This is a genomic window from Sphingopyxis sp. LK2115 (assembly GCF_014595975.1).
Taxonomy (GTDB): Bacteria; Pseudomonadota; Alphaproteobacteria; order Sphingomonadales; family Sphingomonadaceae; genus Sphingopyxis.
Genome location: NZ_JABWGQ010000056.1, coordinates 1 through 223141, shown reverse-complemented (window position 1 = coordinate 223141; position 223141 = coordinate 1). Strand labels below are relative to the sequence as shown.

227 protein-coding genes, 3 tRNA genes, 4 pseudogenes and 1 riboswitch (1 of these 235 cut by a window edge) are annotated in these 223141 nt (G+C 66.7%); of the genes and pseudogenes, 113 read left to right on the top strand and 121 right to left on the bottom strand.

Translation table 11 applies throughout. The features are described from left to right. A protein-coding gene (locus HUW43_RS13970) for a recombinase family protein (RefSeq protein ID WP_188237955.1) crosses the window boundary here: on the top strand, positions 1-746 show its end. 871 nt of this gene lie to the left of the window's left edge; the window shows 746 of its 1617 coding nt (coding positions 872-1617); the start codon falls outside the window, past its left edge; its stop codon occupies positions 744-746. Between the two features lie 294 nt (positions 747-1040). On the opposite strand, the pseudogene HUW43_RS13965 reads toward HUW43_RS13970, so the two are convergent. Together HUW43_RS13965 and HUW43_RS13960 are read right to left on the bottom strand one after the other, a co-directional pair. Then, positions 1041-1481 (bottom strand): annotated as a pseudogene (locus HUW43_RS13965) (IS481 family transposase); the annotation flags it as partial. Positions 1482-1743: 262 nt separating this feature from the next. Further along, a tRNA-Cys gene (locus tag HUW43_RS13960) sits at positions 1744-1817 on the bottom strand. A gap of 238 nt (positions 1818-2055) precedes the next feature. Here HUW43_RS13960 and HUW43_RS13955 point away from each other — a divergent pair. From HUW43_RS13955 to HUW43_RS13945, 3 genes are all read left to right on the top strand, one after another. Continuing rightward, complete coding sequence (locus HUW43_RS13955; RefSeq protein WP_188237954.1) at positions 2056-2718, top strand: protein-L-isoaspartate O-methyltransferase family protein; 663 nt, start codon at positions 2056-2058, stop codon at positions 2716-2718. 39 nt (positions 2719-2757) lie between these two features. Next, the gene (locus HUW43_RS13950) at positions 2758-4251 is read left to right on the top strand and encodes a TolC family outer membrane protein (protein WP_188237953.1); all 1494 of its coding nucleotides are present in this window, start codon (positions 2758-2760) and stop codon (positions 4249-4251) included. 76 nt (positions 4252-4327) lie between these two features. Then, a complete protein-coding gene (locus HUW43_RS13945) occupies positions 4328-4768 on the top strand; it encodes a DUF2497 domain-containing protein (protein ID WP_188237952.1) in 441 nt (146 codons plus the stop codon). A gap of 83 nt (positions 4769-4851) precedes the next feature. Here HUW43_RS13945 and nudC read toward each other — a convergent pair whose 3' ends face one another. The 3 genes from nudC to HUW43_RS13930 are packed head-to-tail and all read right to left on the bottom strand — an operon-like array spanning position 4852 to position 8020. Then, a complete protein-coding gene (gene nudC, locus HUW43_RS13940; RefSeq protein WP_188237951.1) occupies positions 4852-5721 on the bottom strand; it encodes an NAD(+) diphosphatase in 870 nt (289 codons plus the stop codon). Beyond that, the gene (locus HUW43_RS13935) at positions 5721-7007 is read right to left on the bottom strand and encodes a serine hydrolase domain-containing protein (protein ID WP_188237950.1); all 1287 of its coding nucleotides are present in this window, start codon (positions 7005-7007) and stop codon (positions 5721-5723) included. Before HUW43_RS13935 ends, nudC begins: the two co-directional genes overlap by 1 nt. After that, a complete protein-coding gene (locus HUW43_RS13930; RefSeq protein WP_188237949.1) occupies positions 7004-8020 on the bottom strand; it encodes an A/G-specific adenine glycosylase in 1017 nt (338 codons plus the stop codon). Before HUW43_RS13930 ends, HUW43_RS13935 begins: the two co-directional genes overlap by 4 nt. A gap of 184 nt (positions 8021-8204) precedes the next feature. Here HUW43_RS13930 and HUW43_RS13925 point away from each other — a divergent pair, with 184 nt between their 5' ends. The 4 genes from HUW43_RS13925 to smc all read left to right on the top strand — a co-directional run bounded on the left by HUW43_RS13925 (position 8205) and on the right by smc (position 13879). Then, a complete protein-coding gene (locus HUW43_RS13925; RefSeq protein WP_223181535.1) occupies positions 8205-8789 on the top strand; it encodes a DUF721 domain-containing protein in 585 nt (194 codons plus the stop codon). Positions 8790-8804: 15 nt separating this feature from the next. Further along, positions 8805-9521, top strand: coding sequence for a thioredoxin domain-containing protein (locus HUW43_RS13920; RefSeq protein ID WP_188237948.1), 717 nt, complete (start codon positions 8805-8807; stop codon positions 9519-9521). A 35-nt stretch (positions 9522-9556) separates the two neighbouring features. Beyond that, entirely contained in the window at positions 9557-10297 is a 741-nt protein-coding gene (locus HUW43_RS13915; protein WP_188237947.1) for a DsbA family protein, read from the top strand. Between the two features lie 138 nt (positions 10298-10435). Beyond that, entirely contained in the window at positions 10436-13879 is a 3444-nt protein-coding gene (gene smc / locus HUW43_RS13910) for a chromosome segregation protein SMC (protein WP_188237946.1), read from the top strand. Positions 13880-13973: 94 nt separating this feature from the next. Here smc and ubiA read toward each other — a convergent pair whose 3' ends face one another. From ubiA to HUW43_RS13890, 4 genes are read right to left on the bottom strand one after another with little or no spacing between them, the layout of a single operon-like run. Beyond that, a complete protein-coding gene (gene ubiA, locus HUW43_RS13905) occupies positions 13974-14882 on the bottom strand; it encodes a 4-hydroxybenzoate octaprenyltransferase (RefSeq protein ID WP_188237945.1) in 909 nt (302 codons plus the stop codon). 46 nt (positions 14883-14928) lie between these two features. Beyond that, on the bottom strand, positions 14929-15588 hold the full coding sequence (locus HUW43_RS13900) for a TadE/TadG family type IV pilus assembly protein (protein WP_188237944.1): 660 nt from the start codon (positions 15586-15588) through the stop codon (positions 14929-14931). Continuing rightward, on the bottom strand, positions 15585-16157 hold the full coding sequence (locus tag HUW43_RS13895; RefSeq protein WP_411157949.1) for a TadE/TadG family type IV pilus assembly protein: 573 nt from the start codon (positions 16155-16157) through the stop codon (positions 15585-15587). The genes HUW43_RS13900 and HUW43_RS13895 overlap by 4 nt, the downstream gene beginning before the upstream one ends. A 5-nt stretch (positions 16158-16162) precedes the next feature. Then, positions 16163-18133 (bottom strand): TadE/TadG family type IV pilus assembly protein, encoded by a 1971-nt coding sequence (locus HUW43_RS13890; protein WP_188237942.1) that lies wholly within the window; start codon positions 18131-18133, stop codon positions 16163-16165. 202 nt (positions 18134-18335) lie between these two features. Between HUW43_RS13890 and HUW43_RS13885 the strand changes: the two genes are divergently transcribed. From HUW43_RS13885 to HUW43_RS13875, 3 genes are all read left to right on the top strand, one after another. After that, the gene (locus tag HUW43_RS13885) at positions 18336-19082 is read left to right on the top strand and encodes a 16S rRNA (uracil(1498)-N(3))-methyltransferase (protein ID WP_188237941.1); all 747 of its coding nucleotides are present in this window, start codon (positions 18336-18338) and stop codon (positions 19080-19082) included. Between the two features lie 158 nt (positions 19083-19240). Next, a complete protein-coding gene (locus HUW43_RS13880; protein WP_223181534.1) occupies positions 19241-21151 on the top strand; it encodes a proprotein convertase P-domain-containing protein in 1911 nt (636 codons plus the stop codon). A 49-nt stretch (positions 21152-21200) separates the two neighbouring features. Then, complete coding sequence (locus HUW43_RS13875; RefSeq protein ID WP_188237939.1) at positions 21201-22574, top strand: glutamate--cysteine ligase; 1374 nt, start codon at positions 21201-21203, stop codon at positions 22572-22574. 97 nt (positions 22575-22671) lie between these two features. Here HUW43_RS13875 and HUW43_RS13870 read toward each other — a convergent pair whose 3' ends face one another. From HUW43_RS13870 to HUW43_RS13860, 3 genes are all read right to left on the bottom strand, one after another. Continuing rightward, positions 22672-23076: a GFA family protein gene (locus tag HUW43_RS13870; RefSeq protein WP_188237938.1), complete on the bottom strand. Its 405-nt coding sequence runs from the start codon at positions 23074-23076 to the stop codon at positions 22672-22674. 76 nt (positions 23077-23152) lie between these two features. Further along, positions 23153-23848: a helix-turn-helix transcriptional regulator gene (locus tag HUW43_RS13865; RefSeq protein WP_188237937.1), complete on the bottom strand. Its 696-nt coding sequence runs from the start codon at positions 23846-23848 to the stop codon at positions 23153-23155. Between the two features lie 15 nt (positions 23849-23863). Next, positions 23864-24298: a DUF6265 family protein gene (locus tag HUW43_RS13860; protein ID WP_188237936.1), complete on the bottom strand. Its 435-nt coding sequence runs from the start codon at positions 24296-24298 to the stop codon at positions 23864-23866. A gap of 80 nt (positions 24299-24378) precedes the next feature. After that, a riboswitch (TPP riboswitch) is annotated at positions 24379-24490 on the top strand. Between the two features lie 42 nt (positions 24491-24532). Here HUW43_RS13860 and thiC point away from each other — a divergent pair. After that, positions 24533-26425 (top strand): phosphomethylpyrimidine synthase ThiC, encoded by a 1893-nt coding sequence (gene thiC / locus HUW43_RS13855; RefSeq protein ID WP_188237935.1) that lies wholly within the window; start codon positions 24533-24535, stop codon positions 26423-26425. 59 nt (positions 26426-26484) lie between these two features. Here the strand turns inward: thiC and HUW43_RS13850 are convergent. After that, positions 26485-26622, bottom strand: a pseudogene (locus HUW43_RS13850) (IS5/IS1182 family transposase); the annotation flags it as partial. A 211-nt stretch (positions 26623-26833) separates the two neighbouring features. Between HUW43_RS13850 and fmt the strand changes: the two are divergent. Next, entirely contained in the window at positions 26834-27754 is a 921-nt protein-coding gene (gene fmt / locus HUW43_RS13845; protein ID WP_188237934.1) for a methionyl-tRNA formyltransferase, read from the top strand. A 213-nt stretch (positions 27755-27967) separates the two neighbouring features. Continuing rightward, positions 27968-28708 (top strand): tRNA pseudouridine(38-40) synthase TruA, encoded by a 741-nt coding sequence (gene truA / locus HUW43_RS13840; RefSeq protein ID WP_188237933.1) that lies wholly within the window; start codon positions 27968-27970, stop codon positions 28706-28708. Between the two features lie 161 nt (positions 28709-28869). Here the strand turns inward: truA and HUW43_RS13835 are convergent, their stop codons facing one another. Then, a complete protein-coding gene (locus HUW43_RS13835) occupies positions 28870-29397 on the bottom strand; it encodes a CarD family transcriptional regulator (protein ID WP_011540562.1) in 528 nt (175 codons plus the stop codon). A gap of 314 nt (positions 29398-29711) precedes the next feature. Between HUW43_RS13835 and HUW43_RS13830 the strand changes: the two genes are divergently transcribed. Further along, positions 29712-30530 (top strand): SDR family NAD(P)-dependent oxidoreductase, encoded by an 819-nt coding sequence (locus HUW43_RS13830; RefSeq protein WP_188237932.1) that lies wholly within the window; start codon positions 29712-29714, stop codon positions 30528-30530. 74 nt (positions 30531-30604) lie between these two features. Here the strand turns inward: HUW43_RS13830 and rpsI are convergent, their stop codons facing one another. From rpsI to HUW43_RS13815, 3 genes are all read right to left on the bottom strand, one after another. After that, entirely contained in the window at positions 30605-31102 is a 498-nt protein-coding gene (gene rpsI / locus HUW43_RS13825; protein ID WP_188237931.1) for a 30S ribosomal protein S9, read from the bottom strand. Next, positions 31102-31581 carry a 50S ribosomal protein L13 gene (rplM, locus tag HUW43_RS13820; protein WP_120221110.1) on the bottom strand — a complete coding sequence of 160 codons (480 nt, stop codon included), beginning with the start codon at positions 31579-31581 and terminating at the stop codon, positions 31102-31104. The genes rpsI and rplM overlap by 1 nt, the downstream gene beginning before the upstream one ends. Positions 31582-31743: 162 nt before the next feature. Beyond that, a complete protein-coding gene (locus tag HUW43_RS13815; protein WP_188237930.1) occupies positions 31744-32811 on the bottom strand; it encodes a COX15/CtaA family protein in 1068 nt (355 codons plus the stop codon). 104 nt (positions 32812-32915) lie between these two features. Between HUW43_RS13815 and HUW43_RS13810 the strand changes: the two genes are divergently transcribed. The 6 genes from HUW43_RS13810 to galU all read left to right on the top strand — a co-directional run bounded on the left by HUW43_RS13810 (position 32916) and on the right by galU (position 37827). Then, the gene (locus HUW43_RS13810; RefSeq protein ID WP_188237929.1) at positions 32916-33908 is read left to right on the top strand and encodes a M48 family metalloprotease; all 993 of its coding nucleotides are present in this window, start codon (positions 32916-32918) and stop codon (positions 33906-33908) included. Positions 33909-33965: 57 nt separating this feature from the next. Next, positions 33966-34499, top strand: a complete 534-nt coding sequence (msrA, locus tag HUW43_RS13805) for a peptide-methionine (S)-S-oxide reductase MsrA (RefSeq protein WP_188237928.1) — start codon at positions 33966-33968, stop codon at positions 34497-34499. A gap of 131 nt (positions 34500-34630) precedes the next feature. Further along, on the top strand, positions 34631-35164 hold the full coding sequence (locus HUW43_RS13800) for a YfiR family protein (RefSeq protein WP_188237927.1): 534 nt from the start codon (positions 34631-34633) through the stop codon (positions 35162-35164). Further along, on the top strand, positions 35161-36372 hold the full coding sequence (locus HUW43_RS13795; RefSeq protein WP_188237926.1) for a diguanylate cyclase domain-containing protein: 1212 nt from the start codon (positions 35161-35163) through the stop codon (positions 36370-36372). Before HUW43_RS13800 ends, HUW43_RS13795 begins: the two co-directional genes overlap by 4 nt. A gap of 18 nt (positions 36373-36390) precedes the next feature. Continuing rightward, positions 36391-36903 (top strand): OmpA family protein, encoded by a 513-nt coding sequence (locus HUW43_RS13790; RefSeq protein WP_188237925.1) that lies wholly within the window; start codon positions 36391-36393, stop codon positions 36901-36903. Positions 36904-36963: 60 nt separating this feature from the next. After that, complete coding sequence (gene galU, locus HUW43_RS13785) at positions 36964-37827, top strand: UTP--glucose-1-phosphate uridylyltransferase GalU (RefSeq protein ID WP_188237924.1); 864 nt, start codon at positions 36964-36966, stop codon at positions 37825-37827. Positions 37828-37897: 70 nt separating this feature from the next. Here galU and aqpZ read toward each other — a convergent pair whose 3' ends face one another. Continuing rightward, positions 37898-38623 carry an aquaporin Z gene (aqpZ, locus tag HUW43_RS13780; RefSeq protein ID WP_188237923.1) on the bottom strand — a complete coding sequence of 242 codons (726 nt, stop codon included), beginning with the start codon at positions 38621-38623 and terminating at the stop codon, positions 37898-37900. Between the two features lie 99 nt (positions 38624-38722). Further along, entirely contained in the window at positions 38723-40009 is a 1287-nt protein-coding gene (locus tag HUW43_RS15890) for a methyl-accepting chemotaxis protein (protein WP_262926808.1), read from the bottom strand. 182 nt (positions 40010-40191) lie between these two features. Between HUW43_RS15890 and HUW43_RS13770 the strand changes: the two genes are divergently transcribed. After that, a complete protein-coding gene (locus HUW43_RS13770) occupies positions 40192-40503 on the top strand; it encodes a hypothetical protein (protein WP_188237922.1) in 312 nt (103 codons plus the stop codon). 45 nt (positions 40504-40548) lie between these two features. Here HUW43_RS13770 and HUW43_RS13765 read toward each other — a convergent pair whose 3' ends face one another. Next, positions 40549-41217, bottom strand: coding sequence for a helix-turn-helix transcriptional regulator (locus tag HUW43_RS13765; RefSeq protein WP_188237921.1), 669 nt, complete (start codon positions 41215-41217; stop codon positions 40549-40551). Between the two features lie 137 nt (positions 41218-41354). Between HUW43_RS13765 and HUW43_RS13760 the strand changes: the two genes are divergently transcribed. Together HUW43_RS13760 and HUW43_RS15885 are read left to right on the top strand one after the other, a co-directional pair. Beyond that, positions 41355-41576, top strand: coding sequence for a hypothetical protein (locus HUW43_RS13760; RefSeq protein ID WP_188237920.1), 222 nt, complete (start codon positions 41355-41357; stop codon positions 41574-41576). A 184-nt stretch (positions 41577-41760) separates the two neighbouring features. Then, positions 41761-41895 carry a hypothetical protein gene (locus HUW43_RS15885; protein ID WP_262926807.1) on the top strand — a complete coding sequence of 45 codons (135 nt, stop codon included), beginning with the start codon at positions 41761-41763 and terminating at the stop codon, positions 41893-41895. A gap of 97 nt (positions 41896-41992) precedes the next feature. Here the strand turns inward: HUW43_RS15885 and HUW43_RS13750 are convergent, their stop codons facing one another. Both HUW43_RS13750 and HUW43_RS13745 read right to left on the bottom strand, forming a co-directional pair. After that, positions 41993-42814, bottom strand: coding sequence for a hypothetical protein (locus HUW43_RS13750; RefSeq protein ID WP_188237919.1), 822 nt, complete (start codon positions 42812-42814; stop codon positions 41993-41995). Positions 42815-42866: 52 nt separating this feature from the next. Further along, positions 42867-44072, bottom strand: coding sequence for a TIGR04063 family PEP-CTERM/XrtA system glycosyltransferase (locus HUW43_RS13745; protein ID WP_188237918.1), 1206 nt, complete (start codon positions 44070-44072; stop codon positions 42867-42869). 66 nt (positions 44073-44138) lie between these two features. Here HUW43_RS13745 and HUW43_RS13740 point away from each other — a divergent pair, with 66 nt between their 5' ends. The 7 genes from HUW43_RS13740 (at position 44139) to HUW43_RS13710 (ending at position 49702) form a co-directional block, all read left to right on the top strand. Then, positions 44139-44303: a hypothetical protein gene (locus HUW43_RS13740; protein ID WP_188237917.1), complete on the top strand. Its 165-nt coding sequence runs from the start codon at positions 44139-44141 to the stop codon at positions 44301-44303. After that, a complete protein-coding gene (locus HUW43_RS13735) occupies positions 44296-45678 on the top strand; it encodes a putative O-glycosylation ligase, exosortase A system-associated (RefSeq protein WP_188237916.1) in 1383 nt (460 codons plus the stop codon). Before HUW43_RS13740 ends, HUW43_RS13735 begins: the two co-directional genes overlap by 8 nt. 153 nt (positions 45679-45831) lie before the next feature. After that, positions 45832-47022 carry a mechanosensitive ion channel family protein gene (locus tag HUW43_RS13730; RefSeq protein WP_188237915.1) on the top strand — a complete coding sequence of 397 codons (1191 nt, stop codon included), beginning with the start codon at positions 45832-45834 and terminating at the stop codon, positions 47020-47022. A gap of 93 nt (positions 47023-47115) precedes the next feature. After that, positions 47116-47574: a MaoC family dehydratase gene (locus HUW43_RS13725; RefSeq protein ID WP_188237914.1), complete on the top strand. Its 459-nt coding sequence runs from the start codon at positions 47116-47118 to the stop codon at positions 47572-47574. Positions 47575-47628: 54 nt separating this feature from the next. Beyond that, the gene (locus tag HUW43_RS13720) at positions 47629-48810 is read left to right on the top strand and encodes an acetyl-CoA C-acyltransferase (protein WP_188237913.1); all 1182 of its coding nucleotides are present in this window, start codon (positions 47629-47631) and stop codon (positions 48808-48810) included. Continuing rightward, entirely contained in the window at positions 48810-49394 is a 585-nt protein-coding gene (locus HUW43_RS13715; protein WP_188237912.1) for a carboxymuconolactone decarboxylase family protein, read from the top strand. Before HUW43_RS13720 ends, HUW43_RS13715 begins: the two co-directional genes overlap by 1 nt. A 17-nt stretch (positions 49395-49411) precedes the next feature. After that, positions 49412-49702: a putative quinol monooxygenase gene (locus HUW43_RS13710; protein ID WP_188237911.1), complete on the top strand. Its 291-nt coding sequence runs from the start codon at positions 49412-49414 to the stop codon at positions 49700-49702. A 92-nt stretch (positions 49703-49794) separates the two neighbouring features. Here HUW43_RS13710 and soxR read toward each other — a convergent pair whose 3' ends face one another. Continuing rightward, positions 49795-50265, bottom strand: coding sequence for a redox-sensitive transcriptional activator SoxR (gene soxR, locus HUW43_RS13705; RefSeq protein ID WP_188237910.1), 471 nt, complete (start codon positions 50263-50265; stop codon positions 49795-49797). A 105-nt stretch (positions 50266-50370) separates the two neighbouring features. Between soxR and HUW43_RS13700 the strand changes: the two genes are divergently transcribed. Then, entirely contained in the window at positions 50371-50766 is a 396-nt protein-coding gene (locus HUW43_RS13700; RefSeq protein ID WP_188237909.1) for a VOC family protein, read from the top strand. Positions 50767-50950: 184 nt separating this feature from the next. On the opposite strand, the gene HUW43_RS13695 is transcribed toward HUW43_RS13700, so the two are convergent. Then, positions 50951-51961: a dipeptide epimerase gene (locus HUW43_RS13695; protein ID WP_188237908.1), complete on the bottom strand. Its 1011-nt coding sequence runs from the start codon at positions 51959-51961 to the stop codon at positions 50951-50953. Between the two features lie 24 nt (positions 51962-51985). Here HUW43_RS13695 and HUW43_RS13690 point away from each other — a divergent pair, with 24 nt between their 5' ends. From HUW43_RS13690 to HUW43_RS13660, 7 genes are all read left to right on the top strand, one after another. Continuing rightward, on the top strand, positions 51986-52381 hold the full coding sequence (locus tag HUW43_RS13690; RefSeq protein ID WP_188237907.1) for a YkvA family protein: 396 nt from the start codon (positions 51986-51988) through the stop codon (positions 52379-52381). Positions 52382-52487: 106 nt separating this feature from the next. Then, positions 52488-54647 (top strand): prolyl oligopeptidase family serine peptidase, encoded by a 2160-nt coding sequence (locus tag HUW43_RS13685; RefSeq protein WP_188237906.1) that lies wholly within the window; start codon positions 52488-52490, stop codon positions 54645-54647. A 1-nt stretch (position 54648) separates the two neighbouring features. Continuing rightward, complete coding sequence (locus HUW43_RS13680) at positions 54649-55134, top strand: GAF domain-containing protein (protein ID WP_223181533.1); 486 nt, start codon at positions 54649-54651, stop codon at positions 55132-55134. Between the two features lie 204 nt (positions 55135-55338). Beyond that, the gene (locus tag HUW43_RS13675; protein WP_188237905.1) at positions 55339-56133 is read left to right on the top strand and encodes a glycine zipper 2TM domain-containing protein; all 795 of its coding nucleotides are present in this window, start codon (positions 55339-55341) and stop codon (positions 56131-56133) included. 220 nt (positions 56134-56353) lie between these two features. After that, complete coding sequence (locus HUW43_RS13670) at positions 56354-56884, top strand: hypothetical protein (RefSeq protein ID WP_188237904.1); 531 nt, start codon at positions 56354-56356, stop codon at positions 56882-56884. A gap of 162 nt (positions 56885-57046) precedes the next feature. Further along, the gene (locus tag HUW43_RS13665; RefSeq protein WP_188237903.1) at positions 57047-58897 is read left to right on the top strand and encodes a gamma-glutamyltransferase family protein; all 1851 of its coding nucleotides are present in this window, start codon (positions 57047-57049) and stop codon (positions 58895-58897) included. A 148-nt stretch (positions 58898-59045) separates the two neighbouring features. Beyond that, positions 59046-59480, top strand: coding sequence for a PilZ domain-containing protein (locus tag HUW43_RS13660; protein WP_188237902.1), 435 nt, complete (start codon positions 59046-59048; stop codon positions 59478-59480). 32 nt (positions 59481-59512) lie between these two features. On the opposite strand, the gene HUW43_RS13655 is transcribed toward HUW43_RS13660, so the two are convergent. Beyond that, complete coding sequence (locus tag HUW43_RS13655) at positions 59513-60733, bottom strand: polyhydroxyalkanoate depolymerase (protein WP_188237901.1); 1221 nt, start codon at positions 60731-60733, stop codon at positions 59513-59515. 175 nt (positions 60734-60908) lie between these two features. Between HUW43_RS13655 and HUW43_RS13650 the strand changes: the two genes are divergently transcribed. After that, positions 60909-62702, top strand: coding sequence for an ABC transporter transmembrane domain-containing protein (locus tag HUW43_RS13650; protein WP_188237900.1), 1794 nt, complete (start codon positions 60909-60911; stop codon positions 62700-62702). 40 nt (positions 62703-62742) lie between these two features. Next, on the top strand, positions 62743-63279 hold the full coding sequence (locus HUW43_RS13645; RefSeq protein WP_188237899.1) for a DUF1993 family protein: 537 nt from the start codon (positions 62743-62745) through the stop codon (positions 63277-63279). 21 nt (positions 63280-63300) lie between these two features. Here HUW43_RS13645 and HUW43_RS15775 read toward each other — a convergent pair whose 3' ends face one another. The 11 genes from HUW43_RS15775 to HUW43_RS13590 all read right to left on the bottom strand — a co-directional run bounded on the left by HUW43_RS15775 (position 63301) and on the right by HUW43_RS13590 (position 72968). Beyond that, on the bottom strand, positions 63301-63705 hold the full coding sequence (locus HUW43_RS15775) for an ExbD/TolR family protein (protein WP_223181532.1): 405 nt from the start codon (positions 63703-63705) through the stop codon (positions 63301-63303). 106 nt (positions 63706-63811) lie between these two features. Further along, entirely contained in the window at positions 63812-64930 is a 1119-nt protein-coding gene (locus HUW43_RS13635) for an OmpA family protein (protein ID WP_188237898.1), read from the bottom strand. Between the two features lie 130 nt (positions 64931-65060). Next, the gene (locus tag HUW43_RS13630) at positions 65061-65513 is read right to left on the bottom strand and encodes a DUF2793 domain-containing protein (protein ID WP_188237897.1); all 453 of its coding nucleotides are present in this window, start codon (positions 65511-65513) and stop codon (positions 65061-65063) included. Positions 65514-65522: 9 nt separating this feature from the next. Further along, positions 65523-67700 carry a phage tail protein gene (locus HUW43_RS13625; RefSeq protein ID WP_223181531.1) on the bottom strand — a complete coding sequence of 726 codons (2178 nt, stop codon included), beginning with the start codon at positions 67698-67700 and terminating at the stop codon, positions 65523-65525. A 1-nt stretch (position 67701) separates the two neighbouring features. Next, positions 67702-68112, bottom strand: coding sequence for an NlpC/P60 family protein (locus HUW43_RS13620; protein WP_317450870.1), 411 nt, complete (start codon positions 68110-68112; stop codon positions 67702-67704). Next, entirely contained in the window at positions 68105-68938 is an 834-nt protein-coding gene (locus HUW43_RS13615) for a DUF2163 domain-containing protein (protein ID WP_188237895.1), read from the bottom strand. Before HUW43_RS13615 ends, HUW43_RS13620 begins: the two co-directional genes overlap by 8 nt. Beyond that, positions 68932-71256 carry a DUF2460 domain-containing protein gene (locus tag HUW43_RS13610; protein ID WP_188237894.1) on the bottom strand — a complete coding sequence of 775 codons (2325 nt, stop codon included), beginning with the start codon at positions 71254-71256 and terminating at the stop codon, positions 68932-68934. Before HUW43_RS13610 ends, HUW43_RS13615 begins: the two co-directional genes overlap by 7 nt. A 79-nt stretch (positions 71257-71335) precedes the next feature. Next, entirely contained in the window at positions 71336-71908 is a 573-nt protein-coding gene (locus HUW43_RS13605) for a tail tape measure protein (RefSeq protein WP_188237893.1), read from the bottom strand. Further along, positions 71901-72068, bottom strand: coding sequence for a phage tail assembly chaperone (locus HUW43_RS13600; protein WP_188237892.1), 168 nt, complete (start codon positions 72066-72068; stop codon positions 71901-71903). The genes HUW43_RS13605 and HUW43_RS13600 overlap by 8 nt, the downstream gene beginning before the upstream one ends. 169 nt (positions 72069-72237) lie before the next feature. After that, entirely contained in the window at positions 72238-72546 is a 309-nt protein-coding gene (locus tag HUW43_RS13595) for a gene transfer agent family protein (protein ID WP_188237969.1), read from the bottom strand. A 14-nt stretch (positions 72547-72560) separates the two neighbouring features. Further along, entirely contained in the window at positions 72561-72968 is a 408-nt protein-coding gene (locus HUW43_RS13590) for a phage tail tube protein (RefSeq protein WP_188237891.1), read from the bottom strand. A 46-nt stretch (positions 72969-73014) separates the two neighbouring features. Here HUW43_RS13590 and HUW43_RS13585 point away from each other — a divergent pair, with 46 nt between their 5' ends. Continuing rightward, entirely contained in the window at positions 73015-73350 is a 336-nt protein-coding gene (locus HUW43_RS13585; RefSeq protein WP_188237890.1) for a hypothetical protein, read from the top strand. 19 nt (positions 73351-73369) lie between these two features. On the opposite strand, the gene HUW43_RS13580 is transcribed toward HUW43_RS13585, so the two are convergent. From HUW43_RS13580 to HUW43_RS13520, 13 genes and pseudogenes are all read right to left on the bottom strand, one after another. After that, entirely contained in the window at positions 73370-73762 is a 393-nt protein-coding gene (locus HUW43_RS13580; protein WP_188237889.1) for a DUF3168 domain-containing protein, read from the bottom strand. Next, on the bottom strand, positions 73759-74304 hold the full coding sequence (locus tag HUW43_RS13575) for a hypothetical protein (RefSeq protein WP_188237888.1): 546 nt from the start codon (positions 74302-74304) through the stop codon (positions 73759-73761). The genes HUW43_RS13580 and HUW43_RS13575 overlap by 4 nt, the downstream gene beginning before the upstream one ends. Continuing rightward, positions 74304-74588, bottom strand: a complete 285-nt coding sequence (locus HUW43_RS13570) for a hypothetical protein (RefSeq protein WP_317450869.1) — start codon at positions 74586-74588, stop codon at positions 74304-74306. The genes HUW43_RS13575 and HUW43_RS13570 overlap by 1 nt, the downstream gene beginning before the upstream one ends. 12 nt (positions 74589-74600) lie before the next feature. Beyond that, positions 74601-74756, bottom strand: a complete 156-nt coding sequence (locus HUW43_RS13565; RefSeq protein ID WP_172595086.1) for a hypothetical protein — start codon at positions 74754-74756, stop codon at positions 74601-74603. Next, positions 74753-76240, bottom strand: a complete 1488-nt coding sequence (locus HUW43_RS13560) for a tail fiber domain-containing protein (RefSeq protein ID WP_188237887.1) — start codon at positions 76238-76240, stop codon at positions 74753-74755. The genes HUW43_RS13565 and HUW43_RS13560 overlap by 4 nt, the downstream gene beginning before the upstream one ends. 176 nt (positions 76241-76416) lie before the next feature. Beyond that, complete coding sequence (locus tag HUW43_RS13555) at positions 76417-77559, bottom strand: phage major capsid protein (RefSeq protein WP_188237967.1); 1143 nt, start codon at positions 77557-77559, stop codon at positions 76417-76419. Positions 77560-77572: 13 nt separating this feature from the next. Then, on the bottom strand, positions 77573-78052 hold the full coding sequence (locus HUW43_RS13550) for an HK97 family phage prohead protease (RefSeq protein WP_188237886.1): 480 nt from the start codon (positions 78050-78052) through the stop codon (positions 77573-77575). A gap of 8 nt (positions 78053-78060) precedes the next feature. Continuing rightward, a complete protein-coding gene (locus tag HUW43_RS13545; RefSeq protein ID WP_188237885.1) occupies positions 78061-78378 on the bottom strand; it encodes a DUF6127 family protein in 318 nt (105 codons plus the stop codon). Between the two features lie 109 nt (positions 78379-78487). After that, positions 78488-79593: pseudogene (locus HUW43_RS13540) on the bottom strand (phage portal protein). Between the two features lie 13 nt (positions 79594-79606). Then, positions 79607-80248 (bottom strand): NYN domain-containing protein, encoded by a 642-nt coding sequence (locus HUW43_RS13535; RefSeq protein ID WP_188237884.1) that lies wholly within the window; start codon positions 80246-80248, stop codon positions 79607-79609. 145 nt (positions 80249-80393) lie between these two features. Beyond that, on the bottom strand, positions 80394-81704 hold the full coding sequence (locus HUW43_RS13530; RefSeq protein ID WP_188237883.1) for a DNA-packaging protein: 1311 nt from the start codon (positions 81702-81704) through the stop codon (positions 80394-80396). Further along, positions 81701-82195 (bottom strand): hypothetical protein, encoded by a 495-nt coding sequence (locus HUW43_RS13525; RefSeq protein WP_188237882.1) that lies wholly within the window; start codon positions 82193-82195, stop codon positions 81701-81703. Before HUW43_RS13525 ends, HUW43_RS13530 begins: the two co-directional genes overlap by 4 nt. A gap of 215 nt (positions 82196-82410) precedes the next feature. Further along, positions 82411-82572 carry a hypothetical protein gene (locus tag HUW43_RS13520; RefSeq protein WP_188237881.1) on the bottom strand — a complete coding sequence of 54 codons (162 nt, stop codon included), beginning with the start codon at positions 82570-82572 and terminating at the stop codon, positions 82411-82413. Here HUW43_RS13520 and HUW43_RS13515 point away from each other — a divergent pair. Continuing rightward, on the top strand, positions 82571-83458 hold the full coding sequence (locus tag HUW43_RS13515) for a DUF3800 domain-containing protein (protein WP_188237880.1): 888 nt from the start codon (positions 82571-82573) through the stop codon (positions 83456-83458). The two genes, HUW43_RS13520 and HUW43_RS13515, sit on opposite strands and share 2 nt — an antisense overlap. A 184-nt stretch (positions 83459-83642) precedes the next feature. On the opposite strand, the gene HUW43_RS13510 is transcribed toward HUW43_RS13515, so the two are convergent. Next, positions 83643-84617, bottom strand: a complete 975-nt coding sequence (locus HUW43_RS13510) for an IS1595 family transposase (RefSeq protein ID WP_188237879.1) — start codon at positions 84615-84617, stop codon at positions 83643-83645. A gap of 120 nt (positions 84618-84737) precedes the next feature. Further along, complete coding sequence (pip, locus tag HUW43_RS13505; protein WP_223181530.1) at positions 84738-85862, bottom strand: prolyl aminopeptidase; 1125 nt, start codon at positions 85860-85862, stop codon at positions 84738-84740. A gap of 126 nt (positions 85863-85988) precedes the next feature. On the opposite strand from pip, the gene HUW43_RS13500 reads away from it, so the two are divergent. Genes HUW43_RS13500 through HUW43_RS13490 form a run of 3 tightly spaced genes read left to right on the top strand, consistent with a single transcriptional unit; the run spans position 85989 to position 89755 of the window. Further along, positions 85989-88151 carry an alpha/beta hydrolase family protein gene (locus tag HUW43_RS13500; RefSeq protein WP_188237878.1) on the top strand — a complete coding sequence of 721 codons (2163 nt, stop codon included), beginning with the start codon at positions 85989-85991 and terminating at the stop codon, positions 88149-88151. A 10-nt stretch (positions 88152-88161) separates the two neighbouring features. Then, positions 88162-88737 carry a phosphoribosyltransferase gene (locus HUW43_RS13495; protein WP_188237877.1) on the top strand — a complete coding sequence of 192 codons (576 nt, stop codon included), beginning with the start codon at positions 88162-88164 and terminating at the stop codon, positions 88735-88737. Beyond that, positions 88730-89755: an adenosine deaminase gene (locus HUW43_RS13490; RefSeq protein WP_188237876.1), complete on the top strand. Its 1026-nt coding sequence runs from the start codon at positions 88730-88732 to the stop codon at positions 89753-89755. Before HUW43_RS13495 ends, HUW43_RS13490 begins: the two co-directional genes overlap by 8 nt. Before the next feature lie 181 nt (positions 89756-89936). Here the strand turns inward: HUW43_RS13490 and HUW43_RS13485 are convergent, their stop codons facing one another. The 6 genes from HUW43_RS13485 to secB form a co-directional block, all read right to left on the bottom strand. Beyond that, on the bottom strand, positions 89937-90977 hold the full coding sequence (locus HUW43_RS13485) for a rod shape-determining protein (protein ID WP_188237875.1): 1041 nt from the start codon (positions 90975-90977) through the stop codon (positions 89937-89939). 182 nt (positions 90978-91159) lie between these two features. Then, entirely contained in the window at positions 91160-91645 is a 486-nt protein-coding gene (locus tag HUW43_RS13480) for a hypothetical protein (RefSeq protein ID WP_317450868.1), read from the bottom strand. A 127-nt stretch (positions 91646-91772) separates the two neighbouring features. After that, positions 91773-92462 (bottom strand): DUF4136 domain-containing protein, encoded by a 690-nt coding sequence (locus tag HUW43_RS13475; RefSeq protein ID WP_188237874.1) that lies wholly within the window; start codon positions 92460-92462, stop codon positions 91773-91775. 153 nt (positions 92463-92615) lie between these two features. Further along, complete coding sequence (gene trpS, locus HUW43_RS13470) at positions 92616-93614, bottom strand: tryptophan--tRNA ligase (protein ID WP_188237873.1); 999 nt, start codon at positions 93612-93614, stop codon at positions 92616-92618. Between the two features lie 20 nt (positions 93615-93634). Continuing rightward, positions 93635-95212, bottom strand: a complete 1578-nt coding sequence (murJ, locus tag HUW43_RS13465) for a murein biosynthesis integral membrane protein MurJ (protein ID WP_188237872.1) — start codon at positions 95210-95212, stop codon at positions 93635-93637. A gap of 27 nt (positions 95213-95239) precedes the next feature. Next, on the bottom strand, positions 95240-95758 hold the full coding sequence (gene secB / locus HUW43_RS13460; protein WP_188237871.1) for a protein-export chaperone SecB: 519 nt from the start codon (positions 95756-95758) through the stop codon (positions 95240-95242). A gap of 247 nt (positions 95759-96005) precedes the next feature. On the opposite strand from secB, the gene HUW43_RS13455 reads away from it, so the two are divergent. The 3 genes from HUW43_RS13455 to HUW43_RS13445 are packed head-to-tail and all read left to right on the top strand — an operon-like array spanning position 96006 to position 98590. Further along, the gene (locus HUW43_RS13455) at positions 96006-96671 is read left to right on the top strand and encodes a Tim44/TimA family putative adaptor protein (RefSeq protein WP_188237870.1); all 666 of its coding nucleotides are present in this window, start codon (positions 96006-96008) and stop codon (positions 96669-96671) included. A gap of 4 nt (positions 96672-96675) precedes the next feature. Then, positions 96676-98004: a murein transglycosylase A gene (locus HUW43_RS13450; protein ID WP_188237869.1), complete on the top strand. Its 1329-nt coding sequence runs from the start codon at positions 96676-96678 to the stop codon at positions 98002-98004. 7 nt (positions 98005-98011) lie between these two features. After that, positions 98012-98590 (top strand): Smr/MutS family protein, encoded by a 579-nt coding sequence (locus HUW43_RS13445; RefSeq protein WP_188237868.1) that lies wholly within the window; start codon positions 98012-98014, stop codon positions 98588-98590. A gap of 193 nt (positions 98591-98783) precedes the next feature. On the opposite strand, the gene dapE is transcribed toward HUW43_RS13445, so the two are convergent. Beyond that, a complete protein-coding gene (gene dapE, locus HUW43_RS13440) occupies positions 98784-99911 on the bottom strand; it encodes a succinyl-diaminopimelate desuccinylase (protein WP_411157948.1) in 1128 nt (375 codons plus the stop codon). A gap of 127 nt (positions 99912-100038) precedes the next feature. Here dapE and HUW43_RS13435 point away from each other — a divergent pair, with 127 nt between their 5' ends. Further along, positions 100039-100506, top strand: coding sequence for a cupin domain-containing protein (locus HUW43_RS13435; protein ID WP_188237866.1), 468 nt, complete (start codon positions 100039-100041; stop codon positions 100504-100506). Positions 100507-100626: 120 nt separating this feature from the next. Here HUW43_RS13435 and HUW43_RS16035 read toward each other — a convergent pair whose 3' ends face one another. The 5 genes and pseudogenes from HUW43_RS16035 to thiL all read right to left on the bottom strand — a co-directional run bounded on the left by HUW43_RS16035 (position 100627) and on the right by thiL (position 109211). Continuing rightward, positions 100627-101913, bottom strand: coding sequence for a cytochrome P450 (locus HUW43_RS16035; RefSeq protein WP_188237865.1), 1287 nt, complete (start codon positions 101911-101913; stop codon positions 100627-100629). A gap of 73 nt (positions 101914-101986) precedes the next feature. After that, positions 101987-103581, bottom strand: a pseudogene (locus HUW43_RS16030) (helicase HerA-like domain-containing protein). 166 nt (positions 103582-103747) lie between these two features. Next, on the bottom strand, positions 103748-105796 hold the full coding sequence (locus HUW43_RS13420) for an alpha/beta hydrolase family protein (RefSeq protein ID WP_188237864.1): 2049 nt from the start codon (positions 105794-105796) through the stop codon (positions 103748-103750). A 191-nt stretch (positions 105797-105987) separates the two neighbouring features. Then, the gene (locus HUW43_RS13415; protein ID WP_188237863.1) at positions 105988-108102 is read right to left on the bottom strand and encodes a sodium-translocating pyrophosphatase; all 2115 of its coding nucleotides are present in this window, start codon (positions 108100-108102) and stop codon (positions 105988-105990) included. Positions 108103-108281: 179 nt separating this feature from the next. Beyond that, positions 108282-109211 carry a thiamine-phosphate kinase gene (gene thiL, locus HUW43_RS13410; RefSeq protein WP_188237862.1) on the bottom strand — a complete coding sequence of 310 codons (930 nt, stop codon included), beginning with the start codon at positions 109209-109211 and terminating at the stop codon, positions 108282-108284. A gap of 28 nt (positions 109212-109239) precedes the next feature. Between thiL and HUW43_RS13405 the strand changes: the two genes are divergently transcribed. After that, entirely contained in the window at positions 109240-109815 is a 576-nt protein-coding gene (locus tag HUW43_RS13405; protein ID WP_188237861.1) for an alpha/beta hydrolase, read from the top strand. Then, complete coding sequence (locus tag HUW43_RS13400) at positions 109815-110192, top strand: hypothetical protein (RefSeq protein ID WP_188237860.1); 378 nt, start codon at positions 109815-109817, stop codon at positions 110190-110192. Before HUW43_RS13405 ends, HUW43_RS13400 begins: the two co-directional genes overlap by 1 nt. Here the strand turns inward: HUW43_RS13400 and nusB are convergent, their stop codons facing one another. The 3 genes from nusB to hisG form a co-directional block, all read right to left on the bottom strand. Continuing rightward, positions 110193-110639, bottom strand: a complete 447-nt coding sequence (gene nusB, locus HUW43_RS13395; RefSeq protein WP_188237859.1) for a transcription antitermination factor NusB — start codon at positions 110637-110639, stop codon at positions 110193-110195. 144 nt (positions 110640-110783) lie between these two features. Next, a complete protein-coding gene (gene hisD / locus HUW43_RS13390; protein ID WP_188237858.1) occupies positions 110784-112088 on the bottom strand; it encodes a histidinol dehydrogenase in 1305 nt (434 codons plus the stop codon). Further along, complete coding sequence (gene hisG / locus HUW43_RS13385; protein ID WP_188237857.1) at positions 112075-112731, bottom strand: ATP phosphoribosyltransferase; 657 nt, start codon at positions 112729-112731, stop codon at positions 112075-112077. The genes hisD and hisG overlap by 14 nt, the downstream gene beginning before the upstream one ends. Positions 112732-112769: 38 nt before the next feature. Between hisG and HUW43_RS13380 the strand changes: the two genes are divergently transcribed. Next, positions 112770-113849, top strand: a complete 1080-nt coding sequence (locus HUW43_RS13380; RefSeq protein ID WP_188237856.1) for a DUF2332 domain-containing protein — start codon at positions 112770-112772, stop codon at positions 113847-113849. Positions 113850-113908: 59 nt separating this feature from the next. Here HUW43_RS13380 and HUW43_RS13375 read toward each other — a convergent pair whose 3' ends face one another. Continuing rightward, positions 113909-114331, bottom strand: a complete 423-nt coding sequence (locus tag HUW43_RS13375; protein WP_188237964.1) for a hypothetical protein — start codon at positions 114329-114331, stop codon at positions 113909-113911. Between the two features lie 54 nt (positions 114332-114385). Continuing rightward, positions 114386-115534 carry a tRNA 2-thiouridine(34) synthase MnmA gene (gene mnmA, locus HUW43_RS13370; RefSeq protein WP_188237855.1) on the bottom strand — a complete coding sequence of 383 codons (1149 nt, stop codon included), beginning with the start codon at positions 115532-115534 and terminating at the stop codon, positions 114386-114388. 132 nt (positions 115535-115666) lie between these two features. On the opposite strand from mnmA, the gene HUW43_RS13365 reads away from it, so the two are divergent. From HUW43_RS13365 to HUW43_RS13355, 3 genes are all read left to right on the top strand, one after another. Beyond that, on the top strand, positions 115667-116047 hold the full coding sequence (locus HUW43_RS13365) for a hypothetical protein (protein ID WP_188237854.1): 381 nt from the start codon (positions 115667-115669) through the stop codon (positions 116045-116047). 2 nt (positions 116048-116049) lie between these two features. Next, positions 116050-116349, top strand: coding sequence for a DUF1153 domain-containing protein (locus HUW43_RS13360; RefSeq protein ID WP_095387481.1), 300 nt, complete (start codon positions 116050-116052; stop codon positions 116347-116349). 183 nt (positions 116350-116532) lie between these two features. Beyond that, entirely contained in the window at positions 116533-116808 is a 276-nt protein-coding gene (locus HUW43_RS13355) for a hypothetical protein (protein WP_188237853.1), read from the top strand. A 207-nt stretch (positions 116809-117015) separates the two neighbouring features. On the opposite strand, the gene HUW43_RS13350 is transcribed toward HUW43_RS13355, so the two are convergent. From HUW43_RS13350 to HUW43_RS13340, 4 genes are all read right to left on the bottom strand, one after another. After that, positions 117016-117663 (bottom strand): GNAT family N-acetyltransferase, encoded by a 648-nt coding sequence (locus tag HUW43_RS13350; protein WP_188237852.1) that lies wholly within the window; start codon positions 117661-117663, stop codon positions 117016-117018. An 82-nt stretch (positions 117664-117745) separates the two neighbouring features. Then, complete coding sequence (gene lepA, locus HUW43_RS13345; RefSeq protein ID WP_188237851.1) at positions 117746-119569, bottom strand: translation elongation factor 4; 1824 nt, start codon at positions 119567-119569, stop codon at positions 117746-117748. Positions 119570-119663: 94 nt separating this feature from the next. Further along, positions 119664-119789: a hypothetical protein gene (locus tag HUW43_RS15880; protein ID WP_262926806.1), complete on the bottom strand. Its 126-nt coding sequence runs from the start codon at positions 119787-119789 to the stop codon at positions 119664-119666. Between the two features lie 24 nt (positions 119790-119813). Next, positions 119814-120317, bottom strand: a complete 504-nt coding sequence (locus HUW43_RS13340; RefSeq protein WP_188237850.1) for a hypothetical protein — start codon at positions 120315-120317, stop codon at positions 119814-119816. Between the two features lie 230 nt (positions 120318-120547). Between HUW43_RS13340 and rplU the strand changes: the two genes are divergently transcribed. From rplU to HUW43_RS13325, 3 genes are all read left to right on the top strand, one after another. Continuing rightward, a complete protein-coding gene (gene rplU / locus HUW43_RS13335; RefSeq protein ID WP_188237849.1) occupies positions 120548-121015 on the top strand; it encodes a 50S ribosomal protein L21 in 468 nt (155 codons plus the stop codon). A gap of 47 nt (positions 121016-121062) precedes the next feature. Beyond that, positions 121063-121332, top strand: coding sequence for a 50S ribosomal protein L27 (gene rpmA, locus HUW43_RS13330; RefSeq protein WP_120221346.1), 270 nt, complete (start codon positions 121063-121065; stop codon positions 121330-121332). Positions 121333-121569: 237 nt separating this feature from the next. Then, the gene (locus HUW43_RS13325; RefSeq protein ID WP_188237848.1) at positions 121570-122166 is read left to right on the top strand and encodes a GNAT family N-acetyltransferase; all 597 of its coding nucleotides are present in this window, start codon (positions 121570-121572) and stop codon (positions 122164-122166) included. Between the two features lie 76 nt (positions 122167-122242). On the opposite strand, the gene HUW43_RS13320 is transcribed toward HUW43_RS13325, so the two are convergent. Then, a complete protein-coding gene (locus tag HUW43_RS13320; RefSeq protein WP_188237847.1) occupies positions 122243-122746 on the bottom strand; it encodes a GNAT family N-acetyltransferase in 504 nt (167 codons plus the stop codon). Positions 122747-122836: 90 nt separating this feature from the next. Here HUW43_RS13320 and HUW43_RS13315 point away from each other — a divergent pair, with 90 nt between their 5' ends. Continuing rightward, the gene (locus HUW43_RS13315) at positions 122837-123208 is read left to right on the top strand and encodes a dihydroneopterin aldolase (protein ID WP_188237846.1); all 372 of its coding nucleotides are present in this window, start codon (positions 122837-122839) and stop codon (positions 123206-123208) included. Next, on the top strand, positions 123205-123966 hold the full coding sequence (locus tag HUW43_RS13310) for an SDR family oxidoreductase (RefSeq protein ID WP_188237845.1): 762 nt from the start codon (positions 123205-123207) through the stop codon (positions 123964-123966). The genes HUW43_RS13315 and HUW43_RS13310 overlap by 4 nt, the downstream gene beginning before the upstream one ends. Before the next feature lie 136 nt (positions 123967-124102). Here HUW43_RS13310 and HUW43_RS13305 read toward each other — a convergent pair whose 3' ends face one another. Together HUW43_RS13305 and HUW43_RS13300 are read right to left on the bottom strand one after the other, a co-directional pair. Next, positions 124103-125536, bottom strand: a complete 1434-nt coding sequence (locus HUW43_RS13305) for an NAD-dependent succinate-semialdehyde dehydrogenase (protein WP_188237844.1) — start codon at positions 125534-125536, stop codon at positions 124103-124105. A gap of 154 nt (positions 125537-125690) precedes the next feature. After that, positions 125691-126290: a TIGR02466 family protein gene (locus HUW43_RS13300; RefSeq protein WP_188237843.1), complete on the bottom strand. Its 600-nt coding sequence runs from the start codon at positions 126288-126290 to the stop codon at positions 125691-125693. A gap of 46 nt (positions 126291-126336) precedes the next feature. On the opposite strand from HUW43_RS13300, the gene HUW43_RS13295 reads away from it, so the two are divergent. The 3 genes from HUW43_RS13295 to HUW43_RS13285 all read left to right on the top strand — a co-directional run bounded on the left by HUW43_RS13295 (position 126337) and on the right by HUW43_RS13285 (position 129104). Beyond that, positions 126337-127257: an SMP-30/gluconolactonase/LRE family protein gene (locus HUW43_RS13295; protein ID WP_188237842.1), complete on the top strand. Its 921-nt coding sequence runs from the start codon at positions 126337-126339 to the stop codon at positions 127255-127257. Between the two features lie 96 nt (positions 127258-127353). Continuing rightward, the gene (locus tag HUW43_RS13290; RefSeq protein ID WP_188237841.1) at positions 127354-128460 is read left to right on the top strand and encodes a DUF2855 family protein; all 1107 of its coding nucleotides are present in this window, start codon (positions 127354-127356) and stop codon (positions 128458-128460) included. Further along, positions 128457-129104, top strand: coding sequence for an HAD-IA family hydrolase (locus tag HUW43_RS13285; RefSeq protein WP_188237840.1), 648 nt, complete (start codon positions 128457-128459; stop codon positions 129102-129104). Before HUW43_RS13290 ends, HUW43_RS13285 begins: the two co-directional genes overlap by 4 nt. Positions 129105-129202: 98 nt before the next feature. On the opposite strand, the gene HUW43_RS13280 is transcribed toward HUW43_RS13285, so the two are convergent. Further along, entirely contained in the window at positions 129203-130096 is an 894-nt protein-coding gene (locus HUW43_RS13280; RefSeq protein WP_188237839.1) for a LysR family transcriptional regulator, read from the bottom strand. Positions 130097-130186: 90 nt separating this feature from the next. On the opposite strand from HUW43_RS13280, the gene HUW43_RS13275 reads away from it, so the two are divergent. From HUW43_RS13275 to HUW43_RS13255, 6 genes are read left to right on the top strand one after another with little or no spacing between them, the layout of a single operon-like run. Continuing rightward, complete coding sequence (locus HUW43_RS13275) at positions 130187-130900, top strand: CoA transferase subunit A (protein WP_188237838.1); 714 nt, start codon at positions 130187-130189, stop codon at positions 130898-130900. Further along, the gene (locus tag HUW43_RS13270; protein ID WP_120221370.1) at positions 130897-131532 is read left to right on the top strand and encodes a CoA transferase subunit B; all 636 of its coding nucleotides are present in this window, start codon (positions 130897-130899) and stop codon (positions 131530-131532) included. The genes HUW43_RS13275 and HUW43_RS13270 overlap by 4 nt, the downstream gene beginning before the upstream one ends. Further along, positions 131525-131866, top strand: a complete 342-nt coding sequence (locus HUW43_RS13265; RefSeq protein ID WP_223181528.1) for a hypothetical protein — start codon at positions 131525-131527, stop codon at positions 131864-131866. Before HUW43_RS13270 ends, HUW43_RS13265 begins: the two co-directional genes overlap by 8 nt. Next, positions 131827-131976, top strand: coding sequence for a hypothetical protein (locus HUW43_RS15770; RefSeq protein ID WP_223181527.1), 150 nt, complete (start codon positions 131827-131829; stop codon positions 131974-131976). The genes HUW43_RS13265 and HUW43_RS15770 overlap by 40 nt, the downstream gene beginning before the upstream one ends. Positions 131977-132024: 48 nt before the next feature. Beyond that, positions 132025-133002: an NAD-dependent epimerase/dehydratase family protein gene (locus HUW43_RS13260; protein ID WP_188237963.1), complete on the top strand. Its 978-nt coding sequence runs from the start codon at positions 132025-132027 to the stop codon at positions 133000-133002. After that, positions 132990-133670 (top strand): glutathione S-transferase family protein, encoded by a 681-nt coding sequence (locus HUW43_RS13255; protein ID WP_188237837.1) that lies wholly within the window; start codon positions 132990-132992, stop codon positions 133668-133670. The genes HUW43_RS13260 and HUW43_RS13255 overlap by 13 nt, the downstream gene beginning before the upstream one ends. Positions 133671-133780: 110 nt before the next feature. Here HUW43_RS13255 and HUW43_RS13250 read toward each other — a convergent pair whose 3' ends face one another. Next, positions 133781-134299: a sterol desaturase family protein gene (locus HUW43_RS13250; protein WP_188237836.1), complete on the bottom strand. Its 519-nt coding sequence runs from the start codon at positions 134297-134299 to the stop codon at positions 133781-133783. A gap of 180 nt (positions 134300-134479) precedes the next feature. Here HUW43_RS13250 and leuC point away from each other — a divergent pair, with 180 nt between their 5' ends. The 5 genes from leuC to HUW43_RS13225 all read left to right on the top strand — a co-directional run bounded on the left by leuC (position 134480) and on the right by HUW43_RS13225 (position 138947). After that, positions 134480-135910 carry a 3-isopropylmalate dehydratase large subunit gene (gene leuC, locus HUW43_RS13245; protein WP_188237835.1) on the top strand — a complete coding sequence of 477 codons (1431 nt, stop codon included), beginning with the start codon at positions 134480-134482 and terminating at the stop codon, positions 135908-135910. A gap of 22 nt (positions 135911-135932) precedes the next feature. Further along, positions 135933-136781, top strand: coding sequence for an N-acyl homoserine lactonase family protein (locus HUW43_RS13240; RefSeq protein WP_188237834.1), 849 nt, complete (start codon positions 135933-135935; stop codon positions 136779-136781). A gap of 1 nt (position 136782) precedes the next feature. Beyond that, positions 136783-137382 (top strand): 3-isopropylmalate dehydratase small subunit, encoded by a 600-nt coding sequence (gene leuD, locus HUW43_RS13235; RefSeq protein ID WP_188237833.1) that lies wholly within the window; start codon positions 136783-136785, stop codon positions 137380-137382. A 99-nt stretch (positions 137383-137481) separates the two neighbouring features. Further along, positions 137482-138477 (top strand): NADPH:quinone oxidoreductase family protein, encoded by a 996-nt coding sequence (locus HUW43_RS13230; protein WP_188237832.1) that lies wholly within the window; start codon positions 137482-137484, stop codon positions 138475-138477. Between the two features lie 176 nt (positions 138478-138653). Beyond that, a complete protein-coding gene (locus HUW43_RS13225) occupies positions 138654-138947 on the top strand; it encodes a hypothetical protein (RefSeq protein WP_188237831.1) in 294 nt (97 codons plus the stop codon). A 340-nt stretch (positions 138948-139287) separates the two neighbouring features. Here the strand turns inward: HUW43_RS13225 and sdhA are convergent, their stop codons facing one another. From sdhA to HUW43_RS13185, 8 genes are all read right to left on the bottom strand, one after another. Next, positions 139288-141102 (bottom strand): succinate dehydrogenase flavoprotein subunit, encoded by a 1815-nt coding sequence (sdhA, locus tag HUW43_RS13220; RefSeq protein WP_188237830.1) that lies wholly within the window; start codon positions 141100-141102, stop codon positions 139288-139290. Position 141103: 1 nt separating this feature from the next. Continuing rightward, complete coding sequence (gene sdhD / locus HUW43_RS13215; RefSeq protein ID WP_188237829.1) at positions 141104-141508, bottom strand: succinate dehydrogenase, hydrophobic membrane anchor protein; 405 nt, start codon at positions 141506-141508, stop codon at positions 141104-141106. Next, complete coding sequence (gene sdhC / locus HUW43_RS13210) at positions 141501-141944, bottom strand: succinate dehydrogenase, cytochrome b556 subunit (RefSeq protein ID WP_188237828.1); 444 nt, start codon at positions 141942-141944, stop codon at positions 141501-141503. Before sdhC ends, sdhD begins: the two co-directional genes overlap by 8 nt. A gap of 198 nt (positions 141945-142142) precedes the next feature. Continuing rightward, positions 142143-144872, bottom strand: a complete 2730-nt coding sequence (locus HUW43_RS13205) for a TonB-dependent receptor (protein WP_188237827.1) — start codon at positions 144870-144872, stop codon at positions 142143-142145. A gap of 212 nt (positions 144873-145084) precedes the next feature. Beyond that, a complete protein-coding gene (locus HUW43_RS13200) occupies positions 145085-147856 on the bottom strand; it encodes a TonB-dependent receptor (RefSeq protein ID WP_188237826.1) in 2772 nt (923 codons plus the stop codon). Positions 147857-148002: 146 nt separating this feature from the next. Continuing rightward, complete coding sequence (gene pdeM / locus HUW43_RS13195; protein ID WP_188237825.1) at positions 148003-148719, bottom strand: ligase-associated DNA damage response endonuclease PdeM; 717 nt, start codon at positions 148717-148719, stop codon at positions 148003-148005. A 39-nt stretch (positions 148720-148758) separates the two neighbouring features. Then, positions 148759-149796, bottom strand: coding sequence for a retroviral-like aspartic protease family protein (locus tag HUW43_RS13190; RefSeq protein WP_188237824.1), 1038 nt, complete (start codon positions 149794-149796; stop codon positions 148759-148761). A gap of 85 nt (positions 149797-149881) precedes the next feature. Continuing rightward, positions 149882-152290: a ligase-associated DNA damage response DEXH box helicase gene (locus HUW43_RS13185; protein ID WP_188237823.1), complete on the bottom strand. Its 2409-nt coding sequence runs from the start codon at positions 152288-152290 to the stop codon at positions 149882-149884. Between the two features lie 53 nt (positions 152291-152343). Between HUW43_RS13185 and HUW43_RS13180 the strand changes: the two genes are divergently transcribed. Next, the gene (locus HUW43_RS13180; RefSeq protein WP_188237822.1) at positions 152344-153270 is read left to right on the top strand and encodes a glutaminase; all 927 of its coding nucleotides are present in this window, start codon (positions 152344-152346) and stop codon (positions 153268-153270) included. Between the two features lie 114 nt (positions 153271-153384). On the opposite strand, the gene HUW43_RS13175 is transcribed toward HUW43_RS13180, so the two are convergent. Continuing rightward, the gene (locus tag HUW43_RS13175) at positions 153385-154047 is read right to left on the bottom strand and encodes a YggS family pyridoxal phosphate-dependent enzyme (RefSeq protein ID WP_188237821.1); all 663 of its coding nucleotides are present in this window, start codon (positions 154045-154047) and stop codon (positions 153385-153387) included. A gap of 56 nt (positions 154048-154103) precedes the next feature. Between HUW43_RS13175 and HUW43_RS13170 the strand changes: the two genes are divergently transcribed. Continuing rightward, the gene (locus HUW43_RS13170) at positions 154104-154754 is read left to right on the top strand and encodes a thiamine phosphate synthase (RefSeq protein ID WP_188237820.1); all 651 of its coding nucleotides are present in this window, start codon (positions 154104-154106) and stop codon (positions 154752-154754) included. Positions 154755-154839: 85 nt separating this feature from the next. On the opposite strand, the gene HUW43_RS13165 is transcribed toward HUW43_RS13170, so the two are convergent. After that, positions 154840-155496, bottom strand: coding sequence for a hypothetical protein (locus tag HUW43_RS13165; protein WP_223181526.1), 657 nt, complete (start codon positions 155494-155496; stop codon positions 154840-154842). Between the two features lie 335 nt (positions 155497-155831). Between HUW43_RS13165 and HUW43_RS13160 the strand changes: the two genes are divergently transcribed. The 4 genes from HUW43_RS13160 (at position 155832) to holA (ending at position 160545) form a co-directional block, all read left to right on the top strand. Next, entirely contained in the window at positions 155832-156293 is a 462-nt protein-coding gene (locus tag HUW43_RS13160; RefSeq protein ID WP_188237818.1) for a DUF3576 domain-containing protein, read from the top strand. A 54-nt stretch (positions 156294-156347) separates the two neighbouring features. Next, a complete protein-coding gene (leuS, locus tag HUW43_RS13155; protein WP_188237817.1) occupies positions 156348-158897 on the top strand; it encodes a leucine--tRNA ligase in 2550 nt (849 codons plus the stop codon). A gap of 77 nt (positions 158898-158974) precedes the next feature. Next, positions 158975-159517, top strand: a complete 543-nt coding sequence (lptE, locus tag HUW43_RS13150) for an LPS assembly lipoprotein LptE (RefSeq protein ID WP_188237816.1) — start codon at positions 158975-158977, stop codon at positions 159515-159517. Beyond that, a complete protein-coding gene (gene holA, locus HUW43_RS13145; RefSeq protein ID WP_188237815.1) occupies positions 159514-160545 on the top strand; it encodes a DNA polymerase III subunit delta in 1032 nt (343 codons plus the stop codon). Before lptE ends, holA begins: the two co-directional genes overlap by 4 nt. A gap of 58 nt (positions 160546-160603) precedes the next feature. Here holA and HUW43_RS13140 read toward each other — a convergent pair whose 3' ends face one another. Further along, positions 160604-161092 (bottom strand): flavodoxin family protein, encoded by a 489-nt coding sequence (locus tag HUW43_RS13140; RefSeq protein ID WP_188237814.1) that lies wholly within the window; start codon positions 161090-161092, stop codon positions 160604-160606. A 61-nt stretch (positions 161093-161153) separates the two neighbouring features. Here HUW43_RS13140 and HUW43_RS13135 point away from each other — a divergent pair, with 61 nt between their 5' ends. The 6 genes from HUW43_RS13135 (at position 161154) to HUW43_RS13115 (ending at position 167260) form a co-directional block, all read left to right on the top strand. Continuing rightward, positions 161154-163115 (top strand): alkyl/aryl-sulfatase, encoded by a 1962-nt coding sequence (locus HUW43_RS13135; RefSeq protein ID WP_188237813.1) that lies wholly within the window; start codon positions 161154-161156, stop codon positions 163113-163115. A gap of 25 nt (positions 163116-163140) precedes the next feature. Then, the gene (locus HUW43_RS15765) at positions 163141-163671 is read left to right on the top strand and encodes a PH domain-containing protein (RefSeq protein ID WP_223181525.1); all 531 of its coding nucleotides are present in this window, start codon (positions 163141-163143) and stop codon (positions 163669-163671) included. Next, positions 163668-165191: a PH domain-containing protein gene (locus tag HUW43_RS13130; protein WP_223181524.1), complete on the top strand. Its 1524-nt coding sequence runs from the start codon at positions 163668-163670 to the stop codon at positions 165189-165191. The genes HUW43_RS15765 and HUW43_RS13130 overlap by 4 nt, the downstream gene beginning before the upstream one ends. Next, positions 165188-166954 carry a single-stranded-DNA-specific exonuclease RecJ gene (gene recJ / locus HUW43_RS13125; protein ID WP_188237812.1) on the top strand — a complete coding sequence of 589 codons (1767 nt, stop codon included), beginning with the start codon at positions 165188-165190 and terminating at the stop codon, positions 166952-166954. Before HUW43_RS13130 ends, recJ begins: the two co-directional genes overlap by 4 nt. Before the next feature lie 104 nt (positions 166955-167058). After that, a tRNA-Glu gene (locus tag HUW43_RS13120) sits at positions 167059-167134 on the top strand. Between the two features lie 51 nt (positions 167135-167185). Continuing rightward, positions 167186-167260: transfer RNA gene (locus HUW43_RS13115), tRNA-Glu, on the top strand. A 312-nt stretch (positions 167261-167572) separates the two neighbouring features. Here the strand turns inward: HUW43_RS13115 and HUW43_RS13110 are convergent. Together HUW43_RS13110 and HUW43_RS13105 are read right to left on the bottom strand one after the other, a co-directional pair. Continuing rightward, the gene (locus tag HUW43_RS13110; protein ID WP_188237811.1) at positions 167573-168667 is read right to left on the bottom strand and encodes a hypothetical protein; all 1095 of its coding nucleotides are present in this window, start codon (positions 168665-168667) and stop codon (positions 167573-167575) included. Between the two features lie 95 nt (positions 168668-168762). Beyond that, on the bottom strand, positions 168763-169188 hold the full coding sequence (locus HUW43_RS13105) for a hypothetical protein (protein WP_188237810.1): 426 nt from the start codon (positions 169186-169188) through the stop codon (positions 168763-168765). A 116-nt stretch (positions 169189-169304) separates the two neighbouring features. On the opposite strand from HUW43_RS13105, the gene HUW43_RS13100 reads away from it, so the two are divergent. Further along, on the top strand, positions 169305-169874 hold the full coding sequence (locus tag HUW43_RS13100) for a TetR/AcrR family transcriptional regulator (RefSeq protein ID WP_188237809.1): 570 nt from the start codon (positions 169305-169307) through the stop codon (positions 169872-169874). 56 nt (positions 169875-169930) lie between these two features. Here HUW43_RS13100 and HUW43_RS13095 read toward each other — a convergent pair whose 3' ends face one another. Then, complete coding sequence (locus HUW43_RS13095; protein ID WP_188237808.1) at positions 169931-170293, bottom strand: response regulator; 363 nt, start codon at positions 170291-170293, stop codon at positions 169931-169933. 86 nt (positions 170294-170379) lie between these two features. Between HUW43_RS13095 and HUW43_RS13090 the strand changes: the two genes are divergently transcribed. The 4 genes from HUW43_RS13090 (at position 170380) to HUW43_RS13075 (ending at position 173052) form a co-directional block, all read left to right on the top strand. Continuing rightward, complete coding sequence (locus HUW43_RS13090) at positions 170380-170643, top strand: DUF3572 family protein (protein ID WP_317450867.1); 264 nt, start codon at positions 170380-170382, stop codon at positions 170641-170643. Continuing rightward, entirely contained in the window at positions 170640-171281 is a 642-nt protein-coding gene (locus HUW43_RS13085; protein ID WP_188237806.1) for an HAD family hydrolase, read from the top strand. Before HUW43_RS13090 ends, HUW43_RS13085 begins: the two co-directional genes overlap by 4 nt. A gap of 14 nt (positions 171282-171295) precedes the next feature. Further along, on the top strand, positions 171296-171760 hold the full coding sequence (locus HUW43_RS13080; protein ID WP_188237805.1) for a RidA family protein: 465 nt from the start codon (positions 171296-171298) through the stop codon (positions 171758-171760). 140 nt (positions 171761-171900) lie between these two features. Next, the gene (locus HUW43_RS13075) at positions 171901-173052 is read left to right on the top strand and encodes a GNAT family N-acetyltransferase (protein ID WP_188237804.1); all 1152 of its coding nucleotides are present in this window, start codon (positions 171901-171903) and stop codon (positions 173050-173052) included. A gap of 160 nt (positions 173053-173212) precedes the next feature. Here HUW43_RS13075 and HUW43_RS13070 read toward each other — a convergent pair whose 3' ends face one another. Together HUW43_RS13070 and panC are read right to left on the bottom strand one after the other, a co-directional pair. Further along, on the bottom strand, positions 173213-173527 hold the full coding sequence (locus HUW43_RS13070; RefSeq protein WP_188237803.1) for a sel1 repeat family protein: 315 nt from the start codon (positions 173525-173527) through the stop codon (positions 173213-173215). Between the two features lie 181 nt (positions 173528-173708). After that, positions 173709-174548: a pantoate--beta-alanine ligase gene (gene panC / locus HUW43_RS13065; RefSeq protein ID WP_188237802.1), complete on the bottom strand. Its 840-nt coding sequence runs from the start codon at positions 174546-174548 to the stop codon at positions 173709-173711. 84 nt (positions 174549-174632) lie between these two features. Between panC and HUW43_RS13060 the strand changes: the two genes are divergently transcribed. The 6 genes from HUW43_RS13060 to HUW43_RS13035 all read left to right on the top strand — a co-directional run bounded on the left by HUW43_RS13060 (position 174633) and on the right by HUW43_RS13035 (position 180375). After that, positions 174633-175442: a division plane positioning ATPase MipZ gene (locus HUW43_RS13060; RefSeq protein ID WP_188237801.1), complete on the top strand. Its 810-nt coding sequence runs from the start codon at positions 174633-174635 to the stop codon at positions 175440-175442. 27 nt (positions 175443-175469) lie between these two features. Continuing rightward, on the top strand, positions 175470-176852 hold the full coding sequence (gene pgmG, locus HUW43_RS13055) for a phosphoglucomutase/phosphomannomutase PgmG (RefSeq protein WP_188237800.1): 1383 nt from the start codon (positions 175470-175472) through the stop codon (positions 176850-176852). 217 nt (positions 176853-177069) lie between these two features. Further along, positions 177070-177885, top strand: coding sequence for an LPS export ABC transporter ATP-binding protein (lptB, locus tag HUW43_RS13050; protein WP_120221570.1), 816 nt, complete (start codon positions 177070-177072; stop codon positions 177883-177885). Between the two features lie 87 nt (positions 177886-177972). Beyond that, entirely contained in the window at positions 177973-179427 is a 1455-nt protein-coding gene (rpoN, locus tag HUW43_RS13045) for an RNA polymerase factor sigma-54 (RefSeq protein WP_188237799.1), read from the top strand. Positions 179428-179544: 117 nt separating this feature from the next. After that, positions 179545-179670 carry a type B 50S ribosomal protein L36 gene (ykgO, locus tag HUW43_RS13040; protein ID WP_003046794.1) on the top strand — a complete coding sequence of 42 codons (126 nt, stop codon included), beginning with the start codon at positions 179545-179547 and terminating at the stop codon, positions 179668-179670. Between the two features lie 93 nt (positions 179671-179763). Next, entirely contained in the window at positions 179764-180375 is a 612-nt protein-coding gene (locus tag HUW43_RS13035; RefSeq protein WP_188237798.1) for an HAD family hydrolase, read from the top strand. Here the strand turns inward: HUW43_RS13035 and HUW43_RS13030 are convergent. Next, positions 180360-181802, bottom strand: coding sequence for a serine hydrolase domain-containing protein (locus tag HUW43_RS13030; protein WP_188237797.1), 1443 nt, complete (start codon positions 181800-181802; stop codon positions 180360-180362). The two genes, HUW43_RS13035 and HUW43_RS13030, sit on opposite strands and share 16 nt — an antisense overlap. A gap of 97 nt (positions 181803-181899) precedes the next feature. Next, the gene (locus HUW43_RS13025; RefSeq protein WP_223181523.1) at positions 181900-184047 is read right to left on the bottom strand and encodes a S9 family peptidase; all 2148 of its coding nucleotides are present in this window, start codon (positions 184045-184047) and stop codon (positions 181900-181902) included. 83 nt (positions 184048-184130) lie between these two features. Here HUW43_RS13025 and HUW43_RS13020 point away from each other — a divergent pair, with 83 nt between their 5' ends. The 5 genes from HUW43_RS13020 (at position 184131) to HUW43_RS13000 (ending at position 188781) form a co-directional block, all read left to right on the top strand. Next, positions 184131-185957 (top strand): aminopeptidase P family protein, encoded by a 1827-nt coding sequence (locus HUW43_RS13020; protein WP_188237795.1) that lies wholly within the window; start codon positions 184131-184133, stop codon positions 185955-185957. Positions 185958-185964: 7 nt separating this feature from the next. Beyond that, the gene (locus tag HUW43_RS13015) at positions 185965-186426 is read left to right on the top strand and encodes an acyl-CoA thioesterase (protein ID WP_188237794.1); all 462 of its coding nucleotides are present in this window, start codon (positions 185965-185967) and stop codon (positions 186424-186426) included. Positions 186427-186706: 280 nt separating this feature from the next. Then, positions 186707-187168, top strand: coding sequence for a hypothetical protein (locus HUW43_RS13010; protein ID WP_188237793.1), 462 nt, complete (start codon positions 186707-186709; stop codon positions 187166-187168). Positions 187169-187202: 34 nt separating this feature from the next. Then, positions 187203-188159, top strand: a complete 957-nt coding sequence (ribD, locus tag HUW43_RS13005) for a bifunctional diaminohydroxyphosphoribosylaminopyrimidine deaminase/5-amino-6-(5-phosphoribosylamino)uracil reductase RibD (RefSeq protein ID WP_188237961.1) — start codon at positions 187203-187205, stop codon at positions 188157-188159. A gap of 7 nt (positions 188160-188166) precedes the next feature. Next, positions 188167-188781 carry a riboflavin synthase gene (locus HUW43_RS13000; protein WP_188237792.1) on the top strand — a complete coding sequence of 205 codons (615 nt, stop codon included), beginning with the start codon at positions 188167-188169 and terminating at the stop codon, positions 188779-188781. A gap of 42 nt (positions 188782-188823) precedes the next feature. Here HUW43_RS13000 and HUW43_RS12995 read toward each other — a convergent pair whose 3' ends face one another. The 5 genes from HUW43_RS12995 to HUW43_RS12975 form a co-directional block, all read right to left on the bottom strand. Beyond that, positions 188824-189309 carry an MmcB family DNA repair protein gene (locus HUW43_RS12995; RefSeq protein WP_223181522.1) on the bottom strand — a complete coding sequence of 162 codons (486 nt, stop codon included), beginning with the start codon at positions 189307-189309 and terminating at the stop codon, positions 188824-188826. Between the two features lie 115 nt (positions 189310-189424). After that, positions 189425-189946: a single-stranded DNA-binding protein gene (gene ssb / locus HUW43_RS12990; protein ID WP_188237791.1), complete on the bottom strand. Its 522-nt coding sequence runs from the start codon at positions 189944-189946 to the stop codon at positions 189425-189427. 33 nt (positions 189947-189979) lie between these two features. Then, positions 189980-191839, bottom strand: a complete 1860-nt coding sequence (gene feoB / locus HUW43_RS12985; protein WP_188237790.1) for a ferrous iron transporter B — start codon at positions 191837-191839, stop codon at positions 189980-189982. Then, positions 191836-192081: a FeoA family protein gene (locus tag HUW43_RS12980; RefSeq protein WP_120221557.1), complete on the bottom strand. Its 246-nt coding sequence runs from the start codon at positions 192079-192081 to the stop codon at positions 191836-191838. The genes feoB and HUW43_RS12980 overlap by 4 nt, the downstream gene beginning before the upstream one ends. Before the next feature lie 55 nt (positions 192082-192136). Next, positions 192137-192802 (bottom strand): COQ9 family protein, encoded by a 666-nt coding sequence (locus HUW43_RS12975; protein ID WP_223181521.1) that lies wholly within the window; start codon positions 192800-192802, stop codon positions 192137-192139. Positions 192803-193000: 198 nt separating this feature from the next. On the opposite strand from HUW43_RS12975, the gene HUW43_RS12970 reads away from it, so the two are divergent. Continuing rightward, on the top strand, positions 193001-194086 hold the full coding sequence (locus tag HUW43_RS12970; RefSeq protein WP_188237959.1) for an alkene reductase: 1086 nt from the start codon (positions 193001-193003) through the stop codon (positions 194084-194086). A gap of 37 nt (positions 194087-194123) precedes the next feature. Here the strand turns inward: HUW43_RS12970 and HUW43_RS12965 are convergent, their stop codons facing one another. The 4 genes from HUW43_RS12965 to HUW43_RS12950 are packed head-to-tail and all read right to left on the bottom strand — an operon-like array spanning position 194124 to position 197166. Next, a complete protein-coding gene (locus HUW43_RS12965; protein WP_188237788.1) occupies positions 194124-194792 on the bottom strand; it encodes a hypothetical protein in 669 nt (222 codons plus the stop codon). After that, positions 194785-195210 carry a 6,7-dimethyl-8-ribityllumazine synthase gene (gene ribH, locus HUW43_RS12960; protein ID WP_188237787.1) on the bottom strand — a complete coding sequence of 142 codons (426 nt, stop codon included), beginning with the start codon at positions 195208-195210 and terminating at the stop codon, positions 194785-194787. The genes HUW43_RS12965 and ribH overlap by 8 nt, the downstream gene beginning before the upstream one ends. Beyond that, complete coding sequence (ribB, locus tag HUW43_RS12955; protein WP_188237786.1) at positions 195210-196484, bottom strand: 3,4-dihydroxy-2-butanone-4-phosphate synthase; 1275 nt, start codon at positions 196482-196484, stop codon at positions 195210-195212. Before ribB ends, ribH begins: the two co-directional genes overlap by 1 nt. A 55-nt stretch (positions 196485-196539) precedes the next feature. Further along, positions 196540-197166 (bottom strand): ankyrin repeat domain-containing protein, encoded by a 627-nt coding sequence (locus tag HUW43_RS12950; RefSeq protein WP_188237785.1) that lies wholly within the window; start codon positions 197164-197166, stop codon positions 196540-196542. An 88-nt stretch (positions 197167-197254) separates the two neighbouring features. Between HUW43_RS12950 and HUW43_RS12945 the strand changes: the two genes are divergently transcribed. The 3 genes from HUW43_RS12945 to HUW43_RS12935 are packed head-to-tail and all read left to right on the top strand — an operon-like array spanning position 197255 to position 199054. Then, positions 197255-197902, top strand: a complete 648-nt coding sequence (locus HUW43_RS12945) for an SCO family protein (protein WP_188237784.1) — start codon at positions 197255-197257, stop codon at positions 197900-197902. Then, complete coding sequence (locus HUW43_RS12940; RefSeq protein WP_188237783.1) at positions 197899-198342, top strand: YcgN family cysteine cluster protein; 444 nt, start codon at positions 197899-197901, stop codon at positions 198340-198342. Before HUW43_RS12945 ends, HUW43_RS12940 begins: the two co-directional genes overlap by 4 nt. Beyond that, positions 198323-199054 (top strand): M48 family metallopeptidase, encoded by a 732-nt coding sequence (locus HUW43_RS12935; RefSeq protein WP_223181520.1) that lies wholly within the window; start codon positions 198323-198325, stop codon positions 199052-199054. Before HUW43_RS12940 ends, HUW43_RS12935 begins: the two co-directional genes overlap by 20 nt. A gap of 6 nt (positions 199055-199060) precedes the next feature. Here the strand turns inward: HUW43_RS12935 and HUW43_RS12930 are convergent, their stop codons facing one another. Then, on the bottom strand, positions 199061-201238 hold the full coding sequence (locus HUW43_RS12930; RefSeq protein ID WP_411157947.1) for a transglycosylase domain-containing protein: 2178 nt from the start codon (positions 201236-201238) through the stop codon (positions 199061-199063). Positions 201239-201291: 53 nt separating this feature from the next. Further along, complete coding sequence (gene msrB, locus HUW43_RS12925) at positions 201292-201699, bottom strand: peptide-methionine (R)-S-oxide reductase MsrB (RefSeq protein WP_188237780.1); 408 nt, start codon at positions 201697-201699, stop codon at positions 201292-201294. Between the two features lie 125 nt (positions 201700-201824). Between msrB and HUW43_RS12920 the strand changes: the two genes are divergently transcribed. Beyond that, on the top strand, positions 201825-202331 hold the full coding sequence (locus HUW43_RS12920; protein ID WP_188237779.1) for a DUF4402 domain-containing protein: 507 nt from the start codon (positions 201825-201827) through the stop codon (positions 202329-202331). A 98-nt stretch (positions 202332-202429) separates the two neighbouring features. Here the strand turns inward: HUW43_RS12920 and HUW43_RS12915 are convergent, their stop codons facing one another. Then, a complete protein-coding gene (locus HUW43_RS12915; RefSeq protein WP_223181519.1) occupies positions 202430-202816 on the bottom strand; it encodes a septal ring lytic transglycosylase RlpA family protein in 387 nt (128 codons plus the stop codon). A 118-nt stretch (positions 202817-202934) separates the two neighbouring features. Beyond that, the gene (gene gyrB, locus HUW43_RS12910; protein WP_188237777.1) at positions 202935-205502 is read right to left on the bottom strand and encodes a DNA topoisomerase (ATP-hydrolyzing) subunit B; all 2568 of its coding nucleotides are present in this window, start codon (positions 205500-205502) and stop codon (positions 202935-202937) included. Positions 205503-205609: 107 nt separating this feature from the next. Between gyrB and HUW43_RS12905 the strand changes: the two genes are divergently transcribed. Beyond that, positions 205610-206044: a hypothetical protein gene (locus tag HUW43_RS12905; RefSeq protein WP_188237776.1), complete on the top strand. Its 435-nt coding sequence runs from the start codon at positions 205610-205612 to the stop codon at positions 206042-206044. Positions 206045-206143: 99 nt separating this feature from the next. On the opposite strand, the gene HUW43_RS12900 is transcribed toward HUW43_RS12905, so the two are convergent. The 8 genes from HUW43_RS12900 to HUW43_RS12865 are packed head-to-tail and all read right to left on the bottom strand — an operon-like array spanning position 206144 to position 213484. Further along, entirely contained in the window at positions 206144-206638 is a 495-nt protein-coding gene (locus HUW43_RS12900) for a hypothetical protein (protein WP_188237775.1), read from the bottom strand. Positions 206639-206641: 3 nt separating this feature from the next. Next, a complete protein-coding gene (locus HUW43_RS12895; protein ID WP_223181518.1) occupies positions 206642-207328 on the bottom strand; it encodes a nitroreductase in 687 nt (228 codons plus the stop codon). A 1-nt stretch (position 207329) separates the two neighbouring features. Then, positions 207330-208196 (bottom strand): RDD family protein, encoded by an 867-nt coding sequence (locus tag HUW43_RS12890; protein WP_188237774.1) that lies wholly within the window; start codon positions 208194-208196, stop codon positions 207330-207332. Further along, a complete protein-coding gene (locus HUW43_RS12885) occupies positions 208193-209233 on the bottom strand; it encodes a stage II sporulation protein M (RefSeq protein ID WP_188237773.1) in 1041 nt (346 codons plus the stop codon). The genes HUW43_RS12890 and HUW43_RS12885 overlap by 4 nt, the downstream gene beginning before the upstream one ends. Then, on the bottom strand, positions 209230-210540 hold the full coding sequence (locus tag HUW43_RS12880; protein WP_188237772.1) for a DUF58 domain-containing protein: 1311 nt from the start codon (positions 210538-210540) through the stop codon (positions 209230-209232). The genes HUW43_RS12885 and HUW43_RS12880 overlap by 4 nt, the downstream gene beginning before the upstream one ends. Positions 210541-210595: 55 nt before the next feature. Then, positions 210596-211558 (bottom strand): AAA family ATPase, encoded by a 963-nt coding sequence (locus HUW43_RS12875; RefSeq protein ID WP_188237771.1) that lies wholly within the window; start codon positions 211556-211558, stop codon positions 210596-210598. After that, entirely contained in the window at positions 211548-212777 is a 1230-nt protein-coding gene (locus HUW43_RS12870) for a DUF4350 domain-containing protein (protein ID WP_188237770.1), read from the bottom strand. The genes HUW43_RS12875 and HUW43_RS12870 overlap by 11 nt, the downstream gene beginning before the upstream one ends. After that, positions 212774-213484 carry a DUF4129 domain-containing protein gene (locus HUW43_RS12865; RefSeq protein ID WP_188237769.1) on the bottom strand — a complete coding sequence of 237 codons (711 nt, stop codon included), beginning with the start codon at positions 213482-213484 and terminating at the stop codon, positions 212774-212776. The genes HUW43_RS12870 and HUW43_RS12865 overlap by 4 nt, the downstream gene beginning before the upstream one ends. A gap of 165 nt (positions 213485-213649) precedes the next feature. On the opposite strand from HUW43_RS12865, the gene HUW43_RS12860 reads away from it, so the two are divergent. Next, entirely contained in the window at positions 213650-215857 is a 2208-nt protein-coding gene (locus HUW43_RS12860) for a thiamine pyrophosphate-dependent enzyme (protein ID WP_188237768.1), read from the top strand. A 111-nt stretch (positions 215858-215968) separates the two neighbouring features. Beyond that, a complete protein-coding gene (locus tag HUW43_RS12855; protein ID WP_188237767.1) occupies positions 215969-217024 on the top strand; it encodes an ACP S-malonyltransferase in 1056 nt (351 codons plus the stop codon). Between the two features lie 167 nt (positions 217025-217191). Here the strand turns inward: HUW43_RS12855 and HUW43_RS12850 are convergent, their stop codons facing one another. From HUW43_RS12850 to HUW43_RS12840, 3 genes are all read right to left on the bottom strand, one after another. Next, on the bottom strand, positions 217192-217917 hold the full coding sequence (locus HUW43_RS12850) for a response regulator transcription factor (RefSeq protein ID WP_188237766.1): 726 nt from the start codon (positions 217915-217917) through the stop codon (positions 217192-217194). A gap of 100 nt (positions 217918-218017) precedes the next feature. Next, positions 218018-218980: a hypothetical protein gene (locus HUW43_RS12845; protein WP_188237765.1), complete on the bottom strand. Its 963-nt coding sequence runs from the start codon at positions 218978-218980 to the stop codon at positions 218018-218020. Between the two features lie 98 nt (positions 218981-219078). Beyond that, positions 219079-220350 carry a S8 family serine peptidase gene (locus HUW43_RS12840; protein WP_188237764.1) on the bottom strand — a complete coding sequence of 424 codons (1272 nt, stop codon included), beginning with the start codon at positions 220348-220350 and terminating at the stop codon, positions 219079-219081. A 108-nt stretch (positions 220351-220458) separates the two neighbouring features. On the opposite strand from HUW43_RS12840, the gene HUW43_RS12835 reads away from it, so the two are divergent. Then, positions 220459-220947 (top strand): RNA polymerase sigma factor, encoded by a 489-nt coding sequence (locus HUW43_RS12835; protein ID WP_188237763.1) that lies wholly within the window; start codon positions 220459-220461, stop codon positions 220945-220947. Further along, positions 220944-221654, top strand: a complete 711-nt coding sequence (locus tag HUW43_RS12830) for an anti-sigma factor family protein (RefSeq protein WP_188237762.1) — start codon at positions 220944-220946, stop codon at positions 221652-221654. The genes HUW43_RS12835 and HUW43_RS12830 overlap by 4 nt, the downstream gene beginning before the upstream one ends. Positions 221655-221811: 157 nt before the next feature. Here the strand turns inward: HUW43_RS12830 and rpmG are convergent, their stop codons facing one another. Further along, entirely contained in the window at positions 221812-221979 is a 168-nt protein-coding gene (gene rpmG / locus HUW43_RS12825; RefSeq protein ID WP_003042331.1) for a 50S ribosomal protein L33, read from the bottom strand. 206 nt (positions 221980-222185) lie between these two features. Beyond that, positions 222186-222911 (bottom strand): energy transducer TonB, encoded by a 726-nt coding sequence (locus HUW43_RS12820; protein WP_188237761.1) that lies wholly within the window; start codon positions 222909-222911, stop codon positions 222186-222188. Between the last annotated feature and the right edge of the window lie 230 nt (positions 222912-223141).

Below are 223141 nucleotides of genomic sequence, written 5' to 3'. Positions count from 1 at the left end.
CCTCATCGCCGCTGACCGGCAAAATCCACGATGCCGATGATCAGCCGATGAGCGTGAGTTTCTCCTATGGGCGGGGGAAGAAGATGTACCGCTATTACCTCAGCGACTGCCTCCTTCCGCGCACCGCGAACATGCCGACCAATCGTGAGGGACAGCGGTTCTCGGCGGCACGGGTCGAGCGCGCGATCAGCGTCGGGCTACGCGATCTGGTCGTCGATCAACATGACGCCGATCTATTCGGCGCCATTACCAAGGTCACGGCGCTCGGCGACCGGTTGTTCGCTGAGATCGACGTTGCCGCGATCGCCGATGACAGCGCTCTCGGTGCGACCCGCATCATTAGCCGCGCTGAGTTGATCGATGCCGACGCGAAGATCGATGGCGACATCTTGCGTATCTCCGTGCCGCTACCGCCCGACCGAAGCGGGCGGACGAAGCAATCGCCGGGCCAGACCATGGTTGGCGCCGAAACGAAGGCCGACCTCGCAACCCTTGTCCACACCGCGCACCGGCGGCTCGACGAAATCAACGCCTCGCCGATAATGCCCTCCGCACATAGCCAAATGACGGCTGGCGCAACGGAGTGGATCCGGCAGCGGATCGTGATCGGGCTTCTCGCCCCAGATATCCAGCGCGCACTGCTGACCGGCAGCGCGCCGGATCATGTCACGCCCGAATGGATGCTGAAGCAGGAATGGCCACTGGATTGGGCGGAGCAGCGCAAGCTTGTCGGCCTTCCGACATGACGGCTCAAAAGCTGGTTATGGACTTGCGGATCGACTTGATGATGTGTCCGCCCATGGACGACGACCGCCGCAACCTCATCATCGCCCTTTCGACCGAGGTTGGCGTCCCTTATGGTAAGCGGTGTTCCTTCGCCACCTTGCAGCGCCGGGATTGAGCGGGGAGTCTCCGCACCCTGATCTTGCGAGGGGCGCTGGTGCTATGATGATGTCGGGTGATGATGCTGGCACCAGCGGCGTGCCGCGCTTTGAGGTTTTCACAGGTGCGGGCAAGCGTCGCGAGTGGTCGCCGGAGGTGCCCTCGGCGGTCTGGACCTCGGCAATGTCGATATGGAAGTAGCCGATCGGATAAGTCTTGAACTTGCGCTTCGGCTCCTTGTCGCCGGTCACCTCGGGCAACCGGCTGATGCCGTGCCGTTGCAGACAGCGATGCAGGGACGAGCGTGTCAGGTGCGGGATCGTCGCCTGCAAGGCATAGAGGCAGTCATCCAGCGGTAGCAGGGTGTGCTTGCGGAAGGCGACGATGATCGCCTCCTCTTCGATACCCAGCACCGTCGAATGGGCATCCCTCGGCCCCGTCGGCAGATCCTTGACTGCCGTGCGCTTCTTCCACTTGGCGACGGTCTTCTGGTTGATGCCGTAGCGCTTGGCCAGAACCCTCAGGCTCTCTTGACTATGCTGTATCGCTCGACGGACTGCCTCTGTCGTGCGGGCGCTCCCGTGTAGAATCTGTCCCATAGTGCATACCTCCTCACTTGCATGGGTAATGCACCATCAAATGCCGGGACCAAACACCTAGGAGCGGATAGTCTGAAAGCGGCCAAGCCCACTGAATTTTTCAATTCCGTAGCTGCAGAATCTCGCGCAGAGACTCTGGCTAATTTTGCGACCATTTGCGAGCCGGAGCGCAACGAGCAGAGACCAAAGGGCGACGGCAGAGGCCCACAATTGCGCCGTTTCATCGGCGAAACTATCTATTTTTGGGTTCGATGAATATGGATGGAGGCCCGAGCCGGAATCGAACCGGCGTATACGGATTTGCAGTCCGCTGCGTCACCACTCCGCCATCGGGCCTCAGGCGCATGATATGCGTCGAGTGAGCGCCCCTAGCCGTTTCGCCCCGCACTGGCAATCCGATTGTTGGACCGATCGTCTTGTGCCCGCCGCAGCGCGATGCGGGGTTGGCGCATCCCCTCCGCCGGGCTATGCGCGCGGCAGCGGACCGCCGGGCTGTATTATTGTTGCAATACAGCATCGCTTCGGCTAGAGCGGGCGCAAAGGATCAAGACTCCAGGGAATCGGAACAAGGCTGATGGCGACCAGGTTTAGCGAAATCACCGCGGCGGAGATGCGCGCCGCCATGATCGACAGCCAATTGCGGACAAATGACGTCATCGACCCCGCGGTCGTGACGGCGATGGGCGCAGTGCCGCGCGAGGCGCATGTGCCCGCGGCGCTTTCCAGCGTCGCCTATATGGACCGCGCGATCGCGCTGGGCGACGGACGGATGCTCAATCCCCCGCTCGTCACCGGGCGGATGCTTGTCGCCGCCGCGATCCGTCCGGGGATGCGTGTGCTGCTCGTGGGCGGCGCGACCGGCTATACCGCGGCGCTGCTCGCCGCGCTCGGCGCCGAAGTTCATGCGGTCGAGGAAGCGCCCGCGCTGATCGCGATCGCGAAACCGGCGACCGCCGACGCGAACATCCGCTGGATCGAGGGGCCGCTCGCCGCGGGCGCGCCCGACGCCGCCCCCTATGACCGCATCATCATCGACGGCGCGATCGAAATCCTGCCCGACGCGCTCGCGGCGCAGCTCGCCGAGGGCGGACGCATCGTCGCCGCGCGGCGCGAAGGCGCGGTCACGCGGCTTGTCCAGGGCGTAAAGGCGGGCGGCGTGGTCGCGCTGCGCAGCTTTGCCGACATGGACGTCGCGCCGCTGCCCGGCTTCGCCGCGCCAACCGGATTCCGCTTCTGAACCGCCCCTCCCCCCTCCTTGTTTCAGGCTGACATCACGATGACCGATAGCGACAAGAAACCGTCCCCTCGTCGTGCCCGATGGCTTGCCGGCCTTGCCGCGAGCGCGCTGATGCTGCCGATGACGGCAAAGGCTGAAACCCTGCAAGGGGCGCTCGCCAAGGCGTATGAAAACAACCCGACGCTGACCGCGGCGCGCGCGGGTCAGCGCGCGAACGACGAAAATGTTCCGATCGAAAAAAGCTTCGGCCTGCCCGAAATCGGCACGCAGGCAAGCTATGAAGAAAATCTGATCATCCCCGGCAATAATTTCAGCTCGCCCGCGCGCTCGGTGACGATGGGCGGACGGCTGAGCGTCCCGATCTATCAGGGCGGCGCGGTGCGCAATGCGGTGCGCGCGGCGAAACATCGCGTCGAGGCGGGGCAGGCCAATCTGCGCGCGACCGAGGCGAGCATTTTTTCACAGGTCGTCGGCGCCTATATGGACGTCATCCGCGACCAGGCGATCGTCCAGCTCAACCAGAAAAATGTCGCGGTGCTGCGCACCAATTTGCAGGCGACGAGCGACCGCTTCGAAATCGGCGACCTGACCCGCACCGACGTCGCCCAGTCGGAGGCGCGGCTGGCGCTTGCCGAGGGCGACCTCAGGACCGCCGAAGCCAATCTGATCGCCAGCCGCGAAGCCTATATCCGCCTCGTCGGCGAAGCGCCGGTCGATCTCGAGCCGCCGCCGCCGCTCCCCAACCTGCCCGCCAACGCCGAAGAGGCCGTTGCGATCGCGCTCGACAGCAACCCCGACATCGAGGCCGCGAGTGAACAGGTCAAGGCATCGCGCGCCGACATCGGCACCGCCAAGTCGAGCCGCGCGCCCAAGGTGTCGGCGATCCTCAGCGGCGGTTACAATAATTTCCTCGGCTCGCTGAACAGCGGCGTCCCCGGCGTCAGCGTGACGCAGGAAACGTCGAGCGCGGCGGCGGGGGTCGAGGTCACGCTGCCGATCTTCACCGGCGGCCGCCGTTCGGCACAGGTGCGGCAGGCCCAGTCGCGCAGCAGCCAGGCGATCGAACAATATGTCGAGGTCGAACGCGGCGTCATCGCCCAGACGCGCGGCGCCTATGCGGCGTGGCAGGCGAACGAGCGCATCATCGCCGCGACGCGGCAGGCGGTCGGCGCGAACGCGCTTTCGCTCGAAGGCGTGCGCGCCGAGAACAGTGTCGGCACGCGCTCGATCCTCGACATTTTGAACGCCGAACAGGAATATCTGAACACGCAGGTCCAGCTTGTCTCGGCGCAGCGCAACTCCTACGTCGCCGCCTTCTCGCTCCTCGCCGCGATGGGCAAGGCCGAGGCGCGCGACCTGGGGATCGAGGGCGGCGCGCTCTACGATCCCGAGGTCAATTATCGCCGGGTGAACGGCCAGCTTTGGGACTGGGCCGACGATCCCGAACCGCAGCAGGTCGCGACCGACACGCGCGCCGTGCCTGCCGCCGACGCCGCCGTTCCCGAAGGCCCGCCCGCGCCTGCGCCACAATAAGGCTTGGCAAGATACGCCCCGGACCGGTAAGGAAAGCGTTAACCATCCGGTAAGCGCGATGGTTTAGGGGGTTTATATGGGCGATATGTCGCGAGAACCGTCGATGGAAGACATTTTGTCGTCGATTCGGCGTGTCATCGCCCGCGACGAGGCGCCCGGCGCCGCGCGCGAGATTCGCGTCCCCGAAGCCGACGACATCCTCGACCTTCAGGATCGCGACGATCGCGCCGCGGCCGAGCCCGTTTTCGGGGACGCGCCCGCCGCCGATGACAAACTTGTTTCCGAAGCGAGCGCCGATGCGGCGCGCCAGTCGCTCGAGGCGCTGACCGCCGTGGTCGCGCCCGCCGTTGCCGCCGCCACCGCCGCCGCCCCCGCCACAAGCGGCCGCACGATGGAAGAAGTCGTGCTCGACGCGCTCCGCCCGATGCTGAAAGAATGGCTCGACGCCAACCTGCCCGCACTGGTCGAGGCGATGGTGGCGAAGGAAATCAGCCGGATCACCGGCAAAAGGGGTTAACGGCCGGTTGCGGCCAGCGAGTCGGGCGTCCGGTTTCGACCGGAAGCGGACATGACAGCATATGCTGTCGGCCCCAACGACCGCTACCCAGCCCAATCTTCCAGCAGATGGCGCGCGATCGCCAGCGGCGGCGGCGCCAGAAAGCTTGCGCCCATGTCGCCCGCCAGCGCCGCGCGCACCTCGGCACGGTCGACCCACATCGCGGCCTCGATCTCGGTCGTGTCGAGCGTCAACGCCGCGCCCGTCGCGACCGCGCGGCAACCGATCATCAGCGACGAGGGAAAGGGCCAGGGCTGGCTCGCGACATAAGACACGTCCGACACATGGATGCCCGCCTCCTCGAACAATTCGCGCGCGACGGCTTCCTCCAGCGATTCGCCGGGTTCGACAAAGCCCGCAAGCGCCGAGAAAAAGCCCGGCCGAAAGCCCGGCTGACGCCCGACGAGCACGCGGCCCTCATATTCGGCGAGCATGATCACCACCGGGTCGACGCGCGGAAAATGTTCGGCATTGCACGCGCCGCAGCGCCGCCCCCAGCCGCCGCGAAACAGCGCGGTCGGCGCGCCGCACGCCGCGCAGAAGCGATGCCGCGCGTGCCAGTCGACCAGGCTGCGCGCGCCGCCATAAAGCGCCGCTTCCTCGGCCGACAGCAGCGGCAGCAGCCCCATCACCGTGCGCGAGCGCGCATCGACGCGCCGACCTGCCGCCGCCTCGCGCACGAAGCGCGGCGCGCCCGTATCGTCGATGCCGAGCAGGATCGGCGCGCGCTCGTCGGCGGGGTCGAGCGGTTCCCACAGCAGCCCGCCCCCTTCGCCCGGCACAAAATCGATCCCGTCGAGCGCAAGGCAGGTCGCGCGCGGATCGGCAAGCGCTGCGGCAAAAGACGCCTCATTGACACGAAGCTGGTCGGCGCGGTCGAGCCGCGCGCCGGTGAAGCCGAGCGGCAACGGCATCAGCTCATCACATCCTTGAAGAAAGTCTCGCCGAACCTGGCCTGAAAGGGCACGGCGTCGGACGGCATGATCTGCGTGTAGCCGGCGGCGCGATAGCCAAGGCCCCGGTGGACGAACCCGATCGTCCCCGCGGCACCCGCCCAGCCGAAAATGCCTTCGCCGCCGGGCGAAGTCGGCAGCGACACGCGGCCGCCCGCGCCAAAGCCCTGCCCGTCGATGAACGTCCCCTTGCGGTCGACGCTGTCGTCGATCAGGTTCGACATCGCGAGCCGCGCGGTGTCCGCCGACATCACCCGCACCCCGCCCGTTTCGCCCTCGCCGAGCAGCATCGCGAGGAAACGGTCGTAATCACGCGCGCTCGATACAAGGCCGCCGCCGCCGAACGGATAGGGGGGCGGGTCGAGATAGATCGAGCTTGCCGCGGGGTCGAAGGGGATAAGCGCGCCGCTGAACGGCGCATAATTGCTTGTGAAGCGCGGCACGTCCTTCGCCGCGACCATGAACCCCGTGCTCGTCATGCCCAAGGGATCGAACAGCCGCGCCTTCAGAAAGGCGTCGAACGCCTGGCCCGACACGACCTCGATCACCCGCCCCAAAAGATCGAGGCTGATCGAATAGCTCCATTTCGTCCCCGGCTCGTATACGAGCGGCAGTTCGGCCAGCCGGTCGGCCATCGCCGCCAGGCTCGGCGCGGGGGTGACGGGCGCCAGGCCGGGGATCGGCAGGCGGCTCGCCTGCCCGCCGACGATGCCCGCATCGTCATACGCCTTTTTGATCGGCCCTTTCTGGATGATATTATAGCCCAGCCCCGCGGTGTGGGTGAGCAGCTGGCGCACCGTGATCGGGCCTTTGGCGGGGCGCACGTCGGTGAGCGATCCGTCGGGGGTGTTCTGCACCTTCATCTTGGCAAAGGCGGGCAGAAAGTCGGCGATCGGCTGGTCGAGCCGCATCTTGCCATCCTCGATCAGCAGCATCGCGGCGATGCCCGTCACCGGCTTGGTCATCGAATAGAGGCGCCAGATCGTGTCGGGGCCGACCGGCGTCGGCGACCCGTTCGACTGAACCCCCGCGCCGATGAACAGCGGCGCCTCCTGTCCCTTGCCGATTGCGGCGAGCGTTCCGGTGAGTTCGCGGCGCTCGACAAACCCCCGGACGAACGCGCGCGTCGCGGGATAAAGCGCCTCGCCGTCGGCGCGCCACGCCCATGCGGTGCGCGGCAGCAGCGCCGCCGCGCCGCCCAGCGCCATTCCGCCCATCAACGCGCGGCGCGTCACCATCATGTTCATGTGTCTCTCTCCAGCATCCTGACCACCAGCTTGCGATAGAGCGTCGGCAGCCCCGCGGCGTCAAGGTCCGAGATCGGCCACCATTCGCCTTCCGCTGCGGCATCGGCCATTTCGCCGCGCACCAGCGCCAGCGTCAGATCGAAATGGGTAAAGCCATGGTCGACGCGGACGATTTCCGATTCGCTGCGTTCGGTTTCGGCGGGCGGCGCATCGGTCCACTCGCCGCCGGGCAGCGCGCGCATCCCGCCGAGCATTCCCCTGCCCGGCCGCCGCACCAGCCAGATCGCGCCGTCGCGTTCGATCCAATGCGCGATCCCGTGGCGGCGCGGCTTCGCCTTCTTCGGCGGTTTGACCGGCAACCGCTCGACGTCGGCGCGCCCGAGCGCGCGGCAGTCGGCGGCGATCGGGCAGCGATCGCACGCGGGCGCGCGCGGCGTGCAGACGGTCGCGCCGAGATCCATCAGCGCCTGCGCAAAATCGCCCGGCCGCGCATCGGGCACCAGCGGCGCCAGCGCCGCGCGAATCGCGCGCTTCGCCGCGGGGAGCGGCGTTTCGATGTGCCGGTGGCGCGCGATCACGCGTTCGATATTGGCATCGACCACGACCGCCGGGCGGCCGAAGGCGATCGCCGCGACCGCCGCAGCGGTATAGTCGCCGATGCCCGGCAGCGCGCGCAGCCCCGCCTCGCTGTCGGGAAAGCGCCCGCCATGATCGGCAACGACTGCGCGGGCGCAGGCGAGCAGGTTGCGCGCGCGGGCATAATAGCCAAGCCCCGCCCACGCCGCCATGACCTCGGCCTCCTCCGCCGCCGCCAGATCGGCGACGGTCGGCCAGCGCTGCGTAAAGCGCGGGAAATAGCCCGCCACCGCGGCGACGGTCGTCTGTTGCAGCATGACTTCGGCTAGCCAGACGCGATAGGGGTCGGGGACCGCCCCGCTGCCCGGCGCGATCCGCCACGGCAGCGCGCGCGCCGAACGGTCGTACCAGTCCAAAAGGCGCGCGGAGAAGCTCATAAACCCCTCGTCTGAAGGGGAGAGCGGCGAAACCTGGCGGCTGGCTGGCTGGTTGCAGCGGGTGGGGGCGTGTCGCCTTGCGCAAGGCGGCACGCCCCCACCCCAACCCCTCCCCGGAAGGGGAGGGGCGATTCCATGCCGATAGTCTGGACGCTCACCCCCCGCCTATGGCATGGCGTCGGGCATGACGAAAGCCACGGGCGACGACGCACCCGCCGAAAAGGCGAAGGCCAAGGGCGGCACCAAGGGCGGCGCAAAGCCCGCCCAGGGTCCCGTGCGCCGCTACGAGCGCCCGCGCGGCGGCGAGGCGCGCGCGATTGCCGACCTCGTCCCCGAAATCGGCCGCACCGCCTTTCGCAAGTTCGGCTTCATCCAGTCGTCGGTGGTCAGCCGCTGGCGCGAGATCGTCGGCGACCGCCTTGCCGACGTCACCCAGCCCGCAATGATCCGTTTCCCCGCCGGGCAAAAGGCGGGCGGGACGCTGCACCTGACGATCAGCGGCGCGCACGCGCCGATGCTCCAGCATGTCGCCCCCGACATCATCGCCGCGGTCAACCGCTTTTTCGGCTATGCCGCGATCGCCGCCGTCCGCATGACGCACGGCCAGGTCACCCCCGCCGCCCCCGTTCAGCCGCCGGCCATGCTGAAACCCGTACCCGCCGAACTGGGCGACAGCCTGCGCGACATCGGCGACCCGGAACTGCGCACCGTGCTTGAACGCATGGCCGCGGGCCTCGCGACGCCGCCACGGCTTCCCAAGATCAGTTAGGAAAGACCGCCAACCATGTCCGCTTTCCATGACCACCTGCTTGACCGCCGCGGCGCGATAGCCGCACTGTCGGGCGCCGCGATCACGCTGATTGCCGCCACGCCCGCCAAGCCCGCCGTCTGGTCGCGGACCGTGACGACCAGCCCGATCGGCGCCTATATCGTCGGCAATCCTTCGGCCAGGCTGCGGCTGATCGAGTATTTCAGCTACACCTGCCATGTCTGCGCCGATTTCGCGACGGCGGCATCGCTCCCGCTCAAGACGCAATATATCGACCGCGGCCTTGTCCTCTTCGAATATCGCAATCTGGTGCGCGATCCGGTCGACATGACCGCGGCGCTGCTTGCGCGCGTCGGCGGGGCCAGCGCCTTTGCCGGCAATCATCAGGCGATCTTTGCCGCCTTCCCGACCTTCATCGCCAAGGTTCAGAAAGCCACCGACGCCCAAAAGTCCAGCTGGTTCGAAGGCAGCGTGGCACAGCGCGCGCGCCGGATCGCCACCGACACCGGCCTCGCCGCGCTGATGCGCGCGCGCGGCTACACACAGGCGCAACTCGACGCCGCGCTGGACAGCGAAGTCGCGCAGGCCGAACTCACGGGCATGACCAACATCGGCCGCAGCGCCGACCGGGTCACCGGCACGCCGACCTTTTTCATCAATGGCCGGCGCGCCGACGCCGTCGCCTGGCCCGCGCTCAAATCGAAACTCGACGCCGCGCTCAAGGCTGCGTAGAAACCCTCCATTCCCGATCCCGTGGAGACGACTATATGACCGCATCGCTTCGTATCGCCCTTCTGTCCTCGCTCGGCGCGCTCGCGCTTGCCAGCTGCGGCGGCGGCACCGCCGACCCGGCCAAGGAGCAGGAGGTGATCGAGAAAGTCGCGCCGCCCGAAGGCAAGAGCTGGTCACAGGTCGTCCGCGTCGATGGCGACGGCGTCGTCATGGGCAACCCCGAAGCGCCGATCAAACTGGAAGAGTTCGGCGCCTTTACCTGCGGCCACTGTGCGCAGTTCGCCAAGGACTCGCACGAAGAACTGAAGCGCGATTTCGTCGACACCGGGCGCGTGTCGTACAAGCTGACGCCCTTCATGCTCCACCCGATCGACGCGATCGCCGGCGCGATCGTCAAATGCACCGGCACCGACCGCTTCTTCCCGCTCGCCGACGCGACCTTCCTCGAACATGAAGCCTTCATCGCGGGCGCGTCAAAGCCGCAGCCCGGGATCGAAGCGGCGATGCAGCTGCCGCCGGCACAACGCTTCACCGCGCTCGCGAAAGCCTGGGGGATCGACCAATTCTATCAACAGCGCGGGGTCCCCGCGACAACGATCCAGCAGTGTCTCGGCAAGGTCGAAAATGTCGAGGCGATCGAAAAGGGCACCAACGCGGGCATCGAGAAATATCAGATCACCGGCACGCCCACATTTGTCATCAACGGCCAGGTCGCCGAAGGCATCGCCTCCTGGGGCCCGCTGCGCGACCGCCTGCGCACGATGGGCGCGCGCTGATCCTCCTTCGCCCTCCCCTGAAGGGGAGGGCTTATACACTTGCGCACCCCCCCGCCGCGCGGCATGACGGCTGCATGGGGGATATGTGACACCAAGGTTGCACCATCCGCGATTCGATGACCTGCGCGGGGCTTTTCCGTGCAGATAAAGCGCCTGCGCCTCACCGGTTTCAAAAGCTTCGTCGAACCCACTGAACTCCGCATCGAGCCCGGTCTGACGGGGATTGTCGGTCCCAATGGCTGCGGCAAGTCGAACCTTCTCGAAGCGATCCGCTGGGTGATGGGCGAATCGAGCCCCAAATCGATGCGCGGCGGCGGCATGGAGGATGTCATCTTTGCGGGCACCTCGTCGCGCCCGGCGCGCGACTTTGCCGAAGTCGCGATCCATTGCGATACCGAAGGCGCGCTCGTCGCGGGCCTCGCCGACGAGCGTGACGGCGACGAGCTGGAGATCATCCGCCGCATCGAACGCGGCGCGGGCAGCGCCTATCGCGCCAACGGCCGCGACGTGCGCGCCAAGGACGTCGCGCTGATCTTTGCCGACGCCGCCACCGGCGCGCACAGCCCGGCGCTCGTCAGCCAGGGCAAGATCGCCAATGTCATCGCCGCCAGGCCGACCGACCGCCGCGCGATGCTGGAGGAAGCGGCAGGCATCGCGGGACTGCACGTCCGCCGCAAGGATGCCGAACAGAAATTGCGCGCGACCGAAACGAACCTTGCGCGCCTGTCCGAAATCGTCGCCGACATGGAACTGCGCGCCAATGCGCTGCGGCGACAGGCGCGCGCGGCAGAGAAATACAGGAAGCTTTCAGACGACATCCGCGTCGCCGAGGCGCGGCTGATCTACGCGCGCTGGCGCGACGCCGCCGAAGCCGCCGACCAGGCGCGCCGCGACGCCGACGCCGCCGAAGCAGCGGTGAAAGCCGCGCAGGACGAACTCGAAACCGCCTCCAAGACGCAGGCCGAGGTTGCGACCCGCGTCGCCGCGGCGCGCAACGATGCGCAGGCACAGCAGGGAGCGCTTGCCGAGGCGACCGCGACACAGCTGCGCCTGCAGGGCGAGGAACGCGCCGCGCGCCAGCGGCTCGACGACCTCGCGGCACAGCAGCGGCGGATCGAGGCCGACCGCGCGCACGAGGGCGAGCTCGCGCGCGAGGCCCATGCCGCGCTCACCGCGCTCGACGCCGAAACGAAATCGCTGGCGCAGGACATCGCCGCGCACGACGCGGGCAAGGCGGCGCTCGCCGACGCCCATCTTGCCGCACAGGCGCGCCTTCGCGATGCCGAGGTCGCGCTCGCGCAGGCGCGCGCCAAAGCCGCGAGCGAGGCCGCCGACCGCCGTATCGCGCTATCGGCGCGCGACAGCGCCGAGGCGGCGGTGCGCCGCATCGCCGCCGACAAGGCGCGCATCGAAGCCGAACTGGCCGCGCTGGGCGACAACGCCGCGCTCGCCGCGACCCATGGTGAAAGCGTGCGCGCCGCCGAAGCCGCCGAAGCGGCGATCACCGCCGCCGAACAGGCACTGCACGATGCCGAAGCCGACCGCGAAGCGACCGCCGCCGAACTCGCGGGAATCGAATCGGGCCTCGCCGAAGCGCGCGCGGCGCTCGCCGCGCTCGACGGCGAGGCGGCAACGCTCGAACGCGCGCTCGCCGCCGCGTGCAGCGACGGCGACCGCATCCTCGACCGGCTTCGCGCCCGGCCTGGTTACGAAGCCGCGCTCGCCGCGGCGCTCGGCGACGATCTTGACGCCGGCACCGACCCCGCCGCTGCGCGCCGCTGGACCGGCGCCGCCGCAGCCAGCGACGATCCCGCGCTGCCCGCCGGAACCTCGCCGCTCGCCGATCATGTCCAGGCGCCCGCCGCGCTCGCGCGCCGCCTTGCGCAGGTTGCCGTCGCTGAAAGTGATGACGGCCAGCCGCTTGCGGTCGGCCAGCGGCTCGTCACGCTGGACGGCGTCATGCGGCGCTGGGACGGGTTCGTCACCCGCGGCGACGGCGCCACCGCGACCGAACGGCTGCAACGCCGAAACCGCCTCGACGAACTCGCGGCGCAGCGCCCCGCGGCCGAACTCGGCGTGCAGGAACATCGCGACCGCCGCGACGCCACCGCCGCCAGGGCGGCCGCGCTGACCAAAGCAGCCGCCGCCGCGCGCACCGCGCTCGCCGACGCCGACGCGGCGCGCCGCACCGCGCTGCGCGCCGCCGACCAGGCGCAGGCCGCGCTCGACCGCCACCGCGACGCCGCGGCGCTGCTGACCCGTCGCCTCGCCGAAATCGCCGACATGGCAAAGGATGCCGCTGAACAGCTCGCAGCACAGCAGGCTGCGCTCGCCGCGCTTCCCGACGAAGCGCTGGCCCGCGCCGCGCTCGATACCGAGGAACAGGCCGCCGACCGCGCGCGCGGCGACGCCCAATCGGCGCGCGACGCGCTCGCCGCGCACGACCGCAGCCTCGCCGCCCTGAGCGAGCGACAGGCGGTCGTCGGCGCCGAGATCAAGAGCTGGAAAGCCCGCGCGGGCGAGGCCGCGCGCCGCGTCACGGAAATGGACAAGCGCGCCGACGCGCTCGCCGCCGAGGCCGCCGCGCTTGCCGACGCCCCGGCGCGCCTCGCCGAACAGCGCGCCGCCGCCGAAGGCGAACAGGCAAGGCTGCGCGAAAGCGTCGCCGCCGCCGAAGCGCGGGAACGGGCCGCCGAAGCCGCACTGCGCGAAGCCGAAACCGCCCTCAATGCGATCCGCGAGCGCGTCGCCGCCGCGCGCGAGACGCGGGCCGGTGCCGCCGCGCGCTCCGAAAATGCCGAACTCCGCCGGATCGAAATGGGGCGGCTGTCGGGCGAGCGTTTTGAATGCCCGCCGCCGCTGCTCCCGCAAAAGGCCGGGTTCGCGAGCGACAGCGTCGGCGACGCCAGTGCCGAATCGGCCGCGCACGACCGGCTGGTCGCCGACCGCGAACGGCTTGGCCCGGTCAACCTCGTCGCCGCCGACGAGCTCGCCGAACTCGATACCGAGCGGGAAAGGAACGCCGCCGAGATCGAGGAGCTGACGCAGGCGGTGCATCGCCTGCGCGGTTCGATCGGCAATCTGAACCGCGAAGGCCGCGTCCGCCTGCTCGCGGCGTTCGAGGCGGTGAATACGCATTTCCAGCGGCTCTTCACAACGCTGTTCAACGGCGGGCAGGCGCATCTCCAGCTTGTCGATTCGGACGATCCGCTCGAAGCCGGGCTCGAAATCATGGCGCAGCCGCCGGGCAAGCGGCTCGGCACGCTGACCCTGCTGTCGGGCGGCGAGCAGGCGCTGACGGCCGTGGCGCTGATCTTCGGCCTCTTCCTCACCAACCCCGCGCCGATCTGCGTCCTCGACGAGGTCGATGCGCCGCTCGACGACGCCAATATCGAGCGCTTCTGCGACCTGCTCGACCGCATGGTGCGCGAGACGAACACGCGTTACCTGATCGTCACCCACAATGCGGTGACGATGGCGCGGATGCACCGCCTGTTCGGCGTGACGATGATCGAACGCGGCGTCAGCCGGCTCGTCTCGGTCGACCTCGGCGGCGCCGAGGAACTGCTCGCGGCGGAGTAGGCAAGGGACTATTTTCGATGGAAATCGTCATCCGGGCGAAGGCCGGGATGACGCGAAAAGCACGGGCGGTGTTTCGGTCCAACCCGATCACGCATCAAGGCGCCGTCCCCACCACCAGCATTGCGGCAAACACCAGCAGCCCGGCAAAGCGGTTGCTGCGGAACTTTGCCAGCGCATCCTCGCCGCTCGCCACATCCAGCGTCACCACCTGCCCCGTCAGCTGCACCGCCGCCGGAACCAGTGCGACCAGCACCAGCGGGTCGGGGCGCACCGCCCAGAGCGCGCCGCCCCAGCCGCCGAGCGCCGCGGCATAGCAGAGCGCGACCCCGGCCTTCACCCGCCCGCCCATCGCGCGCGCGCTCGATTTGACGCCGACCAGCATATCGTCCTCGATGTCCTGAAGCGCATAGATGGTGTCGTATCCGATCACCCACGCGATGCAGCCGGCATAAAGCAAGGGCAAGGCCGCGCCCTGGACACCGCCCACCGCGACCCAGGCGACGAGCGCGCCCCAGCTGAACACCAGCCCCAGCCACGCCTGCGGCCACCAGGTGATGCGCTTCATGAAGGGATAGGCGGCGACGAGGATCAAGCTCGCCAGCGCGACGATCTGTGCAGGTCGCGGCAGCTGAACAAGCACGAGCAACCCGACGAGCGACAGCAGCACCATCCACAGCGCGGCGTTCCGCACCGACACCGCGCCGCTCGCCACCGGCCGCGATGCGGTCCGCGCAACCTTCGCGTCAAGATCGCGGTCGACGATGTCATTATAGACGCACCCCGCCCCCCGCATCGCGATCGCACCAAGCATCAGCCAGAGCATGAGCGGCCAGTGGCTGACCGCTCCGCCGCCGAGTGCAACGCCGAATGCGCACGGCCAAAAGAGCAGCCACCAGCCGATCGGCCGGTCGAAACGTGCGAGCAGCGCATAGGGCCGCGCCGCGGCGGGAAGCCATGCCACGAGGCCGCGAAGCTGGCTGTCGGGTGGATGGGTGGCGGTCATTGCGTCGCGCGCGATAGCAGGCGCGCGCGCGCGAATAAATGGCCGATCAGTCGCAGGTGGCCGGATCGCCCGGCGGCTTTACGCCCGTCAGGTCGCGCGCTTCGCGGATGTTGAAGGCAGCGGTCGACCGAATGGTCTGCGGCCCCAACCAGGCGCCGAACAGCAGCGGTTGATATTCATAGGTGACTTCGACGAACATAATGGCGGTGCCCGCCGCCGCCGTCACTTCGCGGCCCGCCGGACCCATGCCGGGAAAGTCGGTGCCGGTCGCGCCGGTTCCTTCGACGCCATAGGCCGAGGCGACGTCCAGATTGCCGAAACAGCGCTGCCACTTGATCGTCTGCCCGCCGTCGTTGTTACGCTGAAGGCTCGACAGGATGATGCGGCCGTTGTTCTCGAACCCCATCCCTTCCACCTGCCGTGCCGCGCCTGCGAAGACCTCATTGATGTCGACTTCGCGGATCTGCGGCTGGGTCAGGTTGCTGCCCGCGGCGATACGCGCGGCATTGTCGGCGGTGTTGAGCCCCAGCTGGCTGACGCGCGTGTGCGCCAGCGTAAGATTCGCGATTTCCAGCCCGCCAAAGCCGACGAGGATCAGAAAGGGGATTGCGAACGCCATTTCGAGCATCACCGCAGCGCGCGCGTTCCGCGCCAGTCGCCACGCGGCGCGCCGCACCCGGCGGCCGAATGCAATCGGGCCGGTCATCCGCATATCTCCGGCTCGACCTCGCCGCCGGCGGCGAAGGGCTGGTTGCGCAGCAGCGTCGTCGAACTCAGCGTCGTATATTGCGGCTGGCCCAGCATTCGCCAGACGGGCAGCACGCGGTCGAATCGCATCGAAACCGTATATTGGACGACGTCGTCGGCGCCGCCATTGCCCTGACGCCCGCCGTCTTCCCAGCAATCCTGGGGCGACGGATCCTGGATGCCATTGCCGTTCGAATCGACCCAGCGCAGCGGCCGGATGTCGCTGTAATCGTCGAAAACGCGGCGATTGAAGGTCACGGAGGCGTTCGCGAACACCTTTTTCACCTGCGCCTCGACCCGCGCGTCGAGTGCGCTCTGGTCGGCGGCGAAGCCTTCGAGCGTCGCGTCGCGACCGGCCTTGGCCACCACCCCCTGCAACACCTGCTGCGCGTACATCTGCCAGCAATAATCGAAGATGCCGAGCAGGACGAGCAGGAACACCGGCGCGGTGAAGGCGAACTCGATGAACGCGGTGCCGCGCTCGCTCTGCCGCAGGCGGCGCACCAGGCGCCGGACGAGGGGGTTCACGCGGGTCATTGCGCCAGCCTCAGTTTGGAAATCTGGCGCGCGATCGCCTGGAACTGCTCGTTGAGCTCGGCGGCATTGTCGGCCTCGAACGCCTGTCCCGACGAGGCGCAGCTGTTCAGGCTGTCGTTGCTGCCGACCCCGAAGGAGACGACCCAGATGGTGATCCCGCGCTGGCGCGCGGCGCGGCACAATTGCGTGAAGCGGTTATTGTGTCGGCTCTTCAACTCGGCGTCGCTGGTGTCGAACGAACCGCCGACGCGTTGCATCAGATATTCATAGCCCTGGAAAGTCAGATTGGGCATATTGGGCGCCATCTCGCCGTCGGTCATGAAGACGATGTGGCGGCTGATCGGCCGATTGTTCGGGGCTGTCGCATTTTCGTCCGCGAACAGCCCTGTCGGCGAGAGAAATCGCGCGCCCCAGACCATGCCGGCATCGTGATAGGTGCCGCCGAGCGGCTGTAGCGACTGGACATAGCTGTTGAAGGTGGAACGATCGTCAGCCGTCATTGTGGTCAGCTTCATCGCCGCCGCCGGACACACACCCCAGCCACTCGGCCAGTGATATTCGAAACTCTGCCAGTTGCTTCCGGTGACGCTCGAACTGTTCACCGTTCGAATGCCCGTGTTCGATGGCTTGCTACTGACCGTGCTGTTGCGCGGATAGGAAATTTCCGGGATCAGCAGTCGCCATTTCGTATTCTCGTCGCTGCTCGGGACCATGTCGATGTCCATGTCCAGCGCGTCGGACCCTGCCGACGACGACGCCCCGAAACTGTCCGTGCGGCGTTCGATGACGCAGCCGCTCCAGCGGACGCTTCGCAACGCCCCCGAATTGCCGGTGTCGACGCTGATCGTCCCGCCGCTCTTGGCATTGCTCACGTAAAACAGGCGGTCTTCGTATCGATACCGAGCATAAAAGGAGGTCGAGCTGGGGTTGGGCGACGCCGCGTGCGTAAAGGTCACCGTGCGGCGCTGCAGCCAACAGGTGTCGTCGAAAGAGCTGTAATTATACCGGTAGTTGAAATAGCGATGTTGCGTGCCCGCGACGGTAACATAGCGCCGCGTTCCGTTACGATCGACGATCTGTGCCGTACGGTTCATATCCTCGGCATTTATCAGCGTCGGCATTGTGTCGGCAGGGGCAACGACGGCCGAACAGGCGGCACTGCTCGTAAAACCGCTGATCGGCAGCAAATTTTCCCACGCGCCATTGCTCGTGGTGCCACTGGTCACCGACGAGGGCGGATTGGTGCCGCTCCAGTCATAGCGGATGACCGGCGAACGCGAGGGCAATATGGTGTAGTCCGACAACCAGTCGGGATTCTTGTCGTAAAGAATCTGGCCCACATTTGCCGTCGAGCTGTAGGGCACGACGCCGAAGCGCAGCCGCCCGTCGCCGACATCGGCATTGGTCAGCGTGTCGAAGAACTCCATCGTCGCATTTTTGAGCGCGGTGATGCGGTTTACCGAGTCGCCCGCATTGGTTTGCGCCATCGAACCCGTCACGTCGAGCACGAGCATGACGTCGACGTTCGAGATTTCGAGCTTTGCCGTGCAATCGGCCGACAGGCGGAACTCGTCCTTGCCGAACATGAACATCAGCTCGGTCGGCAGCACCGCCGAGGCCTGCCCCGCGACGTCCGAGGCATTGATCGCGCGCGACGAAAAAAGAATGCCCGACGCGCCATATTTGGCTTCGGGAAAGTTGAAGTTGAACATCTTGTTCGCTTCGGCCTGCGCCGCTTCGTCATAGCTGCCGCCCGCCATCGCGCGGCGCCCGGCGAGCACGCCGGCGTCGCACGCCTGCTGCAGGCGCAGCTGCGTCATATAAGCACGGCCGATGTCGACCGCCGACCCGACAAAGCCGATCACCGGGATGATCGCCGCGGCGGTCAGCATGAAGGCGTTGCCGCGCCGGTCGCTTATGAGCGATTTGGCGCCGGCGCGCAGCCGACCGATCCAGGTCCCTCGCATGGTCAAACCCCTCTTCGGGCCGCGGCACTCCCCAACCGATGCGCCGCTGGCAATCTCGCACCTAGGGCGTGACTGCTTACCAAAATGCTAATCGAGCGGCGGTGCGGCAGGTCGAATCGACGCTTGTGCCCCGTATCGGGACAGATCGCCGCGCGCGGCGGCAAAAGATGCACGAATCGTCGCGCTCTGGTATCGCGCGCCCATGCCTGCAACTCCCGCCTGGCCGCCAGCCAGCACGCCCCGCCTGTTCGTCGACCGGCCGCTCGGCGCGGACAGCGCGCCCGTGATCGACGGCGCCGCCGCCCACTATCTGCTCGGCGTGATGCGGCTGAAGCCGGGCGATCCGGTGCGGCTCTTCGACAATCGGAGCGGCGAGTGGCTGGCGGTCGTCGCCGAGGCCGCCAAACGTTCGGTCACGCTGCGCATCGACCGCCACATGCGCGACATCGAAGCGGTGCCGGACCTCTGGCTCTGCTTCGCGCCGGTCAAGAAAGCGCGGCTCGACTGGATCATCGAAAAGGCGACCGAGCTGGGCGTCCGCCGCTTGCAGCCGGTGATTACCGAACGCACGATCGTCGAGCGCGTCAATCAGGACCGGATCGCGGCGCAGATCATCGAAGCGTGCGAACAATGCGGCCGCACCGCGCTTCCTGCGCTCGCCGACCCGGTCAAGCTGCCGCAGTTGCTGAACAACTGGCCGGGCGGGCGCGCGCTGATCTTCGCCGACGAGGCAGGCGGCGTGCCGCTCGCGCATCTTGCCGCCCCTGCGCCCGCCGCGATCCTCACCGGCCCCGAAGGCGGCTTCACCGACCGCGAGCGCGCGATGCTGACCCAGCATCCCGCCGTCCAGCGCCTCGCGCTCGGCCCCCGCATCCTTCGCGCCGAAACCGCCGCCATCGCCGCGGTCAGCCTGTGGATGGCGCAGCATGGCGACTGGACGGGTCAATAGCCCAAACTGTCCCGCCCCCGCACAGAATCGCCCTTAACCCCCCGATTTTAACCCGATATTAGCTATCCCGCCGCCATAAGGCCGCCATGCAACGGCGGGACCAGAGCCGATACCGCTGGCGTGGGGGCCAGTGTTTGCAGTCTGTGCGAGCCTGTATCATGCTCGTCTGGCTGGCGTTGACGCTCGCCAGCAATCCCGTCAACGCACAGACGACCACCAGCTACAGCAACACCACCACCGGCGCGATCAGCGAAAGCGCGACCCCCTGCGCGACGCCGATGGTGCGCAACTTCGCGGTCACCGCGAACGCCCAGGTGAGCGACGTCAATATCGGCGTCCAGTTGACGCACACCTATCGCGGCGACATTCGTGCAACGCTGACCTCGCCCGCGGGCACGGTGGTCGAACTCATCACCAATGTCGGCGCGTCGGCGGACAATCTGAACACCCTGTTCGACGATAGCGCCGCGGCGAGCATCACGACGCACAATGCGACCGATTCGACCGCCGCCGCCCCGCCCTATCAGCGGACCTTTGCGCCCCAGAGCGCGCTCGCCGCGTTCAACGGCCAGACATCGGCCGGGACGTGGCAGCTTTCCATCTGCGATTCGCTGAACGGTGACAGCGGCGCTTTCACGCGCGCCGACCTTACGCTTACCACCGTGCCGCTTTCGCCTTATGCCGACCTGTCGCTGACCAAATCGGTGAGCAACGCATCCCCGGCGTTCGGCGCCAGCATCAACTATGTGCTGAGCGTCACCAACGCAGGCGGTTCGACGCTGACCGCAACGGGCGTCACCGTGCAGGACACGCTCCCGGCCGGCTTCACCTTCACCGGCGCGTCGGGGTTCGGCAGCTACAGCAGCAGCACGGGCGTCTGGACCGTCGGCAGCGTGCCGCCCGGCGTCACGCGCACGCTGACGATCAGCGGCACCGTCGCCGCGAGCGCGGGCGCAAGCGTCACCAACAGCGCCGAAATCAGCGCCTCCTCGGCCTTCGACCCCGATTCGGTCCCCGGCAATGGCGCAGCGGGCGAAGACGACAGCGACAGCGCGAGTTTCACCGTGTCGGGGACGCGCGTCGCGGGCACACCGCCGACGCTTGTGTGTCCGGCCGGCACGACGACCCTCGACTGGGACGCGATCGGCTGGAGCGCGGGCACGACGAGCGCCAGCCCGGCGATCACCGCGATCGGCACCGCCAGCATCGGTATCGCGGTCAATGGCGGCGCCTTCCTCAGCAACGCCACCTATGGCGGCCAGTCGCCGACGCGGCAGAATGTCGTCACGGGCGGGTTGTCCCCGGCGCAGTTTTCGATCTTCCAGCTCGTCGATTTCACCAGCCGGTCGGGCAGCGTCGCCACGACGATCAGTCTGCCGACCGCGGTGCCCGGCGCGCAGTTCCGGCTGTTCGACATCGATTATGCGGCGGGCCAGTTCGCCGACCGCGTCACCGTCACCGGCAGCTATAACGGCGCGACCGTCACGCCGGTGCTGACCAACGGAACCGCCAATTATGTCATCGGCAACAGCGCCTATGGCGACGTGGTGTCGACCGACACCAGCGGCAACGGCAATGTCACCGTCACCTTCGCCGCGCCGGTCGACACGATCATCATCGACTATGGCAGCCACGGCCTCGCCCCCGCGAATCCGGGGCAGCAGGGCATGGCGATCCACGACATCCTCTTCTGCCGCCCCACCGCCAATCTCACCATCGCCAAGACGAGCAGCGTCGTCAGCGATCCGGTGAACGGGACGACCAACCCGAAAGCCATTCCCGGCGCGACCATGCGCTACTGCATCCTCGTCACCAACAATGGCAGCGGCACCGCGACCGGCATCGCCATCGCCGACGCGCTGCCCGCGAGCACGACCTTCGTTCCCGGCTCGCTGCGCAGCGGCGCGAGCTGCGCCGCCGCGACGACGGTCGAGGACGACAATGCCAGCGGCGGCGACGAAAGCGACCCCTTCGGCGCTTCGATCGCGGGGAGCGCCATCGCCGCGAGCACCGCGACGCTGGCCCCCGGCGACGCGATGGCGATCGCCTTCACCGTCACCATTGACTGACCCGCACAGCGCCGATTGCATTCTATACCGAATAGTCTAAATGCCGGGCATGAGCACGCGCACCGCCTCGGACCGCCACGATCCCGTCATCGAAAACCGCGACCAGCTCGCGGCCCCCATGGCCCAGGGTGAAAAGCCCAAAGAGCGTTGGCGCATCGGCACCGAGCATGAAAAGTTCGTCTACCGCGTGAGCGATCACCGCGCGCCTTCCTATGACGAACCCGGCGGCATTCACGACCTTCTGATGGCGCTCACCCGTTTCGGCTGGGAACCGGTGATCGAGGGCGGCAAGGTCATCGCGCTGGCGGGCAGCGACGGCACCGTCAGCCTCGAGCCAGCGGGGCAACTCGAGCTGTCGGGCGCCCCGCTCGAAAATCTGCACCAGACCTGCGCCGAGACCGGGCGGCATCTGAAACAGGTGAAAGAGGTCGGCGCCGAACTCGGACTCGGCTTCCTCGGGCTCGGCATGTGGCCGGACAAGACGCGCGACGAGCTGCCGATCATGCCCAAGGGGCGCTACAAGATCATGCTCGAACATATGCCGCGCGTCGGCCGCCTTGGTCTCGACATGATGCTTAGAACCTGCACGATCCAGACCAACCTCGATTATGCGAGCGAGGCCGACATGGTGCAGAAGTTCCGCGTCAGCCTGGCCCTCCAGCCGCTCGCGACCGCGCTCTTCGCCTCGTCGCCCTTCACCGAAGGGCGGCCCAACGGCTATATGTCGTATCGCAGCCATATCTGGACCGACACCGACCCCGCGCGGACGGGGATGCTGCCTTTCGTGTTCGAGGATGGGTTCGGTTACGAACGCTATGTCGACTATATGCTCGACGTCCCGATGTATTTCGTCTTCAGGGACGGCAAATATATCGACGCCGCGGGGCAGAGCTTCCGCGACTTTCTGAAGGGCGAGCTGCCCGCGCTCCCCGGCGAGTTGCCGCGCCTCTCCGACTGGACCGACCATCTGTCGACCGCCTTTCCCGAAGTGCGGCTCAAAAGCTTCCTCGAAATGCGCGGCGCCGACGGCGGCCCGTGGAACCGCATCTGCGCGCTCCCTGCGCTGTGGGTCGGCCTCCTCTATGACAGCCAGGCGCTCGACGCCGCCTGGGATCTTGTCAAGGGCTGGAGCATCGAGGAGCAGCAGGTGCTGCGCGACGTGGTGCCGCGCGACGGACTCGACGCCCCGGCCCCCGGCGGCGGCACCCTGGGACAGTTGGCGCACCGCGTGCTCGACATTGCGGCGTCGGGCCTCGCCGCGCGCGGCGAAGTCAATTCGATGGGCGACAACGAGGTCGGCTTCCTCGAACCGCTCCGCCGCATCGCGAAAAGCGGCAGATCCCCCGCGCACGACCTGATCGACCGCTACGAGGATGCGTGGGGGCACGACCTCTCCAAAATCTATGACGAGCTGAGCTTCTGACTCAGCGAAACCGCCGGCGTGAGCGAGCCGTTGGCGCAAGCCATCGCAGCCGCGCCGCGACGGGAAGCATTCATCGTCCGCCCCGCTGCCTGCCCGATCACATATGCGCGGTGACTTCGGGCGGGTTCCACCAATTATTCCCGGCACCATCCATATGGGTTACCGGCAGCGCCGCCATTTCGGCCGGGGTCAGATCGTCAAGGCACGCGATCGCCACCGAATAATAGGCGCCGCCGATCTCCTCGACATAGCCGTGGCCAAAGGGCGACACCCCGCACGTCCGGCAAAAGACATGATGCACGCTCCCCGATCCGAACCGATAGTCGGAAAGCGCCGCCGGATCGCTCAGCAGCCGGAACGCTTCGGGCTTGACCTGCGCGCTCCAGTTCCTCTTCTTGGTGCAGATTGAGCAATTGCATTTGCCCGTGCCCGCTTCAAGGTCGATGTCGGCCTCGAACCGGACGGCGCCGCAGTGGCACGAACCATGATGGGTTTTCAGCATTTCCTGTCCTCCGGTTGGCAGCGGCTCCGGCCGCCTTCACCCGAAGCGATGTAGCAAAGCCCCCTGACAGAAGATGTCAGGAGGCGTCGTCCCACCCCTTCTGTCGCCACCAGTCGGCCATCAGCACGGCGCGCCGCCGCCCGAAGCGCCCTTCGCCGATCCGCGCCGCGGCGATCCGGTCGATACGAAAACTGCGGTAATCCTGTCGAAGCAGGCACCACGCAGCGATGACCTGCTTGTCCTCATAATAGGCGAGCGCCGCGGGCCAGATCGCGCGTTCGCTGGTCCGCCCCTTGGCATCGGCATAGTCGATATGCAGCGTCTTTTCGGACCGCATCGCCGCGCGCACCGTCGCAAGCAGGGGCGCATCCTTCTCGCGCCCGTGGCCGCTGACCGGCCACAGCCCCGCCTCGTCGATTCGTTGCTTCGAATCATCGGGGCTCGCCGCCGCGATCTTGGCGATCGCCAGCCCCGCGGCGCGCGACAAGGCCCCGTCCTGCCGCGCCTCGACCCAGCGCGCGCCCAGCACCAGCGCCTCCAGTTCCTCGGCGGTGAACATCAGCGGCGGCAGAAAGAAGCCCGCGCGCAGCATATAGCCGACCCCCGCCGCACCTTCGATCGGCGCGCCGAGCGCGATCAGCGCCTGGATGTCGCGATAAAGCGTGCGCACCGACACGCCCTGTTCCTCCGCCAGCGCCTCGGCCGTCACCGGCCGCCGACGCCGACGCAAACTGTCAATGATCGCGAAAAGCCGTCCCGTCCTGTCCGCCATGATGCCCCGCGTCCGTCAGCGTCGTCGATAGGCCCAGCGGCGCGGCTTCGACCCGTCAATCGCCGAGATCGTTGCGGTCAGCGTGTCGCCGTCGCGGACATAGGCGATGCGCTGCGGATAATCATGCGCGGCATTCTCGAACGTCGCGCTGTTGCCGTCGTGCCGCACCAGCCGGAATGTCACCGGCGCGCCGCCCCGCGGCATCGCGATATAGGCAATCGCGCCGTCGTCGCCCGGCGCGATGCGGATATATTCATATTCGCGCAATTCATTGCCGCGCCCCGACCGGCTCACCCCCAGCATCACCCCCGCGCGCGGGGGCATCCAGCTCTCCTCGGTCCAGCGCTCACCCGCCTCACTGACCCAGTCGCCGGCGAGCCAGCCGAGATCGTCGACATTCGCGGCGGGACTTGCCGCCGCCACCGCCAAAGCCGTCGCCATGATCCGCATGAATCGCTTCCTCTCCGTCGCGCCCTACCACCGCGGCATCGGCATCGCCATGGACAGCAGCCGCGGCGCCCCCTATAACCCCTCCATCCCCGGGGAGCCTGTCGCGCAAACGCAGGTTGAGAGCGGAATAGACCGCGACCCGTTGAACCTGATCCGGGTAATAACGGCGGAGGGAGGGTCGGCATTCCCCAGGCGGAATCCCCATCTTCGCTCCGATAAATGGAGCGACTGCACATGGCCGACATCGATTCCCGCCTCGACAAGACGCAAGCCGAACCGATCGGCGTCACCACCGGACCCATCAGGGGCAGCCGCAAGATTCATGTCGCCTCGCCCACCGGCAGCGGCATCCGCGTCGCGATGCGCGAAATCCTGCTCGAACCCTCGTCGGGCGAGCCGCCGGTGCGCGTCTATGATACCAGCGGGCCTTATACCGACCCCGACGCCGTGATCGACATTGCCAAAGGCCTTCCCGAACTCCGCCGCGACTGGATTCGCGCACGCGGCGACGTCGAAGAGGTGACGCAGCGCGAGGTCAAGCCCGAGGACAACGGCCAGCTCGGCCCCGACCGTTCGGGCGGTGTCCCGCCCTTTCCCAACGTCCGCCGCAAGGTGCTGCGCGCCAAGCCGGGGCAGAACGTCAGCCAGATGCACTATGCCCGCTGCGGCATCATCACGCCCGAGATGGAATATGTCGCCACCCGCGAAAATCTCGGTCGCGCGCGCCTCGCCGAATATGTCCGCGACGGGCACGACTGGGGCGCCAGCATCCCCGACTATGTCACCCCCGAATTCGTCCGCGACGAAGTGGCGCGCGGCCGCGCGATCATCCCCAGCAACATCAACCACCCCGAAAGCGAGCCGATGGCGATCGGCCGCAACTTCCTTGTCAAGATCAACGCCAATATCGGCAACAGCGCGGTCGCGTCGGACGTCGCCTCCGAAGTCGACAAGATGGTCTGGTCGATCCGCTGGGGCGCCGACACCGTCATGGACCTGTCGACCGGGCGCAACATTCACGACACGCGCGAATGGATCATCCGCAACAGCCCCGTCCCGATCGGCACCGTTCCCATCTATCAGGCGCTCGAGAAAGTCGGCGGCATCGCCGAGGAACTGACGTGGGACATCTTCCGCGACACGCTGATCGAGCAGGCGGAGCAGGGCGTCGATTATTTCACCATCCATGCAGGCGTCCGCCTGCCCTACGTCCCCCTCGCCGCGAAACGCGTGACCGGGATCGTCAGCCGCGGCGGCAGCATCATGGCGAAATGGTGCCTCGCGCATCACAAGGAAAGCTTCCTCTACGAACGCTTTGACGAGATTACCGAGATCATGAAGGCCTATGACATTGCCTACTCCCTCGGCGACGGCCTCCGCCCCGGCAGCATCGCCGACGCGAACGACGAGGCGCAATTCGCCGAGCTCTATACGCTGGGCGAGCTGACCAAGCGCGCGTGGGCGCAGGATGTGCAGGTTATGATCGAGGGGCCGGGCCACGTGCCCATGCACAAGATCAAGGAGAATATGGACAAGCAGCTCGAAGCCTGCGGCGAGGCGCCCTTCTATACTCTTGGGCCGCTCACCACCGACATCGCGCCGGGCTATGACCATATCACCAGCGGTATCGGCGCGGCGATGATCGGCTGGTACGGCACCGCGATGCTTTGCTACGTCACGCCCAAGGAGCATCTGGGCCTGCCCGACCGCGACGATGTGAAGGTCGGCGTCGTCACCTACAAGCTCGCCGCCCACGCCGCCGACCTCGCCAAGGGCCACCCCGCCGCCAGGGTCCGCGACGACGCGCTGTCGAAAGCAAGGTTCGAGTTCCGCTGGCGCGACCAGTTCAACCTCTCGCTCGATCCCGACACCGCCGAGCAGTATCACGACCAGACGCTCCCCGCCGAAGGCGCCAAGACCGCGCATTTCTGCAGCATGTGCGGGCCAAAATTCTGTTCCATGAAGATCAGCCAGGAAGTGCGCGAGTTTGCAAAGCTGCAAAATCAGGACAGCCCAGGCTTTATCGCGGCGGAAGAGGCCGAGAAGGGCATGGCCGAAATGAGCCGGGTCTATGAGGATACGGGGCGCGAGCTGTATATGGGCGCGGGTGATCGAGAGCATGATTGAGGCATTCGTGCCGTCCATGAACCCAGCAGCATCTTTTTCGCCGGGTCAGCACTCATCGATCAGAGCCAGAAGATGACGATTGCGGCGAAGGCTACGGCAGAGAGGAAGGCCTTCGGGCACCGATGGTCATAGCGCGTTGCGAAGCGTGCCCAGTCCCTGCGGCGGCCGAACATGATCTCAGTGCGGCCCTGGCGTTTGCAGAGCGTCTTTTCCGGGCCATGGCTCGTGGGGAAACAGGGCTGAGGACGCGCCATCTGCTCGTCCGTCGACCAGAATAAAGCGATCGAATCCGGGCCCTTTTGCGCTCGCCTGAATCACAGCCGTCTCCGCAAATCAACGGGGCCTGACACGAAGAAGTGCGAGCGTCCATCTTGCACAGCGGCGCGCCGTCCGCCAAAGCCCGCAGCCATGCGCATCGCCTTCATGGGAACGCCGCCCTTTGCGGTACCGACGCTCGCCGCGCTCCGCGCGGCGGGGCATGATATTGCGGCCGTCTATAGCCAGCCACCCCGCCCTGCGCAGCGCGGCAAGAAATTGCAGAAAAGCCCGGTGCAGATCTGGGCCGAGGAGCATGGCCTGCCCGTGCGCACGCCCAAAAGCCTGAAAGGTGAGGAGGCGCAGGCCGACTTCGCCGCCTTGGACCTCGATGTCGCGGTGGTCGCCGCCTATGGTCTGATCCTGCCCCAGGCGGTGCTCGACGCGCCGCGCGAGGGCTGCCTCAACGTCCATGGCTCGATCCTGCCGCGCTGGCGCGGCGCAGCGCCGGTGCAGCGGGCGATCCTGGCGGGCGATGCCGAAACGGGCGTGACGATCATGCAGATGGATGCGGGGCTGGACACCGGCGCGATGCGGCTGATCGAGACGACGCCGATCGGGCGCAAAAGCGCGGGCGTGCTGACGCACGAACTGGCCGAAATGGGGGCGCTGATGATGCGCCGCGTGCTGAGCGACCTCCACGCCTTTCCGCCGATGCCGCAGCCCGAAGAGGGCGTCACCTATGCCGCGAAGATCGACAAGAGCGAGGCGCGGCTCGATTTCCTTGTCAGCGCGGTGCAGGTCGAGCGGCAGGTGCGCGCGTTCAATCCGGCACCCGGCGCCTTTTTCGAACTGGATGGCGAACGCTACAAGGTGCTGGCGGCCGAGGTCGTGCACCCGGCCGAAACGGTGACGGGTGCGGCCCCCGGCGTCACGATCGACGACGCGCTGACCATCGCCTGCAACCCCGGCGCGATCCGCGTGACGCGTATCCAGCGCGCGGGGAAACCCGCGATGGAGGCGGGCGAGATGTTGCGCGGGCGGGGAATCGCCAAGGGGACGCGGCTATCCTGATGTCCCTCTTCCTCTTATGGAGAGGGCGCGCAGCCTGGGCAATCTGCTGCCCATGCGAAGCTGGGGGAGGGGTTGCGTCCTGACGATAGCAGACACCCCGTCACCCGCTGCGACCCGGCGGTGAAGCCGCCAAGGCTCGCTGCCCGCTCGCTAAACGGGAGAGGGGCATAGCGTGTCTCGACTTCGCTCGATGCGAACGGCTAAGGGGCCGACATGACCCGCTTTGCGCTCACCATCGAATATGACGGCCGCCCCTATATGGGCTGGCAGCGCCAGGCGCACGGCCCCAGCGTCCAGCAGGCGATCGAGGAAGCGATCCACCGCTTCACCGCCGAAGAGGTGCAGGTGCTGAGCGCGGGGCGCACCGACGCCGGCGTCCACGCGCTCGCGATGCGCGCGCATGTCGACATCGCCAAGCCGCTGACGCCGTTCAAGCTGACCGAGGCGCTGAACGCGCAGCTCCGCCCCGCGCCGATCGCGATCATCGGGTGCGAAGTGGTGCCGGACGACTGGCACGCGCGCTTCGCCTGCATCGGTCGCAGTTACGAATATCGCATCGTCAACCGCCGCGCGCCGCTGACGTGGGACAAGGGGCTGGCGTGGCAGGTCGCGCGTCCGCTCGATGTCGATGCGATGCACGAAGCCGCGCAGCAGCTCATCGGTCTCCACGATTTCACGACCTTTCGTTCGGCGCATTGCCAGTCGCAAAGCCCGGTCAAGACGCTGGATAAGCTGACCGTCAGCCGCCACGGCGAAGAGATCATCATCGAGACCGCGGCGCGCAGCTTTTTGCACCATCAGGTGCGCTCGATGGTCGGCTCGCTCGCGCTTGTCGGCCATGGCAAATGGTCGGCGCGCGATTTGAAGGCGGCGCTGGAAGCGAGGGACCGGCAGGCGCTGGGGCTGAATGCGCCGCCCGACGGATTATATTTCGTGGGGGCGGTTTATCCGTAAACGCGCCATCCCATCGCTCGTCACCCCGGACATGATCCGGGTCCATGACCTCAGCGCCGCGATGGATGCCGGATCAAGTCCGGCATGACGAACGGATGGGGTGCACATAGAAAAAGGGCGGCCCCGCAAGGCCGCCCTTTCGTCACTCGCGACGCGCGCCCTTACACCTTTTCGGCGTAATAGAGCGGCGCATGTTCATTGAGGATCTGAAGGATCTTCGCCTGCGCGGTCTTTTCGTCGCTTTCCTCCATCGCCGCAAGTTCGCGCGCGAGGCGGCTCGACGCCGCTTCAAAGATCTGGCGCTCCGAATAGCTCTGTTCAGGCTGGTCGTCGGCGCGGAACAGGTCGCGCGTCACTTCGGCGATCGACACGAGGTCGCCCGAATTGATCTTCGCTTCATATTCCTGCGCGCGGCGCGACCACATGGTGCGCTTCACCTTCGGCTTGGTCGTCAACACCTGGAGCGCTTCCTTCAGCGTCTTGTCCGACGACAGCTTGCGCATCCCCACGCCCTCGGCCTTGTTGGTCGGGACGCGCAGCGTCATTTTTTCCTTTTCGAAGCGCAGGACATAAAGTTCGAGCTGCATTCCGGCGATTTCGGATTTCTGCAACTCGATGACGCGCCCCACGCCATGTTTCGGATAAACGACATAGTCACCGACTTCGAAGACGAGCGTGCTTGCGGACATTCAAGTTCCTTTCATTGGCCTTGTCGGGTAAGGCAGCGCGTCAACAACGCTGTATCCGGCCCTCGGTTCAAGGGGGATGAAGGCTGTCAGGGCGGCGCTCGCCGGTCAGAGTGACAAGGGATGTGGCTCCATCGGAAACGCCGAATATGCCCCGGCCCGGCGGCGGGAAGAGGCAGAATGTCGGCGCGTTGATATTAATTATAACAGATTCGCAACAAAATTGCCACCCCTGCGCGGAAATGCGCCGCAGCGACGCCTTGACGGCTCCGCGCACCCGTTTCACCTTGAAACGAAGGCCAGGATGGGGAGCGGATATGAAAGATCGAATCTGGTGGGTCACCGGAGCCTCGTCGGGGATCGGCGCGGCACTGGCACGGGCGCTTGCGGCGCGCGGGGCGAAGCTGGTCCTGTCGGGGCGCAACATCGCCGCACTGGAGGCGGTGGCGAAGGATTGCGGCCCCGACACGCTGATCCTGCCGTTCGAGGCGACCGACTATGCCCAGCTGCCCGCAATCGTTCAGCAGGCGTGGGACTGGCGGGGACGGATCGACGGGCTGGTGAACAATGCCGGCATTTCGCAGCGCAGCCTGGCGGTTGAGACCGACTTTTCGGTCTATCGGCAGATCATCGACGTCGATTTGCTCGCCCCGATCGCGCTCACCCAGCAGTTGCTGCCGCGCATGGTCGGCGCCGGCGGCGGCCAGATCATCGCCATTTCGAGCGTTGCAGGCATCGCGGGCGTGCCGCTGCGCAGCGCCTATTCGGCGGCGAAGCATGGCCTCATCGGCTATCACGACGCGGTTCGCGCCGAAAATGAGCATCTGGGGCTGAAGGTGCTCGTCGTCGCGCCAGGGTCGGTGCGCACCAATGTCAGCCGCAACGCGCTGAACGCCGATGGCAGCGTTCGCGGGACGAGCGACGCGGCGATCGACAACGGCCTCGCGCCCGACGAGGCGGCGGCGCAGATGCTCGCCGCACTCGATGCGGGCAAGCGCGAAATCGTCGTCGCCGAGGGCATGGAGGCCGCGATCGCCGACCTGCGGCGCAGCGATCCCGACGCGCTGTTCGACCGGATGAGCGCGATGGTACAGGCGGGCTATGCGCAGCAGATGGGGGCGAGCCGCGCGTCCTGAGCGCCAGTCCGAATGGCAAAGGGCGGCCCGTCGCCGGACCGCCCTTCGCGTCTCCACCCGTCGGCGGAGGAAACTTAGCGCTTCGAGAACTGGAAGCTGCGGCGGGCCTTGGCCTTGCCATATTTCTTGCGCTCGACCGCGCGGCTGTCGCGGGTCAGGAAGCCGGCCGCCTTGACCGGGCCGCGCAGCGCGGGTTCAAAGCGGGTCAGCGCCTGCGCGATGCCGTGCAGAACGGCGCCCGCCTGGCCCGACAGACCGCCGCCCTTGACAGTCGCGACGACGTCATACTGCCCAACGCGATCGGTCAGTCCGAACGGCTGGTTGATGACGAGGCGCAGCGTCGGGCGCGCGAAATAAACTTCCTGGTCGCGGCCGTTGACCGTGATCTTGCCGGTGCCGGGCTTGACCCACACGCGCGCAACCGCATCCTTGCGGCGGCCGGTCGCATAGGCGCGGCCCTGCTTGTCGACCTGCTTTTCGCGGAGCGGCGCGGTCGGAGCCGCGGGAGCGTCGGTGCCGAGGGCGGCGCCGGCGAGATCCTTGAGATCGGTCATGGTCTGTTCGTCAGCCATTATGCACCCACCTTGTTCTTGCGGTTCATCGACGCGACGTCGATCACTTCGGGGTTCTGCGCTTCGTGCGGATGTTCAGCCCCGGCGAAGATGCGCAGGTTGCGCATCTGCTGGCGGCCGAGCGGCCCGCGCGGGATCATGCGTTCGACGGCCTTTTCGAGCACGCGTTCAGGGAAGCGGCCCTCGAGGATCTTTGCCGGGCTGGTTTCCTTGATGCCGCCGGCATAGCCGGTGTGCTTGTAGTAACGCTTGTCCTGCAGCTTCTTGCCGGTGAACGCCACCTTGTCGGCGTTGATGACGATGACATTGTCACCGCAATCGACGTGCGGGGTGAACGACGGCTTGTGCTTGCCGCGCAGGATGTTGGCGATGATCGTCGCGACACGGCCCACGACCAGGCCTTCGGCGTCGATCAGCACCCATTTCTTTTCGACCGTGGCGGCGTTCGCCGAAACGGTCGTCTTGGTCAGCGCCTTCATGGCACGCTCCTTGACAGATATGGACTGGGCAGCCGACATGACACCGGCCTGCCCCGAAACAGGCGCGCCGCCTGTCCCGAACGGACGCAGCGGCGCTTCGACGCGGGCCAATGGCTCCGAATGCGCCGAAAGTCAAGCATCAAGCGGCTTTGCTGACGGGTATTATGATACCTTGCCGGGTGAAGCCTCACGACCCAGCCGGTGCAGCGCCGCCGCCGCGACGGCAACGAGGATCGCGCCGACGACCTGATGCATTACCGCCACCCACATCGATACGCCCGACACGACAGTCCAGATGCCGAGCAGCATTTGCGCCGCGACGATGAAGACGAGCGCGCCCGCCTCGCCCCGCGCGCCGCGCCGCGCCAATGCGCGGGCAAGCAGCAGCAGCGCGGCGGCGGCCACCCACGACCACCAGCGATGCAGAAAGTGGATCAGAAAGGGATCGTTCGTCAGCGCAAGCCACACCCCGCCGCTCCAGTCGATCCCTTCCGGCACGAAATGATCGTTCATCATCGGCCAGCTGTTCGAAACATAGCCGGCATTGAGCCCGGCGACCCACGCGCCGAGCAGCAGTTGCACGAACAGCACCGCGATGACGCCCAGAGCGGCGCCCGTCAATCGCGCCGGCCGCGCTGCCGCATCGCGGGCCAGCGCCCCCAGGTCGCGCGCCGTCCACACCAGCCCGGCGAGCAGGAACAGCGCGGTCAGCAGATGCGCCGCGAGCCGGTAATGGCTGACGTCGGTGCGATATTCGAGCCCCGACGCCACCATCCACCAGCCGATCGCGCCCTGCAAACCGACGAGCGCGGTCAGCGCGAACAGCCGCGGCCCATATCCGGCGGGAATGGCGCGGCGCCAGGCATACCAGATGAAGGGGACGACCAGCGCCATGCCGACGATGCGGCCGAGGATGCGGTGCAGCCATTCCCAGAAAAAGATCGCCTTGAACCCCGCCAGCGTCATGCCGCGGTTTATCTCCTTATATTCCGGGATCTGCTTGTATTTCTCGAACTCCGCGACCCAATCGGCTTCATTGAGCGGCGGCAGCACGCCCGACACGGGACGCCATTCGGTAATCGACAGACCCGATTCGGTCAGGCGCGTGATGCCACCGACACCGACGACGACAATCACGAGCAGGGCGACCGCCCACAGCCAGCGCGCCAGCGCACCGGGGCGCGGCGCCACCGCGGGAGACGACGGAGAAAGGGCCGGACTACTGGTCATCGCCGCCCTATCGTCGCTTGCCGTTCGATAGGCAAGAGGTTGGCATGAGCGGACCAATCCGGCAATTCATGGCCGCGACAGACACCGCTTGATAAGCCATCGACATGCTGCCCTTTATCCGACCGATCCTTGCCGCCCTCACCTTGAGCGCCGCTCCGCTGGTATCGGCCGCGCCGGTCAATGCTCCTTCGCCCTATGCCGCGCTCGCCGCGACCGAAGCGCGTGTCGCGGCGATCGGCTTTCGCCTGACGACCGCCAACGCGGCCTGGTGCCCGATGCAGCAGCCGCAGTTCGGGTGGATATGGGGCGATCCCCGCCTGTACGACGCCGACCGCCGCGCCGAAGCGCTGGCGGCTTATGACGCGGACGATGCAGGCCACGCCTTCCTTGCCGCCGTCGCGCCCGGCTCGCCCGCGGCCACCGCCGGGCTGCGCGTCGGCGACAGGGTCGCGGCGATCGACCTTGCCCCCGTTCCCGACGGCCAGGGCGATCATCCTTTCGCGCGGATCACCGCGATCGAAGCGATGCTTGCGGCGCGGCCCGCCGATATGCCGATCGCCCTGCACGTCGATGCGGGACGGCTCGTGCGCCTGTCCCCCCTTCCCGGCTGCGCCAGCGACTTTCGCGTCGAGCCGAACGACAAGCCCGGCGCGGTGGCCGACGGACGGCTGGTGCTCGTCAATCAGGGCCTGGCCGATTTCGCCGCCGACGATGCCGAGCTCGCCGCCGCCATCGCGCACGAAATTGCCCATAATATCCTTCGCCACCGCGCGCGGCTCGACGCGGCGGGCGTGGATCGCGGGCTGGGCAAACAGTTCGGGCGCAGCGCCCGGCTGTTCCGCCAGACCGAGGTAGAGGCCGACCGCCTGTCGGTTTGGCTGCTCGCGGGCGCGGGTTATGACCCCGGCGCGGCGGCGCGCTTCTGGTCGAAGTTCGGGCAGCGCAAGGGGCGGCCGCTGTTCCAGGCGGGCACGCATCCCGGCTGGCGCGACCGCGTCGCGGCGCTGGAGGCCGAAGCCGCGACAATCGCCGCAGCGGTCGCGGCGGGCCAGCCGCTGCAACCACCGCTCGTCGATGCACCGCCGCCCTTGGAATAGCCGCGCACGCATCCTATTTCGGCGCCATCCCCTTCCTCCCCGACAAGGATCGACGCCATGACCCATGACACCGCCATTTTTGCCGGAGGCTGCTTCTGGTGCACCGAAGCCGTGTTCCAGTCGCTCGAAGGCGTCGCGCGCGTCGAAAGCGGCTATATCGGCGGCAGCGTCGCCAACCCGACCTACAAGCAGGTCTGCGGCGGCGACACCGGCCATGCCGAGGCGATCCGCATCAGCTTCGATCCGGCGGTGATCGGTTATGACGACCTGCTCGACGTGTTTTTCGCGACGCATGATCCGACACAACTCAACCGCCAGGGGGGCGACATCGGCACGCAATATCGCAGCGCGATCTTTCCGCTGAACGACGCGCAGGCCGATGCCGCACGTGCAGGGATCGAGCGCGCCGCGCCCGACTGGCCGGCGCCGATCGTCACGACGATCGAACAGGCGACCGAATGGTATCCGGCCGAGGATTATCACCAGGCCTATTGGAACGGCGAAGGACAGCGCAACCCCTATTGCATGGCGGTGATCCCGCCCAAGCTCGCCAAGCTGCGCAAGGGATTCGCCGACCGCCTTCGCAATTGAGCGGCGGCGCGCGGCGCTGTTGCATTATGACCGCATGACGTCAGTTTTCATTGACTTTCCAACCGTTTTGACTAGCGGACGCGCCTTCGCTGGGGCAGGATGGCCCCGAAACGCTTTGGGGGCACTGTCCGGTGCTGGCATCATGGTTTCTGATCGGCGCGTTGACGACGACGCCCCAGATGTCGGTTCAGGCCGCGACGCAATCGGCCGTCGAAGATGGCGGGATGACGCCGGCGGTCAACCGCATGGTCGGCGGCATCGCCAGCTACGCCCGCTGGCCGAGCGGGACGGCAACCACCCGCCGCCATATGTGCGTTGTCGGAACGCCGCGGCTGGCGCCGCGAATGACCCCCGACACGCCGGGCCGCGGTTCGATTTCGGTGAGCTATGTCGCGGCGTCGGCCGTCAACGCCCGCTGTGACATATTGTTCCTCGGCCGGATGCCGGCGGCCGACCGGCGGCAGCTCATCGCCTGGGTGCGCGGGCGCCCTGTCCTTACCATAACCGACGACGATGCCGCGTGCCTCTATGGCGCGATGTTCTGCCTCAACAGTCACGCGGCTAGCCTCAGCTTTTCGGTCAATCTCGACGCGATCGCACGCGGGCCGCTCAAGATCGATCCGCGCGTGCTGCGCATCGGAGCAGGCGATGGAGGCGCGGGATGAGCGGCCCCGTCGAACGGATCGGCGCGCGCACGACGCTGCAAAAGCTGCTGTCGCGTTTCCATTTCGGTATCACCCTGTTCGCGGTGGCGCTGTCGGGCGTGACGATCCTGCTCGCCGGCGTCACGGCGCTGCGGGGTTATGCCGACCGCAACATGGAACTTGCGGCACAGCTTGGCGCCTATGGCGTCGAACCCGCGCTGGTCTTCAACGACTCCGTCGCCGCGCGCGAAGGAATTGACCCGCTGACGCGCATCCCCGGCATCGTGCGGCTGCGGGTGCTCGATCATGTCGGCAAACCGGTCACCGAATGGATTTCCCCTGCCGGAGATCCGGCGCCGCTGCTCAGCCGCGCCTTTTTCCCGCGCCCCTTTGCCGTGACCGTCCGCCGCAACGGGTCGGCGATCGGCACGGTCGAGGTCTGGGGCGACAGCTCGACCTTGATCGACTATGTGCGCCTCGGCCTGCTCGCAGGACTGGGCTGCCTTCTTGTCACTGCATTGGGCACGATCTTCCTCGCCCGCCGGTTCGAATATGAGCTGGTCAAGCCGCTGAACGAGATTGCGACGGTCGCACACGACGTGCGCCTCCACCGCCGCTTCGACAAGCGCGTGAAGCCGCTGGGCATCGCCGAGCTTGACCGGCTGGGCGGCGACATCAACGCGTTGCTCGACGAACTTCAGGGCTGGCAGGGGCATATGGAAAGCGAACGCGCGCTGCTCGCGCACCGCGCCTCGCACGACACGCTGACCGCGCTGCCCAATCGCGCCGCCTTCGACGAACAGCTTGCGCTGCGGATCGCTGCGGCCAGCGCACGCGACGGCCAGTTCGCGCTGCTGTTCATCGACGCCGACAATTTCAAGGCGGCGAACGACAATTTCGGTCACGCGGCGGGCGATGCCGTGCTTGCCGCGCTGGCGGGCTGCATCAGGACAACGCTGCGCAAGGAGGATTTCGCCGCGCGGATCGGCGGCGACGAGTTCGTCGTCATCATCGACCCCTTTGACGCGGGCGTCGCGCGCGCCGATCTGGCGAACCGGCTGCGCGCGTGCATCGCCGACCCCGTCGCCCTGCCCGACGGCGGATCCTATCGCGCGTCGGTGAGCATCGGCGTCGCGGTCTTTCCCGACGACGGCGGCGACGCCACCGCGCTGCTCACCGCCGCCGATGCGGCAATGTATGCCGACAAAATGACGCATCGTTCCGGATAGACCAGCGGAGAAACGCCCATGACCATCATCGCCACCCCATCGCCGCGCGCGCTGATCCTGGCCGCCTTTGCCGCGCTGCTCGCCGCGTGCCAGAGCCTGCCCGCACCCGGCGGATTCACCCGCGAACAGGTCGCGGTGCTGCAGGCCGAAGGCTTTGTCGAAACCTCGCTCGGCTGGGAGCTCAGCATGCCCGAACGCTTGCTGTTTCCCGTCAACGAAAGCACCGTGCCGGTGGAGCAGCAGGAACGGATGCGCGAGGTCGCGGCGCGGCTCGTGTCGGTCGGCATCACCACCGCGCGGGTCGAAGGCCACACCGATTCGACGGGAAGCGCGGCCTATAATCTGGCGCTGTCGCAGGCGCGAGCGGAGGCGGTGGCGGCGCCGATGCGCACAGGCGGAATGACCTTCACGGCCGATCAGATCGTCGGCCGCGGCGAAACGCTGCCGCTGTCGAGCAATGACACGGCGGAAGGCCGACAGGACAACCGGCGCGTGGTTGTCATCGTCACGCCGACGCTCGCGCCGCAATAGGCACCCGCTCCGTCCGCCGCCCCTTTTCCTCCGCGGCGTTCGTCGCTAGGTCCGGCAACCATGAAACCGATCCGCAAAGCCGTCTTTCCCGTCGCCGGCCTCGGCACCCGCTTCCTGCCCGCGACCAAGGCGATCCCGAAGGAGATGCTGCCCGTCGTCGACCGGCCGCTCATCCAATATGCGGTTGACGAGGCGCGCGAGGCAGGGATCGAGCAGATGATCTTTGTCACCGGCCGCGGCAAGAGCGCGATCGAGGATCATTTCGACATCGCCTTTGAACTCGAAAAGACGATGTCCGAACGCGGCAAGGATTTGTCGGTGCTCGGCCCGACACGGCTTGGCCCCGGCGCCTGCGCCTATGTCCGCCAGCAGGAACCGATGGGGCTTGGCCACGCCATCTGGTGCGCGCGCGACATCGTCGGCGACGAACCCTTTGCCATCTTCCTGCCCGACGAGTTCATGCACGGATCGCCCGGCTGCATGAAACAGATGGTCGACGCATATGCCCGCGTCGGCGGCAATCTGATCTCGGTGCTCGAAGTGCCGCATGAACAGGTGTCGAGCTATGGCGTCATCGCGCCGGGCGCGCGCGACGGCGCGCTCACCGAAGTCAAAGGACTGGTCGAAAAGCCGCCGGTTGCCGAAGCGCCGTCGAACCTTATCATCTCGGGCCGCTACATCCTGCAACCCGAAGTCATGCGCGTGCTTGAACGTCAGGAAAAGGGCGCGGGCGGCGAGATTCAGCTTACCGATGCGATGGCGACGATGATCGGGTCGCAGCCGTTCCACGCGGTGACCTTTGACGGCGCCCGTTACGATTGCGGGTCGAAGGCAGGCTATATTCAGGCCAATCTGGCGGTCGCGCTTGCACGGCCCGACATCGCCGCCGATGTCCGCGCCTTTGCCATCGACTTACTGAAATAGGACCGGCTGGCGATTTCCAAAGCGCCGCGTGTCCCCGCAAGGGCGGGGACACGCGCCTGGCCTGGAACGATCATTCGCCCTCGATATTCGGTTTCGGGAAGCTGTCGGCGCCGAGCGTCCGGTACAATATGCCGCCGACGATGCCGCCGACGATCGGCGCGAACCAGAACAGCCACAATTGCTGGATCGCGAGGCCACCAACGACAAGCGCCGGGCCGGTGCTGCGCGCCGGATTGACCGAGGTGTTGGTCACCGGAATCGAGATGAGGTGGATCAGCGTCAGCGCCAGGCCGATCGCGATCGGCGCAAAACCCGTCGGCGCGCGGCCGTCGGTCGATCCCATGATGATCCACAGGAAAAAGGCGGTGAGCACGATCTCGATCAGCAGCGCCGACCAGATGTCATAGCCACCCGGCGACCCGTCGCCGAAGCCGTTGGCGGCGAGGCCGTTGGTGGCAAGGTCATAGGTCGGACTGCCGCTCGCAATGTAGAAGAGCAGAAAGGCCGCGACGATTGCGCCGAGCAACTGTGCAATCACATAAAGCGGAATGTCGCGCGCCGCGAAGCGCCCGCCCGCCCAGAGGCCGACGGTGACCGCGGGGTTGAGGTGGCATCCCGAAATATGACCGATCGCATAGGCCATGGTGACAACCGTCAAACCAAAAGCCAGCGACACACCAAGCAGGCCGATCCCGACATCGGGGAACCCCGCGGCGAGCACCGCACTGCCACAGCCGCCGAACACGAGCCAGAATGTGCCGATAAACTCGGCCAGACCCTTTTGGATATTCGTCATGATGACCCTCCTCCCCGCCGACGGCCACAGACGCCTCCGGCGCGCGGTCATCCTATCAGCGCTGGGCCACCCGGCAAGCCCTTGCGATGCACGGCAGAATCACGCCGCGGCGACCGCCTGGACGAAAGTGCGCGCGCGCTGGTCGAGCGACAGCGCCGCGCCCGAAAGCCCCGCCGACAATTGGCCGAGCGCCTGCGCGCCGTCCCCCACCGCACTCGCCCCGCGACCGATTTCCTGCACGCGCGTGTCGATTTCGCGCCCGGCGAACACCGCTTGTTCGACATAGGCTGCTATCGTCAACGTCGTCGCACTCTGCCCGTCGACGGCGCGGTCGATTGCATCGGAAAAGCCGTTGTTCGCGTCGATCGCCTTTTCGACTTCGGCAAAACCCGCCGACACCTGGCCGACGATGTCGCGGATATGGTCGACATAGCCCGCAATATCGTCGGCGGCGGTGCGCGTCTGGCTGGCGAGCGTTTTCACTTCGGCGGCGACGACGGCGAAGCCGCGGCCCGCGTCGCCGGCGCGCGCCGCCTCGATCCCCGCGTTGAGCGCGAGCATGTTGGTGCGGCTTGCCATGTCGATGATCAGCGCCAGCATCTGTTCGATCGACTGGCTCGCCGCCTTGAGCGCGCTCGCACGCTCGTTCGCCTGCCTTATCTTGTCGTGCGCGTCGCTGCGCACCGCGCGGGCGCGCGCGCCGTCCTCGACGATCCGCGCCATCGTCGCCGCAAGCGCGCGGCCGCGATCGCCGAGATCCTGAAGGCCCGCAAGCGTCTGCGCCGTCGCGCCCGCGACGGTTACCGCATCGCGCCCCGTCTGGTGCGCACGGTGGGCCAGTTCGGCCGCCACCGCCTCGACCTGTCCCGCCATGTCGGACAGGCTTGCGGTCAGTGCGGCAATATCGCGCTGGAAAGCGCGCCCCGCGGCGTCGATATGCGTCGCACGCGCCGCGCGCTCCTGCGCCAGCTCGACCTCGCGCAGCATCGCCAGCCTGGCAAGCTGGCTGCCGTCGAGCGTTTCGACGAACCGCCCGCCCTGCACGAGGATCAGGTCCTGCCCTTCGGGCGCCCTCGCCGCGATCCGCAGCAGGTCGGTCGTCGAATATCCGACATCGGCGGTCGGGCAATCCTCTATCATCGACGCGATCGAGCCGCCGATCGTCGGATTCTGCATCAGCGAAAACCAGAAGGGACAGAAGAGCAGATCGCGCACCCGTTGTTCGCGGATCACCCCGACGGGCCGCCCGGATGCATCAACCACCGCGAGCGTGCGCAGGCCGGGGTTGGCACGGAACTGGTCGATCACCTCCGACATATGCGCATCGACCCCGACCGTCGCGGCATGGCCCGACGTTGGCGACAAGGCGGTGGCGATGGCGTTCATGGGATCTCGCGAGGCTCCGTCCGATGGGTCTGAGCGCGTCCTAAGCCGCCATGGTAAACATGAATTTAACCATTTGTTTCAGTGATGTGACACCCCGGCCCCGGCGAATGCCGCTCTGCCGCAATATGCTGTTCAGATTGCGCCGGTTATGCGAAGGGACGCTGGCCGCGAGGAGAAAGACGATGCGCGCTTTGATTTTGCCCCTGGTCGCCGCTCCCCTGCTCGCCGGCTGCGTCAGCGCGGTAAAAACGGTCGTCACGGCGCCGGTCAAGGCGGTCGGCCAGGTCGCCGACTGGTCGACGACGAGCCAGGACGAAGCCGACCGCAACCGCGGGCGCGAACTGCGCAAGCGCGAGGAGCAGATGGGCAAGCTGTCACGCCAGCGCGACAAGGCGGCCGAGAAATGCCGCGACGGCGACGAGGAACAATGCCGCCGCGCCGAAGTGCTCGACCATGAAATCGAGGCGCTGATGGCGGCGCCCTATCAAGATTGAATTGCGCCTCTCCGTCAGGGGAGCGTCTTTTAATATGTAATCCGCTTATCGCACCCGTCGCCCCGTCCATATGACGCGCCCGACCAGCCGGATCGCCGATAGCGGCAGATCGTCCCAGCTGCGATAATGCGAATTGTCGCTGATCACCGACACGCGCCCCGCCCCCGGCGCGCGCGCGACGCGTTTGACCATCAGCGCATCGTCCATGCGCAGCACATAGATGCCGTCGCGCAGCCGCGCCGCCGCGTCGCTGCCGTCGACCAGAATGTCGTCGCCATCGTCGAGCGTCGGCGACATCGAGTCGCCCTCGACGCGGATGATGCTGAGCGCGCGCGGATCGGCGCCCAGGTCGCGCAACCATTTGGGATCAAAGGCGACCTCGCCCTCGACCGGCTCGCCATCGACGCTCGCGCCCGCGCCCGCCGACGCGCCGATCGCCAGCTTGGGCACCAGGATCATTCCCGATCCGCGGCTCCGCGCCGGGGTCGCGACACGCGCCACCGGTCCACCCAGCATCGCTTCGGACACCCCCAGATAGGCGGCGATGCGCGCGCGATCCTGTTCGGCCAGCCGCCGCGGCGAGCCGCGCTTGATATATTGCTGGATATAGGCGGGGTTGCGCCCGATCACCTGCGACAGGCGCGCATAATCGACGCCCTTTTCCGACAATAGCCGGTCGAGCGCCGCGCGCGGGTCGTGAACTGGGTCGATCATGGCGGTCTGGTCCCGTCCTTCCGCCTGCTTCCTAGCAAGCGGATTTTTCCTAGACAAGTAGGAAATACGGCATCAAATAGGAAATATCCTATCACGCGACTCACCCGCTTTCGTCGGGTTTCATCAGGGAGGACAATATGGAGCGCAGCCTGTTGCAACGGATCGAGGCTTTCCTGAAGGAATCGGGGATGCCGCCGACGGTCTTCGGGCGCGCCGCGGTGCGCGACCCGCGCCTCGTCGGCGACCTGCGCGGCGGACGCGAACCGGGCCCGCGGCTGAAGATCCGTGTGGAACATTTTATGAACAAATGGCGTGCCGAGCGTGTGAACCAATGCGCCGAAACGGAAGCCGCGGCATGATGTCCCGGTCGCCCGCCCGCCGCGCCCCGGCTGCCCGCACCGCCGCCTGCGCCACCTGCTGATCCGCGAGCTGCCGATCGGCCTGTCCGCCGGCGCATCGACATTCCGCCCCTGGGCCAGCGCGAGCTTCGTCGGCGCGCGTCATCTCTTTCCCTGCACCCTTGCCGCGGGCGAGGCCGAGCCGTTGCGCCGCGCGCTTCAGGAGCGGCTGGGCGCGCTCGAATGGCGGCTGCCCGGCCATATCGTCGCCGATGTCGCGGTGGAGTGGGCGAGCGATCCGCACGCGCTGCGCATCGAAATACTGACCGTGGAGGATTAGCGCCGTCGCCCGCCGCGTCAGCAACGTCCCGATTCCGCTCGGTCGAGCGATGTCGAGACACGAACGGGAACGTGGTTCAGATCAAATGCGCGCCGCGCTAACCGACCGATTGCCGCGTCATCCGCTGCAAGGTGCCGAGCGCGGCCTCGAGCGCAAAGTCGATCTCCGGCTCGTCGGGGGCAGCCGCCGCGTCCGCGCCCGGAATCGCGGCGCGCGCGACCGCCGCCTGTCGGCGCTGCGCGAGGCCCGCCTCGAAACGCGCGACCATCGCGGCGAGCGATTTGTCCACCGGATCGGGCGCGGAGACCGGAGCGGTCATGTCGGCGGGCTGGAGCCAGGGCGCATCGGCGCCAAGATCCTCTTCGGTCGCAAGGTCGGCGAGAATCAGTTCGTCGTCGGCCGCGATATCGACGCCCTGGTCGCGCGCGGGGTCGGCGGCGGCCTGAAGAACGGGCGCCTCGAAACCGTCGAGCCCGCCTGCGGGCAGATCGCGCCCCGCGCGGAGCGGGGGGCGCAGCGAATCGTCGGGGTGGAGGTCGGCGCGGCGGCGCGTGAACACGGGTTCGTCATCGTCGCTCGCTTCGGCGTGCCGACGGAACGGATTGCGCAGCCGCGACAGACCGGCGGCATCCGGTCTGTCGATCAGCAGCGCGACGAAACCCGCGATCAGCGCCGCCACCGCCGCCATGCCAAAGGCGAGCGCAAGGCGCCCGCCATTGCCGATCGGCGGCACGAACAGGTCCGCAAGGCGGTCGAGATAAAGATTCCAGCTGATCGCGCTGACCCAGGCAAAGGGCATCAGCGCGGCAAAGAGAAAGGTCAGCGCCGCAGCACCAATCACCGCGGGGATCGCGGGCCGGAGCGCGCGCAGCAGCGCGCCCGCCATGCCCTTCGCCCCATCGTCGCTCGTCTCGTCCATATCGTCCCGTATCCATGGCCCATCGGGCCGACGTCGCGTCGTGCCCTTTGCCTCAGGCGACGCGCAGCAGTCGCTGGTAAACCGGCTCGTAACGTAAAATGTTTGATGACCAGTTACGATGGCTTTCGACAAAAATACGTGCCGTCCGCCGCCTTTCGGGCCACATCTCGCGATTTTCCAGCAGCTTGCCTAGTGCATTTGCAATCGCTGCGGGATCGTCGGGCGCGAAAAGCGTGCCCGTGGCGCCATCCTCGATCAGTTCGCGGTGTCCGCCGACATCCGACGCCGCGACCAGCTTGCCCTGCGCCATCGCCTCGAGCGGTTTCAGCGGCGTCACCAGGTCGGTCAGCCGCATTTTCTTGCGTGGATAGGCGAGGATGTCGATCAGCGAATAATAACGCTCGACCTCGCCATGCGGCACGCGGCCAACGAAATGGATCCGCGCCGATGCGGGCGACGACGACGCCCAGGCCTTTAGCGACGCCTCCATCGGTCCGCCGCCGACAAGCAGCAGCCGCGCCGTCGGCTGCACGGCGACGAGCGCGGGCATCGCAGCGATCAGGTCGTCGATCCCCTCATAATCATAGAAGCTGCCGATATAGCCGATCACCGCATCCGCGGCCGCGATCCCCAGTTGGACGGCGAGCGCATCGTCGCGCGGCGGCGGGTCGCCGAACAGGTCCAGATCGACCCCGTTCGGCGACACAATGATCTTTGCCGGGTCGATCCCGCGCGCGATCAGGTCGCCGCGCAGCCCGTCGCAGATCACCGCGACCGCATCGGCCGACCGGACGGCGTGCGTTTCGACCGCTCTGGTCAGCCGGTAGCGCAGGCTGTCCTCGCGTCCCGTGCCGTTGCCAACCGACGCATCCTCCCAGAAGGCGCGGATTTCATAAATGACCGGAATGCCGAGCCGCTTGCCGATGCGCAGCGCCGCCAGCCCGTCCAGCACCGGCGAATGGGCATGCAGAACATCGGGTTTCCAGTCCCGCGCCAGCGCCTCGACGCGCCGCGCCAGCGCGCCGATCTCGCGCCATTCGCGCAGCGGCGAACGCGCGGGCGCAATCGGCGGCGTGCGATAGAAGGTCAATCCGTCGACCGTTTCGCCATCAGGGCCAGGATCGGGATGCCGGACGCCGGTGACGCCCGCGACGTCCCACCCCTTTGCGACCTGCGCCTTCATCAGCGCGCGGGTACGAAAGGTATAGCCGCTGTGCGTCGGCAGGCTATGGTCGAGAACATGCAATATGCGGGTCATCGTGCGGGGCTTTGACAGACAAGGCTTAACGCGGCGTCAACCCCGATAGCCTAGGCGACATCCGATATGGTCGACAATTTTTCCATTGGCCTGACGCACCTGCTGATGGCGATCGCGCTGTGGCGCCTGCTCTATCGCGACGATCTCGACCGCGAGGTGAGCCCGCGGATGCTGTGGCAGCGGCGCCGCGACGCCGAACGCGCCGCACAGGACGGGCCGAACGATGCGTGACCTCTTTTTCGTCGCCTTCCTGTTCGCCTTCATCGGGCTCGGTTTTCGCAGGCCGTTCCTGTTCATCCTCTGTTTCTGCTACATCGACATCGTCGCGCCGCAGCGGCTCAGCTATTTCCTCATCAATTCGATCCCCGTTTCGCTGATCGTCTTCGGCCTTGCGATCACCGGCTGGCTCGTCGCCGACGACAAGCGCGACGCCCGATGGTCGGGGCGGCAGACCCTGCTCGTCCTGATCCTCCTCTATTGCTGGCTGACGACGATCCAGGCCGATTTCCCGGTCGAGGCGGCGGACAAATGGAGCTGGGTGTGGAAGGCGCTGCTCTGGGCGATCTTCCTGCCGCTGACCTTGCGCACCAGGCTGCGCATCGAGGCGCTCGCGCTCATCATGCTGCTCTCGGCGGCGTCCATTGCCATCGCGGGCGGGATCAAGACCGCGGCGGGCGGCGGCGGCTATGGCACGCTCCAGCTGCTGCTCAACGAAAATTACGGCCTGTATGAAGGGTCGATCATGTCGACCGTCGGTATCGCGATCATCCCGCTGATCCTGTGGTACCGGCGCCACGGAACGATCTTTCCGCCCGACTGGCGCGTCTCGCTCTTTGCGTTCGCGCTGTGTTTCGCGTGCATGTTGCTGCCCGTGGGGACACAGGCGCGCACCGGGCTCGTCTGCCTTGCCGTGCTCGCGGTGCTGTCGCTGCGCGCGGTCAAGCACCGCTTCCTTTATATTGCCGGGGCGGGGCTGCTTGCCATCGCCGCGATCCCGTTCCTGCCGCAAAGCTTTACCGAGCGCATGGAAACGATCCGCGACCACCGCGCCGACCAGTCGGCCTCCACCCGCGTCGCCGTGTGGCAGTGGACATGGGATTATGCCAAGGAAAACCCGTTCGGCGGCGGCTTCGAGGCCTATATCCAGAACCGCGTGCGCGTCGAAAAGGCGGCGAGCGATTACGACCCCGCCGCACCGCAGAACGCCGAACCAACGGTGTATGAGGAACATTCGCGCGCCTATCATTCGAGCTATTTCGAGATGCTGGGCGAACAGGGTTATCCGGGGCTGGCGCTCTGGCTGCTCCTCCATGCGATCAGCCTTGCGCGCATGGAGCAGCTCAGGCGCCGCTATCTCAAGACGCGCCGCGCCGAGGAACAATGGATCGCACCGCTCGCGACCGCGCTCCAGCACGGCCATATCATCTATATGGTCGGATCGCTGTTCGTCGGCATCGCGTTCCAGCCGTTCATCTATATGATGCTCGCGCTCGAGATCGGGCTGTCGACCTATTGCCGCCGCCGCGAGCAGGAAGCGGGATGGCGCCCGCTGATGGCGCGACCGGCACAGGTTCCCGCGCGCCACAGCCTGCCCGCGAACCCATAGCAGGGGAACCATCGCGGCGGCCGGGCGCTATGGGATCGGGCATCCGCGCAGGTTTCGCGTTACGCGCGCGGATTTTTGACCTATCCGGGGCGCGCCCGACAAGGGCATGATGCTTCGTCCCGCCCATCGAACCAGAGGACCAACAGGCCCCGCATGACTGCCACGATCCTGACCATCGCCGCCAAGACGCCCCCTGCCAAAACCAGTGCCGCGACCAGCGACCCGCTCGACGCCATGCGCGACTGGCTGGACAGCAGCGTCGCCTGGGTAAACAGCCATTGGCTGGAAATCGGGATCGCGATCGCGCTCGGCCTCGCCATCTATTCCCTGCTGTCGATGTTTCGCCGGATCGCGCTGAAGCGCGCGCAGGCGGCGCCGGGACAGTTCACGCTGACCGACATTGTCGGGCGCGTGATCCACAAGACCAAGTCGCTGGTGCTCGCGATCATCTCGATCCGGCTCGTCGCGGGTTATGCGCAGCCACCCGCGCCGGTGATGCAGCTGATCCATTATGTCTTCACCGTCGCCGTCGTGCTGCAGGCGGCAATCTGGGCGCGCGAAATCCTGCTTGGGCTGATCCAGCGCCGCGCCGCCGAGGGGCACAATGAAACGCTGAGCAATGCGATGGGGATCATCCGCCTGTTGATCAGCGTTGCGCTGTTCGCGGTCGCCGCGATCGTCATCCTCGACAATATGGGGGTCAATGTCACCGGCCTGGTCGCCGGGCTGGGCATCGGCGGCATCGCGATCGGCCTCGCCGCACAGGGCATTTTTTCGGACCTTTTCGCGTCGCTGTCGATCATCTTCGACCGGCCGTTCCGCGTTGGCGAGACGATCAAATATGACACCAGCACCGCGACGGTCGAACGAATCGGGCTGAAAAGCACGCGCCTCCGTTCGATAAACGGCGAGCTGCTCGTCATCTCGAACACCAATTTGCTCGCCAAGGAAATCACCAACTATGCGCATCTGCACCGCCGCCGCGTGACCTTCATGATCGGCGTCGTCTACCAGACGACGCCCGCGATGCTGCGCGACCTGCCCGGGCTGCTGGAGCAACAGGTGAAGGCCGCGGGCCACGAGTTCATTCGATCGAGCTTCGTCACCTTCGGCCCGTCGAGCCTTGATTTCGAGCTGTTGTTCGACGTGTTCAGCGATGATTATGACGTCGTGACCGCCGCGCGCACCGATGTCGCGATCCGCCTGTTCGAAGCCATGACGGCCGCGGGTTATCATTTCGCCTATCCGACGCAGACGACCTTTACCGCCGCGCCCGACGGGACGATGATTCTCCCCTATGCCGACCCCGCGGCGACCAAGCCGGCAAGGCCCGCCAGGGGCTGACGCTACGGCGCCGTGGCCAAAGTCCTTGGCCCTTGTGCAATGCGGGATGAGAGGCCTAGAACGCGCCCCGAACCAGGATTGAGGGGATGAATTATGGCCAGCATCACGCCGCAGGAATTGCAGTCAAAGGTCGGGCAGCATCTCGGCACCTCCGATTGGGTGCTCGTCGACCAGGCGATGATCGACAAGTTCGCCGACGCGACCGGCGATCATCAATTCATCCATATCGACGAGGAAAAGGCCAGGCTGACGCCCTTTGGCGGCACGATCGCGCACGGTTTCCTGACGCTGTCGCTGATCCCGATGCTTGGCGCGCGCACCGACGGGCCGAAGATCGAAGGCGTCAAGATGGGCGTCAACTATGGCGGCAACAAGGTCCGCTTCCTCGCCCCCGTCCGTTCGGGCAAGCGCGTGCGCAGCCATGTCAAGCTGCTCGCCCTCGAAGAAAAGCGCCCCGGCCAGTGGCAGCAGACCAATGAAGTGACCATCGAGATCGAGGGCGAGGAAAAGCCCGCCCTGATCGCCGAATGGATCAGCCAGTTTTTCGTTTGAGCTCCGCCCTCCCCGGCAAAGATTTCGCCAAACTCATCGAAAAGGAATTGCATCATGCGTGACGCCGTTATCGTTTCCACCGCCCGCACCCCGCTGACCAAGGCAGCGCGGGGTTCGTTCAACAACACCCTCGCCCCGACGCTGGGTTCCTTCTCGGTCAGGGCCGCAGTCGAACGCGCGGGCCTCGAAGGCGGCGAGATCGACGACGTCGTCTTCGGCGCCGCGATGCAGCAGGGGTCGCAGACGATGAACGTCGCGCGCCTGATCGCGCTGCGGTCGGGCCTGCCCGTCACCGTCCCCGGCATGTCGATCGACCGCCAGTGCTCGTCGGGCCTGATGACGATCGCGACCGCGGCGAAGCAGATCATCGTCGACCGCCAGGACATCTGCGTCGCGGGCGGCATCGAAAGCATTTCGAAGGTCAGCGGGAGCGGCAAGGTGTTCGTCGAAACCGACGCCGATCTGATCGCGATGCACAAGGACACCTATATGCCGATGATCGGCACCGCCGAGGTCGTCGCCAAACGCTACAACATCAGCCGCGAATATCAGGATGAATATTCGCTCCAGTCGCAGCAGCGCACCGCCGCCGCGCAGGCCGCGGGAAAATATGACGACGAGATCGTCGCGTGCAAGACCACCATGGCGGTGATGGACAAGGAAACCAAGGAAGTCAGCTTCAAGGAAGTCGTCGCGGACAAGGACGAGTGCAACCGCCCCGATACGACGCTGGAAGGGCTCGCCAGCCTGAAGCCGGTGATGGGCGAAGGCCACACGATCACCGCAGGCAACGCCAGCCAGCTCGCCGACGGATCGTCGGCGTGCGTCCTGATGGAAGCCAAGGTCGCCGAAAAGCGGGGGCTCCAGCCGCTCGGCCGCTATGTCGGCATGGCGGTCGCGGGCACCGAACCCGACGAAATGGGCATCGGCCCCGTCTTCGCCATCCCCAAGCTGCTCGAACGCTTCGAGCTCAAGATGGACGACATCGGTCTCTGGGAACTCAACGAAGCCTTCGCCGTGCAGGTGCTTTACTGCCGCGACAAGCTCGGCATCCCGAACGAACGGCTCAACGTCAACGGCGGCTCGATCTCGATCGGCCACCCCTTCGGCATGACCGGCGCGCGCTGCGTCGGCCACGCGCTGATCGAAGGCAAGCGCCGCGGCGTCAAATATGCCGTCGTCACGATGTGCATCGGCGGCGGCCAGGGCGCAGCGGGCCTGTTCGAGGTCTTCTGATGCGCCTCGGCGCTCCGCGCATCGAGCCGGTCGATCTGGACCGGCTCGATGCCGACCAGCGCGCCGCGCTCGAACCCTTCCTTTCCACCGAGGGTGGAAAGGTCGGGGGCGGCAAGATCCTCAATATCTTCCGCACCCTCGCGCACGCGCCAAAGGCGCTCACCGCCTTTCTCGCGTGGGGCAATTATATCCTGTCGAAGCGCAACGCACTGAGCCCGCGCGACCGCGAGCTCGTCATCCTGCGCACCGGTTATAATTGCCGTTCGGGTTACGAGTGGACGCAGCACAAACGCATCGGCCTCGATTGCGGACTTTCCGAAGAGGAGGTCGTGCGGATCAAGGCCGGACCCGATGCAGCGGGATGGGGCGACATCGAGCGCGCGATGCTCCGCGCGACCGACGAGCTGACCGCCAACCATTTCGTCAGCGACGCGACCTGGGCCGCGCTCGCCCCGCTCGGCGACAAGGGGCGCATGGACCTGGTGATGACAGTCGGGCAATATACGCAGGTCTCGATGATCCTGAACAGCTTCGGCGTTCAGGTCGAGGAAGGATGGGAGGTCGACCCCGACCTCAAGGCCTGACGGGAAGGGATAAGGACATGAGTGCCATCGGCATTATCGCCACGCTCCGCGTGCAGCCGGGCAAGGAAGAAGCCTTTGAGGGCGTCTTCGCCGAACTCGCCGCCGCGGTGAATGCGAACGAGAGCGGCAACAGCTATTATAAGCTGTTCCGCACCGAAACGGCGGGAGTCTACAAGGTCATGGAATGTTATGACAATGACGCCGCGGTCGAAGCGCACCGCGCGTCGGAGCATTTCCGCAGACTGGGCGCCAAGCTCGGCCCGTGCCTCGCCGGCGCGCCGGAGATCGAGCGGCTGACCGCAGCCTGAGCGCCGGTTGGGGACGGCAGGTTGCGGCCGATTGCGGATGCTCAGCCCCCGTTCGGGGACGAACCCATTGTCCGTGCGCCACCCGCCACCGCTCACACCACCTCTGCAATCTCCCCCGCCCTGTCGCCCAGCACATAGCGCGGCCCCGCGCCGCGCTGTGCCGCCTTGTCCTGCGCGTTGTAGAGTCGGCATTTCTTCAAGGACAGGCAACCGCAGCCGATGCACTGGTCGAGCAGGCCGCGCGTGCGCGTCAGCGCCGCGATCTGCGCGTCGATGCGCGCGCGCAGGGCGGTGCTGATCCGCGTCCAGTCGGCGGCATTCGGCGTCCGCCCGGCGGGCAGCCGCGCCAGTTCGGCGCCGATTTCCTCCAGGCTCAGCCCCATCTGCTGCGCGATCAGGATGAACGACACGCGGCGGATGTCGGCGCGCAGGAATCGGCGTTGCCCGCCGCGCGTGCGCAGCGCCTCGATCAACCCTTTCGCTTCGTAAAAGCGGATCGCCGACACCGCGACGCCGGTGCGCGCGGCCAGCTCGCCGATCGAAATCAGGTCGGTGCGGTGCATGGCCATATCCTCCAGGCTCACAGGCAATGACGATTGCGCTTGATCTAAACCTGACTTGAGCTTTCATAAGTCGCGGCGTCAACCCGAATCAGGAGTTATCCCGCCGTGACGCACCCCTTCATCGAACATGTGAACCTCACCGTCAGCGACCCCGACCGCACCGCCGGCATATTGTCGGCGATTTTCGGCTGGCATGAACGCTGGCGCGGCCCGGCGCGCGACGGCGGGCGCACGATCCACCTGGGCAGCGACACCGCCTATATCGCGCTCTACACCGGTCCCGACGGCGAGCATGACGGCGTCCGCTATCCCAAGGGCGAACCGCTCAACCATGTCGGGGTGCAGGTCGATGACCTTGACACCATCGAAATGCGTGTGAAGGCGGTCGGCCTTACGCCGTTCAACCACGGCGACTATGAACCCGGCCGCCGCTTCTATTTCTTCGATCCCGACGGCATCGAATATGAAGTCGTCAGCTATGCCGAGCCGCGTTCAGGCTGAGCCGTGCATCAAGGGTCGGTCAGGCACGCGACCGGATTGGCGACGAAGGACGGCCATCTCGGCAGCCACGCCGAAGCGGAGCTTTGGAAAGGTTGGGACGTCCGTTCGTGTCGAGCGAAGTCGAAACATCCCGCATCCGCGCGCGGCCGACGGGCATCTCCACTGCGCACGATGTGAAAGGATTTCACGGTCGGCCCACCGGCGGGCCGATCCGCCCCTCGCGATACTCGAACCCGCCCTCGCGGTCCCGCTCCAACAGCGCCGGGCCGTCAAGATCGACCCAGCGGGCGCGCTGGGCGAGCACAAATGCCGGCGCGATCGCCAGGCTGGTCGACAACATACAGCCGACCATGATCGCCAGCCCCGCAGCATCGGCGGCGTCGGCGATGCGCAGCGCCTCGGTCAACCCGCCCGCCTTGTCGAGCTTGATGTTCACGCCGTCGTAAAAGGCGCCGATGCGCGCGACGTCGGCTGCCGTCTGGCAGCTTTCATCGGCGACGAAGGGGATCGACGCGTAAATGGGGTCGAGCAGGGCGTCGGCGCCGACCGGCACCGGCTGTTCGATCATTTCGACTCCCATGTCGGCGAGCGCCTCGGCCTCCTCCAGAATATCGACCTGTCCCCAGCTTTCATTGGCGTCGACGATCAGCCGGGCATGGGGGGCGCCCTTGCGCACCGCGGCGACGCGCAGCCGGTCGTCGTCGCCGGTCAGCTTGATCTTGAGCAGATGATAGCCGTCGGCCTCCGCCGTCGCCGCCTGTTCGGCCATTGCGCCGGGGCTGCCGAGCGAAATGGTGAAGGCGGTCGTGCGCGCGGTCGGCGCGCCGTCGCAGCCTGCAAGCTGCCACAGTCTTACGCCGCGCTGCCGCGCCTCCAGATCCCAGAGCGCGCAATCGAGCGCGTTGCGCGCCGCACCCGGCGCCATGATTTCCTGCACCGCCGCGCGCGCGTCGGCCGCGTCCATCCCGGCGACATGCGCCGCGGCGAGCAATATCTGGTCGCGGCACGCCGCCGCATCTTCGCCCAGATAATAGACGGGCGTCCCTTCGCCCCGCCCGATCGCGCCCGCATCTCCTTTGGTGCCTTCGATTTCGGCGACGACGACGTCGACATGGTTCCTTGCGCCGCGGCTGATGATGAACGAGCCCGCGACCGGCCAGCGTTCGACACGCGCGCTTTTCAGTTGGATAGCCATGGCGGGACGTTAATGAACGAAGCGATGACCGGCAAATCCCTTTCCGAACGCATCGGCGATCTCGGACGCCGCATCGCGGTCGAGGCGCACACCGCCTGGCTCGCCGCGCGCGACCCGCGCGTGCCGTGGTTCGCGCGGCTGCTCGCGGTCGCGGTTGCCGCTTATGCGCTGTCGCCGATCGACCTCATTCCCGATTTCGTGCCGGTGCTCGGCTGGATCGACGACCTCGTCGTCGTGCCGCTCGGCGTGCTTGCGGTGCGGCGGCTGATCGCGGCGCCGCTGTGGGCCGAACTTCATGCCACGGCCGAAGCGGCAAGCCAGCGTCCATCGAGCCGTGCGGGCATGATCTTCATCCTGCTGGTCTGGGCCGCGCTGCTCGCCCTCGTCTATTGGTCGATCCGCACCTCGCCGCTCCACTGAAGGGAAGGACCATATCCCGATCCCGAATCCGCTTGCTCCACCCTTTTCCATCCTTACATATCGGCGCACGATAATTTCTTTTCCGCCTTATGAGGATCGCCTTGCCATGCCCGCCAAACGCCTGTCCGCGCCGTTCGCGCTGGTCGCCCTTGCCATGACGCCCGCCGCTGCACAGGCCGCCGACGCGGCGGCGGCATCCGCACCCGCCCCCGCGCTCGCCTATCCGGACACGGCGCGCGGCGACACGGTCGATCCGCAGTTCGGGGTCGACGTCGCCGACCCCTATCGCTGGCTGGAGGATGACGTCCGTGTCAATCCGAAGGTCGCGGCGTGGGTCGCGGCGCAGAACAAGGTCACCGACGCCTATCTCGATACGCTGCCCGGCCGCGATGCCTTCAGGGCGCGGATGACCGAGCTTTACAATTATGAACGCTTCGGCCTGCCGACCAAGGCCGGGACGCGCTATTTCTATACGCGCAACGACGGGCTTCAGCCGCAGTCGGTGCTTTACGTCCGCGAGGGGCTGAAGGGCGAGGGCCGCGTGCTCATCGACCCGAATCTGTGGGCCAAGGACGGCGCGACCGCGCTCGCCGAATGGGAACCGTCGGACGATGGCAAACATCTCCTCTATGCGGTGCAGGACGGCGGCACCGACTGGCGCATCGTGCGCGTCAAGGATGTCGCGACGGGGCGGGACTTGCCCGACGAAGTGCGCTGGGTAAAGTTTTCGTCGCTCGACTGGGCGAAGGACGGCAGCGGATTTTTCTATTCGCGCTTTCCGGAACCCGAAGCGGGCGAGGCCTTCCAGTCGTTGAACGAAAATCACGCCGTCTATTTCCATCGGCTCGGCACGCCGCAAAGCGAAGACCTGCTCATCCACGCGACGCCCGACAAGCCAAAGCTCAACAACAGCGCGCTCGTCACCGACGACGGCGAATATCTGCTCGTCGTCTCGTCCGAGGGGACCGACGAACGTTATGGCCTGACGCTGCACCCGCTCGGCAAGCCGGGCGCGAAGCCGATCACCCTGATCGACGATTATGCGAACAACTGGGAATATGTGACCAACGCGGGCACGCGCTTCACCTTCCTCACCAACAAGGGCGCGCCGCGCGGGCGCCTTGTTTCGTTCGACATTGCGAAACCGGGCAAGCTCACCGAACTCGTCGCCGAAAATCCGGCCACGCTGGTCGGCGCGTCGCGCGTGGGCGACCGCATCATCCTTTCCTATCTTGGCGACGCCAAGTCGGAGGCGCGGATGGTGGCATTGGACGGCAAGCCGATCGCCAACATCAACCTCGCCGACATCGGCGCGGCGTCGGGTTTCGGCGGCAAGTCGAACGACCCCGAAACCTTTTATGCCTTTTCCAGCTTTGCACGGCCGACGACGATCTATCGCTTCGACACCCAGACGGGACAGAGCGAGATTTTCGCCGAACCCAGGCTGACGTTCGATCCCGCCGATTTCAGTGTCGAACAGCGTTTCTACAAATCGAAGGACGGCACCCAGGTCCCGATGTTTGTCGTGATGAAAAAGGGCCTCGACCGCAGCAAGGGTTCGCCGACGCTGCTTTATGGTTATGGCGGGTTCAATGTTTCGCTGACGCCGGGCTTTTCGCCGACGCGGCTCGCGTGGGTCGACAAGGGCGGCGTGCTTGCGATCGCCAACCTGCGCGGCGGCGGCGAATATGGCAAGGCCTGGCACGACGCCGGCCGCCTCGCGAACAAGCAGAATGTCTTCGACGACTTCATCGCCGCGGGCGAATATCTGATCGCCGAAGGCATCGCGGGCAAGGGCCAGCTCGCGATCGAAGGCGGCTCGAACGGCGGGCTGCTCGTCGGCGCGGTCACCAACCAGCGCCCCGACCTGTTCGCCGCCGCGCTGCCCGCGGTCGGGGTGATGGACATGCTGCGCTTTGACCGCTTCACCGCGGGGCGCTATTGGGTCGACGATTATGGCTATCCGTCGAAGGAGGCCGATTTCCGAAACCTGCTCGCCTATTCGCCCTATCACAATATCAGGGTCGGCGTGGACTATCCGGCGGTGCTGGTGACGACCGCCGACACCGACGACCGCGTCGTTCCGGGGCACAGCTTCAAATATGCCGCCGCGCTCCAGCACGCCAAGGCGGGCAGCAAGCCGCACCTCATCCGCATCGAAACGCGCGCGGGCCACGGCAGCGGCAAGCCGACCGACAAGATCATCGCCGAAGCCGCCGACAAATATGCCTTTGCGGCGAAATGGACCGGGCTGGACGTCGAATAGGATGAGCTACACCCTCTCCTTCACCGCCACCGATCCCGCCGAGCGGTGGGCCGAAGCGGGCGATGCGGCGGCGGCGCTGGTCGCGGGCGAGCATGACGGGATCGCCAATATGGCGAATGTCGCGGCGCTGATCTGGCAGGCGATCCCCGACCTCAACTGGGCGGGCTTTTATCGCTTCGACGGGCAGGAACTGGTGCTTGGCCCGTTCCAGGGCAAGGCGGCGTGCATCCGCATTCCGCTGGACAAGGGGGTGTGCGGCGCGGCCGCGCGGCTGCGCAGGACTCAGCGCGTCGACGATGTCCACGCCTTTCCCGGCCACATCGCCTGCGACGCCGACAGCCGCAGCGAACTGGTCGTGCCGGTGATCGCGACCGACCGGCTGGTCGGCGTGCTCGACCTCGACAGCCCGCTTCCCGCCCGCTTCACCGCCGCCGACCAGGCGGGCGCCGAAGCGCTGGTCGCGCGCATCGCGGCGGCGCTGGCGTAAAGCGGCGGCGCTGACGTTCCAGAATCCTCCCCGCTCGGGGCGAGGAAGGTAAGCGCCCGCATCCGGCCGAAACTTGCCATCAAGGCACGCGACCTGCCCCAAATCGGGACGCAATCCTTAAGGTTAACGGATTCGCGAATCCGCGCCCTTTTTGCTAACAACTTGTTAACCAAACGGTTCGCGCCGGGAACAGGGAGCTTGGGCATGCGCACCATCTTGCTATTGGGTCTGGCCGCGGGATCGGCGCTGCTGGCGGTGCACGCCCGTGCCGAACCGCCCGCGCTCGATTATGGCGTGCCCGCCGATCCCGACGTGCGCGTCTACACCGGCTATCCCGACCGCGTGCCCAGCGAAATCGAATATCGCCGCGTCAGCGGCTATGATGCCGAGGGTCGCTGGACGGGCACGTGGGACGGCACCTACGAAACGCCGGACGGCCGCCGTTACGAGGGCCGCTATGAAGGCACGGTCGAAGGGCATGGCGCCCCCTATCCCCCGCCGCCCTATGGCCATGCCTGGTATCACGGCGATTATGATCCGCATTATGACGCCGAAATGGAACGCCGCTGTGGCCGGGGGGGCACCGTCGGCGGCGCGGTTGCCGGTGCTGTCGTGGGGGGCATCGCCGGCAACCGCATCGCCGGGCGCGGCGACCGCACCGAAGGCACGCTGATCGGCGGCGGGCTCGGCGCGCTCGCGGGCAGCGCGATCGGCAGCGCCGAAGACAGGAAGAAATGCGAACAATGGTTGGCGCGCAGCCGCGGCCACCATCGCGGCGGCCATGTAACCACCCATTACCACGGCGGCTACGGCTATGGTTATGGCTGGTACACGCCGGGAGTCGTCGTTACCACGATCATCAATGGCGCACCGGTCGTGACCGAAACGGTCGAAACGACGACGCGCACCTATTATGAAAATGTGCCGGTGCGCAAACGCCATGTGGCCAAGAAAAAGTGGAAGCCGAAACCCAGGCCGAAGCCGCGCTGCATCTGCTGACAGGCCGCACGCTCTGGCGTCCGTGCCCGTCCCTAAGGCCCGTCGTCCGCTGGACGGCGGGCTTTTCTGTCGGCTCAACCGCCTCCGCCAGATGAACCTCGGCCAACCAAGGCTGAACGCCGGATAAGCGCCGGGTTCAGCGCCGCGTCACCACCGAATCGCTAAACCCTCCCCAACAGGCCGCGACGTGCCGCCTGCGCTTGTTTGAGGAGACCGAACCATGGCTAGGAAGGCCAATCTGACCAGGGCCGCAATTGGCGCGGCCACCGCGGGAGCGCTGGCGATGAGCGCGACCCCCGCGATGGCGCGCGACCGTTATGACGACGACGGAATCGGCGCGGGCGAAATCATCGCCGGTGCCATCGTTCTGGGGGGCCTTGCGGCGATCCTGTCATCGGACAACGACCGTTACGACCGTTACGACCGTTACGACTATCGCTATCGCGATCGCTATGGCGATCCGCGTTATGGCTATGGCTATGATTATCGCCGCTATGGCAACAGCCGCAGTGCGGTTCGCCAGTGCGTCGATGCCGTCGAATATGGCAGTCGCCGCTATGGCCGCACCGACGTTACCGAAGTGACGAGCATCGACCGCAAGCGTGACGGCTACAAGGTCAAGGGCCGCGTCGTCGTTCGCGACGGATATGGCGGTCGCTGGGGTCGCGGCGGCTATTATGATCGCGGCAAGTTCACCTGCGACGTCCGCTACGGCCGGGTGCAGGACATCCGTTTTTCAGGCCTGCGTTAACAGTCCCGACCTTTGGCAAGGAGCCCGCCCGTGCCCCGGCACGCGGCGGGCTTTGTCATTTCCGCGCCCTTTCTTTTGCCATGAGCGAATATCGAATCGGGCCTTGCGAAGCCGCCCGCGTCCCGCAACAGTGGATTTTTCACAAACAAGGGATCCCCGCTCATGCGCCGCCGCACGCTTCTCGCCGCCGTCCCCGCCGCCGCCCTGTTGCCGACAGCGGGCCGTGCGGAGGGCAGGAAACCGAAGGTCGCGCCCGCCGCCGCAAAACCTGACGGTTCACTGCCGCGCGTGTGGGAAGCGGGCGCCGATCGCTTTGTGCGGCCCGACGTGCAAAGCGGCGACCGTCCGGTCGGCGCGAGTTTCGCCTCGCGCACCGCCGCTTATGGTCTCAACGGCGCGGCGGGAACCGCGCACCCGCTCGCAACGCAGGCGGGGATCGACATGTTGAAGCGCGGCGGATCGGCGGTCGATGCGGCGATCGCGATCAACGCATGTCTCGGCCTGCTCGAACCCACCGCGAACGGCATCGGCGGCGATGTCTATGCGATGATCTGGGATCCGAAGACGAAAAAGCTCGCGGGACTGGCCGGATCGGGGAAAAGCCCGCGCGGGCTCGATCTCGCGACGGTGCGCAGCCGCGCCAGGGGCGGCACGCTGCCCGCCTATGGCGCGATCAGCGTGTCGGTGCCGGGCGCCGTCGACGGCTGGTGGACGATGCACCGGCGTTACGGCAAACTGCCGTGGAAAGACCTGTTCGAACCGGTCATCGCGCATGCCGAAGCGGGGGCGCCGGTCCCCGATCTGATCGCCTATTATATGCGCCGCAGCCTCGCCGGTTTCCGCCAGCCTGGCCGCGGGATCGAAGAGATCGACAATGCGCTGCGCACCTATGGCCTGAACGACGGTAAGGGTCCGGCGGCGGGGCAGGTTTTTCGCAACCCCGACCTCGCGCGCACCTTTCGCCTGATCGCCGAAGGCGGCCGCGACGCTTTTTACGAAGGCGAGATCGCACGGACGATCGACGCCTATTTCAAACGGATCGGCGGCTGGCTGCGCTACGAGGATCTGGCCGCGCACCGCTCCGAATGGATTGCGCCGCACAAGATCGATTATCGCGGCACCGACGTCTATGCGCTGGGCGCCAACACACAGGGCATCGCAACCCTGCAGATGCTGGGCATTCTCGAACATTTCGACCTCAGGGGCGCGGGGTTCCAGTCGGCGCGGTCGATCCATCTGCAAGCCGAGGCAAAGCGCCTCGCCTATGAGGATCGCGCACGCTACTATGCCGACCCGCATTTTGCCGAGGTGCCGGTCGAATGGCTGATCTCCAAGGATTATGCGGCGACACGCGCCAAACTGATCCGTCCCGACCGCCTGCTCACCCCGGTCCATCCGGGACAGGCGCCCAGCCACGGCGACACGACCTATTTCAGCTGCGCCGACAAGGACGGGATGATGGTGTCGATGATCCAGTCGAACTTCCGCGGCATGGGATCGGGACTGGTCGCCGACGGTCTCGGCTTCATGTTCCAGGACCGCGGACAATTGTTCAGTTTGGTCGACGGGCATCCGAACATCTACGCGCCCGGCAAGCGGCCGTTCCAGACGATCATCCCCGGCTTTGCGGCGCGGGGGAATGTGCCGTGGATGAGCTTCGGCGTGATGGGCGGCGACATGCAGCCACAGGGCCAGGCGCAGATCATCGTCAATCGCGTCGATTATGGCCTCGAAATTCAGGCTGCGGGCGACTCGCCGCGCTGGCATCACGAAGGGTCGTCCGAAACCATGGGCGAAGATGCTGCGGGCCTTGGCCCGACCGGCCTCTTGCGGCTCGAAAGCGGCGTACCCGAAGCCAGTCGGCGACGGCTTGCCGACATCGGCTGGACGCTGGGTGAACCCGACGGCGGGTTTGGGCGCTATCAATGCGTCGAACATCGCATGGACGGCGATACGCGCGTTTACGCCGCGGCAAGCGAAATGCGCGCCGATGGATGCGCGCTGGCTTATTGAGACGGGCGGGCGGAGAGCCGGCACGACGGCCCCCGGAAAATCATCGCGCTCAATATCCAAATATTTACCTTCTTCCTTTAGAAAGCGGATCGGGACCAATAAGATAACCGTCCGGGGTGGGAGTCGGACGGCAGATATTGAGTCGCGCATGTCCTATTCCGAGGCCACCCCCGCCTCAACGCCGCAGGAGGAGAAGCGTCAGCCGCGCCAGTCGCGGTTGGTGAAAGCGGCGCTCGGCTGTGAACGGCTGGGGCGCTTCGACGTCACGCTGCGCAATGTGTCGCTCACCGGCATCGGCGGACAGGGGCCGCACATGCTGCACATCGGCGAACGGATCAGCGTATTCCTGCCGGGGCATCAACCCATGCTGGGAACGGTGCGCTGGGTCGCGGGGACGCGTTTCGGCATCCAGACCGACCGCGAAATTGAAACCCTTCGCTTGCGCGCGGCGCATGACGATCAGATCGTCCCGGCCGACAGCCGCCTCGATTTCCAGATCATGCCGCCGCCGCAAATCGACCCTTGGCGACCCGGCCTGACCCGCGCCGTCAGCCTGCCGGGGCATTTCGGCCGAAAGCGCTGAACGCTGCTCCCGACCGGCCGTCCGGTCGGCCGTCAACCCGCGTGCGCGCGGATCCACCCCTCGACCACCGGTGCGATCTCCTCGCGCCATTTGCGGCCGTTGAAAATGCCATAATGGCCGACGCCCTTGGCCAACAGATATTTCTTCCGCTCGGCGGGCAGCGCCTTCGCCAGCGTCAGCGCGGCCCTGGTCTGGCCGATCCCCGAAATATCGTCGCGCTCGCCCTCGATCGCCAGAATCGCAATATCCTCGATCGCGCCGATGTCCACCAGCTCGCCGCGATGCTCGAACGCGCCCTTGGGCAGCAGATGGCGCTGGAACACCACATCGACGGTCTGCAGGTAAAACTCGGCGGTCATGTCGCACACCGCGCGATATTCGTCATAGAATTCCTTGGTCTTGTCGGCGCTTTCGCCGTCGCCCTCGACCAGATGTTTGAACATCTCCCAATGGCTCATCATGTGGTTGCCAAGGTTCATCGACATGAAGCCGGCGAGCTGCAAGAAGCCCGGATAGACGCGGCGACCCGCGCCCGGATAATAAGCGGGCACGGTCGCGATCACATTTTCCTGGAACCAGGCATAGGGCCGCGTCGTCGCATGTTCGTTCACCGCGGTCGGCGCCTTGCGCGTGTCGATCGGCCCGCCCATCATCGTCAGCGTCTTCGGGCGACATTTGTGCCCCGACGCCGCCATGATCGCCGCGGCGGCAAGGCTCGGCACCGACGGCTGACAGACCGCGAGCATATGCGCACCCGGCCCGATATGTTCGAGCCACGAAATCAGATAGTCGATATAGTCATCAAGATCGAACTTGCCGGCTTCGAGCGGAACGTTGCGCGCGTCGCGCCAGTCGGTGATCCACACGTCATGGCCCGGCAGCATCCGTTCGACCGTCCCGCGCAGCAGCGTCGCATAATGGCCCGACATCGGTGCGACGATCAGCAGCTTGGGCGCGTTCTTCGTGCCCTTGTGCTTGAAATGCTTGAGCTGGCCAAAAGGCCGCCGCGCCTCGATGGCCTCGGTCACGCGCACCGTCGCGCCGTCGACGACCGTTTCATACAATCCGAACCGCGGCTTGCCGCGCGGCGCGGCGGCATGGGCAAAAACCTCAAGCGCCGAGGCAAACATCGGGCTGCCGCTGAAATAGCCGAGCGGATTGGCAGGATGCTGTATTGCCTGCGCCCCCGCGGTCGCCAGCGCGCTGGCGCCCGCCAGCCAGTTCTTCTGCATGTCAAAGGCGTGATACAGCATCGATCGAGATTTCCTTGCGTCCAGTTGGGCGCTCTTTCGGCGTTGCCCTGTCGTGCAGTCTAGGCGTTGATCGCCATTGTGCAACGCATCATTTCGTGTTGCTTCACGGCGTTTGAAGCCGCGGCGGCATTTTGCGGCGTTGAGCGCGCATCGCCCCGCTGCTAGGGCCGACGCCATGGCCAGCCAATCCGACCAGCCCGCCGCCAAAGCCGGTCCCAGCCGCAAGCTCGGCAGTCTGCATATGGTGTGGCGCTTTGCCAGCCGTTATCCGCTGCAACTTGTCATCGCCGCGGTCGCACTCTGCATCGCAGCGCTCGCGACGCTGGCGATTCCCTATCAGTTCAAGGCCATGATCGACAGCGGCTTCATCGCCGGCGGCGGCGACGTCGCGCCGCATTTCCGGCTGTTCTACGTGATCGTCGGCGTGCTGGCGCTGGCGACGGCGCTTCGCTTTTATTTTGTCAGCTGGCTCGGCGAACGCACGGTCGCCGACATCCGCCGCGCGGTACAGCGCAACCTGCTTCGCCTAGCGCCCGGATTCTTCGAGGAAAACCGCCCGTCCGAAATCGCATCGCGCATGACCGCCGACACGGCGATCATCGAACAGGTCGTCGGCACCACCGTTTCGGTCGCGCTCCGCAACATGGTGATGGGGATCGGCGGCATCGCCTATCTCTTCAGCCTGTCGCCAAAGCTGACTGCGGGCATCCTGCTCGGCATTCCGGTCATCATTCTGCCGATCGTCCTTCTCGGCCGGCGGCTCCAGAAAGTGTCACGCGCCAGTCAGGATCGCGTCGCCGACATCGGCGCGACCACCGCCGAACAGATGGGCGCGATGAAGATCGTCCAGGCCTTTGGACAGGAGGAACGCGAAGCCGCGCGCTTTGCGAGCGCGGTCGAGGCCAATTTCGTCACAGCCAAGCGCCGCATCCGCCTGCGCGCGATCATCACCGCGACGGTCATCGGCCTCCTTTTCGGCGCGATCACCACTTTGCTCTGGTATGGGGCGGAGGGCGTCGCCCAAGGCACGATCACCGGCGGCACCATCGCCGCCTTTGTGCTCACCGGCGGCCTCGTCGCGGGCGCGTTCGGCGCGCTGACCGAGGTTTATGGCGATCTGCTCCGCGCGGCCGGCGCCGCCGAGCGGCTCAGCGAGCTGCTGAACGCCGGGACCACCATCGCGGCTCCCGCGCACCCGCGCCCGTTCCCCGATCCGCCCACCGGCGCGCTCGAGTTTCGCGGCGTTGAGTTCCGCTATCCCACGCGTCCCGATGCCCCCGCGCTCCATGATTTCAGCCTCACGATCCGCCCGCGTGAAACCGTCGCGATCGTCGGCCCGTCGGGTGCAGGCAAGTCGACGCTGTTCCAGCTCGCCGAGCGCTTCTACGACCCGCAGGCAGGGCAGGTTTTGCTCGACGAGGTGCCGCTCGTCGACGCCGATCCCGCCGACATCCGCGCGCGCATCGCGATGGTGCCGCAGGAAACGGTGATCTTCGCCGCGTCGGCGCGCGACAATCTGCGTTACGGCAATTGGGATGCCAGCGACGACGAGCTGTGGGACGCCGCGCGCGCCGCCAATGCCGAGGAGTTCCTCCGCAAGCTGCCGCAAGGTCTCGACACCTTCATGGGCGAAGGCGGCGCGCGGCTGTCCGGCGGCCAGCGCCAGCGCGTCGCGATCGCACGCGCGCTGTTGCGCCGCGCGCCGCTGCTGCTGCTCGACGAGGCCACCTCGGCGCTCGACGCCGAATCCGAAAGGCTGGTGCAGGATGCGCTCGAAACGCTGATGCACGATCGCACGACCGTCGTCATCGCGCACCGGCTCGCGACCGTGCGCGCCGCCGACCGCATCATCGTGATGGACGAAGGGCGGATCGTCGAGGAGGGCCGTCACGACGACCTCGTTGCCGCCGACGGCCTTTATGCCCGTCTCGCGCGTCTCCAGTTTCAGGACAGTCTGGCGCCCGCCTGATCGCCCGCCCCCCAACGCAACCAGCCGCAAAGGATTGCCCATGCTCTACGAACTGACTGTGCCAGCCTATGTGAACGGATTGAAGGCCCTCTCCGCCCAACTGGACAAGGCGTTGGCCTGGGGCGCCGATAAGGGCGTTGGCGAACAGCAGTTGCTGGTTGCGCGGCTCGCGCCCGACATGTTCCCGCTTGCCGCGCAAGTCCGCTTCACCTGTATGCAGGCGGTCCAGCCCGCGACGCGCCTCGGCGGGACAGGCGCGCCCGATTTTGCCGAGGATGTCGCCGATTTCGCTGGCCTTCAGGCGCAGATTGCCGATGCGCTGGCGTGGCTGGACACGGTCGATCGCACGGCAATCGACAGCGATCCGAACCGGCCGGTCAGCTTCGATCTGCCGAACGGCATGGCCTTCGACATGACCGCGCTCACCTATGTGCGCGACTGGGCGCAGCCGCAGTTCTATTTTCACCTCGTCGCCGCCTATGCCATCCTGCGGCATATGGGGGTGCCGCTCGGCAAGGCCGATTATGTCGGCTATATGATGGCCTATCTCCGCCCCGGAACCGCTCCGACGGGATAGCGTCCTGACCCCCGCGCGCGATCAGATCAGGTCGCGATAGCCGTCGATTCCCGGACAGGCGATCATCGTCGCGCCATTGCGGCGGATCGCACCTGCCGCGTCGATACTGATATGATTTTGATCCCGTATCTTGGCCGATCCGGGCCCGGTCCCCGGCAGATTCACGTCGACGCCGTGCTTCGGCTGCGGGATGGTGATGACGAACATCACCGGCATGACCAGCATCACGTCGATCGGCGGCGTCGTGTTGATCGGCAGGCTCGCATTGGGGTTGGTGCGCCAAAATGCCGCGGCGTCGGCACATCGTCTCTCTCCCGGTTGGTGGAGGTGTCGCGACCGATGATCAGGCGATCGCCCGCTCCGCGACACCAGGATCGTTGGCGCCGTTGTGATGGCACAACATGCTTTCGCCATGGCAAGGCCCATCGCGCGAGATGAGCAGGAGAAGAAGCGACAGCCACAAAGAAAGGGCGGCGCCTTTCGGCACCGCCCTTCTTTTTCTTCCAGTCCCCGTCGGGGATGGAAACCGGTCTTACATGCCCGAGTTCGGACCGTAAGTGATTTCCACGCGACGGTTCTGGTCGTTGCGGACGCCGTCGGCGGTCGCAACGGCCGGACGGGTTTCGCCGAACGCCTGTGCGCTGATCGAGCTGTCCGCGATACCGCGCGCGGTCAGATAGCTGCGAACCGCGTCGTTGCGGCGTTCCGACAGACCCACGTTGTACCGGGCCGAACCCGAACGGTCGGCGTGACCGGCAAGCATGATCTGCGTGCCCGTGCAACCGCGGTTGTAGGCGCTGATCGCGTTGTCGAGCGTCGAAGCCGCTTCCGGCGTGATGTTCGACTGATCCCAGTCGAAATACACGATGTACGGCCCAGGCGCGCATTCCACAACCGGCGGCGGCGGCGGCGGGGGCGGCGGGGGCGGCGGGGGCGGCGGCGGCGGCGGCGGAGCCGGCTCGACCGGTTCCGGCGCACCGCCGAAGTTGTAGGTCAGCGTGCCGAGAATCGAGTGCGAGCGGAAGCGCGTCGAAATGTCGCGGCCACGCTGATCGACCAGATCGAGATTGTCGACGTTGAAGAAGCGATACTTCAGACCGACGTCCCAGTTGCTGCTGAGCGGCGCGCGGACGCCCGCGATTGCCTGCCAGGCAAAGCCGGTATCCGAATCGTCGAGGAACGGCCCGGCGAACACGGGCTCGACCGACACGCGGGCGACACCGGCGCCACCGCCGACAAAGCCCTGCAGGCCGTCGTCGTCACCGAAATCGAGCATGCCGTTGACCATGAAGCTGAGCGCGTTCGAATCGCCGTTCAGATCGGTCGAACCGGTGTAAAGCGTCCCGGCGCCCGATGCCGACTGCGGGATGCCGGGGTTGCCGAAACGACCCGACTTGATGTCGGCTTCGCGATAGCCGACTTCGACTTCCGCGCGGAAACCGCCGAAATCATAACCGACGGTGCCTTCAAAATCATAGCCGGCACGATGGTCGAGCGTCCCGGCGTTGTTGAAGGTGCCAATGTCGAGATCAATGTCTTCGACGAGCATCACGCCCGCGCCGACACCGACATACCAGGAATCGTCACGCGCCATGGCAGGCGACGCGAGGGTGGTGGAGGCCAACGCCACAGCGACGGCAAGCTTCCTCATAATAATTCCCCTTTCAATTTGAGATATACGTCTCGCCAGACGTCCTACTCGCCGCTTTGGTTCCGCGCAAGCTAACAAATCGTCAATCTGTTGCCAAAAAGTCGCACTGGCGCCCCCAAAAAACCCAAAATCAGCCTGAAATCATAAGACCCTGCGCCGCGAGGTTCGTCATCAGCGCGAACAGCGCCGCGCGCGCTTCCACGTCGATCACAGTCCCGCCACCGGGCGCGGCAATCGTCGCGGGCGCGACCCAGGCGCCGCCATGAAAGCGAAGCCGCGCGCCATCGCTCAGCCGGACGATCCGCATCGCTTCGCGCGCGGCAAAAAACCGCCAGCCGCCGCTTGTCCACAGTGCGATCGCCCCGCCCTGCCCCGCCCACGCGCCGGTCGGCGCCGACCCGACGATCCAGCATTGCCCCTCCGTCGGCGCGCCGGGCGGCGTCGTCAGCGGGCCGTCTTCGACGGCGGCGTGCAGCAACGCGTCGATCAGCGTCAGCGCCTCATTGTGCGTCGCCTCCTTCTGCGCCTGCGCGACGGCAAGCAGCGGCAGGGCAAATCGCGGCGTCGCAAGCGTGTCGGTCATCCTGTCCTCCTATGTCAGCGGTATGAAAAGCGGCGGGGACTGGTCGAAATCGCCGACCTGCCGAACCTCGATCGCCGTTCCCGGCGGCACGGCCGCCAGTTCGGCTGCCGTTATCGCCAGCAGCGGCGATGCAAGCGTCCACGGTCCGATGCCCGGCGCCGGTGGCACCAGCGCGGCGCGCCACGCTTCGCGGCTTTCGCCAAGCGGCAGATCGACATGGTCGCGCCATCCGTTATCGACGCGGCTGCGCCGCACCCAGCGCACGATCGCACCGCCCGCCCCGTCGGTCGAGGCTCGGCCATGCACCGGCGCCAGCGGCCGCAACGCGCGGCCCGCCGTCGGCACCGCGACCTCGTTCAGCGCCGCGCCGCCGCGCGATACCCATTGCAGCACGGCATCGCCGCTTTCGGCCCAGCCGGACAGCGATTCGGGCAGCATCAGCGACGCCGAATCGTCCGGCATTGCAAAGGCTTCGCCCGCGGCGTGGATCATGGCGTCTCCCGTCCCCGCGCGTCCGCGCAGCAGGCGCGACAGCCGCCACAGGCCCGGCGCCACAAGCTCCGCGCGGCCGAATTGCAGCAGCTCGCCGCCCAGCATCGCGCGGTTCGCCCCGCCAAGCAGCGCCGCGTCCTCGACCGACTCCAGCACCATCGCCGGATTGACCAGTTCGACAAGCGCGGCATTGGCATGATCGAACAGCGCTTCGCTCCCCGCCGCCAGCGGCGCGGCCAGATGCCCCAGCACGGCAGCAGGCCGCAGCGTCCCCAGGGCGATCGGCTCGGCACCGGGCGCGGCAACGAACCACAGGTCGGCGCCGCGCCACCCGTCATTGCCGCCCGCTCCCGCGATCAGCACGCGCGGCGACGTCGGCGCGGGGCTGGCCAGGTTCGGCAGGTCGATGACGCGAACCGTTCCGGCCGCGTCGGGCCAGTCGGGCGCCCCGACCGGGACGCCCGGGTCGGCGGGCAGTTCGACGGCCGGGATCGGCTGATGCCGCCGCAGTTCCAGCCATATGGCGTCGCCGCGGAACGTGCGTTCGGCCAGCCGCCAGCCGCTGCCGTCGGCCAATGTCACCACCTGCCCGACCGTCAGCGCCGCGGCCGCCAGGTCGGCGCGCAAAATCATCGTCTCGCGCCCGTCCGCCGCAGCCCCCGCCAGCCGCGCGGCCAGCGCGCGCGCCGAGGCGGCGGGCAGCGCGGCGGGCAGGTCGATCCGCTCCTCGCGCGTCCCGCCGCCCGCAACGCGGCTCGCCTGCTGGCCAAGCTGATAATCGCGTCCCGGTTCATAATGGCGCAGCCGGATCGTGCCGGGCAGCGACGCCAGCGGCGCCCGTCGTCGCTCGATATCGGCGCGCACTTCCTCGCCGCGTCGCGCTTCGCGAAAATCGGCGAGCGCCGCCGCTTCCCCGGCCCGCGTGGCCGGCGCCAGGCGCCAGCCGCCCGGTCCGCTGAGCAGCCGCACGCCGTCGGCCTCGAACAGCGGCGCCAGCGCGTCGCGCGCGCGGTCGCCCGCCGCCGCATAGCCCGAAAAACCCCAGTCGCCGTCGCACCGATCGGCATCGTCCAGCAGCCGCGCGCCGACCAGCCCGGCGTCGATGCTCTCCGCGTCGGCTTCGACCTCAAAGGTCAGCGACGGGATGCGGTTGCCGAAACCGCCCAGCTCCAGCTCCTCGAACAGCGCATAGGCCAGCCCGCGAAAGGCGCTCGCCGACGCGATGCCCAGCGCCGACGCGATCAGCGGATCGACCGCCTGATCCTCGCCGCCGTCATACCAGCGAAAGGTGCAGCGCTCGCGAAACGTCCCGCTCGCCCCGCGCAACAGATTGCCGTCGGCCCAGATCCGCCGGATCGCGCGGATCGGCCGCGACGACAGCGCGATCGCCAGCGACACCGAATAGCTATATTCGGTCACCGACGGGCGCCCCTTGCCGCCGCCGCGCTTCTCGTGCCGCTCGATCAGGTCGGTGGCCCAGATCACGCTGCCCGCGACGCGCATCGTCCCGAACAATTGCGGAATCTGCTGGCCATAGGTCGACGCCTGCACTTTCAGGTCGGCGAGCCGCGGACCCTCGCGTCCCTTGGGCGCCAGGATCGCCGCATCGACCTGCTGGCCCAGCGCCGCCCCGATCGCCGCACCCACCGGCCCGCCGATCAGGCCGCCAGCCACCGTCAGCACCAAAGTCGCCATCCTATCCCCCTTGACCGAGGCGCCAGCGCGGCGCCGCGCGCACCGCGGCATCGACGGGCGCCTCGACGACGCGCCGCAGCCCCGCGTGGGCGTGAATCCAGTTGTCGGTGCCTATCAATCCCACATGAAACTGCCCCGCGGGCAGCGCGACCAGCGCCACATCGCCCGCTTGTCCAGCGCATTCGGCGGGCGCGAACCCCGCCGCGATCAACGCCGTCTCGACCCGCTCGCGCGCCCAGCCACGCAGCGGATAGCCACCGGGTCGCGCCAGCCGCACGCCTGCCTCGGCATAGGCCGCCCAGACCAGCCCGACACAGTCCAGCCCCGTCGCCGGATCGCATCCCTGGAAACGGAACCGCACCCCGACCATCGCCCGCGCCGCGGCAAAGGCGCGCACGCCGATGTCATCCACCGGGATAGCGGGTCAGCAGGTCGTTGCCCGGCAGATGCGCCTCGCCGCGAAAATTGACCGCATTGGCAAAACGGTCGCGACAGGTGGCCAGCTGCTTGTCGCATCCCTCGGTCAGCCGCACGCGCACCGGCGCGGTCGGCAGAAACGCCGGCGCTTCGGCCAGATGCAGTTCGCCCCCGTCGGCGGCGATCACCGGGCTCGCCAGCCCGCAATTGGCGCCCTCGATCCACAACAGATCGCCGAACGCCATGTGCGGCGCGGCGGCGTCGAGCGTCACGACGCGCCCTTCGACGGCCATAACGCGCCGGATATGCGTCAGCGGCGTCCGATCGACGCGGCACGCGCGATCCCCCAGCGTCGCGCGGCACGACGGCGAGGTCGCCGGGCACACCGGCCGGTCAAGCCACTGCGTCACGCCCTTCATCTCGGCGGCAAAGCTCGCGCCGCGCCGCTCGATCGTTCCCAGCGATCCGCGCGCGATCGTTACCGGCGCCGCCTCCGCCGCCGTCCAGTCGGTCAGGAACAGCTCCAGCTCGGCGCCGTCCCAACGCCCGGCGTCCAGATCGCGCGTCGAAATCGCGTCGCTCGCGATCGCCCCTTCGATATCCATCGTCGCCGTGTCCAGGCTGTCGCGCGTTTCGATCGCCGACGGTTTCATCCCCGGCGCCGCGCGATAGGGCAGCCCGCCGATCAGCAGGTCACGGTCATGCGAGGTCAGCCCGATCACCACCCCGTCGCGCCGCGACAGGCGCCAGCACCAGGCGAGCGTCACCAGTTCCGCGCGCAGCCAGCCGGGCGCGGCGTTCAGGCTCACCGGCGTCACCATGGCGCGCGCACCTCGACCAGCGGCACGCTCGCCAGTTCGCCCGCAAGGAAGGTCGCGCGGCTCACCTCCAGCCGGTCCTCGGCAAAGCGCACCGGCACGTCGAAGTAAAAGCCCCCGCGCACCGCGGCGCCCGCCGCGGGCGCCGCGTCGAGCAGCACCTCGCCCTCGCCCGTCACCAGAAAGGCCGCCGTCTCGATCCCGCCCACCGACACGCGCACGCTGCCCGCGACCGGCAGGCGGACCGGCCGCACCGCTTCGGCGTCGCCTTCGCCATAACGCTTCACCAGCGCAAATTGCCGCCGCACCCCGTCGCCTGTCCCCAGCAACTGATCCTCGGCGGTCGGCGGCCCGTTGTCGGCCGCCGAACTGCTGTCGAACGGATCGCGAAAGCGGAACGCGCGCGCCGCGCCGCGCCGCGCGCGGAAAAACTCCGTCAGCGCGCGGACGTCGGCCTCGGACCGGACTCCCGGCCCGACGTCATAGCGCATCCGTGCCTCGGCCCATTCGCTCGCGCGTTGTTCGTGCCCCGATGGAGAACTGACGATCTGCGTCGAAAATTCGGTCAGCGACACCGCCTCGCGCCCGATCGCGATCGGGAAATCCACTGCATCGAACGCCTGCACCCTGTCCTCCCCGTCAAAGGCCGTGAAGCCGTCGCGCGCCACCTGCGGCAGCGCCCAGATAAAGGTCCGCGCCACCCCCGCGCGCCGCGCCGCGTCGGCGGCCTCGGCGATCGCCGCCCAATGGCGGCGCTGTTCGGGCAGCAGCACGAATCCCGAAAAATAATGCTGATCCTCAACCGGATAGCCCAGCCGAGCCGCCATCGCGGCGCGCGCGCCAGCGGTCTCGCCGCTGCGCCCGCCGGTCACCCAGTCATAATCTTCGAGCTGGAGCACATCGAACGCCGGCGCCGCCCAACCGAGCGGCGCATTGGCGCGCCGCACCTCTGCCGCCGCCGGGTCGAGCACCGTCGGCAGATAGACCAGCAAATGACTCACCAGCCCCGCCGCCCCCGCCTCTTCGCGCGCCGCCGCGACCAGCGCGGCGGTCGAATCGGCAAGCAAGGCGCCCAGCGCATCGAGCATCGCCCGCTGCGGCGCGTCGAGCGTCCCGCGCACGTCGGCGATCGGCACGCTCGCACTGCCCAGCGCCGCGGTCGCCGCCGCGTCATAGGCGCAGATGCGCCCCCCGCCCGCGATCCACCACCAGGGCTCGCCGACCTGGAACCTCACCGCCAGCCCGGCGTCGCGCCCGATCGCGACGAACGCCCGCGCGACCGCCTGCAACCAGGCCATCGCGGCCGCATTGGCGGGCGAAAGCAGGGTCGAGGGCGGCTCCCACCCGGTCAGCGCGGGCGCGCCGTCGGCATCGCGCTGTTTCCAGTCGGCGGGGCAATAGGCGTCGAACAATTCATAGGAGAGCGACCAGATCAGCCCCAGCCCCGCCGCCGCGCAGGTCGCGGCGAAATCGCGGTGCCACGCGCCGCAAGGGCGGTTCAGCGCACCCCCCGCCGCATCCACAAGCAGCCCCGCGCCCGACGGCGCCAGCCGCATATAATGGCTCATCCCGACATAATGGACAACGTCGCCGCGATAGCCCAGTTGCACGATCTGCCGCACCACGCGCGCCGGGGTCAGGTGATAACAATCGTCATAGCCGTTCGTCATGCCCAGCGCCGTTTCGGGCAGCACCGCATCGCCGATCGCCAGCACCGAACCCGATCCGGTGCAGACGATGTCGCTCATCTCGGCCCAGCCCTCGGCAGGCGCCGCCAGTTCGCCCGCGCCGCCGTCATGGGTCGGCGGCACCAGCGAGATGAACATCCGGTCGATGTCCCCGGCCCACACCGGGTCGGCCTCGCCGGGGAGCAGGAAGCCGCCGTCGAGATCGTCGAAATCGAGCGCGATCACCGCATCCTCGCCCGTCCCGTCGGCATAATTCCACAGCCGCACATACCAGGCGCGCGGGTTGCCCGCGGCATCGCGCCCCTCGATCGTCAATGTCGGCCCGTGCAGTGCGTCGAGCGGCTTCACCCCGCCCGACCGCCAGCGGAACTTGAGCTGCGTGTGCCGGAAATCGCGCCGCGTCTCATAGGCGAGCAGCGGATGATCCCAGCGGTCCGCCGCCTCCCAGATCAGCCCCGCCAGATCCTGCTTGCGATAAAAGACCGCCTCGACGCGCAGCGCACCCGGCGCGTTGGTCGTCACGCTCGCCATCATCGGCCGCGCAAAATCGACCGTCCAGAACCGCGGATCGAACCGCTTGATCCACCCCTTGCGATGATGCGGCTCCGCCGCCGCGACCAGTGCCCAGCCCATCGCAACCGCCTTTCCAGCTTGTAACCTTCCCCCTCCCCTTCAGGGGACGGGCTTATGATCGTGCGCCCCCGCGTTCGTCCTAGTCCTCGCCCGCCGCCACCGCGCGCCGGACCGCGCGCGCCAGCTGCCGCCCTGTCTGCGCCAGCCGCTGCGCGTCCGCCCCCGCATCGCCCCGCACATGGACCGTGATCGCGATGTTGCGCATCACGGCGCCCGCTGCCTCGATCCGCCCGCTCGCGGTCGGCACGAACAGCTCGGGGCCCCGCTCGCCGACGCGATAGGCGCGCCCCGCGCTCACCGGCCCGCCCGTCGCGCGCCCCGGCGCGCCGAACAGCGCCATCACGATCGACGACCCCAGCGACAGCAGCCCGCCGCCGCTGGCTCCGCCGCCGCCCAGCGCCGTCCCCAGCCCGCCCGCCACCGCCGCGCGCGCGATGTCGGCCATCACCGACAGCGCCAGCCGCTTCAGATCCTCGAACCCTAGCTTGCCGGTGGTGATCGCGCGCGACAGCGCCCGTTCGATCGCGCGTCCGGCCTCATCGGCCCCGGCGACCAGCGGTCCGCGCAATTCCTCGCGCAGCGCGGCAATGTCGCGCCGGAACGCCCCCGTGTCGGCGCGCACCGCAACGACCATCTCGTCAATCTCATCCATCGGGAAATTGCTCCATCATTGCGTTCAGCGCCGCGCGGTCGAAACCGTCATCGCCATCGCGCTCGGTCCACCCCGCCAGCGCCGCGCGCGCATCGGCGGGCGTCGCCGCCCAGAAATCCTCCGGCCGCCACCCCGCGATGCGCGCCATCAGGCCAAGCATCTTCAGTGCATTGTCGGCGATAAACGCCTGTCCTTCAGGGGCGGGCCAACAAGGGCCTGGCAGGCCTGAGCCTGTCAAAGGGCTGCCTGGTCGTGGTGGGCTGTGGGCTGGTCGCCTTGCGCAGGGCGACCAGCCCCCACCCCGCCCCTTCAGCGGATCGCAGCCCACCTCACCGCCCCTGCAATATCTGCCCCAGCAGGATGCGCAGCGCCGGGGTCACCGCCGCCAGCCCTTGCGCCACCACCGCCTCGCCGACGTCCTCGCGTGCCAGCGCGTCGGGCCGATCCTTCACACAATGCCAGAACAGCGTGGCCAGCTCGCCCAGCGCCAGCCGCCCGTCGGCCGCGCGCTCGACCAGCGCGAACAACGGCCCCAACTCGGCCTCCGCCGCGACCAGCGCGGCAAAGCTCGGGCGCAGCACCAGCCGCGCGCCCGCGACGCACAGTTCCGCCTCGCCGCGCAGCGCGTTCGCGCCCATCTTTGCCGACGCGCTCACAGGCTGACCACCGCGCCGCTCGATTCCAGGTTCAGCGTATAATTGCGCTCGCCATTATAATCGCCGGCATAGTCGAGCCGCGTCACCAGAAAGCGCCCGCGCAGCCGCTCGCCGCTCTCGAAGCTCAGCTCATAATCGTCGATCGCGCCCGACAACGCATGGCCGCGCAGCCGCAGCTCGGCGTCGGACCCGGTAAAGATGCCCGCGGCGCTCACCGATACCGACCGCACGCCCGCACCGGACAACAGCTCGCGCCACCCGCCCGAATCCTTGGTGGTGACGTTCACCGCCTCGCCGTTCACCGACAATTGCGTCGTGCGCAGCCCCGCCACGGTCCGATAGGCCGGCGGAGCGCCGCCGTCGCCGACCTTGAGCAGAAAAGCGCTCCCATTTTCGATTGCCATCGTCTAACCTCCTTGAAAATATTCGTGCGGAATGGGGAGTCGCAGGATGCTGATCACGACACTGGTTCTGGCCATGATGGTCCAGTCGCCCGCGGCGACGGTCGACCGGACACGCGCCGCTTTCACCAAATGCCTTCGCGACGATCTCAAGCGGGCGCTTGAGGCAAAGGTCGAAGAGGCCGAATATGTGATGACGCTCAAGGCAAACTGCACGGCCGAACGCGACGCCTTTCGCAAGGCGGTGATCGCGCTCGGCCGCGCCGCGGGCGATTCCGAAAAGGTCGCGACCGACGACGCCGACTGGCAGGTCGAAGATTATCACGAGAATTTCACCGAAAAGTTCAAGGATTATAAAGCGACCAACACGCTGCCCGGCGACTGACCGACGCGCTTCCGGATCGTCAGGCCTCAAGACATCGGCATTGCACGATCATCTCGTGCCGCCAGCCGCCCTCGCGCGCAAAGCCAAGGCGCGTGCGGATCGTCCGCGCGCTCACGATCGTCCAGCCGCCCGCCCTCCCCCGCATCGTCGCGACGACGCGCTCGATGCGGTCGGCGGCGCTGTCATCCACCGTGCCGCCGACACCCGCCAGCACCAGCGTCACCCGAACCTCGCGCCCGGCGCGATCCTTCGTGCCCCAGTCGCGCCCCTCGACGCCGCCGACCGTCACAAAAGGCGCGCTCGCGCGCGGGGGTGCGCCGTCAAAGACGCCATGGACAATCCCCGCCAGCGCTTCGTCGCGTGCCAGCAGGTCAAACGCGCGGGCGCGCACCGCGCTCTCGGCGCTCGTCACCGCCCGCTCCCCAGCGTCAGCCGCCGCCACGGCTGCCACAGCGCGGCGATGGCGGCGGGCGGGGCGGTGCCCGACCCGTCGCGCGCGTCGTGCAGATGCTGCGTCATGCGCAATATCCCCTGCCTTATCGCTTCGGGCACGCCGTTCGGCCCATCGGCGATGCCCGCGCGATAGGCGACGCGCAGCCGCTCGGCGTCGTCCGCCCGTTCGACCGCGATGCGTGTGCTGCCGTCGCGGCCGACGGTTACGCGGTAATCGCCCTCGGCCAGCGGCCTTTCCCCGCCGCCCGGCACAAGCAGCGCCAGGCTGTCGATGCCGGTCACCGGCTGCGCGGCCAGTCGGACCGCGCCGGCGTCGATCGGTATGCGCTCCTCGACCGCGCGCACGATCAGCCACTGGCCGATAAAGGCCTCGCAGATATTGGTCGCGGCGCGGATCAGCCCCGCCACCACCGCATCGTCGACCGTCGCGCCCATTCTTAACCAGCCGCGCGCTTCGTTCAGGCTTACCGGCGCTTCCCCCGGCAACGGACTCTCGGCCATCATCGCTCCTCCACCCGCATCGACACCGATCGCTCGTCGATCTGTCCATCGCTCAGCGTCACCCGGTTGGTCACGCGATAGAGGCGGCCCGCAACGCCGCCCGTCAGCGTGACAGTGGTTTGCAGCAGGCCGTGCGCCGCGCCCGCCACGCTCACGCCCCCCGCCTCGGCCGGGATGACCGACCAGTCGCTCGCGACGATGGCCGCCCCGTCGGAATAGGCGGCCGTCCAGTCGAACTCGAAATCGATCCGCGTGCCCGGATCCTTCACCATCATCGTCATCATCGGCCCTTTCCGTCAGGGTTTGCGTGGCGTCGCACGCCGCGCGATCGCGCGCGGCATCGGCAGCATCGTCTGCGGCGCCGCGGGGGCCGGTCCCGCCCATTCGCTTGCAAGGTCGCGTCGGCCGACATCGCCGATCGCGCGCGCCGCCAGTGCCGTTCCACCGGTCACGCTGCCGCCTCCAGCGCCGCGATCCGCGCCTCCTGCGCGGCGATCAGGAACAGCGCGAGCTGGTCGATGCGGACCCCGAAACGGCTTCCGGCGCCGCGACCGGGCTGCGCCGCGCGCGCTTCGGCGACGATGCTGCCTTCCTTGTCGCGCACGTCGCCCGCCGCCGCGACCGGCTCCACCGCATCCCATCTGTCCCAGCACAGAAAGGCATAGGCGCTGCTCGGCGTCTCGCCCTCGGCAAGCGGCTCGATCAGCCCCTCGTCGGCCATGATCGCCCACACCGCCTGCGCGCGCACGCCAAAGTGCATCCGCGCCCCGTCCGCGCCCTTTTCGGCGATGGCCTCGTTCCACTGGAAAAAGCCGAGTTCACGGGCGATCCGCCGCGCGGCGCGCAGCTCGGCCGCGGTCGGCGCGCCGCGCCATGTCTTTTCGCGCGCGTCGGACGTGTTGATCGTGCCATTGACGGCATAGATTTCGCTGACCCGGTTGACGCTGCCGCCAATCGTATAGGCATTGTCGGCGATCGGATAAAAACCGCCCGCTGACGAAATGGCCCAGCGATAGGTGCCGCTGGTGGCAAAGCGTATCTGGTGGGTCAGGCCGTTCCAGATGTCGAAACCGTCGTCACCTGCCGAATAGCCGCAAAAGCCCTTTGCGCCCGACGGATCGTAAAAGCCCTGATAACAGGCGCCGCCGCCGCGCCCGGCGGTCGTTTCAAGCCGCTGGACTTCGCCGCTCCACTTGACATGCAGGCGCACACTCGGCGCCCCTGACAGCAAACCGATGCCCAGATGACCTGCCGCGCTCAGCCGCATCCGTTCTGCTCCGCCAGTGACAAAGCCTATGCTGTCGGCGGCGGGAAGCCAGAATCCGGTATCGGTGTCGGCGGCAAAGCTGATCGACGGCGCCGCTGCGCTGCCCGCGGCCGCACCCAGGGCGCCGTTCAGCGGATAGCGCCCGTCAGCATTGCGAAACGCCAACGCCGACAGGGGAATGTTGACCCAGCCCCCGCCGCGCCGAACGGTCACAGTGTCGCTTGCTTCGCCTGTCGCAGCACTGCCATGCGAGGTTGAAATTGGCTGCTTTCCTGCAACCGCGTCGTTCACGCTCGCCAGCTGGTCGGACAGCCCCGCCACCTCAGCCGCCAGCGCCGCAGCCTCTGCATCGCTCTCCGTGAACCAGTCCGCGCCCACCGTCAGCGCGATGGTCTTGAGGCCGACCGTAAAGTCGACCAGCGCGCCGCCTGCCGACGAAGCCGCCACCGCGTCGCGCAGCAGCCGACCGTCGCCGCCGATCCGGCCGGTCCCCACCTCCCATTCATCGGGATGCACTATCCCTGCGATGGCATAATGAAATGACACGCCGGGCGGCACCACGCCCGCGAAACGGCGATGGCCGGGCACCGCGCCGGTGGGCGTCAGCGGCCCGGTGCCGCCCTCCTGCGCCAATTCGCGCACCAGGTCGGCAAAAAAGGGGGTCGGCATGGCAAGGCCATCCTTTCCAATATGATCTGCATGGAAACAAAATGCCGGTCGCCATGTCGTTCAGACCGGGTGGAAGGCACCAACATGGGCCGAATGGCGACCGGCCTTTGGCGCCCGGCCCGCCCCGAAAGGATTGGACGGGCCGGGCGCCCTCGCGCGCCTGCGCTGCCATCGGGTCAGCTGGCGGCGAATTTCATCAGCTTGATCGCCTGCGAATCGATGATCGCGCCGCCGACCCTTTTGGTTGCATAGAAATGCACGAAAGGCTTGTTGCTGAACGGATCGCGCAGGATTCGCGTCTCGCCGCGATCGGCGATCAGATACCCCGCGCGGAAATTGCCGAAAGCGATCGACAGGCTGTCGGCCGCAATATCGGGCATGTCCTCGGCCTCGACGACCGGATAGCCGAGCAGGCTCGCCGCCTGTCCCTCGACCATCCCCGGCTGCCAGACAAAGGCGCCGTCCGCCGTCTTGAACTTGCGAATGCGGGCCAGTGTGTCGCTGTTCATCACCCACACCGCGCCCTGCCGATATGGCGCTTTCAGCGCATGGACCAGCTCGACGAGCTTGTCCTGCGGGTTGGACGCCGGAAAGGCGCCCGCGCTGCCCGTCGCCAGATGCTGCAAGGTGCCAAAGGCGCGCGCACCGTCGCCCTCGTCGTTCGTCGCATAGGTCAAAAAGCCCTTGGGGCGGTTGATGCCGTTGCCGTTCACGAACGCCGCCCCCTCGGCGACCGCGAACTCGCGGCCGATCTCGTCGGCCAGCCAGTCCTCGACGTTGAACATCGCATCGTCAAGCATCGCCTGGCTTGCCGCCGGATTGGCGTAAAGCTCGCCCGACGGGGGTGCGATTTCGGCAAAGCTGCGCGTCGCCGTTCCGGGTCGCGCGTCACTCTCACCGACCCAGCCCGCGCCCGTCGTGCCCGTCGCGACCAGCTTGCGGTATCCGCTCGTCCCCGTCTGCACGACGGTCGCGATGCTGCGGATCGGCGACAGCGCCTTCAGCGTCGCGGCGATGCTGGTGTCGATCTCGCGCGGCACCGCATAGCCGCCCTCGGCTCCACTTGCCCCCGACAGGCTCTTCATCTCGACCCCCGCATCGATGCCGCGCCGCAAATAGCGCTCGACAAAGGCATCGCGCGCCGGATCGGCGGCCTTCGCCCCGTCGAGCGGCAACCGTGCCGCCGCGACCGCCTGGGCATCGACCTGTGCCTTCAGCGCCGCCAGCGACGCCTTCAGATCGTCGACTGCCTCCGCCGCCAGCACCGCATCGAATGCGCCGTCCAGCGCATCGGCCTTCACTTCCATATCCATTTCCATGCCCGTCACTCCTTCAAAGAAATCCATCGCAATCCTTTTTCCCGGTCATCCCGGCGAAAGGAGGCGATACCGCGATCACCCGCGCCAGCGGCTGCATCGGCACCGCAACCAGACTCACTTCCGCCAGATCGAGCGCCAGCAGCTCGCGCGGCCGCGCGCCGCGCGCCGCGCGCACCCGATAGCCAAAGCTCAGCCCGGTCAGCGCCCCGCGCGCGACCAGCGCCGCCGCGGTCGGATGCGTCAGGCGCGCCACGACGCGCAGCCCGCGCCGGTCCTCCGCCAAAGCCTCGACGACGCCGACAACCGCCCCCGGCCGATGCTGCCACAGCAACGGCACCGCCCGCCCTTCGCGCAAACTCGCCGCAAAGGCCCCGGCGCGCACAACGTCGCCGCCGCGATCGACGCGATCGAACACCGCGGCATAGCCGGCAAAGCGGACTGCGGATTGTTCGCGCCGAGGCGCAGAAGCCGCAGCGAAAGAAAAAGTCGGCAACGCCCCCCTCACCGCAAGAGCCCCGGCAACCCCAGCTTCACCGCCAGCCCGACGATCAGCAGCGCCAGCATCCCGCGCACCGCCCAGTCGACGGTCGCTTTCCACGCGCTCCGCTTCGCATCGCGCCACGCGCCCAGCAGTTGCCGCAGGTCCGCCATGTCGGCGCGCGCCGCTGCATCGGCCAGCCCCAGCCGCGCCAGCGCCCGCCGCGCGCCCAGTTCGCTCGCCTCCTCGACCACCGCGCGCAGCAAGGCCGCATCGGGCGCCCCGGACGCACTCGTTCCCGCCAGCGCGATCAACCGCGCCAGCGCCTCGTCTTCATCCATGTCGCTGTCCTCACAAAAACCCTCCCCCTGCGATGGGGGATGGTTGCGCGGCCCTGGCCGCTTGCGGCCCAGGCGAAACCGGTTGGGGGTGGGCCGGTGCCTGCGAAGGCTACGCCACCCCCAGCAACGCCTTCTTCTCGTCCGCGCTCAGCCAGTCGGCGCCCGACACCTCGCGCCACAGCGCCATCCGGTCCTCGGCCAGCGCGGGCAGCTTGTTAAGGTCGACGCGCAGCGCGGCGCCGTCGAACCAGCCGCGCAGCCCGTGCGCGACCGCCCCCAGAATCTTCGCGCACAAAGGCAGCACCGTCAGCCGCCACAGCGCGCGATTGGCCTCGCGGTAATTGGCATAGGTCGCATCCCCCGGCAGCCCCAGCAGCATCGGCGGCACCCCGAAACTCATCGCAATCTCGCGCGCGCTCGACTCCTTCAGCGCCAGGAAATCCATCTCGGCGGGCGACAGCGACAGCGGCTGCCACTTCAGCCCACCCTCCAGCAGCAACGGCCGCCCCGCATTCGCGCCCCCGAAAAACTCTCGGCCAATTCCTCGCGCAGCCGCTCGACCTGTTCGGCCGACAACGGCATCCCCTTGTCGCCCGGATCATGCACCAGCGCCCCCGACGGCCGCGCCGCATTCTCCAGCAGCGCCGCATTCCACCTCGCCGCGGCATTATGCGCCGCGATCGCGCCCGCCGCGGCGCCCAGGCACCCCGCGCCATAATGATCGTCCAGGGGGTGCAGCGCCTTCACATGCACCACCGCCACGCGCCCCGCGCCATCCTCGGCGGGCAGCACCGCCGCCGACCCGCCCGCCTTGTAACGATAGGCAACCGGCCACCCGCGCGCGTCGGCCTCGACCGTCACCCGTTCGGGGCGCAGCGCGAACAGCTCGGCGGGCGCCCCCGCGCCGTCGGTCAAAATCTGCACATATCCATTGCCGTGGAGCAGCAGGTGCAACGCCAGCGTCTCGACCAGCCCCTGCCCGCCCGACGGACCCGCGACGAGCGCCAGCAGCGCGGGATCGCTCGCCTCCAGCGGCGCACTCGCCGCCGCCTCGGCGACCAGCCGCACCGATCGCTGCACGATCGCATTCGCCAGATACCCCTCGCGCACCTGCGCTTCCCACGACAGCGGCGCAGGCGCCGACCAGCTCCCATACACCCGCGACAATTGGGGCCGCGCAGCCCCCTGCGCAGCCTTCCGGCCAAACCAGTTCATGACATTCTCCTATTTAGGAAGGCTTCTTTGGACGATAGTCGCGGCTATCCAGACATTGGTCGTAAAGCTGTCGGTCGAGCTTGATCCAATCTGTCTTGTCGATGCCTCTTACGCGATATGTCGGGCTTACCGGAAAGGCCGAGGCTACCTTGATCCAACGATTTTGTTCTTGTGCTATCAGCCGAATTTCGTCGGCCACTTCGGTAAGATCTTGATCGCGACAAAACAGGATCGCCACGTCAAACTCTCGTTTCAAGGCAAGCCTGATGACATCTAGCGCGATACGAACATCTATCCCCTTCTCATCTCCGTCTAGAAATGAGTGTTCTGTACCATCAGGCAGTCTGACTTTTTTGTTCCGATAGCGTAAGGAACGAGTATAAACATGGACGCCTTGGCGAGCCATTTGAGCAGCTTTTGCAACCCAAAAATGATTCCAGAACGGCTTGTCTGCCGCATCCGGAACGCCAGTATAAAAGCGTGTTTGCTGCAACTGCCAACCATGGCCTTGGCAAACTCGTTCTGCCAATAGGGTTGGATCAAAATTGGGCCAGCTGTATCCAAACGCCTGCTTCGCAGAGTGGAAAAGATTTTGTCCGTCGAAAAACGCAACGGCGCGAATCAGGGGTAGCTGGTCTGCCATATAACGGAACATGTCATGAACATAACAGTTTCGCTAGGCCAAAATTAATAACCCCGCCGGAGGCCTTGCGGCGTGTCCGACGGGGAAGAAGTTGATAGCCGCCAGATAAGACATCCTGTATTAACGTCAAGTGAATAATTATCCCATCAGGATAATCTCAAACCCGCCGAACCCCCACAACCATCCCCCGCTGCATCCCTTCCAACAACTCCGCCAGCGCCCACACGCATGCATCTGCCCGGTCGGGCGAGCGCCCTGGTCCCGCATAGCCCCCGCCCACCTGCAACCCGCAGAGCTGGTCCTCCAGGCTTGCGAACACCCCCGCATGAACCACCTGCCCCCGCTCATAGGCCAGCGCGACCGGCTCGGCGCGCCGCACCTTGCCCGCGCTTGCGCGCACCGGAACGACGGGCAGCGTCATGTCGGCCTGGCGCAGCACCGCCGCGACCATCTCGCCGCCCATATTGCTTTCGGCGACCACGCGCTCGGCGCCCCAGCGCGCCGCCGCGGCGGCGACCGCCTGCGCCCACACATGCGGCGCCGGCCGTGCTACACTCGCGTCCTCGACCACCGCCAGCCGCCCGTCACGCAGCTCGGCGGCGGCGATGATCCCGCACGCATCGCCCCCGGCGGTCGCGGGCGGATCGACCCCGATCACCACCCGCACCGGCTTGCCGATGCTGTCCGCCGCGACCCGGCACCGCTCGACCAGCGCGCGCGTCCACAATGCGCCTTCGACATCCTCCAGCATCTCGCCGTCCAGTTCCTGCCGTCCCAGCCGCGTCCCGCCATAAATGGCGTCCATCGTCGCCAGCCATTGCGCCGACAGGTTGCGCCGGTTGCTTTCCGTGCGCCCGCGCGTCACGGCCACCCCCTTTTCCTTGATCAGCCGCCGGACCAGCGGCACCCCGCGCGGGGTTGTCGTCGCGACCACCCGCGGCCGCACGCCGATCCGCATCGTCAGCATCAGATTGTCCCACGCCGCCTCGCCCTGCGGCCATTTGGCGATTTCGTCGCACCAGGCGGCATCATGCTCAGGCCCGCGCAGACTGTCGGGCTCGGCCGCCGAATAAAGCGTCGCCACCGCGCCGTTCGGCCAGGTCAGCCGCCGCAGGCTGCTTTCATAATCGGGACGCCGATCGTCGGGCGCGATCGCCAGTAACCCGCTTTCGCCCTCGACCATCACCTGCCGCGCCTCGAGCAACGATGCCGCGACCAGCGCGATCCGCGCGCCCGGCGTCGCCTCCGCAAAGGCGCGCACCCACTCGGCGCCGGTGCGCGTCTTGCCAAACCCGCGCCCCGCCAGCAACAGCCACACATGCCAGTCGCCCTCCGGCGGGCATTGATCCGCACGGCGCCACCACGACCAGTCGGTGAGCAGCCGCTCGCACGTCCTGCCCGACAGCGCCTTCAACCAGCGGTCGAGCTTTGCCCGCGTTTCGGCGGCGCAGTCGGTTGCGTGCTTCATCCGCCATCGCCCTGATCGGTGAGCAGATCGGCCGCGGCCTGCGCCTGCATCGCATGGAGCTTTGCGGTCAGCCGCGCCTTGGCGTTCCCCTGCGCCGCGGCGTCGCCGACGCCAGGCAGCTTCGCGCCGCGCACCGCCGCGCGATGCGCCGCCAGCAACGACAGGCCCAGCCGATATTTCTGTGCCCGCGACTTCAAGGTCGCATCCTTTACATTGCCCGTCGGCGCGATCAGCGCCTCGGCCAGCAGCTCGGCCTCCAGCCGGGCAAAACCCTCGCACAGCGCCTCGTGCCAGCGCGCGGCAAAGCCGCTGTTGCGCCGCCGCTCGCGATACATGGCATCGGCGCCGATCCCCGCCTTGCGCGCCGACGCGGACACATTCGACGATTCGGCCAGCGCCTCCAGGAAAATGTCCATCTGCGCGCGGTCGGGGCGCGCCTTGCCGCCCGCTTTGGCCTTGTCGCCCTGCCCGGCTCCGCCGATCCGTCCCATCGCCGCCTCCCTGAAACGCCGATCGGGCCGCGCGCCCCGAAAGGCGCCGGCCCGACTCGCAATTCTTGATGATGCGACACTTGTGGCGTTTATGTAGTTTACAAACCCACAAATCCAGACATAGCCGCCGCTTCCGCTCTGGGCGGGGTTTTCCATGATGCCCGAATCGCTACATCAAGCGTGACGCTGTAGGAAAGCGGGTTTTACTGATTTGGTTATTTTTGCTGTTTGGGCGGCTCAACGGGCTTGTGTTTCACCAGCTTGCCCAGCCGCTCATCAAAGCGTTTGGGATCGTCGTCGGTTTCGAGTTCCCGCGCAGCGTCGATGAACTTTTTACTTTGACTCCCAAGCTCTGTCGGTGCTGTTTTCTCGGCCATGTCGAACAATCCTCCTGAATATCACTACGTAGCATATATCGATGAAGCGGGCGACGATGGCTTAAAGGCCGTGAAGCCCCTCTCTCGCCCTGGATCAAGTGAATGGCTTATACTGTCCGCTGTCGTCATCCGTGCCGACAATCAAAGCAAGGTTGCGGAATGGACGGAGCAGATAAAAGCCGAGTTCCGTAACCATCAGCGCAGCGATATCCATTTCTCAGGACTGAACCCCGCAAAGCGCAAGCGCGCCTGTGAGATGATGGCGGACCTCGACGCTCGATATTTCGTCGTCGCATCCAACAAGAAGAACATGGAAGGCTACACCAACCCGTTCGCCGGAAAGATACCATCCCGCAATTGGTTCTACTGCTGGATGACCCGTCTTCTTCTAGAGCGCGTGTCCAAGTTCGTGCTCGATAAGTCACTTGCAAATTATGGTGAGGCGAAAAAGCTTCGCATCGAATACAGCGCCAGAGGCGGACTCAGCTACTCCCAAATGCACGCCTACTACGAGTGGATGAAGCTGAAAAAGCACAACCCATTCCTTCCTTGGGGGCGCATCGCGTGGGACGTTATGGATCCTGCGTTGCTCTACATCTATCCGCACCTAGAACGTGAAGGCTTGCAGCTTGCGGACGTCGTGGCGAGCGCGTTCTTCAAGGCCTGCGACAAACACGATACTGGCGCCTGCGATCCGACATTCGCCAAAATCTTGAAGCCACGAATGGCGCGAGAGCCGGACAAAAAACGCGGCCAGATTTCTGGCTTCGGGGTGAAGCTAATGCCGAGCATGAGGAAGGCAAAACTAGACCCCGATCAAGCAGCAATTTTTCGGCACTACGGCTACCCGTCACAGTGGTGGTGTCCAGAAGCGTTCAACGACTGACCATTGAGCCCAACTATCTTCCTATCAAGCGTGTCAGTGATTGCCGCTGGAATAAAACCAACGACCCGACATCTGACCCACCACCGGAGACTATATTATCCAGAAAGGTCAATGGAATCAAGGTTTTTCCTGCGATTCCATAAACTTAAAGCTAAGCTGTTGAGGTTGAGTCGTTTTATCGGCCTTACGCAACGGCTTCGTCGTCAATCCGCCGGTACGTAAGACGCTTACCGACAATCCCGCGCACGGCTGCAACAGCCCGACCACGATCATCAATGCCGTTGGCCTGTCGAGTGTTATAGCGAAACTCGAACTCGGCCAGATAGCGGTGCAGGTGCTGTTCACCGCAATGCTGATAGACGCCCTTCATGCCGCGCTTGAAGATCGAGAAAGCGCCCTCAACGGTGTTCGTGTGAATGGTGCGGTCCTTGTAATCGACATACTGGCGCGCGCCGTGCAGCGTGGTGCCATGCTCGGCAAATTGCTTGCCAATCTTGCTATACATGCGCGCTTCGTCCGTCATTAGACGGGCTTCACGGGCAATGTTATCCAGCACAATAGGATGCACTTCGTCCGCGCGGAACTTGTCGAACGTGAACGAACGCATGGTGCCGGTCTTGCGGTCAACCAGCGCCAGCACACCGAACTTGTGCGCCGTGCCAGCTTTTGCGCCGCGACGGCCTTCCTTGGTGCCGAAATAGGTTTCATCGACCTCAACCGCGCCGCCGCCCGAACCGAACGGCTGCGCCAGATCGCCAGAGCGCATAGCTTCACGAATGCGGTGCGCCAGAAACCATGCGGTCTTATACTGGACCTCTAAGACGCGGCTAAGCTGGTGGGCGCTGATACCCTTCTTGCTGGACGCAATCAGGTGAACGGCTTGTAGCATTTTGTGCAGCGGCATGCGGGCATGTTCGAATACAGTGCCGACCTTGACCGTGAACTGCTTGCGGCACTCGCCACATTTTTTCAGGCCATGACGAACAGCGCCATCGGGGCTTTTCAATGTCGGCTTGCCGCGCACATTCGACAGATCATAAACGCGACCGCCCACCGTTCCACAGTGCGGGCAGACTACGCCGCCAGCCCAGACAATGCTTTCCAAATGCTCGAAAGCCTTAGCTTCGTCGTGGAAATAGGGGGACGATAGAACCGACATGGTGAAACGCTCCGTTGATGAGCATTATCTATCATGTCGGCCTGGGTTTGCAAAGTACATAAACGCCACACTTGTGCCACATCAGCGTCGCGATGTCAACAAAAATAACCTATATGGTTATCATATGGCTGCCAGCCCATCCATCACCGCCGTCAGCGCCAGCGCATTCTCGCGCTCCATCGCGCTATGCCCCGCGTTGGTGACTACATAGGACACCGGCGCCGCCCCCGCTGCGCAGAGCGCCGCGACCAGCCGCGATGCCTGCGTCAGCGGGCAGACTTCGTCGAAACGGCCGTGAACGATATGGATGGGGATCGACGCCAGCACGTCGATATGGTCGAAAAAATGCCCCGCGGGCAGGAACAGGTCGTTCGCGAAATAATGCGCCTCGATCTGTGCAAAGCATAGTGCGAAATCGGCCTCGCCGAACTTGCCCGTGTCGGCGCTTTCGGGGATCATGTTGGAAATCACCCCTTCCCACAGCGACCAGGTAAGCGCGGCGTTCAGCTGCCGTTCCTTCTCGGCGGCGGTCGCGGGGACCATGTCGAAAATCGCCTTGTACGATCGCATCACGTCGCGCCGCTCGTCGGGCGTCAGCACCGACAGCAGCGCCGCCCACTCCTCGGGATATTTGATATAGGCGCCGGGCGCGGTCATCCCGAACGGGTCGTCCTCCCACGTCGCGGCATTGCCCTGATAAAGATAGCGCAGATCCTCCGCCGCCCCCAGGAAGATGCCGCGCAGGATCAGGCTGGCGCAATGCGCGGGATGCTCGATCGCATAGGCCATGGCGAGCGTGCTGCCCCAGCTGCCGCCAAAAACGTGCATCGGCCCCGTAATCGCCAGATGATCGCGCAATTTTTCAATGTCGCCGATCAAGTCGGCGGTGCTGTTCTTCGCCAGTGCGACCGCCGGGCCGGCCGAGGCGACATTGGGTTCGCTCTTGCCGCACCCGCGCTGGTCGAACAGGATGACGCGGTATCGCCGAGGATCGAAAAATCGCGCCATCACCGGCGCGCACGCGCCGCCGGGGCCGCCGTGCAGAACCATCACCGGCTCGCCCGCGGGATTGCCATATTCCTCCCAGTAAAGGCGGTGCGCGGGATCGCGATCGACCTCCAGCCACCCGAAATTAAGGCACGGCGGCTGCGGATAGACCCAGTCCTCGCCGATCTTGCTCGACGCCTGAAGCCGCGAAAAATCCATGTCCATAACCCGATCCGCTCCCGGCAGGCCCCTTTCCATCAGGGAAGGGGCAATTGATTCCGCCGCCCCACCCAAGAACCTTCAAAGCCTTGAACCATCGGGTAGTTGACCGCCCGCTCCCGAATGTCCAGACCCTGCACTTCGGAAAAATCGGGGAACCACCTCATGCGCAAACTGGCTTTGTTCGGGACCACCATTCTTGCCCTCACGGCCCAGCCGCTATGGGCCCAGCAGGAATTGGCGCCCGCGCCGCCCGCATCCGAAACCCCCGCCGCCGGCTCGCCCTCCCCCGCCCCGACGCCCGCCGCTGCGATGGGCAGCGCGCGCACCGGCCCCGAACGCCGCTTCACCGGCGCCGACCTGTTCGACCTCGCGATCGCCGCCGATCCGCAGATCAGCCCCGACGGCCGCCACATCGCCTATGTCCGCCGCGCCAACGACATCATGACCGACCGCGCGGTCAGCTCGATCTGGCTGATCGACACGGCGACGGGACGTGAAATCCCGCTTGCGGGACAGGACGGCCCGGCCTTTTCGCCGCGCTGGTCGCCCGACGGATCGCGCCTCGCCTATGTCTCGGCCGCGGGTGGCAGCGCGCAGCTCTGGGTGCGCTGGATGGACGGCGGCGAAGCGGTTCGGCTCACCGGCTTGCCGACCAGCCCGTCCAGCCTGACCTGGGCGCCCGACGGCCGTTCGATCGCCTATACGATGCTGGTGAAGGATGAAGGCGCCAAGCTCGGCAGCGCACCCGCGAACAAGCCCGAGGGCGCCAAATGGGCCGAACCGCTCGACGTCCGCACGCTCCTCACCTACCGCGCCGACGGGCAGGGCTATGTCGAGCCGGGGTTCGAGAAAATCTTCCTCATCCCCGCGACCGGCGGCGCGCCGCGCCAGCTGACCTTCGGCCCGTATCACGACGGCGGGCCGTTGAGCTGGTCGCGCGATGGCCGCACCCTCTATTTCAGCGCCAACCGCCAGCCGGACTGGGAAACCGATCCGCTCGAAAGTGAAATCCACGCGCTTGATGTGGCCAGTGGCGCGATCGCGACGCTCACCGACCGCGACGGCCCCGACGCCAATCCCCTGGTGTCGCCCGATGGCCGACTCATCGCCTGGCTCGGCTTCGACGACGCAAAGCGCGCCTATGAACAGACCGAGCTTTATGTCATGAACCGCGACGGTTCGGGCCGCCGCCGCATCGCCGCCAACTGGGACTACAGCGTCGATGCCGTGCAGTGGGCCGCCGACAGCCGCAGCCTCTATGTCCAGTATGACGATCGTGGCGAAACAAAGGTCGCGCGCGTCACGCTCGACGGCTCGGTGCGCGACGTGGCAAAGGGGCTGTCGGGCGGCGGGATGGACCGGCCCTATACCGGCGGCAGCTTTTCCGTCGCGGACAATGGCGCCATCGCCTTCACCGGCGGCACCGCCACGCGCCCTGCCGAGGTGCAGCTCGCGCGCGGCGGCGACGCCCGCATCCTCACCGATCTCAATCGCACGCTGCGCGAGGTCAAATCGCTGGGGCAGGTGCGCAAGATCACCGCGGCGTCAAGCCTCGACGGGCTGCCGATCGAGGGCTGGCTGACCTTGCCGCCGGGCTATGTCGAGGGGCAGCGCGTGCCGCTGATCCTCGAAATCCATGGCGGACCCTTCACCGCCTATGGCCCGCATTTTTCGACCGACAACCAGCTCTATGCGGCCGCGGGCTATGCGGTGCTGTCGCCGAACCCGCGCGGTTCGACCAGCTATGGCGAAGCCTTCGCGCAGCAGATCGACAAGGCCTATCCGGGCAATGATTATTTCGACCTTATCTCGATCGTCGATCATGCGATCGCGCTCGGCATCGCCGATCCCGACGCCCTGTTCGTCACCGGCGGGTCGGGCGGCGGCGTTCTCACCAGCTGGATTGTCGGGAAAACCAGCCGTTTCAAGGCCGCGGCGACGCAGAAACCCGTCATCAACTGGCAAACGCAGGCGCTGACCGCCGACGGCCCCGCCTTCTTCGGGCCCTATTGGCTCGGCGCCCAGCCTTGGGAAAATCCCGAACTCTATTGGTCGCGCTCGCCGCTGTCGCTTGTCGGCAACGTCGAAACCCCGACGCTCGTTATCGTCGGCGGCGAGGATTACCGAACCCCGGTCAGCGAATCCGAACAATATTACACCGCGCTTCGCCTCCGCGGCGTGCCCACCGCGCTCGTCAAGGTGCCCGGCGCCAGCCACGGCGGCATCGCCGCGCGCCCGTCGCAATCGGCCGCGAAGGCCGCCGCGATCCTCGCCTGGTTCGACAAATATCGGAAAGGCTGGACGCGCCCCGCGGCATCGGATTAATCCCGGTGCGATGAGCGACGACAAGATCTTCATCAGCGCCAATGAACTGCTCGCCGATTCGCTTCGGCTGGGCCGACAGGTGATCGAAAGCGGGTTCAAACCGACGCATCTCGTCGGCATCTGGCGCGGCGGCGCGCCGGTGGGGATCGCGGTGCAGGAACTGCTCGACTATCACGGGCACGCCTGCGACCATATCGCGATCCGCACCTCTTCCTATCGCGGCATCGACGATCAGGACACGCGCGTGCGCGTCTTTGCGCTCGGCTATCTCATCGACACGCTGAACCCCGACGACCGCCTGCTCATCATCGACGACGTCTTCGATTCGGGCCGCAGCATCCGCGCCTTTCTCGCGGAACTGAAGGCGCGCTGCCGTCACAATATGCCGCGCGACATCCGCATCGCGACCGTCTGGTTCAAGCCGCGCCGCAATGTCACCGACCTCCGGCCCGATTTCTTCGTCCACGAAACCGACCAGTGGCTGATCTTCCCGCACGAGATCGACGGGCTGACGGTCGACGAGATCCGCCGCCACAAACCCGAGGCGGCGATCATCCTCGGCAAAGCGGACGCGCCGAATGGCTGACGGCTTCACCTCGCGCGAAGAGCGCGCCGCCTTCATCGCCGGTCTGCCCAAGGCCGAACTGCACCTCCATATCGAAGGCTCGCTCGAACCCGAGCTGATGTTCGAACTCGCGCGGCGCAACGGCGTCGCCATCCCCTTCGCCAATGTCGGGGAAGTACGCGCGGCTTACGCCTTCTCGAACCTCCAGGACTTCCTCGACATCTATTATCAGGGCATGGGGGTCCTCCAGACCGAGCAGGATTTTTACGACCTCACCGCCGCCTATTGCACTCGCGCGAACGCCGACACTGTCCGCCACGTCGAGATATTCTTCGATCCGCAGGGCCATACGGCGCGCGGCGTCGCATTTGAAACCGTCATCACCGGCATCACCCGCGCGCTCGACGACGCGAAGGCGCGGTACGGGATGACCTCCAAGCTCATCCTCTGCTTCCTCCGCCATCTCAGCGAGGCCGAGGCCGAAGCGACGCTCGACGAAGCGCTGCCTTTTCTCGATCGTATCGCGGGCGTCGGCCTCGACTCGTCCGAACTCGGCCACCCGCCCGCCGGGTTCGAGCGCGTGTTCGCGCGCGCCCGCGATCTGGGGTTGAAGCTTGTCGCCCATGCGGGCGAGGAAGGACCGCCCGAATATGTCCGCGAAGCGCTCGACCTGTTGAAAGTCGACCGCATCGACCATGGCAACCGCAGCCTCGAAGACCCCGCCCTCGTCGCGCGCCTCGCGGCATCGGGCATGACGCTCACCGTCTGTCCGCTCTCGAACCTCAAGCTGTGCGTCGTGGACGACATGGCGGACCACCCGCTGAAAATCATGCTCGATGCGGGCCTCAAGGCCACGGTCAACAGCGACGACCCCAGCTATTTCGGCGGCTATGTGAACGCCAATTACCAGGCCGTCGCCGACGCGCTCGACCTCTCGCGGGACGATCTCGTTACGCTTGCGCGCAACAGCTTCACCGGCTCCTTCCTGAGCGATGCGGAAAAGGCGCGCCACCTCGCGGCGATCGCCGCCCGCGCCTGACGCGCGAACGCCACGCCCGCGAACGACGCTAACGGGTCATCGCCGTCGCTTCAATGCGTTCGCATCAGCAAAGTCGAGGTGCTTCACGGGCCAGGCTTAGAATCTTTCCGATTGGGATTGGGTCAAATCCCTCCCTCGAAGGGGGGCGTCTCAATCCACCCGGTTCCCGCCCCGCACAACCTCAAGCCGCGATCAGCACCCCGTGATAGGTGCGATCCTCGAACGCCCGCCCGGCGCCCATCGCGACGCAGATCAGCGCGTCGTCGGCGACCGCCACCGGCAGCCCGGTCGCGCGCGCGATCGCCGCGTCCATCCGGCGCAGCAGCGCGCCGCCGCCGGTCAGCGTGATCCCTTCGTCGATGATGTCGGCCGACAATTCGGGCGGCGTCTGTTCCAGCGCGGCGCGCACCGCGCTCACGATCTGCCCGACGGGTTCGGCCAGCGCCTCGGCGATTTCGGCTTCGGTCACCTGCACCTCGGCGGGTCGGCCGGTCACCAGGTCGCGCCCCTTCACCCCAAGGACCATGCCGTCCCCGTCGGGCGGCGTCGCGCAGCCGATGGTCAGCTTGACGCGCTCGGCGGTCGTTTCGCCGATCATCAGATTATGCTTGCGGCGGATGAACGACGAAATCATCTCGTCCATCTTGTCGCCGCCGACGCGCGCCGAATTGCTATAGGCGATGCCGCTCAGCGACAGCACCGCAACCTCGGTCGTGCCGCCGCCGATGTCGACGACCATCGCGCCCCTCGGTTCGGCGACCTGCAACCCCGCGCCGATCGCGGCGGCCAGTGATTCCTCGATCAGCCGCACCGACGCCGCGCCCGCATTGCTTGCGGCGTCGCGGATTGCGCGGCGTTCGACCATCGTCGACCCGCTCGGCACGCAGATGACGACATGAACGCGCTGCGCAAAGCGGCTCGCGCCGCCCTGCGCCTTGTCCATGAAATGCTTCAGCATCTGTTCGGCGACGTCGATGTCGGCGATCACCCCGTCGCGCAAAGGACGGATCGCTTCAATATTGCCGGGGGTCTTGCCCATCATCAGCTTGGCTTCGTCGCCGACGACCTTCACCCGACGAACGCCGTCGCGCGTCTCGAGCGCGACCACCGACGGCTCGTTCAGCACAATGCCCCGGTCCCGCACATAAACCACGGTATTCACGGTCCCCAGGTCGATGGCCATATTGTGCGCGGCCGACGCAAAGCGGTCAAAAAACTTCATAGGTGGGGCAAAAGCCTTCGCGAATGGAGAAAGAGCAGTCGCAGCCGGCTCGTCGGCGCCCGCAACGTCTGTCGCGATTTCGACTGCGTAAAAGGCGTGAGCGCGTCAACGAAGCGCGTCGGCAATAGTGCCAGAACGGTGGTTTCTCAGGCCCGGCCGTGCGTTTCGTTCAAAATTCGCGGTCAACCGCCCTCCGGCACAAGGAACTTCAGCCCTTGCAGCCTCACGACGCGATCCTCCTCGCACAGCGGGGCCGCTATCAATCGCATCCAGCGGCGCGGCGCCTGGGCAGGACAGATTTCGACGTCGATCGTGAAGCCGCGCCGGTGGCGGATCGCATAGGCGCGCAGCTTCTCCATCGCCGCGCGCGACCCTTCGGCGTAAAGCGCCACCGCATCTTCGCGCCGGACGGCTGCGCCGCGCGGGATTCCGAAAATGTCGTGAACTTCGTCGGACCAGCGCAGCCGGTTGTTGTCGATAAGGTCGCAGTCCCATTCACCAACGCGAACGCACGACGTCCCCAGCCGCGCGGCAATATCGACGACATCGGGGATCGGATCGAGCATATCCGCCCCATGCAATTGCCCCAGCTGGAAAAAACGGTCGCGCTCATAAAGCGGCCAGCTGTGATGAACGGGCAAGGGATAGGTCGGTTTCAATGCTGGCATCTTCCGCTTTTCGCGACGATAGTTTCTGCCGCTTAACGATTGATGATCCAGCTTTCCAGCGAAGCGCCCACATGTCAAAAAGCCCGCCTTTCGCTTGAAAGGCGGGCTTTTGACGGATGGTTGGCGATCAGCCCTTTTCGGGCGGCGCCACCGTGATGCGCACCCGTTCGCCCGAATTGCCCGGAAAACCGGTGAACATCGCCTCGACCAGGTTGGGGACGAGCGCCTGCAAATCATTGTCCCGCGACTGTGCCTCGGCGCGCCCCTCGAACAGCCGCGTGCCGTCGGACGCGCGATTGATCTGCAACGTCAGGCCGCTCGTATAGACGGTATAGCTGCTGATGTCGCTATATCCCCAGCCGGGGCCGAATCCGCCCCACAGAAAGGGATCGCGATAGCCATAGACATAGCGGCGTCCGCCCGGACCGCGGACGATCACCGGGCGATAAAAACCGCGGCCGTAATAGCCGCCATACCAGGGATCGGCGAAACCGGGGCTCGACACCACGCGCTCGCGACCCTTGTCGACGCCATAGTCCATGCGCACGATCAGGTCGGCCTTTTCGCCATTCGCCGCCGGGCGATAGCCATAGCGCGTCAACTCGCCCGCCACCATATTGGCGTATTGACCGAACTCGATGCCGCCTTGCAGCGCGGGGTTGCTGGCTTCGACGACGAAGCTCTGCCCCTGCGGTGCGGGGAGTTGCGACTGGAAGCGCGCAACATCGGCCTTGAACGGCGTCGCGCATCCCGCCAGCGCGAGCGCCGCGCCCGCCATGGCGGCAAGACCCAACCGCCGGAAGTTCATCTTGCTCATCGATCTGGCTCCATGATTCGGTGCGCCGTCAATTTGGCTTTCATAGCATAGACTATGCCGATGCGACTTAACCTTGGTTGAACCCGGCTCGTCGCGCCATCCTTGCCCAGGGATATGGGACAGAATCGCCGATCCGCAAGCTCTTCCAGCCGCTTAGCGGCAAAGCCCCAGCGCCGCATAGGCCGCATCGAGCGTCGGCTTCGCCAGCGCCGACGCCCGCGCTGCGCCCGCTTCCAGCGCCGCGTCGATCGCCGCCGGATCGGCCTTGAGTTCGGTCAGCCGCGCGGCGATCGGGCGCAATGTTTCGACCAGCAGTTCACCGAGCGCGGGCTTGAACGCCCCGAACCCCTGCCCGGCAAAACGCGCCAGCACCTGATCGACGCTCTCGTCCGCCATCGCGGCATAGATGGACACGAGATTCTTCGCCTCCGCACGCCCTTCAAGCCCCGCCGCCTCCGACGGCAGCGGCTCGGAGTCGGTCTTTGCCTTGCGAATCTTCGCGATGATCGTATCGGGGTCGTCGATCAGGTTGATCCGGCTCATGTCGCTTGGGTCCGACTTCGACATCTTGGCGGACCCGTCGCGCAGGCTCATGATCCGCGCCGCCGCCGCCGGGATGGTCGGTTCGGGCAAGGTGAAGGTGTCGGTGCCCGTGTCGAGGTTGAACTTGGTCGCGATATCGCGCGCCAGCTCCAGATGCTGTTTCTGGTCGTCGCCGACGGGCACATGCGTCGTCTGGTAAAGCAGCACGTCAGCCGCCTGGAGCACCGGATAGGCGTAAAGGCCGACGCTCGCGCCCTCGCGGTTCTTGCCCGATTTTTCCTTGAACTGCGTCATGCGGTTGAGCCAGCCGATGCGTGCGGTGCAGAACAGCAGCCAGGCCAGCTCGGCATGCGCGGGCACGCGCGCCTGGTTGAACAATATCGCCTTTTCGGGATCGATCCCCGCCGCCATCAGCGCCGCAGCCATCTCGCGCGTGTTCGCGGTCAGTTCGGCGGGGTCGTTATGCACGGTGATCGCGTGCAGGTCGGCAAGGAAATAGAGCTTCTCGCCCTCCATTTCGTCCTGCATCCGCACCCAGTTGCGGATCGCGCCCAGATAATTGCCCAGATGCAAGTTTCCGGTGGGCTGGATGCCCGATAGCGTCCGCATGTCGATAATCCCGTCTGTGTTTACAGTTGCCGTCGGCGCAGCTGGCCGACGGTGTCGCGGTTGACCACGCCGAAAAGCAAGGCGCAACCAAAGAATGTCACCGCCCCCACCGCAACGATCGCGCCGAGCGCGGCGATCCGTTCGAACACGCCGCCGGTGAAGGCGTCGCCCGCCAGCGGAACGGCGAAATGCAGCGCCGCCGCCATCGCCGCCGCGGCGAGCGCGATGCGCGCGATCCGGCCGAACACCTGCCCCGTCAGGTGAAACAACCCGTTCCGATGCAGGATCGCATAGAGCATCGCGACATTGCACCAGGCGGCGATCGACCCCGCGAGCGCCAGCCCGACGATGCCGAGAGGGGGGATCAACAGCAGGTTGAGCCCGATGTTGATGATCAGCGATGCCGCCGCGGTCCAGACCGGCGTGCGCGTGTCCTTGCGTGCAAAGAAATTGGGGACCAGCACCTTGACCAGCACATAGGCGGGCAGTCCGACGACCAGCCCCCCGACGACGGCCCCCGTCGCCAGCCCATCGGCGGCGCTATACGCGCCACCGACATAAAAGGCGCTGGTGATCGCCGGTCCGGCGACGAACAGCGCCACCGCCGCGGGCATGGTCAGCAGCATCGACAGCTCGACCGCATTGCTTTGCAGGCGAAAGGCGCCGTCGCGGTCTTCCTGCGCGACAAAGCGCGACAGCGCCGGGAGGATCGCGGTGCCGAGCGCGATGCCGATGATGCCGAGCGGCAGCTGGTTGAGCCGGTCGGCCATCGCCAGATAGGTGATGCTCTTGTCAGGCAGCGTCGCGATGAAGAACAGATCGACGAAACGGCTGATCTGATAAACCCCCGCGCCGAACACCGCAGGCAGGATCAGCACCCCCATCTCGCGCACCCCGGCGGTCAGCCGCGGGCGCCGAAGCGCCGGACGGAACCCCGATTTCCGCACCCAGTAATAAAGCCACGCAAGCTGGAACAGGCCGGACAGCGACACGGCGATCGCCAGATACAGGCCCGTCGCCGCCTTGGCATCCTCGCTTGCGTCGCCGGTAAACAGTCCGATCAGCAGCGCCGCGATCAGGCAGATGTTGAGCAGGATCGGCGCCGCCGCGGCCGCTGCAAAGCGCGACAGGCTGTTGAGGATCGCCGCAAACAGCGTCGCGACGCTCATGAAGGCCAGATAGGGAAAGGCGATGCGCGCCATCGTCACCGCCAGGTCGAACCGCTCACCGTCGGCTTCCAGCGCGTCGCTCGCGAACAGCCCCATCACCCACGGCATGACGATCAGCAGCAGGGCGGAAAAAACGATCAGGATCGGGATCAGCACCGCCAACACCGCCTCGGCAAAGGCCCGCGCCTCGCTTGCCTCGCCATCCTTTGTCATCCGCTGGTTGAACAGCGGGACAAAGGCGGCGGCAAAGGCGCCCTCTGCGAACAGGCGGCGAAAGATATTGGGAAGCTGAAAGGCCAGCTGCCAGGCGTCGGCGATCCCGCCCGCACCCAGGATACGGCTCAGCAGCATATCGCGCGCAAAGCCGAAAACGCGGCTGACCAGCGTCAGCCCGCCAATCGTCCCGACGCTTTTGACAAGGCTGCTCAATGCGTTGGTCCGCTCCCGATGCCGGGTTCAGGCCTGCCCCACCGGTGCGCCTTCGCCGACCCGCTCGCCTTGCGCCGCCTGGACCTGTTGCATGAAAAGGCCATGGAAATCGATCGGATCAAGCAGCAGGGGGGGAAAACCGCCATCCTGCACGGCGTCGGCGACGACGCGGCGCGCAAAGGGGAACAGGATGCGCGGCGCTTCGGCAAGGAAAAAGGGCTGAAGCTGATCGTCGGGCACATTGCGAACCCCGAACAGGCCCGCATATTTCAGTTCGATCACAAAGCTCGTGCCATTATCGGTCTTCGAGGTGACGTCGATCTTCAGCGTGACTTCATACAGATTTTCGCCCACGCCGTCGGCAGCAATGTTGAACTGGACATCGACCTGCGGCGCGCCCTGCCATTGGTAAACCGCGGGCGCATTCGGATTTTCGAACGACAGATCCTTTACATATTGCGAAATCAGGCCAATCGCCGGACTGGTGTCTTCACCATTGGGTTGCAACGCCGGATTGTTGATGTCGGGGCTCGTCTCGTCGGCCATGATGGGAATGCTTTCAATGAAAAATAGGGACTGCCAATGCCGCGAGCCGTATCGGGACCGCGGCGAACGGTTGCGCCGGCGCTTAGCAGCGACGGTTCAAGAGCACAATGGTGCGCCACAGGGGCGCCCGCTGGGGCCGAAATCATTGACGCGCCGGACGCCAGCGACCATGGCCATTTGAAACAGGACAACGTATCGCCTATGTATTAGGCGACATGTTGCCATTGCTCGCATTGGACCTTTGCCCGTGACTGCTTTTTCGATTGTCCTGCTCGCCATGATCGCCGCATTTCTTGGAATGCGGCTCTACTCGGTGCTCGGCAAGCGGACGGGCCATGAACAGGAACCTGTGCTGCCGCGACGCGACGATCGCGCCACCCCAACGCCGATCCGCCTGGACGACGGCGACGCACCGGCGCTCGGGGCTCCGACCACCAATATGGCGGGCCTTGTCTATGAACCTGCCGCGGAAGCGGGCCTGCGCCAACTGCTTGCCAATGATCGCAGTTTTGACGCCGGCCGCTTCATGGAAGGCGCAAAGGCGGCCTATCGCATGATTCTCGAGGCCTTTTGGAAAGGCGATCGCGAAACGCTCCGCGATCTTTGCGACGACGACAGCTACAATGCCTTTGTGGAAGCGATCGACGCGCGCGAGGGCCGAGGCGAGACGCTGGAAAACCGCCTGATCGGCATCGATTCGGCAAAGATCACGGCGGTTGAGTTGCGCCGCGGCGAAGCCCGCATCACGGTGCGCTATTGCGCCGACATCAGCGCCGTCACGCGCGACGCCGACGGCAAGCTGATCGCCGGGTCGATGAGCGACGCGGCGCAAACCGACGACCTCTGGACCTTCCGCCGCCAGATCGGCAGCAACGATCCCAACTGGCTGCTCGACGAAGCCGAATCGGCCTGACCCCATGATCCGGATTGCGGCAGCGTCGCGGGCGCGCTTCTGTGGGCTCGCGCTGTTCGCTGCCGCCCCGCTCCTGTCGGGCTGCGCGTCGGTCATCCCTGTCACGGCCGACCCCGCCCGCCCGGCGGTATCAATGCCCGCGCCGTCGCGGCCGCTGGGCCAACCGCGCCCCTATATCCCGCGCCCGTCCGAACGAGTCGGCGTCGCGGTCCAGCCGATCCCGGCCACCCCGCGCGCGCCGCTTGCCGCCGCCGCCGTTCCCGCCGACGCGACCACTGCGGCAGCCAGCGGGGTGACGCGCGGCCCCGACTTTTCCATGCTGGGCGTAACCGCCGAACAGGCGGCGGCGGCGCTTGCGGCCTTTCGCATCAGCTGCCCGTCGGTCCAGCGCCGCGCCGACGCCAGCGGCCTGACCCGGAGTGCCGACTGGACCGAAAGCTGCGCCGCGGCGGCCAGTTGGGCCGACAGCGACGCCGCCGCCTTCTTCGCGCGCTATTTCGGTACGGTGCAGGTCGGCACCGGCGCCGCCTTCGTCACCGGCTATTACGAGCCCGAAATCGCGGCCTCGCGCATCCGGCAGCCGGGCTATGACGTGCCCATCTATCGCCGCCCCGCCGATCTCGTCGAAGTCGATCTCGGCCAGTTCGCCGACGACCTCAAAGGCCGCAGGATCCGCGGCCGCGTCGATGGATCAAGCTTTGTGCCCTATTACGATCGCATTGCGATCGAATCGGGTGCGCTCGAAGGGCGTGGACTCGAACTGGCGTGGGCCGCCGACGCCGCCGAGTTCTTTTTCCTCCAGGTGCAGGGTTCGGGCCGCCTCCGCCTTCCCGACGGCAGCGTGATGCGTATCGGATATGATGGTCAGAACGGCCGCTCCTATGTGGGCATCGGCAAGCTGCTGCTCGATCGCGGCGAACTGCAGCGCGGGCAGGCGTCGATGCAGGGCATCCTGGATCATCTGCGCGCGGATCCGGTGCGCGGCGCCGCGGTGATGAACGAAAATCCCAGCTGGGTCTTTTTCCGCGAACTCACGGGTCCCGGCCCGCTCGGCGCGCTCGGCGTGCCCGTAACCGGCCGGGTCAGCGTTGCCGCCGACCCCAAATATGTGCCGCTCGGCGCCCCTGTTTTCCTCTCGCTCGACCGCGCCGAACCGAACGGATTGTGGGTGGCACAGGACACCGGCGGCGCGATCAAGGGCGCCAACCGCTTTGACAGCTTCTGGGGCGCGGGCGAAGAAGCGCGCGCGATCGCCGGCGGCATGCAGGCGCGCGGGAGCGCGCTCTTGCTGCTGCCCCGCGCCAGCATCGCGCGCCTGCTTCCCGAAGGCTGACCAGGCGATGCCGCGGCGCCTCGCTCCCGAAGAAAGCGCGCTGTGGAAAAAGGTCGCGGCGACAGTGACGCCGCTGCCGAAAGCGCCATCCCCGCTTGCTCCGGCCGCGCCGCCGACCGTCGCGCCGCCCAAGCCCCCGCTGCCCAGCGCCGCTCCGCGCGCTGCCGTCCCGACGCGCAACTCTGCCTCTCTTGTGCCGCCACGCCGCTCGCTCAGCGCGGCAACGCTCGACGGCCATTGGGATCGGCGCCTGCGCAAGGGGCTCGTCCGCCCCGACATGAGCATCGACCTGCACGGTCACACGCTCGCCTCGGCACAGGCACGGCTCGACGACGCCATCCATCGCGCGCTGCTCCGCGGCGCGCGCGTGCTGCTCGTCGTCGCCGGGCGCCTGCGCCCCGGCGCCGACCGCATGCCCCGGATGCACGGACTGCCGCGCCCGCGCGGTGCAATCCGCGCCTCGCTCCCCGACTGGCTCGCCGTCTCGCCCCACGCCGATCAAATCGTCGCGCTGCGCCCGGCGCATATCAGCCACGGCGGCGCGGGCGCAGTCTATGTGATCCTGCGGCGCGCAAGAGAAGATTGATCGCACGCAAAGGCGCAAAGCCGACAGTCTGCACAAGCGCCGCTGCCTGCGGATCGCGCGAAGCCCCTTAATGGAAGCGCGCCTGTTGATCGCCTGTGGCGGCCAGCCCGCATCGGGGACTTTCGCCCCATCTTCGTGTCTTTGGGCGAGACTATTCTTCTTCGCGCATTCGCGTCCTTGCGCGAAACAGGTTTCAGCCCACCAGCGCCCGCATCAACACCCCGCGATAAATCGCCGTCAGCCTGTGCAGATCCGCCACCGCCACCGCCTCATCAAGCTTGTGCATCGTCGCATTGGTCAGCCCGAATTCGACCACCGGGCACAGCGCGTGGAGGAAACGCGCGTCCGACGTGCCGCCCGTTGTCGACATTTCCGCGACCACATCGGTCTCGGCATGGATCGCTTCGGCGACCAGTTCGGACAGTTCGCCCGGCGGCGTCAGAAACGCCTCGCCCGAAATCCTGCCAAGCACCTTGGCCGCTGGCTCGACCGCGTGCGCAATGCGCTCGATCATCGCCACCAGCTCGGCGCCCCGATGCTGATCGTTGAAGCGGATCGACATCCGCGCACGCGCCGAGGCGGGAATGACGTTGGTTGCGCCGTTGCCAACCTCAATGTCGGTGAACTCGATATTCGACGGCTGAAACCAGTCACTGCCTTCGTCCAGCACGACCGCATCGATCGCGGCCAAAATCTTTACCAGCTTGGGAATCGGATTATCGGCGAGATGCGGGTAGGCGACATGACCCTGCGTCCCCGGCACGTCGATCCAGATATTGACCGACCCCCGCCGCCCGATCTTCACCATGTCGCCCAGCCGGTTCACCGACGTCGGCTCGCCGACGACGATCATGTCGGGCCGGATCCCGCGCGCGTCCATATGCTCCATCAGCGCGCGGGTGCCGAAGATCGCCGGGCCTTCCTCATCGCCGGTGATGATCAGGCTGATCGTCCCGGCATCCCGCGGCGTCGCGGCGGCAGCGGCGACAAAGGCGGCGATTGCCCCCTTCATGTCGACCGCACCGCGCCCGAAGAGCAACTCGCCGCGCACTTGCGGATCGAAAGCATCGCCCGTCCATCCCACCCCCGGCGGCACGACGTCGAGATGCCCCGCAAAGCCAAAATGTCTTGGGCCGCTCCCGCGCCGCACCGCGAGCAGGTTCTCGACCGGCCCGTCCGGCTCAATCCCGTCGATGAAGCGCTCAACGGTGAAACCGAGCGGAACGAGCGCCGCCTCAAGCACATCGAACACCGCGCCCCTGGCCGGGGTGATGGAGGGCGTGGCGATCAACGCCTTGGCGAGTTCGACGGGGTCGGTCATAATCTTCATCAACGCCCTTTATCCGTTCGTGTCGAGCGAAGTCGAGACACCAATCGTCCTCGCGCCCTGCCGACGGGCATCTCGACTTCGCTCGATGCGAGCGGCAAGAGGCGCCAGGAGGACCGCCATGCCCAAACTCGATCTCGACGCCATCCCGCAAACCAATGTCACCGGCTATCCCGCGCCCTATGACAAGCCGGTCCAGGGCCGCTGGTATCGCCGCCTCGCGCCGCCGACAGGCCTCAGCGATTTCGCCGCGAGCCATGTGGTGCTCAAACCCGGCGCCTGGTCGTCGCAGCGCCACTGGCACGACGGCGAGGATGAGATGCTGGTCATGATTTCGGGCGAGGCGGTGCTGGTCGAGGACGACGGCCGCCACATCATGCGCGCGGGCGACATTGCGGTGTGGCCCAAGGGCAGCACCAACGGCCATCACCTCATCAACGAATCCGATGCCGACTGCGTCTTCGTCGCGCTCGGCGGCGGCAAGAAATATGACACCGGCGGCGGCTATTCGGACATCGACATGATCTTCACGCCCGACGGCTATTTCCACAAGGACGGCACCCCCTATCCAACCAGGCGGATTCCGTGAGCGGGGACGGCGTGCCGGGCGATTTCAGGGCGCGCGCCCGGTCCGTTCGCGTCGAACCAAGGCGGGATGCGAACGGCCCTTAGCGGACGGAACCCGTCGGACCGGAATCCAGACGCGCCGCTACGCCGCAGTAAACCGGACCGGCAGCCGCTTCAGCCCGCCGACGAACACCGATTCGACGCGCGCGGGCTCGCCCGCCAGCTCCAGGCTGGTCAGCCGCGGCAGCAACTCTTCCATCAAAATCCGCATCTCCAGCCGCGCCAGATGTTGCCCCAGGCAGACATGCGCACCGAAACCAAAGGCGATCTGCTGGTTCTTCTCGCGATCGGGATCGAAAACGAAAGGATCGGTAAAAGCGGCCTCGTCGCGGTTCGCGGAAACATAGTTCAGCATCAGCCAGTCGCCCGCGCGGATCATCTGCCCGCCGATCTCGACATCCTCTTTCGCGCTGCGCATGAAATGCTGCACCGGCGTCGTCCAACGGATCGCCTCTTCGATCAACCCCGCCTTGTCGCTCGCCGCATCGCGGAACCGCTCGAACAGGACCGGGTTGCGCGCCAGTTCCATGATCGCCCCCGCGGTCGATGCACTCGTCGTGTCGTGCCCCGCAGTCGCAATAATCATATAATAGCCGGCGAGTTCGCGGTCGGGGATGCGTTCGCCCCCGACCATCGCATTGGCGATCACCGTCGCAATATCCTCGCGCGGATGGGCGCGACGGTCGGCGGTCAGCGCGCCGAAATAGGCCTCGAAATCGGCGATGACATATTGCAGCATTGCAATCGCCTGTTCAGAGCTGGTGATCGCTTCGCGGCTGCGGTTAAGCTCTGGATCGGTCGGGCCGAACAATTGCTGCGTCAGCATCAGCATCCGCGGTTCGTCTTCCGGCGGCACTCCCAATATGTCCATGATAACGCGCAGCGGATAATGCGCCGCGACGTCGCGCGCGAAATCGCACGACCCTCCGGTCGCCAGCATGTGCTCGACCGAGTCGCGGGCGATCTGCCGAATCCGGTCTTCGATCGTCTTCAGATTCCTGGGCATGAACCAGCTTTGCGTCAGCAGCCGGTATTTCATATGGTCGGGTGCATCCATCTGGACGAGCGACCGCACCAGATGGCCGTCGCCCCCCGGCGTCGCCGCGCGCGCCAGCGCCTCGCCCGCGCGGTCGGTCAGCACCGTCGGCCGGATGCCGTTCGCAAAGCGCTGCTGGTCGCGGCTGATCGCCATGATATCGGCGTGGCGCGTTACGAGCCAGAACGGATCGTGGTTCGGATTTTCCGCGACGCCCAGCGGCATATTCGCCCGCGCCCAGGCGAGCTGTTCGTGAAGCGGCTCCCACGCTCCATAGGCGACGGGATTGACGACCGCGGCGGCTACCTCTCCAGGCAATATAGGTTTTATCATGCAACCAAAGCTGCCGCGATTCGCGCGCGAAGTCGACTGCAAAGATGACGGGTCGGCGCTGGTGAACGACGACCTATTTGAACAGGCTGCCCAGAATGCCGCGATCAGTTGGCCGCCCAGTCGGCCCGCGACCTGCCGACCGAGGCTCGTCGCCGCCGACCGCGCCGCCGACTGCATCATTTTTTCGGCCATGCTCGGCTTCGCCGCCTCGCGTGCCGCGGCCCTTTCCAGCCGGATGCGTTCGCGTTCCTCGGCCGCCTTGCGCTTCGCTTCTTCCTTCGCGGCGATCGCCGCCGCCTTGTCGGCCTCTTCCTGCGCCTTCGCTTCGATCGCCGCTGCCTGCGCCTGCTCGGCCTTGGCGGCGAGCAGTTCCTCGGCGCTTTCGCGGTCGACCGCCGTGTCATATTTGCCCTCGACGGGCGAGACAGACTGGATGATCGCGCGTTCCCTGGCGTCGAGCGGCCCCACGCGCGAGCAGGGCGGCTTGATCAAAGTGCGCTCAACCGGCGACGGCGCGCCGTCGGGCATCAGCAGCGACACCAGCGCCTCGCCGACGCGAAGCTCGGTGATCTCACGCGCGACATCGATCTTCGGATTGGGGCGAAAGGTGTCGGCGGCCGCCTTCACGGCCTTCTGATCGCGCGGGGTAAAGGCTCGCAGCGCATGCTGGACACGATTGCCCAGCTGACCCGCGACCGCATCGGGAATGTCAATCGGGTTCTGCGTCACAAAATAGACGCCAACGCCTTTCGAGCGGATCAGGCGCACGACCTGTTCGATCTTTTCGGACAGCGCGGGCGGCGCATCGTCGAACAGCAGATGCGCCTCGTCGAAGAAGAAAACCAGCTTGGGCTTGTCGGGATCGCCAACTTCGGGCAGCGTCTCGAACATCTCGCTCAACAGCCACAGCAGAAAGGTCGCATAGAGTTTGGGGCTCGCCATCAGCTTGTCGGCGGCAAGGATATTCACATAACCGCGGCCATTTTCGTCGGTGCGGATCATGTCCTGAATATCGAGCGCGGGCTCGCCGAAGAAATGATCGCCGCCTTGGCTTTCAAGCGTCAGCAGTTGCCGCTGGATCGCGCCGACGCTCGCCTTGGTGACATTGCCATATTTTGCGGTCAGTTCGTCGGCATTTTCCGCGCACCAGACGAGCATCGCCTGCAAATCGCCCAGATCGAGCAGCAGCATATTCTGTTCGTCGGCAACCCTGAACGCAATGGCCAGCACGCCTTCCTGCGTTTCATTGAGCCCCATCAACCGCGCGAGCAGCAGCGGCCCCATTTCGGAAATCGTCGTGCGCACCGGATGTCCCTGTTCGCCGAACAGGTCCCAAAATATCACCGGATTGTCGCGATAGGCCCAGCCGGTGTCGCCGATTTCGGCGGCGCGCTTCGAAAAGGGTTCGTGCACCTTGGCGGTCGGGCTGCCCGCCATCGCCATGCCGGCAAGGTCGCCCTTCACATCGGCGACAAAGACAGGCACGCCCACCGCCGAAAAACCCTCTGCCAGTCCCTGCAACGTCACCGTCTTGCCGGTGCCCGTCGCACCGGCGATCAGCCCGTGGCGGTTTGCGCGCTTCAGAACCAGCGATTGCCGCGGCCCTTCCGGCGCCCCGCCGCCGCCGAGGCCAATATAGATTTCGCTCGCCGCGCTGCCTTCGCTCACTCGCCGCCTCCGCTTGATAAGGTGCTGCAAAGGTTAGAGCGGCGGCGGCGGACAGGCAATCGGCAAACGGGCGCGGGCATCGAAAACAGGAACGCGGCTTGACCCGAAGAGAGCAATGTTGCGCCGCAAATGCCGCGCCGCCCGTTCCCTGCCCGGCACGCCAATCCTATCTGGTTTCCACGGTTACCGTAACGGGCTTGGGCTTGTCCGGATCGCCTTCAATATAGGCAGGATTATGAACCGCCAGCCACTTTTCGGCTTCGACCAGCCATTCGATATGGACATCCTCATAGGGCAGGTTGTGCGTGCCCTTGGGCTGTTCGACGTATCGGAAGTCCACTCCTTCCTTCTTGCCTGACCGCTTGAGACGCGACACCAGCGTGCGCGATTGCTCGATCGGGATTCGCGCGTCGCGCAGACCCGCAACGATCAGGATAGGCGACCATGGGCCATCGGTGTTGCGCGCAGACGAGATCGAGATGAGGTCATCGGCCGTCGCCTGAAAGCTGGCACCAAAACTGCCGAAGGTTTCGGTATCAAAGGATTTCATCATCGGGAAATCATAGACGCCGGCCCCGGCGATAGCGCAGCGCCACACGTTCGGGTCGCGCTGCGCCCCTCTTGCACTGGCATAACCGCCATAGGACCAGCCCATGATGCAGGCGCGCTTCGGATCGACCAGGCCCTGCTGCGCGAACCAGGTGACCGCATCGTTGAGATCGTCCTGCATACGGTTGCCATATCCGTTGGGCTTGCGGCCTTCCATGACGAACGATTTTCCATAGCCCCCCGAACCCCGGTAATTGGGTTGAATCACGACATAGCCGAGCTCGGCGACGGCCTGATGCCAGGGAAAGAATCCAAAACCTTCCTCGTCACGCACACCATAGGGGCCCCCGTGCGGCATCACCACGACGGGCAGCTTCTTGCGATCCTTGCGGTGGCGCGGGTAGGTCACAATTGCCTCGATCTCCAACCCGTCCGATGCCTTGTAACGCACCGTATCCGTGGGGTTCATCTTGGCGCCCTGCAGGATGGGGTGGACCCAGCCGAGCAGTTGCAGCTTGCCGCTCTCCGTATCGTAAAGATAATAGCCCCCCGGATCGCTTGTTTCGCCAATCTGGACGATCAATTTGGTGTCGCCGTCATTGGTCGAGGTAATAAGGGCATTGCCCTCGCCAAAATCCTCGTCGAAAAACTGCTGCACCTGCGCAAGCCGTTCGTCGACCCATTTGCGACGATCCTTGTCGGTGATGTAGGCAAAGCCGAGAATGTTGTTGCCGGCTTCATTGGGAATAATGCCGCCGACATCATAGCCGTCGAGCTGGAACAACGGCGGACCCACGATCTCCATCGTCTTCATGTTGACCTTGTAGACGCGGCGCAGATCATCCCTGTTGCTCGTCGCATAGGCCATGTCGGGTTCGTCGAGAAACACCGACGGAACGATCTGCGACTGGGTGAAGGTCGGATCCTTGGCATTGGATACGGTTTTGATCGTCCCGCCAGCGTCCGAACGATACATCAATCGCTGATTGCCCTTGTCGTCCTGCCCCAGCCCGCCGCGAACAACCCCCTTGCCGTCGACGAGCCAGTTGCTGACTTCGACATTGGGTCGCTGGATGGTCCTGTATTCTCCGGTCCTGACGTCGACGTTGATCACCTCGGGGCCTGGCGAAAAACTGCCGTCCTTGAAGATGCCCCGTTGCACGAGGATCGTTTCTTTCTCGTCGTCGACGTGCAGGATGGTGCCGCCATCACCACCGGCGTCGGTCCAGGCGAGCGGAGTGAGTTTTCCCGATTCCAGGTCATAGGCAGCAAGCCGCCGCAGGTCGGAACGCTGCCCAAAAATAATTTCACGTGACATCAATGTGATAATCAGCGTGCGGTTGCCCACCCAACGCCAGCCGGTCATCGTGCGATCACCAGCCTCGCGATATTCCTCGGCTTTCGCTATCAGCTTGGGGGCCGTGTCCGTTTTGGTTAAGTCGATAAGGACCAGATTATCGACGCCATCGCGGCTCATCATTACCGCCACCTTGCTTCCGTCCGGCGACAGACGCGGGTCGCGCATATATGGCCGTTTTCCGAATACGGCCGTATCGACACGCCCCTTTTGTGCCATGACGACTATGTCGCTCTCCCAAGCGGTTGCAACAGTCGGCAGCGCGACTGCCGAAGCGAGCAACGCCGCAATGAAAAGCTTCGCGGTCATCTTGATCCCCTTTTCGCGCATGTTGAACGGATTAAGCCCCTGTCGGACAATCCGATTGTTCGTCCTGCCCGTGGCCGCAAGCGTAGAAGGGACAGGGCGCGTTGACAACGGCGACTGTCGCCACAAGAAACGGAAAGGCCCCGCCGGATCGCTCCGGCGAGGCCTTTCATTGCCAGAACGGGCCGCTAAACTCAGGCCGCGCCGTGCGCCAGCGCCGCGAGGAGCAGGATCGCCACGATATTGGTGATCTTGATCATCGGGTTGACCGCCGGACCCGCGGTATCCTTGTAGGGATCGCCGACGGTATCGCCGGTCACCGCGGCTTTGTGGGCGTCGCTGCCCTTGCCACCGTGGTTGCCGTCCTCGATATATTTTTTCGCATTATCCCAGGCGCCGCCGCCCGAAGTCATCGATATGGCGACGAACAACCCGCCGACGATCACGCCGAGCAACAGCGCGCCGAGCGCTTCAAGCGCGGCGGCCGAACCCGCGACCCACAGGATCACGAAGTAAACGACGATCGGCGCGAGCACCGGCAGCAGCGACGGGACGATCATTTCCTTGATCGCCGCCTTGGTGACGAGGTCGACCGTGCGGGCGTAGTCGGGGCGGCTGGTGCCGTCCATGATGCCCTTGTTGTTCGCAAACTGGTCCCGAACATCCTTGACCACGTCACCCGCCGCACGGCCCACTGCGGTCATACCCATCGCCCCGAAGAGATAGGGCAAGAGCGCGCCGAGCAGCAGTCCGACGATGACATAGGGCGACGACAGCGAAAAGGTCAGCGGAGCGTCGAGACCGAGCGCCGCCGAATACTCCGTAATGTCGGCAGTATAGGTGCCGAACAGTACCAGCGCCGCGAGACCCGCCGAGCCGATGGCATAGCCTTTGGTCACGGCCTTGGTCGTGTTGCCCACGGCATCGAGAAGGTCGGTTTTCTCGCGCACGCTGTCATCGAGACCCGCCATTTCGGCGATGCCGCCGGCATTGTCGGTGACGGGACCATAGGCGTCGAGCGCGACGACCATGCCAGCCAGCGCGAGCATCGCAGTGGCGCCAAAGGCGATGCCGATGATGCCCGCGACCTGATAGGCGACGATGATGCCGACGCAAATGACGAGCGTCGGCAGCGCGGTCGATTCCAGGCTGACGGCCAGGCCCTGGATCACATTGGTGCCATGGCCCGTTTCCGACGCCTTGGCGATGCTGCGAACGGGGCGATAATTGGTGCCCGTATAATATTCGGTAATCCAGATGATGATGCCCGTGATGGCAAGGCCGAGCAGCGCGCAATAGAAAAGATCGCTGCCGTTGAAATCGGTCCCCGCAATGTCGGTCGTCATGTCGCCGAGCGCATATTGGGTCGAGAACCAGATTGCCGGGATCGAGAGGATCGCGGTAACGAGGAAACCCTTGTACATCGCGCCCATGACGTTCGTCCCGCTGCCGAGACGCACGAAATAGGTGCCGATGATCGACGTGATGATGCAGACACCGCCCATCAACAGCGGCAGCGTCATCAGCGGGAGCAGCATGTCGCCCGCACCCTTCATCAGCAACGCGATCAGCACCATCGTGGCGCCGACGGTGACGACATAGGTTTCAAAAAGGTCGGCGGCCATGCCCGCGCAGTCGCCGACATTGTCGCCGACATTGTCCGCGATCACCGCGGGGTTGCGCGGATCATCTTCGGGGATTCCCGCCTCGACCTTGCCGACAAGGTCGGCGCCGACATCGGCCGCCTTGGTAAAGATGCCGCCACCGAGCCGCGCGAAGATCGAGATCAGCGAGGCGCCGAAGGCAAGGGCAACAAGCGCATCGACCACGGTGCGATCGTCACCGCCGACGGTAAAGCCGCCGGGGCCGGTCAGATACCAGAAGAAGACAGCGATCGCCAGCAGCGCAAGGCCCGCGACCAACATGCCGGTGATCGCACCGGCGCGAAACGCCATGGTAAGGCCCGCCTGCAACCCGGTCTGCGCCGCCGCGGCAGTGCGCACATTCGCGCGGACCGAGATGTTCATGCCGATATAACCGGCCACACCCGACAGCACAGCGCCGATGACGAAACCCGTCGCGGAGATCGGGCCGAGGAACAGCCCGACAAGCACGGCGACGACAACGCCCACAACAGCGATGGTGCGATATTGGCGGCCCAGATAGGCTTTGGCACCTTCCTGAATGGCGCCGGCGATTTGCTGCATCTTTTCGTTACCCGCCGATGCGCTGAGCACCTGTCGCGAGGTAATGAATCCATAGAGCACGGCCAACAGGCCGCACCCTATCGCGATCAAAACCGGATTCATGCGTGTTGCTTCCTTCCCCATGAGAAGGGCGACGCAGAAGATAGCAGTCGAGCACGTCCGACTATTGTTGCCGGTTCGCTCGTCCCCTGATGCGACCGCCCCAAATTAGACCGGCGGGTTATGGGAAGAAAGAAAGCCCAGGGCAAGCCCGCAATCGTCATTGTCCGGGGGGCTGGTCGTCAGTGCATGAAACCCGGCCGTTCGGGTACCGCGATGCGCTGGGCACGGTGCGTCAGCACGATCCCCTCGCCTACGCCCGCGTGGCCGATCGCGGTAACCGCGACATTCAGCCCGGCGGCAATCTCGCGGATCACGCTTGCGGCGGCTGGATCGGCCGCGAACAGCAATTGATAATCGTCGCCCGCCGTCGCCGCCGCCAGGCGCGTATCGATCACATCGGGCCGCACCGCGAGCAGCGCCGCCGACAGGGGGATGGCCTCGAGCATGATCCCCAGCTCGCACCCGCTCGCTGCGGCCATGCGCTGCGCGTCGATCAGCAGGCCGTCGGATATATCCATCATCGCGCGAACATGGGGTGCCACCGCCTGTCCGAAGGTCAGCTGCGGCTGGGGGCGGCTATAGGCGGCAAGGCAGGTCTCGTTCGGTTCGACCTGCCCAAGCCGCATCGCCAGCCCCAGCCCGGCATTGCCGATCGTCCCCGTCACCCACAGCTGGTCGCCCGGCCGCACCCCCGCGCGCGTCGGCGCCCCGCCGAGGGGCGCCCGCCCGATCGCGGTAAGGCCGAAACTGCGGGGGGTTCCCGTCGGCGCGCGCACCGTATCGCCGCCGAGCAGGACAACCCCGAAGCGGCGCAGCGCCACGTCGAGGCCCTCGACAAAGGCCGCGTCCCACGCGGCGTCGCCCAGACTGTAGCCGACGAGTGCCCCGACCGGCGGCGCGCCTTTCGCGGCAAGGTCGGACAGGTTCACCGCGACCAGTTTCCACGCGACATCCTGCGGCCGGTCGTCGGGCAGGAAATGGACACCCTCGACGATCATGTCGTGGGTGAGCACCAGCCCCTCCCAGACCGCCGCATCGTCGGCAAGCCCGCGCGCGGCGGGATCAGTTGCGATCGCACGCAGGTGCGCGATAAATACAGCCTCGTTCATGCCCTCACCCTGCCGCAGGAATCGCCTGATGACCAGCCGTTGCCTCTTTCTCCTGGCTCTCCTGCTCCTCGCACCCGGCGCCGTCGCGCAACCGACACCGCCGGTTTCGGTCAGCGCCGGGCGCATCGTCACCAAGCTCGATTTCCCCAGTCGGCATATCGATCCGTTGACGGTCTGGGTGTGGCTTCCGCGTGAATATGATCGTGACACCGGACGGCGATTCCGGGTCATCTATATGCACGACGGGCAGAATCTGTTCGACAGGCGACATGCCGGCTACGGGCATGAATGGCAAATCGACGAAGCCATGGATCGCATGACCGCCAGCGCGCAGCTTTCGCCTGCCATTGTCGTCGGCATCGCCAGCCCGACCGCGCGCTACGCAACGCTGTTTCCCGAAAAGCTGTATGCCCATCTGCCACCGGCGTTTCAGGCGCGCATCCGCGGCATCGACCTTGGCGCGGAAAAGGGCGCCGAAAAACTGATGGGCGACGCCTATCTTCGCTTTCTGGCCGACGAACTGAAACCTTGGGTTGATCGGGAGTTTCGCACGCTCGCCGATCGCCGCAACACGGCGGTCATGGGCAGTTCGATGGGGGGCTGATGTCGCTTTATGCGATGGGCGAATATCCGCATATATTCGGCCAGGCGGCCGCGGTCTCGATGCATCTGCCGCTCGCCAATCCCGATATTGCCGAAGCCGACCGGGCCGCTGCGGCGCAAATGGTCGCCGACGCCTTCGACAAATGGATCGCCACGACGCGGCTCGATCCCGCGGTCCACCGGTTCTATCGCGATCACGGAACGGCGACGCTCGATGCCTTTTATCCGCCCTATGCCGATGCCTTCGACCGCATGATGGCAGCGCGCGGCTGGCGCTGGCCCCGTTACGAAGCGCGCCGCTTCACGGGCACCGCGCACGACGAAACGGCATGGGCCGAACGGGTGGACATCCCGCTGCTGTTCCTCGATCGGCGCTGATCAGCGGCGCACATCCCTGCCGATGGCATCGAGCAGCCCGTTCGCAAAGCCCGCCTCGCGGCCGTCGAAAAAGGCCTTGGCGACATCGACATATTCGCTGACCACCGCGCCGACAGGCACATCGCCGCGCGCGATCAGCTCATAGGTGCCCGCGCGCAGGATCGCCTTCATCGTCCGGTCGAGCCGTTCCATCGTCCAACCGCTCGCCAGTCGCGCGCTGATCGCCGCGTCGATCTCGTCGCCGCGCGCAAGAACGCCTTTCACGATGTCGTCAAAGAAAGGAATGTCGGCGTCGGCATATTCGGCGTCCTCGATGATCGCGCCGATGCGGTGCTGGTGAAACTCGTGGATCAGCTGCGCCACCGGCGTTGCCTCCATCTCGTGCTGATAAAGCGCCTGCACGGCGGCAAGACGGGCGGCGGAGCGGGATTGGGCACGTTTGTTCATAATGTCTGCTCTATCTTAAATCGTCATTCCGGCGAAGCCTGTCCTCAGCGCCCGCAAGCCAGTCGAAGGAACCGGAATCTCGACCGCGCATCAAGAAGGCTCCGGCAAGATTCCGGTCTTCGCCGCAAGGACGAACCTTGGGGTTCAACGGGGCCTTTTTTCCAATCGATTCTGAACGCTGAGCGCGTGGGCGGGAAGCCCCTCGGCGTGTGCGAGCGCCACCGCCGCGGGGCCGATGGCGGCAAGGCTTGCCCCGTCGAGCGCAAGGAAGCTGGTGCGTTTCATGAAGTCGGTGACCGACAGTCCGCTCGAAAAACGCGCACGGCGCCCGGTAGGAAGGACATGATTCGGTCCCGCGACATAGTCGCCGATCGCTTCGGGCGTCTGGCGGCCGAGGAACACCGATCCGGCATGACGCACGCGCGCGAACAGCGCGTCGGCGTCGGCCGGATCGACCGCGAGTTCAAGATGTTCGGGCGCCAAACGGTCGCACAGCGGAATCGCGTCGGCCAGCGTCGGCACGACGATCACCGCGCCATTGTCGGCCCAGCTAGCCTGCATCGTCGCGGCGGTGGACAGCGTCGGGATCAGCTGCGCGACCACCGCGGCGACGGCATCGGCGAAATCGCCGTCGTCGGTGAACAGGATGGACTGGCTGGTCGGGTCGTGCTCGGCCTGGCTCAGAAGGTCGGCGGCGATCACATGGGGCTGGTTCCGATTGTCGGCGACGATGACGATCTCGCTCGGTCCCGCGACCATGTCGATGCCTACCAGCCCGTAAAGCTGGCGTTTCGCCTCGGCGACCCATGCGTTGCCGGGACCGGTAACGACATCGACCGGCGCAATGCGGGCCGTGCCGTGGGCAAGCGCCGCGATCGCCTGCGCGCCGCCGACACGCCAGATTTCATCGACGCCGCCGATATGCGCTGCGGCCATCACCACCGGATTGACCGCGCCATCCGGGGTCGGGGTCACCATCACGATGCGTTCGACCCCCGCGACCTTTGCGGGCAGGATATTCATCAGCACCGAAGAAGGATAGGCGGCGCGTCCGCCGGGGACATAGACTCCCGCGGCATCGACGGCATTCCAGCGCGCGCCAAGCCGCGCACCCGTCGCATCGCGATAGTCGCGGTCCCCCGGCAATTGCGCGGCGTGGTAAGCGCGGATGCGGTCGGCGGCAAGGTTCAGCGCGTCCCGCAGCTCCGGCGCCAGCGCCGCATAGGCCGCGGCGCAGTCTTGCTTTGAAATGCTCCATCCCTGCGCATCGAGGTCGAACCGGTCGAATCTGGCGGTATAGTCGGCGAGCGCCGCGTCGCCCTCGGCCTTCACCCGCGCGATGATCACGGCGACGTCGGCCGACACGTCGGAGGCGCTCTCGCGCCGGTCATTCACCAGCGCATCGAACGCGGCCGCAAAGCCGGGCGCCGAGGCGTCAAGCCGCCGCATCGACCACCGCCTGACGGAAACGTTCGACGAGCGCCGGCACCTCGGCCGAATTGAGCTTGAATGCGGCGCGGTTGACGATCAGCCGCGCCGACACCTCGCTGATGACCTTTTGTTCAGCGAGCGCATTTTCCCTCAGCGTGCGCCCCGTCGATACCAGGTCGACGATGTGCGACGCGAGTCCCAGCTTCGGCGCAATTTCCATCGCGCCATTAAGCTTGATGCACTCGGCCTGAATGCCCTGTGTCGCGAACCAGCGGCGCGTCGTCGCGGGATATTTGGTCGCGACGCGGATGTGGCTTTCGCCCAGCCCCGGCGGCGCGCTGCCCTCCGGCCCCGCGAGCGACAGGCGGCAATGGCCGATGCCGAGATCGACGGGGGCATACAGTTCCGAATAGTCGAACTCATCGACGACGTCGGACCCGACGATGCCGAGCTGCGCCGCGCCATGCGCCACAAAGGTCGCCACGTCAAACGCGCGCACACGGATCAGCGCGATATGCGGCTGGTTCGTCCCGAACACCAAAGCGCGGCTCTTCTTGTCAAAAAAGTCCGCCGCGGGCTCGATCCCCACGCGCGCGAGCAGCGGCAGCGCCTCGTCGAGGATGCGTCCCTTGGGGATGGCAAAGATGATCGGTTCGGGCATAAGCGTCGCGCACATAGGCGGCGACGGGACAAAGGGCAATGAGCGAGCGCAATCACTTTGTCGACACGGCGGAAACCGGACGTGATCCGGTGCGCGCCGCCTTCGCCAACCAGGTGGCCTATTGCCGCGCCAACGATGCGCCGATCACCGCGCGCGTCGTCGCCGCGATTGCCGGCCTGCTTGATCGCCCCGCCAGCGACTTTGCGCGCCGCATCGCCGCTTGGCCGGGCGCTCCGCTCGCCGACGCGCTGCCGCTGCGCGCTGCGGCTGGCTTTCACGCGCTGCACCTGGCGGAAACCGCGCGCGAACTCGCTCCCATCTATGCCGATGCCGAGGACATCAACGACGCCGCGATCGTTGCGGGCGTCGTGGCGCGGCACGAGGCGGCGCTGCTCCCCTGGCTCGACGGCCCGCCGCAGACGAACGAGGCGGGGCGCTCGTCGAACTTCATCGCGGCGATGCTCTGGCTCGCCGACAGGGGATTGCCGCCGCGCTTCGACTGTCTCGAAATCGGGTCGAGTGCGGGGATCAACCTGATGATCGACCGCTATCATTATGATCTTGGCGGGGTGCATGTCGGGCCGCAACCGGCTGCGATGACCTTTACCCCCGAATGGCGCGGCCGTCATCCGCCGATGCACGCGATTGACTTCGCCGGGCTCAGCGGCTGCGACGTCGCGCCCGTCGATTTGACCGACCCGGCGCAGGCGCTCCGCCTCAAAGCCTATATCTGGCCAGAGCACCATGTCCGCTTCGCGCGCATGGAGGCGGCGATCGCCGCGGCGCAAGCGGACAAGCCCAGGCTCGTCCGCGCCACGGCCGCCGATTTTGTCGAGGCCGAGCTGGCAAGGCCGCAGGCGGCCGGGACAACGCGCGTGCTGATGCACTCGATCGTCTGGCAATATGTTCCCGCCGACCAGCAGGCGCGCGTGACCGCGGCGATGGAGGCCGCGGGCCGCCACGCCACGCCCGATCGCCCGCTTGCCTGGATCGCGCTCGAAGCGAACCGCACCGTCCACCATCACGAACTCGTCGTCCGCTACTGGCCGGGCGATGACGAACCGGTCAAGCTCGCCCATGCCCACGCCCATGGCGCGTGGATCGAGTGGCTGGAGTGAATCCCGCCGGCCGATAGTCCGCCCGATTCCTGTCGTCGCCTGTCGGCCGCAAGCCGCCGTCAATGCACCGTGTCGGCTGCATCCTGGGCGGGCACCGCCGCCGGATGCGACAGCGCCCGCCAGCCGCCAAGCATCAGCAGCACCGACAAGGCTTCGACGATCATGCCCTGCACGATACCGAAATTGGTCGGATCGCCCATCGCGACGCCGACCAGCCGCCCCGCCAGCGCGGTGCCAAAGAGCGCCGCGGGCACCAGCAGCGCACGCACCCACACGGGGATCAAGGCGCCGAGCGCCGCCGCGCCGGCCGAAACGAGAAAGAAGGAGGACAGGTCGGCGCGCAGCGTGTTGATCGCGACGCCGCTGATCGTGAAACCGAAGGTTTCGCTGTAACTCGCAGGGTCCAGCAACCCGCGCGCTCCGACGATGGCAAAGAATGCCGCCCACAGCAGAACGGCGCCGCGCAAGACCATATTGACCATCATATTTCTCCCCTGTTTGGCGGCACGCTGCGGCATCGGGGAAGAAAGTTCAATCTATTCCGCCGCGAACGTCTCTTCGATCCAGCCGCCGCCGAGCACGCGCGACCCGTTGTCGGCGTCATAGAGCACCGCCGCCTGCCCCGGCGCGACGCCATATTCGGGGGCGACGAAATGCAGCCGATCGCCGGTCACGCGCGCGGGAACGGGTTTTGCCATGCTGCGCACCTTTGCCAGCACATCGCGGCACTCGACATCCGCAAGCCAGTTCGCTTCGCCAAGCCGCGCGCCCGACACCGCCAGCGCGCGCCGCGGACCGACGATCACTTGCCGTGTCGCCGCGTCGAGCCGCACAACATAGAGCGGCTCCGCCTGTCCGCCGATGTCGATCCCGCGCCGCTGGCCGACCGTATAGTGGATCAGCCCCCGGTGCGCGCCGAGCACCGTGCCGTCGACATGGACGATCTCGCCCCGATCCTCGGCTTCGGGGCGCAGCTTGCGCACGAGCGAGGCATAATCGCCGTCGGGGACAAAGCAGATGTCCTGACTGTCGGGCTTGCCCGCGACGCCGAGGCCCATGTCGCGCGCGATCTCGCGCACCACATTCTTCTCCAGTCCGCCAAGCGGAAAGCGCAGGAAGTCGAGCTGTTCCCGCGTGGTGGCAAAGAGGAAATAGCTCTGGTCGCGTGCGGGATCGACCGCGCGGTGCAGTTCGGCGCCCGCAGGCCCCATCACGCGCCGCACATAATGGCCGGTCGCAAGACAGTCGGCGCCCAGATCCCGGGCAAGCTGGAACAGGTCGGTGAACTTCACCCCCATATTGCAGCGCACGCACGGAATCGGCGTCCGCCCGGCAAGATATTCATCGGCGAACTGATCGATCACCGTGTCGCGAAAGCGGCTTTCATGGTCGTGAACATGGTGCACGAAGCCCAGTCGGTCGGCGACCGCGCGCGCGTCGCGAATATCCTGCCCCGCGCAGCAGGCGCCGACGCGCCGCGCCTTGGCGCCGTGATCGTAGAGCTGAAGCGTCACGCCGATCACTTCCGCGCCCGACCGCGCGGCGAGCGCGGCGACGACGCTCGAATCGACTCCGCCCGACATGGCGACGACGATTCGCCGGTCCTTCATCGGTCCGGCAAGCTGGAAGTCGGCCTGGGCGAGCCCGGCGGGGGAGGACAAGGTCGCGATCATCGTTGGCGCCATCTAGGGATGCGGACCGGAATATGCCAGCTTTTCCGCCGCGCCTGTCAGGATATTGACGGGGGTTAAGCTTCGCTAACAGGTGCTGAAACGGGCATTTACGGGACTTTAGGCCCTCCGCGCTAGACGAGTCGCATGAACCTTGATCCGTCCGATTTTCCGCGCGTTGCCGGTGCGGCCCGATTGTCGAAGCCAGCCTTCGACATCCTTCTGGCCGCGGCCGGGGCCCGGCAGGCGGCGCTGCCGACGGTTCGGCTGCTCCGAGCGCAGGCGCAGCATCGCGGGCAGGTCGAGCGACGCGATGCGCGCCGGAGGATTTTCTGCGGCAGCCGGTCGCCGCTGGAACAAAAGGGGGTCCGCGCCGTTCGTTTTTTCGACCTGTCGGACAAGGCGCACGGATCGCCGGAAACTATGAACGCACCGTTTACCAGAGGATTTCAGGCGATGTTGAATCCCTCCGGGCTAGATCGAAATGCGTCGGACACACCCCCAACCGACGCTGACAATATGGAATGAGCATGATCGAGAATCAGAAAATCCGGCCAGCACAGGTCATCGGCCCCTTGGGTGAACCGCTGACGCTGGACTCGCTGCCGCCGCCGAACACGACGCGCTGGGTCGTGCGCCGAAAGGCAGAGGTCGTTGCGGCAGTCAACGGCGGCCTTCTGACCGTTGACGAGGCGTGCGAACGCTATGGGCTGACACTCGAAGAGTTCGCCGGCTGGCAACGGTCGATCGACCGCAGCGGGATGCCGGGGCTGCGCGTGACGCGCATCCAGCACTACCGCGATCTTTACGAACGCCAGCAGCGCTTCTGATCCGCAGGATCGAACCGCGATGGAGAGGGCGTCTTTCGGCGCCCTCTTTTTTTGTCCTGTGCAGCGATGCCGCAAACCGGAAATGACAGAAAGAGACACGATTTCCGGCGATTGACAATTTTATTGCAACCCTCCCGTTCACCCGGCGTTAAGTCCCCGAGTCAACTTTGGGAGTCACTCATTATGCGCAAGATGTTCATCACCCTCGCCGCCTCGTCGGCGCTCGCGCTCGGCGCCTGCCAGAGCCCGGAAGCCGACAAGGTCGAGGATCAGGCCGAAGCCCAGGCCGAAGCCATCGACGAACAGGCCGACGCCATGCCCGAAGGCCCGGCGAAAGAGGCGATGGAAGACAAGGCTGACGCCGTCGAGGAAATGGGTGAGGAAAAGGCGAACGCCATGGACGACAATGGCGAGATCGCCCCGTCCGAAACCGGCGTCGGCGACACGCAGAAGAAATAAGCGCCCCCTGAATGGGGGGCAGGGCGCCGGGCGATCCCGGCGCCCTTTTCCATGCGTCATCGATTTCGCAAACTGTGATGACCGTCACCGCGCGACATGGCGATCGCGGTTAACGCAGCTTCGGGACGGGAACACGCTTTCAGCGATAGGCTTCGCGGACCACCCTCCCGTCGCCCCTAGCGACCCGGGGCGGCGGGAGGGACTATATCATGCGCTGAGCGCCGCCAGCACGTCGCGCACGCCGGGCGCATCGGCGTCGGAGCGCAAGGCTTCCAGCCCCGCCGCGACGTCGAGCCGATATTCGGCAACCCCGGCCGTTTCCCCCGCCCAGCGCGCGCCGAGCGCCTTGACGAGCCGCCGGGCGGCGGCATTTTCGGACAGCATATGGACGTCAAGTTCGACGAGTCCTTCGGCCAGGCAATGAACGAGCAGCGGCGCGGTCATCATCCGGGCAAGCCCCTGCCCATGAAAATCGTCGAGCACGGCGACCGAAAACTCGCCGACCGGGCCGTCGGGGCGATGGCGCACCGCGTGCACCGCGCCGATCGCGGGCCGGTCGGGGCACGAGCTGCAGATGGCGCCCCACGCGATATGATCGTGCCCGTCGACATCGACAAGCCGCTCGATCACCGCGTCAGGCAGCGAAGGCGCCGGCGAGAAGAAGCGCAGATAGCGCGATTCGGCCGACAGGCGGGCGATGCCGTCGCGGATCAGCGGAGCATCGTCCGGGGTGATCGTGCGCAGGACGACGGCGGTGCCGTCGTTGAGCCGACTGTGAATCGCGACATCCTCGATCCGCCGCCGCCGCGCCGCACCGTCCGCCCGTCCGGCCTGGTTCCCGTCCGTCCCGTTCATCGCGGCCTCCCGATCATCACAGGATAGCGGGGCCAGGTCCCCAAGCTCGCCCCACCGCCGAACGGCGCCGAGCAGCCGCGCGCTATCCGTCGTCGCCCATCCGCAGCGCGGCGATGAACGCCTCCTGCGGAATGTTCACATTGCCATATTCGCGCATCCGTTTCTTGCCCTCTTTCTGCTTTTCCAGCAGCTTTTTCTTGCGGGTCGCATCGCCGCCATAGCATTTGGCGGTCACATCCTTGCGCAGCGCGGCGATGGTTTCGCGGGCGATCACCTTGCCGCCGATCGCCGCCTGGATCGGAATCTTGAACATGTGGCGCGGGATCAGATCCTTCAGCCGCTCGCACATGCCGCGGCCGCGGCTTTCCGCCGAACCGCGATGGACGATCATCGACAGCGCATCGACCGGCTCGTTGTTGACGAGGATGCTCATCTTCACAAGGTCGCCGGGGCGGTGACCGATCTGGTGATAGTCGAACGACGCATAGCCGCGCGAAATGCTCTTCAGCCGGTCGTAAAAGTCGAATACCACCTCGTTCAGGGGCAGCTCATAGGTGATCTGCGCCCGCCCGCCCACATAGGTCAGGTTCTTCTGCACCCCGCGCCGGTCCTGGCAGAGTTTGAGGATGGGGCCCAGATAGTCGTCGGGGACGTAAATCACCGCCTCGATCCACGGTTCCTCAATCTCGTCGATGCGGTTGGGGTCGGGCATGTCGGCGGGGTTGTGGAGCTCGACCTCCTTTGCCGCCTCATTCCTGCTATGGCTGAGCTTCAGCTTGTAGACCACCGACGGCGCGGTGGTGATGAGGTCGAGGTCATATTCGCGGGTCAGCCGCTCCTGGATGATCTCAAGGTGCAGCAGCCCCAGAAAACCGCACCGGAAACCAAAGCCGAGCGCGGCGCTGCTCTCCATCTCGAACGAAAAGCTCGCATCGTTCAGCCGCAGCTTCTGGATGCTCTCGCGCAATTTCTCGAAATCATTGGCGTCGGTCGGAAACAGGCCGCAGAAGACGACGGGCTGGACCTCCTTGAACCCCGGCAGCGGGGCCGCGGCGGGCTTCTTCGCATCGGTCACCGTGTCGCCGACGCGCGCCTGCGCAACGTCCTTGATCTGTGCGGTGATGAAGCCGATCTCGCCGGGGCCGATTTCGGTCAGTTCCTCGCGCTTGGGCGTGAAACAGCCGACGCGGTCGATGAGATGGGTGGTGCCCGCCTGCATGAACTTGATCTGCTGGCCCTTTTTCAGCACCCCGTCGATGACGCGGACGAGGATGACGACGCCGAGATAGGGGTCGTACCAGCTGTCGACGAGCATCGCGGTCAGCGGAGCATTGGCGTCGCCCCTGGGCGGCGGGATGCGCGTGACGATTGCCTCCAGCGCCTCCTCGATGCCGATCCCCGACTTGGCGCTGGCGAGCACCGCATCATCGGCGGGCAGGCCGATGATATCCTCGATCTCGGCCTTCACCTTGTCGACGTCGGCGGCGGGCAGGTCGATCTTGTTGATCACCGGCACGATTTCATGGTCGTGCTCGATCGACTGATAGACGTTGGCGAGCGTCTGCGCTTCCACCCCCTGCGCCGCGTCGACGACGAGCAGCGCGCCCTCGCACGCGGCGAGCGACCGCGACACTTCATAGGCGAAGTCGACATGCCCCGGCGTGTCCATCAGGTTGAGCTGATAGGTTTCGCCATCCTTGGCGGTGTAGCGGAGGCGCACCGTCTGCGCCTTGATGGTGATGCCGCGCTCCTTCTCGATGTCCATATTGTCGAGCACCTGCGCCGACATTTCGCGCTCGGTCAGCCCGCCGGTGAACTGGATCAGCCGGTCGGCGAGCGTCGACTTGCCATGGTCGATATGCGCGATGATCGAAAAATTGCGGATGTGCGAAAGGGGCGTGGTCATGGCGCGCCCGTTAGCAGGCGAAAGCGGCGCTGTCAGCAGGGAGTGGGCGGCGGAGCGCGGACCGCGGCGCTTTCCCGCCGAAGGTCCGTTAAGGTCAGCCCGGCGCGCAACGCTTTGCCGTCCCGTTCGGCGCGATGGCGCGCGTCTGCGACCAGAAATAGTCGAACCCCGCGACCGACCGGCGCCGGCTGGGCGGGGCGTCGCGCGACATATCGGACATGCCCGGCCTTTCCGCCGCGACCGATCAGCCCCCCGGCAGTTCGGCGCCGAGCGCCGCGATCACCGCATCCTGCGCCGACACCAGCCCGGCAAGCCGTTCGCGCAGCGCGTGGATCTCCGGCAGTCCGTCGATCGCTTCCGCCACGCTGCGATCGAGATAGAGGCGGTCGATATCGGCGAGCGCCGCGGTCACCGGCGCGCGCGCGGCGACAAGGCGCGAAATCGCCTGCTGTGCGACAATCCAGCGTTCGCTGGCGACCGGCGCGCCCGCCGCGGCGGCGACGAGCGCCGCGGCGGCGCTGCGTTCGGCGGCAAAGGCGCGCTGACCTGCGGCCGCTTCGGCCTCCCACCGCGCGAGCCGCCCGGCAAGGTCGGCGGGCAGCGGGCCGGGCGGCGGAACCGGGATCGGCGGCGGCGCGACGTCGAACCGCCCCTCAACCGGGCGCCTCGCAAGCGAGGGCGCGTCGCCGCCGACGTTCGTGGCGCAGGCCGGCAGCGTCAGCAAAAGGAGAGGAAGGATGCGCTTCATCGCCGCCCCTGATATGGGGGCGCAGCCGGTGCAGCAAGGGGCGAATCGGCGGCGGCGGCGATAAAGCGCCGCCCTCCACTGCGCCGGACAAAAAAGCGCGGAAATATGCGGTTGACAGCCACGCGTCATGCCGCTAGTGGCGCTGGCTTTCCCGCATGACGGAAAAATCGCCCGCTTCGGCGGGGGGACCGGCAGCGCGGGTGTTCTAGTTTCTGATTGGATGGAAGACCATGTTCGCAATCGTGCGCACGGGCGGAAAGCAGTATCGCGTTGCCGCCGGAGACAAGATCGCCGTCGAGAAGATCGAGGGTGAAGCCGGCGATACCGTGTCGCTGGGCGACGTCCTGTTGGCCGGCGACGGCGGCGAGGTGAAGGATGCGAAGGGTCTGACCGTTTCGGCCGAGATCATCGCCCAGACCCGCGGCGAAAAGGTCATCGTCTTCAAGAAGCGCCGTCGGCACAATTATCGCCGCCGCAACGGCCACCGCCAGTCGCTGACGCTGCTGCGTATCCTGACGGTCGGCGAAGCCAAGAAGGCCGCGCCGAAAAAGGAAGCCGCGCCGAAGGAAGAGACTGCGCCCGCCAAGGAAGCCGCGCCGAAGAAGGCCGCCGCTGCGAAGAAGGAAGCGGCTCCCAAGGCCGAGACCGCCGAAAAGAAGCCCGCTGCGAAAAAGGCAGCCCCCAAGAAGGACGCCTGAGCGCGGCAACGCTGCTCGGCCCTACGGAACGAATAGGAGTTTAGGTCATGGCACATAAGAAAGCAGGCGGTTCGTCGCGCAACGGTCGCGATTCGGCCGGTCGTCGCCTTGGCGTGAAGAAGTTCGGCGGTCAGGAAGTGATCGGCGGCAACATCATCGTGCGCCAGCGCGGAACCAAGGTCTATCCGGGCGTCAATGTCGGCATGGGCAAGGACCACACGCTGTTCGCCACTGCCGACGGCCGCGTCCGATTCCATGATGGCAAGCTTGGCCGCAAATATGTGTCGGTCGACATGATGGCCGACGCCGCCGAATAAGGGACGACTCGACGGGTCGTCCACCAGGGATGACCCGGAGCTGTCCTTTCCGCCTATAGCGGAAACAAGGTTCGAAAAGAGGGAGACGGGTCACCCCGGACTCCCTTTTTTCTTGCCTGCAATCCAGCCACTTGGGCTTCGGGCGCGAAAATGGGGCCATCCATCTCCCTCGCACATCGGCTGTCGTCAAAGCGTCACCATCTGACGCCAGAGGGGCAGGCATTGGGAGTTAGAAAAATGTTCGCGCGTACCGAAAGACTGTTGCTGCGGCCGGGCTGGATCGAGGATGCGCCCGCGCTCGCGCGTGCGATCGGCGAGGAAGCCGTCGTCCGCAACCTTGCGACCGCGCCCTGGCCCTATGGCGAAAGCGACGCGCGCGACTTCCTGTCGCAGGCGGTCGATCCCATGCAGCCGCGCTTCCTGATCTTTGCGCGCACCGGCGGCGCTCCGCGCCTCGTCGGCGGCTGCGGCATTTCGGACGATCCCGACGGTCGCCCCGAAATGGGCTATTGGATCGCGCGCCCCTATTGGGGCCTTGGCTTTGCGACCGAGGCGGGGCGCCAGCTTGTCCGCATCGCGCGCGCGATGAACCTGCCCAGGCTGTCGGCGGGGCATTTCCTCGACAATCCGGCGTCGGGCGCGGTGCTGCGCAAGCTGGGATTCCGGCCCACCGGCAAGGTCGCCCCACGCTACAGCCTGGCGCGTGGCGGCGAAGCGGCCTGCGCACTGTTCGAGGAAGGCGACGCCGACGCCGACCGCACCGCCACCCCGATGCGTGATCGCATCGGGGTGGACGAGGATTTCCGCGAGCAACTGCGCCTGATGGCAGCGTAAGGCGGTTCGTGCGCCAAGAAGTGGAGTCGGGGACCGCCGCCATTGGCAGACCGCCGGAACAGCGCGTCGGCCGGTGCTAGCGCGGGCCGATCATCCCCGCGCCCGTCGGCAGGCCAAGCCCCCTTACCGCGCGTGCGAGCAGGCGGCGTTTCTCGAACGGGCCAGGCAGATCCCACGCACCCGTCGCGTCGGCGGTGAAGCCGAAGAAGCGGCCATAATATTCGGGATCACCGATCATCATCAGCGCGCCGTCGGCGGCGCTTTCGGCGGCGGCGAGCATGTGCGCCATCAGCGCGCGGCCGTGCCCGCCGCGCTGAAGGTCGGGGCGCACCGCGACGGGGCCGACCATGACGAGCGGCGTCATCGTGCCGTCCGCGGCGCGATGCGCGACGGGCCAGCACTGGATCGTGCCGATAAGCGCGCCATCCTTGACCGCGGCAAAGCTGAGCGCGGGCAGCGCATCCCTGCCTTCGCGGATACGATAGGCGGTGCGACCGAAGCGGTCGGTCCCGAACGCCGCGTCGAGCAGCGCCTCGACCGCCGCCGGTTCGATATTCGACAAGGGAAGTAACTCGACCAACGCGCACCCTTTCGCTAATGCGTCGGCGCTTTAGGGTCGAGGGTCGGCGAAAGAAAGCCGAATAACGGTCCCGTCGAACAGGAAAATCTTGTGACCGATACATTGTGGCTGGAGGTGGACGGAATCACCACCCAGGTGCTCACCGGCATCTATTCCGAAGAAACGCACCTGCCGCAGCCGCTGCGCATTTCGGTGCGCGCGCGGCTGGCGATGGCCGATCATTATGATCCGACGACGCCGCTCAGCCGTTCCAAAAACTATATGCACCTGAAGTTCGCAGCGACCGAGGGCATCCCCAAGGATGTGCATTTCGTGCTGATCGAAAGCGTCGCCGACCATATCATCGACACGCTGTTCCTGCAGGACGACAAGGTCGAGGAGGTCGAGGTGAAGATCGTCAAGCTGGCGATCGCCGAGGAGGGCGAGGAGATCGGGATCACGATGCGGCGGGGCAGGAAATGACACAGAAACTCGCGCTGGTGACCGGCGGGCTCCACCGCGTCGGCGCGGCGATTGCGGCGCGGCTGGCGCGCGAGGGCTATGCGCTCGCGATCCACAAGCGCAGCCCCGGCGCGGCCGATGCGGTCCTTGCCGACGCGCTTGCCGAAACAGGCGCGCTCAGCCACCGCTTTGCCGCCGACCTCGCCGATCCGGCGGCGGTCGAGGCGCTGATCCCCGCGGTGATCGAACGATTCGGCCGCGCCCCCGACCTGCTCGTCAACAATGCCGCGCACTTCGCCGAGGGCGGATGGGCCGATCTGTCGGCGGATGCGCTGACCGGCATGATGCAGGTCAATCATCACGCGCCGGTGATGCTCGCCAGGGCGCTCGTCGCCGCGAGCGAGGGCAAGCGCCCCGCGATCGTCAATATCGTGGACCAGCGCGTCGCGCATCCGGTGCCCGACCAGATCGCCTACAGCCTGTCCAAATCGGCGCTGTGGCAGGCGACGGCGACGCTGGCGGTCGCCTTTGGAAACCGCGCGCGCGTCAATGCCGTCGCGCCGGGACTGACGCTGGCGACCGATGACTATTCGGCGACGCAGCTCGATCGGCTGGCGAAGCGGATGCCCCTGCGCGCGCTGCCAACGCCCGGCGAGGTCGCCGACGCCGTCGCCTGGCTCGCGCACGCCGAAGCGGTGACGGGGCAGACGATCTTCGTCGACGGCGGCGCGCATCTGGCGCCGCTGGGGCGCGATTTCGTCGCGCTGGAACGGGATTGATCCTTGCAGGTTGACGATGGCCGGAAGCGGCCGGAAGCGGCCGTCGGCATTTCGCTTTCCCTCCCCTGAAGGGGAGAGGGCTTTTGTGCAGTGCCCCACCCCAAAAAATGCCATTCGCCTCCGTGCGGTGCGGCGCTCAGTAAATATGCACCGCCTTTGTCACCAGATAGCCGTCCAGCCCCTCTGGCCCGCTTTCGCTGCCGAAACCCGATTCCTTGATCCCGCCGAACGGCGCGTCGAGCGTCGAGATGACGAAGCTGTTCACGCCGACCATCCCGCTTTCGATGCTGTCGACGATGCGGTTGATCCGCCGGCCATTTTCGGTGAAGGCAAAGGCGGCGAGGCCGTAGGGCAGGCGGTTCGCCTGTTCCAGAGCCTCCTCCTCGGTGCCGAACGGGCGGATCAGCGCCATCGGGCCGAAGGGTTCATGGTTCATCGCATCGGCTTCGACCGGAACGTCGGCAATCGCGGTGGGCTGGAAGAAATAGCCTTCGCCCGTCGCTTCGCCGCCCGCGATCACGCGCGCACCCTTTGCCTTGGCATCGGCGACCAGCGCTTCCAGTGCGGGGATGCGGCGCGCGTTGGCGAGCGGCCCCATCTGGGTATCGGGGTCGAGCCCGCTGCCGATCTTCACCTTCGCCGTGCGCTCGGCAAAGCCCTTGACGAAAGCGTCATAGATGCCCTGCTGAACATAGAAGCGCGTCGGCGAGATGCACACCTGTCCGGCGTTGCGGAACTTTTGCCACACGACACGGTCGAGCGTCGCTTCCAGCTCGCAATCGTCAAAGATCAGCACCGGCGCATGACCGCCAAGCTCCATCGTGATCCGCTTCACCCCATCGGCGGCCAGCTTCATCAGATGTTTGCCGACCGCGGTCGAGCCGGTGAAGCTGACCTTGCGGATCACCGGGCTGGCGAGCAGGTGGCGGCTGATCATGTCGGGGTCGCCATAAACCAGCTGCGCGACGTCGCCGGGGATGCCCGCATCGGCGATGCAACGCATCACGGCGCTGGTGCAGCCGGGCGTTTCCTCGGGCGCCTTGGCGATCACGACGCAGCCCGCGGCGAGCGCGGGGGCGATTTTCTTGACCATCAGATTGACGGGGAAGTTCCACGGGCTGAAGCCCGCGACAGGGCCGACGGGATGTTTGGTGACCATCGCGCGCTGGCCGAGCGGGCGCTGGAGCACGCGTCCCTCGATGCGTTTGCCCTGCTCGGCGAAATAGTCGAACAGCCCGGCGGCCGACAGCACCTCGCCGCGCGCCTCGGCGATCGGCTTTCCCTGTTCAAGCGTCAACAGCGTCGCGATATGATCCACGCGCTCGCGGATCAGGCCCGCGGCCCTGTGCATCAGCGCGGCACGCTCGTCGGGGGTTCTGGCGCGCCAGACCGGCCAGCCGCGTTCGGCCGCTGCAAGCGCTTCGTCGAGGTCGGCGGCGGTCGCCACCGGGAGCGCCGCGATCGTGCCCGCGGTCGCGGGGTTATAGACCGGCCGTTCGTCGCGCCCCTCGCCGCTCCGCCATGCGCCGTTGATGAAGAGCTGGAGGTCGGCGTCGTAGGTGGCGGTCATCGGAAACACTTTCGCTATGCCCCCAGGATCCGTTCGTGCCGAGCGAAGTCGAAACACCCATCGGAATGGCGCAAGGCCGAGATGTGTCTCGACTTCGCTCGACGCGAACAGGACGAGGGCTTGGTCTGACAGATGCGCGCGATATAGGGTCGGTTCAGCGATAATTAAAGCTGATGCTGATCCGTTCGCCCTTGCCCGAATGGGGCATGACCTCGTGGCGCAGCCAGCTTTCCCACAGGAAAACGCGCCCCGCCACGGGCTGCGCATAGACGAAGGGGCGCAGATGATCGGGCGCGTCGTCGGTGCGGCCCGGCGCCGCCATCAGCATCGGCAGGCGCGGGTCTTCGAGCTTGAGCGCCCCCGATCCGGGCGGGACCGCGACATAGAAGGTGCCCGACACGACGGAATGCGGGTGGATATGGCCGCTGTGCGTGCCGCCGGGTTTAAGGATATTGACCCACAGGCTGTCGAGTCTGAGCGGTTTGGCAAGGTCGAAATGGCAGGCCTTGGCAAAGGCCTTCACCTCTTTGTCGAGCAGCTTCTTGAGATCGTGAAAGGCCGGATCGCGTTCGGGCAGGTCGCCGAGGCTCGCATAGCTGGTATAGCCCCTATAGCCGTGCTCGCGGCTCCACGCGCGGCCCGCCCCATCCTCTTCGGCGAACAGGCGGCAACTATCCTCCAGCGCATCGAGCAGGTCGGGGGTGCCGATGTCGGCTTCATAGAAAGTGCTGGCGAAGAGCGTGCGAACGGGCATGATGGCCGCAAAGCACAGCCGATGATCGAGAGCAAGGGAGATGGGGATGGTCGAGTTTGAACTGATCGCCGACGGATTGCGTTTCCCCGAGGCACCGGTGGTGATGGACGACGGCAGCGTCATCGTCACCGAGATTGCGGAGGGGCGGATCACCCGCTGCTGGCCCGGCGGGCGCAAGGAGGTGATCGCGACCCCCGGCGGCGGACCCAATGGGCTGGCGTTCGGCCCCGACGGCAAGCTGTATTGCTGTAACAACGGCGGGTTCAACTATGTCGAATCGAACGGCTATCTGGCGCCGCACGGGATCGCCGACGATTATTCGGGCGGGCGGATCGAGCGGATCGACATCGACACGGGCGAAGTCGAAATCCTCTACAAATCGGGCGATCATGGCGTGGTGCTGCGCGGACCCAACGACCTGATGTTCGACGGCCATGGCGGCTTCTGGTTCACCGACCATGGCAAGGTCGATTATGCGAAACGCTGCCACGACATCGTCGGAATCTTCTATGCGCACGCCGACGGCAGCTTTATCGAGGAAGTGATCTTCCCCAGCTATAACCCCAACGGCATCGGCCTCTCGCCCGACGGGAGCAGGCTTTATGCCGCCGAAACCTATACCTGCCGCCTGACCCAGTTCAACATCGTCGCACCGGGCAAGGTGGACGATGCGGCGGGGCCGGGCGGCCCCGGCATCCCGCTCTATCGCCCGGCCGGTTACAAGTTTTTCGACAGCCTGGCGATGGAGGCGAGCGGCAATATCGCCGTCGCGACGATCGGCGAATGCGGGATCAGCGTTGTGTCGCCCGCGGGCGAGCTGGTCGAGTTCGTCGCAACCGACGATATTTTCACCACCAACATCGCCTTTGGCGGACCCGACCGGCAGGACGCCTATATCACCCTGTCGGGCACCGGGCGGCTGGTGAAGACGCGCTGGGCGCGGCCGGGATTGCAGCTGTCATATTGAAGGGCGCCGTCGGCCCGCGATTGCCAGCGGCGACGCCATCTGTATGACTGGCGCCCGGCCCGCATCGGCGGGCAACACAGTCGGAGGGGTCCGGGCATGAGCGAGACGAGCTGGGCGATCGACATCGATCGCGATGACATCACGCGGGCACAGTTGGTCAGCGAAACGCCGCCGCCGCTGGCGTCCGGCCAGGTGCGCGTGACGATCGACAGCTATGCGATGACCGCGAACAACATCACCTATGCCGTGTTCGGCCAGCCCGCCGGGCTGTTCGGCAACGATCAGGGCTATTGGGACTTCTTCTCCGAACCCGGCACGCCGGGACGACTGCCCGTCTGGGGTTTCGCGACGGTGACCGAAAGCGCCGCCGAGGGCGTCGCGACAGGCGACCGCTTCTATGGCTATTTTCCGATGGCGAGCGAGGCGGCGCTGAGCGTCGGCAAGGCGGGGCCGGGCGGTTTTACCGATGTGACGCCGCGCCGCACCACCCTGCCGCCCATCTATAACCAGTATCAGCGGATCGAGGCGCTGGAGGGCTATCGCGCCGCCGACCATGATTATTGGCCGATCTTTCGCCCGCTGTTCCTGACCGGCTGGCTGATCGCCGACCAGTTCGCGGACGAGGGCGATTATGGCGCAGACCAGATCCTGATCGCGAGCGCGTCGAGCAAGACAGCGATCGGTCTTGGCTTTTCGATCGCACGGCGCGCGGGCCATCGCCCGGAAACCATCGGCCTCACCAACAAGGCGCATGTCGCGGAGCTGGACGCCCTGCGCATCTATGACCGCGTGATCGCCTATGACGACATCATGACGCTGAACGCCGGGGCGGCCGCCGCGCTGGTCGACATGGCAGGCAATGGCGCGGTGATCCGTGCGGTCCACAGCCATTTCGGCGGCAATCTGAAAGCCTCGATCGCGGTGGGCAAATCGCACTGGGATGCCGACGGCGGCGAAGGCGCGCTGCCGGGCGCGGCGCGTCAATGGTTCTTCGCGCCGGGGCGCAGCCAGAAACGCATCGCCGACTGGGGCGGGGCGGCGTTCGCAGCGAAAATCGCCGCGGCCTGGACCGCCTTCATGGATGTCGCGCCACGGCTGGCGTCGGTCGACCGGCGCCACGGCCCCGACGCCGCGCTGGCCGCCTATCACGAGATGCTGTCGGGCGCGGCCGACCCACGCAAGGGGATCATCGTCGTCCCATGACCTATACCACCGTCATTTTCGATTTCGGCGGCGTTATCACCGCATCGCCTTTCGAAGCGTTCAACCGGCTGGAAGCGGAGCGCGGGCTGCCGCGCGACTTCATCCGGCGCGTCAATGCCGCCGACCCCGATCGCAACGCCTGGGCCCGCTTCGAGCGCGCCGAGATCGATGCGGCGGCGTTCGACGCGCTGTTCGCCGCCGAAGCGCGTGCGATGGGGCACATGCTGGAGGGCGAGGCGGTTCTGGCGGTGCTCGCGGGCGCGGTGCGCCCCGCGATGGTCGCGGCGCTCGACACGCTGAAGGCGCGGCAATTCACCATCGGCTGCATCACCAACAATGTGCCGTCGGGCAAGGGCGCCGGGATGGCGCGCAGCGAAGCGCTCGCGGCCGAGGTCGCGGCGATCATGGCGCGCTTCGACCATGTGATCGAATCGAGCAAGGTCGGCGTGCGCAAGCCCGATCCCCGGATATATGAAATGATGTGCGCCGCGCTGGGCGTGCAGCCCGCCGCGTGCGTCTATCTCGACGACCTTGGCATCAACTGCAAGCCCGCAAGCCGGATGGGGATGCACGCGATCAAGGTGACGAGCGGCGAACAGGCGCTCGCCGAGCTGTCGGCCGCGCTGGGGGTCGCGTTGCCCTGAACTGGCGGATCTTTTTGAAGGAGCGGTGATTCCCGTTGCCCCTCGGCCCTGCGAAGACCGGGACGACGGCAAGTTAAGGTCGGTAGCGGCCGGTCAGATCAACCCGCCGCTTCGGCGAGGTCGAGCTTCGCCGCGCGCGCGAAGATTTGCGTGAGCAGCGGTTCGGTGTCGGCGACGCGCATCGCGACGTGGAAGGCGACCGGCGCGAGCGCGGGCATGGCGGCGATTTCGACAAGCGCGCCCGCCGCGATCTCGCCGCGCACCATCGGCCGCGGGAAGATGCCGATGCCGCCCCCCGCCCGCGCGATGTCGATCATCATGCGGGCGTTGTTGCAAAGATTGAGCGATTTCTGTGCGATGCGCGACGCGGCGATCGCCTCGCGCATCCGGCCATGGATCGGCGAATGACTCGCGAGCGACCAGACGGGCGGCACCGCCTCGCCCCCTGCAAAGGCGGCGGCGACCGTCGGATTGGCAAGCCAGACAAGTTCGACCTCGCCGATCGGGCTGGTCTTGAGCGCCGGATGCGCGATCGGCCCCGCGGCGAAGGCGATGTCGGTGCGGCCGATGAGCAGCTGCTGAATGAGGTTGGCGGTCAGGTCGATCTCGATTTCCAGCGCGACCTGCGGCATGTCGGCCTTCAGCCGCGTCACGAAAGCGGGCAGGCAACTTGCCGCCGCAATCTCCCCCGCGCCGATGCGCACGACGCCGCTCGCTTCGGCGAAGCCGCCGCTGCCGAGCAGCGCGAGCTGCATGTCGCGCAGCAAGGGGTCGCAGTCGCGCACCAGCTTGCGCCCCGCAGCGGTGAGCGCCATCGTCCGCCCGTCGCGGTGGAAGAGCGTCGTGCCGAGCCTTTGTTCAAGCTCGCGCATCCGCGCCGACACCGCGGGCTGGGTCGTGTTGAGCCGCTCGGCAGCGGCCGAAAAGGTGCCGAGCCGGTCGATCCAGAGCAGGGTTTCGAGATGGTAGAGCGCGACGCGACTGATAGACATAGTTTATCTATAATCGAAAATTAGAACAATTAGAATTGATGGATTATTTGCGCCAAGGTCGCGCCCGCACGCCAGCCAGGAGGCCATTGAATGGCAAACAAGCTTTATCCCGACGCCGCCGCCGCGCTCGACGGCCTGCTCTTTGACGGGATGCACATCTGCGCGGGCGGCTTTGGCCTGTGCGGCATCCCCGAACGGCTGATCGACGCGATCCGCGACGCCGGCACCAGGGATCTGACGATCGCCAGCAACAACGCCGGGATCGACGGCGAAGGGCTGGGCAAGCTGCTCCGCACCCGACAGGTCAAGAAGATGATTTCGTCCTACGTTGGCGAAAACAAGGAGTTCGAGCGGCAGTATCTGGCGGGCGAGCTCGAGGTCGAGTTCTGCCCGCAGGGCACGCTCGCCGAACGCTGCCGCGCCGGCGGCGCGGGCATCCCCGGATTCTATACCAAGACCGGCGTCGGCACGCTCGTTGCCGAGGGCAAGGAAGTGAAGCGCTTCGACGGGCAGGATTATATTCTGGAGCGCGGCATCTTTGCCGACCTTGCGATCATCAAGGGATGGAAGGCCGATGAGAGCGGCAATCTGATCTTCCGCAAGACCGCGCGCAATTTCAATCAGCCGATGGCGACCGCGGCGAAGATCTGCGTCGCCGAGGTCGAGGAAATCGTGCCCACAGGCAGCCTCGACCCCGACGCCATCCACCTGCCCGGCATCTATGTGAAGCGCCTGATCGTCGGCGCGCCCTATGACAAGAAGATCGAGTTCCGAACCGTCCGCAAGCGGGAGAATGCACAATGAGCTGGACCCGCGACGATATGGCGGCGCGCGCCGCGAAGGAACTGCAGGACGGCTATTATGTCAATCTGGGCATCGGCATCCCGACGCTGGTGGCGAACCATATTCCCGACGGGATGACGGTGACGCTCCAGTCGGAGAATGGGATGCTCGGCATCGGGCCCTTTCCCTATGAAGGAGAGGAAGACCCCGACCTCATCAATGCGGGCAAGCAGACGATCAGCGAGTTGCCGCAGTCGGTCTATTTCAGTTCGGCCGACAGTTTTGCGATGATCCGCGGCGGGCATATCGACCTCACCGTCCTCGGCGCGATGGAAGTCGCCGAAAATGGCGACATCGCCAACTGGATGATCCCCGGCAAGATGATCAAGGGCATGGGCGGCGCGATGGACCTGGTCGCGGGGGTCAAGAAGATCATCGTCGTGATGGAACATAATGCCAAGGACGGCAGCCCCAAATTCATTCCCCAATGCACGCTGCCGCTGACCGGCAAGAATGTCGTCGACATGATCATCACCGATCTGGCGGTGTTCAAGCGCGACGATCATGACAGCCCGTTCAGGCTGATCGAGCTTGCGCCGGGAGTGAGCGCCGACGAGGTCGCGGCCAGGACGACGGCGCATTATATTGGCTGACGTTGCGGCGCATCCGGGTTCGTCCTGGCTGATCGCCGGGGCGTCGCTGTCGATCTTTGCCGCGCTGGCGCATCTTGCGTGCATCGTCGGCGGGCCTGAATGGTATCGCTTTTTCGGCGCGGGCGAGGCGATGGCACGCGCCGCGGGGCGCGGCGAATGGATGCCGACGCTGGTGACGCTGGGCATCGCGGCGATGTTGCTCGTCTGGGGCGCCTATGCCCTGTCGGGCGCCGGGCTGCTGCCGCGCCTGCCGTTGCTGCGAACGGGTCTGGCGGTCATTGCCGCCATCTATATTTGCTGCGCGCGCTCGCCTTTGTCCCGCTCAACCTCGTGACGCGCCATCATTCGGACGGCTTTGCGATCATTTCGTCGCTGATCGTGCTGATTTACGGGGTCGTTCATGCCATCGGAACCGCAAAAGCGTGGGAGCATCTTGCGCGTTGAAGCGTTCCGCGGATAAGAGGCGCGGCACCAGTCAGGCGGAGAAGAATGATGCGCGTGCTGCTGACCGGATCGTCGGGGTGGCTCGGGCGTTATCTTGCGCCCCTGCTCGCACAAAATGGGCATGACGTTACCGGGTTCGATGTGGTGCCCGGCGCGCACACGCAGATCGTCGGCACCGTGGCCGACCGCGCGCTGGTCGAGCGGGCGATGGGCGAACATGGAATTGAGGCCGTCATTCATGGCGGCGCGCTGCACAAGCCCGACATTGTGCGTCATCCCCGCCAGGCCTTTGTCGACGTCAATGTGACGGGCACGCTGAACCTGATCGAAGCCGCGGTGGCAGCGGGGAACGACCGTTTCCTCTTTACCTCGACCACCTCGCTGATGGTGCGCGCCGATGTCCGGGCAGGTGCCGGCGAACGCGGCGCCTGGTGGACGGACGAGGATTTCGCGCCCCTGGAACCGCGCAACATCTATGGCATCACCAAGCTCGCCGCCGAACAACTGGTCAGACTGGCGCACCGCGAGCATGGGATCAACGTGGTGATCCTGCGCACCGGGCGCTTTTTCCCAGAGGATGACGACACGCACACCGCCCCGATCGGGGAAAATCTCAAGGCCAATGAAATGCTCCACCGCCGCCTGACGGTCGAGGATGCCGCGGCGGCGCATCTCGCGGCGCTGGAGGCCGCGTCGACGATCGGCTGCGACGGCTTCATCCTTTCCGCCCCGCCGCCCTTCACGCGCGACGACGCCGGAGAGCTGGCGCGCGACGCGCGCGCGGTGATCGCACGCTATCACCCCGATGCCGCCGAGCTTTATGCCGCGAAAGGCTGGATACTGCCCAAGGTCATCGACCGCGTTTACGATCCGTCGCGCGCCGAACGCCGTTTCGGCTGGCGGGCAAAGAGCGATTTCGGCAGCGTGCTCGCGGCGCTGCGCCACGGCACGCCGATGCCCTTTGCGCACGATCCCGATTATGTCTCCCCCATCCTCGCCCAGGAGCGCCACGCATGTACGAGCTGATCACCGCCAATCGCAATTATTCGAGCTGGTCGCTGCGCCCGTGGGTCTTGATGAAGGGACTGGGCATCGCGTTTCACGACCGCATCGAACCCTTCACCAAGCCGAGCAATTATGACGAGTTCCGTCGTTTTTCGCCGACCGGGCAAGTGCCCGTGCTGCGTCACGAGGGACGGACGATCCACGATTCGCTGGGCATTGTCCTTTACCTCGCTGACCGGCACGAGGGCGTGTGGCCGGCCGATCCCGACGCGCGCGCCTGGGCGGCCTGCGCCGCGTGCGAAATGCACGGCGGCTTTGCCGCGCTCCGCAATGATTGCACGATGAACGTCGGGGTGCGTGTGACCCCCAGGCCGATGTCCGATGCCCTGCGCGCCAACGTCGCGCGTATCCGCGAATTGTTCGAGGACGGGCTGGCGCGGTTCGGCGGGCCGTGGCTCGCGGGGGCCGACTTTACCGCCGTCGATGCCTTCTTTGCGCCCGTGGCTTTCCGTATCCGCACCTATGGCCTCGACGTCGGCGCTGGGCGGGCGTGGGTCGATCATGTGCTGGCGCATCCCGCGATGCTCGATTGGGAACGGCAGGCGCTCGCCGAAAGCTGGCGCGAGGAAAGCCATGAGGCGGAGCTGGCGGCGGCGGGTGTGATTACCGCGGATTATCGGGCGGCTTAGCCCATCATCCGCGTCGTGGCGAGGAGCCGAAGGCGACGCGCCAATCCGAAGTCGGCGTAAACCGCTCTGGATTGCTTCGCCCGGTTGTCGCCGGGTCGCATGGAGGCGGATTAATCCGCCAAAGCCTCGCGCACCACCGCAATCCCGGCCTCGCGCTGTGCTTTCAGTTCGGCCTTCAGCTTTGCCGGGTCGCGCGCGAAGACGAAGCCGAAGCTGACGCCGCCTTCCTTGCCGATCGTCGCATGGTGGAGCTTGTGCGCCTGCACGAGCCGCTTGGCATAGCCGCGCCGCGGCACCCAGCGAAAATAGCGCTGGTGGACAAGCCCGTCGTGCACAAGCGTGTAGACGATGCCATAAAGCAGGATGCCGAGCCCGATCCACGTTCCCGGTTCCCATGCCGCCGCGCCCATGATCATCGGGCTGCCGGCCGCGAAGGCCAGGATGCTCATCGCCGCGCCGAACAGCGCAAAGCGGTCGTTCTTTTCGAGCCGTTTATCGTGCGGTTCATGGTGATCGCGGTGCCACGCCCAGCCAAAGCCGTGCATGATATATTTGTGGCTCGCCCAGGCGACGCCCTCCATCGCCACGACGGTGGCAAGAACAAGCGCAATGACGGCGAGGGACGACATGGGCGGCATTATAGGCTGACCGACGACATGATGCCACTCCCCTCCCCCATTATCCCGGCGCAGGCCGGGAGGGCCGTCAAAAAGAAGGGCCGGACAAGGCGCAACCAGAATTGCGACCGAAAATTGCGTTTTTCTTCGCCACTCGCTTGCAAAGTTGTGCGGTCGGCGTAAGTGAACCGCATGACTCGGCCCCGCACGCTTTATGAGAAAATCTGGGACGCGCATGTCGTCGAACAGCGCCCCGACGGAACTGCCCTGATCTTCATCGACCGCCACCTCGTCCATGAAGTTACCAGCCCGCAAGCCTTCGCCGGGCTGCGCGCGAGCGGGCGGACGGTGCGCCGCCCCGACCTGACGCTCGCCGTCCCCGACCATAATGTGCCGACGACGCCGCGCAAGGATGCGGCCGGCAACCGCCTGCCGATCGCCGACCCCGAAAGCGCGGCGCAATTGGCGGCATTGGAGCAGAATGCGCCCGAATATGGCATCCGCTATATCGACGCGGTCGCAGCCGAGCAGGGCATCGTCCATGTCGTTGGCCCCGAACAGGGGTTTTCGCTGCCCGGCGCGACCATCGTTTGCGGCGACAGCCATACCGCGTGCCACGGCGGCATCGGCGCGCTGGCCTTCGGCATCGGGACGAGCGAGGTCGAGCATGTGCTGGCGACGCAGACGTTGCTGCTGCAACCGTCGAAGACGATGGAAGTGCGCGTCGATGGCAACGTCGGCCCCGGCGTCAGCGCGAAGGACATCATCCTTCACATCACCGGCACCATCGGCGCCGCGGGCGGCACGGGCCATGTCATCGAATATACCGGCAGCGCGATCCGCGCGCTGTCGATCGAGGGGCGCCTCACGATCAGCAATATGGCGATCGAGGGCGGCGCGCGCGCCGGGCTGATCGCGCCCGATGAAAAGACCTTCGCTTACCTCAAAGGCCGCCCCTACGCCCCCAGGGGCGCCGACTGGGATGCGGCCGTCGCCTATTGGCAAAGCCTGGTCACCGACCCCGGAGCGACATACGACAAGGTGGTGGTCATCGACGCGGCCGACATCGCGCCAAGCGTGACGTGGGGCACCAGCCCCGAGGATGTCGTGCCGATCACCGGCACCGTGCCCGATCCGGCGCATTTCGCCGATCCGTCGAAGCAGGCCGCCGCCGCCAAGAGCCTGGCCTATATGGGGCTGGAACCCGGCACGCGGATGCAGGATATCGCGGTCGAGAATATCTTCATCGGCAGCTGCACCAACAGCCGGATCGAGGACATGCGCGCCGCCGCCGCCGTGCTGAAGGGCCGCAAGAAGGCAGCGAATGTCAAATGGGCGATCGTCGTCCCCGGATCGGGCCTGGTGAAGGCCCAGGCCGAGGCCGAGGGGCTCGACCGCATCTTCATCGACGCGGGGCTGGAATGGCGCGAGCCTGGTTGTTCGGCCTGCCTCGCGATGAACCCCGACAAGGTGCCCGCGGGCGAGCGCTGCGCATCGACCAGCAACCGTAATTTCGTCGGCCGACAGGGACCGGGGGCGCGCACACACCTTGTCAGCCCGGCGATGGCCGCGGCGGCGGCCGTGACGGGCAGGCTGACCGATGTGCGCGAATTGATGGGATGAACCGAAACAAGGGAACCAAGGCATGATCGGGAAAGCCATGATGACGATCGCGGCGGCGCTGGCGCTCGCCGCCCCCGCGCCGGCACGGGACAAGCCCGCGAACGCAACGCTGAGCCTGACCCGGCTCGATTGCGGAACGGTGCGCGTCAACCGGCTCAACGCCTTTTCGGATACGGCCGCCTATCCGGGACAAAGCCGCGATCTGACGGTCGGTTGTTATCTGATCCGCCATGGCGACCAGCTGATGCTCTGGGATCTTGGCCTGCCAACCGCACTGAAAGACGCCGCGTTCAGCGCAGACGGCGACATGTCGGCCACGGTACGCAAAAGCCTGGTCGAACAGCTCGCCGAACTGGGCATCAGGCCCGATGACATCGACGTCGTCGGCGTCAGCCATTTCCACTTCGACCATATCGGACAGCTGCCCGATTTTCCGGCGGCAAAGCTGTATATCGGCAAGCGCGACTGGGATCTGCTGACACAGAGCGAACCGCCGGCCTTTCTGGACCCGAAACCCTTTGCGCGCTGGATCAGCGGTGGCGGAACGGTCGAGCCGGTGGCTCGTGACAAGGATATCTTCGGCGACGGCCGCGTCGTGATGCTCGACATGCCGGGGCATACGCCGGGACACCATGTGCTGCTGGTGCGGCTCGCGAACATGGGTTCGGTGCTGCTCAGCGGCGACCAGGCGTATTTTCAGGAAAATTACGACGGCAACGGCGTGCCGGAGTTCAACACCGACCGCGCCCAGACGCTCGCCTCGTTCGACCGTTTCAAGGCGCTGGCGAACAATCTGGGCGCTACGGTGATCATTCAGCACGAGCCGCGCGACGTCGCCAAGCTGCCCGCCTTTCCCAAGGCGGCCGAATGACATGACCCCGCTCCATCAGGTCGAGGGCCGCGCCATTCCGCTGGGCCTCAAAAATATCGACACCGACGTCATCATCCCCGCGCACTGGCTGAAGACCACGACGCGCGAGGGCATGGGACGCGGCGCGTTCGAAAGCCTGCGCGCCGACCCCGACAATCTGTTCGACCGACCCGAATACAGGCAAGCGCCGATCCTGATCGCGGGCGATAATTTCGGGTGCGGGTCGAGCCGCGAACATGCCGCCTGGGCGCTCGGCGACCTTGGCATCCGCGTCGTGATCGCGCCAAGTTATTCGGACATTTTTTCGGGCAATGCGGTGAAGAACGGCATTTTGCCGGTCGTGCTGCCACAGGCGGCGATCGACCGGCTGATGGAGGTGGCGACCACCGATCCGGTTCGCGTCGATCTTGAACATCAGACGGTGACGACGCCGTTTCAGGATCGCTTCACCTTCGAGATCGACCCGTTCCGCAAGATGTGCCTGATGGAAGGACTCGACGAGATTTCGCTGACCGAAAAGAGCGAGGCCGCAATCGCCGCCTATGAACAGCGGCTTGATGCCGCGCGTCCCTGGATGCGCCCGGCCGCGCTTATGAGCTAACGGCACCGGTCCGCTTTCCCACCCGACCTTTTGCGGTTTGCAGCCGTGGGGGGAGCGGGCCGGTGCCGCCACGAAGACGAAGATGAAAAGGAGAAGATGATGAAGGCGCTCTTGTCGACCGCAACCGGCGGCCCCGAAACGCTGGTCCTTGGCGAGCTGCCACGACCGAATGCGGGCAAGGGGCAGATCGTGATCGACGTAAAGGCCTGCGCGGTCAACTTTCCCGACACGCTCATCATCGAGGATAAATATCAGTTCAAGCCGGAACGCCCCTTCGCGCCGGGCGGCGAGGTTGCCGGGCTGGTCGCCGAAGTGGGCGAGGGCGTCACCGAGTTCAAGGTCGGCGACCGGGTGATCGCGGGGTGCGGCAACGGCGGCATGGCCGAGGCGGTCGCGGTGTCGGTGCATAATGTCTATCACCTGCCCGCCACCCACGATTTCGCCGAAGGCGCCTCCTTGCTGATGACCTATGGCACCAGCATCCACGCGCTCGTCGATCGCGGTCATATCGAGGAAGGCGACACGCTGCTCGTGCTCGGCGCGTCGGGCGGGGTCGGCATCGCCGCCGTCGAGCTGGGCAAGGCGTTCGGCGCGCGCGTCGTCGCGGGCGTGTCGAGCGAGGAAAAGGCGCAGGTCGCGCGCGACGCGGGTGCCGACGAGGTCGTGATCTATGGTCGCCAGCCGTTCGACAAGGACCAGTCGAAAGCGCTGGCGAATCGATTCAAGGAAGCCGTCGGGCCGGGCGGCGCGAACCTCATCTATGACGCCGTCGGCGGCGATTATGCCGAACCCGCGCTGCGCTCGATCGCATGGGAAGGCCGCTATCTGGTCGTCGGTTTCCCCGCCGGCATCCCGCGCCTGCCGCTCAATTTGACGCTGCTCAAGAGCTGCGACGTCGCGGGCGTATTCTGGGGCGCGTTCGTTGCGCGCGAACCCGCGCGCAACCGCGCCAATATCGCGCGGCTGTTCCAGCTGTGGGAACAAGGCAAGATCAGGCCGCGTGTCACCGGCAGCTATGCCCTTGAAGACGGAGGCAAGGCGATCGCGAGGCTCGGCGATCGCAGCGCGGTCGGCAAGCTGGTGATCACCATCTGAAGCACCATCCCGACCCCGCGCTGACGGCGGCGCTGCGCGCGCTGGCCACCGGCGGGCGGATCGAGGTGCGCGTGCCCCCCGGCGCGCGCGGCGCGGCAATGCGGATCGACGGTTAACGCTTTGGCAGTGGCTCGGCGTTATGATCGGTAGCAGAAGTGGCTGGATCAAGGTGGATCATGGCGAAACGCCGCCCGAACCGCGCCGAAGGCGATGCGAGCATCGCGAACATCTCGCGCACCCGCCGCGCGCAGCTGGTCGCGGAGTTCGAGGGCGAACTGGGCATCGATCATAAGGCGCGCGCTGCCGCCGAAGAGGCCGAACGGCGCTGGATCGCGCGCAAGACCTTCATCGTCTGGACGATCGCGCTGATATTCTTTGCGATCGCGTGCCAGAAGCTGTGGATCATGGGGCAGGATGTCGATGTGCCCTTTTCCGACATCAATCCGGTGCGCAGCCTGTTCGGCGATTAGGACCGCGCTCAACCATGTTACCTGATCTGGTAACATGGCGTCATCGCAGCAAAGGATACTGCGGTCGCTCTGGGCGAACCCTTTATCGAATTTGCCCGCCGCAAGGCCGAATCCGAAGAACTCGCGACGACAAGCGGGTCGATGCGATCCGCCTGCTGACTGAGCGGCGGGACGCGACGCGGCAATTCACCGATTGGACGCGAAGGCCATCAAATGAATGGCGGCGCGGCCTCCTCTTTCCCTGCTGCGACCATTGCCAAAAGTCATCGCGAGCTTCGGATCGCGATCGGCGATGGGCTGCCGCCTGTCCGGCGAACGACCCGTCGCTTCTCGCGCCTGCTCAATACACCCGCGCCTTCGGCTTGATATATTCGGCGTCGTCGGTGAGCGTATATTCGTGGACCGGGCGGTAATCGAGGCGAACGCCGCCGCCCTTGCCGCCCCAGCCGTCGAACCAGGCAACCGTGTGCTTCATCCAGTTGGCGTCGTCGCGGTTCGGGAAGTCCTCGTGTGCGTGGGCGCCGCGGCTTTCCTTGCGGTTGAACGCCGAGTGCATCGTCACCGTCGCCTGCGCGATCAGATTGTCGAGCTCCAGCGTTTCGACCAGATCGGTGTTCCAGATGAGGCTGCGGTCGCTGACATGGATATCCTGCATCCGCGCATAGGTTTTCGCGAGCTTTTCCTTGCCTTCGGCCATCAGTTCGTCGGTGCGGAACACCGCCGCGTGCGCCGACATGGCGCGCTGCATTTCGGTGCGCACCGCGGCGGTCGGCGAGCCGCCATTGGCATGGCGGAAATGGTCGAGCCGCGCGAGCGCGAGGTCGGCGCTGTCCTTCGGCAGCGGCTGCTGCGCGGCGCCGGGGGTGAGCAGTTCCTTGAGGCGATGCCCGGTCGCGCGGCCAAAGACGACGAGGTCGATCAGGCTGTTCGAGCCGAGGCGGTTCGCACCGTGAACCGACACGCACGCCGCCTCGCCAACCGCGAACAGGCCGGGGACGACGGTGTCGGGACCGTCCTTGCCGAGCGTGACGACTTCGCCATGATAGTTACAGGGGATGCCGCCCATATTGTAATGGACCGTCGGCACGACGGGGAGCGGCTGGCGGGTGAGATCGACGCCGGCGAAAATCTTGCCGCTTTCGGTGATGCCGGGAAGGCGCTCGGCGAGCACCGCGGGGTCGATATGGTCGAGGTGCAGATAGATATGGTCGGCGTGCGGCCCGACGCCGCGGCCTTCGCGGATTTCGAGTGCCATCGACCGCGACACGACGTCGCGCGACGCCAGATCCTTGGCCGAGGGGGCATAGCGTTCCATGAAGCGCTCGCCTTCGCTGTTGGTGAGGTAACCGCCCTCGCCGCGCGCGCCTTCGGTAATCAGCACGCCCGCGCCGTAAATGCCGGTCGGGTGGAACTGGACAAACTCCATGTCCTGCAGGGGCAGGCCCGCGCGCAGCACCATGCCGCCGCCATCGCCGGTGCAGGTGTGCGCCGAAGTCGCGGTGAAATAGCAGCGGCCATAGCCGCCCGTCGCGAGCACGACGGCCTGCGACCGGAAGCGGTGGATGCTGCCATCCTCCATGCACAGCGCGATGACGCCGCGGCACAGCTTGCCGTCAGGGCCGTCTTCCATGATCAGGTCGAGCGCGAAATATTCGATGAAGAAGTCGGCGTCATATTTCAGCGACTGCTGATAGAGCGCGTGGAGCATCGCGTGGCCGGTGCGGTCGGCCGCGGCGCAGGTGCGCTGCACCGGCGGGCCTTCGCCCATATTCTGCATATGGCCGCCGAACGGGCGCTGGTAGATGGTGCCGTCGGCGTTGCGGCTGAACGGCACGCCGGCATGTTCGAGTTCGTAGACCGCGGCGGGCGCCTCGCGCACCATATATTCGATCGCGTCCTGGTCGCCGAGCCAGTCGGAACCCTTGACCGTGTCATACATATGCCATTGCCAATGGTCGGGCGAATTGTTGCCGAGGCTGGCGGCGATGCCGCCCTGCGCCGCGACGGTGTGGCTGCGCGTGGGGAACACCTTGGTGATGCAGGCGGTTTTCAGCCCCGCCTCCGCGCTGCCCATCGTCGCGCGCAGGCCCGATCCGCCGGCGCCGACGACGACGGTGTCGTAGATATGGTCGATGATCTTGTAGGCTTCGGTCATCTTACATGCCCCCGGGGCCGAGCGCCGCGGGCGCCAGCGCAATGCGCACGATCGCGAAAATGCCGTAGGCGGCGCCGCCGATCGCATAGAAATTGAGGATCACGAGCGCGAACAGTCGCGTCGCTTCGCCATGGACATAATCCTCGATCATCACCTGAAGCCCCAGCCGCAGGTGCCAGAAAACGCTGACCAGCATCAGGATGAGCGCAAGCGCAACCGACGGGTTCGACGCCCAGCGCAGCACCGCGCCATGATCGGTCATCGGCAGGCGCAGGAAGGAAACGAAGAGAAAGCCGACGAGCAGGATGTTGCCGAGCGCAGTCAGCCGCTGTTGCAGCCAGTGATGCGATCCATGGTGCGACGAGCCGAGCCCGCGCACGCGGCCGAGGCGCGTTCCATTACCCATTGAACGTCCCCTGCAGGATGTAAAGCCAGGTGGCGGCAGTCGCGGTCAGCGCGCCCACGAAAACGAGCGTCGACCAGAGCCTGTTCGTCTTGAGCTCATACCCCGCGCCCGCATCGAGCACGAAGTGACGAAGCCCCGAGAAGAGATGCTGGAAGAAAGCCCAGGTGAGCCCGATCAGCACAATCTTGCCGAGGATATTGGTCACCCGATGAAAAGCCCCCGCATCGGGATCGTGCCACACGCAGGCGATGAAGGCCGCATAGGCATCGGGCCCCGCGGCGAGCGCGCCAAGCCACCAGAGAAACAGGCAGGCGCCGACGATCGCCAGCCCGTCGCCGCTGATGCGGTGGAAAATGGAGACCGCCATCGCGGGGGTCCATTTATACACTTGCAGGTGGGGGGAGCGCGGCCGCGCACCCGGTTCATTGCCAGCCATATCAGCCCTGTCCTGACTCTAAACGGTCGATGCGCCGCCGGTTAAGCCTTCCCGCCGCGATATGCAATTGCTTAGCGGGCGATGGACCCAAGATTTTGCGCGACCGGCCAGGGGACGAAAAAAGAGCCTGCCGCGACAGTGCCCGGCCGCGGCAGGCCCCCCTTGGCCCTCCCCGTGCGCGAGAAGGGCGGGCGGTGGTCAGAACTGGCCGCGCAAGGTCACGCCATAGGTGCGCGGTTCGCCGGGGAAACCGACGAAAAGCTGGTTCGCGGTCGCCGGAAAGCCGAGCGAGGCGGGGGCGGCGACGGTGCGGAACGACCCCGATCCCTGAAGCGGCATGTCGGCGCCGATCTGATAATATCGCTTGTTGAAGAGATTCTGCCCCCACAGCTCGATGCCCCAGCGGCGATCACGGCCGTAAAGGCCGATCCGGCCGTTGAAGACCGCAAAGCCGTCCTGGATCTTTTCGACGTCGAGGTCAGAGCCGGTGTTGGTGTCGCTTTGCAGGCGCGTGTCGAGATAGACGAGCGCGCTCATCCCCGACGATCCGATCGGCGGCGTCCAGCTGATCCCCGCGGTCGCGACATAGTTGGCCGCGTTCGACACGCCGCGCCCCGGCAGCTGGAACAGCACCGGCGACAGCGGCCGGCCGCCCGTTCCGACAAGGTTGCGGCGATAGAGGGTATCGACATAGGTGAGGCCCATATTGACCGACAGATAGCGCGCGGGGCGCAGGAAGGCCTCGATCTCAAGCCCCTTTGAAACGACGCCGGGTTTCAGCCGGTCGGATGCGCAGGCGCCGGTCGCGGCGCTGTTGTCGATCGGCCCGGTCCCAAGGTCGTCCTTGCACGCCTGAATATTCGTGACCTCGAAATTGACGCCGTTGAAGGTGTTGAGCTGGTAATTGCTATATTCCTGGTAAAAGGCCGCCAGATTGACGTCGATGCCGGGGCCGTCCCATTTGACCCCCAGCTCGTAGGCGTCGACCTTTTCGCTCGCAAATTGCAGGTCGCTCGCCTCGGGCCGGGCGTTGCCGGGCGTGTTCGCCGGGCGCGCGAGCAGCGCGGCGCAGGCGGCATTCTGCGCCGCCGAACCCGCGGTGGTGCTGCACGGCCGGTCGAGCGCCGAATAGTCGAGGTTGAACCCGCCCGCCTTGTATCCCTTTGACGCCGATCCATAGACCAGCCATTCGGGCGCGGGTTTCCAGCTGAGCACCGCGGTGCCCGTCCACTGCCCCTCGCTGAACTTCGTGCCTTCGGCGCCGCGCATGATATCGGGCGCGGTGCCGTTGATGACGCAGGCGAGGCTCGCCAGCGCCTGAAGCGACGAATTGACGATCGCGGGACATAATGTGTTGGTGAAATTGGCGTCACCCGCGAGCGTCTTTTTCTCGTGCGTGTAGCGCGCACCGATGGTGAGCGTCAGCGCATCCTCGACAATGTCGAAGCTGTTGTGCGTGAACAGCGCATAGTTGGTGCTGCGCTGCGCAAAGGTCGAGCCATTATTGCCCGTACCGTTCAGCGGCGCGGCGCCAAGCAGCGCGGCGATACCCTGAAAGCCGGGGAAGCTTGCCGCGGGCAGGTTGGAACAGGTCGGCGAGGCCGGGTTGAGGAGGGTCGGTGCAAGCGCCGCCGCGGCGAGGCAATTGGCATAGCGCTGATAATCGGCGCCATAGACGATGTCGTCGTCGACATCGAGCTTCTCATTGGCGAAATAGCCACCGACAAGCCAGTCGAGCCGTCCGTCCAGCGCCTCGCCCTGCAGGCGCAGTTCCTGCGTGAACAGGCGGAACCGGCGGTCGAGGTCGGTGCGCCGCAATATGTCGAGCGCGCTGAAATCGGCGTCCTGCCCCTGTGCGTTCCGGTAATCGCGATAGGCGGTGATCGAAGTGAGCGTCGCGCCGCCGAAGTCCCAGTTGATCTCACCCGACACGCCCCAGTCCTTTGTGTCCGAACGATAGGAAACACCGGGCGTCGTTGCCTGTTGGCGAATGAAACTTGTTCCGGCAGGCGGAACCTGGTGATTGGCGCCAAGCTGCTGAAGCAGCGGCAACAGCGTGTTCGGCGACGCCACCGGAAAGCCGTCGGGGCCGCGCGTCAGGCTGCGCACCGGGTTCAGCAGCACGCCGCCGCAACAATTTTCGTCGCGCTCCGAATAATCGGCGATCAGGCGCAGCGTGACATTTTCGGCAGGTTCGAGCAGCAGCTGCGCCTTGGCGAGCCAGCGGTCGCGATCGTTGATGTCGTCCTCACCCGGCGTGACATTGTCGATAAAGCCGTCGCGCCGCTGCCACACGCCGTCGATGCGCACCGCCGCCTTTTCGCCGAGCGGGGCGTTGACCATCCCGTCGACGCGCCAATAATCATAATTGCCATAGGAAACCGACCCCTTCGCGCCGAAGCCCGAAAGGTCGGGGCCCTTGGTGACGATGTTGATCAGCCCCGCGGTCGAGTTGCGGCCGAACAAGGTGCCCTGCGGCCCGCGCAGCACCTCGACGCGCTCGACATCGCCGAGTTCGGAAAGGCCGACGCCGGTGCGGCTGCGATAGACGCCGTCGATGAACAGCCCGACCGAGGATTCGAGACCCGGATTTTCGCCGACGGTGCCGATGCCGCGGATGCGTGCGGTGAAATTGACCTCGCTTGTGGCCCCCGACACGAGCAGCGACGGCGCGACCTGGCCCAGCGCGCGCACGTCGGTCGCGCCCGATTTTTCAAGCGTGTCGCCCGTGACCGCCGACACCGCGATGGGCACGTCGGACAGCGCTTCGCTGCGCCGCGTCGCGGTGACGATGATCGTGCTGTCGTCGGCTTCGGCGCCGCCGCCCTCCTGCGCCATCGCCGGCGTAGCGGCGAGCATGGCGGCGAGCGGCAATGCGGCGGCGCCGGTGCGCAGCATCCAAGCCGCGCGATAGGAATGAAGCGTCATGATCAGGCCCTCCTCTCTTCCCTATTGTTTGGCGCGGAGGCTATCATGGCGCCGGGCGAGGTCGCCAGCATCGGCAAGCTGCCGTAACGTCATTTCCCGCAACGCGCGACTTTTGTGCCACAGCTGTCAAAGGTGACAGCTTGACTTTGCCCGGCACGAAAAAGGGGCGGGACCATCGGCCCCGCCCCCCTTTTTCACGTTATCAGCGCGGTTCAGAATTTGCCGCGCAGCGTCACGCCATAGGTCCGCGGTTCGGCGAGGAACTGCGAGAAGATCTGGCGCCCGCCCGGATATTGCGGATCGGTGAAGGGCGCCGACGTCGTGCCCGCCTGGAACGGCGAGTTGAACGCGACCTGCGCATATTGCTTGTTGAAGATATTCTGCGCCCACAGTTCGACCGCCCATTTTTCGTCGGGGCCGCGCACGCCGAGGCGCGCGTTGAACAGCGCATAGCCGTCCTGTTCCTTTTGCGGGAACAGGTCCGATCCGGTATTGTAATCGCTGGTCATGCGGCCATCGATATAGACGAGGCCGGTAAGGCCGCTGCTGCCGATATCGGGGGTCCAGCTGATGCTGCCGGTCGCGACCAGTTCCGGCGCGTTCGACAGATTGTCGCCGGGCAGCTTGCGCAGCGCGGCGTCGAGCGGGTCACCGTCCTTGTTGCCCACCAGATTGCCGCGGAACTTGGTCCGCGAATAGGTGAGGCCCGCGTTCATGCGGAAGTTGCGCGCGGGGACGAGCGAGGCTTCGAGCTCGAAGCCCTGCGCGCGCACGCCCCAGCTGACGTCGTCCGGATTGCACGCGCCGGTGGTGTTGCTGGTGTCGCGGTCCGCCCCGCCAAGGTCCGCCGAACAGCCGTTGATCGTCTGCACGATGAACACGCTGCCGTTGAAGGTGTTCAGCTGGAAGTTGCTGAAATCGGACCGGAAGGCGGAAAGGCTGAGGCTGAACGGGCCGGTCGAATATTTGGCGCCGATTTCATAGGCATCGACCAGTTCGGGATCGAACTGGAGGTTACCGACGAGCGCCTGCGCCCCGGCCTGCCCGCCGAACGGCAGGATCGGCGACTTGAGCGCCGAGCGGTCGAGGTTGAAGCCGCCCGCCTTGTAGCCGCGCGAATAGCTGGCATAGAGCAGAAGGTCGTCCATCGGCTTGTACGACAGGATGCCGGTGCCGGTCCATTCGTCCTCGCTGCGGCTGTCGCGGATCGAGACGCCGTTGAGTTCGGCGGTCGAATTGCCCTGGCAGCCGAGTCCGATCAGCGCGCCCGCAAGCGCGCGCGCGGTGGCGTTGGGGCTCGCCAGATCGTCGAGCACAAGGCCCTGGATCGTCGTACAGGCCGTGTTGTCGTTGGTGAAGGCCGCCGAGAACTTCTTCTTGTCGTGCGTGTAACGCAAGCCGAAGGTGAAATCGAGCTGGTCGGTGATGTGGACGATATTGTGCGTGAACAGCGCCCAGTTCGTACCATTCTGCCGATAGCGGTCGTTGATTGTGCCACGGTCGTTGAGGCCGTCGAGGGCGGTGAAAGCCGCGACGATGTCCGGCCCCGATGCGCCGCTGGCGGCGGCGATGGTCGCGGGACCGACGCCGGGAACGACGCAGAGCGGCGACGTCGGCGAATAGAGACCGGCCAGCCCGCCCCCCGAAATGATGCGGCAACTGGCGAAGCGGCCATATTGGCTGCCGAAACGCAGATTGTCGCGCACCGTCAGCTTTTCATTGGCGAAAAAGCCGCCGACGAGCCAGTCGAGCTTGCCGTCGAACGCTTCGCCGTTGAGCCGCAGTTCCTGCGTGAAGGTGTGGAACTGGCGATAGGCGTCGTCGTCGGGCGCGCGATAGAGGATATCGACCGTGCCATAGTCGGTGTCCGACGCCTCGCTCGACCGATATTCGCGGTAGGCGGTGATCGAGGTGAGCGTCGCGCCGCCGAAATCATAGTCGATCTGGCCCGAAAAGCCGTAGTCCTTGGTCTCGCCGGCATAGCTGCGGCCGGGGCTTACCGAAATGTCGCGGCTGTATCCCTGGCTGAAGGCGCTGAGCGGCTGGCCGAGGTCGCGCAGCACGTTGATGATGTTGTTGCCGGTCGGCTGCAACGGCGCCAGCGGCGTCGATGGATTGTTCAGGTTGCCGATGAACGGATTGACGCTGTTGTCGACATAGATGGCCGCGCAGCATTTTTCGTCACGGAAGGTATAATCGGCGATCAGCCGCACCGACAGCGCGTCGGTCGGCTCGAACAGCAATTGGCCGCGCAAGAAATAGCGGTCGCGATCGTTGACGTCGGTGTCGTTTGCCGCATCGCGATAAAAGCCGTCGCGCTTCACCCAGATACCGTCGATGCGCGCGGCGAGCGTGTCGCTGATCGGTCCGGTGACGCTGCCGCCAAGGCGCCAGTAATCATAATTGCCATAGGTGATTTCACCCGAGGCGCCGAACTGGAAATCGGGCTTTTTCGAATAGATGCTGATGAGGCCCGCCGACGAGTTGCGGCCGCCGAGCGTGCCCTGCGGGCCGCGTTGCACCTCGACGCGGTCGATCTCGCCCAGTTCGTTGAGCCCGATACCCGAACGCGAGCGATAGACGCCGTCGATAAAGACCGGAACCGAGCTTTCGAGGCCGGGGTTATCGCCGACCGTGCCGATGCCGCGGATACGCGCCGAACCATTGGCTTCCGAGCCGGTCGACGAAACCAGCAGCGACGGCGCCACTTGGTTGAGCTGACGAATGTCGTTCGCGCCGCTGTTCTGGAGCGTTTCGGCGCTGACCGCCGAGATGGCGACGGGCACGTCGGACAGAAGCTGCGAACGACCCTGTGCGGTGACGACGATCGGCGCGTCGCCGCTGTCTTCGGTCGCAGCGTCGGCAGCCGCATCGGCGCCGCTGTCCTGCGCCAGCGCGGGCGCCGCGACACTCGCGATGGCGATCGACACGCCCATCGCCGTCGTGCGCAGCAGACGGGCAGCATGAAGGGAAGATGATTTCATTTCGGGCACTCCTCTCAACATTTCATTATTTTCGTTGCGGCGGGAACATAACCCAATCGCGCCGCCATTCCAGCGAAACGCCAGCATTTGCGTCGTTTTTGCCGGTGTGATGCTTTTTGGCCACAGGCCGGAACCGGCCTGAATGTCTAAGACGCAGCGGCAGCCGGGCGTGCCGTAGCGTCACCCGCCGCACGGCCGGGACAGGGGAAATCGAGCCGTCGCCCGCCTGCCACGAGCATCGCCCGATAGGAGCCGTCGAAACTGGCGGCGATGGCCGGGTCATCCGCCGCCAATCCACCCGCGAAACTGCCAAAGGCGGGAAGGATCAGCCGCCGCGCGTCGCCGACGAAACAGGCGCGCGCTACACGTCGGCCACGGATATGGCTGCACAATTTGGGATGGAAATGCCCCGATATTTCGGGCCGCACCTCGCCCCGTTCGGCCTGGTGGCGAAAGGCGATGCCGTCGACCAGCAGTTCGTCGGCGACCGTGCCGCCCCACGCACCGGCGCTCAGCCCGTCGTGATTGCCCGCGATCCAGACGAGCGCCGCCGACCGCGCCTGTCGGGCAAGCCGGTCGGCAACGGCGGGGACAATGCGCGCGGCGGCGTCGCGGTCGTGGAAACTGTCGCCGAGGCACCAGATCGCGCGCGCACCGGTGCGCGCGGCAAGCGTGGCGAGCCGGTCGAGCGTGTCGTGGCTGTCATAGGGCGGCAGCGGCTGGCCGCGCGCCGCATACCAGCTTGCCTTTTCCAGGTGCAGGTCGGCGACGATCAGCGCGCCGTGGCGCGGCCAGAACAAGGCGTTTTCGGCCAGCATCTGAAAGTGCTGGCCCGCAAAGTCGAAAGGCGCGGCCGGAACCATTCGCCCCCTATGGCAATGCCCCGGCGCGGCGGCAAGCGACTAGCCCCCGAACGCGCCGCCATTTGCCGCGAAGCGCTGCCCCGCATTGCGGTGCGCGCCTTCGGGCAGGTCGAAGACGACGCGCTTGTTCGGAAAGTCGATCTCGATCCGGTCGAACAGCGACAGGCTGTCCATGCCGAGCAGCAATGCCGGGCGTTCGTCAAGCCCAAGCGCACGGAACGCCTGGCTGTCGGCGAAGCTGACCGGAAGATCGTTGATGTCCATGCCGTTGATGACGATGCGCTTGATCGCGGTGCGCGTCGCCTGCACGTCCTCTCCTGTCACCGCGGCCAGGGTCGTCGGCAGGAAAGGCAGCCGGTTCGCGCGCTTTTCGGCCACCAACCCTTTCAAAGCGAGGTTGCCGACGCTGGTTTGGGCGCCGGTGTCGACGATGACGTCGATGCGCCGGCCGTTCAGCCGTGCGTCGGAAAGGATCAGCCGCCCCGCCGAATTGCGCGCGGTGACGACGATGGCATCATCGTCGCGGATCACGGGCCGCGCGCGCTTGCGCGTTTCCAATATCTCCATCGTCTCGTCGCGGAAATCGATGAGCACGCGTCGATCCTCGAGCATGTCGACGCCGATCAGCCCCGCCGCGCCGATATGGCGGCCGTGAAACGCCGGGGCGTTGACCTTGGCCAGGTGCAGCTTGGTCATCTGGAGCGCCGCGACATGATAGCTCGGCACCGTCGCCGATCCGCCGATCGTCGCCATCCGCAACTTTTCGCCCTCGACAAGCCCCAGCCGGTCGGCGAGTTCGCGCGCGATCACCGTGCGTTCGGCGCCGGTGTCGACGAGAAAGGAAAAGGGGCCCTTGCCGTCGATCATGACCTGAACCGCCATGCGCCGCGTTGCGTCGAGGTCGAAGGGTTCGATGAACGGCACGACCCCGACCGGCGGCGTGCCGGTTTCGCCTGCCGGGCCGGGCGTCGCGGCGGGAGAAGGCGGCGTCGCGGGAGAAGGCGTTGCGCCAAGCAGCAGCGGCGCGGCCGCGGCGAGCAGCGCGGCAAGCACAGGCCGTCGGACGGAACGGGTCATCGCTGGCATCCTCTTTCCATATTTTGTCGCAGCCTACGCCTCATCGCGGTTGTCGGCAAGCGAAACGCCCGGCGTTTCCGGCGCGTCAATCCGCACGCATCGCCGTTTCGGCCAGCGAGTCGGCAAGTTCGCCGAGCAGCGCATCGTCGAGGTCGGACGCAGCGACGCTTTCGCGCCCGATCAGCACGAGCACGGGAATGGCGAGCGGGCTGATGCGATCGAGCCCGACATGCCGCATCGTTCCCGCCGCGCGGTCGAGCAGATCGCCCAGCCGCGCGACATCGGTGAGCCGCTCGCGCGCGTCGGCCCACGCCGCTTCGAGCAGGAGATGGTCGGGTTCATATTTTCGGAGCACGTCGAAGATAAGGTCGGTCGAAAAGGTGACCTGCTTGCCCGTCTTGCGCTTGCCGGGATGCTGGCGCTCGATCAGTCCGCCGATCACCGCGACCTCGCGGAAGGCGCGCTTCAACAGATGCGAATTTTCGACCCATTCGACGAACTCGTCCGACAGGATTTCGGCGTCGAACAGTGTTTCGGGGCGCGTCACCGGCCGCAGCGACCAGATCGCGAGCGCATAGTCGGAGGCGACAAAGCCCATCGGCTGCATCCCCGCGCGGTCCATCCGCTTGGTGATGAGCATGCCCAGCGACTGGTGCGCATTCCACCCTTCGAAGGGATAGGTGACAAGATAGTGCAGCCCTTCGTGCGGAAAGCTCTCGACAAGCAGTTCGCCCGCGCGCGGCAGAACCGAGCGCGATTGCTGCATTTCCAGCCAGAAGCGCACGTCATCGGGAAAGCGCGACCAGCTCGCCGGATCGGCAAGGAAGCCGCGCACCCGGTCGGCGAGGCGCGTCGAAAGCGCCATGCGCGCACCCATATAGGAAGGAATGCGCGCGGGCCGCGTCGTCGCGCGGACGATCAGGTCGGTGTCGCGGATCGCGTCAACCTCAAGGCTCAGTCCCGCGAACGCAAATGTGTCGCCGGGAACGAGCGTGCTCGCAAAATATTCCTCGACGCGGCCGAGGCGGCGGCCGTTCCTGAAACGCACGTCGAGCGTCGGCGCGTCGACGATGATGCCCGCGTTAAGCCGGTGCTGCGCCGCCAGTCGCGGGTGCGCGATGCGCCACCCGCCCTGCCCGTCAGGCGCAAGACGGCGAAAGCGATCATAGCTTTTGAGCGCATAGCCACCGTCGCGCACAAAGCCGAGCAGGCGGGAAAAAACCTCGGCATCGATCCACTGGTAGGGCGCGGCGCTGCGGATCTCGGCAAGCAGCGCCTGCTCGCGAAACGACGCGGCGCAAGCGAGCGCCATCACATGCTGCGCCAGCACGTCGAGCGCGCCAGGGCGGAAGCGGTCGGCGTCGCGCTCGCCGGCCGCCACGGCATCGAGCGCCGCGCGCGCCTCAAGATATTCAAAGCGGTTGCCCGGCACGATCAGCGCGCGGCTCGGCTCGTCAAGGCGGTGGTTGGCGCGGCCGATACGCTGGAGCAGCCGCGACGAGCCCTTGGGCGCGCCCATCTGGATCACGCAATCAACGTCGCCCCAGTCGAGCCCGAGGTCGAGGCTGGAAGTCGCGACAAGCGCGCGCAGCCGCCCCTCGGCCATTGCCGCCTCGGCGCGCTGGCGCGCCTCGATGTCGAGGCTGCCGTGGTGGATCGCGATCGGCAGGCCGAGGTCGTTGACCTTCCACAGCTCCTGAAAGATCAGCTCGGCAAGGCCGCGCGTGTTGCAGAAGATGATCGTCGTGCGGTTGCGCGCCACCTCTGCCATCACCTGATGCACCGCCCAGCGCCCCGAATGGCCCGCCCAGGGCACCGCACCTTCGGGCAGCAGGATGGAAATATCGGGATCGGCGCCCGCCTCGCTCGCGATGAGCGCGACCTTGTCCGCGTCGGCATCGGGCGCGAGCCACGCGCGATACTGATCGGGGTCGGCGATCGTCGCCGACAGGCCGACGCGGCGAAGGCCGGGGGCGATATGCTGAAGCCGGGCCAGCGCCAGGCTGAGCAAATCGCCGCGCTTGCCCGGCGCGAAGGCGTGAACCTCGTCGATCACCACCGTCTTCAAATCGGCGAACATCGTGAAACTGTCGGGATATGACAACAGCAGCGACAGCGATTCGGGGGTCGTCAGGAGTATGTTGGGCGGCCGACTGCGCTGGCGCGCCTTTTTGTCGGACGAGGTATCGCCGCTGCGACTTTCGACGCTGATGGCAAGCGCCATGTCGGCGATCGGCCCCAGCAGATTGCGCTCGACGTCGGCAGCCAGGGCCTTGAGCGGCGATACATAGAGGGTGTGCAGCCGGTCCGACGGATGCGCGGCGAGATCGACGAGACTGGGGAGGAAACCCGCAAGCGTCTTGCCCGCGCCGGTCGCCGCGACGAGGAGCGCATGCTCGCCGCGCGCAGCCGCGCCAAGCATATCGGCCTGATGCCGTCTGAGCCGCCACCCGCGCGCGGCGAACCAGTCGGCGAAGGGGGCGGGGAGGGCCATGGGGCTGTCGTGTCACAGGCGCATCGCGTGGGCAACTATGCTAGGCACCGCGCATGATCGATCTTCAACCCTATATTGACGAAGCGATGACGCTCGCCGCCGCGCAGCTCGGCAAAGGCCGCGTCGCCGACTATATCCCCGCGCTGGCCAGGGTCGATCCGGCGAAGCTCGGCTTTGCGCTCGCGCTGCCCGACGGCACCGTCCATATATCGGGCGACGCCGACGAGCCTTTTTCGATTCAGTCGGTGTCGAAGGTGTTCACCCTCGCGCTCGCGCTGCGCCGGGTCGGCGGCGGCTTGTGGGACAGCGTCGGGCGCGAACCGTCGGGCAGCGCCTTCAATTCGATCGTCCAGCTGGAAAGCGAGGCGGGCATCCCGCGCAATCCGTTGATCAACGCGGGGGCGATCGCGACGACCGACCGGCTGATCGACGGGCGCGACGGCGATACGGTCGCCGACGAGATCGTCGATTTCATGCGCGCGCGCGCGGGCGATGACAGCGTTGCGATCGACTTCGATGTCGCCTTGTCCGAATCGGAAACCGGCGCGCGCAACCGCAGCCTGGCGCATTTCATGGATGCGTTCGGCAACCTTCGGCATCCGGTCGAAACCGTCGTCGGCGTCTATTTCCGGCAATGCGCGATCGCCATGTCGTGCCGCCAGCTCGCCCGCGCCGGGCTGTTTCTGGCGATGGAAGGACGCGACCCGCTGACCGGCGAACAGCTGATCGACGCGCACCGCGCGCGGCGCATCAACGCGATCATGATGCTGTGCGGCCATTATGACAATTCGGGCGAGTTCGCCTTTCGCGTCGGCCTGCCCGGCAAGAGCGGCGTCGGCGGCGGCATCCTGTGCATCGCGCCGGGGCAGGGGTCGATCGCGGTCTGGTCGCCGGGGCTGAACGAGGCGGGAACCTCGCTAGCGGGCGCCGCGGCGCTCGAACATTTCGCCTATGCGGCGGGGTGGTCGGTGTTCGATTGAGCGGAGCGCGGGGCGCTGCCCTGGAGCGGGAAGCGGCCGTTCGAGATCCCCCATCGCAAATCGATGAGGAGGATCTTGGGGCAGCGACCGGTCGACACCGGCCGCTGCCGTCAATCACCCGCGCGCGCCGAACAGCGCCGTACCAACGCGCACATGCGTCGCGCCCAGCATCACCGCAGTCTCGTAATCGCCGCTCATCCCCATCGAACGCAGCGGCAGGCCGTGGCGCCCGGCGAGTTCGTCGAGCAGCGCGAAAAAGGGCGCGGGTTCTTGCGCGGCAGGCGGGATGGTCATCAGCCCGGCGATCGCCAGCCCCGCCTCCTTCGCCTCGCCGAGCAGTGCGGGAAGGTCGGCAACCGCACAGCCGCCTTTCTGTGCCTCGCCGCCGATATTGACCTGCACGAACAGCTGCGGTTGCCGCCCCGCCTTCGCGCACGCCCTGGCCAGCGCCTGCACCAGCGACGAACGGTCGACCGAGTGGATCGCATCGAACAAGGCCACGGCGTCATCCGCCTTGTTCGATTGCAGCTGGCCGATCAGGTGAAGCACGACGCCGGGCGTTTCGGCACGGAGCGCCGGCCATTTCGCGGCGGCTTCCTGCACGCGATTCTCGCCGAAATGGCGCTGGCCCGCGGCGATCAGCGGGCGGATCGCGTCGGCGCCGTGCGTCTTTGACACCGCGATCAGGCAGATGTCGTCCGCCCCGCGCCGCGCGCGCCGCGCCGCGTCGGCGATATGTCCCTGCACCTCGGCCAACCGGCCTGCTGCGTCGCTCATCGTCTGATTCCCATCGGCGCGTTGCGCGCGCTCGCGACGCGCCTATAGAAAGCGCGATGCGCGCGCGCCACCCTCTTAGGCCCAAAGTTCCGGGGATCTGGCTGTTCAGCGACGAGCGGGCACGGGCCGGCCTGCTGACGCTCGCGGCGCGGCTGCCGCCCGGAAGCGGGATCGTGCTGCGCCACGACCGCCTGCCGTCCGGTGCGCGCTGGCGGCTGCTGCGACGGCTGGTTCGCCTGGGCCGGACGCGCGGCTTGACCGTGCTGCTGGCGGGAACACCGGCAATCGCGCGGCGCTGGGGGGCCGACGGCGTCCATCTGCGCCAGCGCGACGCGCATCGGGCGCGTCAGGCCCACGCGCTCGGCCTGATCCTCTCCCTGCCCGTCCATGACGCGCACGAGGCGCGGCGCGCGCGGCGGGCGGGAGCGCACGCCGCCTTCGTTTCGCCGCTCCATCCGACGCGCTCGCACCCCGGCGCCCCCGCGCTGGGATCGGCGGCCTGGCTGCGGCTCGCGCGGCTGGCAGGCGGCCAGCCGGTCGCGCTCGGCGGCATGACCGCGGCGCGCGCGCGCCAGATCAACCGCGCGAGCGACATCGCGGCCGGCTGGGCGGCAATCGATGCGTGGGAGCAAAAGGCGGCGAGGCGCCTGGCACGGGCGGTGTCGCCATTCGGGTCAGGGCGAATCGAAAATGGCGGCGTTCCGTGACCCGGAATGCAGCGCACTCAATGTGCGTCAGCAGCGCAAGCGCGGATGCGTGCCATTTGCAGGCCACCCTGGAGAATGATGATGCCTAGAAGCGGAAGGCGGTTCCGACATAGACCGCCTGGCTGTCGCGCCGCGAATCGGTCAGCGGCTGGAAGCGGTCGTCGGCCTTGTACCGCACGCCTGCGGTGACATCGATATTCTTCGTCAGGCGATAGCTGGTGACAACATCGACCGCGGACGCTTCGCCGGGAGCGGTGACGCGGTCGGTCGCACCGCTCGGGTCGCTGGGGCGGTTGACCATGCGCGTGGCGAAGCGCGACTTTTTCTCGGCCTGTTCGGGCGCCTTGGCGACCGGCAGGTTGCGCAGGTCGGTGCCGCGCGGCAGCGCCGGCGTGACGAATTTTTCAAAGCCGACCGACGCGCCGAGATCATATTTCACCGGAGCGATCGCCACCGGCGTGGTGCGTCCCGCCGCGAGCCCCGCGGTGCGCGCCGCGCTCGACGCATCGTCGCGCACGCGGATCACGACGGTGATGGCGCGATTCTTGCGTCCGTCATCGGTGAGCGCGGGGGTGAAACTGAAATTGCGGCGCTGTTCGGCCGACATCCTGTTGTAGCGCGCGATCAGCCGCTCGTCGCCCGACGCCGGAGTGAACTGGCCGAGCAGGGTTTCCGACAGCGCGGTGTCGCGCAGCCGGTCGCTGCTCGACATCGCCGCAAGTGCGGGCGGAAGCGCAAGCATGCCCACCGCCAAAGCGGCAAGCCCTGCTTTCCAATAATGTCGCGATGTGCGCGCCATCGTCCTGCGACTCCAACCCCGATCGACTCGTCAGATAGGCCCGTTGGCGTAACATTTCCAGTGATTCGGGTCATATCATCGCGACCGAAGGGCATTTCGCCAAAAAATGTTGCGCATTCGTCACACCGCGCGCGTCGACTGACCCTAGGCTGAACGGCGGCGCGCCGCAAATTGCCGTGCTTGCCGGACGGCGGCAAGGGCGATAGAGACGCTGGCAATTCCGTATGCACGGGCGGTTTGCAAAGCTGCCCGGTGCCCAAGAGATAAGGTGTATCGGCATGTTCCAGCTTTCCGTCCCCGCCAGCCCCGGCCGCCGCGCGGCTTCGCTTGTGCTGATCGGGCTTGCGGCGCTCGGCCTTGCGGCCTGTGCGAACAACGACCGTCCGCGCGCCGATCTTGCCGCCAGCCAGGTGACGACGATCGGCGTGAACAGCTATTTGTGGCGCGCCTCGCTCGACGCGCTGTCGTTCATGCCGCTGCTCCAGGCCGATTCGGCCGGCGGCGTCGTCATCACCGACTGGTATGCCAACCCGTCGAACCCCGGCGAGCGGATGAAGGTCACGGTGTCGATTCTGGACCAGGATCTGCGCGCCGACGCGCTGCGCGTCGCCGCCTCGCGCCAGGTGTCGCAGGGCGGCACCTGGGTCGATGCGCCGGTGCAGGCGGCGACGGTGCAGAAGCTTGAGGAGATCATCCTCACCCGCGCGCGCGACCTGCGCCGCTCGGCCATCCGGGATTAACTTGCGGCGCGCCGCTGCGCGCTCGCCCAGACAGACTGACGGGGTAACCGATACATGACCCGCGAAACGCGCTTCGGCGCCCTCGCCGCCGACGCCCGCTGGCAAAAGGCGTGGGAGGCGGCGAACAGCTTTGCCACGACCGACAGCGGCGACAAACCGAAAGCCTATATCCTCGAAATGTTCCCCTATCCGTCGGGGCGCATTCACATGGGACATGTCCGCAATTATGCGATGGGCGACGTCCTTGCGCGGTTCAAGCGGATGACGGGACACGATGTGCTGCATCCGATGGGCTGGGACGCCTTCGGGATGCCGGCCGAAAATGCCGCGATGGAAAAGGGCGTCCATCCGGGCGGCTGGACGCGCGCCAATATCGACGCGATGCGCGCGCAATTGAAACGCCTCGGCCTCGCGATCGACTGGAGCCGCGAGTTCGCGACGTGCGATGCCGATTATTACGGGCAGGAACAGGCGCTGTTCCTCGACCTCCATGCCGCGGGGCTCGTCTATCGCAAGGAAAGCTACGTCAACTGGGACCCCGTCGACATGACGGTGCTCGCGAACGAGCAGGTCATCGACGGTCGCGGCTGGCGCTCGGGCGCAATCGTCGAGAAGAAGAAATTGTCGCAGTGGTTTTTGAAGATCACCGACTTCGCCGACGAACTGCTCGAAGGCCTGGGCAGCCTGGACAGCTGGCCCGACAAGGTGCGGCTGATGCAGGAAAACTGGATCGGCAAGTCGCAAGGGCTGGAGTTTTCGTTCAGGCTGGCGGGCGGCGCGCCGGGTTTCGACGTGTTCACGACGCGCCCGGACACGCTCTATGGCGCGAGCTTCGCGGCGATCTCGCCCGATCATCCGCTTGCCGAAAGGCTGGCAAAGGCTTCGCCCGAACTGGCGGCGTTCATCGCCGAATGCCGCCGTCAGGGCACATCGGCCGAACAGCTGGAAACCGCCGAAAAACTGGGCTTCGATACCGGTCTGGCGGTCGAGCATCCGCTTGACCCCGACTGGCACCTGCCCGTCTGGGTCGTCAATTATGTGCTGATGGATTATGGCACCGGCGCGATTTTCGGCTGCCCCGCGCACGACCAGCGCGACCTGGATTTCGCGCGCAAATATGAGTTGCCGGTCCATCGTGTGATCGCCGATGGCGACGAGACGGCGCAGCATTTCAGCGGCACCGAAGCCTATACCGGGCCCGGCCGCCTTGTGAACAGCCATTTCCTCGACGGCATGAGCATCGACGAGGCAAAGGCCGCGGTCATCGCGCGCGCCGAGCATGAAGGCTGGGGCAAGGGCGCGACCGTGTGGCGGCTGCGCGACTGGGGCGTGTCGCGCCAGCGCTATTGGGGAACGCCGATCCCCTTCATCCATTGCCCGGCGTGCGGGACGGTGCCGGTTCCCAGGAGCCAGCTTCCCGTCACCCTGCCCGACGATGTCGATTTTTCGGTGCCCGGCAACCCGCTGGATCGCCATCCGACGTGGAAGCATGTCGCGTGCCCGAGCTGCGGCGGCGAGGCGATGCGCGAGACCGACACGCTCGACACCTTCGTCGATTCAAGCTGGTATTTCCTGCGCTTTGCGTCGGCGCCCGCGGACAGGCCCTTTGACGCCGAGGTCATCCGCCGCTGGCTGCCCGTCGACCAGTATATCGGCGGCATCGAACATGCGATCCTCCACCTGCTCTACGCACGCTTCTGGACGCGCGCGCTGAACAGGCTGGGGATGATCGACATCAAAGAGCCGTTCGCGAGCCTGTTCACGCAGGGCATGGTGACGCACGAAACCTATAGCCGGCCGCAGGGCGAGGGACTGCCGCCGCTCTATTTCACGCCCGACGAAGTCGAGCGGGGCGCCGACGGAGCGACGCTGATCGCCGACGGCGCCCCGGTCGAGGTCGGCCGCGTCATCAAGATGTCGAAGTCGAAGAAGAATGTCGTCGATCCCGACGCCATTCTCGACCAATATGGCGCCGATGCCGTCCGCTGGTTCATGCTGTCCGACAGCCCGCCCGAGCGCGACCTGCCGTGGAGCGAGGCGGGGATCGAGGGCGCGTGGCGCTTTGTCCAGCGGCTGTGGCGGCTGTTCGGCGAGACCGAGAATGTTGGCGACGGCGGGGAAGACAAAAGCCTTGCCCGCAAGCTCCACCAGACGATCGCCGGGGTGGCCGCCGATATCGAAGCGCTGGGCTTCAACAAGGCCGTGGCGAAAATCCACGCGCTCGCCAACGAGATCGAAAAGGCCAAGCCTTCGGCGACACGCGCCGAGGCGTGCCGCATCCTGATCCTGCTGGTCGCGCCGATGATGCCGCACCTTGCCGAAGAGGCATGGGCGGCGCTGCCGCCGGGCCAGCGCCCGACACCGATGGTCGCCGACGCCGCATGGCCCGCCGCCGATCCGGCGCTGCTCGTCGATGACGAGGTGACGATCGCCATCCAGATGGCCGGCAAGCTGCGCGATACGATGACGGTGGCGAAGGGATTGGACAGGGATGCCCTCGAAGCCGCCGCGCTCGCCCGCCCGCGCATCGTCGAACTGCTGGCAGGCGCGACGCCCAAGAAGGTGATTGTCGTTCCCGACCGTTTGGTGAATATCGTTCCCTGACACGATGGATCGGAACAAACCCTTCCATTTCCCGTTCGTGTCGGGCGAACGGAAACCAAAGGCGGTCGGCTGACAATATGCGCACGCTCATCATCTCCGCCCTCGTCGCCGCTTCGCTGACCATCGGCGGCTGCGGCCTGCGTCCGCTTTACGCCAATGGCAGCGGCGGCAGCGTGGCGCAAACGCTCGCCGACGTCGATGTCGCGCCGATTGCGGGGCATGAGGGCTGGCTCGTCCGCAACGCGCTGCGCGACCGGTTGCGCCCGACGCAGGGCGACGGGGGCGCGGGCAAGCGGCTGCGGCTCGACGTCCGGCTCGAGGATTCGATCACCGGTTTCGGCGTGCGCGCCGACGATGCGGTGACGCGCGAGCGGCGAACGCTCCGCGCGCGCTATCAGCTTGTCGACGCCGCGACGGGCGAAGTGTTGCTTGACGCGGCCGCCACACAGGACGCGGGCATCGACGTCGTCGGCAGCGAATATGCGACGATCGCCGCCGAATCGACCGCGCTCGAACGACTCGCATCGGGCATCGCCGATCAGATCGTCGCGCGCCTTGCCGTTTATGCAAACCGTGGCGGCGGCCAGGGTGCCGCCGCTCCCGCCCCCGCCGGGCAATGAAGAGCGTCAGGCCCGCCGACCTCGAACGCCAGACGCGCCTTGACCCCGCGGTGCGGCTTTTCCTCCTCACCGGTCCCGACGACGCGACGATGGGTGCGGTCGCGAACCACCTTATCGGCCTTGCGGGCAAGGATGCCGAGCGGCTCGATCTGACGAATGGGCAGCTGGAGCAGGACCCGTTGCGGCTCGCCGCCGAGGCGGCGTCGATGTCGCTGTTTTCGCCGAGCCGCCTGATCCGCGTCGACCTTATCGGCAACGGCGACGACAGCATCGCCGCGGTCGAGGCGCTGCTCGCCGCCGAAACCGCGATCAACCCGGTGATCGCGACCGGCGCGTCGGTCACTGCCAAATCGAAACTGGTCAAGCTGGTCGAAGGATCGGACCATGCGATCGCCGCCATCTGTTACCAGCCCGACCGCCGCGCGCTCGTCGGCATCGCGATGGCGGCGGCGCAGGACCAGGGGCTGCGGCTTGGCAATGCCGAAGCGCAATTGCTGGTCGACCTGGTGTCGGGCGACCAGGCGGTGATGCGCCGCGAGATCGAGAAAATCGCGCTCTACCTCGACGCGGGCGCCGACCGCCAGCGGCAGGTGACCGCCGCCGACATCGCCGCGCTGGGCGCCGCGACGCACGAGGAGGACGTCAGCGAATGCATCAACGTCGCGCTGGGCGGCAAGGTGCGCGAACTGCCCGACATGCTCGCCACCGCGGCCGCGGTCGGCATCGCCGAAATCCGCATCATCCGCGCACTCGCGATCCGCGCGATGCAACTCGCGCGGCTGCGCGCCGAAGTCGACGGCGGCGCGCACCCCGCGACGGTCGTGTCGGCGCCGCGCAGCGGCGTGTTCCGGAAAGAACAGGCGGCGGTGACGGCGCAGCTCCACCTCTGGGATTCGGTGCGCATCGCCCGCCTGATGAGCCGGCTGCTCGATTGCGAGCGCGCGCTCAAGGCATCGGGCACCGCGGGCGCCGTGCTGTTTCGCAAGCTGATGACCGACATCGCGCACCAGGCCGCCCGCGCGCGGTAGCGGTCATCGTCCCTTCCCTTTTCGTCATTCCGGCAAAGCCCGCGCTGTTGTCGCGCGATCAGAATATGCCCGCCGCCAGCCCCTCGGCGAGCGCGGCGCCGAGGTCGCGGGCTTCGGCGAGGCGCTCCGGCGCAATCGTCTTGGGAGCCAGAATGGCCTCGGGCGTCTGCGCATCGGTGTTGACGATGACCGGGTCGGCGACGCGCCGCAGCCGCCAGCCGGTCGCGATGCGGTCGAGCTGGCGCTGGGCGTTTGCGCCGTCGGAGCCTGCGCAGATGATCGTCGCATAGGGGCGGCCCTCGATCCGGCCGAGGCACGGATAATAGGCGCGGTCGAACATCTCCTTCATCGCGCCCGACAGCGCGGCGAGATTTTCAGGGCCAACGAACAGATAGCCCGCGGCCGCGAGCAGCATATCGGGGGTGACGTCGGCCGCCGCGACGCGCTGCGCGGACCCGCCCGCCCCTTCGGCCGCGGCCCTGGCGAGCGCTTCGCTGCCGCCGGTGCGGCTGTGCCACGCGATCAGCAGGGGCGGCGCATCGTCCATCGCCCCTGCTTGCCAAGCGCGGCGGCGCGGCGCAAGCTGCACCAAAAGAGGGAGGGACCAGATGCGCCGACTGATGCCCCTGTTGCTCGCGGGCTGCCTGCCACTCGTCGCACACGCGCAGGACGCCGCGAGCGAGGCGACGCGCACCGCGCAGGCCGCGCTTGCCAAGCGCCTGCCGCTCGCCGACCCGCGCGACGAAGCGAATGCCACGCGCGGCAAGCTCGCCGAAATTGCCGGCGGCGTGATTACCGGCAAGGACGGCGCGATCATCTGGGACCGGCGCCCCTATGCCTTTCTGGAAGCGCGCGAGGCGCCCGATACCGTCAACCCCTCGCTGTGGCGACAGGCGCGGCTCAACGCCGTCCACGGGTTGTTCGAGGTGGTGCCGGGCCAGATATGGCAGCTGCGCGGTTATGACCTGTCGGTGATGACGGTGATCCGTGGCCAGACCGGCTGGATCGTCGTCGATCCGCTGTTGTCGGAGGAAGCCGCGGCGGCCGCATGGAAACTATTTGCCGACACGATCGAGGCCAAGGAAGGGCGGCGCCCGATCAGGGCCATACTCTTCAGCCACAGCCACAGCGACCATTTCGGCGGCGTCGGCGGCATCGTGACGCCCGAACAGGTCGCGCGCGAAAAGATCCGCATCATCGCCCCCCACGGCTTTTCGCAAGAAGCGACGTCGGAAAATGTGCTCGCGGGCGCGGCGATGGGGCGGCGCGCGCTTTACATGTTCGGGGCGATCCTGCCGCCGGGGCCGCGGGGACAGGTCGATACCGGGCTGGGCCCCAGATTGTCGTCGGGGACGATCGGATATATGGAGCCGACCGAAACGGTGGGCGCCGAGGGCGGCACGCTGACGATCGACGGGCTGGTGTTCGACTTTCTCGACGCGGGCGGGACCGAGGCGCCGTCGGAGTTCGTCTTTTACATTCCTGCTTTCAAGGCGTTGCACACGACCGAAGTCGTCACGCACAACCTGCACAACATCCTGACCCTGCGCGGCGCGCAGGTGCGCGATGCGCTGCACTGGTCGAAGGTGATCGACGCGATGCTGCTGAAATGGGGCGGGGCGGCCGAAGTCGCGCTGGCATCGCACCACTGGCCGACGTGGGGCGCGGACGAGGTGCGCGCGCTGCTCGCGAACCAGCGCGATGCCTATCGCTATGTCCACGACCGCACGCTCTTTCTCGCCAACCGCGGCGCGACGCTGCACGAGCTGGCCGACGCGACGGCGGAAGCGCCGGTGCAGGGCCGCGATTTTTCGACGCGCGGCTATTATGGCACGCTCAACCACGACATGAAGGCGGTCTATCAGCGCTATTTCGGCTGGTGGGACGGTAACCCCGCCCATTTCAACCCGTTGCCCCCCGAAGAATCGGCGCCCAAATATGTCGCGCTTGCGGGCGGCGCCGACAAGCTGCTGGCGGCGGGGCGCGCCGCGATCGCGGCGGGCGACTATCGCTGGGCGGCGGAGCTTCTGAACAAGCTCGTCTTTGCCGAACCGGGCAATCGCGCGGCGCGCGGCGCGCTCGCGTCGGCCTATGACCAGCTCGGCTATCAGGCCGAATCAGGGGCGTGGCGCAACTATTATCTCGCCGCCGCGGCCAGCCTGCGCGGCAATGCCGCCGAGTCGGCGACGAGCAACGGGCAAAGCCGCTCGTTCGTCAGCGCGATCCCCACCGCGGTCTTTTTCGACGCGCTCGCGACGCGCTTCGATGCGGCGAAGGGCGCCGCGCTCAACGGCACCTTCCAGTTCGTGCTCCCCGACAGCAGGGAAAGGGTTGCGGTCGTCGTCGGCGGCGGGGTCGAGTTTCCGCGCTATGGCGTGACCGACCCCGCGCCGACCGCGACGATCACCATCGACCGCAAGACGCTCGACGATGTGATGCTGGGGCAGGCGCAGTTCCCCGCGCTGATGCAATCGGGCGCGATCCGCATCGAGGGCGACCGCCAGGCCTTTCTGTCCTGGTTCGCGCTCCATCCGCCCGCCGAGCAGCGGTTCAATATAGTTGTGCCGTGACGGCATGACCCGCTAACGAAGGCGCATGACCGACACCCCCGCCGCGCACCCGACCGATCCGTTCGACGCAAAGGCGTTCAACGCGGCCGAGGGGCTCGACCCCGTCGATCCCGCCTATGCCAAGGTGCTGCGCATCGCGACCGCGCTGAACCTGATTCCGCTCGCGATCGGCGTCAGCGTCTTCGACCATCTGCTGATCCGGCATGTCGATGGGCCCTATGGCTTGCTCACCGCGCTCGCCTGGCTCGCGGCGATTGTTGTCATCCTTGCCTTTCCCGCGCGCCGCGTGTCGCGCTGGGGCTACCGGATCGGCGATGGGCAGCTCCGCGTCGCGCGCGGCTGGCTGCTGCGCACCGACACGATCGTCCCCTTTGTGCGCGTCCAGCATATCGACGTCGGACAGGGGCCGATCGAACGCTGGTTCGGCCTGTCGCACCTGATCGTCCACACATCGGGGACGCACAACAGCACGGTCACGCTGCCCGGCCTGCCCGCCGACCTTGCCGCGGCGATGCGCGAGACGATCCGCCGCCATATCCAGACCGATTTTGCATGACCGAAGCCGCGACCGCGATGTCCCAAACCGGCGAAGGCGGCGAAGCGGCCGATTGGCAGCGGCTGCACCCCGCGACGCTTGCGCTTGCCATCGCCGGGCTGGGGCCCAGATCGCTCAACCTGCTGCCCGCGGTCGCGGCGCTGGGCTTTACCGGCAACTGGATGTGGATCGTTCCCGCGATCCTGGCCTTTCTGCTGCTGTCGCTCGTCGTCGCATGGTTTCAATGGCTGCGCTTCCGCTTTCGTGTCGGCGACGACGCGCTGGTGATCGAAAGCGGCGTTTTTGCGCGCCAGCACCGCACCATCCCCTTCGACCGCATCCAGGACGTCAGCATCGAACAGGGCCTCGTCGCGCGCGCGCTCGGCATCGCGAGGGTGGGGTTCGAGACGGGCGCGGGCGGCCAGGAGAATGACGCCCATCTCGATTCCATCGGGCTGGACGCGGCGCAGGCGCTGCGCACGACGATCCGTGCGCATCGCAGCGGCGCGGTCGCGGCGCCTGTTTCCGATTCGCCGGAGCGCGCGATCGCCGACGCGGACCGGCTGCTTTTCACGATGGGGCCGCGACGGCTGCTGGTCGCCGGGCTGTTCAATTTCTCGCTCGCCGCGCTCGCCGTCGTCGGCGCCGCGATGCAGTTTTTCGACGGGCTGCTGCCGTTCGATTTCAACATCTTCAACCCGATGGACTGGATCGACCTCGCCGAGGATTATGGGCTTGATCAATGGCTGCTTGCACATCGCTGGGTCGCGGGGATCGGCGCCGCGGCGTCGTTGCTGCTCATCGGCTTTGCGAGCGGCGTCGCGACGATGTTTTTCGCCAACTGGAACTTTCGCCTGACACGCGAGCCGCGCGCGCTGCGCCGCACGCGCGGCTTGACGACGCGCACCGACGTCGCGTTGCCGGTGCGGCGCGTGCAGGCGGCGATCCTGATCACCGGCTGGTTTCGCCGCCGCTTCGGCTGGCACGAACTGCGGCTCCAGAGCCTCGCGAGCGACGGCGAGAAGGACCGCGATCATCAGATCATCCCCTTTGGCCGCTTCGCCGAAATCGATCCGGTGCTGGCCGAAGTCGGCATCGTGCGGCCCGACGAGATGTCCGGCTGGCACCAGAGCCACGGCGTCGTCGCGCTCGGCGGGCTGGTCGGGGCGCTGTTCGCGGCGCTCGGCGGGCTGGCCGCGATGCTGTTCGGCCAGCCGCTCGGCGGGCTGGGAATCGCCGCGGGCGCGTTGATCGCCGCCGCGTCGCTGTTCGGCGCCCGCTTTCATCGCTGGGCGGAGATGGGCGATCAGCTCGCCATCCGCCGCGGCTGGTGGACGCAGCGGACGACGCTGCTCCCCTACGCTTCGGTGCAAAGCATCGACCTCAAGAGCGACTTCATCCAGCGCCCGCTTGGCCTGGCGACGCTTGTGTTCGGCGTGCCGGGGGGCAGCGCGCTTGCGGCGCACGCGATTCCGGCGATCCCGGCGGCGACCGCGCACGCGCTGCGCGCGCGCATCCTCGTCGCAGGGGATCGGCGATGAGCGAAGCGGCGCTGGGAATCACCCGTTCGATCGCGGGCCAGCCGTGGCGCTGGCGACGCGCGAGCGCCGACATGGTCGGCGAGAATCTGGCACCCGACGACCTTGTCACCCAGTTGCTGCTCGCGCGCGGCGTCGCGCGCGACGACCTCGATCGCCAGCGCACCCCGACCTTGCGCGGCTTCATGCCCGACCCGTCGTTGTTCCGCGACATGGACGCTGCCGCCGCGCGCCTCGCCGATGCGGTCGAACGGCACGAGGCAGTGACGATTTTCGGCGATTATGACGTCGACGGCGCGACATCGGCCGCGCTGCTCGTTCGCCTGCTTCGCGCGCTTGGGCTGCCGGTCGGCGTCTATATCCCCGACCGTCTGATGGAAGGCTATGGCCCGTCGGGCGCGGCGCTGGTCAAGATCGGCGAAGCGGGGTCGAAGCTGGTCGTCACCGTCGATTGCGGCGCGCAGGCGTTCGACGCGATCGCCGAAGCCAATGCGGCGGGGGTCGAGGTGATCGTCGTCGACCATCACCAGTGCGCGACCGCCCTGCCCGCCGCGTTCGCGCTGGTGAACCCCAACCGGCTCGACGAGGCGCCCGAGGCGGCGATCCACGGCAATCTGGCGGCGGTCGGCGTCGCCTTCCTGCTCGGCGCGGCGCTGCTCCGCACGCTGCGCGCGCGCAGCTTTTTCGCAGACCGCGACGAACCGCCGCTGATCGACCTGCTGGATCTGGTCGCATTGGGCACCGTCGCCGATGTCGCGCGGCTGACCGGCTTCAACCGCGCGCTGGTGACGCAGGGACTGAAGGTGATGGCGCGGCGCGGCAATATCGGCCTCGCCGCGCTGATGGACGCGGCCAGGCTCACCCGGCCGCCGGGCGCAAGCGACATGGGCTTTGCGCTCGGCCCGCGGATCAACGCGGGCGGGCGCGTCGGCAAATCGGACCTTGGCGTCCGCCTGTTGACCACCGACGACCCGCAGGAAGCCGCCGACATCGCGCAGCAATTGTGCCGCCTCAACGAAGAGCGGCGCGCGATCGAGGCGGCGGTGCTGGACGAGGCGCTGGCGGCGAGCGCCGCGTGCGGAAATGCGCCCGTGGCGGTCGTTGCCGGTGAAGGCTGGCACCCCGGCGTGATCGGCATCGTCGCCGGGCGGCTGAAAGAACGGCTGCACCGCCCCGCGATCGTCATCGCGGTCGACGAGGAGGGTGTCGGAAAGGGATCGGGCCGTTCGATCAGCGGGGTCGATCTGGGCGCCGCGATTCTCGCTGCCAAGGAGACGGGGCTGCTCGTCGCGGGCGGCGGTCATGCGATGGCGGCGGGGCTTACCATCGCGGCGGACCGGATCGACGCGCTCGGCACTTTCCTGAACGACCGGCTCGCGGCGGACGTCGAGCGCGCGAGCGGCGAGCGGTCGCTGCTGATCGACGCCGTGCTGGCGCCGCGTGGCATTTCGCCGCTGTGGTGCGACGCGATCGAGAGCGCGGGGCCCTATGGCGCGGGCTGGCCCGCCCCGCGCGTCGCGACCGGACCGGTACGAATCGTCGAATCGGGGATCGTCGGCGCCGATCACGTCCGGCTGATCGTCGCGGGCGACGACGGCGCGCGGTTCAAGGCGGTCGCCTTTCGCAGCGCCGAAACGGTGCTGGGCCAGACATTGCTGGGCGCGTGCGGACGCAAGCTGTGGCTCGCGGGCCGCGCAAAACGCGACGATTGGGGCAGCCGCCCCGCCGCCGAACTCCACCTGGAGGATGCCGCCTGGGCCGACTGAGCCCGCGCGTCCACGCGTCCGCGCAACATTTTTGGGCCGCACCGGCCGTCGCACGCTTGACCGCGCGGAAAGGCGCGTCTAAGGCGCCGCTTCACCGACCAGACGGCCCCTTCGTCTAGCGGTCTAGGACGTCGCCCTTTCACGGCGAAAACACGGGTTCGAGTCCCGTAGGGGTCACCATCGGCGGAGCGGGCGGTCGGCCCGCATTCGTCCGGGATGTCCGACCCACGCGGCCCCTTCGTCTAGCGGTCAGGACGCGGCCCTCTCACGGCTGAAACACGGGTTCGATTCCCGTAGGGGTCACCAGATTTGCCTTGGTGGCGAACGGCACCCCGTGGATCACCGTCGCCGCGGCCGTGATGACCATCATCCTGTCGTAATGAATGTCAAAGTTCCGTGACGGTCAGCCCGACCGCGATCGCGTCCGCCCGCCACGCCGCGGCGGACAAGAATTATGTGCCGGAACGCGAAGCACGGCGATCATCCGCCATACCGGAGCATAGACGGGCTTTGCAGGAAAGAGAGGTTTCGTGAACCGCAGAAAATTACATCGGAATCACAGAAACATATAGCTTAACTCAAATGGCCCCGCGCCCGGCGCCGATTCGCGCCGGGGATTCAGTCGGCCAAACGATAGACCGTTGCCTCTTTCAGCTTGCCGATCGGCTTTGCGGACACATCGAGCGGCCGGTAGCGCGCGTCGGCGATCAGCGCCGCAAGGCGCGGAAATCCGTTGGTCGCGAAGTCAAATCCCCTGACATCGGATTCCGAAGCCGCCGCCTGCACCAGCGCGAGGGCGGACATCCGGCAGACCCAGCGCTTCGGCTGTTCATCGGCACAATCGGGAAGGTCGAAATCGGCGCTGGGCGGATCGGGATAAAATCCATCAACAATGATCGTTTGTCGGGGCGCGACCTCGAACGAGGCGAAATGTTCCTGCAGATCAATGGCGATATTCAGGCCCGGAACCGGCACATTGACCAGCGTGTCATAATAGCCGGCGGGCTGCACCAGTTCGCGCTGTCCAAACACCCACCGATATTCCACGCAACCGCCGCCATAGGTGGCGGCGCATTCCTGATATGGTTCGACGTCGCGCCACTGTTCCGGCTGCCATTGCTGTTCGACCCTCATCTCGTTGAAGGCGACCACGTCGAGCGATATCGTGCCCAGCCGTCCATCGGCCGCCGCGCGCCCGGCGGCCGTGTTGCGATCAGGCAAAGTCGTTCGCGGCATCGGGTGGCGGACGGCGGACAGGCGATACCGTCCGGGCTCCGCGATGAAGATATGGTAGGTGACGGCGCCGACCGAAAAGCGGTGGATCGAACCGCTCGCATCCGAACCCTGGGGCGGCCTGCCCTCGCTCACGACCAGTCGCGCGCTCTGGCTTTGGTCGCCCCGCCATTCCACCAGCGCCTTCCTGTCGATCATCGCCGCGCCGTCGATGTCCGAACCCTGGTCGGCAAGGTGCATGTCCTCGACAATATCGTTCGGATATTTGTGCCGGAAGTTCAGCGCGGCCATGATGACGATCGCCTTGCCGCTTTCGTGCGCCAGCGCAAGCCTGTTGTCGATGTCTTCGCGCTCGTCCCGCGCCGCCGCAGAATTGCCCGGCACGCCGGACGGCGTCCGGGCATGTGCCTGGACCCCGATGGCGCCGGGCAATTGCAAGGCGATGACGCCTGCGATCGTCGCAAGATGGCGGGATTTCATGGTCATTGTTCCCTCGATTCAATTTGCGCGAGACGATGCGCGCCGCCCGCGCGGCCGAACATCGGCCGCGCGCGCTCGGCAGATGGCGGCCCGATTCAACTTTGGCGCGCCCGTTCCGCAGGCGTGGGGGAAAAGGAAAGGAACCCCAATATGCCGCTGACGATCAGCATCATTACGAGCGACGCATTGACGCTTCCGAATTTGAGTTCGGTACCGTCGCTGTTGACCATCGAGCCGCCATATAGATCCATCGTCAAATAGGCGGCAAGAAAGGCGATGGGCGCAACCAGTCCGAGGCGCGCGGCCATCCGCAGATCCGGACGGGTCCAGGCCAGATAGGCTGCCGCGGCCGAAAAAACCGAATTGGTTGCAAGTTGCCAGACATCGTGCAGTTTCGCATGTCCGGGCCAGTCCGGATTGAAGACATGGGTCGGGCCATATTCGAGATAGGGCACCAGAACGCCCAGAACGGAAACCGACAAGGTGAGCAGGATCCGCCGGAAGAGCAGATTGGCTGACATGCAAAGCCTCCGCGATCGAATGTGATTGACACTGTCAATTTACAATCCAAATTGACAGTGTCAATACGATAAGGATGCCAGGCCCGCGAACGACATCACCGCCGCTGAAGTCCAGATTGATCGAGCAGGCGTTCCTTCTGCTCGACCGGGAAGGACCCGATGGCGTCACGATCCGCGCCGTGGCGCGGGCCGCGGGCGTGTCGCATGCGGCTCCCGCCAATCATTTCGCGGACCGACGGCAATTGCTTACCGAAATGGCCTCGCGCATCTTTCGGCAATATCTGGACATGGTCGCGACGCGCGGATCCGTCAGCGGCGAAAATCGTGCCAGGGCCTATCTCGCTGCCTTGACCGACTATGGCCTGTCCTTTCCCGGACGCTATCAGCTGCTGTGGCGAAAGGATCTGGTCGATTGGCAGAACCCGGCATTTCTCGACCAGCTCAATCGGGCCTATGACGATTTCCTGCAAGCGCTGGCCGCCGGTTCGCGCCGCGTCGCCGCCGGTGATCAGGATATCGAGACGCTGGGCACCGCCGCCTGGGCGATGGCGCATGGCTATGCCGTATTGCGCTCCACCGGAATCTTCGAGCCGCGGTCGGATGCTTTTACCGGAAAGCCCCGGATGGAGGCGATGCTCGACCTCCTGCTCGGCGCCGATGAGGACCAGCGGCTTCCACCCGAATAGCCGCAGGAATGGCGGCTTCCCCCGCCATCACGGGGCGTCGCGGCGACGCCGCGTCATCAGCCAAATGCCCCGACACTTTCGATGAACTTGATCACCGAAATCGGTTTGGAGACATAGGCTTCGGCGCCCGCCGCGCGGATCTGTTCCTCGTCGCCCTTCCCCGCATAGGCGGTGACCGCCATGATCGGCACCGCGCGCAGAATCGGATCGGCCTTCATCTGCGCAATGAGTTCAAGCCCCGATACATGCGGCAGCTGGATGTCCATGATGATGAGGTCGGGCGACACCTCGCGCGCCTTTGCCAGCGCGTCCCGGCCGTCGCGCACCGGATGCGCGCGATAGCCATGGGCATTGAGGAGGTCGCAGAACAGGCGCAGGTTGAGTTCATTATCTTCGACGACCAGGATGGTCTTGCCCATGTGCGTTCCGTTCCCCACCTTGCGTACGCGGCCCGTTTAGGCGAATCGGCAGCATGACACAATTGCATCGCGGAGAAGGGGCTGACGTGCTTGAGGATGACGCGGCGCTGGCGCTCCACGCGCTCGGCTGGATTTTGAACGACGAGCCGCGTGCCGAGCGACTGCTCGCGCTCACCGGCCTCGCGCCGGACGACCTGCGCGCCTCGCTCGGCGAGCGCGCGACGCTGGCGGCGATCCTGTCGTTCCTCGCCGCGCACGAGAATGACCTTGTCGCCTGCGCCGATGCGTTGCAGGTGCCCCCTGCCAGCCTGGCTGCCGCCGCCCACCGACTTGAAGGACCCCTTGCATGACCCGCCCGCTCGTCATCACCGATTGCGACGAGGTGCTGATGCACATGGTCGTGCCCTTTGCCGAATGGGTCGACGCCGAACATGGCGTGATCTTTCGCATCGAGGATGCAAGCTTTGCGGGTGCGCTGAAACGCAAGGAATGCGGCACGCCGCTGGAGGCCGCCGAGGTATGGCCTTTGCTTGACGGCTTTTTTCGGAACGAAATGAAGCGGCAATATCCGATCCCCGGCGCGATGGCCGCGATGGCGACGATCGGCGCCGAGGCCGACATCGTCGTGCTCACCAACGTCGGCCCCGAACATCAGCAGGCGCGCATCGACCAGCTCGCGCGCCACGATTTCCACGCGCCGGTGATCGGCAGCCGCGGCGGCAAGGGCGAACCCGTGCGCCGCCTGATCGAACAATATCGGCCGCCCGTTGCCGTGTTCATCGACGATCTGGCGGGGCAGCACCGATCGGTCGCCGAGGAAGCGCCGGAGGTGTGGCGGCTCCATTTCGTCGGCGAACCCGCCATCGCGGGCAGGGTTGCGGCCTCGCCGCACGCCCATGCGCGAATCGACGATTGGAAGACGGCAACACGCTGGATAATGACGCGTCTCGCCGAAAACATCCCCGCCCCGGCGCCGCAGCCGGTTTGAAAGAAGGACTCCCCATGGATATTGCCGCCCGGATCGCCGAACTCGGCCTTGAACTTCCCAAACCCGCCGCGCCGGTCGCGGCCTATGTGCCCGCGGTCGAGCATGGCGGGATGCTGTATGTCAGCGGGCAGCTGCCGTTCCGCGACGGGCAGGTGGTGACCGGCCGCCTTGGCGACGACATGGACGTCGCGGGCGGGCAGGACGCGGCTGCGCGCGTCGCGCTGATGCTTGTCGCGCAGATCGGCCAGGCGCTGGGCGGCGACTGGTCACGCGTCGAACGAATCGTCAAGCTGGGTGTCTTCGTCAACAGCGCGCCCGGCTTCACCGATCAGGCGAAGGTCGCCAATGGCGCGTCCGAGCTGTTCGAAAAGCTGTTCGGCGAAACCGGCCGTCACGCGCGCGCCGCGGTCGGCGTCGCGGTGCTGCCGCTCGGCGCCGCGGTCGAAGCCGACGCGATCGTCGCGGTGCGCCCGGCATAGGGCGACATTGAAAGACGTTCCACACTATCCTTCCATGTCCCCGCGAAGGCGGGGATCCATCTTCGGCGGGTTTGAAATCGCACCGGCGGAAGATGGGCCCCTGTCGTCGCAGGGGCACGGCGGTTAAAGGGCGCTCCGGCATGGCCGAGGCCGATCCACCGGCACGGACGATCGCGCTCGGCACCGGCGTCGCCGCGATCGACGCGGCGGCGTGGGATGGCTTGCACGATGGCGGCAATCCGTTCGTCGGCCATGCTTTCCTGTCGCTGCTCGAAGAATCGGGCAGCGTCGGGCCGGGAACGGGATGGCAGGCTGCGCCGCTGCGCGTCGAGGATGCGGACGGCAGGCTGGTCGCCGCGGCGCCCGCCTATCTTAAAGCCCACAGCCAGGGTGAATATGTGTTCGACCATGGCTGGGCCGACGCCTGGGCGCGCGCGGGCGGCGACTATTATCCGAAGCTCCAGATCGCCGTGCCTTTCACCCCGGTGCCGGGGCCACGGCTGCTCGCAAGCGACGGCGGCGACGCGCTCCTGCTGCTGCGCGCCGCCGAAGCCGTCGTGCGGCAGAACGGCCTGTCGTCGGCGCATGCCACTTTCGTTGCGCCCGAACAGATGCCGCTGTTCGAGGAAGCGGGCTGGCTCGTTCGCCGCGACATCCAGTTTCATTTTGCGAACGCGGGCTACGCCCGCTTCGACGATTTCCTCGCCACGCTCAATTCGCAAAAGCGCAGGCAATTGCGCAAGGAACGGCTGCGCGCCGTCGAAGGGCTGCGCGTCGAGGAACTGACCGGCGACGCGATCCGGCCCGAACATTGGGATGCGATGTGGCTTTTCTATCAGGACACCGGCGCGCGCAAATGGGGGCATCCCTATCTGACGCGCGCCGCCTTCGATCTGATGGGCGAAAGGATGGCGGATCGGATCATCCTGCTGATCGCTTATGACGGCGATGCGCGGCCGGTCGCGGGCGCGCTCCACTTCCTTGGCGCCGATACGCTCTATGGCCGCTATTGGGGATGCCTTGCCGAGATCCCCTTTCTGCATTTCGAGCTATGCTATTATCGCGCGATCGACATTGCGATCGAACGCGGCCTCGCGCGTGTTGAGGCGGGAGCGCAGGGGGGACACAAGCTCGCACGCGGATATGGCCCCGTCGCGACCTGGTCGGCGCATTATATTGCCGATCCGGGTTTTCGCCGCGCGGTCGCCGAGTTTCTGGAGCAGGAACGCCGCGCCGAGGAGGCCGAGATGGCGTGGCTCGAAGGGCATCTGCCGTTCCGGCGGGCGGATTGAATCCAGTGTCATGCAAAGGCGCAAAGCGAAGCGGCCGAAGGGCCAATTCTCGAAACATCTTGCATAAAGACGTAAAGAGGGCGGTTGCCGCCGGTGTCTTGGCCCGTCCCTCTTCCTGCCTTTGCGCGGGATTCAAGAAGGGCCCGCGCGGCCAGGAAACTCAGGCCGCAAAGCGCCGCGCGACCGGTCGGCGCGCCGTTTCGTCGAGCCAGGCGCGCGCCTGGCGCTGTGCTTCGGCGATTTCACCCGGCGACATTTCGCTCGACACGTCGGCGCGGCACTGCTGGCCTTCGACATTGCCGGCGAGCGCGGCGAGGTTGAACCATTTATGCGCCTGGATCAGGTCGACATCGACCCCGCCGGTGCCGGTGGAAAAAGCGATGCCGAGATCGAAATAGGCATTGGCATCGCCGCGCGCCGCGTCGAGCAGGCGACTTTCGATCAGATATTGGGCCGACTTCAGACTGTTCGCCATGTTAACCCCCTTTGCCTCCACCCCACATGGAAAGCTTGGGGCCAAAGTTGCGGTTTATGGTCAACAAAAGGTTAACGGCGCCGTATTTTTTCGGGGACAAGCCCCGAAAGCCGCGAAAATGCTGAATGTTCTGGGCAATCTCAATGCAATCGCGGCGCCCCCGACGGCGGGAACGACACGATCATTCCACCGGCCAATTGTCGATCAGCCGCGTCCTGCCGATCCGCGCCGCCGCCAGAAGGCGGGCAGGCTTGCGAAAAGCTGTCAGCCGTTCGAGGCTATCGGCATCGGCGAGCGCGACATAGTCGACGCTGTCGAATCCGCCCCGGATGATCGCGGCCTCCGCCTTGGCGAGCGTTTCGCCGACATCGGCGCCGCCCGCGATCGCCTTTGCCGCCATGCTCAGCGCCGCGGGGAAGGCCGCCGCCGCCGCGCGCTGCGCGCCCGACAGATAGGCGTTGCGCGACGACAGCGCGAGGCCGTCGGTGTCGCGCGCGATCGGCGCGCCCAATATGTCGATGCCGAAATCGAGGTCGCGCGCCAAGCGGCGGATGATCGCGAGCTGTTGCCAGTCCTTTTCGCCAAAGATCGCGATGTCGGGGCGGACCTGGTTGAACAATTTGGCAACGACGGTCGCGACGCCGTCGAAATGGCCGGGGCGCGCGGCGCCGCAATAATCGGCGCCGAGTTCGGCCACCTCGATATGCGTGCTGTGCCCACCCGGATACATGGTGCCCACGTCGGGCGCCCAGAGCAGGCTTGTCCCGGCGTCGACGAGCAGTGCGGCGTCGCGCGCCTCGTCGCGCGGATAGGCGGCGAAATCCTCATTCGGCCCGAACTGCGTCGGATTGACGAAAATCGACACGACGGCGTGATCGGCGACGCGCCTTGCCATGTGGACAAGCGAAAGATGGCCGTCGTGCAGCGCGCCCATGGTCGGCACCAGCGCGACGCTCTTGCCGCCCTGTTTCAGTGCCGTAACGGCACGGTGGAGCATTGCGATGTCACGGATGATTTGCACGGCCGGGCGCCCTCCGATATTGGCGGCGCTGACACGCCACCGATGCGGCCCCCATGCGCCGCCAACAGGAAAATCGCAACGCCCATGACGACGCCCGCACCGCACCGCATCATCTTTGCCAATGAAAAGGGCGGCACGGGCAAATCGACCTGCGCCGTGCATTTCGCGGTTGCGCTGGCGAGCCAGGGCTGGCGCGTCGCGGGGATCGACCTCGACCCGCGCCAGCGCACCTTTCACCGCTATCTGGAGAATCGCGAACAGACCGCGAAACGGCGCGACATCGTGCTGCCGACCCCGCAGTTCGAGGTGTTCGAGGGATCGACGATCGCCGAACTCGACGCGCAGGTCGCGCGATTGTCGGAAGGGGCCGATTATTTCGTCGCCGACACGCCGGGGCGCGACGATGTTTTCGCACGCCATCTCGCCACCAGCGCCGACACGCTGATCACGCCGATCAACGACAGCTTCATCGATTTCGACCTGATCGGCCAGGTCGATCCCGAAACATTTCAGGTCACGCGGCCAAGCTTCTATTCCGAACTCATCTGGGACACACGCAAGGCGCGCGCCAAAAGCGACGGGCGCACGATCGACTGGATCATCCTGCGCAACCGGCTCCAGCATGTCGATGCGCACAATATGCGCCGCGTCGGCGAGGCGCTGAACCAATTGTCGCGGCGCGTCGGCTTTCGCGTCATCCCCGGGCTGGGCGAGCGCGTCATCTATCGCGAGTTGTTCCCGGCCGGGCTTACCCTGCTCGACAAGGCACACCTTGGCGGCATGGGGATCGGCCATGTCGTCGCACGGCAGGAACTCCGCGAAGCGATGGGCGGCCTCAACCTGCCCGCGCGCGAGCGGTTGCACCCCGACGGCGACCTCTTCGCCGCTGCCTGACCTTCTCTCCCGCAAAGAGGATCGACGATGAGCCATGATTTCCATCCGACGATGCTGCGCGAATATGATATTCGCGGCATCGTCGGCGACACGCTGTCCGACAAGGATGCCTATGCCATCGGCCGGAGCTTTGCGACGCTGATCCGCCGTGCGGGCGGTCGGCGTATTGCGGTCGGCTATGACGGGCGGCTTTCATCGCCGATGCTTGCCGAGGCGCTGGTCGCGGGGATCAATGCGGCGGGCATCGATGCGCTGAACGTCGGGCTGGGGCCGACGCCGATGCTCTATTATGCCGCGTCAACCGAGCAGGTCGATGGCGGCATACAGATAACCGGCAGCCACAATCCCCCCGACTATAATGGCTTCAAGATGGTGTTTGATGGGCGCCCCTTCTTTGGCGCCGACATCCGGCGGATCGGCGAAATGGCCGCCGCGGGCGACTGGGAGTCCGGCGAAGGCGCCGCGGAAAGCATCGACGTCGTCGACGCCTATGTCGACCGGCTGGTCGAAGGCTTCGCGGGCGGCGCTTTCCGTATCGGCTGGGACGCCGGCAACGGTGCGGCGGGCGCTGTCATCGAAAAGCTCACCGCGCGCCTGCCCGGCGAGCATCATTTGCTGTTTACCGACATCGATGGGCATTTCCCGAACCACCATCCCGATCCGACCGAGGAGAAGAACCTCGCCGATCTCAAAAGGCTCGTCGCCGAGAAAAGCCTCGATTTCGGCGTCGCTTTCGATGGCGACGGCGACCGCATCGGCGCGATCGACGGCCAGGGCCGGGTGATCTGGGGCGACCAGCTGCTGCAAATCTATGCCGCCGCGGTGCTCAAGGACATGCCCGGCGCGACGGTGATCGCCGATGTGAAGGCGAGCCAGGCGCTGTTCGACCGCGTCGCCGAGCTCGGCGGCACGCCCTTGATGTGGAAAACCGGCCACAGTCTCATCAAGGCGAAGATGAAAGAGGTCGGCAGCCCGCTGGCGGGCGAGATGAGCGGACATATTTTTTTCGCCGACCGCTATTATGGCTATGACGACGCGCCTTACGCGGCGGTGCGGTTGATCGAGGCGGCGGCGAAGCTTGGAAAAAGCGTCACCGAACTGCGCGGCGGCATGGCGCCGATGGTCAACACCCCCGAAATGCGCTTTCAGGTCGACGAGGTCCGCAAATTCGCCATTGTGGAGGAAGTTCTGGAGCGCCTGACCGCGGCGGGCGCGCGCGTCGACCGCACCGATGGCGCACGCGTGATGACGAACGACGGCTGGTGGCTACTCCGCGCCTCGAACACGCAGGACGTGCTCGTCGCGCGCGCCGAGGCGACCGACGAGCAAGCGCTGGCGCGGCTGCTGGCGGCGATCGACGAGCAGCTGGCGCTGTCGGGCGTCGTGCGCGGGGAAAGCGTCGGGCATTGAGCATGACGCGGGTCTGCCCTTCCTTTCAGGGGAGGGCCGCAAGCCCCGGACTTGATCCGGGGCGCAGCGGGCGGGGGCAGAAGCCGTGCGCTCTGCCCCGCGCGTCCCCCTCTCCTGAAGGGGCGGGGCTTTCGAGATGCAATAAGCTTGCCAGATTGACCATGGCGCCGCCGCTGGGGTAACGCGGCAGCCAAGCCAGACGGGAACCGACCGCTTTATGACCGACGACGAATCCATTGCGGGCACGCTGACCGAAAATGATCATGGCGTCGCCGAGCATCGCGCGCATGTCCGCGACGACGCCGCGGCGGGCAACGGTCTGGCCGTCATTTCGATCGCCAAAAGCTATGACCGACGCGTCGTGCTGTCGGACGTCTCGCTGTCGGTCGGCAAGGGCGAAGTCGTCGGGCTGCTCGGCCCCAACGGCGCCGGCAAGACCACCTGCTTCTATTCGATCATGGGGCTGGTAAAGCCCGACGCGGGGCGCATCATGCTCGACGGCGCCGACATCACCGCGCTGCCCATGTATCGCCGCGCGATCCTGGGCCTTGGCTATCTGCCGCAGGAAACGTCGATTTTTCGCGGCATGACGGTGGCGCAGAATATCGAGGCGGTGCTCGAACTCGCCGAGCCCGACAGGATCGCACGCGAACGGCGGCTCGAGGAACTGCTCGACGAGTTCGGCCTCACGCGGCTGCGCGATGCGGCGGCGATGGCGCTGTCAGGCGGCGAACGGCGCCGCGCCGAAATCGCCCGCGCGCTTGCCGCCAATCCTTCGATCATCCTGCTCGACGAACCCTTTGCGGGCATCGATCCCCTGTCGATCAGCGATATTCGCGACCTTGTCGCGGACCTCAAGACGCGCGGCATCGGCGTGCTCATCACCGACCATAATGTCCGCGAGACGCTCGACCTCGTCGATCGCGCGTGCATCATCTATGACGGCAAGGTGCTGCTGGCGGGATCGCCCGCCGAACTCGTCGCCGATCCCGAAGTGCGGCGCCTGTATCTGGGCGAGGGCTTCTCGCTGTGACGTCCGGGGACTTTTTCGGTAAGGATAATCCGTGCGTCCCCGCCTTCGCGGGGGCACGGGGGTGTGTGATATTATAGAACGGCCTTGATGGCGTTGGGTCCGCGCCTCGATCTCCGCCAGTCGCAATCGCTGGTGATGACGCCGCAGCTCCAGCAGGCGATCAAGCTGCTGGCGTTGTCGAACCTTGAGCTCGAAGCCTATCTGGCCGAGGCGCTGGAGGGCAATCCGCTGCTCGACACGGGCGGGGCCGACGGCGATGCGGATGGCGACGAACCGGGCGACGCGACAGCGATTGCGTCCGAAACGCCCGCCGACACCGACCAGGCGATGGCATCCGATGGCGGCACCGCCGACGAGCTCGACGTCGATTTCGCCGAGGAGCGTTTCCACCACGACAGCGCGAGCGACAGCGTCGGCCTGTCAGGGGCGGGCGAAGACGTCGATTTCGACAGTTTCGCCGAGGCCCAGGGAACGCTCCACGACCATCTGCTCGCGCAGGTCGGCGAGCGGCTGGACGGGATCGAGGCGATCGTCGCGGGTCAACTCGTCGCGCTGATCGACGAGGCCGGGTATCTGCGCGCCGACCTCGCCGAACTTGCCGCACAGCTCGGCGTGCCGCTGGCGCTGGTCGAGGCGGTGCTGGGCGTGATCCACGGTTTCGACCCCGCGGGCGTCGGCGCACGCGACCTTGCCGAATGTATCGCGATCCAGGCGCGCGAGGCCGACCGCTATGACCCGGCGATGGCGACGATGATCGCGCATCTCGACCTGGTCGCCAAGGGCGCCTTTGCGCAATTGAAGCGCATCTGCGGCGTCGATGACGAGGATCTGGCCGACATGATCCGCGAGCTTCGCGGCTATGATCCCAAACCGGGTCTCAAGTTCGGCGGCGCGCCCGCGCTGGCGGTCGTCCCCGACCTGTATGTCCGGCGGACAGCGGCGGGCTGGGCGGTCGAAGTGAACAGCGGCACCTTGCCGCGCCTGCTCGTCAACCGCCGTTATTATAACGAGCTGGCCGCGGGCGCGGGGGCGAAGAACAAGGCGTGGCTGTCCGAGCAGCTCGCGGGCGCCAACTGGCTTGTGCGCGCGCTCGACCAGCGCCAGCGCACGATGGTCAAGGTCGCGAGCGAGATCGTCAAACAGCAGGAGGGATTTTTCCTCCACGGCGTTGCCCATATGCGCCCGCTGACGCTGCGCCAGGTCGCCGAGGCGATCGGGATGCACGAATCGACCGTCAGCCGCGTCACCAGCAACAAATATCTGTCGTGCCCGCGCGGATTGTTCGAACTCAAATATTTCTTTTCGTCGGGCATATCGGCGACCGAAGGCGACGGCGCCGTGTCGGCCGAGGCGGTGAAGAGCCGGATCAAGGCGATGATCGAAGGCGAGGATGCGCGCGCGATCCTGTCCGACGAAACGATCGCCCAGAAGCTGTCGGCCGAAGGATTCGACATTGCGCGGCGCACCGTGGTCAAATATCGCGAGGCGATGGGCTATGGCTCGTCGGTGCAAAGGCGGCGACAAAAGGCTTTGGCGGGTTAGGATATCCGTCGCCCCCGCGAAGGCGACCTTTTCTCCTTGCGAGCGGTTGACTTTTCGGGTGCTTCCCCATAGTTGCGCCGCTTCGCGTCAACACGCCAAGATTTACGGACAACAACGATGAAGATTCGCAACAGCCTGAAGTCGCTGAAGGACCGCCACCGGGATAACCGCGTGATCCGCCGCCGTGGACGGACCTATGTGATCAACAAGACCAACCGCCGCTTCAAGGCGCGCCAGGGCTGATTGCCCTGCCGGAGCGCCGTGCTCCGCGCGCATTTTGGTCAGCGTGACGCCGTCGGATGCTTCCGGCGGCGCTTTCGCGTGTCTGGAGGTTGCATGATTCGCCAGAGCGTGATCTTTGACGTCGGCCGGGTCCTGTTCGACTGGGACCTGCGCTATTTGTTCGCCAAGCTGATCCCCGATCCGCACGAACTCGAATGGTTCGTCACCCATGTCGTGACGCCGGAATGGCATTTTCAGCACGACGCGGGCCGCCCGCTGGCCGAGATGGTCCCCGAACTCCAGGCCGCGTTTCCCGATCATGCGCTGCTGATCGACGCATATGCGGCACGTTTCAACGAAACCATCCCCGCACCGATGCCGGGCAGCCTCGAACTCGTCGAGCGGCTCGATGCAGCGGGCGTGCCGCTGTTCGCGATCACCAATTTCGGCCATGAGTTCTGGGAAGGCTTCCGCCCGACCCAGCCGGTTTTCGACCGCTTTCAGGGCATTATCGTGTCGGGCGCCGAAAAATTGACGAAGCCCGATCCCGCGATCTACCGCCTTGCGATCGAGCGATTCGGCATCGAGCCCGCGGGCGCGCTGTTCATTGACGATGTGCCCGCCAATGTCGCGGGCGCCGAATCGGTTGGCATCGCTGGCCATGTTTTCGCGGGCGCAGCGGCGCTCGAGCAAGAGCTTCGGGCGCGCGGTTATCTGCCCGGCTGATCGAAGCGCAGCACCAGCCGCCGTGTCGCGGTGACGTCGGCGGCGAAACTGCCGTCGGCTTGCGCACGAAGATCGGCGATGCCGAAAGGGGTCACAAATCCCGCGCGCGCGAGCTTTCCGTCGGGATCGAGGCCGACGATCGTGAGCGCGGCGTCGGTGCGCTGCGGCGCGGTTCCGAAATAGGCGCGCATGGCCGGATGCTGCTCGGCGATCCCGATGCACAGCCCCTGTTCGAGCCGAAAGCGGACGCTGCCGTCGACCGCAGCATTGCCGAACGCCCCACGATAACGCCGCGCGCCGAGCGGACATGCGGCCGAAACAAGACCGGCGGGAACGGCACGGAAAGGTGCGGCGATCATCTGCGCGGTGGGTTCGATGCGCGACACCCACGAGGCGTTGGAAAGCAGGCTGACGGCGGTGCGTTCGCCGCGCCACAGGCCGATCGTGCTGCGCGCGCCAAGCGTGACGCCATTGTGGTGCACGAAAGCTGCGCCGTCGGAATCGACGCCGATGCGCCAGCCGAAACCGACGCTGTAGCCGTCCTCGCCGGCGAGGTTGCCGTCAGCGAGCCGCACCGGCACCAGCATCGCGTCGAAGCTTTCGGGGCGCACGACGCGGCCGTCGATCATCCGCCCGCCGAAAGCGGCGACCGCGCTTGCGGTGCCGCCAAGCCCCCCGCCGCCCCAGCTATAGCTGTAATCGTGACGCGGTGCTTCGATGACCCGACCCTGCTCGAAACCATAGGCGCGCGCGGCATGAGGATCGCCGCTGTCCGTCGCATCGGCGCGGATCGCCAGCCCCGGCGCGACCTCGGCCGCCACATGGTCGGTAAAGGCACGCCCCGTCGCCTGCTCCACCATTGCGCCGAGCAGCGTATAGCCCCACGATGAATAGCTGTAGGCGGTTCCCGGCGGGCTGAGCAGGTCGCGTCCGGCAAAGATCGCGACGGCATCGCGCCCGGTGGCATAGCGGCGCGATCCGCGGTTCGCATCGACCGGCTGATAATGCGGCATGCCGGAAACATGCGCGGCGAGCTGGCGCGGCGTGATCGCCGGCCAGTTTGCGACAAGCCACGGCAACTGACGCTGCACCGGCGCGTCAAGGTCGATCCGCCCCTGTTCGGCGAGCCGCGCCACCGCGGCGACCGTAAAGACCTTCGATACGCTCGCCAGCCGGAACAAGGTGTCGCGCGTGACCGGCGCGCCGCTGGCGAGGTCGCGCCGCCCGCTTGCGCCATCCCATATGATCCGCCCGTCGCGCCACACCGCCGCCGCCATGCCGGGCACGCCATTGGTTTCGCGCAATGTGTCGAGCAGGCGCTGCGCAATCCTGGCCCCATCCGGGCTGTCTTCGGCTCTGGCCGACGCGGCGTCGGCATCGAAAGCAAGAATGGCAATCAGGACCGCAATCGACGATATTCGGGACATCCGACCCCTCCCTTCAGCGTTCGGGAGTCATCGACCGGGGACGTCGCATCAATGTGCCGAAATGTCGCAATGCTGTCGCGAGGCCGCAGCCTTGTTTTTATTTTTCCACCCCCAGCTGGGTCAGCACAAAGGCATATTCCTCTGCATCCTCGCGCAGCGCGCCCCAGCGGCCCGATTTGCCCGCATGGCCCGCGCCCATGTTGGTGCGCAGCAGCAGCAGCGAGTCATTGGTGCGCGTCGCGCGGAGCTTGGCGACCCATTTGGCGGGTTCCCAATAGGTCACGCGCGGGTCGTTGAGGCCGGCCGACACCAGCATCGGCGGATAGGCCTTGGCGGTGACATTGTCATAGGGGCTGTAGCTCAGCATATAGTCGAACGCTGCCTTGTCGGTGACCGGATTACCCCATTCGGGCCATTCGCCGGGGGTCAGCGGCAGCGTTTCGTCGATCATCGTGTTGATGACATCGACGAAGGGCACGCCCGCGAGCACCGCGCCCCACAATTCGGGCGCCTCATTATAGACGACCCCCATCACCTGCCCGCCCGCCGAGCGGCCCTCGATCGAAATCTTGCCGGCGCTCGTATATTTTCTGGCGATCAACCCCTTTGCGACGTCGATGAAATCGTTGAACGTGTTGATGCGCTGGGTCGTCTTGCCCGCGAGATACCAGGCGCGCCCCATGTCGTCGCCGCCGCGGACATGCGCGATGGCATAGATCATGCCCCGATCTACGAGGCTGAGCCGCGTCGTCGAAAAGCCCGGTGGCACGCGATAACCATAGGATCCATAGGCATAGAGGTGCATCGGCGCGCTGCCGTCGAGCTTGATACCCTTTTTGTAGACGAGCGAGGCGGGGATCATCGTCTGGCCGTCGCGGCTTGGCAGATTCACCCTTTCGGTTACATATTGCGACGAATCATAACCCGACGGGATTTCCTGCACCTTCAGCGTTTCGAGCGTCCCGCTCGCCACGTCATAATCATAGACGGTTTCGGGGGTGACCATCGATTCATAGTCGAGGCGGAGCTTGTCCTGGTGATATTCGGGATTGTCGCCGAGCCCCGCCACATAGGTCGCCTCGGGAAACCGTATCCGGCCGGGGGTCAGCGGGGCGTCATATGTGCGCACATCGACCTGGTCGAGCCCGTCCTCGCGCGATTCCAGCACGAAATAGTCACGGAAGATCGACAGGCCGGTGATGTAGCTGTGATCCGATCCGGGGATCAGCGTTCGCCATTCGCCGGGCGTGTCGATGCTCGCGGTCGCGATGCGGAAATTGGGATGTTCGTCGTTGGTGTGGATGTAAAGAATGCCCTCGCGCTCGTCGACGCTATATTCACGCCCCTTCTGGCGCGCCGACACGAGCCGCATCGGCGCTTCGGGATTATCGGCGGGAAGAAGATAGACCTCGCTTGTCTCGTTATCGCCCGTCGCGATGACGATATAATTGTCGGCGGCGGTCTTGCCGATGCCGACGCCAAAGCCGATGTCGGCTTCCTTGTAGAGCAATTTGTCCTCGCTCACCGGGGTGCCGAGCTTGTGCAGCCGGACATTGTCGGTGCGCCAGTTCTCGTTCGCGAGGCCATAGAGGATCGCGTCGTTGCCCGACGTCCAGACGAGCGACGACAGGGTGCCGGGGATCACGTCGGGAAGCATGTCGCCCGTCTCGAGATTGCGGATGCGCGCTTCAAAGCGTTCGGAACCATTGTCGTCGAACGAATAGGCCATCAGCTTGCCGTTGGGGCTGACCGACACTTCGGCGAGGCGGAAATAATCCTTCCCCTCCGCCATCGCGACCTCGTCGAGGATCAGTTGAGTCGCGCCGCCCGCCGCGGGCTTGCGATACCATTTCTTATACTCGGCGCCCTCTTCATATTCGACCCAATAAAGCCAGTCGCCGTCCTTTTGCGGGACCGAACTGTCGGCCTCCTTGATGCGGCCCTTCATTTCCTGAAACAGGGTTTCGACCAGATCGGCATGGGGCTTCATCGCCGCGTCGAAATAGGCGTTCTCCGCCTTCACATAGGCGAGGATGTCGGCGTCGTCGATCGTCGGATAGCTTTGATCGCGCAGCCAGTGCCAGGGGTCGGACAGCGTCTTGCCGTGGAGCGTGACAATATGGGACCGCTGCTCGGCAACGGGAGCGGCGGGCAGCACGGGGCGTTCGGTCAATTCAATCTCTTTCTCTTGGGCTGGGGCGATCGGGGACGCGACAAGCGGGGTGGTAATTGCAGCCAGAAACATCCAAATAGCGCGCATCAGAAGAACCCCCGCAGCATCGGCCGCATGGGCCGCAACGGCTGCGATGTAGGAACAAGGAAGCGACCATGTCCAGCCCCGTCCACATCGAGCGCCTCGCCCGCGTCCGCGCCGAACTGAAAGCGCGCGGCCTTGACGGCTTCATCGTGCCGATCAGCGACGAGCATATGAGCGAATATGTCGGCGCCTATGCGCAGCGCATGGCGTGGCTGACGGGCTTTGGCGGGTCGGCCGGCGTCGCTGCGGTGCTGCCCGACAAGGCGGCGGTGTTCGTCGACGGACGCTATACCGTACAGGTGCGGGGCCAGGTCGACGGCTCGCTGTTCGATTATGTCAGCGTGCCGCAGTCGAGCATCGCCGACTGGCTCGGCGCGAACGTCGCCGCCGGACAGAAGGTGGGTTACGACCCCTGGCTCCACGGCATCGACTGGGTCCGCGGGCTGGAAAAGGCGCTGGCGGGAAAGGGCGCACACCTGGTTGCGGTCGATACCAACCCCATCGACGCGGTCTGGGACGACCAGCCCGCGCCGAGCGATGCCCCGGTCAGCGTTCACGATACGGCGCTTGCCGGGCAGAGCGCGGTCGAAAAGCGCGACATCATCGCCGACTGGCTGAAAGCCAAAGGGCTCGATACGACGGTGATGACCGCGCTCGATTCGATTGCCTGGACCTTCAACATCCGCGGAGAGGACGTCAGCCACACGCCGGTCGGCCTCGCCTTTGCGCTGCTTCACGCCGACGCCACCGCCGACCTGTTCATCGCACCCGACAAGGTCAGCGACGCGGTGCGCGCGCACCTGGGCAACAGTGTGCGGATTCACGATCGCGGCGCCTTTGAAGGCGCGCTGGCGGGGCTCGCCGGCAGGAGGGTTGCCGTCGATCCCGATCGCGCGGTCGCCGCAATCTTCACCGCGCTCGAACGCGCGGGGGCGCGGATCGAACGGCACCGCGATCCGGCGGTGCTGCCCAAGGCGATCAAGAATGAGGTCGAGCTGGACGGCACGCGCGCCGCGCATGTCCGCGACGGCCGGGCCGTGGCGCGCTTCCTCAAATGGATGGAGGAGGTCGCACCGCAGGGCGGACTCGACGAGCTGGGCGCGGCGGCAAAGCTGCGTGCGTTTCGCGAGGAAAATGGCGGGCTGAAGGATCTGTCGTTCGACACCATCTCGGCCGCGGGGCCGAATGGCGCGCTGCCGCATTACAAGGTCGACGAAACCACCAACCGGGCCATCGAGGCGGGCACGCTCTACCTCGTCGATTCGGGCGGCCAATATGCCGACGGCACGACCGACATCACACGCACGATCGCGATCGGCACGCCGACCGCCGAAATGCGCCGCCGCTTCACGCAGGTGCTGAAAGGCCATATCGCGCTTGCGACCGCACGCTTTCCAAAGGGCACCCGCGGCAGCCAGCTCGACATCCTCGCACGCCAGTATCTGTGGGCCGACGGCGTCGATTATGCGCATGGCACGGGGCACGGCGTCGGCGCCTATCTGGCAGTGCACGAAGGACCGCAGCGGATCGCCAAGCCCGCGGGCGGACAGGCGGGGACCGAGGAGCCGCTGCACGCGGGCATGATCCTGTCGAACGAGCCCGGCTATTACAAGGCCGGGCATTTCGGGATCCGCATCGAAAATCTGGTGGTCGTCGTGCCGCAGACCATCGACGGCGCCGAAGAGGAGATGCTGGGGTTCGAGACGATCACCTTTGCGCCGATCGCGCAGAATCTGGTCGACACGGCGCTGCTCTCGTCCGCCGAGGCCGACTGGCTGGACGCCTATCACGCCGAGGTCTTCGAGAAACTGGCGCCGGGCATGGACGAAGCGACGCGCGACTGGCTCGCCGCCGCCTGCGCGCCGCTCGACCGCACCCCCGCCGCGCTCGCCGCCTGAGTCCCCGATGACCGATCGTCGCAGCACGGTGCCGCTCACCGATTTCCGCGTGCAGGAGCGCGTGCGCGTGCGCTTCAACGAAATCGACGGGCAGAATATCGTCTTCAACGCCAATTATCTCGTTTACGCTGACATCGGCGTAACCGAATATTTCCGCGCGCTGGGAGAGGGGCAACCGGGACCATATTTTAACCAATATGGCACCGACATTCGCGAAACGCATTGCGAAATCGACTATCACGCCCCTGCTCGACTCGACGAACTGATCACGATCGCGGCGCGAATCAGCGCGTTCGGCCGCACGAGTTTCACGCTGCATTGCGGGATTTTTCGTGATTCCGAACGGCTTACCGACATCGAGATCAGCTATGCGCATATCGACAGCGACAGCGGCCAGCCGACACCGCTACCCGGCAGCTTCATTGCCGAAGTGCGGCGATTCGAAACGCGCACACCCATCCAGGATTGATTCGCGACAGGCGATTCGAACCGGATTCGATTTCTCGATCAAAATAGTCGGCTTTTCAGCCGAAAAAGCGCAAAAAAAGGGCCGCCCAAGGGCGGCCCGTGAAAGTTTTTGGGAGAGGATGCCTAAAAGGCAAGGGTGATATTGCACTGCACAATGAATGTTGCAACTGCGAAATCAGCATCCGTAGTTGCATTTTTTGCAATCAATGGCGCAGCAGGCATCGCGGCGCGCAAATGTCGACCCTCTCGCCAATCGCCGCGACTTCGCCTAAATTGCGGCCATGAAAATGTTTGGCAAAGTCGATGTCGGCGGCGGCCTGTCCGATTTCTGGGCCTATATCCGCGAGCCGCGCCCGCACCGCTGGGCCATCTGGGGCGTCGCGCTGGCGCTTACCTGGGTGGTGTTCAATGGGGTCGAACAATATCTGATCCCCGTCGACAAGCCCAAGGCGCAGATCATCTATTTCGAGAATTGGAAAGCCGACCGCAGCGCCGCGGAGATCCGCGCCGACTGGATCGCCCGCGCCAGGGAAGAAACGCTGCGCAACGCGAAGAAGCGCGCCGAATATCAGCGCTTCGCCGACAGCCTGGGCATCGAATATGATTCGACCGAGGCCGACAGGATAACGCGCGAAACGCTGGGTGAGGAAACCGCCGAGGCGGTCAAGCAAAGGCCTGCGCCGCCGCGCTCGACGCTGGCCGAGCGCGCGGCGCGCGGGCCGCAGCCCAAGACCGCCGACTGACGTGACCCCCCGCGTGCCCGGCGATTCGGACTGGATGGCGGCCGCCGTCGCGCTCGCGCGGCGCGGGCGGCCGACCTCGGCGCCCAACCCCAATGTCGGCTGCCTGATCGTCCAGCCCGCGGCGGGGGGGGGGCGTTTGATCGCGCGCGGCTGGACTCAGCCGGGCGGGCGCCCGCACGGCGAAGCGATGGCCATCGCGGCGGCCGGCAGCGCCGCGCGCGGCGCGACCGCCTATGTCACGCTGGAACCCTGCGCCCATGCCAGCGCGCGCGGGCCCGCGTGCAGCGATCTGCTGATCGAAGCGGGCATCGCGCGCGTCGTCATCGCGGCGCAGGACCCCGATCCGCGCACCGATGGCAAGGGGATTGCGCGGTTGCGGGCCGCGGGGGTGGAGGTGGAGGTAGGTGTCCTGCCCGCTGAAGCGCGCGCCGCGATGGCGCCCTGGTGGACGCGGCTGACCGCTGGACGTCCATATGTAACGCTCAAGCTCGCGACCTCGCTCGACGGCTGCATCGCCCGCGCTGACGGGGCGAGCCGCTGGATCACCGGCGACCGCGCGCGCGCGCACGGGCATCTGGAGCGCGCGAACCACGAGGCGATCCTCGTCGGGCGCGCGACGCTCGATACCGACGCGCCGCGGCTCGACGTGCGGCTGCCGGGGCTGGCGGATCGCAGCCCGAAAAAATATGTGCTCACCCGCGGCGCGGCGCCCGATGGATGGACGGCCGCGGCCGCGCCCGACGCAATCGAGGGCGTCGATTCGCTGCTCGTCGAAGGCGGCGCCGGGGCGGCATCGGCCTTCCTCGCCGCCGACCGCGTCGACCGGTTGCTCCTTTACCGCGCGCCGATCCTGATCGGCGACGGCAAAGCGGCGCTCGGCGACATCGGGCTTTGCGACCTCGCCGCGGCGCACGGCCGCTGGCGCCTTGCCGACAGCCGGATGCTTGGCAGCGACCGGCTCGACGTCTACGAGCGCGTCAGAGAAGGATAAACGACGCATGTTCACCGGCATCATCACCGACATCGGCACCATCCTTGCCCATGAGGATCGCGGCGATACGCGGCTGGTCATCGGAACCGCCTATGACACGGCGACAATCGACCTGGGGGCGTCGATCGCCTGTTCGGGAGCGTGCCTTACCGTCGTCGACAAGGGCCGGGACGGCACAGGCCACTGGTTCGCGATCGACGCCAGCGCCGAAACGCTGGCGCGCACCGCGCCGGGCATGTGGGACGCGGGCCGCCGGTTGAATCTCGAGCGCGCGCTCAAGGTCGGCGACGAACTGGGCGGGCATATCGTCACCGGCCATGTCGACGCGGTGGGCCGGATCGTCGCCGCCGAACGCGTGGGCGACAGCGTGAAGCTGACGGTCGAGGCGCCCGCCGCGCTCGCGCCGCACATCGCGCCCAAGGGCTCGATCACGCTCGACGGCGTTTCGCTTACGGTGAACGAGGTCGCCGACCAGCCCGATGGCAGTGTGCATTTCACGCTCAACATCATCCCGCATACGCAGGCGATGACGACGCTGGACGAGGTCGCCGCGGGGCGGCCGGTCAATCTGGAGATCGATATTCTCGCGCGCTATCTGGCGCGGATGCAGGCGCGGCGATAACTGGCCTTCGCCGCCGGTGCCGGATTATCTGACGCCAGCGATTCAGCCTTCCCTCCACCCCGCCGCCAGCTCGGGATCGGCGGCGATCATCGCGCGGCGCATCGCCAGCCGCCCGATCCGCAGCAGTTCGGCCTTGCGGCGCGCCGGCGCGAGGTTGCAGCTTGCGGCTTCGCGCACGATCGCGGCGCCATAACGGTCGGCGACGATCAGGCCCGATCTTTCGGGGCGGTAATCCGGCGTGTCGAGTATCGCGGGGTCGAGCCCCGCCGCGAGCGCCCAGTAGAATCGGTCGCACCAGTCGCAATAGTCGGGCCATTTGCCATCGCCGACAAGGTCGGCGCGGCTGACCTTGATCTCGACGATCGTGATCTGCCCCCTGGCGTCGATCGCGGTCAGGTCGGTGCGCCGCCCGTTGGGCAGCGTGACCTCGGCTATCGCGACCAGTCCTTGCTGCGCGAACAGGCGGCACACGCCGCGCGCGACGTCGGCGGCGGTAAGTCCCGGTTCGGCGCCGGTCAGTCCAGCCAAGGCTAAATCCTACACCGCTCGCCCTGAGCTTGTCGAAGGGCCGTTCCTCTTTCCCGTAGCGTCACAGTCAGGACGGTGCTTCGACAAGCTCAGCACGAACGGGGTTGGCTGATCCTCAGAACGGGACGTCGTCGTCCAGATCGTCGTCGAACGGCGGGCGTCCCCCGCCCGACCCGCCGCCGCCCCGGTTCCAGCCGCCGCCCGACCCGCCGCCCTGGTCCCAGCCGCCCGACGACTCGCCGCCCTGGTTCCAGCTGTCTCCGCCGCCGCGCGAGCCGCCGCCCGGCGCGCCGTCGAGCATCGTCAGATTGCCGCCCATTCCCGCGATCACCACCTCGGTCGTATAGCGGTCGTTACCGTCACGGTCCTGCCACTTGCGCGTGCGCAGGCTGCCCTCGACATAAACCTTGCTGCCCTTTTTGAGATAGCGTTCGACGACGCCGACCAACCCTTCGCCGTTGACGACGACATTATGCCATTCGGTGCGCTCCTTGCGCTCACCGGTCATCCGGTCCTTCCACTGTTCGCTGGTCGCGATGCGGATATTGGCGATCTTGCCGCCGTTCTGGAACGACTTGATTTCGGGATCGGCGCCCAGATTGCCGATAAGAATTACCTTGTTGACGCTGCCAGCCATCCGCCGCTCCGCTCCGCTAATAAGTTGGGAGGATCAGCCTAGTCCAAAGGCAACGGCTGTCCAGTATGTGATGCCAGCAGCGACATAGGCGAGCGCGAATAAATAGCCAACCATGAACAGCGGCCATTTCCAACCGTTGGTTTCGCGGCGCGTGATCGCGATGGTCGAGATGCACTGCGGCGCAAAGACGAACCAGGCGAGGAAGGCGAGCGCAGTGGCCAGGCTCCACTTGCCTTGCAATCGTTCGCCGAGCGTCGCCGCCATCGCCTCCTCGTCGTCGCCCGCGTCGATCGCATTCGCCGTCGCCATCGCCGACACCGCGACCTCGCGCGCCGCCATCGCGGGGATCAATGCGAGCGCGATATCGTGGTTGAAGCCGATCGGCGCGACTGCGACCTCCAGCCCGCTCGCGATGCGGCCGGCGACGCTATATTCGACCTGGCTCTGCCCATCGGGCGCCTTGGGGAAGGTAAGGAGCAGCCACAAGACGATGGTGGTCAGCGCGATGATCGTGCCCGCGCGGCGCAGGAATATCCAGGCGCGCTGCCACAGGCCAAGCGCGATGTCGCGGAGTCGGGGCATCTGATAGCGCGGCATTTCCATCATGAAGCCCGCGCCCGTGCCCTTTGCCACCGTCCGGCGCAGCGCGAAGGCGACGATAAGCGCGCCGACAATGCCAGCGATATAGAGGCCGAACAGCACCAGTCCCTGCAAACCGATGCCGGTGCCGCCGACGCCGCGGTTCGGGATGAAGGCGGCGATGATGAGCGCATAGACAGGCAGCCGCGCCGAACAGGTCATCAAGGGTGCGATCAGGATCGTCGTCAGCCGGTCCTTTTCGTCGGGGATCGCACGCGTCGCCATGATGCCGGGGACAGCGCAGGCGAAGCTGGAAAGGAGCGGGATGAAACCGCGCCCCGACAGCCCGACCTTGCCCATCAGCCCGTCCATCAGAAAGGCCGCGCGCGCCATATAGCCCGACGCTTCGAGGAGCAGGATGAAGAGGAAGAGGATCAGGATCTGCGGCAGGAAAACGACGACCGCGCCGACCCCCGCGAGCAGCCCCTCGACGACAAGGTCGCGCAGGAAGTTCTGGGGGATATGATCGACGATCCAAGCCTGCATCGTCCCGACAAGGCCTTCGAGTGCGTCCGCGGGCGGCGCGGCCCAGGCATAAACCGCCTGGAACATCACGAACATCAGCGCGAGCAGGATGATCATGCCGAACAGGGGGTGCAGCACGACATTGTCGACGCGCTGCGTCCAGCGGCGCACCGGCGTTTCGCTGACGATCGCGGCGCGCGCGATCGCGCGCGCGCGCTGGTGGAGCGAACTGTCGTTCAGTGGTCCGGCGACCGCATCGCGCGGTTGATGCGTGCGGATCGCGCCATCGACCGCCGCGAGCAATTCGGCGAGACCGCGCCGCCGCACCGCAACGGTCGGCACCACCGGCACGCCAAGATCGCGCGAGAGCCGCTCGGCGTCGAGCGTCAGCCCGTCGCGCGTCGCGAGGTCGACCATGTTGAGCGCGATGACCGTCGGGACGTTCAGCGCGAGCAGTTCGAGCGCGAAGCAGAGATGATTGTCGAGGTTCGCGGCATCGAGCACGACGATCAGCGCGTCGGGGCGCGCCTCGCCCGCCTGCCGCCCAAGGATCACGTCGCGCGTCACCGCTTCGTCGAGGCTCGCGGGAGTAAGGCTATAGGTGCCGGGCAGATCGATCAGCGACAGCGGGCGGCCGTCGGCGAAACTGGCGTGGCCCGCCTTCCGCTCGACGGTGACACCGGGATAATTGGCGATCTTTTGCCGCGCGCCGGTCAGCGCGTTGAACAGGCTCGATTTCCCGGCGTTGGGGTTGCCGACAAGCGCGATCGAGGGAATGGCGGCGGTCATGCGGGTTCGACTTCGATGGCCGCGGCCTGCCGCGCGCGGATGATGACCTTCATCCGCCCGACGGTCAGCGCAAGCGGATCGCGCGAAAAAATGCTGCCACGGTGCAGCGGGGTGACCTCGCACCCTTCCATCAGGCCGAATTCGCGCAGGCGCCGCCCTTCGTCGTCGGACATGGCGGTCCAGTCGATGCGCGCGATCCGCACCATCACGCCGAGCGGCGTCCTGTCGAGCAAAGCAGTCATTTGCGAGCGATTATCAATAACGGCGGCGCGGCGCCAGCCCTTTATCGACCGGTCGCTAACGCCCCGGATAGCGCAGCCGTCCGACGAAGCGCGCGAGGCTGGGCCGGTCGGCGCGGCTCGCGGCGCGGCGGCGCTTCCAGCCTTCAAAGCGCATCACTCGGTCGATGCGGCGCGCGAGGAAGGCGCGCGTGTCGGCATGATCCTCGCTCTCGTCGTTCAGGAACACCGCGAGCGTCGCGCCATAGACGGCGGCAAGGATCGCACGCTTGCTGTAATGGTTGAAGTCGGTCGCGCTGTCGCCAGCCAGCCGCCACATATGATCGGCGGCGCGCCAGCCGAGCTTCGCGGCGTGCGGCGCATTGCCGGGCAAGGCGAGCAGCGCGAGCGCGCGGCGCAGCGATTCGCGGGTTCCGGCGAGCAGGTCGAGGCGCGTTTCGACAAGGGTGACGATCCGTTCGCGAATCTTGAGCGTCGCGAGTTTTTCGGCGGGCCATTTGGCGGCCATGCGCGCGTCGATGTCGGCGAACCAGGCGTCGACCATGTCGCGCCCGCCGCCGGGGAAGGCAAGACGCGCGACGTCGGGATCGACCGCGGCGCGGCGCGCGGCATCGGCGAGCGCCGCGGGACCGAAACCATCGAACGCAGCCGACGCGGCAATCAGCGGCGCCAGCGCGGCGCGAATCTCATCGATCGTGGGATCGGCGGGAAGGATCGAGGCCATGGACGTCAGATAGGCCGTACGAGACCGCCCGGCAACCGGAACCGCACGCGACACCCGCGTCGACGCTGCGCGTCTTCGCCATGCTTTAGATTTTCTTTTGCTACTTAACCATTGTGCTGACGCCGCATGGCCCATAGCTTTGGCCAGAGCGCGGCGACCGCGGGGCCGTCGGCGCAGGATCTGAAACGTGGAGATTATATGACCGCATCGCTGTTCGAGCCGATCACGCTGGGCGCCATCGAGGCGCCGAATCGCATCATCATGGCGCCGCTGACGCGCGGTCGCGCCGGGCCCGGATTCGTCCCGAATGAGCTCGCACGCGAATATTACCGCCAGCGCGCCTCGGCGGGGCTGATCATTTCCGAGGCCACCGGCATTTCGCAGGAGGGGCTCGGCTGGCCGAATGCCCCGGGCCTGTGGACCGACGCGCAGGTCGAAGGATGGAAGCCGGTGACCGATGCGGTGCACAAAGCGGGCGGCCGCATCGTCGCGCAGCTCTGGCACATGGGGCGCGTCGTCCATTCGGTGTTCAACGACGGCAAGCCGCCCGTTTCCGCGTCGGCGACACGGGCACCGGGCAAGGCCCACACGCCCGTCGGCCGACTCGAATATGAAGTCGCGCGGCCGCTCGATCTTGCTGAAATCCCGCGTGTCATCGCCGATTATGCCAAGGCCGCCGAAAATGCGAAGCGCGCGGGTTTCGACGGTGTCCAGTTGCACGGCGCGAACGGCTATCTGATCGACCAGTTCCTGCGCGACAATTCGAATCTGCGCGATGACGATTATGGCGGATCGGTCGAAAACCGCATCCGCCTGCTCCGCGAAGTGACCGAGGCGCTGATCGCCGTGTGGGGCAAGGATCGCGTCAGCGTGCGGCTGTCGCCCAACGGCGACACGCAGGGGGTCGACGACAGCGCGCCCGAAAAACTGTTCCCGATCGCCGCGGCGGCGCTCGATGCGCTCGGCATCGCCTTCCTCGAACTGCGCGAACCCGGCCCCGACGGCACGTTCGGCAAAACGGATGTGCCCAAGCAGTCGCCGTCGATCCGTGCCGCGTTCAAGGGTCCGCTGATCCTCAACAGCGACTATACCGCCGCGCTCGCCGAAGAAGCCATCGCCAGCGGCACCGCCGATGCGATCGCTTTCGGGCGGCCCTTCATCGCCAATCCCGACCTGGTCGAGCGCATCCGCATCGGCGCCGAATGGGCCGCCGACAATCCGCAGACCTGGTATGCGCCGGGCCCCGAAGGCTATATCGATTATCCGGCGCTGCAGGTGGCGTAAGGAACCGCCGTCGTCCCTGCCTGCGCGGGGGCGACGGTCAGTTCCCCGCCGCCAGCGCCTTGTCGATTATCCCCGCGCCGATCGGGGCCAGCACCTTGTCGCCGAAACGAAAGAGCAGAAAGGCGCCGACAAAAAGCAGCACCGGCGCGATGAACAGCGCCACGATCGCCGCGATCCCGACGCCAAGGAAAAGGAACAGGAAAGCGCCGGTAAGCTCGGCCTGCCCCCTGGGGTCCAGTTCGACCGTGCGCGGCCCCTTGGCATCCCACCATTTGCCGGTGACGATCGTCTTGCGCGCGCCGCCGACACGCGGCGCGGGCCGGCTCGCGATCCGCGCGGGCGTGGGCGCGGCATGCGGCGCCGGGCGATCGCCCGGCGCCGGATTATTCCACGGCCGCTTGTTGCGCCCGGCGATCACAGCGGCCAGGCGGTCCCGGCCGTCCTTGACATTTTCAGGCCGCGCCGCCGCTTCCTGCGTCGGCGCGGGCCGGTCACTCTGGCCCGTTTCGGCGCGCATGACGGCGGCGGGGGCGGAATCGCCGCGCGCTTTCGTCGGGCGGATCGGTTCGACGCCGTGCTTGCTGTCATGCTCCGCCATGCGTTCGGCCGCGGTGGGCGGGGTCTGCCCGGTTTCGCGGTCAATCACCACCAGCCGTCCGCCACGTTCGACGACGGAATAACGGCTGGGAGGTGCCTGGTCAGCCAATGCCGAACTGTTCCTTGAGCGCGAGCATCGCGAGCGCGGCCTTTGCCGCTTCGCCACCCTTGTCCTTGCGCGTCTTGTCGGCGCGCGCAAGCGCCTGCTCCTCATTTTCGACGGTGAGGATGCCGTTGCCGATCGCGAGCCCGTCGAGCGTCAGCGCCATGATGCCGCGCGCGCTTTCGTTCGACACGACCTCGAAATGATAGGTTTCGCCGCGGATCACGACGCCCAGCGCGACATAGGCGTCAAAGCGCCCGCTCTGGTCGGCCAGCGCAATCGCCGCGGGCACCTCGAGCGCACCGGGGACCGTCACCGTCTCGTGGCTGTGTCCCTCGGCGTCGAGCGCGCTGCGCACGCCGTCGAGGAGCATGTCGTTCAGGTGTGAATAGAAGCGGGCTTCGACGATCAGGACATGCGCCATCAGGCTTCTCCGGGAATGGGGCGTTCGCCGACGATCGACAGGCCATAGCCTTCGAGCCCGACGATATTACTGTGGGTGGGGGTGAGCAGCTCCATCGCATGGACGCCTAGGTCGGCAAGGATCTGCGCGCCGATACCATATGTGCGCAGGTCCATGCCGCCGGTCGGTGGCGGCAGCGCTTCGGCGGCGGCCGAACCTGGCAGCGGGCGCATCAGCATGACGATGACACCGGCGCCCGCCTCGCCGATCGCGTCCATCGAGCGTTGCAGGCGGCGCTTCTTCGGCCCCGGCCGCCCCATGATGTCGTCGAACAGGGACACCGGATGCATCCGCACCAGCGTCACGCCGTCGGGATCGACCGGCCCTTTCTGGAGCACCAGATTGACGCTGCCGTCGATCTTGTTGCGATAGGATTTGAGCCGCCATTCGCCGCCATAATCCGATTCGAACGGCTCGTCGGACACGCATTCGACAAGACGGTCGGTGCGGCTGCGATAAGCGATGAGGTCGGCGATCGTGCCGATCTTGAGCCCGTGGCGCCGCGCAAAGGGGATGAGGTCGTCGAGCCGCGCCATCGTGCCATCGTCGTTCATGATCTCGCAGATCACGCCCGACGGGTTGAGCCCCGCCAAACGCGCAATGTCGACCGACGCCTCGGTGTGGCCCGCGCGAACGAGCACGCCGCCGTCGCGCGCGATGAGCGGGAACACATGCCCAGGGGTGACGATATCGTCGCGCCCCTTGCCGGCGTCGATCGCCACCGCCACAGTGCGCGCGCGATCACTTGCCGAAATGCCCGTCGTCACGCCTTCGCGCGCCTCGATGGACGTGGTGAAGGCGGTTTCGTGCCGCGTGCCGTTGTTGCGGCTCATCAGTTCAAGTCCCAGCGCATCGACGCGCGCCCTGGTCAGGGTCAGGCAGATGAGCCCGCGGCCGTGCGTCGCCATGAAATTGATCGCATCGGGGGTCGCCATCTGCGCGGGGATGACGAGGTCGCCCTCATTCTCGCGATCCTCATCGTCGACGAGGATGAACATGCGGCCATTCCGCGCCTCGGCGATGATCTCCTCCGGCGTCGCCATCGGCGACAGGTCGCTGCCGTTGGCGAGCCAGTTTTCGAGCTTGCGCAGCGTTTCGGCCGTCGGGTTCCAGCCGGGCGAATCGAGGTCGCGCAGGCTGTTCGCGTGAAGCCCCGCAGCACGCGCGAGGCCCGATCGCGACATGGTTCCGTCGGCAACGATAGCGCGGATACGATCGATGAGATGGGTGGACATGCGCCCCATGTCTCACACCATAATGTGATCGTCAATCAGATAATCACATCAAAACTCAGTTGGGCCCGAAGGTCGGCCCATATTCGCGCTTGGCGGCATCGGCATCGGCCCTGGTGTCGAGCAGCGCAAGCAGCTGGCCCGTCCGATCATCGCGTTTCGCATAGTCGCGCGCCGACATACCGGCGATATGGTCGGCCTTGTCGGGGTTGGCGCCGCGCCGCATCAGCAGGCGCACCATCGCGCCATTCCTGGTCTGCACCGCGAGGATCAGGGCGGTCTCGCCGCGCCGGTTCGTCTGGTCGACCGGCGCCTTGCGCTTCAGCAATTCCTCTGCGCCGTCGGTATAGTTGAGCAGCGCCGCATGCATAAGCGGCGTCATGCCGTTGCGGTCGGCGATCGCCGGATCGGCGTCCTTGGCAAGCAGAAAGCGCAGCCAGCTGGTGTCGCGCCGCTTGGTAACGATCATCAGCGCGGTTTCGCCCGTGTCCACGTTGCGCGTGTTGACGAGCGTCGGATCGTCCTGAAGCGCCGCGGTCGCCTTGGCCCCGTCGCGATTCTCGACCGCCTGCAAAAAGGCATAGCCGCCGCGGAACTGCGCCTTTGCCGGGCCATGGATCAGCCCCGCCGCGGCAAGCGGGACGAGGGTGAAAGCGGCAAGGCGAAACGCGACATGGCGGAACATGGTGCAGGCGACCCCTGGGGCAATTTGTCCGCCGCGCACGCGACGACAATGGTTGATTTTCGCGGGCTAGCCGACCAAGGCTGGCCGCATGATGAATATCGCAAATATGGGACAAAGCTTCGTCCGTGCAAGCCTGATCGTCGCTTTGGGCGGCGCGCTGGCGGCGTGCGACGGCAGCGGGACCACCGCCGCGCCCGCCGCGCCGCCGCTCGAAGGCGCACGGATCGGCGGACCGTTCACGCTGACCGACCAGAATGGCCGCACCGTTCGCGACAGCGATTTCGCCGGCCAGTATCGCCTGATCTATTTCGGCTACAGCTTCTGCCCCGACATCTGCCCGGTCGACCTGCAAAAGCTGATGCGCGGCCTGGCGCAGTTCGAACAGGCCGATGCCGCGCGCGGCGCCAGGGTCGCGCCGCTGTTCATCACCGTCGATCCGGCGCGCGACACGCCCGAAGCGCTGAAACCCTTTGTCGCACGCTATCACCCGCGCCTGCTTGGCCTGACCGGCACGCCCGATCAGATCGCCGCGGCCGCCAAGGCCTTTGTCGTCACCTATAACAAGGTGCCGGGATCGGCCCCCGACCGTTATCTGATGGCGCACAGCCAGCTCGCCTTCCTGATGGATCCCGACGGCAAGCCGCTCGCGCTGCTGCCGCTCGACGACCCGACGACGGACCCCGACGAGGGCGAGCCCGCCAAGGTCGCCGCCGAACTGGCGAAATGGGTGAAATGACGGTGACAAAGGCGCGCCCTTTCTGGGAAGCGCCGCTCGCCAGCCTTGACGCCGGCCAATGGGAGGCGCTGTGCGACGGCTGCGGCAAATGCTGTCTGCACAAGCTGGAAGATGAGGAAACAGGCCGCATCTATCCGACCAATGTCGCGTGCCGCCTGCTCGACCTTTCGACCGCGCGCTGCGGGGATTACAAAAACCGCCGCCGCCGCGTCCCCGACTGCCTGACGCTCACCCGCGCCACGGTCGACGACATCGAATGGCTGCCCCAGACCTGCGCCTATCGCCTGCGCGCCGGGGGCGCGCCGCTGCCCGACTGGCATTATCTGGTCTGCGGCGACCGCGACGCGGTCCACCGCGCAGGCGAATCGATCGTCGGCTGGACGGTGAGCGAGGATGTCGCCGGGCCGCTCGAGAATCACCTTGTCGAACGCATCATCTGATCCCGCTGCGGATGGCCTGCATATCCGCGTCGGCGATGCGGCGTGGCCGGTGCGCGTCGTCCGCCATGCGCTCTCGCGGCGCTACCGCCTCGTTTTCGATGGCGCGCGCGGCGAACTGCGTCTTACCGTGCCGCGCCGCGCGAGCGAACGCGCGGCGATGCAATGGGCGGCCGGGCAGCAGGCGTGGATCGCCGAACAGATCGGCAAGACGGCGACACCCGTGCTGGTCGGCCCCGGCACCGCGATCCCCTTTCGCGGTATCGAACGGCGCATCGACTGGGCGCCGGGCGCGCCGCGCGCGATCCGGCTGGGCGGCGACGCAATCACCGTCGGCGGCCCGATCGAGGGGGTCGGTCGCCGCATCGAGCGCTGGCTGAAGGCCGAGGCGCTGGCGCTGATGGAAAGCGAAAGCCGCGCGATTGCGGACGCGGCGGGACTGGCGGTTGGCCGCGTCGGCGTCGGCGATCCGCGCAGCCGCTGGGGCAGCTGCACGACGGGCGGCGACCTGCGTTACAGCTGGCGGCTGATCATGGCGCCCGATCATGTCCGCCGCGCGACGGTGGCGCACGAGGTCGCGCATCTGCGCCACATGGATCACAGCCCCGCCTTCCACGCGCTCGTCGATGCGCTGCACGACGGCGACGTCGCCGCGGCACGCGCCTGGCTGCGCCGCGAAGGACGCGCGCTGCACCGTTATCGCTTCACGGCCTGAGCGCGGTCAGTCGGCGGGTTCGGCGGGAGCGGGGCGGGGCGGCGGTACGCGAACCGGCGGCGGCGCTTTCGGGACCGATATCACCTTGGGCTGGCTGCCGCCCCCGTTCGCGGGCGGGCGGCGCCCCGTCTGTTCCTCGATCCACTGCTGGTCGAGCACCGGCCCCTCGACCGCGGGCGGCGGCGTGCCAAAGCTTTCGGGCGGGCGGCTGTCATAGGGCAGCTCGATCGGCATCCCGTTTTCATCGACCAGCAAGCCTTCCTCACCCGGCTCGCCCATATAGGCCTCGCCCTCGTCCTCCAGCTGCCATTCGGGCAGCACGACTTCGGTGTCGAAATGCTCGACCGGCCGCCGCGCGACCGCGACGCGCATATAGTCGGCAAAGGCCTTGGCGGGCGCGCGGCCGCCCTGCAACCCGCCGACAGGCTTCGCATCGTCGCGCCCCATCCACACGCCGGTCGTGATGCCGCTGGAAAAGCCGAGGAACCAGCCGTCCTTGTTGCTCGACGTCGTTCCCGTCTTGCCCGCGACGGGGCGACCGATCTGCGCCGCGCGACCGGTGCCGGTGTTGACCGCGGTTTGCAGCAGGTCGGTGATCCCCGCCGCGACCCAGTGATCGACCAGCGTGCTGCCGCGCTCGGCAGGGCGTTGATAGAGCAGCTCGCCGCTGGCGGTCGTCACCTTGGTGATGCCATAGGGCCGCACCGACACGCCGCCGCGCGCGACGGCGGCAAAGGCGGCGGTCATGTCGATCACGCGCACCTCGGCGCTGCCCAGCACCATCGACGGGTGGGTGTTGACCGGCGTGGTGATGCCGAAGCGCCGCGCCATATTGGCGACCGCCGAAAAGCCGATCTCGTCGCCCAGCTTGGCGGCGACGGTGTTGACCGAATAGGCAAAGGCGCTGCGCAAATCCATCGTGCCCGCAAAACGGCCCGACGAGTTGCGGGGACTCCAGCCGTTGATCGTTACCGGTTCGTCGACCACCGGGTCGTCGACCTTATAGCCCGCTTCGAGCGCGGCCATATAGACGAACAGCTTCCACGCCGATCCCGGCTGGCGCAGCGCCTGTGTCGCGCGATTATAATTGGATGTCACATAGTCGCGGCCGCCGACCATCGCGCGCACCGCGCCGTCGCGGTCGAGCGACACCAGCGCGCCCTGCACGCCAGCCGGCGTGTTCGCCTGGATCGACGCCGTGGCCGCACGCTGCATATCGAGGTCGATCGTCGTATAGACGTCGAGCGCCTCGCTGCCCTCGTCGATCAGCATGTCGAGTTGCGGCAAGGCCCAGTCGGTAAAGTAGCGCGCGCTGTTCTGCCCGGTTTCCTTGGCGAGCTGGACGTTGGCCGGTTCGGCGGCATCGGCCTGCGCGCGCGTGATCACCCCGGCATCAACCATGACGTCGAGCACGACATCCGCGCGGCCGAGCGCCGCCTGCGCATCGGCGGTCGGCGAATAGCGCGACGGCGCCTTGACCAGCCCGGCGATGACCGCAGCCTCCGACAGCGACATTTCGGTCGCGCTATGCCCGAAAAAGCTGTTCGACGCGGCGTCGATGCCATAGCTGCCGCCGCCGAAATAAACTTTGTTGAGATAAAGTTCGAGGATCTGGTCCTTCGAGAATTTCCATTCGAGCGCGAGCGCGAGGATCATCTCGCGCGCCTTGCGCGTCCAGGTATAGCTGTTCGACAAAAAGATGTTGCGTGCCAGCTGCTGGGTGATGGTCGAGGCGCCCTGCATCCGGCGCCCGGTGCCATAATGCTCGATCGCAAAGACCGCGGCGCGCGCCATGCCGACCGGATCGAGGCCGGGGTGATAGCGAAAGCGGCGATCCTCGACCGCGACCATCGCGTCCTGCATCACCTGCGGCGTTTCGTCGAGCGACAGCCAGCGGCCGTAATTGGGGCCGAGCGACAGAAAGACGGTGCCATCGGCGGCGCGGACGCGGATCGTCTGCCCCGCGGGCGATTTCTTGAGTTCCTCGAAACTCGGCATCCGCTGCACGGCAATGCCGACCGCGACGCCCAGCGCGACGAGGCCGACGACGGCAAGCCCCAACCCCCAGCGAAAGGCGCGGCGCAACCACAGCCGCAAACGCGACGGCGCGCCGCGCGGCGATCCGCTGCCTTTACCGGACGATGACGATGATTTCGGCGAAGCTTGCTGTCTTTCGCGGCGCAAAGCTTTTGTTTCCTTCCCTCACTGCGCCCCTGATGCGTCAGTCCGGGAAGGGGTCAGCCTTCGCCGGTTGACGCCTCATCCGGCGCGCGGTCCGCGAAGTCAAGCGCCGCGCTGTTGATGCAATAGCGCAGACCCGTCGGTCCGGGGCCGTCGGGGAAGACGTGGCCAAGATGACCTTCGCACGCCGCACAGCGCACTTCGGTGCGGATCATCCCGTGGCTTGCGTCGCGATGCTCGGTCACCGCTGCCTCACCCACAGGCGCGGTATAGCTCGGCCAGCCCGACCCGCTGTCATATTTGGCGCGGCTGTCGAACAGCGGCGCGCCGCAACCCGCGCAGCGATAGACGCCGTCGCCCTTGTGGTCGGTATATTTGCCGGTAAAGGCGCGTTCGGTGCCGCCCTCGCGCAGCACATGATAGGCCAGGGGGTCGAGCGGCTTTTCGGTCTTCGGGTTGCTCATCGGGGTTTCTCCGGCGGACGCGTCGCGCTTGTTCGCCATCATATCGGGTCGGCAGGGCGCTGCAACAAGGAGGCCCGATCAACTGCTTTACACCGAATTAACCCTGCCTGACGCATGGATAGCGCATGAAACTGCGTCTTTTCCTGGTCGCGGCCCTGTTGTCCATGGCGTCGCCCGCCGCAGCGCAATGCCTGCTTTGCGCGCAGGATGCGGCGGCGGTTTCGACGCGCAAGGTCGAAACGCCGCTGCGCGTCGATGTCGAAACGCGGCTTGACATGGGCCGGATCGCGGTCGGCGCGATGGGCGGCGAGGTCGCGATCGACCCGGCATCGGGCACGCGGCAGTTGCTGGGCGATGTCGTCGACCTCGGCGGCTTTGCCCTGTCGGGCGCCGTCACGGTCCGCGGCGAACCCGGCGCCGAAGTGCGCGTGATCCTGCCGGCCAGCATCGATCTTGAAAGCAGCCATGGCCGCACCGCGCGCGTTACCGGCCTCGTCACCGACCTGTCGGCGGCGCCGCGCCTCGGCCCTGACGGTCGCCTGCGATTTCGTTTCGGCGGGCGGTTACAGGTCGCGGCGGGCGACGACGGCGACTATCGTGGACGGATTCCGGTTACGGTCGAATATCAATAGGGCGGGCGATTTTCGCGTGTGGAGCGAAGGGTCCCGAAAATCCGTCGCCCCTTTCGCGGGGTCGACGTCTTAGGCCGGTATTCGGCCGCCAACCGTTCTCAATCGTCGGCGAGCAGCGCCAGTTTCACGCGTGCGGTGCCGCTGCGGTGCAGGCCGATCTCGCGCGCGGCGGCGTGGCTGACGTCGATCACCCGGCCGTGGGCAAAAGGCCCGCGGTCGTTGATCCGCACGACGACACTGTCGCCGGTGGCGACATTGGTGACGCGCACCATCGAGCCAAAGGGCAGGGTGCGATGGGCGGCGGTAAGCTGGCCGGGGTCGAAGCGTTCACCGCTCGCGGTGCGGTTGCCGGCAAGCTCGCGGCCATAATAGCTGGCGACGCCGCCGTCGATTTCGGTTTCCGGCACGACCTCGGCGATCGTCTCTTCGGCGATCGGCGCTTCCTGCGCGGCGGCCGATGCCGTGAGCAGAAGCGGAAGCAGCATGGCTGAAAAGCCTCGCACGACACATCCCCTTGTCAGAGGAGGCGCCCAAAGCAGCGGCGGCGTGCCGACGCAAGCCGCCGGGCGTTAAACGGAACCGAAATTGCGGCCGGATGTGCGTTCAGACGTCGAGATTCGCCACCGACAGCGCGTTGGTCTGGATGAAATCGCGCCGCGGTTCGACCTCGTCACCCATCAATCGTTCAAAGATTTCGTGCGCGACATCGGCCTGTTCGGCCTCGACGCGCAGCAGCGAACGGTTGGCGGGGTCGAGCGTCGTTTCCCATAGCTGTTCGGCGTTCATCTCGCCCAGCCCCTTGTATCGGCTGATCGCAAGCCCCTTGCGGCTGTGCGCGAAAATCGCCTCGATCAGCTCGGACGGGCGGGTCACCGGGCTGGCCTTGGCGCTCGTGGCCGCGACCGGGGTGTCGCCCTCCTCGCCCCCGGCGGCGGCCTCGACCTCGACTTCGGTGGCCGCGCCGCCCGCCTTCACCAGTCGCGCGGGGCGCGCATAGGTTTCGGCCTGCTCGGCAGCCAGCTTGTGCATCCGGCGCGCTTCCTGGCTGGCGAGGAAGGCGGCGTCGATCGCATGATGATCGCTGACCCCGCGCCAGCGCCGTTCGAGCGTATAGCCCCCGCCGGGCGCGGCTTCGACGGTCCACGCCGCCTCGTCGCCGCCGGTGAGCGCGCGCTCGGCCGCGCACAGCCACGCCGCAGCGGTCGCAGCCGCGCCGTCGCGGCCCGCGGCGTCGAGATCGGGATCGAGCGCACCGGTGAGCGCGAGCGTCTCGACCAGCCCATGATCAAGATTGCGCGGAACGTAACGCATCAGCGCGCGCAGTCGCCGCCCATGGTCGATCAGCGAGCGCAGGTCGGCGCCCGATCGCGCGCCGCCCGCGGTTTCCAGCAGGAGCGCGTCGATGCCCGCGTCGACCAGATAATTTTCGAGCGCGGTATCGTCCTTGAGATAGACCTCGCTGCGCCCTTTCGCGACTTTGTAGAGCGGTGGCTGGGCGATATAAAGATGCCCGTTCTCAATGATTTCGGGCATCTGGCGATAGAAGAAGGTGAGCAGCAGCGTGCGGATATGCGCGCCGTCGACGTCGGCGTCGGTCATGATCACGATCTTGTGATAGCGTAGCTTTTCCAGGTTGAATTCGTCGCGGATGCCGGTGCCGAGCGCCTGGATCAGCGTGCCGACTTCCTTCGACGAAATGATGCGGTCGAAACGCGCGCGCTCGACGTTCAGTATCTTGCCCTTCAGCGGCAGGATCGCCTGCACATGGCGGTCGCGGCCCTGCTTCGCCGATCCGCCTGCCGAGTCGCCCTCGACGAGGAAGAGTTCGCATTTGGCGGGGTCGCGTTCCTGACAGTCGGCGAGCTTGCCGGGAAGCGAGGCGATGTCCATCGCCCCCTTGCGCCGCGTCAGCTCGCGCGCCTTTTTCGCGGCCTCGCGCGCCGCGGCGGCGTCGATCACCTTCTGGATCACCGCCTTGGCATAAGCGGGATTTTCCTCGAGCCATTCGGTCATCCGGTCGGCCATCAGGCTTTCGAGCGGCTGACGGACTTCGGAAGAAACAAGCTTGTCCTTGGTTTGTGAACTGAACTTGGGGTCGGGCAGCTTGACCGAGACGATCGCGGTCAGTCCCTCGCGCATATCCTCGCCGGTCAGGCTGACCTTTTCCTTCTTCAGCATCCCCGACTTTTCGCCATAGCCGTTCAAGGTGCGCGTCAGCGCGGCGCGGAAGGCGGCAAGGTGGGTGCCGCCGTCGCGCTGCGGGATGTTGTTGGTGAAGCAGAGGACATTTTCGTAATAGCTGTCGTTCCACTCCAGGGCGACGTCGATGCCGATGCCGTCGCGCTCGCTGCTGATCGCGATCGGATCGGGCAGCAGCGCATTCTTGTTGCGGTCGAGATATTTGACGAACGCCGCGATGCCGCCTTCGTAGAACAGGTCATGGGTGACATGTTCGGCGTGACGCGCATCGACCAGCTTGATGCGCACCCCCGAATTGAGGAAGGCCAGCTCGCGGTAGCGATGTTCGAGTTTCTCAAAATCGAACTCGGTGACATTCTTGAACGTCTCGGTCGACGCCATGAAGGTGACGCGCGTGCCCTTCTTGCTGGTTCCATCCGGATTTTGGGGGGCGGGGCCGTTGACCTTGAGCGGGGCGACGGCGTCGCCATGCTCGAAACGCATCCAATGTTCCTGCCCGTCGCGCCAGATGGTGAGTTCAAGCCATTCGCTGAGCGCATTGACGACGCTGACGCCGACGCCGTGGAGGCCGCCCGACACCTTATAGGCATTGTCGTCGCTGGTGTTTTCGAACTTCCCGCCCGCGTGGAGCTGGGTCATGATGACCTCGGCCGCCGACACGCCCTCTTCGGGGTGGATGTCGGTGGGGATGCCGCGGCCATTGTCCTCGACGCTGACCGATCCGTCGCTGTTCAATGTAATCAGCACCAGATCGCAATGCCCCGCCAGCGCCTCGTCGATCGCATTGTCGCTGACCTCGAACACCATATGGTGCAGCCCCGACCCGTCGTCGGTGTCGCCGATATACATGCCCGGCCGTTTGCGCACGGCGTCGAGCCCCTTCAATACCTTGATCGAATCGGCGCCATAGGCGTTGGCGTTGCGCTGTTTTGCGGCGCCTTCGGGCGCGCTGTTATCGGGGGTGTCTGTCATGGCGATTATATAGGGTCGGCGCGCATAAAACCCAAGCGAAAATGCGGCTCTCCGCCATATCGCGACGGGCGTTGCGCCCCCGCGCCACGGCGGCTAGTTTCGTGGCCATGAAACATGTCACCGCCGCCCCGCTCGCCGCCATCCTTGGCCTGTCGCTCGCCGCGTGCAGCCAGCCGGCGCCGCCCGCCGACAACGCCCCCGAAGTCGCGGGCGAACCGCTGGCGACGCGCGCGGTGCTGATCGGCACCGAAGGACCAAGCCTGCCCGCCTGTTCAAGCATCAGCCGGGTGAAGGACGGCGGCACCGACGTCTATTGGGCGCCGAACGAGACACGCGCGGTCAAGGCGCGGCTCGCGGGCGGCGCGCGCGTGTCGCTATGCGAAGCGGCCGAAAATGACGCCTGGTTCGGCATCGTATTTGCCGCGCCCGGCACCGACCCCGACATGTGCGGCGTCGGCAAGTCGGTGCCGAATGCGCGCGAATATCAGGGGCCGTGCCGCTGGGGCTGGATCAGGGGCGGGACGGTTCGACTGGGGGCGTGAGGCAAGCCGTCGCCCCCGCGAAGGCGGGGGCCGCTGCAAGGCTCAAGCCGGCTTTGTTGCGAAAACGACAGCGGCTGCGCTTTCGCGGGGGCGACGATGTTATCGACAATCCTCGATCACCCGCCCGATTTCAGCCTGCACCGGCAGGGTCAGCGCGCCGCCGCCCGGCGCTTCGAGCGCGAAGCGACCGCGGCTGAAGGCGATGCGGTCGAGGCGCGGGTCGCGGCCGGGCAGCGTCGCGTTACCGCCATCGAAGCGGATCTGGTCGGTGCCCGCGCTGGTGCGCAGGCTGACGGTGCCGTCGAGCGCCGAAGTCAGGCGGATGCCGCCACCGCTGCACACCATCGTCAGGAGCGGGTTGGCGCTGCCCGTGGGCACAAAGGCCGCGGTGCGACTGGCGGCGTCATAACGCCACGCGCCGCGATCGACCGCGCGATCCTCCCAGCCAACCGTGGGCAGCGGCGCCGGTTTCGGCGCAGGCGCGACAGGCCGCGGCGCGGGGGGCGGGGCTTCGGGTTGCGGGATGGCCGCGCAACCGGCAAGCGCCATCATCAGCGCCGCCGTCGCCACATAGCGTAGAGCGGACCTCTTCATCGCCTAAAACCCTTTCCAGTCGATCACTTCATCCAGCGGCGCGCGGGGCACCGGCCACTGGTTCACCGCGGCCGCTTCGTCGGCATAGCCGATCGCAAGGCCGGTGAACAAAATCTGGTCATCCGCCAGCCCGATCGACTGGCGCACGGTCGCCCCATACATCGCCCAGCATTCCTGCGGGCAGCTGGCAAGGCCATGTTCGACAAGCAGCAGCATCACCGATTGCAGCCACATGCCCATGTCGGCCCATTGCGGCGGCCCCATGATGCGCGAACAATGGAGGAAAAGCATCACCGGTGCGCCGAAACCCCGGTAATTGTCCATGAACCGAGCAAGCCGCCCCCGCTTGTCCTCGCGCGGGATACCGAGCGAGGCATAGAGCGCCTCGCCGACGCCAAAGCGACGGTCGGTCCACGGCGCGGTCAGTTCGGGCGGATAGATGTCATATTCGGGTTCCTGCCCCGCGCGCCCCATAGCGATCCGCGCGGCGACAGCATCCTTGACCGCCTGCCAGGGTTCGCCGGTCAGCACCGTCGCCTGCCACGGCTGAAGGTTCCCGCCCGACGGCGCGCGCTGCGCCGCCGCGAAAACCTGTGCGAGCAGCGCGGGGTCGACCGGCCGGTCGGTGAAGGCGCGCACCGAGCGCCGCCGGTGCAGCGCCCGCGTTACGCTCATGTCCGTTGTCGGCATGTCAGTCGCTGGCATATTTATCCTCTCGCCTTTTCCCGAACAGCAGGCCGCGTTCGAGCCGCGCCTTCAGCTGCCGGTAATAGGAAAGCAGAAAGACGTCATCCTCTTCGGCGACCGGGCGGCCGATCTTGGCGCGAATCGTGTCGGCGACCTCGCGCATCGCGCGCGCGTCGCGGTGGCGCAGCACGCGCTCCAGCTCCTGAAGCTCGAAAATGCCGTAGACCGACAGTTCGGCGTCGGTAAAGATCATCGCTTCGCCCGCGGCATCGACCGCGATGTCGGCGTCGAGCTTCGCGCGTTCGGCCATCACCACCCATGTGCCGGCGATCAGGTCACCCATGCGCATCCGGTCGCGGTTGAACAGCAGGAACAGGCTCAAGGTCAGCGACCAGAGCACGCCCGCGAGCATGGTCCATCCCGATACGGTATCCTCCGCCGCCCCGACGCCGAGCATCATCAGCGGCAGGAACAGTTCAAGCTCGCGGATCAGATTGCGCGCGACCACCGCGTCGGCGGTAAGGCGCCCGCCGTCGCGCGCGACGACGCGGATGCCCATCAGCCTTTTGCCCGGCGTCGCCGCGCGCGATCCCAGCTCGAACCCGATGAACCAGAAGGTGCGCAGCACAAAGGCACCAAGCATCCACACGACGACGGCGACGTCCGACTGCGACGCGATGCCGACCCACAGCATGAACAGCGAGAAGAGGATGAGCGCCGCAAGGATGAGGAGCAGGTCGACGAGCAGCGCGCCGAAGCGCAGCCCGGCACCCGCGATGCGCAGTTCAAGGTCGACGCCCTCGGGCGTCACGAACTGGCGGGTCTTTTTCGCCCTTGCGGCGCGCGCCTTGGCGTTGACGGCCGCGGTCATGCCGCGCCCCCGCGCCGCGGGATATAATAATAGGAAAGCCAGAGGAGCAGCATCAGCGCGCCGATCGCATAGCGCAGCATCGTATCGGTGACGAGCTGGCGCCCGAAGCCTTCGAGCAGGCCCGCGGCGAGGAGCATCAGGATGACGCCGATCATCACCTTGCCCGCGGTGCGCCCCGCGGCGGCCGCCGCCTCCAGCCGCCCGCGCGCGCCGGGAAAGACAACCGCGGTGCCGATGCGCAGCCCTGCGGCGCCCGACAGCGCCGCCGCGAACAATTCGGTCGTGCCATGGATGAACAGCCAGCCGCCGAAATCACCGCCCAGCCCCTTGGCCGCAAAGACCGCCATCATCGCGCCGAGCCCGATGCCCTGATAAAACTCCAGCATCATCGTCGGCACGCCGAAAGCAAAGCCGAGCGCAAAAGAGAGGATCGACACGCGGCTGTTGTGCGTGAACAAATAGGTTGCAAAGATATGGAGGCCGCTTTCGCCCTCGCCCGCGTCCTTGCCATGGCCGAGCGTCGATTGCAGATATTCGGCGCTGGCGCGCGGGTCGCGGCCCGACGCCATGCCTTCGTCGACGAAATTATAATACCATTCGGGGTTGCTCGACACGAGCGAATAGCTGGTCAGCGCGCCGAGCAGGATGATCAGCGCGATGACGATCGTTTCCTTCCACACCGACCGCACCGCGGCGGGCCAGTCGGTGAGGAAGAAGCGGCGGAGGCGGTTCCAGCGGCTTTCGCGCACGCCATAGATGAGGAAATAGCCACGGATCGACAGCGCTTCGAGATGCGCGAGCAGCGCCTTGTCGAGGCTGGTCGCGCGCGCGATCGACAGCGACGACAGGGTGGCGCGATAGAGGATCGGCAGTTGCAGCAGTTCGTCGCTCGACAGCCCCTTGGCACCCTTTTTTTCGAGTCTGGTCAGCAGCCGGTCAAAGGCGAGCCAGTCGGCCTCGCGCTCGGCGCGAAAGCGGCTGGTCGAGAAACTCGGCGCATCGCATGCGCGCGGCGGGGGAGGTGGCGGCGGGATCACAGGCTGCCCTGCCTTTTGATGCCCAGATAGGCCTCGACCGCGCGCGCCGCCATCGCATCGGCGGGAACCTCGATGACATCGGCGCCGAGGCGGCGCAGCCGCGCGATCACCAGCTGGCGGTCGGTCAGCATCGCCGCGGCGACATTTGCACGCGTCACATCGGCGGCGCTGTCGGGGTGGCGGCGCTCCTCCGCCTCGACCTCTTCGTCGCGCATCACGACGAAGAGCAGCCGGTGTTTGCGCGCCAGCCGTCCGGCGGCGCGGATCATCAGGTCGGCGCTCGTCGCGTCGGCAAATTCGGTGAACAGGATAATGAGCGAGCGGCGGTCGAGCCGCGCACTGAGCGTCGTCAGCGCGAGGGTGAAATTGCTTTCGACCGGCGCATAGTCGATCAGGCTCGCCGCGCGCTGCAACGCCGGGAAATCCTGCACATGCATATAGGCGGGGGTCAGCGCCTGCGGCCTGGCGGCAAAGGAGAAGAGGCTGATCCGGTCGTTCAGCTTGAGCCCGGCATAGGCGAGCAGCAGCGCCGCCGACACCGCGCGGTCGACGCGCGGCATCCCGCCGACCGGCTCGGCCATTGTCCGCCCCGCGTCGATCGCCAGCACGACGCGATTGTCGCGTTCGACGCGATATTCCTTGGCGAGCAGCCTGACGTGGCGCGCCGAGGCGTTCCAGTCGATCGCGCGGCGATCCATTCCCGGCTGATATTCGGCGAGCGCCTCATACTCGCTGCCTTCGCCGCGGAAGCGCTGCTGGCGAAGCCCCGACCAGCTGTTGCGCTGGAACAGTCGGCTGCCCTCGTCGGTCACCGCGCGCAGGCTGGGCACGACGGCGATCGCGCCGTCGACCCGGAACCGGCGCTGTTTCCACACCAGCCCAAGCGGCCCCGCCCAGCGCACCCACAGCGCCATTATCCCCGCCTGCCCGCGCCGCGTCGCGGCGAGCGACAGCTTGCGGACGAGCGCATCGCCCGCACGGCGCATCTCGCCCGCAAGCCGCCCGCCTTCGGCCAGCCGCTCGTCGAGCGACAGCGCGATCTCGGCGCGCGGCGGCAGGGCGCGGCCGCGTGCGACGAGCGACAGATCGAAGCGGTCGCCGACGCCGACCTGCGCCGGAAAGTGTGCGTCGAGCTTCAACTGGCGCGGATTGGCACCCGTTATGGCGTCCAGAATCAGACAGGCGACAATGACCCCGATCCAGCCGGGCGCGACCAGCCACAGATCGGGCCGCACCAGGCCGAGCGCGAGCGCCAGCGGGGCGCCCGCGAGCAGCAGATAGATGGCGCGGCGGGTGGGGTAGATCATCGCAAACGATCCTCCCTGCGGCGCAGCCATGGGGACGTTTTTTTGCAAGTCGCGTTCACCGCGGCACATCCTCGCGTTCGAGCAGCGCGGCGACGACCTGTTCGACGCTGCGCCCCTCGATCTCGGCCGCCGCCGACAGGATGACGCGGTGACGCAGCACCCCGGCGGCGAGGCGCTGGACATCGTCGGGAATCGCATAGTCGCGCCCGTCGAGCGCCGCCGCCGCGCACGCCGCGCGCGCAAGCAAAGTCGCGGCACGCGGGGATGCGCCGCATTCAAGGTCGGCGCTGGCGCGCGTCGCGCGGACAAGGCGGACGATATAATCGACAATCTCGTCGGCGAGCCGGACGGTCGCGATCGTGTCGATCGCCGCGCCGATCGCCACGGCATCGGCGACCTGCGCGACACCGAAATCGCCGACCGCGGGACTTTTGAAGCGCCCCCCATGGTCGGCGACGATACGCCGTTCCGCATCGGCGGCGGGATAATCGACGACAAGCTTGAAGAGGAAGCGGTCGAGCTGCGCTTCGGGGAGTGGGTAGACGCCCTGCTGTTCGATCGGATTCTGCGTCGCGAGCACGGTGAAGCGCGGGCTCATCACATGCGACTCGCCGCCCACCGTCACGCGGCGTTCCTGCATCGCTTCGAGCAGCGCCGCCTGCGTCTTGGGCGGGGTGCGGTTGATTTCGTCGGCGAGCAGCAGTTCGGTGAAGATCGGCCCCTTGGTGAGCGTGAAGCTCGACGTCTGGAAATTGAACAGGTTCGACCCCAGAATGTCGCCGGGCATCAAATCCGGCGTGAACTGGATGCGCCCGAAATCGAGCCCCGTCGCCCGCGCGAACGCCTGCGCGAGCAAGGTCTTGGCGGTGCCCGGCGGCCCTTCGAGCAGGACATGGCCGCCCGCGAGCAGCGCGATCGTCACCATGCGCGTGAGCGGTTCCTGCCCGAACACCGCCTTGGCGACCTCGGCCTCGATCGCGGCGCCGAGCGCCTGAACGCCCTGGATGTCAGCTGTCATGGAGTAGATCCTTCCTGATGGCGTGCAACGCCTGGGCATCGGCAAGAAATTCATGGGTGTTGCGCGCAAGCGGCAGGCGCCGCGCAAGGGCGGAAAAGGGTTCGCCGCCACGCTGGTGCCGGTCGATCCAGGCGTCGGTCGCTTCGTCGTCCAGCCCTGCGGGCGCATGCAACCGCCGGGCGATCGCGCTGCGCTGGTTCTTGACATAGGCGGCGGCGCCGTCGAGTTCGCGGCGCGCCTGTTTGATAAGGTCGGCGCTGTTCGCGATCAGCGCCGCCTTCGACAGCGGGATCGCGCGACCGGGCTTCAACGCCGGGCCGAAACGCGCCCATGCCTGCCACAGCGCGAACAGCCCCGCCGCGATCAGGCACAGCGTAATGCCGATGAAGGGCGGGACGAAAGCGAAACGCAGCAGCGAGCGCTGCGCGCCAAAGCCACCCAGCGTCAGGTCGAATGCCAGGCCGTCGGCGCCGGCATCCTCGGCGATCGCGTCGATCAGCGTCGCCGCGGCGGCGGCCCTGGCGCGGTTCGCAAAGGCCAGATTATTGACCAGGTCGGGGTCGGCGAGGATGTAGAGATTGCGATCGCGCACCCGCGCGAGCAGCGCCGATCCGTCCGATGCGGCGATCAACGGTTCAAGACGCGCGCCGCCTATCGTGTGCAGCTGACCAGGTTCGACAAGGCGGATTTCGCGTCCGCCGATGCGGCCGCACGCATCGTCATTGCCCCACCGCGCGCGGCCCGCCTTGACGGGGCCGAACATATCTTCGGGCAGCAGCCGCGTCGGCGGCAGCAGCGCGATGCCGCTGCCGACCCAGCCGGGCTTCGGCGCCTTGGCGCCCGCGCGGCCCGCGGCCCATTTGGGCAGGATGACGAGCACCGGCGCGTCGCCCTGCGCCGTCAGAATGTCGCGCATGTCCTGCGCCCGCGTGCGCATCGTCGGGGTCAGGATGACGAGCGGATCGTGTCCGTCACGGCGGCCCGGTTCGACCTTGCGCCGCAGTTCGACCGTGGCGCCCGCGCGCTCGGCAAGGTCGACGATCGCGGCATAGCCCGGCGCCGCCTTCGACAGCGCATGACCGCCGCCGTCGTTGCCGCTGCCAAGCTGCGGCCCCAGCGCGATCAGCGCCCACAGCGCGATGAACGCAACCACGCCGATCGCGACGACCGCCGCGATCAGCCGCGCGTTGAAGCCCTGGTCGGCGGCGCCGTCGGTCATGCGCGCGCCCAGTTTCCGGCGACGGTCAGCTCGGCATAGGCGGCGCGGCACTGGTTCCACGCGCCCGCGTCGATCGCGCGGCCGCCGAACAGGCTGATTTCGACCGCGCGCGCGATGCGGCTGAATGCGCCGCGCGCGACCGGCGGCAGGTCGCGGGCCTCGGCGAGGTCGCGCGAGGTCATCGCGGGTTTGACAAGGCCGGGGCGGCGCGTCTCGATATCCTCGACGCTGCGATAGAGGAGCAGGTGCACCGCCTCGGCAAACCGGCCCGCCGCGGCGAGCGCATCGGCCTCGGCAAGCAGTGCGCGCGCTGCGCCCGCCTCGGCCGCGCCCGCCCCATCCTTGCCATCGGCATCGCCGCCGCGTCGGCGAAAGCGCAATGCGTCGACCCAGCGCGCAAAGGCGGGAACGAAATGATAGAGGAGGTACAGCGCGACGAGCGCCGCCGCGCCCCACATCAGCGGCTTCGCCGCGGGGGCGCTCCAGTCGAAAAAGCGGGCGATCGCCTCGTACAGCGACGTCAGCCATTCGGGCGGCGGGGGCGGCGGCGGCGGGGGCGGCGGAAAGGCCGTCTGGATCTCGCCCCCGGCAACCGTCTGGCTGAAGGCGGGGTCGACCAGTTCGGGATCGAGCAGCCAGCCCCCCTCTCCCCGGCCGCGCGACGGGTCGGCCACGGCCGACGTCTGGGCGATCCACATGGATATCATGTTGATAGGTCGATCTCGCCCCGCTCGGTCATCACCCAAGTTGGTAGCGCGAGCGTGTGTGACAAGGCAAGAGATGCTTGCGCGCCGCGCGGCCCCGTTCTAGCGCCCGGCAAAATCGGCGGGTGGTTGCAACGGCAACCAGCGATCGAACGACAGGAGAGACAGGTGGACGCGGCGCAGGCGGTACATGAAAAATTCCTCGCGGCGCTGGCCGAAGGGCGATTGCCCGACCGCGCCGATGCCCCCGACCCCGGCGCGATCGGCTTGTCGCGGGCAGAGGCGACCGACATCTTCCTGTCGCAGCTGACCAGCCGCCAGATGGACCGGCTGTCGCGCCATCTGCAAGCTCGCGGCGAAGGATTTTATACGATCGGCTCGTCGGGGCACGAAGGCAATGCCGCGGTCGCCGCGGCGCTGCGCGTCACCGACATGGCGTTCCTCCACTATCGCTCGAACGCCTTTCAGCTGCACCGCGCGCGCCAGCTTCCCGGCGGGACGCCGACATGGGACATGCTGCTGAGCTTTGCGGCCTCGTCCGAAGACCCGATTTCGGGCGGACGGCACAAGGTCATCGGGTCGAAGCCGCTCAACATTCCCCCGCAGACCTCGACGATCGCCTCGCATTTGCCGAAAGCGGTGGGCGCTGCCTTTTCGATCGGCATTGCCCGCCGCCTTGGCATGACCGGGCTGCCGCTGCCCGGCGATGCGGTCGTGCTCGCGAGCTTCGGCGATGCGTCGGCGAACCATTCGACCGCGCAGGGGGCGTTCAACACCGCGGGCTGGGCGGCGTTCCAGGGTTCGCCGATGCCGCTGATCTTTCTGTGCGAGGACAATGGCATCGGCATTTCGACACGCACCCCGGCGGGCTGGATCGAAGCGCAGTTCGAGCGCCGCGCCGGGCTCCATTATATCCGGTGCGACGGCACCGACCTCGCTTCGGCATATGATGGGGCGCGGGAAGCCGCCGCTTACGCCCGCCGCACCCGCAAGCCCGTGTTCCTCCACATGGCGACGGTGCGCCTCTATGGCCACGCCGGGTCGGACGTGCAGGGCGCATATCTCCCCAAGGCGCTGATCGAAGCCGACGAGGCGCGCGATCCGCTGCTGAAAGGCGCCGCGCTGATGATCGAGCAGGGGTGGATGAGCGCGGCGGACATCGCCGATGCCTATGAGGAAATCGGCGCCACGCTGGCGCGCCAGGCCGAAGAGGCGATCCGGCGGCCCAAGATCACGAGCGCGGCAGGGGTGATGGCGAGCCTCGTCCCGCCCCAGCGCGAGGTGGCGCGCGCCAACGCGCCATCGGACGATGATCGCAAGGCGATGTTCGGCAGCGACTGGGGCCAGATGGACAAGCCGATGCACATGGCCCGGCTTTTGAGCTGGGCGCTCGCCGACCTGATGCTCGCACACAAGGAGATCGTGGTCGCGGGCGAGGATGTCGGGCCGAAGGGCGGGGTCTATAATGTCACCGCCAAGCTCCACCAGCGTTTCGGGTCGGCGCGCGTCGTCAACACCCTGCTCGACGAACAGGCGATCCTGGGGCTCGCGATCGGCATGGCGCATAACGGCTTTGTCCCGATGCCCGAAATCCAGTTCCTCGCCTATGTCCACAATGCCGAGGACCAGATCCGCGGCGAAGCGGCGACCCTGAGCTTCTTTTCGAACGGGCAATATACCAACCCGATGGTGATCCGCATCGCGGGGCTGGGCTATCAAAAAGGCTTTGGCGGCCATTTCCACAATGACAACAGCCTTGCCGTCTTCCGCGATATTCCGGGTGTGATCCTGGCCGTGCCGTCGAACGGGCGCGACGCGGTGCAGATGATGCGCGAATGCGTGCGGCTGGCGCGCGAGGAACAGCGCGTCGTCGTGTTCGTCGAACCGATCGCGCTCTATATGACCCGCGACCTGCACGAAGAGGGCGATGGGCTGTGGACAAGCGTTTACGAAGCGCCGGGCGAGGGCGCGCCGATCCGCCTCGGCGATGTCGGCGTCCATGGCGACGGCGGCGACCTCGCGATCGTCACTTACGGCAATGGATATTATCTGTCGCGGCAGGCCGAAAAATTGCTCGCCGAGGACGGCGTCAAGGCGCGCGTCATCGACCTGCGCTGGCTGGCGCCGGTCGATGCCGACAGGCTGGTCGCCGCGGTCGGCGAAGCGGAACGCATCCTGATCGTCGACGAATGCCGTATCACCGGGTCACAGAGCGAGGCGCTGATGGCGCTGTTCGTCGAGCGCACGCCGGAAAAGCGGCTGAAGCGCATCGCAGCCGACGACAGTTTCATCCCTCTGGGGCGGGCGGCAACGCTGACCCTGCCGAGCCGTGATTCGATTGTCGCCGCGGCCCGCGAGCTCCTCGCCCAGCGCTGAGTTCCAAGACCCTTCGCCCTGAGCTGGTCGAAGGGCCGTCCAACATTTTGACAACGCAGAGGGAAGAACAGTGCTTCGACAAGCCCGGCACGAACGGATGAGGGGGTTGTGATGACCGCAGCGAAGAAAACCGCGATCGTCGTCGCGCCCGGACGCGGCACCTATGGCAAGGGAGAGCTTGGCAGCATCGCGCGGCTCCACGGTGCGCGCTTCGCCGCCCTGATCGCCGATTTCGATGCCCAGCGCCGGGAGCGCGGCCAGCCGACGGTGAGCGAACTCGACGGCGCCGAGCGCTTCAGCGTGGCGACGCACATGCGCGGCGATGTCGCGGCGCCGCTGATCTACTCTGCAACCGCGCTCGATTACCTCAGCATCGACCGCGACCGATATGACATTGCTGCGGTCCTCGGCAATTCGATGGGCTGGTACAGCGCGCTCGCGCTCGGTGGCGCGGTGTCGATCGGCGATGGCTTCCGCATCGCCAACGCGATGGGGATCAACAGCCAGACGCACGGGCCGGGCGGACAGATTCTCTTGCAGATTGTCGACGATGACTGGCGACCGGTGCCGGGGCTGCGCGACCGGCTGCTGGACCTCGTCGATGCGATCGACGCGCGGCCGGGACATGATCTTGCGCTGTCGATCGACCTTGCCGGGATGCTGGTGCTCGCAGGCAACGAGCAGGGTCTTGCCGCGCTGCTCGCCGAAGCGCCGCCGACGCCGGGGCGCGATCCGCTGCGCCTGGCGGGGCACGGTCCCTTCCATACGCCGCTGATGGTCGGCAGTTCGGACAAGGCGAAGGCCGAGCTGCCTGCGTCGCTGTTCGCCGGTCCCGCCATCCCGATGATCGACGGGCGCGGCCATGTCTGGCGGCGCTTTTCGTCCGATCCGGCAAGGCTATGGGATTACACCTTCGGCCATCAGATCCTCGCGCCCTATGATTTCGCGCTTTCGGTGCAGGTCGCGGTCAGGGAGTTCGCCCCAGACGTCATCATCCTGCCCGGCCCCGGCGACACGCTGGGCGGCGCGATCGCGCAGGCGCTGATCGGCATCAGCTGGCAGGGGATCGCCAGCAAGGCCGAGTTCGTGGCGCGGCAGGCGGCGGACCCGATCCTGCTGTCGATGGGCCGCGCCGACCAGCGCGCGCGGGTCATCGTCAAGGAATAGGGCCGACAGGGAGCTTTCCCTGTCGGCCCCGCCGTGCGCGCACAGCCAGGTGGGGTTGACCGGACGCGAATGAACGGACGCGCCAATGGGGACCAACACAAGGGCGCCATGCCGTTCCCGATCCTTATAGCGCAGACGGCACAAGAACGGCCGCTGCGGCCGCGCGATCATGCGCCGAAATGGACCCGATTGCCCGGCGCCGCGCGCGCCGCTTCGGCGATGAAGCGCAGGTTCAGCAACTCGGCGACATTGCCCGCGCCCGCGCGGCGCATGATGTTCGCGCGGTGGACCTCGACCGTGCGGGGGCTGAGGTCGAGCCGCCGCGCAATCGCCTTGTTGCCGAGCCCGGCGGCGATGCCGTCCAATATGTCGCGCTCGCGCGGAGTGAGCGCGGCGAGCCGCGCCGCGGCCGCGCGCTGGCGATCGCGCGCCGCCTGCCACGCTGCGCGCTCGGCAAGCGCGGCGTCGATCGCGCGGCGGACAAGGCGCGGGTCGAGCGGCGCGGGCAGCAGGTCGCGCGCGCCTGCCAGCAGAATAGCGCGCGATTCGGCGACGCTGAGTCGTTCGGCGGCGACGAAGGCGGCAATTCCGTCGCGCGCGGCGACGTGCGAAAGCAGCGTCGCGCCATCGGCCACCCCCGGCTGTTCCCAGCGCAGCAGCAGCACCGCGCAGCTTTGATCATCGCCCGCCGCCAGCCAGTCATCGCCGTTCGCAAAGCCCCGCACGACGCGCGACGCGCCCGCCGCCAGCACGCGAAAACAGGCCGCGCGCTCGACCGGGTCGGGAAGGATCAGGTGGATATGGCCGCAGGTTCCGGTCACCCGGCGATGCTGCCTGCACGGCGGCGCGCGCGACAGCGCAACAATGTCGGCGATGGCGTCATAATGGAGCACGTCCGTCCCTCGCCGACGATCATGCCGACCGGCACGGTGCTCCGCCAAGGCAAAGGGGCGGGCCGTGCGGCGGCCCGCCCCGATCCTTATCCAGCCAGCGTCAGTTGTTGCGGACGTGATTCCGCGGTTCGTGAGGGCGTCCGCCCGCGGCCTGCCGACCCGAGGCCGGTTGCGCGGCGGCGGGCTGTCCCGACGAGGCGGCGGGCTGCCCGGCCGATCCCGCTTCCTCCTGCGCCTTTGCGGCGTCCTTAAGCTCACCCCTGGTCATGCCGCTGACGAGCACATCGCCTGAACCGGCAAAGCTGGCGGCGGGAAGCGTCGCGACGCGATTGCCGACCTCGACGGTCACCGCCTCGACCACGCCGCGGCCCGTCTGCCGCACGTCCTGGACATAACCGATCACCTTGCCGCGCGGGTCGGTGACGGGCATTCCCGGCGCGACGGCGAACATGCCGCTGCCGCTGGCCGCGCCGCTGCCGGCCGCGGCAAGCTGGCCAAGGCTGCCCTGAAAGCTGCCCGCGGCCGAACCGGCGGCGCCGACGCTGCCCGAGACGTTCGACAGCGCGCCGCCCGCCCGGTCGCGGACAGCCCCGGCCGCGCCCTGCGCGGTCCCGGTGGCAGTGGCAGCAGCGCCGCGCGCGGTGCCGAGCGCGCCGCCGACCGTGTCACGGGCATAATCGGTGCCGACCGCCTGCGCGCCGACGCTGCCCCCGGCCGAGGCCTGGCCGGACCCCTGGGCGCTGCCGCCCAGCGTGCTGCCGAGCAGATTGCCGCTGGCGTCGGCCGAGCCGCTGCCGCGCGCATCGGCGCTGCCGCGGCCTTCGACGCGGCCCGAACGGCGATCGACCTTTGCATCGCCGCGGCCCGAACCCGCCAGTTCGCCCGCGCTGCCAATCGTGCCGCCGATCGGCCCGGTCGGATTGCCGAGCGTCCCGCCCAGCGTTCCGCCAAGGCCGCCGCCAAGGCCGCCGCTGCCGCCGAGCAACTGCGCCGCGGCCGGCGCCGAAAAAGCCATGGCCGACGCGGCAAGCGCGAGGGCCGGAATGAAAATGCGATTTGCCATTGTCCTACTCCTGCATTGGGGCCCGGAGGGGATGGGCCTGAAGCAAGAACGATGGCGCCGCGGATATTCTTCCAAAAAAAAAAGAGTCGCGGGGGCGATCAGCCGCCGCAATCGCCGCAGATCAGGCCGTGGCCGTAGACTTTGTCGCGCCCTTTGCGGCCCAGGTCGCGCGCTTCCATCACCAGCGCCGCGATCGCCGGGCCGATCGCGGCGATCGACGCCGCGGGATAGCGGCGCGCCAGGCGACCGGCGACGAGCGGCGCGGCGAAGGAGGTTCCGCGCAGCCGTTCGATGCTGGCCGGGCCCGTCGCCGCGCGCACGGCATCGCCGGGCGCGGCAAAGTCGACGTGCAGCGCCCGCCCGGCTTCGGGAAGCGCGCGGCCGCGGGCATCGACGCCGGTAACCGCGAGCACGCCGCGATAGGAGGCTGGATAGGCAGGCGGGGCCGCAGGACCGTCGTTGCCGACCGCCGCGACGATCAGCATTCCCTTGCGCTGTGCCGCCGCCACCGCCGCCGCGAGCAGCTTGTTGTCCGGACCGACGAGGCTGATCGTTGTCACCGCGACGCGGCGCGACGCGAGCCAGCCCAGCGCGCGGGCGATCGCGCTGGCGCTGCCGCCCGCCGGGTCGGCGCCATAGACGTCGGCGGCGAGCAGGCGCCGCCCCGACGCGGCGCCCTGCACCGCGCCCTCGCCGACGAGCAGCGAGGCAACCGCCGTCCCGTGACGGCTCGCCGCGGGGGCGCCGCTGGCAAATCCCCTTTGTTCGACGCGCCCCGCCACCGACGGATGTGCGGCGACGCCGCCGTCGATCAGGCCGAGCGGCGCGGGCCCGCCGCCCGCCCCCGTGGCCGTCGCGAGCGCAGCCCCCGGCATCGCGCCGCCCGGCCCGCTCGCAAAATAGATATGATCGACGTCGACTTCGGCATCGGGCAATAGTCGGGCGAGCTGCTTCTGCGCGCGTTTCAGGCTGCGGCCGTCGGGCACGCGGAAACGCACGATGTCCAGATCGAGCGCGTCGAGCCGTTCGCGGTCGATAAGCCCAAAGCCCGCCGCGCGTGCGCGCGCGATCATCGCGGCGTCGGCGCCGATGGCGACGAGCACGCCGCGCACCGCGGGTTCGCCCCGCGCGTCGCGCTCGATATGCGCGCGATGGGCGCCGACCAGCGCGGCGATCCGGTCAAGCCGCAGGCGGCGCAACTCATCGCCCGCCGTCGCCAGCGGCTCGGCGGCCAGATCGGACACGCCCGGTAGCAGGCGCCCCGCGTCGGGAAGCGCGACCGGCGGCAGCGCGACCTGCGCCGCGACGCGCGGACCCGCCCCAACGGACAGGAGGCATAGCGCCAGCAGCGCTGCGATCACATGTCTCATCTCTACCTTTCCGGGCGCGCGGCGCCCGCCTTCGCGAAAAAAATAGCACGACAGGGAAGAAACGATAGAAGGATATCGTTTCGTCCACAGGCAATCGAAAAGGCGACGATGCGCTTTGAAGAGGAACTGATCGAGTTGCTGCCGCGGCTGCGCCGTTTCGCGCGCGGCCTGACGCAGAGCGCGCCCGACGCCGACGATCTGTGCCAGGCGGCGATCGAGCGCGCGCTGAAGTCGCGCGATCAATGGCAGGATGGAACAAGACTGGACAGCTGGATGTATCGCATTACCCGAAATCTGTGGATCGACGAACGCCGCGCCGCGGGTCGGCGAGGCGTTCACGCTCCGATCGACGAGGCCGCAACGCAGGTCGCGGGCGACGGCGCCGCCGAGGTCGAAGCCGGCGCGCTGCGCGACGACGTCGATGGTGCGATGGCGCGCCTGCCCGACGAGCAGCGCGAGGTCGTCATGCTCGTCCTCGTCGAAGGCTATGCCTATCGCGAGGCCGCAGAAATCCTGGACGTGCCGGTCGGCACCGTCACGTCGCGCCTGGCGCGCGGCCGCGACACATTGATGCAGCTTTTGGGAGAAGCGGCATGAGGTTCGATCCCGCCACCGTTACCGCCTATGTCGACGGCGAACTCGACGATCTTACCGCGCGCCGCATCGAACGCGAGGCAGAAGCCGACCCGGCGCTGGCCGCCGAAATCGCACGCCACCGCGCGCTGAAGGCCCGGCTCGTCGCCCATTATGCGCCGGTCGCCGCCGAGGCGGTCCCCGACCGGCTCCGCGCGCTGCTGAACGACACCGCGAAGGCCCCTGTGGTCGATACCAGCCTCGCCACGCGCCGCGAAAACAGGCGATGGCGCCTTGCCCCCGCGCAGATGGGCGCGCTCGCGGCGTCGCTGCTGCTTGGCCTGACGATCGGCCTGCGGCCGTGGACGCCCGCGGCGGAGGTGACCGAACGCGGCGGCGCACTCGTCGCGTCGGGCGAACTGGCGGCGGCGCTCGATACGCAGCTCGCGTCGACGCAGGGAGCTGACGCCGCGGTCCGCATCGGCCTCAGCTTTCGCGATCGGGAGGGCCGCATCTGCCGCAGTTTCGAAGGCGCCGCCCTGTCGGGCATCGGCTGCCGCGACGCGGGCGGCTGGACGCTCGAACGCACGATGGGAGGGCGGACGACGAACGCCCCCTATCGCCAGGCAAATGCGGGCGCGCTGGCGGCCGACGCGGCGGCGATGATGGTCGGCGAACCGTTCGACGCCGCCGCCGAACGCGCCGCGCGCGCGCGCGGCTGGCGGCGCTGAGCCGTCACCGGTTCCGCCCGAACGGGTCTTCGTGCCGCGAACGCCCCGCGGTTTCGGGCACGAAAAAGGGCGGCGCCATGGCCGCCCTTCTGCTTCCCCGCCTCAGCGGGGATGACGCATTTTCAGGCTGCGCGGCCTTGCCACACGGGCCAATGGGTCACTTGATCTTGGCTTCCTTGAACTCGACATGCTTGCGCGCACGCGGGTCATATTTGCGCACCGACATCTTCTCGGTCATCGTGCGCGGGTTCTTCTTGGTGACATAGAAAAAGCCCGTGTCGGCGGTGCTCACCAGCTTGATCTTGACGGTCGTCGGCTTGGCCATGGCCTTGTTCCTCGAAGTAATGGCACATCCGCCGGTGGCCCGGTGGATGCCGCGGGACTAGCGGCCCCGACGTTGGTGTGAAAAACATGAAAGGGCCGCGCGACACCGCGCCGCCCTTCGATATTCGCGCGCCTTTGGCGGGATTCGGCGCTTCTGTCAAGCGAAAGGAAGGGCGGGCGGCGCATCGGCCGCCCGTCCGGGAGCGGTCAGCCGTTCCTTATCTGAAAGCGCACGGTCATCACTTTCCAGCTTTCCTCGGGCACGCCGCCGCGCATCGCGGGCTTGAAGCGCCATTTGGAAAGCGCGCGCCGCCTGGTCTCTTCGAAAAAGCCGGGGCTGTCGCTGCTCACCAGCTCGACCGCCTTCACGCGGCCGTCGGTGCCGATGAGCACGCGCACCTTCACGACCCCCTCGACCCCGCGCCGCTGCTCGCGCGTCGGATAGTCGGGCTGGAACGTCCCGGCAAAGCGCGGGTCGAGTTCGGCAAGCACCAGTTTCGGCGCGGGTGGATCGGCCGGGATCGCGGGCGGGCCGGGATCAACCGGCCGCGCGTCGGGGTCCACCGGACCGACGACGACGCGGTCGTTGTCCAGCGGCACGGTTGCGACGCGCGGCGCGACGGTTTCACTCGCCGCGGCGGCTTTCGGCGTCGGCCTGACATCCTCTGCCGGTTCGGGCGGCGACGGCTTGGGCAGTTCGATCAGCGTCCCGGTGATCGGTGCCGATTTGGGCGGCGGCACCACGATCATCGGCGACAGCGCGGCGCCGGCAACGAGCGCGGCGGACAGGGCAACCGCAAGAAATGCGGCGACCGGGTGGCGACGGCGATCGCTGCCATAGACGGCGCGGGCCGATGTCGCTGCGCGCCCCGCGGGCGCGGCGGTCGCTTCGGGCGTGGTCATCATCGCCGAAATCAAAGGTATCAGGGTCATGGCATCGCTCCTCGCCTTGCGACCCGGCCCCGGTGGCGTTCGACCGCCGCCATCAGCCCGGTCGCATGGTTATAATGTTATAACATTACCTTTTTGTCAAGCGAATTGCTTGAGTCTGCGCCTGCGCCCCTGCATCCGCAACAGTGGCGCGCAGCCGGGACGCAACGATCGCTTTTCCAGGGTCATCGTGTAATTGCGGCTACTTCCCTCGGACCTCGGTTGAGGCGCAC

Coding starts and splice junctions, on each gene's coding strand:
- rplU (WP_188237849.1), top strand. CDS start 120,548: ATGTTCGCAATCGTGCGCACGGGCGGAAAGCAGTATCGCGTTGCCGCC.
- lepA (WP_188237851.1), bottom strand. CDS start 119,569: ATGACCACGCCCCTTTCGCACATCCGCAATTTTTCGATCATCGCGCAT.
- lptE (WP_188237816.1), top strand. CDS start 158,975: ATGCGCACGCTCATCATCTCCGCCCTCGTCGCCGCTTCGCTGACCATC.
- rpmG (WP_003042331.1), bottom strand. CDS start 221,979: ATGGCCAAGCCGACGACCGTCAAGATCAAGCTGGTGAGCACCGCCGAC.
- HUW43_RS13720 (WP_188237913.1), top strand. CDS start 47,629: ATGCGTGACGCCGTTATCGTTTCCACCGCCCGCACCCCGCTGACCAAG.
- rpsI (WP_188237931.1), bottom strand. CDS start 31,102: ATGGCTGACGAACAGACCATGACCGATCTCAAGGATCTCGCCGGCGCC.
- HUW43_RS13655 (WP_188237901.1), bottom strand. CDS start 60,733: ATGCTGTATCACGCCTTTGACATGCAGAAGAACTGGCTGGCGGGCGCC.
- HUW43_RS13560 (WP_188237887.1), bottom strand. CDS start 76,240: ATGCCGACCCCCTTTTTTGCCGACCTGGTGCGCGAATTGGCGCAGGAG.
- HUW43_RS13615 (WP_188237895.1), bottom strand. CDS start 68,938: ATGGTGACGCCGGTGAGCCTGAACGCCGCGCCCGGCTGGCTGCGCGCG.
- ribB (WP_188237786.1), bottom strand. CDS start 196,484: ATGTCCACCCATCTCATCGATCGTATCCGCGCTATCGTTGCCGACGGA.
- hisG (WP_188237857.1), bottom strand. CDS start 112,731: ATGCCCGAACCGATCATCTTTGCCATCCCCAAGGGACGCATCCTCGAC.
- HUW43_RS13630 (WP_188237897.1), bottom strand. CDS start 65,513: ATGACCGACACGCTTGCGACGCCGCGATTTGCCCTGCCGCTGCTTGCC.
- HUW43_RS13020 (WP_188237795.1), top strand. CDS start 184,131: ATGTCCAGCCCCGTCCACATCGAGCGCCTCGCCCGCGTCCGCGCCGAA.
- rpoN (WP_188237799.1), top strand. CDS start 177,973: ATGGCGTTGGGTCCGCGCCTCGATCTCCGCCAGTCGCAATCGCTGGTG.
- HUW43_RS13595 (WP_188237969.1), bottom strand. CDS start 72,546: ATGGGCGCGAACGCGCTGCGCGGCGAGGCGGAACTGTGCGTCGCGGGC.
- HUW43_RS13810 (WP_188237929.1), top strand. CDS start 32,916: ATGCTGCCCTTTATCCGACCGATCCTTGCCGCCCTCACCTTGAGCGCC.
- nusB (WP_188237859.1), bottom strand. CDS start 110,639: ATGAACAAACGTGCCCAATCCCGCTCCGCCGCCCGTCTTGCCGCCGTG.
- HUW43_RS12845 (WP_188237765.1), bottom strand. CDS start 218,980: ATGGCAAATCGCATTTTCATTCCGGCCCTCGCGCTTGCCGCGTCGGCC.
- HUW43_RS13275 (WP_188237838.1), top strand. CDS start 130,187: ATGGCAAACAAGCTTTATCCCGACGCCGCCGCCGCGCTCGACGGCCTG.
- HUW43_RS15765 (WP_223181525.1), top strand. CDS start 163,141: ATGACCGACACCCCCGCCGCGCACCCGACCGATCCGTTCGACGCAAAG.
- HUW43_RS13350 (WP_188237852.1), bottom strand. CDS start 117,663: ATGAACGGGACGGACGGGAACCAGGCCGGACGGGCGGACGGTGCGGCG.
- HUW43_RS13485 (WP_188237875.1), bottom strand. CDS start 90,977: ATGAAGTTTTTTGACCGCTTTGCGTCGGCCGCGCACAATATGGCCATC.
- HUW43_RS13080 (WP_188237805.1), top strand. CDS start 171,296: ATGGATATTGCCGCCCGGATCGCCGAACTCGGCCTTGAACTTCCCAAA.
- nudC (WP_188237951.1), bottom strand. CDS start 5,721: ATGCCGTTGCCGCTCGGCTTCACCGGCGCGCGGCTCGACCGCGCCGAC.
- HUW43_RS13585 (WP_188237890.1), top strand. CDS start 73,015: ATGCTGATCACGACACTGGTTCTGGCCATGATGGTCCAGTCGCCCGCG.
- recJ (WP_188237812.1), top strand. CDS start 165,188: ATGAGCGAAGCGGCGCTGGGAATCACCCGTTCGATCGCGGGCCAGCCG.
- HUW43_RS12940 (WP_188237783.1), top strand. CDS start 197,899: ATGACGGTGACAAAGGCGCGCCCTTTCTGGGAAGCGCCGCTCGCCAGC.
- pip (WP_223181530.1), bottom strand. CDS start 85,862: ATGGAAAGGGGCCTGCCGGGAGCGGATCGGGTTATGGACATGGATTTT.
- HUW43_RS13680 (WP_223181533.1), top strand. CDS start 54,649: ATGAGCTACACCCTCTCCTTCACCGCCACCGATCCCGCCGAGCGGTGG.
- HUW43_RS13950 (WP_188237953.1), top strand. CDS start 2,758: ATGACCGATAGCGACAAGAAACCGTCCCCTCGTCGTGCCCGATGGCTT.
- HUW43_RS13675 (WP_188237905.1), top strand. CDS start 55,339: ATGCGCACCATCTTGCTATTGGGTCTGGCCGCGGGATCGGCGCTGCTG.
- HUW43_RS13340 (WP_188237850.1), bottom strand. CDS start 120,317: ATGAAGCGCATCCTTCCTCTCCTTTTGCTGACGCTGCCGGCCTGCGCC.
- gyrB (WP_188237777.1), bottom strand. CDS start 205,502: ATGACAGACACCCCCGATAACAGCGCGCCCGAAGGCGCCGCAAAACAG.
- mnmA (WP_188237855.1), bottom strand. CDS start 115,534: ATGGCGCCAACGATGATCGCGACCTTGTCCTCCCCCGCCGGGCTCGCC.
- rplM (WP_120221110.1), bottom strand. CDS start 31,581: ATGAAGGCGCTGACCAAGACGACCGTTTCGGCGAACGCCGCCACGGTC.
- HUW43_RS13380 (WP_188237856.1), top strand. CDS start 112,770: ATGAGCGAGCGCAATCACTTTGTCGACACGGCGGAAACCGGACGTGAT.
- HUW43_RS13240 (WP_188237834.1), top strand. CDS start 135,933: ATGATCGGGAAAGCCATGATGACGATCGCGGCGGCGCTGGCGCTCGCC.
- HUW43_RS13025 (WP_223181523.1), bottom strand. CDS start 184,047: ATGTTTCTGGCTGCAATTACCACCCCGCTTGTCGCGTCCCCGATCGCC.
- thiC (WP_188237935.1), top strand. CDS start 24,533: ATGGCCGACATCGATTCCCGCCTCGACAAGACGCAAGCCGAACCGATC.
- HUW43_RS13760 (WP_188237920.1), top strand. CDS start 41,355: ATGGAGCGCAGCCTGTTGCAACGGATCGAGGCTTTCCTGAAGGAATCG.
- HUW43_RS13725 (WP_188237914.1), top strand. CDS start 47,116: ATGGCCAGCATCACGCCGCAGGAATTGCAGTCAAAGGTCGGGCAGCAT.
- trpS (WP_188237873.1), bottom strand. CDS start 93,614: ATGCGGACGCTATCGGGCATCCAGCCCACCGGAAACTTGCATCTGGGC.
- leuD (WP_188237833.1), top strand. CDS start 136,783: ATGACCCCGCTCCATCAGGTCGAGGGCCGCGCCATTCCGCTGGGCCTC.
- HUW43_RS12900 (WP_188237775.1), bottom strand. CDS start 206,638: ATGAAGAGGTCCGCTCTACGCTATGTGGCGACGGCGGCGCTGATGATG.
- HUW43_RS12895 (WP_223181518.1), bottom strand. CDS start 207,328: ATGCCGACAACGGACATGAGCGTAACGCGGGCGCTGCACCGGCGGCGC.
- HUW43_RS12915 (WP_223181519.1), bottom strand. CDS start 202,816: ATGCTGCTTCCGCTTCTGCTCACGGCATCGGCCGCCGCGCAGGAAGCG.
- aqpZ (WP_188237923.1), bottom strand. CDS start 38,623: ATGACGAATATCCAAAAGGGTCTGGCCGAGTTTATCGGCACATTCTGG.
- HUW43_RS13600 (WP_188237892.1), bottom strand. CDS start 72,068: ATGCTTGGCCTGATGGCGCGCATCGCGGGGTGGCGGCCGGAGGATTTC.
- HUW43_RS15890 (WP_262926808.1), bottom strand. CDS start 40,009: ATGAACGCCATCGCCACCGCCTTGTCGCCAACGTCGGGCCATGCCGCG.
- HUW43_RS13710 (WP_188237911.1), top strand. CDS start 49,412: ATGAGTGCCATCGGCATTATCGCCACGCTCCGCGTGCAGCCGGGCAAG.
- HUW43_RS13035 (WP_188237798.1), top strand. CDS start 179,764: ATGATTCGCCAGAGCGTGATCTTTGACGTCGGCCGGGTCCTGTTCGAC.
- HUW43_RS13590 (WP_188237891.1), bottom strand. CDS start 72,968: ATGGCAATCGAAAATGGGAGCGCTTTTCTGCTCAAGGTCGGCGACGGC.
- HUW43_RS13290 (WP_188237841.1), top strand. CDS start 127,354: ATGAGCGAGACGAGCTGGGCGATCGACATCGATCGCGATGACATCACG.
- HUW43_RS13570 (WP_317450869.1), bottom strand. CDS start 74,588: ATGATGACGATGATGGTGAAGGATCCGGGCACGCGGATCGATTTCGAG.
- HUW43_RS13915 (WP_188237947.1), top strand. CDS start 9,557: ATGACCGCATCGCTTCGTATCGCCCTTCTGTCCTCGCTCGGCGCGCTC.
- HUW43_RS13375 (WP_188237964.1), bottom strand. CDS start 114,331: ATGGTCAATATGGTCTTGCGCGGCGCCGTTCTGCTGTGGGCGGCATTC.
- HUW43_RS13305 (WP_188237844.1), bottom strand. CDS start 125,536: ATGACCGCCACCTACGACGCCGACCTCCAGCTCTTCATCAACGGCGCA.
- HUW43_RS16035 (WP_188237865.1), bottom strand. CDS start 101,913: ATGATAAAACCTATATTGCCTGGAGAGGTAGCCGCCGCGGTCGTCAAT.
- HUW43_RS13715 (WP_188237912.1), top strand. CDS start 48,810: ATGCGCCTCGGCGCTCCGCGCATCGAGCCGGTCGATCTGGACCGGCTC.
- HUW43_RS13255 (WP_188237837.1), top strand. CDS start 132,990: ATGTACGAGCTGATCACCGCCAATCGCAATTATTCGAGCTGGTCGCTG.
- leuC (WP_188237835.1), top strand. CDS start 134,480: ATGACTCGGCCCCGCACGCTTTATGAGAAAATCTGGGACGCGCATGTC.
- HUW43_RS13920 (WP_188237948.1), top strand. CDS start 8,805: ATGTCCGCTTTCCATGACCACCTGCTTGACCGCCGCGGCGCGATAGCC.
- leuS (WP_188237817.1), top strand. CDS start 156,348: ATGACCCGCGAAACGCGCTTCGGCGCCCTCGCCGCCGACGCCCGCTGG.
- HUW43_RS12880 (WP_188237772.1), bottom strand. CDS start 210,540: ATGATCTACCCCACCCGCCGCGCCATCTATCTGCTGCTCGCGGGCGCC.
- HUW43_RS12835 (WP_188237763.1), top strand. CDS start 220,459: ATGCGCTTTGAAGAGGAACTGATCGAGTTGCTGCCGCGGCTGCGCCGT.
- holA (WP_188237815.1), top strand. CDS start 159,514: ATGAAGAGCGTCAGGCCCGCCGACCTCGAACGCCAGACGCGCCTTGAC.
- HUW43_RS13880 (WP_223181534.1), top strand. CDS start 19,241: ATGCTCGTCTGGCTGGCGTTGACGCTCGCCAGCAATCCCGTCAACGCA.
- HUW43_RS12905 (WP_188237776.1), top strand. CDS start 205,610: ATGAAACATGTCACCGCCGCCCCGCTCGCCGCCATCCTTGGCCTGTCG.
- HUW43_RS13360 (WP_095387481.1), top strand. CDS start 116,050: ATGATCGAGAATCAGAAAATCCGGCCAGCACAGGTCATCGGCCCCTTG.
- lptB (WP_120221570.1), top strand. CDS start 177,070: ATGACCGACGACGAATCCATTGCGGGCACGCTGACCGAAAATGATCAT.
- HUW43_RS13400 (WP_188237860.1), top strand. CDS start 109,815: ATGTCGCTTTATGCGATGGGCGAATATCCGCATATATTCGGCCAGGCG.
- HUW43_RS13475 (WP_188237874.1), bottom strand. CDS start 92,462: ATGAGCAAGATGAACTTCCGGCGGTTGGGTCTTGCCGCCATGGCGGGC.
- HUW43_RS13740 (WP_188237917.1), top strand. CDS start 44,139: ATGGTCGACAATTTTTCCATTGGCCTGACGCACCTGCTGATGGCGATC.
- galU (WP_188237924.1), top strand. CDS start 36,964: ATGAAACCGATCCGCAAAGCCGTCTTTCCCGTCGCCGGCCTCGGCACC.
- pgmG (WP_188237800.1), top strand. CDS start 175,470: ATGAGCCATGATTTCCATCCGACGATGCTGCGCGAATATGATATTCGC.
- HUW43_RS13795 (WP_188237926.1), top strand. CDS start 35,161: ATGAGCGGCCCCGTCGAACGGATCGGCGCGCGCACGACGCTGCAAAAG.
- truA (WP_188237933.1), top strand. CDS start 27,968: ATGACCCGCTTTGCGCTCACCATCGAATATGACGGCCGCCCCTATATG.
- HUW43_RS13135 (WP_188237813.1), top strand. CDS start 161,154: ATGCGCCGACTGATGCCCCTGTTGCTCGCGGGCTGCCTGCCACTCGTC.
- ssb (WP_188237791.1), bottom strand. CDS start 189,946: ATGGCTGGCAGCGTCAACAAGGTAATTCTTATCGGCAATCTGGGCGCC.
- HUW43_RS12970 (WP_188237959.1), top strand. CDS start 193,001: ATGACCGCATCGCTGTTCGAGCCGATCACGCTGGGCGCCATCGAGGCG.
- HUW43_RS13170 (WP_188237820.1), top strand. CDS start 154,104: ATGCGCGCGCGCCACCCTCTTAGGCCCAAAGTTCCGGGGATCTGGCTG.
- HUW43_RS12865 (WP_188237769.1), bottom strand. CDS start 213,484: ATGATATCCATGTGGATCGCCCAGACGTCGGCCGTGGCCGACCCGTCG.
- HUW43_RS13300 (WP_188237843.1), bottom strand. CDS start 126,290: ATGCCCGTTCGCACGCTCTTCGCCAGCACTTTCTATGAAGCCGACATC.
- HUW43_RS13515 (WP_188237880.1), top strand. CDS start 82,571: ATGTCGAACAATCCTCCTGAATATCACTACGTAGCATATATCGATGAA.
- HUW43_RS13650 (WP_188237900.1), top strand. CDS start 60,909: ATGGCCAGCCAATCCGACCAGCCCGCCGCCAAAGCCGGTCCCAGCCGC.
- HUW43_RS13575 (WP_188237888.1), bottom strand. CDS start 74,304: ATGGCCGAGAGTCCGTTGCCGGGGGAAGCGCCGGTAAGCCTGAACGAA.
- HUW43_RS13510 (WP_188237879.1), bottom strand. CDS start 84,617: ATGTCGGTTCTATCGTCCCCCTATTTCCACGACGAAGCTAAGGCTTTC.
- HUW43_RS13870 (WP_188237938.1), bottom strand. CDS start 23,076: ATGCTGAAAACCCATCATGGTTCGTGCCACTGCGGCGCCGTCCGGTTC.
- HUW43_RS12820 (WP_188237761.1), bottom strand. CDS start 222,911: ATGACCCTGATACCTTTGATTTCGGCGATGATGACCACGCCCGAAGCG.
- sdhD (WP_188237829.1), bottom strand. CDS start 141,508: ATGGGTAATGGAACGCGCCTCGGCCGCGTGCGCGGGCTCGGCTCGTCG.
- HUW43_RS13555 (WP_188237967.1), bottom strand. CDS start 77,559: ATGGAAATGGATATGGAAGTGAAGGCCGATGCGCTGGACGGCGCATTC.
- HUW43_RS13745 (WP_188237918.1), bottom strand. CDS start 44,072: ATGACCCGCATATTGCATGTTCTCGACCATAGCCTGCCGACGCACAGC.
- HUW43_RS13325 (WP_188237848.1), top strand. CDS start 121,570: ATGTTCGCGCGTACCGAAAGACTGTTGCTGCGGCCGGGCTGGATCGAG.
- HUW43_RS13815 (WP_188237930.1), bottom strand. CDS start 32,811: ATGACCAGTAGTCCGGCCCTTTCTCCGTCGTCTCCCGCGGTGGCGCCG.
- HUW43_RS13545 (WP_188237885.1), bottom strand. CDS start 78,378: ATGGATGAAGACGAGGCGCTGGCGCGGTTGATCGCGCTGGCGGGAACG.
- HUW43_RS13415 (WP_188237863.1), bottom strand. CDS start 108,102: ATGAATCCGGTTTTGATCGCGATAGGGTGCGGCCTGTTGGCCGTGCTC.
- HUW43_RS13010 (WP_188237793.1), top strand. CDS start 186,707: ATGAAAATGTTTGGCAAAGTCGATGTCGGCGGCGGCCTGTCCGATTTC.
- HUW43_RS13685 (WP_188237906.1), top strand. CDS start 52,488: ATGCCCGCCAAACGCCTGTCCGCGCCGTTCGCGCTGGTCGCCCTTGCC.
- HUW43_RS12920 (WP_188237779.1), top strand. CDS start 201,825: ATGAAACTGCGTCTTTTCCTGGTCGCGGCCCTGTTGTCCATGGCGTCG.
- HUW43_RS13885 (WP_188237941.1), top strand. CDS start 18,336: ATGCCTGCAACTCCCGCCTGGCCGCCAGCCAGCACGCCCCGCCTGTTC.
- HUW43_RS13935 (WP_188237950.1), bottom strand. CDS start 7,007: ATGAACATGATGGTGACGCGCCGCGCGTTGATGGGCGGAATGGCGCTG.
- HUW43_RS13180 (WP_188237822.1), top strand. CDS start 152,344: ATGATCGATCTTCAACCCTATATTGACGAAGCGATGACGCTCGCCGCC.
- HUW43_RS13405 (WP_188237861.1), top strand. CDS start 109,240: ATGACCAGCCGTTGCCTCTTTCTCCTGGCTCTCCTGCTCCTCGCACCC.
- HUW43_RS13660 (WP_188237902.1), top strand. CDS start 59,046: ATGTCCTATTCCGAGGCCACCCCCGCCTCAACGCCGCAGGAGGAGAAG.
- HUW43_RS13890 (WP_188237942.1), bottom strand. CDS start 18,133: ATGCGAGGGACCTGGATCGGTCGGCTGCGCGCCGGCGCCAAATCGCTC.
- HUW43_RS13955 (WP_188237954.1), top strand. CDS start 2,056: ATGGCGACCAGGTTTAGCGAAATCACCGCGGCGGAGATGCGCGCCGCC.
- HUW43_RS13750 (WP_188237919.1), bottom strand. CDS start 42,814: ATGGACGAGACGAGCGACGATGGGGCGAAGGGCATGGCGGGCGCGCTG.
- HUW43_RS13205 (WP_188237827.1), bottom strand. CDS start 144,872: ATGACGCTTCATTCCTATCGCGCGGCTTGGATGCTGCGCACCGGCGCC.
- HUW43_RS13695 (WP_188237908.1), bottom strand. CDS start 51,961: ATGGCTATCCAACTGAAAAGCGCGCGTGTCGAACGCTGGCCGGTCGCG.
- HUW43_RS13420 (WP_188237864.1), bottom strand. CDS start 105,796: ATGACCGCGAAGCTTTTCATTGCGGCGTTGCTCGCTTCGGCAGTCGCG.
- HUW43_RS13605 (WP_188237893.1), bottom strand. CDS start 71,908: ATGGATGAGATTGACGAGATGGTCGTTGCGGTGCGCGCCGACACGGGG.
- HUW43_RS15880 (WP_262926806.1), bottom strand. CDS start 119,789: ATGTCCGATATGTCGCGCGACGCCCCGCCCAGCCGGCGCCGGTCGGTC.
- HUW43_RS13105 (WP_188237810.1), bottom strand. CDS start 169,188: ATGTCAGCCAATCTGCTCTTCCGGCGGATCCTGCTCACCTTGTCGGTT.
- HUW43_RS13670 (WP_188237904.1), top strand. CDS start 56,354: ATGGCTAGGAAGGCCAATCTGACCAGGGCCGCAATTGGCGCGGCCACC.
- HUW43_RS13075 (WP_188237804.1), top strand. CDS start 171,901: ATGGCCGAGGCCGATCCACCGGCACGGACGATCGCGCTCGGCACCGGC.
- HUW43_RS13490 (WP_188237876.1), top strand. CDS start 88,730: ATGGCTGACGGCTTCACCTCGCGCGAAGAGCGCGCCGCCTTCATCGCC.
- HUW43_RS13945 (WP_188237952.1), top strand. CDS start 4,328: ATGGGCGATATGTCGCGAGAACCGTCGATGGAAGACATTTTGTCGTCG.
- pdeM (WP_188237825.1), bottom strand. CDS start 148,719: ATGGTTCCGGCCGCGCCTTTCGACTTTGCGGGCCAGCACTTTCAGATG.
- HUW43_RS13770 (WP_188237922.1), top strand. CDS start 40,192: ATGCGCGCTTTGATTTTGCCCCTGGTCGCCGCTCCCCTGCTCGCCGGC.
- HUW43_RS12890 (WP_188237774.1), bottom strand. CDS start 208,196: ATGACCGCGGCCGTCAACGCCAAGGCGCGCGCCGCAAGGGCGAAAAAG.
- HUW43_RS13830 (WP_188237932.1), top strand. CDS start 29,712: ATGAAAGATCGAATCTGGTGGGTCACCGGAGCCTCGTCGGGGATCGGC.
- HUW43_RS13280 (WP_188237839.1), bottom strand. CDS start 130,096: ATGTCTATCAGTCGCGTCGCGCTCTACCATCTCGAAACCCTGCTCTGG.
- ribH (WP_188237787.1), bottom strand. CDS start 195,210: ATGGCGCATGTCCTGATCGTCGAAGCCCGCTTCTATTCACACCTGAAC.
- HUW43_RS13130 (WP_223181524.1), top strand. CDS start 163,668: ATGACCGAAGCCGCGACCGCGATGTCCCAAACCGGCGAAGGCGGCGAA.
- HUW43_RS13495 (WP_188237877.1), top strand. CDS start 88,162: ATGAGCGACGACAAGATCTTCATCAGCGCCAATGAACTGCTCGCCGAT.
- HUW43_RS12870 (WP_188237770.1), bottom strand. CDS start 212,777: ATGACCGACGGCGCCGCCGACCAGGGCTTCAACGCGCGGCTGATCGCG.
- ykgO (WP_003046794.1), top strand. CDS start 179,545: ATGAAGATTCGCAACAGCCTGAAGTCGCTGAAGGACCGCCACCGGGAT.
- HUW43_RS13225 (WP_188237831.1), top strand. CDS start 138,654: ATGGCGAAACGCCGCCCGAACCGCGCCGAAGGCGATGCGAGCATCGCG.
- HUW43_RS15775 (WP_223181532.1), bottom strand. CDS start 63,705: ATGGGCCTTGCCATGGCGAAAGCATGTTGTGCCATCACAACGGCGCCA.
- HUW43_RS13260 (WP_188237963.1), top strand. CDS start 132,025: ATGCGCGTGCTGCTGACCGGATCGTCGGGGTGGCTCGGGCGTTATCTT.
- ubiA (WP_188237945.1), bottom strand. CDS start 14,882: ATGACCGCCACCCATCCACCCGACAGCCAGCTTCGCGGCCTCGTGGCA.
- HUW43_RS13765 (WP_188237921.1), bottom strand. CDS start 41,217: ATGATCGACCCAGTTCACGACCCGCGCGCGGCGCTCGACCGGCTATTG.
- soxR (WP_188237910.1), bottom strand. CDS start 50,265: ATGCACCGCACCGACCTGATTTCGATCGGCGAGCTGGCCGCGCGCACC.
- secB (WP_188237871.1), bottom strand. CDS start 95,758: ATGGCCGACGAGACGAGCCCCGACATCAACAATCCGGCGTTGCAACCC.
- msrA (WP_188237928.1), top strand. CDS start 33,966: ATGACCCATGACACCGCCATTTTTGCCGGAGGCTGCTTCTGGTGCACC.
- HUW43_RS12980 (WP_120221557.1), bottom strand. CDS start 192,081: ATGACTGCTTTGCTCGACAGGACGCCGCTCGGCGTGATGGTGCGGATC.
- HUW43_RS13610 (WP_188237894.1), bottom strand. CDS start 71,256: ATGGGCTGGGCACTGGTCGCGGCGGCGGAGCCGCATCATCGCAAGGGG.
- HUW43_RS13250 (WP_188237836.1), bottom strand. CDS start 134,299: ATGTCGTCCCTCGCCGTCATTGCGCTTGTTCTTGCCACCGTCGTGGCG.
- hisD (WP_188237858.1), bottom strand. CDS start 112,088: ATGCGGCGGCTTGACGCCTCGGCGCCCGGCTTTGCGGCCGCGTTCGAT.
- HUW43_RS13190 (WP_188237824.1), bottom strand. CDS start 149,796: ATGACCCGTTCCGTCCGACGGCCTGTGCTTGCCGCGCTGCTCGCCGCG.
- dapE (WP_411157948.1), bottom strand. CDS start 99,911: ATGACCGACCCCGTCGAACTCGCCAAGGCGTTGATCGCCACGCCCTCC.
- HUW43_RS13070 (WP_188237803.1), bottom strand. CDS start 173,527: ATGGCGAACAGTCTGAAGTCGGCCCAATATCTGATCGAAAGTCGCCTG.
- HUW43_RS13450 (WP_188237869.1), top strand. CDS start 96,676: ATGATCCGGATTGCGGCAGCGTCGCGGGCGCGCTTCTGTGGGCTCGCG.
- HUW43_RS13295 (WP_188237842.1), top strand. CDS start 126,337: ATGGTCGAGTTTGAACTGATCGCCGACGGATTGCGTTTCCCCGAGGCA.
- HUW43_RS13165 (WP_223181526.1), bottom strand. CDS start 155,496: ATGCTTGCGCTTCCGCCCGCACTTGCGGCGATGTCGAGCAGCGACCGG.
- HUW43_RS12950 (WP_188237785.1), bottom strand. CDS start 197,166: ATGTTCCGCCATGTCGCGTTTCGCCTTGCCGCTTTCACCCTCGTCCCG.
- HUW43_RS13860 (WP_188237936.1), bottom strand. CDS start 24,298: ATGCGGATCATGGCGACGGCTTTGGCGGTGGCGGCGGCAAGTCCCGCC.
- HUW43_RS13270 (WP_120221370.1), top strand. CDS start 130,897: ATGAGCTGGACCCGCGACGATATGGCGGCGCGCGCCGCGAAGGAACTG.
- HUW43_RS13790 (WP_188237925.1), top strand. CDS start 36,391: ATGACCATCATCGCCACCCCATCGCCGCGCGCGCTGATCCTGGCCGCC.
- HUW43_RS13925 (WP_223181535.1), top strand. CDS start 8,205: ATGACGAAAGCCACGGGCGACGACGCACCCGCCGAAAAGGCGAAGGCC.
- HUW43_RS13520 (WP_188237881.1), bottom strand. CDS start 82,572: ATGGCCGAGAAAACAGCACCGACAGAGCTTGGGAGTCAAAGTAAAAAG.
- HUW43_RS13730 (WP_188237915.1), top strand. CDS start 45,832: ATGACTGCCACGATCCTGACCATCGCCGCCAAGACGCCCCCTGCCAAA.
- HUW43_RS13355 (WP_188237853.1), top strand. CDS start 116,533: ATGCGCAAGATGTTCATCACCCTCGCCGCCTCGTCGGCGCTCGCGCTC.
- HUW43_RS13160 (WP_188237818.1), top strand. CDS start 155,832: ATGTTCCAGCTTTCCGTCCCCGCCAGCCCCGGCCGCCGCGCGGCTTCG.
- HUW43_RS13645 (WP_188237899.1), top strand. CDS start 62,743: ATGCTCTACGAACTGACTGTGCCAGCCTATGTGAACGGATTGAAGGCC.
- msrB (WP_188237780.1), bottom strand. CDS start 201,699: ATGAGCAACCCGAAGACCGAAAAGCCGCTCGACCCCCTGGCCTATCAT.
- HUW43_RS13735 (WP_188237916.1), top strand. CDS start 44,296: ATGCGTGACCTCTTTTTCGTCGCCTTCCTGTTCGCCTTCATCGGGCTC.
- feoB (WP_188237790.1), bottom strand. CDS start 191,839: ATGACCGCCGCCATTCCCTCGATCGCGCTTGTCGGCAACCCCAACGCC.
- HUW43_RS13875 (WP_188237939.1), top strand. CDS start 21,201: ATGAGCACGCGCACCGCCTCGGACCGCCACGATCCCGTCATCGAAAAC.
- HUW43_RS13530 (WP_188237883.1), bottom strand. CDS start 81,704: ATGAAGCACGCAACCGACTGCGCCGCCGAAACGCGGGCAAAGCTCGAC.
- HUW43_RS12975 (WP_223181521.1), bottom strand. CDS start 192,802: ATGGCCTCGATCCTTCCCGCCGATCCCACGATCGATGAGATTCGCGCC.
- HUW43_RS12875 (WP_188237771.1), bottom strand. CDS start 211,558: ATGACAGCTGACATCCAGGGCGTTCAGGCGCTCGGCGCCGCGATCGAG.
- HUW43_RS13835 (WP_011540562.1), bottom strand. CDS start 29,397: ATGTCCGCAAGCACGCTCGTCTTCGAAGTCGGTGACTATGTCGTTTAT.
- HUW43_RS12840 (WP_188237764.1), bottom strand. CDS start 220,350: ATGAGACATGTGATCGCAGCGCTGCTGGCGCTATGCCTCCTGTCCGTT.
- HUW43_RS13445 (WP_188237868.1), top strand. CDS start 98,012: ATGCCGCGGCGCCTCGCTCCCGAAGAAAGCGCGCTGTGGAAAAAGGTC.
- HUW43_RS12855 (WP_188237767.1), top strand. CDS start 215,969: ATGACCGCAGCGAAGAAAACCGCGATCGTCGTCGCGCCCGGACGCGGC.
- HUW43_RS13140 (WP_188237814.1), bottom strand. CDS start 161,092: ATGGACGATGCGCCGCCCCTGCTGATCGCGTGGCACAGCCGCACCGGC.
- HUW43_RS13865 (WP_188237937.1), bottom strand. CDS start 23,848: ATGGCGGACAGGACGGGACGGCTTTTCGCGATCATTGACAGTTTGCGT.
- HUW43_RS13365 (WP_188237854.1), top strand. CDS start 115,667: ATGAACCTTGATCCGTCCGATTTTCCGCGCGTTGCCGGTGCGGCCCGA.
- HUW43_RS13230 (WP_188237832.1), top strand. CDS start 137,482: ATGAAGGCGCTCTTGTCGACCGCAACCGGCGGCCCCGAAACGCTGGTC.
- HUW43_RS13110 (WP_188237811.1), bottom strand. CDS start 168,667: ATGAAATCCCGCCATCTTGCGACGATCGCAGGCGTCATCGCCTTGCAA.
- HUW43_RS13665 (WP_188237903.1), top strand. CDS start 57,047: ATGCGCCGCCGCACGCTTCTCGCCGCCGTCCCCGCCGCCGCCCTGTTG.
- thiL (WP_188237862.1), bottom strand. CDS start 109,211: ATGAACGAGGCTGTATTTATCGCGCACCTGCGTGCGATCGCAACTGAT.
- HUW43_RS13095 (WP_188237808.1), bottom strand. CDS start 170,293: ATGGGCAAGACCATCCTGGTCGTCGAAGATAATGAACTCAACCTGCGC.
- HUW43_RS13000 (WP_188237792.1), top strand. CDS start 188,167: ATGTTCACCGGCATCATCACCGACATCGGCACCATCCTTGCCCATGAG.
- sdhA (WP_188237830.1), bottom strand. CDS start 141,102: ATGACCGAAGCCTACAAGATCATCGACCATATCTACGACACCGTCGTC.
- HUW43_RS12945 (WP_188237784.1), top strand. CDS start 197,255: ATGATGAATATCGCAAATATGGGACAAAGCTTCGTCCGTGCAAGCCTG.
- HUW43_RS13690 (WP_188237907.1), top strand. CDS start 51,986: ATGACCGGCAAATCCCTTTCCGAACGCATCGGCGATCTCGGACGCCGC.
- HUW43_RS13480 (WP_317450868.1), bottom strand. CDS start 91,645: ATGCCAGCATTGAAACCGACCTATCCCTTGCCCGTTCATCACAGCTGG.
- HUW43_RS13900 (WP_188237944.1), bottom strand. CDS start 15,588: ATGACCGGCCCGATTGCATTCGGCCGCCGGGTGCGGCGCGCCGCGTGG.
- HUW43_RS13310 (WP_188237845.1), top strand. CDS start 123,205: ATGACACAGAAACTCGCGCTGGTGACCGGCGGGCTCCACCGCGTCGGC.
- HUW43_RS13175 (WP_188237821.1), bottom strand. CDS start 154,047: ATGAGCGACGCAGCAGGCCGGTTGGCCGAGGTGCAGGGACATATCGCC.
- ribD (WP_188237961.1), top strand. CDS start 187,203: ATGGCGGCCGCCGTCGCGCTCGCGCGGCGCGGGCGGCCGACCTCGGCG.
- HUW43_RS13015 (WP_188237794.1), top strand. CDS start 185,965: ATGACCGATCGTCGCAGCACGGTGCCGCTCACCGATTTCCGCGTGCAG.
- HUW43_RS13285 (WP_188237840.1), top strand. CDS start 128,457: ATGACCTATACCACCGTCATTTTCGATTTCGGCGGCGTTATCACCGCA.
- HUW43_RS13635 (WP_188237898.1), bottom strand. CDS start 64,930: ATGAGGAAGCTTGCCGTCGCTGTGGCGTTGGCCTCCACCACCCTCGCG.
- HUW43_RS13060 (WP_188237801.1), top strand. CDS start 174,633: ATGACGACGCCCGCACCGCACCGCATCATCTTTGCCAATGAAAAGGGC.
- HUW43_RS13535 (WP_188237884.1), bottom strand. CDS start 80,248: ATGTTCCGTTATATGGCAGACCAGCTACCCCTGATTCGCGCCGTTGCG.
- fmt (WP_188237934.1), top strand. CDS start 26,834: ATGCGCATCGCCTTCATGGGAACGCCGCCCTTTGCGGTACCGACGCTC.
- HUW43_RS13500 (WP_188237878.1), top strand. CDS start 85,989: ATGCGCAAACTGGCTTTGTTCGGGACCACCATTCTTGCCCTCACGGCC.
- HUW43_RS13525 (WP_188237882.1), bottom strand. CDS start 82,195: ATGGGACGGATCGGCGGAGCCGGGCAGGGCGACAAGGCCAAAGCGGGC.
- HUW43_RS13435 (WP_188237866.1), top strand. CDS start 100,039: ATGCCCAAACTCGATCTCGACGCCATCCCGCAAACCAATGTCACCGGC.
- HUW43_RS13200 (WP_188237826.1), bottom strand. CDS start 147,856: ATGAAATCATCTTCCCTTCATGCTGCCCGTCTGCTGCGCACGACGGCG.
- HUW43_RS13085 (WP_188237806.1), top strand. CDS start 170,640: ATGACCCGCCCGCTCGTCATCACCGATTGCGACGAGGTGCTGATGCAC.
- rpmA (WP_120221346.1), top strand. CDS start 121,063: ATGGCACATAAGAAAGCAGGCGGTTCGTCGCGCAACGGTCGCGATTCG.
- sdhC (WP_188237828.1), bottom strand. CDS start 141,944: ATGGCTGGCAATGAACCGGGTGCGCGGCCGCGCTCCCCCCACCTGCAA.
- HUW43_RS13185 (WP_188237823.1), bottom strand. CDS start 152,290: ATGGCCCTCCCCGCCCCCTTCGCCGACTGGTTCGCCGCGCGCGGGTGG.
- HUW43_RS13030 (WP_188237797.1), bottom strand. CDS start 181,802: ATGTCCCGAATATCGTCGATTGCGGTCCTGATTGCCATTCTTGCTTTC.
- HUW43_RS13930 (WP_188237949.1), bottom strand. CDS start 8,020: ATGAGCTTCTCCGCGCGCCTTTTGGACTGGTACGACCGTTCGGCGCGC.
- HUW43_RS12830 (WP_188237762.1), top strand. CDS start 220,944: ATGAGGTTCGATCCCGCCACCGTTACCGCCTATGTCGACGGCGAACTC.
- HUW43_RS13625 (WP_223181531.1), bottom strand. CDS start 67,700: ATGGCGACTTTGGTGCTGACGGTGGCTGGCGGCCTGATCGGCGGGCCG.